Annotated in this window: 183 protein-coding genes, 3 tRNA genes and 1 riboswitch; of the genes, 124 read left to right on the top strand and 62 right to left on the bottom strand. The window is 64.0% G+C overall.

Annotated elements, in window-relative coordinates:
- Positions 1 to 317: 317 nt before the first annotated feature.
- From HWE01_RS13920 to HWE01_RS13900, 5 genes are all read left to right on the top strand, one after another.
- The gene (locus tag HWE01_RS13920; protein WP_008329586.1) at positions 318 to 506 is read left to right on the top strand and encodes a hypothetical protein; all 189 of its coding nucleotides are present in this window, start codon (positions 318 to 320) and stop codon (positions 504 to 506) included.
- A gap of 213 nt (positions 507 to 719) precedes the next feature.
- The gene (locus HWE01_RS13915; RefSeq protein WP_008329585.1) at positions 720 to 908 is read left to right on the top strand and encodes a YjfB family protein; all 189 of its coding nucleotides are present in this window, start codon (positions 720 to 722) and stop codon (positions 906 to 908) included.
- 199 nt (positions 909 to 1107) lie between these two features.
- Entirely contained in the window at positions 1108 to 1410 is a 303-nt protein-coding gene (locus HWE01_RS13910) for a helix-turn-helix transcriptional regulator (protein WP_241822113.1), read from the top strand.
- Positions 1407 to 2744 (top strand): type II toxin-antitoxin system HipA family toxin, encoded by a 1338-nt coding sequence (locus tag HWE01_RS13905; protein ID WP_241822112.1) that lies wholly within the window; start codon positions 1407 to 1409, stop codon positions 2742 to 2744. Before HWE01_RS13910 ends, HWE01_RS13905 begins: the two co-directional genes overlap by 4 nt.
- Positions 2741 to 3640, top strand: a complete 900-nt coding sequence (locus tag HWE01_RS13900; RefSeq protein WP_241822111.1) for a pseudouridine synthase — start codon at positions 2741 to 2743, stop codon at positions 3638 to 3640. The genes HWE01_RS13905 and HWE01_RS13900 overlap by 4 nt, the downstream gene beginning before the upstream one ends.
- A 15-nt stretch (positions 3641 to 3655) precedes the next feature.
- Here the strand turns inward: HWE01_RS13900 and HWE01_RS13895 are convergent, their stop codons facing one another.
- Positions 3656 to 4324: a GntR family transcriptional regulator gene (locus tag HWE01_RS13895; protein WP_175343845.1), complete on the bottom strand. Its 669-nt coding sequence runs from the start codon at positions 4322 to 4324 to the stop codon at positions 3656 to 3658.
- A 150-nt stretch (positions 4325 to 4474) separates the two neighbouring features.
- Here HWE01_RS13895 and dctP point away from each other — a divergent pair, with 150 nt between their 5' ends.
- From dctP to HWE01_RS13825, 14 genes are all read left to right on the top strand, one after another.
- The gene (gene dctP, locus HWE01_RS13890) at positions 4475 to 5506 is read left to right on the top strand and encodes a TRAP transporter substrate-binding protein DctP (RefSeq protein ID WP_241822110.1); all 1032 of its coding nucleotides are present in this window, start codon (positions 4475 to 4477) and stop codon (positions 5504 to 5506) included.
- A complete protein-coding gene (locus tag HWE01_RS13885; protein WP_008329575.1) occupies positions 5503 to 6081 on the top strand; it encodes a TRAP transporter small permease in 579 nt (192 codons plus the stop codon). Before dctP ends, HWE01_RS13885 begins: the two co-directional genes overlap by 4 nt.
- Entirely contained in the window at positions 6078 to 7427 is a 1350-nt protein-coding gene (locus tag HWE01_RS13880; protein WP_008329574.1) for a TRAP transporter large permease, read from the top strand. Before HWE01_RS13885 ends, HWE01_RS13880 begins: the two co-directional genes overlap by 4 nt.
- Positions 7428 to 9095 (top strand): malonate decarboxylase subunit alpha, encoded by a 1668-nt coding sequence (gene mdcA / locus HWE01_RS13875; RefSeq protein WP_241822109.1) that lies wholly within the window; start codon positions 7428 to 7430, stop codon positions 9093 to 9095. It begins immediately after the preceding gene.
- 24 nt (positions 9096 to 9119) lie between these two features.
- A complete protein-coding gene (gene mdcC, locus HWE01_RS13870; protein WP_241822108.1) occupies positions 9120 to 9434 on the top strand; it encodes a malonate decarboxylase acyl carrier protein in 315 nt (104 codons plus the stop codon).
- Positions 9431 to 10327, top strand: a complete 897-nt coding sequence (locus HWE01_RS13865) for a biotin-independent malonate decarboxylase subunit beta (RefSeq protein WP_241822107.1) — start codon at positions 9431 to 9433, stop codon at positions 10325 to 10327. Before mdcC ends, HWE01_RS13865 begins: the two co-directional genes overlap by 4 nt.
- A gap of 9 nt (positions 10328 to 10336) precedes the next feature.
- Complete coding sequence (gene mdcE, locus HWE01_RS13860; protein ID WP_241822106.1) at positions 10337 to 11077, top strand: biotin-independent malonate decarboxylase subunit gamma; 741 nt, start codon at positions 10337 to 10339, stop codon at positions 11075 to 11077.
- On the top strand, positions 11074 to 11802 hold the full coding sequence (gene mdcG / locus HWE01_RS13855; protein WP_241822105.1) for a malonate decarboxylase holo-[acyl-carrier-protein] synthase: 729 nt from the start codon (positions 11074 to 11076) through the stop codon (positions 11800 to 11802). Before mdcE ends, mdcG begins: the two co-directional genes overlap by 4 nt.
- On the top strand, positions 11790 to 12719 hold the full coding sequence (gene mdcB / locus HWE01_RS13850) for a triphosphoribosyl-dephospho-CoA synthase MdcB (protein WP_241822104.1): 930 nt from the start codon (positions 11790 to 11792) through the stop codon (positions 12717 to 12719). Before mdcG ends, mdcB begins: the two co-directional genes overlap by 13 nt.
- Positions 12716 to 13660 (top strand): ACP S-malonyltransferase, encoded by a 945-nt coding sequence (locus HWE01_RS13845; RefSeq protein WP_241822103.1) that lies wholly within the window; start codon positions 12716 to 12718, stop codon positions 13658 to 13660. Before mdcB ends, HWE01_RS13845 begins: the two co-directional genes overlap by 4 nt.
- A gap of 218 nt (positions 13661 to 13878) precedes the next feature.
- Positions 13879 to 14127 (top strand): DUF6139 family protein, encoded by a 249-nt coding sequence (locus HWE01_RS13840; RefSeq protein ID WP_008329559.1) that lies wholly within the window; start codon positions 13879 to 13881, stop codon positions 14125 to 14127.
- Positions 14128 to 14156: 29 nt separating this feature from the next.
- Positions 14157 to 14399 (top strand): hypothetical protein, encoded by a 243-nt coding sequence (locus HWE01_RS13835; RefSeq protein ID WP_008329558.1) that lies wholly within the window; start codon positions 14157 to 14159, stop codon positions 14397 to 14399.
- Between the two features lie 219 nt (positions 14400 to 14618).
- Entirely contained in the window at positions 14619 to 15551 is a 933-nt protein-coding gene (locus tag HWE01_RS13830; protein WP_241822102.1) for a 2-hydroxyacid dehydrogenase, read from the top strand.
- A gap of 214 nt (positions 15552 to 15765) precedes the next feature.
- Positions 15766 to 16260 (top strand): acyl-CoA thioesterase, encoded by a 495-nt coding sequence (locus tag HWE01_RS13825; protein WP_034350416.1) that lies wholly within the window; start codon positions 15766 to 15768, stop codon positions 16258 to 16260.
- Positions 16261 to 16337: 77 nt separating this feature from the next.
- Here the strand turns inward: HWE01_RS13825 and HWE01_RS13820 are convergent, their stop codons facing one another.
- Positions 16338 to 17126, bottom strand: coding sequence for a 2-keto-4-pentenoate hydratase (locus HWE01_RS13820; RefSeq protein ID WP_241822101.1), 789 nt, complete (start codon positions 17124 to 17126; stop codon positions 16338 to 16340).
- Between the two features lie 27 nt (positions 17127 to 17153).
- Positions 17154 to 17609: a CopD family protein gene (locus tag HWE01_RS13815; protein WP_241822100.1), complete on the bottom strand. Its 456-nt coding sequence runs from the start codon at positions 17607 to 17609 to the stop codon at positions 17154 to 17156.
- A gap of 169 nt (positions 17610 to 17778) precedes the next feature.
- On the opposite strand from HWE01_RS13815, the gene HWE01_RS13810 reads away from it, so the two are divergent.
- Together HWE01_RS13810 and HWE01_RS13805 are read left to right on the top strand one after the other, a co-directional pair.
- Positions 17779 to 18648: an MOSC domain-containing protein gene (locus tag HWE01_RS13810; RefSeq protein WP_241822099.1), complete on the top strand. Its 870-nt coding sequence runs from the start codon at positions 17779 to 17781 to the stop codon at positions 18646 to 18648.
- A gap of 46 nt (positions 18649 to 18694) precedes the next feature.
- Positions 18695 to 19903 (top strand): branched-chain amino acid ABC transporter substrate-binding protein, encoded by a 1209-nt coding sequence (locus tag HWE01_RS13805; RefSeq protein WP_008329546.1) that lies wholly within the window; start codon positions 18695 to 18697, stop codon positions 19901 to 19903.
- 117 nt (positions 19904 to 20020) lie between these two features.
- On the opposite strand, the gene HWE01_RS13800 is transcribed toward HWE01_RS13805, so the two are convergent.
- From HWE01_RS13800 to HWE01_RS13790, 3 genes are all read right to left on the bottom strand, one after another.
- Positions 20021 to 20461 carry a hypothetical protein gene (locus tag HWE01_RS13800; protein WP_008329545.1) on the bottom strand — a complete coding sequence of 147 codons (441 nt, stop codon included), beginning with the start codon at positions 20459 to 20461 and terminating at the stop codon, positions 20021 to 20023.
- Between the two features lie 348 nt (positions 20462 to 20809).
- A complete protein-coding gene (gene galU, locus HWE01_RS13795; RefSeq protein ID WP_008329544.1) occupies positions 20810 to 21823 on the bottom strand; it encodes a UTP--glucose-1-phosphate uridylyltransferase GalU in 1014 nt (337 codons plus the stop codon).
- A gap of 86 nt (positions 21824 to 21909) precedes the next feature.
- Positions 21910 to 22293 (bottom strand): hypothetical protein, encoded by a 384-nt coding sequence (locus HWE01_RS13790; protein WP_241822098.1) that lies wholly within the window; start codon positions 22291 to 22293, stop codon positions 21910 to 21912.
- Between the two features lie 396 nt (positions 22294 to 22689).
- Here HWE01_RS13790 and HWE01_RS13785 point away from each other — a divergent pair, with 396 nt between their 5' ends.
- From HWE01_RS13785 to HWE01_RS13660, 26 genes are all read left to right on the top strand, one after another.
- The gene (locus HWE01_RS13785; RefSeq protein WP_008329542.1) at positions 22690 to 22941 is read left to right on the top strand and encodes a GlsB/YeaQ/YmgE family stress response membrane protein; all 252 of its coding nucleotides are present in this window, start codon (positions 22690 to 22692) and stop codon (positions 22939 to 22941) included.
- A gap of 335 nt (positions 22942 to 23276) precedes the next feature.
- Positions 23277 to 24926 carry a phosphoglucomutase (alpha-D-glucose-1,6-bisphosphate-dependent) gene (gene pgm / locus HWE01_RS13780; protein WP_241822097.1) on the top strand — a complete coding sequence of 550 codons (1650 nt, stop codon included), beginning with the start codon at positions 23277 to 23279 and terminating at the stop codon, positions 24924 to 24926.
- A gap of 154 nt (positions 24927 to 25080) precedes the next feature.
- Entirely contained in the window at positions 25081 to 25428 is a 348-nt protein-coding gene (locus tag HWE01_RS13775) for a hypothetical protein (RefSeq protein ID WP_241822096.1), read from the top strand.
- Between the two features lie 59 nt (positions 25429 to 25487).
- Complete coding sequence (locus HWE01_RS13770; RefSeq protein WP_008329538.1) at positions 25488 to 25640, top strand: hypothetical protein; 153 nt, start codon at positions 25488 to 25490, stop codon at positions 25638 to 25640.
- A 319-nt stretch (positions 25641 to 25959) separates the two neighbouring features.
- Complete coding sequence (locus HWE01_RS13765) at positions 25960 to 26655, top strand: hypothetical protein (RefSeq protein WP_008329537.1); 696 nt, start codon at positions 25960 to 25962, stop codon at positions 26653 to 26655.
- 206 nt (positions 26656 to 26861) lie between these two features.
- On the top strand, positions 26862 to 27389 hold the full coding sequence (locus tag HWE01_RS13760; RefSeq protein WP_008329535.1) for a hypothetical protein: 528 nt from the start codon (positions 26862 to 26864) through the stop codon (positions 27387 to 27389).
- A 78-nt stretch (positions 27390 to 27467) separates the two neighbouring features.
- A riboswitch (cobalamin riboswitch) is annotated at positions 27468 to 27697 on the top strand.
- 141 nt (positions 27698 to 27838) lie between these two features.
- Positions 27839 to 28054, top strand: coding sequence for a CbtB domain-containing protein (locus HWE01_RS13755; RefSeq protein ID WP_175343865.1), 216 nt, complete (start codon positions 27839 to 27841; stop codon positions 28052 to 28054).
- Between the two features lie 10 nt (positions 28055 to 28064).
- Positions 28065 to 28817, top strand: coding sequence for a CbtA family protein (locus HWE01_RS13750; RefSeq protein WP_241822095.1), 753 nt, complete (start codon positions 28065 to 28067; stop codon positions 28815 to 28817).
- Between the two features lie 37 nt (positions 28818 to 28854).
- Positions 28855 to 29196: a (2Fe-2S) ferredoxin domain-containing protein gene (locus HWE01_RS13745; RefSeq protein ID WP_008329527.1), complete on the top strand. Its 342-nt coding sequence runs from the start codon at positions 28855 to 28857 to the stop codon at positions 29194 to 29196.
- The gene (locus HWE01_RS13740; protein ID WP_241822094.1) at positions 29189 to 33301 is read left to right on the top strand and encodes a cobaltochelatase subunit CobN; all 4113 of its coding nucleotides are present in this window, start codon (positions 29189 to 29191) and stop codon (positions 33299 to 33301) included. The genes HWE01_RS13745 and HWE01_RS13740 overlap by 8 nt, the downstream gene beginning before the upstream one ends.
- On the top strand, positions 33298 to 35274 hold the full coding sequence (locus tag HWE01_RS13735; RefSeq protein WP_241822093.1) for a putative cobaltochelatase: 1977 nt from the start codon (positions 33298 to 33300) through the stop codon (positions 35272 to 35274). Before HWE01_RS13740 ends, HWE01_RS13735 begins: the two co-directional genes overlap by 4 nt.
- Positions 35275 to 35285: 11 nt before the next feature.
- Positions 35286 to 36008 carry a cobalt-precorrin-7 (C(5))-methyltransferase gene (locus HWE01_RS13730; RefSeq protein ID WP_241822092.1) on the top strand — a complete coding sequence of 241 codons (723 nt, stop codon included), beginning with the start codon at positions 35286 to 35288 and terminating at the stop codon, positions 36006 to 36008.
- The gene (locus tag HWE01_RS13725) at positions 36005 to 37582 is read left to right on the top strand and encodes a precorrin-8X methylmutase (protein WP_241822091.1); all 1578 of its coding nucleotides are present in this window, start codon (positions 36005 to 36007) and stop codon (positions 37580 to 37582) included. The genes HWE01_RS13730 and HWE01_RS13725 overlap by 4 nt, the downstream gene beginning before the upstream one ends.
- Entirely contained in the window at positions 37582 to 38772 is a 1191-nt protein-coding gene (cbiD, locus tag HWE01_RS13720) for a cobalt-precorrin-5B (C(1))-methyltransferase CbiD (RefSeq protein ID WP_241822090.1), read from the top strand. The genes HWE01_RS13725 and cbiD overlap by 1 nt, the downstream gene beginning before the upstream one ends.
- Complete coding sequence (cobI, locus tag HWE01_RS13715) at positions 38769 to 39527, top strand: precorrin-2 C(20)-methyltransferase (RefSeq protein WP_241822089.1); 759 nt, start codon at positions 38769 to 38771, stop codon at positions 39525 to 39527. The genes cbiD and cobI overlap by 4 nt, the downstream gene beginning before the upstream one ends.
- Complete coding sequence (gene cobM, locus HWE01_RS13710) at positions 39524 to 40300, top strand: precorrin-4 C(11)-methyltransferase (protein ID WP_008329515.1); 777 nt, start codon at positions 39524 to 39526, stop codon at positions 40298 to 40300. Before cobI ends, cobM begins: the two co-directional genes overlap by 4 nt.
- Positions 40297 to 41100 carry a cobalamin biosynthesis protein gene (locus HWE01_RS13705; protein WP_241822088.1) on the top strand — a complete coding sequence of 268 codons (804 nt, stop codon included), beginning with the start codon at positions 40297 to 40299 and terminating at the stop codon, positions 41098 to 41100. Before cobM ends, HWE01_RS13705 begins: the two co-directional genes overlap by 4 nt.
- A gap of 19 nt (positions 41101 to 41119) precedes the next feature.
- Entirely contained in the window at positions 41120 to 42679 is a 1560-nt protein-coding gene (gene cobJ / locus HWE01_RS13700) for a precorrin-3B C(17)-methyltransferase (protein WP_241822087.1), read from the top strand.
- A 2-nt stretch (positions 42680 to 42681) separates the two neighbouring features.
- On the top strand, positions 42682 to 43809 hold the full coding sequence (locus HWE01_RS13695) for a CobW family GTP-binding protein (protein WP_241822086.1): 1128 nt from the start codon (positions 42682 to 42684) through the stop codon (positions 43807 to 43809).
- Positions 43810 to 43840: 31 nt separating this feature from the next.
- The gene (gene cobO, locus HWE01_RS13690) at positions 43841 to 44443 is read left to right on the top strand and encodes a cob(I)yrinic acid a,c-diamide adenosyltransferase (RefSeq protein WP_008329511.1); all 603 of its coding nucleotides are present in this window, start codon (positions 43841 to 43843) and stop codon (positions 44441 to 44443) included.
- The gene (locus HWE01_RS13685) at positions 44443 to 45774 is read left to right on the top strand and encodes a cobyrinic acid a,c-diamide synthase CobB (RefSeq protein WP_241822085.1); all 1332 of its coding nucleotides are present in this window, start codon (positions 44443 to 44445) and stop codon (positions 45772 to 45774) included. The genes cobO and HWE01_RS13685 overlap by 1 nt, the downstream gene beginning before the upstream one ends.
- Complete coding sequence (gene bluB / locus HWE01_RS13680; protein WP_241822084.1) at positions 45771 to 46442, top strand: 5,6-dimethylbenzimidazole synthase; 672 nt, start codon at positions 45771 to 45773, stop codon at positions 46440 to 46442. Before HWE01_RS13685 ends, bluB begins: the two co-directional genes overlap by 4 nt.
- Positions 46439 to 47050, top strand: a complete 612-nt coding sequence (cobU, locus tag HWE01_RS13675; RefSeq protein ID WP_241822083.1) for a bifunctional adenosylcobinamide kinase/adenosylcobinamide-phosphate guanylyltransferase — start codon at positions 46439 to 46441, stop codon at positions 47048 to 47050. Before bluB ends, cobU begins: the two co-directional genes overlap by 4 nt.
- Positions 47044 to 48003 (top strand): adenosylcobinamide-phosphate synthase CbiB, encoded by a 960-nt coding sequence (gene cbiB, locus HWE01_RS13670; protein WP_241822082.1) that lies wholly within the window; start codon positions 47044 to 47046, stop codon positions 48001 to 48003. Before cobU ends, cbiB begins: the two co-directional genes overlap by 7 nt.
- A complete protein-coding gene (gene cobD, locus HWE01_RS13665; RefSeq protein ID WP_241822081.1) occupies positions 47996 to 49006 on the top strand; it encodes a threonine-phosphate decarboxylase CobD in 1011 nt (336 codons plus the stop codon). Before cbiB ends, cobD begins: the two co-directional genes overlap by 8 nt.
- Positions 48999 to 50468, top strand: a complete 1470-nt coding sequence (locus tag HWE01_RS13660) for a cobyric acid synthase (protein ID WP_241822080.1) — start codon at positions 48999 to 49001, stop codon at positions 50466 to 50468. The genes cobD and HWE01_RS13660 overlap by 8 nt, the downstream gene beginning before the upstream one ends.
- 70 nt (positions 50469 to 50538) lie before the next feature.
- Here the strand turns inward: HWE01_RS13660 and HWE01_RS13655 are convergent, their stop codons facing one another.
- The 3 genes from HWE01_RS13655 to HWE01_RS13645 all read right to left on the bottom strand — a co-directional run bounded on the left by HWE01_RS13655 (position 50539) and on the right by HWE01_RS13645 (position 55236).
- Positions 50539 to 50736: a hypothetical protein gene (locus HWE01_RS13655; protein ID WP_008329502.1), complete on the bottom strand. Its 198-nt coding sequence runs from the start codon at positions 50734 to 50736 to the stop codon at positions 50539 to 50541.
- Positions 50737 to 50828: 92 nt separating this feature from the next.
- The gene (locus HWE01_RS13650; protein WP_008329501.1) at positions 50829 to 51821 is read right to left on the bottom strand and encodes a response regulator transcription factor; all 993 of its coding nucleotides are present in this window, start codon (positions 51819 to 51821) and stop codon (positions 50829 to 50831) included.
- Positions 51799 to 55236 carry an ATP-binding protein gene (locus HWE01_RS13645; RefSeq protein WP_241822079.1) on the bottom strand — a complete coding sequence of 1146 codons (3438 nt, stop codon included), beginning with the start codon at positions 55234 to 55236 and terminating at the stop codon, positions 51799 to 51801. Before HWE01_RS13645 ends, HWE01_RS13650 begins: the two co-directional genes overlap by 23 nt.
- A 502-nt stretch (positions 55237 to 55738) precedes the next feature.
- On the opposite strand from HWE01_RS13645, the gene urtA reads away from it, so the two are divergent.
- The 8 genes from urtA to HWE01_RS13605 all read left to right on the top strand — a co-directional run bounded on the left by urtA (position 55739) and on the right by HWE01_RS13605 (position 63428).
- Positions 55739 to 56995: an urea ABC transporter substrate-binding protein gene (gene urtA / locus HWE01_RS13640; protein WP_008329498.1), complete on the top strand. Its 1257-nt coding sequence runs from the start codon at positions 55739 to 55741 to the stop codon at positions 56993 to 56995.
- A gap of 118 nt (positions 56996 to 57113) precedes the next feature.
- A complete protein-coding gene (gene urtB, locus HWE01_RS13635; RefSeq protein WP_008329495.1) occupies positions 57114 to 58031 on the top strand; it encodes an urea ABC transporter permease subunit UrtB in 918 nt (305 codons plus the stop codon).
- A 43-nt stretch (positions 58032 to 58074) separates the two neighbouring features.
- A complete protein-coding gene (gene urtC, locus HWE01_RS13630; protein WP_241822116.1) occupies positions 58075 to 59280 on the top strand; it encodes an urea ABC transporter permease subunit UrtC in 1206 nt (401 codons plus the stop codon).
- Entirely contained in the window at positions 59277 to 60044 is a 768-nt protein-coding gene (gene urtD, locus HWE01_RS13625) for an urea ABC transporter ATP-binding protein UrtD (protein WP_008329490.1), read from the top strand. The genes urtC and urtD overlap by 4 nt, the downstream gene beginning before the upstream one ends.
- Positions 60045 to 60069: 25 nt before the next feature.
- Positions 60070 to 60759: an urea ABC transporter ATP-binding subunit UrtE gene (gene urtE, locus HWE01_RS13620; protein WP_008329487.1), complete on the top strand. Its 690-nt coding sequence runs from the start codon at positions 60070 to 60072 to the stop codon at positions 60757 to 60759.
- A gap of 29 nt (positions 60760 to 60788) precedes the next feature.
- A complete protein-coding gene (locus HWE01_RS13615) occupies positions 60789 to 61820 on the top strand; it encodes an aliphatic amidase (protein ID WP_241822078.1) in 1032 nt (343 codons plus the stop codon).
- Positions 61821 to 61870: 50 nt separating this feature from the next.
- A complete protein-coding gene (gene fmdA, locus HWE01_RS13610) occupies positions 61871 to 63049 on the top strand; it encodes a formamidase (RefSeq protein WP_241822077.1) in 1179 nt (392 codons plus the stop codon).
- Positions 63050 to 63131: 82 nt separating this feature from the next.
- On the top strand, positions 63132 to 63428 hold the full coding sequence (locus tag HWE01_RS13605) for an FmdB family zinc ribbon protein (RefSeq protein ID WP_241822076.1): 297 nt from the start codon (positions 63132 to 63134) through the stop codon (positions 63426 to 63428).
- Positions 63429 to 63440: 12 nt separating this feature from the next.
- On the opposite strand, the gene HWE01_RS13600 is transcribed toward HWE01_RS13605, so the two are convergent.
- Positions 63441 to 64313: an HDOD domain-containing protein gene (locus tag HWE01_RS13600; RefSeq protein WP_175343891.1), complete on the bottom strand. Its 873-nt coding sequence runs from the start codon at positions 64311 to 64313 to the stop codon at positions 63441 to 63443.
- A 139-nt stretch (positions 64314 to 64452) separates the two neighbouring features.
- Here HWE01_RS13600 and HWE01_RS13595 point away from each other — a divergent pair, with 139 nt between their 5' ends.
- A complete protein-coding gene (locus HWE01_RS13595) occupies positions 64453 to 66807 on the top strand; it encodes a DUF3141 domain-containing protein (protein ID WP_175343892.1) in 2355 nt (784 codons plus the stop codon).
- Between the two features lie 24 nt (positions 66808 to 66831).
- Here HWE01_RS13595 and HWE01_RS13590 read toward each other — a convergent pair whose 3' ends face one another.
- The 5 genes from HWE01_RS13590 to phnX all read right to left on the bottom strand — a co-directional run bounded on the left by HWE01_RS13590 (position 66832) and on the right by phnX (position 71541).
- Positions 66832 to 67377 carry a glycerol-3-phosphate responsive antiterminator gene (locus HWE01_RS13590; protein ID WP_008329474.1) on the bottom strand — a complete coding sequence of 182 codons (546 nt, stop codon included), beginning with the start codon at positions 67375 to 67377 and terminating at the stop codon, positions 66832 to 66834.
- A 174-nt stretch (positions 67378 to 67551) separates the two neighbouring features.
- Positions 67552 to 69078, bottom strand: a complete 1527-nt coding sequence (locus HWE01_RS13585; RefSeq protein WP_241822075.1) for an FGGY family carbohydrate kinase — start codon at positions 69076 to 69078, stop codon at positions 67552 to 67554.
- Entirely contained in the window at positions 69065 to 70246 is a 1182-nt protein-coding gene (locus HWE01_RS13580) for an MFS transporter (RefSeq protein ID WP_241822115.1), read from the bottom strand. The genes HWE01_RS13585 and HWE01_RS13580 overlap by 14 nt, the downstream gene beginning before the upstream one ends.
- The gene (locus HWE01_RS13575) at positions 70174 to 70536 is read right to left on the bottom strand and encodes a hypothetical protein (RefSeq protein WP_241822117.1); all 363 of its coding nucleotides are present in this window, start codon (positions 70534 to 70536) and stop codon (positions 70174 to 70176) included. The genes HWE01_RS13580 and HWE01_RS13575 overlap by 73 nt, the downstream gene beginning before the upstream one ends.
- A 177-nt stretch (positions 70537 to 70713) precedes the next feature.
- Entirely contained in the window at positions 70714 to 71541 is an 828-nt protein-coding gene (gene phnX, locus HWE01_RS13570; protein ID WP_008329468.1) for a phosphonoacetaldehyde hydrolase, read from the bottom strand.
- 158 nt (positions 71542 to 71699) lie between these two features.
- Between phnX and HWE01_RS13565 the strand changes: the two genes are divergently transcribed.
- The 4 genes from HWE01_RS13565 to HWE01_RS13550 all read left to right on the top strand — a co-directional run bounded on the left by HWE01_RS13565 (position 71700) and on the right by HWE01_RS13550 (position 73852).
- Positions 71700 to 72560, top strand: a complete 861-nt coding sequence (locus HWE01_RS13565; protein ID WP_008329467.1) for a LysR substrate-binding domain-containing protein — start codon at positions 71700 to 71702, stop codon at positions 72558 to 72560.
- 73 nt (positions 72561 to 72633) lie between these two features.
- Positions 72634 to 72936 (top strand): Dabb family protein, encoded by a 303-nt coding sequence (locus tag HWE01_RS13560; protein WP_008329455.1) that lies wholly within the window; start codon positions 72634 to 72636, stop codon positions 72934 to 72936.
- Between the two features lie 7 nt (positions 72937 to 72943).
- A complete protein-coding gene (locus HWE01_RS13555) occupies positions 72944 to 73378 on the top strand; it encodes a PaaI family thioesterase (protein WP_008329454.1) in 435 nt (144 codons plus the stop codon).
- Positions 73379 to 73420: 42 nt separating this feature from the next.
- Entirely contained in the window at positions 73421 to 73852 is a 432-nt protein-coding gene (locus HWE01_RS13550; RefSeq protein ID WP_241822074.1) for a GNAT family N-acetyltransferase, read from the top strand.
- A 13-nt stretch (positions 73853 to 73865) separates the two neighbouring features.
- Here HWE01_RS13550 and HWE01_RS13545 read toward each other — a convergent pair whose 3' ends face one another.
- Positions 73866 to 75452, bottom strand: a complete 1587-nt coding sequence (locus tag HWE01_RS13545; protein ID WP_008329452.1) for a methyl-accepting chemotaxis protein — start codon at positions 75450 to 75452, stop codon at positions 73866 to 73868.
- 310 nt (positions 75453 to 75762) lie between these two features.
- Between HWE01_RS13545 and HWE01_RS13540 the strand changes: the two genes are divergently transcribed.
- The gene (locus HWE01_RS13540; RefSeq protein ID WP_008329451.1) at positions 75763 to 77088 is read left to right on the top strand and encodes a dicarboxylate/amino acid:cation symporter; all 1326 of its coding nucleotides are present in this window, start codon (positions 75763 to 75765) and stop codon (positions 77086 to 77088) included.
- Positions 77089 to 77177: 89 nt separating this feature from the next.
- Here the strand turns inward: HWE01_RS13540 and HWE01_RS13535 are convergent, their stop codons facing one another.
- Positions 77178 to 78089, bottom strand: coding sequence for a LysR family transcriptional regulator (locus HWE01_RS13535; protein WP_008329450.1), 912 nt, complete (start codon positions 78087 to 78089; stop codon positions 77178 to 77180).
- 134 nt (positions 78090 to 78223) lie between these two features.
- On the opposite strand from HWE01_RS13535, the gene HWE01_RS13530 reads away from it, so the two are divergent.
- Positions 78224 to 78922, top strand: coding sequence for a type 1 glutamine amidotransferase domain-containing protein (locus HWE01_RS13530; protein ID WP_241822073.1), 699 nt, complete (start codon positions 78224 to 78226; stop codon positions 78920 to 78922).
- Positions 78923 to 79113: 191 nt separating this feature from the next.
- On the opposite strand, the gene HWE01_RS13525 is transcribed toward HWE01_RS13530, so the two are convergent.
- The 3 genes from HWE01_RS13525 to ygfZ are packed head-to-tail and all read right to left on the bottom strand — an operon-like array spanning position 79114 to position 81370.
- On the bottom strand, positions 79114 to 79962 hold the full coding sequence (locus tag HWE01_RS13525; RefSeq protein WP_241822072.1) for an NRDE family protein: 849 nt from the start codon (positions 79960 to 79962) through the stop codon (positions 79114 to 79116).
- Entirely contained in the window at positions 79953 to 80252 is a 300-nt protein-coding gene (locus HWE01_RS13520) for a DUF4936 family protein (RefSeq protein ID WP_008329446.1), read from the bottom strand. The genes HWE01_RS13525 and HWE01_RS13520 overlap by 10 nt, the downstream gene beginning before the upstream one ends.
- A gap of 44 nt (positions 80253 to 80296) precedes the next feature.
- Positions 80297 to 81370, bottom strand: a complete 1074-nt coding sequence (gene ygfZ / locus HWE01_RS13515; protein ID WP_241822071.1) for a CAF17-like 4Fe-4S cluster assembly/insertion protein YgfZ — start codon at positions 81368 to 81370, stop codon at positions 80297 to 80299.
- A gap of 145 nt (positions 81371 to 81515) precedes the next feature.
- Here ygfZ and mltG point away from each other — a divergent pair, with 145 nt between their 5' ends.
- From mltG to HWE01_RS13480, 7 genes are all read left to right on the top strand, one after another.
- Positions 81516 to 82496 (top strand): endolytic transglycosylase MltG, encoded by a 981-nt coding sequence (mltG, locus tag HWE01_RS13510; RefSeq protein ID WP_008329444.1) that lies wholly within the window; start codon positions 81516 to 81518, stop codon positions 82494 to 82496.
- Positions 82497 to 82538: 42 nt separating this feature from the next.
- Positions 82539 to 83147: a dTMP kinase gene (tmk, locus tag HWE01_RS13505; RefSeq protein WP_008329443.1), complete on the top strand. Its 609-nt coding sequence runs from the start codon at positions 82539 to 82541 to the stop codon at positions 83145 to 83147.
- A 10-nt stretch (positions 83148 to 83157) separates the two neighbouring features.
- Entirely contained in the window at positions 83158 to 84195 is a 1038-nt protein-coding gene (locus tag HWE01_RS13500; RefSeq protein WP_175345011.1) for a DNA polymerase III subunit delta', read from the top strand.
- 74 nt (positions 84196 to 84269) lie between these two features.
- On the top strand, positions 84270 to 85598 hold the full coding sequence (locus HWE01_RS13495; RefSeq protein WP_008329441.1) for an ATP-binding protein: 1329 nt from the start codon (positions 84270 to 84272) through the stop codon (positions 85596 to 85598).
- 79 nt (positions 85599 to 85677) lie between these two features.
- On the top strand, positions 85678 to 86226 hold the full coding sequence (locus HWE01_RS13490) for a response regulator transcription factor (RefSeq protein ID WP_008329440.1): 549 nt from the start codon (positions 85678 to 85680) through the stop codon (positions 86224 to 86226).
- 86 nt (positions 86227 to 86312) lie between these two features.
- Entirely contained in the window at positions 86313 to 87092 is a 780-nt protein-coding gene (locus tag HWE01_RS13485) for a TatD family hydrolase (protein ID WP_241822070.1), read from the top strand.
- The gene (locus HWE01_RS13480) at positions 87089 to 87760 is read left to right on the top strand and encodes an ankyrin repeat domain-containing protein (protein ID WP_008329438.1); all 672 of its coding nucleotides are present in this window, start codon (positions 87089 to 87091) and stop codon (positions 87758 to 87760) included. The genes HWE01_RS13485 and HWE01_RS13480 overlap by 4 nt, the downstream gene beginning before the upstream one ends.
- Before the next feature lie 86 nt (positions 87761 to 87846).
- Here HWE01_RS13480 and HWE01_RS13475 read toward each other — a convergent pair whose 3' ends face one another.
- From HWE01_RS13475 to hpnD, 3 genes are all read right to left on the bottom strand, one after another.
- Positions 87847 to 88989 (bottom strand): alpha-hydroxy acid oxidase, encoded by a 1143-nt coding sequence (locus tag HWE01_RS13475; RefSeq protein WP_008329437.1) that lies wholly within the window; start codon positions 88987 to 88989, stop codon positions 87847 to 87849.
- Positions 88990 to 89139: 150 nt separating this feature from the next.
- Entirely contained in the window at positions 89140 to 90471 is a 1332-nt protein-coding gene (gene hpnE, locus HWE01_RS13470) for a hydroxysqualene dehydroxylase HpnE (protein WP_241822069.1), read from the bottom strand.
- A gap of 15 nt (positions 90472 to 90486) precedes the next feature.
- Positions 90487 to 91320 carry a presqualene diphosphate synthase HpnD gene (gene hpnD / locus HWE01_RS13465; RefSeq protein ID WP_008329435.1) on the bottom strand — a complete coding sequence of 278 codons (834 nt, stop codon included), beginning with the start codon at positions 91318 to 91320 and terminating at the stop codon, positions 90487 to 90489.
- A 325-nt stretch (positions 91321 to 91645) separates the two neighbouring features.
- On the opposite strand from hpnD, the gene HWE01_RS13460 reads away from it, so the two are divergent.
- Positions 91646 to 92485: an HDOD domain-containing protein gene (locus tag HWE01_RS13460; protein WP_008329433.1), complete on the top strand. Its 840-nt coding sequence runs from the start codon at positions 91646 to 91648 to the stop codon at positions 92483 to 92485.
- A gap of 76 nt (positions 92486 to 92561) precedes the next feature.
- Here the strand turns inward: HWE01_RS13460 and hpnC are convergent, their stop codons facing one another.
- The 3 genes from hpnC to HWE01_RS13445 form a co-directional block, all read right to left on the bottom strand.
- Positions 92562 to 93371 (bottom strand): squalene synthase HpnC, encoded by an 810-nt coding sequence (gene hpnC, locus HWE01_RS13455; protein ID WP_241822068.1) that lies wholly within the window; start codon positions 93369 to 93371, stop codon positions 92562 to 92564.
- Between the two features lie 12 nt (positions 93372 to 93383).
- Entirely contained in the window at positions 93384 to 93668 is a 285-nt protein-coding gene (locus HWE01_RS13450; RefSeq protein ID WP_008329431.1) for a hypothetical protein, read from the bottom strand.
- Positions 93669 to 93911: 243 nt separating this feature from the next.
- The gene (locus tag HWE01_RS13445; protein ID WP_241822067.1) at positions 93912 to 94595 is read right to left on the bottom strand and encodes a calcium-binding protein; all 684 of its coding nucleotides are present in this window, start codon (positions 94593 to 94595) and stop codon (positions 93912 to 93914) included.
- Here HWE01_RS13445 and HWE01_RS22930 point away from each other — a divergent pair.
- Positions 94552 to 95418, top strand: a complete 867-nt coding sequence (locus tag HWE01_RS22930) for a cysteine peptidase family C39 domain-containing protein (RefSeq protein WP_241822066.1) — start codon at positions 94552 to 94554, stop codon at positions 95416 to 95418. The genes HWE01_RS13445 and HWE01_RS22930 overlap by 44 nt on opposite strands.
- Entirely contained in the window at positions 95393 to 95878 is a 486-nt protein-coding gene (locus tag HWE01_RS13435; RefSeq protein WP_241822065.1) for a hypothetical protein, read from the top strand. The genes HWE01_RS22930 and HWE01_RS13435 overlap by 26 nt, the downstream gene beginning before the upstream one ends.
- Before the next feature lie 243 nt (positions 95879 to 96121).
- Here HWE01_RS13435 and HWE01_RS13430 read toward each other — a convergent pair.
- A tRNA-Leu gene (locus HWE01_RS13430) sits at positions 96122 to 96208 on the bottom strand.
- A gap of 204 nt (positions 96209 to 96412) precedes the next feature.
- Between HWE01_RS13430 and HWE01_RS13425 the strand changes: the two genes are divergently transcribed.
- The 11 genes from HWE01_RS13425 (at position 96413) to HWE01_RS13375 (ending at position 109464) form a co-directional block, all read left to right on the top strand.
- Positions 96413 to 96607: a DUF1653 domain-containing protein gene (locus HWE01_RS13425; protein WP_008329428.1), complete on the top strand. Its 195-nt coding sequence runs from the start codon at positions 96413 to 96415 to the stop codon at positions 96605 to 96607.
- Positions 96608 to 96743: 136 nt separating this feature from the next.
- Entirely contained in the window at positions 96744 to 97241 is a 498-nt protein-coding gene (locus HWE01_RS13420; protein ID WP_241822064.1) for a CreA family protein, read from the top strand.
- A 283-nt stretch (positions 97242 to 97524) separates the two neighbouring features.
- Entirely contained in the window at positions 97525 to 98874 is a 1350-nt protein-coding gene (gene tig / locus HWE01_RS13415) for a trigger factor (protein ID WP_034350407.1), read from the top strand.
- Positions 98875 to 98925: 51 nt separating this feature from the next.
- Complete coding sequence (gene clpP / locus HWE01_RS13410) at positions 98926 to 99552, top strand: ATP-dependent Clp endopeptidase proteolytic subunit ClpP (RefSeq protein ID WP_008329424.1); 627 nt, start codon at positions 98926 to 98928, stop codon at positions 99550 to 99552.
- A gap of 264 nt (positions 99553 to 99816) precedes the next feature.
- Positions 99817 to 101082, top strand: a complete 1266-nt coding sequence (gene clpX / locus HWE01_RS13405) for an ATP-dependent Clp protease ATP-binding subunit ClpX (RefSeq protein ID WP_008329422.1) — start codon at positions 99817 to 99819, stop codon at positions 101080 to 101082.
- A gap of 293 nt (positions 101083 to 101375) precedes the next feature.
- Positions 101376 to 103784: an endopeptidase La gene (gene lon / locus HWE01_RS13400; RefSeq protein WP_241822063.1), complete on the top strand. Its 2409-nt coding sequence runs from the start codon at positions 101376 to 101378 to the stop codon at positions 103782 to 103784.
- Between the two features lie 293 nt (positions 103785 to 104077).
- Positions 104078 to 104350 (top strand): HU family DNA-binding protein, encoded by a 273-nt coding sequence (locus HWE01_RS13395; protein ID WP_008329418.1) that lies wholly within the window; start codon positions 104078 to 104080, stop codon positions 104348 to 104350.
- Positions 104351 to 104398: 48 nt separating this feature from the next.
- Positions 104399 to 104474: transfer RNA gene (locus HWE01_RS13390), tRNA-Val, on the top strand.
- A 25-nt stretch (positions 104475 to 104499) separates the two neighbouring features.
- Positions 104500 to 104576, top strand: a tRNA-Asp gene (locus tag HWE01_RS13385).
- A 426-nt stretch (positions 104577 to 105002) separates the two neighbouring features.
- Positions 105003 to 106634: a methyl-accepting chemotaxis protein gene (locus HWE01_RS13380; RefSeq protein ID WP_008329416.1), complete on the top strand. Its 1632-nt coding sequence runs from the start codon at positions 105003 to 105005 to the stop codon at positions 106632 to 106634.
- Between the two features lie 238 nt (positions 106635 to 106872).
- On the top strand, positions 106873 to 109464 hold the full coding sequence (locus HWE01_RS13375; RefSeq protein WP_241822062.1) for a 2-oxoglutarate dehydrogenase E1 component: 2592 nt from the start codon (positions 106873 to 106875) through the stop codon (positions 109462 to 109464).
- A 204-nt stretch (positions 109465 to 109668) separates the two neighbouring features.
- Here the strand turns inward: HWE01_RS13375 and HWE01_RS13370 are convergent, their stop codons facing one another.
- From HWE01_RS13370 to HWE01_RS13350, 5 genes are all read right to left on the bottom strand, one after another.
- Positions 109669 to 110169 (bottom strand): Csu type fimbrial protein, encoded by a 501-nt coding sequence (locus tag HWE01_RS13370; protein ID WP_008329413.1) that lies wholly within the window; start codon positions 110167 to 110169, stop codon positions 109669 to 109671.
- 201 nt (positions 110170 to 110370) lie between these two features.
- Complete coding sequence (locus tag HWE01_RS13365) at positions 110371 to 110856, bottom strand: Csu type fimbrial protein (protein WP_241822061.1); 486 nt, start codon at positions 110854 to 110856, stop codon at positions 110371 to 110373.
- A 26-nt stretch (positions 110857 to 110882) separates the two neighbouring features.
- Positions 110883 to 113165 (bottom strand): fimbria/pilus outer membrane usher protein, encoded by a 2283-nt coding sequence (locus tag HWE01_RS13360; protein WP_241822060.1) that lies wholly within the window; start codon positions 113163 to 113165, stop codon positions 110883 to 110885.
- Positions 113166 to 113182: 17 nt separating this feature from the next.
- Positions 113183 to 113917 (bottom strand): fimbrial biogenesis chaperone, encoded by a 735-nt coding sequence (locus tag HWE01_RS13355; protein ID WP_237713548.1) that lies wholly within the window; start codon positions 113915 to 113917, stop codon positions 113183 to 113185.
- A gap of 250 nt (positions 113918 to 114167) precedes the next feature.
- On the bottom strand, positions 114168 to 114656 hold the full coding sequence (locus HWE01_RS13350; RefSeq protein WP_008329404.1) for a Csu type fimbrial protein: 489 nt from the start codon (positions 114654 to 114656) through the stop codon (positions 114168 to 114170).
- A 472-nt stretch (positions 114657 to 115128) separates the two neighbouring features.
- Between HWE01_RS13350 and HWE01_RS13345 the strand changes: the two genes are divergently transcribed.
- The 4 genes from HWE01_RS13345 (at position 115129) to HWE01_RS13330 (ending at position 119831) form a co-directional block, all read left to right on the top strand.
- On the top strand, positions 115129 to 116931 hold the full coding sequence (locus tag HWE01_RS13345; RefSeq protein ID WP_008329403.1) for a sensor histidine kinase: 1803 nt from the start codon (positions 115129 to 115131) through the stop codon (positions 116929 to 116931).
- 39 nt (positions 116932 to 116970) lie between these two features.
- Entirely contained in the window at positions 116971 to 118434 is a 1464-nt protein-coding gene (locus tag HWE01_RS13340; RefSeq protein ID WP_241822059.1) for a hybrid sensor histidine kinase/response regulator, read from the top strand.
- Positions 118435 to 119085, top strand: a complete 651-nt coding sequence (locus HWE01_RS13335) for a response regulator (RefSeq protein ID WP_008329401.1) — start codon at positions 118435 to 118437, stop codon at positions 119083 to 119085. It abuts the gene before it with no gap.
- A 290-nt stretch (positions 119086 to 119375) separates the two neighbouring features.
- Positions 119376 to 119831, top strand: a complete 456-nt coding sequence (locus tag HWE01_RS13330; protein ID WP_034350402.1) for a response regulator — start codon at positions 119376 to 119378, stop codon at positions 119829 to 119831.
- An 80-nt stretch (positions 119832 to 119911) separates the two neighbouring features.
- On the opposite strand, the gene HWE01_RS13325 is transcribed toward HWE01_RS13330, so the two are convergent.
- A complete protein-coding gene (locus tag HWE01_RS13325) occupies positions 119912 to 120568 on the bottom strand; it encodes a Crp/Fnr family transcriptional regulator (protein ID WP_241822058.1) in 657 nt (218 codons plus the stop codon).
- Positions 120569 to 120859: 291 nt separating this feature from the next.
- Here HWE01_RS13325 and HWE01_RS13320 point away from each other — a divergent pair, with 291 nt between their 5' ends.
- The 9 genes from HWE01_RS13320 (at position 120860) to HWE01_RS13280 (ending at position 131450) form a co-directional block, all read left to right on the top strand.
- Positions 120860 to 122821, top strand: a complete 1962-nt coding sequence (locus tag HWE01_RS13320; RefSeq protein ID WP_175343436.1) for an AMP-dependent synthetase/ligase — start codon at positions 120860 to 120862, stop codon at positions 122819 to 122821.
- 72 nt (positions 122822 to 122893) lie between these two features.
- Positions 122894 to 123775, top strand: coding sequence for an ABC transporter ATP-binding protein (locus HWE01_RS13315; protein ID WP_241822057.1), 882 nt, complete (start codon positions 122894 to 122896; stop codon positions 123773 to 123775).
- Positions 123776 to 123863: 88 nt separating this feature from the next.
- Positions 123864 to 124778 (top strand): branched-chain amino acid ABC transporter permease, encoded by a 915-nt coding sequence (locus HWE01_RS13310; RefSeq protein ID WP_008329390.1) that lies wholly within the window; start codon positions 123864 to 123866, stop codon positions 124776 to 124778.
- A 66-nt stretch (positions 124779 to 124844) separates the two neighbouring features.
- Positions 124845 to 125921: a branched-chain amino acid ABC transporter permease gene (locus HWE01_RS13305; protein ID WP_175343571.1), complete on the top strand. Its 1077-nt coding sequence runs from the start codon at positions 124845 to 124847 to the stop codon at positions 125919 to 125921.
- A gap of 86 nt (positions 125922 to 126007) precedes the next feature.
- Positions 126008 to 127339 (top strand): ABC transporter substrate-binding protein, encoded by a 1332-nt coding sequence (locus tag HWE01_RS13300; RefSeq protein WP_008329385.1) that lies wholly within the window; start codon positions 126008 to 126010, stop codon positions 127337 to 127339.
- 67 nt (positions 127340 to 127406) lie between these two features.
- Complete coding sequence (locus HWE01_RS13295) at positions 127407 to 128264, top strand: ABC transporter ATP-binding protein (protein WP_008329383.1); 858 nt, start codon at positions 127407 to 127409, stop codon at positions 128262 to 128264.
- Positions 128265 to 128275: 11 nt separating this feature from the next.
- Positions 128276 to 129547 (top strand): phenylacetate--CoA ligase family protein, encoded by a 1272-nt coding sequence (locus HWE01_RS13290; RefSeq protein WP_008329381.1) that lies wholly within the window; start codon positions 128276 to 128278, stop codon positions 129545 to 129547.
- Between the two features lie 137 nt (positions 129548 to 129684).
- The gene (gene alaC, locus HWE01_RS13285; RefSeq protein ID WP_241822056.1) at positions 129685 to 130950 is read left to right on the top strand and encodes an alanine transaminase; all 1266 of its coding nucleotides are present in this window, start codon (positions 129685 to 129687) and stop codon (positions 130948 to 130950) included.
- An 83-nt stretch (positions 130951 to 131033) separates the two neighbouring features.
- The gene (locus HWE01_RS13280) at positions 131034 to 131450 is read left to right on the top strand and encodes a YXWGXW repeat-containing protein (protein WP_502798441.1); all 417 of its coding nucleotides are present in this window, start codon (positions 131034 to 131036) and stop codon (positions 131448 to 131450) included.
- Positions 131451 to 131554: 104 nt separating this feature from the next.
- Here HWE01_RS13280 and HWE01_RS13275 read toward each other — a convergent pair whose 3' ends face one another.
- The 6 genes from HWE01_RS13275 to HWE01_RS13250 form a co-directional block, all read right to left on the bottom strand.
- Positions 131555 to 131710 (bottom strand): hypothetical protein, encoded by a 156-nt coding sequence (locus HWE01_RS13275; RefSeq protein WP_008329375.1) that lies wholly within the window; start codon positions 131708 to 131710, stop codon positions 131555 to 131557.
- Positions 131711 to 131774: 64 nt separating this feature from the next.
- Positions 131775 to 132884 (bottom strand): CE1 family esterase, encoded by a 1110-nt coding sequence (locus tag HWE01_RS13270; RefSeq protein WP_241822054.1) that lies wholly within the window; start codon positions 132882 to 132884, stop codon positions 131775 to 131777.
- Positions 132885 to 132995: 111 nt separating this feature from the next.
- Positions 132996 to 133703 (bottom strand): glutathione S-transferase N-terminal domain-containing protein, encoded by a 708-nt coding sequence (locus HWE01_RS13265; RefSeq protein WP_241822053.1) that lies wholly within the window; start codon positions 133701 to 133703, stop codon positions 132996 to 132998.
- A 12-nt stretch (positions 133704 to 133715) separates the two neighbouring features.
- Positions 133716 to 136820: a bifunctional diguanylate cyclase/phosphodiesterase gene (locus tag HWE01_RS13260; protein WP_175343446.1), complete on the bottom strand. Its 3105-nt coding sequence runs from the start codon at positions 136818 to 136820 to the stop codon at positions 133716 to 133718.
- The gene (locus tag HWE01_RS13255) at positions 136817 to 137683 is read right to left on the bottom strand and encodes a substrate-binding periplasmic protein (RefSeq protein WP_241822052.1); all 867 of its coding nucleotides are present in this window, start codon (positions 137681 to 137683) and stop codon (positions 136817 to 136819) included. Before HWE01_RS13255 ends, HWE01_RS13260 begins: the two co-directional genes overlap by 4 nt.
- A 431-nt stretch (positions 137684 to 138114) precedes the next feature.
- Entirely contained in the window at positions 138115 to 138900 is a 786-nt protein-coding gene (locus tag HWE01_RS13250; protein ID WP_241822051.1) for an SDR family NAD(P)-dependent oxidoreductase, read from the bottom strand.
- A 109-nt stretch (positions 138901 to 139009) separates the two neighbouring features.
- Here HWE01_RS13250 and HWE01_RS13245 point away from each other — a divergent pair, with 109 nt between their 5' ends.
- Complete coding sequence (locus HWE01_RS13245) at positions 139010 to 139933, top strand: LysR family transcriptional regulator (protein ID WP_241822050.1); 924 nt, start codon at positions 139010 to 139012, stop codon at positions 139931 to 139933.
- Between the two features lie 9 nt (positions 139934 to 139942).
- Here the strand turns inward: HWE01_RS13245 and HWE01_RS13240 are convergent, their stop codons facing one another.
- The gene (locus HWE01_RS13240) at positions 139943 to 140833 is read right to left on the bottom strand and encodes a PhzF family phenazine biosynthesis protein (RefSeq protein ID WP_008329361.1); all 891 of its coding nucleotides are present in this window, start codon (positions 140831 to 140833) and stop codon (positions 139943 to 139945) included.
- A 92-nt stretch (positions 140834 to 140925) separates the two neighbouring features.
- Positions 140926 to 141870, bottom strand: a complete 945-nt coding sequence (locus HWE01_RS13235; RefSeq protein ID WP_241822049.1) for a GGDEF domain-containing protein — start codon at positions 141868 to 141870, stop codon at positions 140926 to 140928.
- A 540-nt stretch (positions 141871 to 142410) separates the two neighbouring features.
- Here HWE01_RS13235 and HWE01_RS13230 point away from each other — a divergent pair.
- The 6 genes from HWE01_RS13230 to HWE01_RS13205 all read left to right on the top strand — a co-directional run bounded on the left by HWE01_RS13230 (position 142411) and on the right by HWE01_RS13205 (position 149840).
- Positions 142411 to 145992, top strand: a complete 3582-nt coding sequence (locus HWE01_RS13230; protein WP_502798442.1) for an indolepyruvate ferredoxin oxidoreductase family protein — start codon at positions 142411 to 142413, stop codon at positions 145990 to 145992.
- Positions 145993 to 146118: 126 nt separating this feature from the next.
- Positions 146119 to 147279 (top strand): acyl-CoA dehydrogenase family protein, encoded by a 1161-nt coding sequence (locus HWE01_RS13225; protein ID WP_008329358.1) that lies wholly within the window; start codon positions 146119 to 146121, stop codon positions 147277 to 147279.
- Between the two features lie 18 nt (positions 147280 to 147297).
- A complete protein-coding gene (locus HWE01_RS13220; protein WP_008329356.1) occupies positions 147298 to 148080 on the top strand; it encodes an enoyl-CoA hydratase in 783 nt (260 codons plus the stop codon).
- A 147-nt stretch (positions 148081 to 148227) separates the two neighbouring features.
- A complete protein-coding gene (locus HWE01_RS13215; RefSeq protein WP_241822047.1) occupies positions 148228 to 148806 on the top strand; it encodes a histidine phosphatase family protein in 579 nt (192 codons plus the stop codon).
- Between the two features lie 109 nt (positions 148807 to 148915).
- Positions 148916 to 149329, top strand: a complete 414-nt coding sequence (locus HWE01_RS13210) for a GNAT family N-acetyltransferase (protein ID WP_008329354.1) — start codon at positions 148916 to 148918, stop codon at positions 149327 to 149329.
- Positions 149330 to 149357: 28 nt separating this feature from the next.
- Positions 149358 to 149840: a GNAT family N-acetyltransferase gene (locus HWE01_RS13205; protein WP_241822046.1), complete on the top strand. Its 483-nt coding sequence runs from the start codon at positions 149358 to 149360 to the stop codon at positions 149838 to 149840.
- A gap of 13 nt (positions 149841 to 149853) precedes the next feature.
- Here the strand turns inward: HWE01_RS13205 and HWE01_RS13200 are convergent, their stop codons facing one another.
- The 3 genes from HWE01_RS13200 to zigA all read right to left on the bottom strand — a co-directional run bounded on the left by HWE01_RS13200 (position 149854) and on the right by zigA (position 153046).
- On the bottom strand, positions 149854 to 150822 hold the full coding sequence (locus HWE01_RS13200; RefSeq protein ID WP_241822045.1) for a M14 family metallopeptidase: 969 nt from the start codon (positions 150820 to 150822) through the stop codon (positions 149854 to 149856).
- A gap of 77 nt (positions 150823 to 150899) precedes the next feature.
- Positions 150900 to 151835 carry a GTP cyclohydrolase FolE2 gene (gene folE2 / locus HWE01_RS13195; protein WP_502798440.1) on the bottom strand — a complete coding sequence of 312 codons (936 nt, stop codon included), beginning with the start codon at positions 151833 to 151835 and terminating at the stop codon, positions 150900 to 150902.
- Positions 151832 to 153046 (bottom strand): zinc metallochaperone GTPase ZigA, encoded by a 1215-nt coding sequence (gene zigA, locus HWE01_RS13190; RefSeq protein WP_175343457.1) that lies wholly within the window; start codon positions 153044 to 153046, stop codon positions 151832 to 151834. The genes folE2 and zigA overlap by 4 nt, the downstream gene beginning before the upstream one ends.
- A 236-nt stretch (positions 153047 to 153282) precedes the next feature.
- On the opposite strand from zigA, the gene HWE01_RS13185 reads away from it, so the two are divergent.
- A complete protein-coding gene (locus HWE01_RS13185; protein WP_008329347.1) occupies positions 153283 to 153507 on the top strand; it encodes a hypothetical protein in 225 nt (74 codons plus the stop codon).
- A gap of 162 nt (positions 153508 to 153669) precedes the next feature.
- Entirely contained in the window at positions 153670 to 155100 is a 1431-nt protein-coding gene (locus HWE01_RS13180; RefSeq protein ID WP_241822044.1) for a PepSY-associated TM helix domain-containing protein, read from the top strand.
- Here HWE01_RS13180 and HWE01_RS13175 read toward each other — a convergent pair whose 3' ends face one another.
- The 5 genes from HWE01_RS13175 to HWE01_RS13155 all read right to left on the bottom strand — a co-directional run bounded on the left by HWE01_RS13175 (position 155101) and on the right by HWE01_RS13155 (position 159334).
- A complete protein-coding gene (locus tag HWE01_RS13175) occupies positions 155101 to 155934 on the bottom strand; it encodes a metallophosphoesterase family protein (protein WP_241822043.1) in 834 nt (277 codons plus the stop codon).
- Positions 155934 to 156962 carry a diacylglycerol/lipid kinase family protein gene (locus tag HWE01_RS13170; protein ID WP_241822042.1) on the bottom strand — a complete coding sequence of 343 codons (1029 nt, stop codon included), beginning with the start codon at positions 156960 to 156962 and terminating at the stop codon, positions 155934 to 155936. The genes HWE01_RS13175 and HWE01_RS13170 overlap by 1 nt, the downstream gene beginning before the upstream one ends.
- A 23-nt stretch (positions 156963 to 156985) precedes the next feature.
- Positions 156986 to 157756 (bottom strand): phosphatase PAP2 family protein, encoded by a 771-nt coding sequence (locus HWE01_RS13165; RefSeq protein WP_241822041.1) that lies wholly within the window; start codon positions 157754 to 157756, stop codon positions 156986 to 156988.
- A gap of 61 nt (positions 157757 to 157817) precedes the next feature.
- A complete protein-coding gene (gene fnr, locus HWE01_RS13160) occupies positions 157818 to 158585 on the bottom strand; it encodes a fumarate/nitrate reduction transcriptional regulator Fnr (protein ID WP_008329332.1) in 768 nt (255 codons plus the stop codon).
- Positions 158586 to 158803: 218 nt separating this feature from the next.
- Positions 158804 to 159334 carry an isochorismatase family protein gene (locus HWE01_RS13155; protein WP_008329331.1) on the bottom strand — a complete coding sequence of 177 codons (531 nt, stop codon included), beginning with the start codon at positions 159332 to 159334 and terminating at the stop codon, positions 158804 to 158806.
- Positions 159335 to 159442: 108 nt separating this feature from the next.
- Here HWE01_RS13155 and HWE01_RS13150 point away from each other — a divergent pair, with 108 nt between their 5' ends.
- Positions 159443 to 160681, top strand: coding sequence for an MFS transporter (locus HWE01_RS13150; RefSeq protein WP_241822040.1), 1239 nt, complete (start codon positions 159443 to 159445; stop codon positions 160679 to 160681).
- Between the two features lie 9 nt (positions 160682 to 160690).
- Positions 160691 to 161707 (top strand): GlxA family transcriptional regulator, encoded by a 1017-nt coding sequence (locus HWE01_RS13145; protein WP_502798439.1) that lies wholly within the window; start codon positions 160691 to 160693, stop codon positions 161705 to 161707.
- Between the two features lie 49 nt (positions 161708 to 161756).
- On the opposite strand, the gene HWE01_RS13140 is transcribed toward HWE01_RS13145, so the two are convergent.
- Both HWE01_RS13140 and HWE01_RS13135 read right to left on the bottom strand, forming a co-directional pair.
- Entirely contained in the window at positions 161757 to 162056 is a 300-nt protein-coding gene (locus HWE01_RS13140; RefSeq protein WP_008329328.1) for a helix-turn-helix transcriptional regulator, read from the bottom strand.
- Between the two features lie 152 nt (positions 162057 to 162208).
- Positions 162209 to 163159 (bottom strand): LysR family transcriptional regulator, encoded by a 951-nt coding sequence (locus tag HWE01_RS13135; protein WP_241822038.1) that lies wholly within the window; start codon positions 163157 to 163159, stop codon positions 162209 to 162211.
- A gap of 289 nt (positions 163160 to 163448) precedes the next feature.
- On the opposite strand from HWE01_RS13135, the gene HWE01_RS13130 reads away from it, so the two are divergent.
- From HWE01_RS13130 to HWE01_RS13120, 3 genes are all read left to right on the top strand, one after another.
- Positions 163449 to 163844: a DoxX family protein gene (locus tag HWE01_RS13130; protein ID WP_008329316.1), complete on the top strand. Its 396-nt coding sequence runs from the start codon at positions 163449 to 163451 to the stop codon at positions 163842 to 163844.
- A gap of 84 nt (positions 163845 to 163928) precedes the next feature.
- Positions 163929 to 164789: a pirin family protein gene (locus HWE01_RS13125; protein ID WP_008329310.1), complete on the top strand. Its 861-nt coding sequence runs from the start codon at positions 163929 to 163931 to the stop codon at positions 164787 to 164789.
- A gap of 77 nt (positions 164790 to 164866) precedes the next feature.
- Positions 164867 to 165745, top strand: a complete 879-nt coding sequence (locus HWE01_RS13120) for a pirin family protein (RefSeq protein WP_008329309.1) — start codon at positions 164867 to 164869, stop codon at positions 165743 to 165745.
- A gap of 117 nt (positions 165746 to 165862) precedes the next feature.
- On the opposite strand, the gene HWE01_RS13115 is transcribed toward HWE01_RS13120, so the two are convergent.
- The gene (locus tag HWE01_RS13115) at positions 165863 to 166150 is read right to left on the bottom strand and encodes a hypothetical protein (protein WP_008329308.1); all 288 of its coding nucleotides are present in this window, start codon (positions 166148 to 166150) and stop codon (positions 165863 to 165865) included.
- Between the two features lie 215 nt (positions 166151 to 166365).
- Here HWE01_RS13115 and HWE01_RS13110 point away from each other — a divergent pair, with 215 nt between their 5' ends.
- Together HWE01_RS13110 and HWE01_RS13105 are read left to right on the top strand one after the other, a co-directional pair.
- Positions 166366 to 167544 carry a methyltransferase gene (locus HWE01_RS13110; protein ID WP_241822037.1) on the top strand — a complete coding sequence of 393 codons (1179 nt, stop codon included), beginning with the start codon at positions 166366 to 166368 and terminating at the stop codon, positions 167542 to 167544.
- Positions 167545 to 167577: 33 nt separating this feature from the next.
- Positions 167578 to 168021, top strand: a complete 444-nt coding sequence (locus tag HWE01_RS13105) for a hypothetical protein (protein WP_241822036.1) — start codon at positions 167578 to 167580, stop codon at positions 168019 to 168021.
- 21 nt (positions 168022 to 168042) lie between these two features.
- On the opposite strand, the gene HWE01_RS13100 is transcribed toward HWE01_RS13105, so the two are convergent.
- Together HWE01_RS13100 and HWE01_RS13095 are read right to left on the bottom strand one after the other, a co-directional pair.
- Positions 168043 to 169440, bottom strand: coding sequence for a sensor histidine kinase (locus HWE01_RS13100; RefSeq protein ID WP_241822035.1), 1398 nt, complete (start codon positions 169438 to 169440; stop codon positions 168043 to 168045).
- Positions 169440 to 170153 (bottom strand): response regulator transcription factor, encoded by a 714-nt coding sequence (locus tag HWE01_RS13095; RefSeq protein ID WP_008329299.1) that lies wholly within the window; start codon positions 170151 to 170153, stop codon positions 169440 to 169442. Before HWE01_RS13095 ends, HWE01_RS13100 begins: the two co-directional genes overlap by 1 nt.
- 177 nt (positions 170154 to 170330) lie before the next feature.
- On the opposite strand from HWE01_RS13095, the gene HWE01_RS13090 reads away from it, so the two are divergent.
- From HWE01_RS13090 to HWE01_RS13075, 4 genes are all read left to right on the top strand, one after another.
- Positions 170331 to 171122, top strand: a complete 792-nt coding sequence (locus HWE01_RS13090; RefSeq protein WP_008329297.1) for an ABC transporter ATP-binding protein — start codon at positions 170331 to 170333, stop codon at positions 171120 to 171122.
- Positions 171123 to 171142: 20 nt separating this feature from the next.
- Positions 171143 to 172012 (top strand): ABC transporter permease, encoded by an 870-nt coding sequence (locus HWE01_RS13085; protein WP_241822034.1) that lies wholly within the window; start codon positions 171143 to 171145, stop codon positions 172010 to 172012.
- 101 nt (positions 172013 to 172113) lie between these two features.
- Entirely contained in the window at positions 172114 to 173139 is a 1026-nt protein-coding gene (locus HWE01_RS13080; RefSeq protein ID WP_241822033.1) for an ABC transporter substrate-binding protein, read from the top strand.
- Positions 173140 to 173303: 164 nt separating this feature from the next.
- Positions 173304 to 174011, top strand: a complete 708-nt coding sequence (locus HWE01_RS13075) for a hypothetical protein (RefSeq protein ID WP_241822032.1) — start codon at positions 173304 to 173306, stop codon at positions 174009 to 174011.
- A gap of 4 nt (positions 174012 to 174015) precedes the next feature.
- On the opposite strand, the gene nadB is transcribed toward HWE01_RS13075, so the two are convergent.
- Both nadB and purT read right to left on the bottom strand, forming a co-directional pair.
- Positions 174016 to 175620 (bottom strand): L-aspartate oxidase, encoded by a 1605-nt coding sequence (gene nadB, locus HWE01_RS13070; protein WP_008329287.1) that lies wholly within the window; start codon positions 175618 to 175620, stop codon positions 174016 to 174018.
- 179 nt (positions 175621 to 175799) lie between these two features.
- On the bottom strand, positions 175800 to 177011 hold the full coding sequence (gene purT / locus HWE01_RS13065; RefSeq protein ID WP_034350391.1) for a formate-dependent phosphoribosylglycinamide formyltransferase: 1212 nt from the start codon (positions 177009 to 177011) through the stop codon (positions 175800 to 175802).
- A 370-nt stretch (positions 177012 to 177381) separates the two neighbouring features.
- Here purT and HWE01_RS13060 point away from each other — a divergent pair, with 370 nt between their 5' ends.
- Both HWE01_RS13060 and HWE01_RS13055 read left to right on the top strand, forming a co-directional pair.
- Positions 177382 to 177636: a FitA-like ribbon-helix-helix domain-containing protein gene (locus HWE01_RS13060; protein WP_008329283.1), complete on the top strand. Its 255-nt coding sequence runs from the start codon at positions 177382 to 177384 to the stop codon at positions 177634 to 177636.
- Complete coding sequence (locus HWE01_RS13055; protein WP_175343468.1) at positions 177633 to 178049, top strand: type II toxin-antitoxin system VapC family toxin; 417 nt, start codon at positions 177633 to 177635, stop codon at positions 178047 to 178049. Before HWE01_RS13060 ends, HWE01_RS13055 begins: the two co-directional genes overlap by 4 nt.
- A gap of 14 nt (positions 178050 to 178063) precedes the next feature.
- Here the strand turns inward: HWE01_RS13055 and HWE01_RS13050 are convergent, their stop codons facing one another.
- Genes HWE01_RS13050 through HWE01_RS13040 form a run of 3 tightly spaced genes read right to left on the bottom strand, consistent with a single transcriptional unit; the run spans position 178064 to position 181071 of the window.
- Positions 178064 to 178369 (bottom strand): AtuA-related protein, encoded by a 306-nt coding sequence (locus HWE01_RS13050; protein WP_008329281.1) that lies wholly within the window; start codon positions 178367 to 178369, stop codon positions 178064 to 178066.
- A gap of 1 nt (position 178370) precedes the next feature.
- On the bottom strand, positions 178371 to 179726 hold the full coding sequence (locus HWE01_RS13045; protein WP_241822031.1) for an acyclic terpene utilization AtuA family protein: 1356 nt from the start codon (positions 179724 to 179726) through the stop codon (positions 178371 to 178373).
- A gap of 43 nt (positions 179727 to 179769) precedes the next feature.
- Entirely contained in the window at positions 179770 to 181071 is a 1302-nt protein-coding gene (locus tag HWE01_RS13040) for a CitMHS family transporter (protein WP_008329279.1), read from the bottom strand.
- A gap of 215 nt (positions 181072 to 181286) precedes the next feature.
- Here HWE01_RS13040 and HWE01_RS13035 point away from each other — a divergent pair, with 215 nt between their 5' ends.
- The gene (locus HWE01_RS13035) at positions 181287 to 182219 is read left to right on the top strand and encodes a LysR family transcriptional regulator (RefSeq protein WP_241822030.1); all 933 of its coding nucleotides are present in this window, start codon (positions 181287 to 181289) and stop codon (positions 182217 to 182219) included.
- A gap of 178 nt (positions 182220 to 182397) precedes the next feature.
- On the opposite strand, the gene HWE01_RS13030 is transcribed toward HWE01_RS13035, so the two are convergent.
- The gene (locus HWE01_RS13030) at positions 182398 to 184266 is read right to left on the bottom strand and encodes a peptide transporter (RefSeq protein ID WP_241822029.1); all 1869 of its coding nucleotides are present in this window, start codon (positions 184264 to 184266) and stop codon (positions 182398 to 182400) included.
- A gap of 93 nt (positions 184267 to 184359) precedes the next feature.
- On the bottom strand, positions 184360 to 185364 hold the full coding sequence (locus HWE01_RS13025; protein WP_241822028.1) for a helix-turn-helix domain-containing protein: 1005 nt from the start codon (positions 185362 to 185364) through the stop codon (positions 184360 to 184362).
- 198 nt (positions 185365 to 185562) lie between these two features.
- Here HWE01_RS13025 and eat point away from each other — a divergent pair, with 198 nt between their 5' ends.
- From eat to eutC, 3 genes are read left to right on the top strand one after another with little or no spacing between them, the layout of a single operon-like run.
- Positions 185563 to 186936, top strand: coding sequence for an ethanolamine permease (eat, locus tag HWE01_RS13020; protein WP_241822027.1), 1374 nt, complete (start codon positions 185563 to 185565; stop codon positions 186934 to 186936).
- Between the two features lie 44 nt (positions 186937 to 186980).
- Positions 186981 to 188387: an ethanolamine ammonia-lyase subunit EutB gene (locus HWE01_RS13015; protein ID WP_241822026.1), complete on the top strand. Its 1407-nt coding sequence runs from the start codon at positions 186981 to 186983 to the stop codon at positions 188385 to 188387.
- On the top strand, positions 188384 to 189253 hold the full coding sequence (gene eutC, locus HWE01_RS13010; RefSeq protein ID WP_008329271.1) for an ethanolamine ammonia-lyase subunit EutC: 870 nt from the start codon (positions 188384 to 188386) through the stop codon (positions 189251 to 189253). The genes HWE01_RS13015 and eutC overlap by 4 nt, the downstream gene beginning before the upstream one ends.
- A 116-nt stretch (positions 189254 to 189369) precedes the next feature.
- Here the strand turns inward: eutC and HWE01_RS13005 are convergent, their stop codons facing one another.
- Positions 189370 to 191598, bottom strand: a complete 2229-nt coding sequence (locus tag HWE01_RS13005) for an NADP-dependent isocitrate dehydrogenase (protein ID WP_241822025.1) — start codon at positions 191596 to 191598, stop codon at positions 189370 to 189372.
- Between the two features lie 367 nt (positions 191599 to 191965).
- Between HWE01_RS13005 and HWE01_RS13000 the strand changes: the two genes are divergently transcribed.
- Together HWE01_RS13000 and HWE01_RS12995 are read left to right on the top strand one after the other, a co-directional pair.
- Positions 191966 to 192250 (top strand): type II toxin-antitoxin system TacA family antitoxin, encoded by a 285-nt coding sequence (locus tag HWE01_RS13000; RefSeq protein ID WP_008329267.1) that lies wholly within the window; start codon positions 191966 to 191968, stop codon positions 192248 to 192250.
- Positions 192247 to 192747 carry a GNAT family N-acetyltransferase gene (locus tag HWE01_RS12995; RefSeq protein WP_241822024.1) on the top strand — a complete coding sequence of 167 codons (501 nt, stop codon included), beginning with the start codon at positions 192247 to 192249 and terminating at the stop codon, positions 192745 to 192747. Before HWE01_RS13000 ends, HWE01_RS12995 begins: the two co-directional genes overlap by 4 nt.
- The last annotated feature ends 133 nt before the right edge of the window (positions 192748 to 192880 follow it).

The following is a 192880-nucleotide window of genomic DNA, read 5'->3' as shown; positions in this document are numbered from 1 at the left end:
CACGACGCGTCGCGCGCCTTGCCAGCGCCCTTTCTGGACAGAACGCATCTCACGCCTATTTATGAAATGGGTTCTAGTCTCGCTGCCGGCGGCGCCATCACGCTGAGCCTCCCACGGCCGGCGTCGCCCCGACTTGAGGTTTACACATGCAAAAGCGCGTAAGGACGGGGCAAATCCTGTCAAGACTGGCCGCTTGCCTGCCGCTAACACATTTACCCATGACGTAAAGCCTGATCAACCATGGTAGGGGGGTAGAGAAAACATGGCCGATCAGGCGGGCGTCATGGTCCGGTTGCACTTCAGACAAGGAGTTTCATATGGAGCTAGCAACTATCGCCAGCGGTGCAGCAACGGCCTGGTTGGTCGACAAGGCGGCGCAGTCCGTCGGCATTGATCTGGGCAAGGTCGCCAAGACGGCGGTGGATGACGTGTTAGGTGCGGCCACGACAGTGGCGCGCCTGCCGTCCAATGTCAACATCGGGCGCATCATCAATACCATCGTCTAGGCAGTCACGGCGTGCTGGACTGGCGTCGGCTCGATCGCACCCTTCGGGGTGCGATTTTTTTTGAGTGAAGCAATCTTCATCAAGGCGAGTCTTGTGATACTGACAAATACTCAAAAAAATCCTTGATTGATGTAAAGAAACAGCGTTCAATGCCGTAATCAAGGCACCGGGCGACGCATCCTGTTTCCCGGCATCCCCCACAAGGAGAGTTCCATGGATGTCACTCAAATCGCATCACTGGCCACCAGCATGGCGTCGGCGCAGACTTCGGATTCGGTCAACGTACTGATGCTGAAGAAGGCGCTCAACACCCAGGCTGCCGCTGCCGTGGGGGTGTTGCAGGCACTGCCGCCGTTGCCGGCCAACCCGAATATCGGGCGCAACGTCAATACCACTGCCTGAACACCGTCCTCTTGAAATCGCAGCCCTTGCCGGGCTGCGATTTTTTTGCGTACTTCGTGCCGAGTTCAGCGCTTTCCCTTCCTCAAAAAGAATAATAAATTGGTCTTTTAATGAAAAGACCAATTAATTGGTCTTGATTTTGCTCAGATGACCAATACAATGGTCATATGTAAAAAGAACCATTTAATTGGATCTTCCCATGACCACTCTGGTAGACATCGGCCACCGCATTCGCATTGCCCGCAAGTCGCGCGGGATGACCGCCATCGCCCTGGCCGAGCTGGCCGGGATGCACCGCAATACCTTGCTGGCCCTGGAAACCGGGCGTGGCAACATCGAGCTGGTCAAGCTGCTGGCCTTGTGTGAAGCGCTGGACCTGGATCTGCTGCTGCTGCCGCGCCAGGCCGCACCGCTGCGTGCTGCCGATGCCCAGGGCAGCGGCAGCCAGACCGAACTGGGCGCGCGCCTGCAGGCGCTCATGGGCCAAGGAGAGGGCGCATGAGCATGCTGCGTTCGCTGCGCATCCGTCTCGGTCAGACCGACGTCGGGTCGCTGTTTGCCCTGGATGACGGGCGCTGCTACTTCCGCTTCGATGATGCCTATGCCATGCAGGGGCCGGATCGTCCTGTGCTGTCGCAGCTCTACCTGGCCTCGAGCGAAGAACGCACCCGGGCCCAGTTGCTCGATCCCACGCTGGCCGCCAACCGGGGGGATGGTCGCGGCGGATTGCCCTCCTTCTTCCAGAACCTGCTGCCTGAAGGGCAGTTGCGCAAACACCTGATCCAGCGCGCCGGACTGGCGCCGGACGATGAATTTGGCCTGCTGGCCTATTGCGGACGCGATCTGCCCGGCGATGTCTCGGCCCTGGCCGAAGCGCTGGATGAGCGCGCACTGGGCCGCCTGCTGGGGCAAGGACATGACAGTTACGAGATGAGCTCCGGCCAGTTGCCGGTACCGGACGGGGAATCGCTCTCGGGCGTGCAACCCAAACTGGCACTGGTGCGCGAGAGCGGGGGGCGCTATGTGATGCGCTCCAGGGATAGCCAGGGCAGCCACTTCATCGCCAAGCTGCCGGCCACCGACTATCCCAACATGCCGCAGGTGGAGTTCGCTTCGCTCACCCTGGCCGAGGCGGCCGGCGTACGGACCTGCCGCTTCAGCCTGGAGCCGCTGTCGGCCATCGCCGAGCACCTGCCGTTCGGGCTGCGCAATGACGCCAGCCGTTTCCTGCTGGTACAGCGTTTCGACCGCGATGCCCCCACGCCCACGGCACGTCGGCACATGGAAGATTTCGCCCAGGTCACCGGGACTGCGCCGGCGGCCAAGTATGTCGGAACCTATGCGGCCATCGGCGTGGTATTGCTCGAACGCAGTACGCGCGGGGCCGAGGATGTCTACGAATTGCTGCGGCGGATCAAGGTCAATGAACTGCTCGGCAACTTCGATGCGCACCTGAAGAACTTCAGCCTGCTTTACCACACGCCGCAGGCTGCAGCGCTGTCGCCAGCCTATGACATCGTGGCCTATGCCGCCTACGTGGGCGGGAATGGTCATGCGCTGGCCTTCGTACCAGGGCAGAAGGGCAAGCAATTGCTCACGCCTGCCATCCTGCGCCAGCTGGCTAACCTGTGGCGTCTGCCCGAACCCCGGCTGCAGGCGGTGCTGGTGGAGACGGTGGAGCGCGCCATGAGTCAATGGCCGGCCCTGATCGAGAGCCTGCCCTTCACCGATGCCCAGCGCACCAGATTGCTGGCGCATCTGGAGGCCAATGCCAGCGTGGTGGCCTGGCGCCGCCGCGCCGCGCGCAGGAAACCGGTGAACGGGGAGGGCGCATGAGACCCACGCCGACCCTGCCCATGCGCGAGGGCTTGTCACCCAGCTATCTGTGGCTGCAACCGGGACCGTGGCGCGACATGCTGTCCTTCCTGGCCGAGCACTTCACCGCTGTGCCCGAAGCGATCTGGCGCGAGCGTCTTCTGCGTGGAGAGGTGCGCAACCAGCAAGGGGAGCACTTGCGTCCGGAGTCGCCCTATCGCAGCGGGGATTGCATTTTCTATTACCGGGAATTGCCCCAGGGTGAAGAACGCATCCCCGTGGAAGAAAAGATCCTGCATCTGGACGATCACCTGCTGGTAGCCGACAAGCCGCATTTCCTGCCGGTGATCCCGACTGGCCGCTTCGTGCAGGAAACCTTGCTGGTGCGCCTGAAGAAGGCCACCGGCCTGCAGGACCTGGTGCCCATCCACCGGCTGGACCGCGAGACGGCCGGGGTGATCGTCTTTTCACATCAGCCGGCCAGCCGGGGCAAGTACCAGTCCATGTTCCAGCAGCGGGCGATGTTCAAGGTGTATGAAGCCATCGCCCCGCTGCGGCCTGATCTTGCGCTGCCACGGGTGCATCGCAGCCGCGTGGAAGAGATGCCTGAACAATTCTTCAAAATGTATGAGGCGCAAGGCGCACCCAATTCGGAAACCCATATTTCCCTGCTGGAGGCACGCGGACAACTGGGCCTGTACCAGCTGGAGCCAGTGACCGGCAGGCGCCACCAGTTGCGCGTGCACATGGCCGCGCTGGGCATTCCCATCCTCAATGATCTGTTCTATCCCGATGCCGTCCCGGTCGGGGTGGCCGATGATCTGGACAAACCACTCAAACTGCTGGCGCGTTCGCTGTTCTTCATTGATCCGCTGGACGGCAGCGAGCGCCATTTCGTCAGCCAGCGCAGCCTCTAGCCGGCTGGCCGCAGCTCATGCGGCCGACTTGAGCTGGTGCAGCGAGGCCACCAGGTCGGCAAAGCGCTGCCCCTGGATCATGATGTGCTGGCGCAGCACTTCCACGGTGCGCTCCGGGTCACCGGCGATGATGGCGTCGACCACGGCCTGGTGCTCGTCATAGGACATCTTCAGGCGATCCCGCACCCGCAGCTGCAGCCGACGGTAGGGGCGCAGGCGACGGTGCAGGGCGCGCGCCTGCTCGGCCAGGAAGCCATTGTGGCTGCCGGCGTAGATGTGGTCGTGGAAGGCTTCGTTCAGGTAGAAATAGGCATCCGGATCGCAGGCATCGCGCGCGGCCTGGCAGGCCTGGTGCGCCGCCAGCAGTTCGGCATGCTCGGCCGGTGTCATGCGGCGTGCGGCCAGGCGACCGCACATGGCCTCGAATTCGGCCATCACTTCAAACATCTCGATCAGTTGCTGCGGGCCGATCTCGGCCACGATGGCGCCCCGGCGCGGGCGCATCTCGACGATGCCCATCGAGGCCAGCTGGATCAGCGCTTCGCGAATGGGCGTGCGGGAAACGCCGAACTCCTCGGCCAGCGAGGTTTCGTCCAGATGTTGGCCCGGCGCCAGCTTGCCGACGGCAATCATCTCTTCGATCGATTCGCGCAGGGTTTCGGAACGGGTCTTGGGCGTGTCCATGGTGGTTTGTCTTCAAAGCAAGCATTGTAAAGGGAAGGGCTCCCAGTGGATTAATGCTTGACAATGTATTCGTTTCGGCTGAAATTGTATACACGATGAGAGCATAAAAACACACGCGTAGTTCCATCAATATCTGGAGGAGACACCAGCATGACCAGCACAAGCAACCAAAGCCGCCGCCACTTCCTTGGCACCCTTGCCGCCGCCCCTCTGGCCGCCGCCATGCCCGCCGCATGGGCGCAAACGGCCAGTCTGAAGATTTCTCACCAGTTCCCCGGTGGCACCCTGACCGAAGGCGACTTCCGCGACCGCCTGGTCCGCACGTTCGCCCAGCAGGTGAACGAAAAGACCAAAGGGGCCTTGAAGTTCGAGATCTATCCCGGCTCGTCCCTGATGAAGACCAACGCGCAGTTCTCGGCCCTGCGCAAGGGCGCGCTGGACATGTCGCTGGTGCCGCTGAACTACGCCGGCGGCGAAGTCCCGGAAACCAACATCGGCCTCATGCCCGGCCTGGTGACGTCCTACCAGCAGGGCGCGGCCTGGAAGAATGCCGAGGTTGGCAAGGAACTGGCCCGCATCCTGGGCGAGAAGGGCGTGGTCATCGTCAGCTGGATCTGGCAGGCTGGCGGCGTGGCCTCGCGCGGCAAGCCCATCGTCGAGCCGGCTGATGCCAAGGGCATGAAGGTGCGCGGCGGTTCACGCGAGATGGACCTGATCCTGAAGGAAGCGGGTGCCGCCGTGGTGACCCTGCCGTCCAATGAAATCTATGCCGCCATGCAGACCGGCGCGATGGATGCGGCGATGACCTCGTCGACTTCCTTCATGTCCTTCCGTCTGGAGGAAGTGGCCAAGGCGCTCACCACCGGTCGCGACAAGGCCTACTGGTACATGTTTGAACCGCTGATGATGTCCAAGGCCGTCTTCGAACGCCTGCCCAAGGACCAGCAGGCCGTCATCATGGCCGTCGGCGCCGAGATGGAGCAGTTCGCCATCAAGGCCGCGCAGGCCGATGACATCGCCGTGGCCCAGGTCTACCAGAAGGCCGGCGCCAAGGTGGTCGACCTGAACGCCGAGGTCGTCAAGAAGTGGCAGGACATCGCCCGCAATACCGCCTGGAAGGACTTTGCGGCCCGCAATGCCAACTGCGCCAAGCTGCTGGCGCTGGCGGAGAAGACCGTATGAGCCATGGTTTCGAGATGCCCGGCGCGGCAGTAGCGCGCCCGGCCGTTCCGGCCAGTGCCCCGGTGGCCTGGCTGGCGGCCTTCCTGCAGGGCTACCATCGCGTGGCCGTGTTCCTGGGGATGATCGCGCTGCTGGTGACCTCCTGCATCCTGACTTATTCGGTGGTGGTGCGTTATTTCTTCCACCAGCCGACCGATTGGCAGGATGAAGCCTCGGTCTTCATGCTGGTGGGCGTGATCTTCCTGTGCTCGGGTTACGTGCAGTCGCTGCGCGGCCACATTGGCATCGAGGCACTGGCGGGCATGCTCTCGCCGCTGGCCAACAAGGTGCGCATGTTCATCGTGGATGTGCTGTCCTTCCTGTTCTGCGCCTTCTTCACCTGGAAATCGTGGACGTTGTTCCATGAAGCCTGGGCCGAAGGACAGACCACGTCGTCGACCTTCGCGCCGCCGCTGTGGATTCCCTATTCGCTCATGGCGCTGGGCATGACCATGTTGACGCTGCAATTGCTGGTGCAGGTCCTGACCCGCATCACCGGCACCGTTCCTGCCGCACAGAGCGGAGGTGCGCAATGAGTCCGCTGACCTTGGGTGTGCTCTATGGGGTGGTCACCATCCTGGTGATGTGTTCGGGCATGCCGATCGCCTTCGCGCTGGGCGTGGTGGCCACCGGTTTCATGGTCTTCTTCATGCCGGCATCGTCGCTGGACACCATCACGCAGAATGTCTATGAGGAAATCGCTTCCATCACCCTGCTGTCGATCCCGCTGTTCATCCTGAAGGGGGCGGCCATCGGCAAATCACCTGCCGGCAAGGACTTGTATTCGGCCATCCACGCCTGGTTGAACAAGGTGCCGGGCGGGCTGGGCATTGCCAACGTGTTCGCCTGCGCGCTGTTTGCGGCGATGGCGGGGTCTTCGCCTGCGACCTGCTCGGCCATCGGTTCGGCAGGTATTCCGGAGATGCGCCGACGCGGTTACTCGCCCGGGTTCGCGGCCGGCATCATCGCCGCCGGGGGTACGCTGGGCATCCTGTTGCCGCCCTCGATCACCATGATCCTGTATGCGGTGGCCGCTGAACAATCGTTGGGCCGCCTGTTCCTGGCCGGCATCGGTCCCGGACTGCTGCTGGTGATGCTCTTTGCCGGCTATGCGGTTTTCCGTGCCCGCAAGGAATACAAGCTGGCACATGCGGTCTACAGCGCCGGTGGCGCCAAGTCGGCCTATCTGGATGACGAGCATTTCACGCTGGCGCAGAAGGTGGAAATGCTGCCGCGCGTGCTGCCCTTCCTGATCCTGCTCATCGGCGTGATGGTGGCTCTCTATGGTGGCCTGGCCACGCCCTCCGAAACCGCCGGCCTGGGCGCGCTGCTGGCGCTGGTGCTGATCGCGGTGGTCTATCGCATCTACAAGCCGAAAGAGATCGCGCCCTTCCTCAGTTCCACCATCAAGGAATCGGGGATGCTGCTGCTCATCATCGGCATGTCGCTGCTGTATTCCTACGTGATGAGCTACCTGCACATCAGCCAGTCGGCGGCGCAGTGGGTGGTCGATCTGCATCTGTCGAAATGGCTGCTGCTGGCGGTGATCCTGGCCATGGTGATCGTGCTGGGCTTCTTCCTGCCGCCGGTGTCGATCATCCTGATGACCGCGCCCATCATCCTGCCGCCCTTGAAGGCGGCCGGTTTCGACCTGATCTGGTTCGGTATCGTCATGACCGTGGTCATGGAGATGGGCCTGATCCACCCGCCGGTGGGGCTGAACCTGTTCGTGATCAAGAACATCGCACCCGATATCGCACTGGGCGATGTCATCAAGGGGACGATTCCTTTCCTGGCGCTGATGTTTCTCGCGGTCCTGCTCTTGTGCATGTTCCCGGGCATCGCGACCGTATTGCCTGACCTGTTGATGGGAGCCAATTAAATGAGTGGTAACGAACGCGTGTGGAATGCGCGCCAGAAGAACCGTGAACAGCGGCTGGCGCGCGCCACCGCCGCATTGGGCAGCCAGTTGCAGGGCAAGATCGCCCCTGCCGACAAACTGGCCGAGCTGCTCTATGCGGTGCTGGAAAACGGCGACCGGGTCTGTGTCGAGGGCAACAACCAGAAGCAGGCCGATTTCCTGGCCAAGGGACTGGCCGCGCTCGACCCGGCCCGGGTCCATGGCCTGCACATGCTGTTCTCCGTGCTGGCCCTGCCGGAACATCTGGACGTGTTCGAGAAGGGCATCGCCGACCAGCTCGATTTTTCCTTCTCCGGTCCGCAGGCCGGCCGTCTGGCCAAGCTGGCCTCGGCCGGCAAGCTCAACATCGGGGCCATCCATACCTATCTGGAACTGTTCGGTCGCTACTTCGTCGACCTGACCCCGCGCGTGGCACTGGTGGCCGCACAGGCCGCCGACCGCCACGGCAATCTCTATACCGGGCCCAATACGGAAGATACGCCCGCCATTGCCGAAGCGACGGCCTTCTCCAGCGGCATCGTGATTGCCCAGGTGAACGAAATTGTCGATGAGCTGCCACGCGTGGATATCCCTGCGGACTGGGTCAGCTTCGCCATCAAGGCGCCCACGCCACATTACATCGAACCGCTTTTCACGCGCGATCCGGCGCAGATTTCCGAAATCCAGGTCTTGATGGCGATGATGGCCATCAAGGGCATCTATGCCGAATACGGCGTGCAGCGGCTGAACCACGGCATCGGTTTCGATACTGCGGCCATCGAGCTGATCCTGCCGACCTACGCCGAATCGCTGGGCCTGCGCGGCAAGATCTGCAAGCACTGGGCGCTCAATCCGCATCCGGCCTTGATTCCTGCCATCGAGGCCGGGTTTGTGGAGTCCGTACACTCCTTCGGCTCCGAGCTGGGCATGGAAGACTACATCCGCGCGCGGCCCGATGTCTTTTTCGTCGGCCCCGATGGCTCCATGCGCAGCAACCGCGCCTTCTCGCAGACGGCCGGTCACTATGGCTGCGACATGTTCATCGGCTCGACCCTGCAGATCGACTTGCAGGGCAATTCCTCCACGGCCACCCTGGGTCGCATCGCCGGGTTTGGCGGCGCCCCCAACATGGGTGCGGATGCGCGCGGACGCCGCCATGCCAGCGAGGCTTGGCTCAAGGCGGGCCAGCAGGCGCGCGCCGGCCGCAATACCATCCCGCGCGGGCAGAAACTGGTGGTGCAGACGGTGGAGACCTTCCGCGAGCACATGCAGCCGGCCTTCGTCGAGAAACTCGACGCCTGGCAACTGGGCGAACAGGCCAAGATGCCGATTCCACCCGTGATGATCTATGGCGATGACGTCACCCACATCCTCACCGAAGAAGGCATCGCCAACCTGCTGCTGTGCCGCACCGAAGAAGAGCGCGAGCAGGCCATTCGCGGCGTGGCCGGTTACACGGCCGTGGGCATGGGGCGCGACAAGCGCATGGTGGAAAACCTGCGCGACCGCGGCATCATCCGCCGCGCCGAAGACCTGGGCATCGACAAGCGCATGGCCACCCGCGACCTGTTGGCGGCCAAGAACATGAAGGACCTGGTGCGGGCTTCCGGTGGGCTCTACAACCCGCCCAAGCGTTTCCGCAACTGGTAATCCCTCTGCAACGAAAGCGACACTATGGAAACTTTGACTTTTCGCTTTGAGCACGGCCAGCGCCGTCTCAAGGCCGCGCCTGAACTGGTTGGCGTGGTCAGCTCGGGCAACCTGGAAGTGCTGATCGAGAATGCGTCCCTCAACGGTGCCTGCGCCATCGAGGTCAAGACCGCCGCGCGCGGTTTCGGCACTATCTGGGAAGCGGTGATGACCGACTTCCAGCAACGCTGGCAACTGGCCGATACCCGTATCTCCATCAATGACATGGGTGCTACGCCGGCCGTGGTCAGCCTGCGCCTGGACCAGGCCGTGGAAGCCATGGTGGAGGAGGGCGCATGAGTGCGAGCTATCTGGAAGCCACGGCGCGCGAGCGCATTCTGGCCGTGCTGGACGCCGGCAGCTTCAAGGAACTGCTGCCACCGGCCCAGCGCGTGGTGAGCCCGCATCTGGGACAACTGGACGCACCGGTCTCATTCGACGATGGAGTCATCATCGGTGAAGGGCTGCTGGGCGGACGTGCCGTGATGGCCGCTGCGCAAGAGGGCGGTTTCATGGGCGGGGCGGTGGGCGAGGTGCATGGTGCCAAGCTGGTGGGCCTGCTCAAGCGCGCCATCGCGCGCCAGGCCGCCGGCGTGATCCTGCTGCTGGAGACGGGCGGGGTGCGGCTGCATGAAGCCAATGCCGGTCTCATTGCCGTCTCTGAAGTGATGCGCGCCGTGCTGGAAGCGCGCGCCGCCGGTATCCCGGTGATCGTGCTGGTCGGTGGTGCCAATGGCTGTTTCGGCGGCATGGGCATCGTGGCGCGCTGTGCCAATACCGTCATCATGTCCGAGGAAGGGCGGCTGGCCATGTCCGGTCCGGAAGTGATCGAGACTGCCAACGGCGTCGAGGAATTCGATTCGCGCGACCGTGCCCTGGTCTGGCGCACCACCGGCGGCAAGCATCGCTACCTGATCGGCGACTGCCAGCAACTGGTCAGCGATGATACCGAGGCATTTCGCACCGCCGCCATCGGCGCGCTGGGCAGCATCGCCGATACGCAACTGACCCTGGCATCGCTGGAAGCCGAGCAGGAAATGCTGCGTCGTCGCATCGCCACCTTCGGCCACGCCGAAGATCCGATGGACATCTGGGCCGAGCTGGGTGTGGCCCGTCCGGAAGCAGTGCCGATGCTCGAAGCCGCTGCCTTCACTGCGATGGCCGAGCACCTGCGCATTGTCTCCAAGGCCTGAGAGGAATTCATGAACCAGACTGTTACTCCACCCCAGGTCGACTGGCGCGCACTGGCGCAGGACCTGTTCCCGCAGGGCCACGCGATCACCGAGCAGGATCAGTTCCTCTCCGGCACGGCGCAGGTTGATGGCCGTACCGTCACCGTGGTTGGCACCACCGGCCATACGCCCATCGGCATCGAGATCGCCCTGGCCCAGGCCAGCGTGATCCTGGAGACGGTGCGGGAACATCCGGGCCGACCCATCGTGATCCTGGTCGATACCCAGGGCCAGCGCCTGCGCCATCGTGATGAAATGCTGGGCATCAACAGCTACATGGCGCATCTGGGCAAGTGTGTGGAACTGGCGCGCCGCCAGGGCCATCGGGTCATCGGCCTGGTGTATGACCAGGCGCTCTCGGGCGGCTTCATCACCAGCGGCCTCATCGCCGATGCCTGCTATGCCTTGCCCGACGCCACCATCCGCGTCATGGGCTTGCCCGCGATGGCGCGCATTACCAAGGTGCCGGAAGAACGGTTGACCGAACTGGCCAGGAGCAATCCGGTCTTTGCGCCCGGTCCCGAAAATTATTTACGCATGGGCGGTGTCTCCGAGATCTGGAACGCCGACCTGGCCCGGGCGCTGGCCGATGCGCTGGCCCAGGATCGCAGCGCCGATACCCGTGCAGCCACCGGGTTTGCGCGCGGCGGACGCAAATGGGCGCAACGGGTCATCGATGCGGTCGCCCACGATACTGCCTTGAACGGATGAGCATGTCGTCCGCGCAGTCCCTGGTCCACGCGCGCCACCACCTGCTCTGGTTGAGCCAGGCCGGCTGGCTGCGCCTGCAGGCCACTGATATGGATGCCCGCCAACACGCCACGCTGCAGCATTGGCAGCAGATGCGCTGGCCGGTGATCGTGCGTCGTCGCGATGCACAGGCCAGCGAGCAAGAGATCTGCGTGGGCATCGCCCTGCCGCCCGATGCGCAGGGCAACAAACCGCGCATCGTCTTGCGGGTGGGGACGCAGGAGGTGGCGGCCAGCCGGGCGCCGTTGCTGCTGCGTGACATCGTCGCTGCGCGTCTGAGCACGCTGCCCGCCGCGTGGCAGACGGGATTGGCACAGTTGCAGGAGCACATGGGGCGCGCGGACATCGCGCTGTCCGTCTTTGGTTCGCTGGCCTGGCAGGCGCTCACTGCGCAAACCTATCTGCGCAGCAGTTCCGACATCGACCTGCTGTTCCAGCCACGCAGCCAGTCCCAGCTGGAAGCGGGCGTACGCTTGCTGGCCTGGCAGGCCATGTTCCTGCCGCTGGATGGCGAAATCGTGTTTCCCGACGGCGCCGCCGTGTCGTGGAAAGAATGGCGACAGGTGGCGGTGCTGGGCCACCACCCTGAGGGGCAGGTCTTGGTCAAGCGGCCCGCCAGTGTGGCGCTGGAGCGCGTGGGCGCATTGCGGGCCAGCCTGCCACTGGAGCATTCATGCGCCGCCTGATGCAGCATCCCGATACGCTCAGGCAGCCCCTGCATCACACGCAGAAGCGTCGTGCTGCCCGCGAGAACCTGGCGTTCTGCCGGCAACTGGCGCGGCTGGCGGTGCGCAGCCTGTACCAGGAGCTGGTGCTTTATCCCAAACCGGGTTTGGTCTCGCGCGTGGACAATGGCAGCCACACCGACATGACGGCTGAGACCTTCTTGCGCAGCCTGTTCGCGCTGCGCCATTATTTTTTCCAGATTGCCGCTGCCGGACTGGATGGCGCACCCTTCCACACCTTGCAGAAACTGGCCCTGCGCGCCGAAGAGCGCATGCTGCGCGCCACGGGCGGCGTCAACACGCACCGGGGCGCGATCTTCGTACTGGGCATGCTGTGCGCTGCCACGGCCTATGCGCGTGGCCGCCACATGTCCTTGCAGCCGGCCACCCTGCGCGCCACCCTGCTGATCCAGTGGGGCGATGCGCTGGCGCGTCATAGCGCAGCGGTCGCCGACGCCGAAGCGCCCAGTCACGGCCAGCGCGTAGCGGCCAGGCATGCCGTGGGCGGGGCGCGTGAAGAGGGGGCTTTGGGCTTTCCCGCCGTGTTCGAAGTGGCCTTGCCGCAATGGCAGGCCACCCTGGCGGCGGGGCGGGATCTCCATCATGCCCGCATCGATACGCTCTTCGCGCTCATGGCGCATCTCAGCGATACCAATGTCTATCATCGCGGCGGTGCCGAGGGGGCGGCGCTGGTACGCAATCGCAGTGCCGCCTTTCTCTGCGCCGGTGGCACGGCGCGCGCCGATTGGGAAGCCGATGCGCTGGACTGTCATCGTGATTTCGTCGCCCGGCGCTTGTCTCCGGGCGGAGCGGCCGATCTGCTGGCGGCGACCTGCCTGGTCCATGCGGTCGGCTTGCTGGAGGCCGACAAGGCATGAGCCTGCGCCTGGCCATCCTGTGCCCGGGGCAGGGCGCGCAGCACGCGGGCATGTTTGACCTGCTGCGCGATGATCCGCAGGCCAGCGCCTTCCTTGCACAAAGCGCCTTGTCGGCGCATCTGCAAGCGCCCCTTGAAACGGTGCTGGCGGACCCCGCCCAGTTGTACGCCAATCGCAATGCCCAACCCTTGATCGTGGCGGCGCAGCTGGCTGCCTGGCAGGCCTTGCACGCGCCGCTGGCAGCCATCGCCGGGGTGCCCACGGTGGTGGCGGGCTACAGCGTGGGCGAACTGTCCGCCTACGCATTGGCCGGACTCCTCGATCCCGCCGAGACAGTCGCGCTGGCCGCGCAACGTGCCGCAGCCATGACGCAGGCCGCCAGCGCGCAACCGGCGCAAGCATTGATGGCCATCGGTGGTTTGCCGCTGGCAGTGATTCACGAGTGCCTGGCGCGTCACGGCGGCCATGTCGCCATCGTCACCGGTGAAGACACGCTGATCGCCGGAGGGGTGAACGCCTGCCTGCAAGCCGCAGCCGATGCGCTTGTTACAGCGGGAGCGCGCACTGCCTTGCTGCCTGTTGGGCTGGCCTCGCATACTCCCTTGATGCAGTCGGCGACGGCGCCGTTTGCTGCCGAGCTGGCAGCGCATGCCCTGCGCTCACCCGGCCCGGCCTTGCTGGCGGGCGTCACCGGGCAGGCCATCACCGATGCCGCCCAGGCCCGGGCGCTGCTGGTGCGCCAGCTGGTCGAACCCATCCAGTGGGCCGCCTGCATGGATGCCCTGGTCGAACGCGGCGTCACGGTCGCGCTGGAACTGGGCCCGGGCGCGGCGCTCTCGCGCATGCTGCGCGAACGCCATCCGCAGATCGCCTGCCGTTCGCTGGCCGATTTTCGCAGCCTCTCCGGCGCGCTGGCCTGGCTGCGCCGTCAGGCCGACTGAGTGGCCCGGCCGGCACATCCGGCTGGTAGTCCGGTGTTGTCGGTGCTATCTTGAAATGAAGCATCTTTCCTTTCCTTCGCCGCGTACTGCTGTCGGATCAGGCTGACAGCGCAAACCGCTTTGTGCATCCCCGTACCTTCCTGTGGCGAACCAATGGCAGATAGTCCAGTCGCATCTGGAAGCAGTGCCCATGTTCAACCCGACCAGGAGGCCCCAAGATGAAAGTCGATGTGTACAAGCGCCCGGACGGCGGCGGATTGTTTTCCTACCTCGTCCTGCCCCACGAAGAAGCGTTGCCGCCAGAGGTGACCAATACCGACTGGCAACTCCACGAGCAGAATGTGGACTTCGAGCGCGACGGCAAGCGGCATTTCACGCTGGAGGCAGAAGACGCCTTCATGCAGATCGGCGAGAAAGGCTATGCCATCACCCATCTGAACCAACGCAGCGGCGACGGCGCGGCCTGAAGCCGTCGCCATCGACAGAGGAGACCATCATGCCCACCGAACAAGTAGGCGACTACGAAGTGGAATATGCCGGCGTACGCCTCATCGGCGGCGAGGAGTGGGTGGCCCAGGTGGCCATCTTCGGCCACTCGACCAATCCCATGCACCGCAATCCGGTGTTCCCGGTACAGCGCGTGCTGCCCGACCAGACCTTTGCCGACGAAAAGGCGGCCGAGCAGGGCGCGCGCCAGGCTGCGCATGACCTGCTGGAGAAGCAGACAGCGCGGCACTGACCGCAGTGCTCCGGCAAGCCTGACTCCAGGCCCGATGCGCCCGCAGGCGCGTCGGGCTTTTTCAGTTGTCACACAGGGCCGTCATGGCATGGAATTCGCATGCAGAAAGGCGCAGTGGCCGATGGGCGACAGGCTGCCCGCTGTGCCGTTTCGCAATAGAATGACGCATCTTGCGTTTTTCTTCCTATTTTCCTTTTCCTCGTCCGGCCAGGTCCCCTCATGAAACCCCCTCTGCTCGTCCTGATTCACCTCTCCGAAGAAAGCACGGCCACCATCGCCGCCCACTATGACATCCTCTACGCGCCGGATCGCCCGCGCCGCGACGCGATGATCGCCGGCCCGGCCAGGAAGGTGGCGGTGGTGCTGACCAATGGGTCCACCGGCCTGAGTGCTGACGAAATGCGCGCCATGCCGCATCTGCAACTGGTCTGTGCACTGGGCGCCGGCTTTGAAAACATCGACGCCGCCCACGCCCGTGCACATGGCATTGAGATCGCCACCGGTGCCGGCACCAACGAAGACTGCGTGGCCGATCACACCCTGGGCCTGCTGCTGGCCATCCTGCGCAATATTCCCGTGCTGGACCGCTACACCCGCGAGGGCGGCTGGCGCGAAACCATTCCCCTGCAACCTCAGCTGGCGGGCAAGCGGGTGGGCATCGTCGGCATGGGCAACATCGGCAAGAAGATCGCCCGCCGCGCGACCGCCTTCGATGCCGAGATCGCCTATTGCAACCGCAAGAAGCGCGATGATGTCGATTTCCATTATTTCCCGGACGTCGCCCAGCTGGCCGGCTGGGCCGACTGCCTCATCGTGGCCGCGCCGGGCGGCGCCCAGACGCAGCACCTCATCAATGCGCGGGTGCTGGAAGAGCTCGGTCCTCGTGGCTACCTGGTCAACATCGGCCGTGGCAGCATCGTCGATACCGAGGCACTGGCGGCAGCCCTGTCCTGCGGGCGTCTGGCCGGTGCGGCCCTGGATGTCTACGAGGGCGAACCCAAGCCGCCCGCCGCCCTGATCGGCTTGCCCAACGTCGTATTGACGCCGCATATCGCGGGCTGGTCGCCGGAGGCCATCAGCGCTTCGGTCCAGCAGTTCCTGCGCAATTGCGAGGAACATTTCGCCGCCGCCGAGCCGGTGGTGCGCGCCTGAGCAAGTTGCCCAGCGCGCGCGGATGCGAGTTTTTTTGCCATAGCGGGGCTGGCTGGCCGATAATGTCGGCCGCGGTCGGATCGCTTTCCTCCACGAAAGCTGTCCGGCCGGCCGCCAGCGCGCGCTCGGGGGAGCGTGTCGGCCGACGGCGCCGCCGTTTCAACGACTCCAAGACCAACCCATCGCCATCACACTACAGAGAGAGCCAAGCACCATGGATCTGCCATCTCACCAACTCACCATGACGGTCCTGATGACCCCGGACATGGCCAACTTCGCCGGCAACGTGCACGGGGGAACCATCCTCAAGCTGCTTGACCAGGTGGCCTACGCCTGCGGCAGCCGCTACGCCGGCCAGTACGTGGTGACCCTGTCGGTGGACCAGGTCATGTTCCGTCAGCCCATCCACGTGGGGGAGCTGGTGACCTTCCTGGCCAGCGTCAACCATACCGGCAAGTCTTCCATGGAAATCGGCATCAAGGTGGTGGCCGAAAACATCCGCACCCAGGAAACGCGCCACGTCAACAGCTGCTTCTTCACCATGGTGGCCGTGGACGATCAGCGCAAGCCGATCCCGGTGCCGCCGCTGCGTCCCTTCTCGCAGGAAGAAAAGCGCCGCTTCGATGCAGCCGTGATCCGCAAGTCGCTGCGCCAGGAACTGGCGCGCCGCTACGAGGAAGTCAAGCCCGGCAACGACAAGGTCGGCTAAGCGGCCCAAGCCGCGAAAGCAAAAAGGGATGCGCCCGTCGGACGCATCCCTTTTTTACGTGCTGCCCGGGCCGACGGTCAATCCAGATGCACCACCACCGAGCCGAGCACGCCCAGTTCGGCCAGCACGCGCTGTCCGGCGCGCACCGGCATGGGCACGATGGTCGAACCGCTGGCCACCAGCTGTCCGGCCGCCAGGGTGAGGCCGTGCTCACGCAATTCGTTGGCCAGCCAGGTCAGTGCCACGCGTGGATCGCCCAGCACCTGGGCGCCACTGCCGCTGCGCCGCTCGCCGCCCTCGATGCTGCCCGAAGTGGTCAGCGCGGCCAGATCCAGGCTGCGCCAGTCCACGCTGGCCGGTGCGCCCAGCACGAACTGGTCGGCGCAGCTGTTGTCGGCGATCAGTTGGGCCGCCCCGACCTGGTCGAACTGGTCGTAACGGGTATCGGGGATTTCGATGGCCGGATGCACCGCCGCCACGGCCGCCATGACCTCTTCCTGCGTATAGGGCGTACTGCGCGGCGCCAGTGTACTGCCCATGCGGAAAGCCACTTCCACCTCGGCCACCCGCATCAGGTTGTCACCCAGCGTGATGTGCGCACCGCTGCGGTGAAGGCGTTCGGCCAGCAAGCGGCCTGCCAGCGGCGCATCGACATTGAGCAATCCCTGTCCGCCGGGGCCGGTGGCAGCGATCTTCCAGCCGGCCAGCGGGGCGAAGCTGCGCGCTTCCAGGCGGCGCTGGATGTCATAGGCCTGGCGCCGGTCGCCCGGTTGCAGATGCACGGGCAAGCGGGCGATGCGGCGGTTGTGCGCCCAGCAGTCCCAGAGCAGGTCGGCCGCTTCCTGGCATTGTGTATCGGTCAGCACGGATGTCTCCCTCCAGATTGCTTGTTTTCAGAGGCTCAAGGGGCCCAGGGCACCGATGGCGATGGTCAGCAGGCCCAGGCACAGGTTGATGCCCACCAGCACGCGCACCTGGCGCAGCGCGCGCGAGGCGCGGTCCCAGTCCTGCTGGGCGGAGGCCAGCTTGAGACGGCGGAAGGGTGCAAAGAAGATGTGGGCGAAGATCAGCATCATCACCACGCCGATACCGGTCATGGCGTGCAGGTAAGGCGGCAGCTTGGCCGCACCCGCACCCATCACGGCCATCATGTGCAGACCGCTGCCCAGCACCAGCGCAATGGCCACCCACACCCAGATGAAGAAATTGGCCAGCACCGCCGCCATGAGAGAGAGCCGCTGCTCCGGATGCAGCACCCCAAGCCCGGGCCGCAGCGCCATGTGGGCGAAGAACATGCCGCCGACCCAGACGGTCAGCCCCAGCAGATGGAAGAATTTGGCAAACAACATGGCGCTCCCGTCAAAAAGTTCATATCAATCCGTGGCGCATTGTCGCATGAGCAGGAACACAACGTATCGTCATGCCGGCAAAGCGCCCGCTTGTGGTAATGTCTTGCCGAAACATTATCACCAATACTTTTCAGGCGTTGGCAGGCGCCACCATCCGGGGGGACGGTCCATGACGAACAGCAGCATCAGCACCATCAGCGCCATCTTTTTCTATCCCATCAAGTCCTGTGGCGGGCTCTCCCTGACCCGGGCCGAGATCGGCCCGCTGGGCCTGGCGCTGGACCGCCACTGGATGCTGGTGGATCGCCAGGGCCAATTCCTGACCCAGCGCACCCATCCCGGGATGGCCTGCATCACGCCCGCCTTCGAGGGCGATGCGCTGGTGCTGCGCGCACCGGGCATGTCCCCGCTGCGCCTGGCGGCTGCCGGCGAGGACGGCGCCACGCTCGCCGTCACCGTCTGGGACAGCCGCCTGGAAGCCCTGGACCAGGGCGAACAGGCGCGCACCTGGTTCTCCGACTACCTGCAGGCCGACGCCCGGCTGGTGCGCTTCAATCCGGCCGTCAAACGCGCCTGCAGCCCCCGCTGGACCGGTGACTACCGCGCTACCACACAGTTCTCGGATGGCTATCCGCTGCTGGTGATCGGCCAGGCTTCGCTCGATGAGCTCAACACCCGCTTGGCGGCCAAGGGGGCGCCAGTCTTGCCCATGGATCGCTTCCGCCCCAACCTGGTGATCGCCGGTCTGGAGGCATATGAAGAAGATTTCATCGATACCCTGCGCCTGGGCAGTGCAGACCGTCCGGTGCAACTGAAGCTGGTGAAGCCTTGTGCAAGATGTCCCATTCCCGGCATCGACCAGCGCAGCGGCCAGCGTGATCCGCAATGGCCCGATGAGCCGCTGGACACGCTGAGCACCTATCGCGCCAATGCCCGGGTGGGCGGGGGCATCACCTTTGGCCAGAACGCCATCGTCATCGCCGGGGAGGGTGGCCAGATCGAGGTCGGCCAGCCCTGCGAATGGGAATTCAATTTCTGAGCACGTCCACGAGGACGCCATCCAGTCCACATCAATGCGATCTCCAGTGAACATCAAGACACGCGCCATCAGCACGATCTCAGGCAAGCTCATGACCAGGGCTGCCCGCCGCCACCTGCTCGCCCTGGCCCTGGCAGGCGTCTGGTGCAGTATGGCCGGCAGCAGCGCATGGGCCACGCCGCGCACCGTGGTCATCGGCCTGGCCGCCCCCATGAGTGGTCCCTCCGGCAGCACCGGCGTTAGTCTCGAGCGCGCCGCTCAACTGGCCGTGGACGATATCAACCACGGCAAGCCCGTCATCGGTGGCGAGCCGGTGTTGTTCCGGCTGCTGCCACAGGACGACCGCGCCGATCCGCGCACGGGCGAGCTCATCGCCGACTACTTCGTCAAGAGCAAGGTCGCTGCCGTGGTCGGCCACTGGAACAGTGGCGTCGGTGTTCCGGCCGCGCGTATCTACGCCGCTGCCGGCATTCCCCATGTGGCCCCCGCCGTGACGGCTCCGGCCTATACGCAGCAGGGCGATGCCAGCGCCTTTCGCATCGTGCCGCACGATGGCGAGGGCGCGCGCCTGACCGCCGACTACGTGGTGCGTGAGCTGAAGGCCCGCAACATCGCCGTGATCGATGACAGCACCCTCTTCGGCAGTACCTATGCCGATGAATTCGCCAAGTCGGTCAAGGTCTTGCAGGGCAGGGTGACGGGACGCTACACGGTGAGCAGCAAGACCTCCGACTTCAACAACGTTTTGCGCAGCATCCGCGACAGCGAGCCCGATGTGGTGCTCTTCGCCGGTCTCGATGCCCAGGCTGCACAACTGGTGCAGGACATGCGGCGTCTGCAGATCCGCGCCCCGCTGGTCGGCATCGGCGGTCTGGTGGGGCCGACCTTTCTGAGGCTGGCAGGTCCGTCAGGCGAGGGCGTGAGCGTAGTGGAGCCAGGACTTCCCTCCTACAAGGGACCGCAGTGGCGCCATTTCGAACAGGCCTGGAAGGCCGCCTGGCAGGACGAAATCTATCTCTATGCGCCCTTTGCCTATGATGCCGTGCGCGTGATCGCGGCGGCCATGCAGCAGGCCGATTCCACCGATCCGGGCAAGGTGACGGCCAGCCTGCACCGGATTGGCTACAAGGGCATCACCGGCAATATCGCCTTCGATGCCCAGGGCAATCTGCGCGATCCGGTCTTTACCCTGTACCGCGTCAACGGCGGCCACTGGCGCGTCGTGCGCAGCATGGCCCAGCACGACAGAAACTGAACGCCGCGGCCGAAAAACGTGCGCAAAAAAACAATGCCGCCCGGGCGTAACCGGGCGGCATCAGGGACAGGCGGGCAGGGCGGCAGGCCATGACATCACGGCCCGCTGTCGGCCTGCTTATTTTTTGGGACGGCCTACCTTCAGCGGGGTCAGGCTGCCGAGGATGTCCTTCAGTTCGGCGATCTTCAGGTTCTTGATCAGCGACACGCCGATGCGCAGCAGGTCGCTCTTCTTGATCTCGACGCCGGCCTTCAGGCAGGACTTCTTGACCTGGGCCAGGACTGCGTATTCGTTCTCGGGCATGGTGAAGCTGTCGCGGACCTGCTTGACCTTCTTGGCCTTCACCGGCTTGTCAGTCTTTTCGGGCTTGGCGATTTTCTCGACCTTCTTTTCGGGCTTGGCTGCTGCCGGTGCTGCTGCGGCGGGCTTGGCGGCCGCACGGATGGCGGGCTTGACGGCAGGTTTCTTCACCGCTGCGGGCTTGGGGGCTGCCGCCTTGGCGACAGGTTTCTTCGTTTCGGTTGATGCTGCTGCTGCGGCTTGAACTCTGGTGGCCATGAACGCTCCTCTGAAAATTGATATAAACAATATATATTTTTTGCGCCTTTGCCGCAACATTCCTGCCGACTGGCAACGATTTCATCGTCGGATTTCTACGCTGCAAACGTTTACAGCTTGTGTGCGGTGGCCACAGCATACGCTTGTGGGCAGGGGAAGTGCGGCGACCTGCTTTGTCCCGGGCGAAATGAACTTCTCCAGATTCATGGCCGCGATGCTAGCAAGTCCAGGTTAAAACTCCGTGACAAAGGTCAAAACAATTTACAAGAAGCGTGGGCACGAAAAAAAGCAGCCCGGCCTTGCGGACGGACTGCAATCAACAACGGTCTCTACCGGGGACTGACAGGATTACATGACGCTACGGGCTACGGCTGGCTGCTTTTCGGTGGAGGCTGCGGCGCTGGCGGGCGTACTGCCGGCGGCGGGCTTCAATGGGGTGACGGTGGCCGGGCCCTTGGGTTGGGCGGCCTGGGTCAGGTCATGCTGGCTGACGAATTCCTGCAGGAATTGCGCGAAGCCGCTGCCGACTTCCTTGTGCTTGAAGCCCATGGCCACGGCCGCCTTGAGGTAACCGAGCTTGGAGCCGCAATCGAAGCGCTGGCCCTCGTAGCGATAGGCGAGGATCTGTTCCTGTTGCAGCAGGGCCGAGATGGCATCGGTGAGCTGGATCTCGCCACCGGCACCGGTGCCGATGTTTTCCAGACGTTCGAAGATGGCCGGGGTCAGCACATAGCGGCCCACGACGGCCAGGGTGGAGGGGGCATCTTCGGGCGAGGGCTTTTCCACGATGCCGCTGAGCAGCTCGGTACGCTCACCATGCGGGCTGCCGCTGACGATGCCGTACTGGCGGGTTTCCGGACGCGGCACGTCCTGCACGGCCAGCAGGCTCTTGCCTTCGCGCTCGTAGAGTTCGGTCATCTGCGCCATCACGTTCTTCTGGCCGGGGGCGGCATCCATGAAGTCGTCGGCCAGCAGCACGGCGAAGGGTTCGTCACCCACCAGCGGCTTGGCCAGCAGCACGGCGTGTCCCAGGCCCAGCGGTTCGGCCTGGCGGACGTAGACACAGTTGATGTGCTTGGGGATGACGTTGCGGATGGTTTCCAGCAGTTTCACCTTGCCGGCGGCTTCCAGTTCGGATTCCAGTTCGTAGGCCTTGTCAAAATGGTCTTCGATGGCGCGCTTGTTGCGGCCGGTGATGAAGATCATCTCGGTGATGCCCGCTTCCACCGCCTCTTCAACGGCGTACTGGATCAATGGCTTGTCGACGATGGGCAGCATTTCCTTGGGCTGTGCCTTGGTAGCGGGAAGAAAACGGCTGCCGAGGCCAGCGACGGGAAAAACGGCTTTGGTGATTTTTTTCATGGTAAGTCCAGGTTTGGTTGAGTGACGGGCGTGGCACCCTCATGCACACAATGCAGGCTCGCTGGCGAATGCGCCTCCTTACGCCTTTACGCCTGTCTGTTGTTCTTGATCATCTTCATCTGAAGCAGAGCACGGCATCCCTGCAACAACGAGGCCACGCCAGCCAGGGCATGCCCGGCCTTTTCGCGCAGCCGGGTGCGTCGCTGCGGGGCGCTGGCCTTGGCCTCGTCATCAGCCAGCGCGATGCGTTGCGCCAGGCTGCCTTCGTTGAGCTGTTCCAGCACCGAGGCCAGTTGCGGCGCCTTCATCGATATCTGATGCAGCAGCTCGGCAGATTCACGGGCATAGCGTGCATAGTGCTCGACGAAGTCAGCGCCTTCTTCGGCGCGCGGTGCGTTGCCGAACGCATTGAGCGCGTAGGCATTGGCAAAGACGGACGAGGGGCGTGCGCTGGATTCGGTGGCGGACATGATGGCGACTCTCTACGTAATCGGGCTGGCAAATGCGGTATCGGTATACGGTGCGGCTGACGGATTCATGCTGCACTGTGCCTACGGAAGCAAGAGTAAGAAAACTCGCGCTTCCTCTCTATAGGAATGCCGCCTTTTGCGCTGTAGGAAAAGAGGAAGACCCCGGCCCGCCCGTCACGCGGGTACTGCGCCGCCACGAGCAGGCCGCGGTCAGCGCGACAGCCGCCCATGCCGGGCTTGTCCTACAAGGAAATGGGCCGCTGTCCGATAGCTGGCCGGGACGCGTTTTTCTATCATCACCTCATCTGTTGCGCAGAGCGCTTGCAGAAAGGAGGAGGCCTGCCGACGGCTTCCGACATCAATCCAAGAACGACAGAACAATGGAAAGGGAACATCATGGAACACGGACTCATCGCATGGCTGATCATTGGTGCCGTTGCCGGCTGGCTTGCCGGCGTGCTGGTCAAGGGTGGCGGCTTCGGTCTGCTGGCCGATATCCTGATCGGTATCGTCGGTGCCGTCATCGGCGGCTGGCTGGCCGGCCTCCTGGGCATCGCCGTGGGTGGTGGCATCCTGGCCTCGATCGTTACCGCCACGCTGGGCGCGGTCGTGCTGCTGGTGATCGTGCGGGCCTTCCGCAGGGCCTGACCCGGCAGGCCCGCGCCGTGGAGGCAGGCTCCCGGCGCAGGCCTGGCGCTCCTGACCCATGAGCAATGCGTCCGCGGCCCGGCCCGGACGCGTTTTGCGTTTTGGACACGCGCCTTCATCTTGCCCGCCCAGGGCGTAGCGCCCATGTCCGGCCAGGCGCATGGGGAGTGATCTGCGGCAATGCTCCTGCAAGTTTCTGCATATCCATGCTGCAGCGCGCCATCCTGGCGTTACAATGTCCGGGACGTTGAAAAAAGATCAAGTAGCGAAGGGGATGTCCGGCATCTACCGCGTCCGCTTCGCTTCCTCCGATATCCATTCATCCAGAAAAAATTATGAGTAGCGTCCATCCCCTCGCCGGCAAGCGTGCCGCGCCTTCGGCCCTGGTGAACCTGCCGGTGCTGCTGTCGAACTATTACAGCCTGCGTCCGGAGGTGGCCGAGGCCAGCCATCGGGTGGCCTTCGGGACGTCCGGCCATCGCGGCAACGCCAATGCCCACAGCTTCAATGAATGGCACGTGCTGGCCATCACCCAGGCCATCTGCGACTACCGCAAGGAACAGGGTTTCAAGGGCCCGCTGTTCCTCGGCATTGATACCCATGCCTTGTCGGAGCCGGCCTGGCACAGCGCTCTGGAAGTGCTGGCGGCCAACGCGGTGCTGACCATGCTGGCCGAAGGCAGCCCCTATGCGCCCACGCCGGCCGTCTCGCATGCCATCCTCACGCACAACCGGGTGCACCGCGACAAGCTGGCCGATGGCATCGTGGTCACGCCCTCGCACAATCCGCCGGACAATGGCGGCTTCAAGTACAACATGCCCAATGGCGGCCCGTCCGACTCCAACGTCACCAGCTGGATCGAGAAGCGCGCCAATGCCTATCTGGAGCAAAAGCTCGAAGGCGTACGCCGCATCAGCTTCGAGAGGGCCCTCAAGGCCGACACCACGCGCCGCTACGATTATCTGGACAACTACGTCGGCGACCTGCCCAACATCATCGACCTGGGCGCCATCTCGGCGGCCAACGTCAAGATCGGCGTAGACCCGCTGGGTGGCGCCGGGCTGCATTACTGGTCGGCCATTGCGGATCGCTACAAGCTCAATCTGGAAGTGGTCAATACCGATGTGGATGCGAGTTTTCGCTTCGTGCCGCTGGACTGGGATGCACAGATCCGCATGGATCCGTCCTCGCCCTATGCCATGAGCGAGCTGATCGCGCTCAAGGATCGCTTCGACGTGGCCATGGCCTGCGATACCGACCATGACCGTCACGGCATCGTCGCCAGGAGCACCGGCCTGCTGCCGGCCAACGATTATCTGTCGGTCGCGGTGTACTACCTGTTCGGCCATCGTCCGGCCTGGCGTGCCGATGCCGCCGTGGGCAAGACCCTGGTGTCCAGCCAGATGATCAATCGCGTGGCCGCCCACCTGGGCCGCAAGCTGCTGGAAATGCCGGTGGGCTTCAAGTGGTTCGTCGATGGCCTCTATGACGGCAGCCTGGCCTTCGGCTGCGAGGAAAGCGCCGGCGCCTCCTTCGTGCGCTTCGATGGCCAGCCCTGGAGTACCGACAAGGATGGCATCACCGCCGCCTTGCTGGCCGCCGAGATGACTGCCCGCACCGGCAACGATCCCGGCCAGATCTATCAGGATCTCACCCGGCAACTGGGCGCACCGCTCAATGGCCGCAAGGAAGCCGCCGCCACGCCGCAGCAGAAGGCGCGCCTGTCCAGGCTGTCGCCGCAGGATGTCACGTCCACCGAACTGGCCGGTGAAACCATCCGCGAAGTCATGACCACGGCCCCGGCCAATGGCAAGGCTTTCGGCGGCCTGAAGATCGTCACGGACAATGGCTGGTTCGCCGCCCGTCCTTCCGGCACCGAGAGCATCTACAAGATCTATGGCGAGAGCTTCCGCGATCAGGCCCATCTGGACCGCATCTTTGCCGAGGCGCAGGAGATCGTGACCCGCGCACTGCAGGCGGACTGAGCCCGGTCGCCGCGCCTGTCATGACCACGCCGCCCTCGGGGCGGCGTTTTTGTTCCTGCCTTCCTACAGGAAAATGGGCCGATGTCTGGCTGAGAGCAGGGCAGGGGCTTCGTAAGATGGTCATCGTCTGCCATCCCCGTCAAGGAGGACCCTCATGGCCCATTCTGATCCGGACCCCGTCTCGACCCGTGCGGCGCCTGCCTTGCTGCGTCCCCCCGCCATGTCGGCTGCCGCCGAAACGCCGACCCCGCCGGACCACATCCAGCCGGACCCGGCCCAGGTGATCGAGCCCGACGGTACCGAAGATCCCCTGGCCAACGCCGATGACGGCCTGCTGCCTCGCCCCGGCAGTGCCGATCCGGACCGCAGTCCGCCCCTTCCACCCACTCAGGAGAACCCCATGCACAAGCCCCAGGACACCCCGCCGGTGGAGGTGCCGCCGCTGGACCCGACCCCGCCGCAGGACCCCATTCCGCATCAGAACCCGATGGCCGGTCGCTGACGACCTGCTGTCGGCACACCCCGGTCGCTCCGACCAGGGATCGCTCCGAGGAGATCTGTTTGAACCTGAATCTGCATACGCCCCAAGAGACCCCTCCCGTCAACGAACCCAACATCCCGCCGCCGCCCCTGCCCGATGATGAGCCGGTCCCGGTGGAAGAGCCGCCGCTGAGCCCCCGGCCTTCTGACCCGCCGCTGCGCATGCAGGGCTGATTTTGCACTTTCGCACCGATCCGGTCGCAGCATCTGCTGCGGCCTGATTGTCTCGCTTTTTTGCCTTTTCCTTCATGACACCATAGCGCTGCCTGAGCTGCCGACCCTGTGCAAGGGCGTAGCGAGGCATCCTCTTCCTTTTTCTTCATCTGCCCCGGAAACCCCCGTCCTGCGGGGGTTTCTTCATTCTTTTGCGCGGATTGAGACTTTTCTCATTCAAGCCGACAAGTATTCGTGAAAGCATCTCTTTTTTCCGGCGACAGAAGATGAATTGAGCAAGGCTGCCGCCACGGTCGTGTTTTCTCTGAGGAGTAGCGCCGTGTTTCCATATTCCCCGCTGTCAATGGGCTTTCCTGCCGGTCGTCGACACACGCTGCTGTCGGCTCTTCCGCTCTACGTGCTGGTACGTCAGCCCAGTGCCGGCAGTGGCCCCGGCCAGGTACTGTGCGAACCCGTCATCGCCGGCGAGGCCGCCGGCAGCCAGGCGATGGTGGTTTATCTGTCGCCCTTCGAGGCCAGCCTGGACGCGCTCTGGCGGGGCATGCCGCCGACGGCCTACCAGGTCTTGCCGGCCTCGTCCTTCTCCCCGGACGAACTGGTGGCGCGCCACCACGGCTATCTGCCCTATTGTCTGCACGTGGCCTGGGGCGCGCGCGACGGTCGCCTGGCGGTGCGCGCGCAGGGCGAGCCGGTACGCCTGTCCTCGGCCAGCCTGGCCAAGGCCTCGCCGCTGATCGACTCCATCACGCTGGACATCGCGCTGCCCGATCTGGAGTGCTACGCCCGGCTGTGGGAATGCGCCGGACTGTTCGCCCGCAGCGAGACGCAGGCCAGCCTGCTGGCAATGAGTCCGCTGGAGCGCCACCGCCATGCCGCCCGCGCCATCGACCGGTTGCCCGGTACCGCCCCGCCAGGCCGCCAGATCAACCAGGTCGCGGTGTATGACGCCGAATCGGCCCAATGGCATTTCATCTCGCTGGATCTGCTGGCCGGGCCGGCCGCCGTCCAGTATTGACACCACGGTGGGCAGGCCGGGACGTCCCCGCCCGCCGCGTCACTTACTGACGGTCATTGAGAGTTTTCTGATATCCATCGGGTTTCCCTTCTGCAACTATTCGGAGTGGGTGTGGCCTCTGCCGCACCCACTCCGATTCCTGTTCCCCGAAGGAGCTGCCCTTGAACCGCTTACTTCCTGCTGCATGCAGTTCAACGGCGAGCGCATTGCGCTGCCTGCCCGTGGTCTTGCTGTTGGTTTGTCTGGTGGCGCTGCCCGGGGCGCCGACGCCGCCGGCGCAGGTACTGGATCGCTGCCTGGTGGTCGACCGCATGACGGTGGGCCCGGTCAGCACCGAGCCGGTGGCCGGGCGGGTGGAAGTCATGGAGGGCGGCGCGACCTCACCCTACAGCCTTTATCTGCCGGATGCCGACAACCGCATGCTGCGCATCGGCTATGCCAGCGGCAAGGCGTCCGTGCGCGATTACCTCTTCGTCAACGCGCACCGTGGCTACCTGGACCGCGCCGTCGGCCTGACAGCGGACGCACCGCTACGGCTGGAGCGTCCGCACCGGGCCTCCTTTGCCGTACTGGGCTACCTGGGCGAGCGCTACCTGTGCCTGATGGAAGTGCACGGGCAGGGCGACCGGACGGGCCAGCGCTCGGCCTATGTGGCCCGCATCCCGCGCGGCATGGGGGCGGACATGCGGCTGTACTACAAGCAGTCGGACGCGATCCCGCCGGCGCCCCGCTGAGTTCGCCAGCAGCCGACCGGCTGGCCGATCAGGCTGACAATGCCGGTTGCCCAAGCCCGTCCCCGCCTTTATACTTCGCCCCTTAGCATTGCTTCTGGTATCCCGTGTGCAGCCGCGCCCGGGATTGAAACGGGAAGCCGGTGCGGCCGATGCCTCAGCATCGTGCCAAGGCCGGCGCTGCCCCCGCAACGGTAAGCGAGCAAGGACACGCACTACGCCACTGTGCCCCGCGCATGGGAAGGCGCCTGTCCGGAAGCCCCAGGCTTCAGCTCGCCAGCCCGGAGACCGGCCAGTGGCAACTTCTTGAATGTATCGCGGAGGGCGATCATGCGGAAAGCTTCCAACATGTCCCGCTGGCATTGAGCGGCGCCGTCGGTGCACGGCGGGATGTGGCATGGGCGCTCGCCGTGTGGCTTCCTTCGTTTCATCCACCTGCCCAAGGAAAGCGCATGTCCACTCCCTCCGGTCTCAATGCCCGCAGCACCGCCGACTCTTCCACTTCCAGCCGCACCGGCAGCCAGGTCTGGCGTGACCGCATCGCGCCGTCGCTGCTGGCCTTCGCGCTGGGCGTGGCGCTGATCTACGGCGCCGGCTTCGCCTCCCGCGTCGAGCTGCACAATGCCGCCCACGATGGCCGCCACTCGGCCGGTTTCCCCTGCCACTGAGGAGCGGATCATGAACTGGACGGTGTTTCGGCGCATGGCGTCGGCGGTGGTGGTGGCAGGGGCCTTGTCGGGCTTGCTGCTGTCGGGGGTGCAGCAATTCCAGGTGGAAAAGCTCATCCTCAAGGCCGAGCAATATGAAAAGGCCGGCGAAGCGACGGCCTCCGCAGCCCATGACCCTGGCGGCGAACCCGCTACCCAGGCGGGTGCGCACGACCATGCCCATGTCGGTGCCGATGAGCACAGCCACCATCACGACGCCCAAGCCTGGGAGCCCGCCGACGGTGCCGAACGCACCGCCTACACCGTGCTGGCCAACGTCAGCATGGCGGTCGGTTTTGCGCTGATGCTGGTGGCGGCCTTTGCCCTGAGCGGACGCCAGATCAGCTGGCGCAGCGGTCTGCTGTGGGGTCTGGCCGGTTATGGCGTGTTCTTCGTGGCGCCTTCGCTGGGCTTGCCGCCGGAAGTGCCTGGTACGCTGGCCGCGCCCCTGCAGGCGCGTCAGCTCTGGTGGGTGATGACCGCCGCCATGACGGCCGCCAGCCTGGGTCTGTTCGTCTTCACCCGGGGCTGGCCGGGCAAGCTGATCGGCGTGTTGCTGCTGGTGGCACCGCACTTCATCGGGGCGCCGCAACCGGAAGTGCACGGCAGCGTGGCGCCGGAAGAACTGGCGCAAGCCTTCATCGGCGCCACTGCGGCGGCCAATGCCGTGTTCTGGCTGGCGCTGGGCGGCCTGAGCGGTTTCTTCTATCGCCGCTTCGGCTGATGGGTCCGGTCCGTCGGGGAAAGAAAGCAAGCAAGCCATGAGAACTCATCATCGTCACGTGCTCATGTGCGTGGGTCCGCGTTGTACCGACAATGGCGTGCTGGCCGAAGCCATGTTCGGCGTGTTGGGCGAGCAGATCGACGCCCGCCCCGCGCTGTGCGTCAAGCGCACCCGAACCCACTGCATGGTGGCCTGCAAGGCGCAGGCGCCGGTGCTGGTGGTCTATCCCGAGGGGGTCTGGTACCGCTGCGAGGATGCCAGCGCCATCGAGCGCGTCGTAGTGGAGCACCTGGAAGGCGGTCGCGAGGTGAGCGAGCTCATCTTCCATCGCCTGGGCAGCGGCGACGTGCTGCCGCAACCGGAGTCCGGCGATGTCTGAACCCTTGCCCCGCATCGTCCTGCTGACCCACGCCCCGACCGACCTGGCCCTGCTGGCGGCGGCGCGCAGCCAGTTGCCGCCCGACTTTGCGCCACTGGCGGGGCATGATCTGCAGGCCCTGCAATCCCGTACCGACGAGCAAGGCCAGCCCCTGCGCACGCTGGCCACGCTGCTGCGTTCGGAGCTGGCCAGCGCGCAGGTGATCGTGCTGCGGGTGCTGGGCAGGCTGGGTGCGGTGAGCGGTGTGGGCGAATTGTTGCGGGTCGCGCGTGCGCAAGGGCGTCACCTGATCCTGCTCTCCGGCACCGGCGAACCCGATGCCGAACTGGCGGCAGCCTCCACCGTCGCAGCGGACGTGCAGCAGCAGGCACTGGCCTACTTCAACGGTGGCGGCAGCGTCAATCTGGCGCAACTGTTGCGCTACCTGTCGGATCGCCTGCTCTTGAGCGGCTATGGCTATGAGCCTGCGCAAGCCTTGCCGGAACACGGCCTCTACCATCCTGATCTGGAACAGGATGCCAGCCTCGATGACTGGCTGGCCCTGCGCGCCAGCGCACCCGCAGGCAAGCCCGCCGTGGGCATCATCTTCTACCGCGCGCACTGGCTCTCGGGCAATACCGCCTTCATCGATGCACTGGTCGCGGCGCTGGAGGCGCGCGGCATGGATGTGCTGCCGGTCTTCACTTCCTCGCTGCGGGTGTCTGCTCATCGTGGCGCGGACCTGCCGCCCGCGCTGGCGTATTTCGTCCGGGGCCGGGTCGACCTGATCATCAATACCACCAGCTTCGCCATGGGGGAGATCACGGCAGGCGGGGTCACACCAGCCGGCTGGTCGGTGTCGGTGCTGGAACAGCTGGACCGCCCGGTGCTGCAAGCCATCACCAGCGGCATGACGCAAGACCAGTGGCAGCATTCCACGCGCGGCATGAACCCGCTGGATGCCGCCATGAATGTGGTCTTGCCGGAATTCGATGGCCGCATCATCGGCGTACCGCTGTCCTTCAAGCACACCACGGACAGTGGCGTGGTGCAGTACCAGGCCCTGCCGGACCGCGTGCGCCGCCTCGCCGGTCTGGCGCAGCGGCTGGTGCGGCTGCGCTGCACGCCCAATGCGCAAAAGCGCATCGCCTTCATCTTCACCAATTCCAGCAGCAAGGCCGCGCAGATCGGCAATGCCGTCGGGCTGGATGCGCCCGAGTCGCTCATGGCCGTGCTGCGCGCACTGGCTGCTGACGGCTATGCCATCGGCGAACTGCCCGCGACCGGCACGGCCCTGATCCACGAACTGGTGGACCGTTGCTCCTACGACGATATCCTCCTCACCGAAGACCAGTTGCGGCGCGCCGCCGCGCGCATTCCGGCCGCGCGTTACGCGCAGTGGTTCGCCGCCTTGCCCGCGGCCTTGCAGATGCGCATGCAGCGCCAGTGGGGCGCCGCACCCGGCCAGGCTTATGTTCACGATCAGCACCTGGTCATTGCCGGCCTGGACCTGGGCAACGCCTTCGTGGCCCTGCAACCGCCGCGCGGCTACGGCATGGACCCGGACGCCATCTACCACCAGCCCGACCTGCCGCCCACGCATCACTACTACGCCCTGTACCGCTGGCTGGATGAAGAATGGGGCGCCGATGCCATCGTCCACGTCGGCAAGCACGGCACGCTGGAGTGGTTGCCGGGCAAGGGCGTGGGATTGTCTGAAGAATGTTTCCCGGATGCCCTGCTGGGTGACGTGCCGCTGTTCTATCCCTTCATCATCAACGACCCCGGCGAAGGCTCGCAGGCCAAGCGCCGCGCCCACGCCGTGGTGGTGGATCACCTGACCCCACCGATGACCACCGCCGACAGCTACGGCGCGCTGGCCCAGCTGACGCAGCTGGTGGACGAGTATTACCAGGTCGAGGTGCTCGATCCTGCCAAGCTGCCGTTGTTGCAGCAGCAGATCTGGGAGCTGGTGCGACAGACCAATCTGGAGTCGGACCTGCAATACAAGCTGCTTCATCACGATCATGACCACGATCATGACCACGGCCATGCTCACCATCATCATGGACATCACCACCATGATGACCACCATCATCCGCACGACCACGCCCACGAAGACGGCACCTTGCCCCATGCCCTCACCGAACTGGACGGTGCCGGTGTGGCGCACCTGATCGAGGATCTCGATGGCTACCTGTGCGAACTGGGCGCAGCCCAGATCCGTGACGGCCTGCACATCCTCGGCCGCATGCCCGATGCAGCGCAGCTGCCCGACATGCTGGTGGCGCTCACGCGCCTGCCCAACCAGGACTTGCCGGGCCTGCAGGAAGAGGTGGCGCGCCTCTTCGGCCTGTCGCTGGACATGCTGCTGGAGCACAAGGGACGGCGCCTCAACATCGATGACGCCCTCGCGCGCACTGCCGGTCGCGCCATCGTCACCCGTGCCGATGCGCTCGAAGCCATCGACGCACTGTGCCTGTCGCTGATGCAGTCGCTGCAGCAGCAAGACTTTGCCGTGCAGGCCATCGATGGCGTGATCCAGTCGCTGCTGGCGCCCTTGTTCACCGCGCCCGTCGAAGAAAAACCGCGCCTGCAACCCACCCTGCAAAAGAGTGCAGGCAGCGTGCTGGGCGGCATGCGCGCCATGGCGCGACCGCTTGCCCCGCAAAAACGTGCCGCACCGGTAGCGACGATCAAGCCGACCGATACCCGCGCCCTGGGCCGCATCCTCGCCTTCACCTGCGAACAACTGGTGCCGCGTCTGCAACGCACCCACGAAGAAATCGGCAACCTGCTCAACGGCCTGCGCGGTGGCTACATCCCGGCCGGTCCCAGTGGATCGCCTACGCGCGGCATGGCGCACATCCTGCCCACCGGCCGCAATTTCTATTCGGTCGACCCGCGCAGCGTGCCCTCGCAATCGGCCTGGCGCGTGGGCCAGCAACTGGCGCGCGAAGTGCTGCAGCGTCACCACCGCGAAAGCGGCGACTATCCCGAGAGCGTGGCCATCAGCATCTGGGGCACCAGCGCCATGCGCACCCACGGTGATGACGTGGCGCAGATCCTCTCGCTGATGGGCGCGCGCCCGGTCTGGCGCGAGGGCAACCGGCAGGTCGCCGGTGTCGAGCTGGTCCCGCTGGAGCAATTGCAGCGCCCGCGCATCGACGTCACCACGCGCATCAGCGGCTTCTTCCGCGATGCTTTCCCGCAACTGATCGAACTGATCGACGATGCCGTGCAGCTTGCCATTGCCGCCGATGAACCGGAAGACATGAACTTCGTGCGCAAGCATTACCTGCGCGACCTGCAGCAGGCCATGCAAAGCGGACTGGGTCAGGCCGAAGCCGCTGCCCAGGCGTCCTATCGCGTCTTCGGCGCCAAGCCGGGCAGCTACGGCGCCGGCATCCTGCCCCTGATTCAGGAAAAGAACTGGCAGGACCAGGCCGACTTCGCCGAGGCCTACATCAACTGGGGCGGCTACGCCTATGGTCGCAAGGTGCAGGGCACCGACCAGCGCGAGGCATTCCGCCAGCGCCTCTCCGCCGTGCAGGTCGCCTTGCACAATCAGGACAACCGCGAGCACGACCTCTTCGACAGCGACGACTACCTGCAATACCACGGCGGCATGATCGCGACCATCCGCGCCTTGTCCGGCCAGCAGCCGCGCCATTACTTCGGCGACAGCCACGACCCGCAGCGCGCTGCCGTGCGTGACCTCAAGGAAGAGACCCTGCGCGTCTTCCGTGCCCGCGTGGTCAATCCCAAGTGGCTGGCCAGCATCCGCCGACACGGCTACAAGGGTGGACTGGAACTGACGGCCACCGTCGATTACCTGTTCGGCTACGACGCCACCGCGCAGGTGCTGGAAGACTGGATGTACCAGCAACTGGCCGAGAGCTATGGCTTCGATCCGGCCATGCGCGAGTTCCTGGAACAGGCCAATCCCTGGGCCCAGAACGCCATCGCCGAGCGCTTGCTGGAAGCCGCCAGCCGTGGCATGTGGCAAACACCGGCGGTACAGACACTCGAACAGTTGCGCACACTCTACCTGCACAGTGAAGCCCTGCTGGAAGCCCGCGGCGAGACCGTGCGCGGCAGCGAACATACCAAGGACATGCAATGAGCGCAGCAGTCAACGGCCCCGCGTCTTATCCCTTTGCCGCCATCGTCGGCCAGCCGCTGCTGAAGCAGGCGCTGCTGCTGTGCGCAGTCGATCCGTCCATCGGTGGCGTGCTGGTGCGCGGTGACAAGGGCAGCGCCAAGAGTACCGCCGCACGGGGTCTGACCCAGGTGTTGCCGGCCATCACCCTGGCCGAGGGCTGTGCCTTCCACTGCGCGCCCGGTCAGCCGGCTACTGCCTGTACAGTGTGCAATACAGCACCAGTACACTTTCCGGCCACCGTCCCCTTCGTGAACCTGCCACTGGGGGCCACCGAAGACCGCGTACTCGGTTCGCTCGATCTGCAACAGGCCCTGCAAGGCGGCCAGCGTGCGTTCCAGCCGGGCCTGCTGGCGGCGGCCCATCGCGGCATCCTCTACATCGATGAAGTCAATCTGTTGGCCGATCACCTGGTGGACGTGCTGTTGGACGTGGCGGCCATGGGGGTGAATTCGGTGCAGCGCGAGGGGCTGTCCATCAGTCACCCGGCACGCTTCACGCTGATCGGCACCATGAATCTGGAAGAGGGCGACTTGCGGCCGCAACTACTGGACCGCTTTGGCCTCATGGTGGAAGTGAGCGCACCGACCGACAAGACCGTACGCGCCGAGGTGGTGCGCCGGCGCATCGCCTTCGAATCCGATCCCGCCGCCTTTGCCGAACGCTGGCAGTCGCAGCAGGACGCCTTGCGCCTCCAGGTCGCCGAGGCGCAAGGTCTGCTGGCCGAGGTGGTGCTGGACGATCCCATGCTGGAACTGAGCAGCCATCTCTGCTGCGAGTTCGAGGTGGCCAGCCTGCGCGCCGACATCGTCATGCACAAGGCCGCGCGCGCCATCGCGGCCTTGCAGGCGCGCACGCGTGTCACCCCGGACGATGTGCGCGCGGCCGCCTTGCTGGTGCTGCCGCATCGCCGCCGTCGCAAGCCCTTCGAGCAAAGCGGCATGGATGAGGACAAGCTCGATGAACTGGTCGACCAGGCGCGCCAGCCTGAACCGCCACAACAGCAAGGTTGCGGTGACGCGTCGCCGGATCATGAACCGGCCGAGCCGCCGCCGTCTGAAGATGCTTCGCAAGAACAGCAAGGCGAGGGTGGTCAACAGACCTTCGCCATCGCCGCCCCCGGAACGGCCCGCAAGATCAGCGTCGCCGCCACGGCCCGGGCATCGGCCAACGTGGCCAGCGGCCGCCGCAGTGCCGTGGCCGATGCCAGCCGGGGCAGCGCCGTGCGCGCCGTACCGGACGCCAATCCGGACCGGCTGGCCATCGGTGCCACCCTGCGCAGCGCTGCCGTCCGCGGCGCCCTGGCCGGTGAGACAGGCGAGCCACTGAGCATCACCCGCGCCGACCTGCATCGTCAGGTCCGCAGCGGACGCGGCGCCAACCTGATCGTCTTCGTCGTGGATGCCTCCGGTTCCATGGCCGCACAGCGCCGCATGGAAGCAGTCAAGGGTGCGGTCCTGGCCTTGCTGACCGATGCCTACCAGCGCCGTGATCAACTGGCCGTGATCGCCTTCCGAGGCGAGCAGGCGCAATTGCTGCTGGCCCCGACCCGCAGCGCCGACCTGGCCGAGCAGGGCCTGCGCGAACTGCCCACCGGGGGCCGCACACCGCTGCCGCATGCGCTGCAACTGGCGGCGCAGATGCTGCAACAACAGATGCAGGAAGCACCGCCCCTGCTGGTGATCCTGTCCGACGGCAAGGCCAACGTCAGCCTGCCCGGCAGCAGCGGCGACCCCTGGAGCGAAACCCTGCAGGTCGCACAGACCCTGGCTGCGCAAGGCGTGCCCGCGCTGGTGCTCGATACCGAATCCGGCTACCTGCGCCTGGGCCGCGCGGCGCAACTGGCCGAGGCGCTGGGTGCGCCCTGCCTGACCCTGGAACAACTGACCGGCGACGCCCTGGCGTTGACCGTGCGCGCGCAACTGGGCGCGCGCTGAAAGGAAAGAACATGATCATCTGCATCGGCGCCGGTCCCGGCGACCATTCCTACCTGACCCTGCGCGGCGCGGACCTGATCCGCAATGCCGACGTGGTGGCCGGCTTCAATGCCGTGGTCGATGTGGTCAAGGACCTCATCCCCGCCAGCGCGCAAGTGGTGCTGATGGGTTACCGCGATCAGGTTGCCAGGCTCGACGAAGTCGCCGCCCTGCATCACGCCGGCAAGCGCTGCGTGGTGGTCTTCATGGGCGATATCCACTTCAGCGGCTTCCAGTATCTGGAACGGGTGGAGCGCGCCTGTGGCCATCGCGTGGAAACCCTGCCGGGCATTTCCTCGGCCCAGATCCTCGCCTCCAGGGCGCGTGTGTGCTTTGATGAAACAACGTTCATCACCTTCCACCGGCGCGGCGATCTGGAGCCCTTCAAGCGCCATCTGGTGAACGTCTTGAACGATGGACGCAATGCCATCGTCATCCCCTGTCCGTGGGATGCGGCGCGCTCCTTCATGCCGCGTCACATCGCCACCTATTTGCTGCAACAAGGGGTCAGCCCGGACCATCCCGCGGAAGTCTGGGAAAACCTCACCCGGGGCGACGCCGAATGGCATGGCAAGCTGTCCGACTGTGCCGACCAGGAATTCAGCGACATGAGCATCATGCTCATCCGCACGCTCACGCCCATGGCCAGCCAGATCGAACCACCGCCGCAAGCAGCCAGCGGAGCCACGGCATGAACAGCCCGAGCAAGTCAGCCGTGGTGATCGCCGGCCACGGCAGTCGCGATCCCGATGCCCTGCGCGAATTCGAGGCGCTGGTGGCGCTGGTGCGTGAACGCGCCGAGGGACGCATCGTGCGCCATGGCTATCTGGAATTTGCCGCGCCCACCATCTCGGAGGCTGCCGCCGCCTGCGTGGCCGAGGGCGCCACCGACGTGGCCGTGGTACCCGGTGTGCTGCTGGGGGCGCGTCATGCCAAGAACGACATGCCAGCCGAACTGCTGGCGCTGGCGCGGGATTATCCGCAGGTCGATTTCCATTTCGGCGCGCCCATGGATCTGCATCCGCTGCTGCTGCAACTGGTACAGCAGCGCGTGGTGGAAGCCGAGGCCGGTTCTGAAGAAATCATCCATCGCCAGGATGCCTGTCTGGTGCTGGTCGGGCGCGGTACCACCGATCCCGATGCCAATGGCGAGATCGCCAAGCTGGCGCGCATGGTGCAGGAGGGCATGGGCTTTGGCGGCGTCAAAGTCTGCTTCTCGGGCACGGCCACGCCGCTGGTGCGGGATGGCCTCTCGCAGGCTGCCGGTGAAGGCTGGCAGCGGCTGGTGGTGCTGCCGTTCTTCCTCTTCGATGGTGTGCTGGTCAAGCGCATCTATGCCGCCGCCGACGAGCTGATGCTGCGCGAGCCAGGTGTGGAAGTGCTCAAGGCCGCTTATCTGGGCGTGCATGCGCACGTGGCCGATGTCATGCTGGAACGCGCCCGCGATGCCGCCGAAGGCCGCGCCGCGATGAACTGCACGCTCTGCAAGTACCGGGTGCAGATCGTCGGTTTCGAGCAGCAGGTCGGCGAGCCGCAGCGGGCACATCACTTGCAGGTGCGCGATCTTTCTGCGCGCGAGCAGCAGGCCCCGGCCGTCACGGGCACCGCCCCTTACGTAGCGCATCCCATCGAAGCCGAGAGCATGGAAATCATCCAGGCCGGGCGCGACTGGGGCGGCTTCCCGCCCGAGCAGCTGACCGTCTTGCAGCGCCTGGTCCATACCAGCGGCGACTTCGCCGTGGCCGATGAAATCTATTTTTCCGCTGGTGCGGTTCAGGCCGGGATGAAAGCACTGCTGCGCACCAAGCGAGTCGTCACTGATGTGACCATGGTGCAAACCGGTCTCAAGCGCGCGGTGCTGCAACAGCTGGGCGTAGAGACATGGTGCGGCGTACATGATCCCGAATCGCACCTGATGGCCCGGAACCTGGGCATGACGCGCTCGGCGGCGGGGATTCGCCGTGCCTGGCAGAAGTTCGGCAATGACCTGGTGCTGGCCATCGGCGATGCACCCACCGCCATCACCGAGGCGGTACGCCTGATCCGCGAGCACGGCTGGCGTCCGCAACTGGTGATCGGCTTGCCGGTCGGTTTCGTCGGCACGCGCGAGAGCAAGGAAGAACTGCGTCGCTGCCTGCAGGTGCCGCGCATCACCAACAGCGGCACGCGCGGTGGTTCGCCCTGGGCGGCCAGCGTGGTCAATGCCCTGATGATCGATGCCATCGCCTGGCTGGTCGCCCAGGAAGCGCAGAGCGAAAGTGTGCAGTAATGGACGCGCCCCCCGAGCTGCAACGGGCCGAGTATGACCTCGCCGTACTCGCCCCCAATGGCTTGCGTCGTGGCCGCAGCACCGGCAGTTGCGCGACCGCCGCGGTACGCGCCGCACTCTATCGCCTGCTGGGCGGCATGAGCGTGCAGCACGCCGAAGTCAGCCTGCCGGATGGACTGCATTATCTGAGCGTACCAATCAAGACGGTCACGCTGATCGATGCCGATACCGCCCAGGCCGAGGTACTCAAGGATGGCGGAGACGATCCCGACAATACGCACGGCGCGACCATCGTGGCACAGGTGCGGCGCAATGCGGCAGGGGAGATCCGTTTCTTTGCGGGCCAGGGCGTGGGCACGGCCACCATGCCGGGCTTGCGCGTGGCCGTCGGTGAACCCGCCATCAACCCGGTGCCGCGCGCCATGATGCGGGCCGCCGTGGCAGAGGTGCTGGCGGAGTTGCAGTCGGGCGAACCGGCCTGCGGTTTTGATCTGACCATCGGTTGCCGCGAGGGCCTCGCCATTGCGCCCAAGACCTTCAATCCCAAGCTGGGTATCGTCGGCGGCATTTCCATCCTGGGTACCTCGGGCATCGTAGAACCGATGTCCATGGCCTCCTGGATCGCCTCCATCGAGGTCTACATCCGCGTGGCCCTGGCCGCCTGTGCGCCGGGGGATACGGTGGCCTACCTGCCGGGCAAGATCGGCCGCGTCTTCGTGGCGCAGACACTGGGCCTGCCGGACAAGCGCAGCGTGCAGATCGCCAATTTCCTGGGCGATGCGCTGGACTTCACCCAGAAGGCGCTGGCCGAGGAGGGCAGGACACTGCCGCTGCTGTGGCTGGCCGGGCATCCCGGCAAGCTGGCCAAGGTATTGGATGGGGTGTGGGATACGCATTCCAGCAAGAGCAACATGGCCATGCAGGGCGTGGCCCGCGTGGCTGAAGAAATGAATACGGCAGGGCAGGGCGTGCTGTTTGACGCCGCCCTGCTGCAGCAAATGAAGGAAGCCAATACGGTGGAAGCAATCATCACGCTGGTCCGCCAGCAGGACGTCGGACTGTCGCGCCGCCTTTGGCGCGAGATCGAAACCCGCATCGCCGTGCTTGCCCATGCGCGCGTGCCGGCAGTGCAACGCATCGAAGTGCGCCTGTTCGACCTCGATGGAGAGCAACTGGGGGCAGGCGCATGAGCGGGCGTCTGACCGGCATCGGTGTCGGCCCCGGCCCCGCAGGCTACCTGCCGCTGGCAGCCATCGCTGCGCTGCGCAGTGCCGACCTGATCTACATTCCGCGCGCACGCGGGGCCGACCTGTCGGTGGCCCTGCAATGCCTGGAAGGCGTGGAGTTCGACCGCAGCCGTCTGTGCGAGATCGAGTTCAACATGGACCCGGATCGTCAGGTCCTGCAGGAACATTACGCCCGGCTCGGCCAGCAGTTGTCCGAACAATTGCGGCAGGGCCTGCAGGTGGTCTACCTCACCATCGGTGATGCACTGACCTATTCCACTTATGGCTACGTACTGGCCGCCGTGCGCGATCTCTATCCCGAGTGCGACTGCGTGACCTTGCCAGGCATCACCAGTTATGCCGCTGCTGCCGCCGCGCTGGAATGGCCGCTGGGCGTGGGCAAGGAGCGCACGCTGATCCTGCCTTGCCCGGAAGATGCGGCGACCCTGCAGGCCGAGATCGAGAGCCACGACATCGTGGTGCTGATGAAGGTCGGCGCGCGCCTGCCCTGGGTGCTGGCGCTGCTGCGCGAGATGGACATTGCGCAGCATTGCGGCTTTGCCCGTCGCATCGGGCTGGATGGCGAAGTGCTGGTCAGCGACCTCACCACGCTGGATGCGGCAGAGGCGAGCGGCTACCTGGCCGTGCTGCTGATCCGCAAGACGGCGCAGGCGCAACGTCACCGCGCGCCGCAAGCATCATCGAAAGGAAATCCATGAAAGTCTATTTCGTCGGCGCCGGTCCTGGTGCAGCCGACCTCATCACCCTGCGCGGTGCACGCCTGCTGGGCCAGGTGCGTATGGTGCTGTACGCCGGTTCGCTGGTGCCCACCGCCTTGCTGGAACATTGCCACCCCGAGGCCGAGATTGTCGACACCGCCGCACTCGATCTGGAGCAGCAGCAGGCCTGCTACGTGCGTGCGCAGCAACAGGGTATCGACGTGGTGCGCCTGCATTCGGGCGACCCGGCGATCTACGGGGCGACGGCGGAACAGATGCGGCGGCTCGATGCCCTGGGCATCGCCTATGAAGTGGTGCCGGGCGTGTCGTCCTTCACCGCTGCGGCGGCCGCCGTGTCGGCTGAACTGACCAAGCCGGAAGTGTCGCAGAGCGTGATTCTGACCCGTGTCTCGGGCCGTGCCTCGGCGGTGCCCGAATCGGAATCGATTGCCTCGCTGGCCGCGCACCGGGCGACCATGTGCATCTTCCTGTCCGGGCCGCACCTGAAGAAGATCGTCACCGACCTGCTGCTGCACTATCCCCCCGAGACGCCCGTCACGCTGGTCTATCGCGCCACCTGGCCGGAGCAGCGCGTCTATCAGGGCCGGCTCGACAAGGTGCTGGAAGAGAACAAGCGCGGGGAGTGGAATCTCACCACCATGATGCTGGTCGGTGCCGCGCTGAACAAGGAGCAGGTGGCCGAATCCAGTCTGTACTCCAAGGACTTCACGCACCTCTTCCGCGTGGTCAAGAAGAACAAGGATGCCGCATGAATCCGCCCGTCGTCCCGGCAGACCTGGGCCTGTGGCCCGTGCGCGCCGAGGCGGTGGCACTGGCCATGCACTTGCAGGACTGCCTGGGCGGTGAACTCTACCGCCCCTGGCTTCATGCAGAGGGCGGCCTGTCGCAGCGCCAGCAGTTTGCTCTGGCCTACCGCCGCCACCGGCAGTGGATCATGATTGGTGCGACCGGCATTGCCGTGCGCTTCCTCGACGGCCTGCCGCAGGACAAGCACCGGGATCCCGCCCTGGTGGTGCTGGATGAGGCGGGACGTTTTGCCATCCCCTTGTTGGCAGGGCATGAAGGCGGTGCCAACAGCCTGGCCTATCGCGTGGCCCAGATCACGGGCGCGCAGCCGGTGGTGACCACCGCGACCGAAGCCGTCAAGCCGCTGGTGCTGGGCATCGGCTGCCGCAAGCTGGCCTCGGCCGAGCAGATCGGTCGTGCCGTCGCGCAGGCACTGGCACAGTGCCCCGGTGCCGCGCTGTCCCAGGTGCGCGAAGTGGCCACCATCGATATCAAGGCCGGGGAACCCGGCCTGCTGGCCTTTTGCGCCACGCATGGCTTGCCCTTGCGCGTGATCGCGCGCCAGCAGATCGCCCAGCGCGCCTGGGTGGGCAAGCCCTCGGACTGGGTGCGCCAGAACGTGGGCGTGGAGGGCGTGTGCGAGCCGGCGGCGTTGATCGCCAGTCCGCGTGGACGGCTGTTGCTGGGCAAGAGCGCGCTGGAGGGCGTGACCGTGGCCATCGTCGACGATGGCGATGGCTGGCGCAGTTTCATGGAAAATCCGTAAATCATTTGCAGGAAACCCGATGGAAGCAGTCAAGAAAAAAGGCGTATTGAACCTGGTCTCGGTCGGCCCCGGTTTCGAAGAGATGATCATCCCGCGCGCCATTGAAGCCTTGCGCGAGAGCGAGGTCATCGTCGCCTACGCGTTGTACCTGCGCTGGATCGCCGCGCATATCGAGGGCAAGGAGATTCATACTCCGCCGCTGACCCAGGAGCGCGAGCGCGCCTTGCTGGCCATCGAACAGGCCCGTGCGGGGCGGCGCGTGGCCCTGATCTCCAGCGGCGACATCGGCATTTACGCCATGGCCGCCCTGGCCTTCGACGACATGCGCGAGGACGATAGCTTCGAGGTCAATATCATCCCCGGCGTGACCTCGGCCAATGCCTGCGCCTCGCTGCTGGGTTCGCCGCTGTCGCATGATTTCGCCACCTTGTCGCTGTCCAACCTGCTGTGCCCGTGGTCATGGATCGAGCAGCGCGCCAGTCACATCGCCCAGGCGGACCTGGCCTGCGTGCTCTACAACGTGCAGAGCGCGGGACGGCAGGAGGGCGTCTACCGCATCCTGCAACTGATGCTGGAACACAAGGCCCCGCATACCCTGTGCGGGGTGGTGCGCAATGCCTATCGCCCAGGGCAGCAGGTCTCCATTCATCGCCTGGATGAATTGCCCGGCCTGCAGTTCGACATGCTGACCTCGATCGTCATCGGCAACCGCTTTACGCAGCGCAAGCGCGACTGGATCTTTACCCCGCGCGGCTACAACGACTGGAGCGAACAGGCGCAGGCGCCTGAGGCGGCACAACTGCCGCGCCGGGCGGTGTGGGTCTTTGCGGGCACCAGTGACGGCAACCAGCTGGCGCGCGAACTGGCCGGGCAGGGCGAGCGCGTGGTCATTTCCACGGCGACCGCCTATGGCGGCGAGCTGGCCAGCCAGGATTGTCCGGGTGCCCAGGTCTGGTCCGGCCGCCAGGGTGTGGAGGCGCGCCGACAAGCGCTGCGCGACAGCCAGGCGCGGGTGCTGGTGGATGCGACCCATCCCTTTGCGGTGCAGATGTCGCAGCAGTTGATGATGCTGGCGCAGGAGCTGGGCCTGCCGTATCTGCGCTATGAACGTCCGAGCGAGATCGCTGCCGATGACCCCTATGTCTGCGCCGACATGACAGAAGCCGCCGGGCGCGCCACCGCCCTGGGCCGCCGCATTTTCCTGGCTACCGGCTCCAAGGATCTGGGCAGCTTCCTGAGGGCACCCGGCGCGGCGGGCAAGCAATGGTTCGCCCGCGTCACGGCCGATCCGGACTTCCTCCGGCGCGCACTGGAACTGGGCCTGCCGCGCGCCCACCTGTGCGCCATGCAGGGACCGTTCTCGCAGGCATTCAATGAAGCGCTGTGGCGCGACTGGGGTATCGACTGCGTGGTGACCAAGGATTCCGGCGAGGCCGGGGGCTACCGGGCCAAGGTCGCGGCTGCGCGCGCCCTGGGCATCCCTCTGGTGACGGTGCGTCGGCCAGGACTTGCCTATCCGCAGATGGCGCACGATGTGCCCACCCTGCAGGCGCAACTGGCAGCGTTGGCCGGAGCCTGAGCATGGCCAGTCTTCAGTCTTCCATGCCGCCTGCCTTGCCGCCGATCCCGGTGACGGTGGTCACGGGCTTTCTGGGGGCGGGCAAGACCACCTTGCTGCGCGGCCTGGTACAGCGTCGCCAGTCGCGGCGACTGGCCTTGCTCATCAACGAGTTCGGCGAGGTCGCCATCGATGGCGACCTGTTGCGCGCCGAAGGCGATGCGCAGGGCCAGGTGCAGATCCAGGATTTCGCCCATGGCCTCATCGCCTACGGCGACGATGAACATTTCGTTCCCGCCATGCTGGCCCTGGCCGCGCGCCGCGCGCAGATCGACCATGTGCTCATCGAGACTTCCGGTCTGGCCTTGCCCAGTGCGGTGATGGAAGTGTTGCAATCCCCTGAACTGGCACTGCACTTCGTGCTGGACGCCACGCTGGCCGTGGTCGACACGCCGCTCCTGCTAGAACAAGCCTTCGCCAGCGGCGATGCCGTGCGCGATGCCACGGCGCAGCTGTTCGCCCGGCAACTGGAGTGCGCCGACGTGGTGGTGCTCAACAAGATCGACGGCATGGAGGAAGCGCCCTTGCTGCAAGCAGAGCAAACGGTACGGTCACTGGCGCCCAACGTGCGCTTCCTGGAGCTGGCCTATGATGCGCGACTGGATATCCGTCTGGCGCTGGGCTTGCGGCTGCACCAGGCCGGTACGAGCGTGCATCATCACTACACGCCGGTGGCCATGCCGGGCGAGCGCGCCACGGTGGCGGCCGAGCAGTGGCGCTTCAACGGCCATGCGCATTCCGGCCTGGGGGCGCACAGCCACGGCTTGTCCACCCACAAGCATTTCCACGAGCAGGACCCCGGCTGGCAATCCTTCACGTTGCGCAGCGCCGATGCGCAGGATGCCGAAGCCCTGCGCCGCGCCGTGGTCGCCGTGGCGCTGGACCAGCCCATCCTGCGCAGCAAGGGCTTCATCGTCACCGGCCACGGGCGTACCGAGTTGCTGCAAGCCGTGCGGGCGCGTGCGGTGGTGGCCGAGGCCGGTGGCGGCAAGCGGGCCGGGACTTCGGAGCTGGTCTTCATCGGTTACCATCCCAGCCGCGCACGTGTGGCGCAATTGCTGTCCTCGCTGACGGCGACCGACTGGCATTGATTTCGCAGCAGCATCAAGAAAGAAGCACATCATGAAAACCGACCCCGAATCGCACAAGCGCATGACCCAGCGTCACAAGGAAGGCTTCGAAAAGAAGAAGGCCGCCGCCCGGAAGGAGAAGGGCCTCCTGATCGTCAACACCGGCACCGGCAAGGGCAAGTCCAGCGCCGCCTTCGGCATGGGCATGCGCATCCTCGGCCACGGCATGCGGCTGGGCGTGGTGCAGTTCATCAAGGGCGCACTCTACAGCGCCGAACGTGACTTCCTGGGCAGCCACGCGCGATGCGACTTCCATGTGGTCGGCGCAGGCTACACCTGGGACACCCAGGACCGTGAGGCCGACATGCGCACCGCTGCACGTGGCTGGGCCGAGGCCGTGCGCATGATCCAGGACCCCGGCTATGACATGGTGATCCTGGATGAACTCAACATCGTCCTCAAATACCAGTATCTGGATCTGGAGGAAGTACTGCGGGTATTTGCGGCGCGCCGCGAGATGCTGCACATCGTCGTCACCGGTCGCCATGCACCGGAGGCGCTGATCGAGCAGGCCGATCTGGTCAGCGAGATGCGCCCGCTCAAGCATCCCTACAAGGAGCAGGGCGTGAAGGCGCAGAAAGGCGTGGAATTCTGATGACGCATCCGGATTACCGCTGCCCGGCCCTGTTCATCTCGGCCCCGGCTTCCGGCCACGGCAAGACCACCATCACCGCCGCCCTGGCCCGCCTGTACCGGCAGCAGGGCAAGCGCGTGCGGGTGTTCAAGACCGGCCCCGATTTCCTCGATCCGATGGTGCTGGAGCAGGCCAGTGGCCAGCCGGTGATCAACCTTGATCTGTGGCTGGGAGGCGAAGATCATTGCCGCCGCCAGGTGGCGCTGGCTGCCGCCGAATCGGATGTGCTGCTGGTCGAGGGCGTGATGGGCCTCTTCGATGGCGAGCCCAGCAGTGCCGACCTGGCCCAGTTGCTGGGCATTCCCGTCGTGGCCGTGATCAATGCGCGCGGCATGGGCCAGACCATCGGCGCGCTGGCGCAGGGCCTGCTGGCCTATCGTCCCGAGCTGAAGTTTGCCGGGGTACTGGCCAATGGCGTGGCCAGCCCGCGCCATGCGCAGATGTTGCGCCAGGGCCTGCAGAATGCGCGGCCCTCGGTGCCACTGTTGACGGGGCTGCAGCGCGACATGCAGTTCGCCTTGCCGGAGCGCCATCTGGGCCTGGTGGCCGCGCCCGAGATCGCCGATCTGGAGGCACGCCTGGATGCCGTGGCCGAAAGAATGTCAGCGACTTCACTGGCCAATCTGCCCGCGCCGGTGGACTTCGGTACGCCCCCGCCGGAACGCGCCTTCCCGCGCCTCCTGGAGGGCAAGACCATCGCCGTGGCGCGCGATCTGGCATTTTCCTTCATCTACACCGCCAACCTCGATCTGCTGGCGCTGATGGGTGCGCACGTGAGCTTCTTCTCGCCGCTGGCCGATGAAGCACTACCCGATTGCGATGCGGTCTGGTTGCCGGGCGGTTATCCCGAACTGCACCTGCCGGCCTTGCAGGCCGCGCAGCGCACCCAGTCCAGCCTGCGTGCCCATGCCGAGGCCGGCAAGCCGCTCTATGCCGAATGCGGCGGCATGCTGTTCCTGCTGGAGACCGTCGTCGCCGGTGACGGCAGCAGCGGCCAGCTGTGCGGCATCCTGCCCGGCCAGGCGACGGTGCAGCCGCGCCTGCAAGGGCTGGGTTACCAGACTCTGCAACTGAACCTGCCCGGTGCGGTGGGCGAGCATCTGCGCTGCCATACCTTCCACTATTCGCGGGCGGTGGTCGGGGCGCAGTTCATGGCGCGTGGCGAGCGACTCTTCGATTCCTCGGAAGGGGAGGTGGTCTATCGTCGCGGTCAGGTCACGGCCAGCTATCTGCATGCGTATTTCCGCTCGGCGCCACGGACGGTGGCGGCGCTGCTTGGTGGGGCGCCATGACGCAAACTGTTTCGCATCGCTATCCTCAGGTGCAGATCGATGCGCTCTATCGCGTCATCCGCGAGCGCCGCGACATGCGCCATTTCCTGCCCGACCCGGTCGCGCCCGAGCTGTTGGAACGCCTGCTGCAGGCGGCCCATCAGGGCCCCAGCGTGGGCTTCATGCAGCCCTGGCGCTTCATCCGCATCCGCAATCAGGCGCTGCGCCAGCAGATCCATGCCCTGGTGGAACAGGAACGCATCGCCACTGCTCGCGCACTGGATCAGCGCGAGGACGAATTCATGCGCCTGAAGGTGGAAGGCATCCGCGAGTGTGGCGAATTGCTGGTGGCTGCGCTCATGGATCAGCGCGAGCGCCATGTCTTCGGTCGTCGCACCTTGCCGCAGATGGACCTGGCCTCGCTGTCCTGCGCCTTGCAGAACATGTGGCTGGCCGCGCGCGCAGAAGGGCTGGGCATGGGCTGGGTGTCGCTGTTTGAACCGGCCGCGCTGGCCCGTTTGCTGCACCTGCCCGAGGGCGCCGAACCGGTCGCCGTACTCTGTCTGGGCCATGTCCCCGCTTTCTATGACAAGCCCATGCTGGAACAGGAGCAGTGGGCCAGCCGCCAGCACCTGCAAGACCTGGTCTTTGAAGACCGCTGGCCCGTGCAAGGAGACCTGCAAGCATGACCACCGCATCCTCGAACCGATACCGCAGCCTCATCTTTGGCGGCGCCCGCAGCGGCAAGAGCGCCCATGCGGAACGCCTGGCGCTGGCCGCATCACCCGGCGGCGCGCGCGAGATCGTCTATCTGGCCACCGCCAGTCGCGCCGCCAGCCGCGACGACGCCGAGATGCAGGAGCGCATCACCCATCATCAGCAACGCCGCCGCGCGCTGGGTGCACACTGGAGTACCGTGGAAGAGCCACTGGCGTTGGGCCACGCACTGCGCTGCCTGAGCCGGCCCGAGACCGTGGTGCTGGTCGACTGCCTCACCGTCTGGCTGGCCAACCTGCTCTTTGCGGAGGGCGTGGACTATCCGGAACTGGGACCGGTCACGCCGCCCCCGGCCTTCGCGCAGCAACGCGCCGATTTCCTGCTGGCCCTGGAGGAAGTGCAGGGGACCGTCATCCTGGTGTCCAACGAAGTCGGCATGGGCATCGTGCCGCAGGGGGCCATCTCGCGCTGGTTCGTCGATGAGGCGGGGCGGCTGAACCAGGCCGTGGCTGCGCTGTGCGAACGCGTGCAATGGGTCGCTGCCGGCTTGCCCTTGACCTTCAAGGACAGCGCGTGCTGAGCGGCTTGTCCATGCCCTGGCTGGCGCTGCTGATGGCGCTGGGCCTGGCCCTGGATCTGCTGCTGGGGGAAGCGCGGCGCTGGCATCCGTTGGTCGGGTTCGGCAATCTGGCCAAGCGCATCGAAGCGCGGCTCAATCACGCCCCCGCCTTGCGCCTGCGCGGCGTGCTGGCCTGGTCGCTGGCAGTGTTGCCGCCGGTACTGGCCTGCACCTGGCTGCTGGCCGCGCTGCCCGTCTGGATGGCGGCATGGATCCATGCGGTGCTGCTGTATTTCTGCATCGGCCTGCGCAGCCTGCGCGAGCATACCTTGCCGATTGCACAGGCGCTGGCGCAGCGGGACTTGCCGCTGGCGCGGCGGCTGACTTCCTTGATCGTCAGCCGTGAGACGCGCCAGTCCGACGAAGCCGAGCTGGCCAAGGCCGGGGTCGAATCGCTGCTGGAGAATGGTAACGATGCCGTCTTCGGTACCTTGTTCTGGTTCCTGGTGGCGGGTGGCCCGGGCGCCTTGCTGTTTCGCCTGGCCAATACCCTGGACGCCATGTGGGGTTACCGCAATGCGCGCTTCCTGTATTTCGGCTGGGCCGCGGCGCGCATTGATGATGCCCTCAACTGGTTGCCTGCGCGACTGACCGCCTGCTCTTATGCCTGGCTGGGCCAGCGCCGCCAGGCCCTGGCTTGCTGGAAGACGCAGGCGCCTGCGTGGAGCAGCCCCAACGCCGGTCCGGTGATGGCGGCGGGCGCCGGAGCACTGGGCCTGGCCCTGGGCGGTCCGGCCCGGTATGACGGCCAGCTCGAAGAGCGCCCGCCATTGGGATCGGGCCTGCCGCCGCAGGGACCGGACATCGTCCGTGCCTGGCGCCTGGTGGCCATGAGCACGGCGCTGTGGCTGGCCGTGGTGGGCGCCCTGGCGCTGCTGAGCCTGGTCACCGGGGTGGGGGCGAGCCATGCTTGAGCACGGTGGCAACCTCGACGCGGCGGCCCGCCATTATGGTCGTCCGCGCAGTGACTGGCTGGATCTCTCCACCGGCATCAACCCGCGACCCTACCCGGCAGCTGCACTGGCGGCGCACGCCTGGCACCGCCTGCCCGAGCCGTCACATGCGCTGGAGCAAGCGGCCTGTGCGTATTACGATGCGCCGCGTCTGCTGGCCGTGGCAGGCACCCAGGCGGCGATTCAGGCGCTGCCGCAACTGCGTCTGCAACAACAGCGCCGCCCTGCACAGGTAGTGGTGGCGGCCCCCATCTACGCGGAACATGCGCACTGCTGGCGGCGTGCGGGGCATGCCGTGCGTGAAGTCGCGTATGCCGATCTTGATCAGGCCGTGCGCGATACATCGTGCGAGGTGCTGGTGCTGTGCAATCCCAACAATCCGACCGGTGCCATGGTCGCGCCGGCGGACCTGTTGCGCTGGGCGGCCCTGCTGGCCGGGCGGGGGGGCTGGCTGGTGGTCGATGAAGCCTTCGGCGATACCGTCAATGGTTACAGCGTGTGCGCACACAGCCACCAGCCGGGCCTGATCGTGCTGCGTTCGGTCGGCAAGTTCTTCGGGCTGGCGGGCTTGCGGCTGGGCTTTGTCGGGGCGGCAGCCCCTTTGCTGGATGCGCTGGCTGACTGGCTCGGGCCATGGTCCATCAGCGGTCCGGCCCAGCAGATCGGCAGCGCGGCACTGCTCGACCGCCCTTGGCAGGCTGCGACGCGACAGACCCTGTTGACCGAAGGCGCGCGCCTGCATGCGCTGCTGGCGCAGCATGGCATCCGCGCCAGTGGCACGGCATTGTTCCAGTGGTGGCCCGAAGCTCAGGCGCTGGCGTTTCATGAAGCGATGGCGCGCGCCGGCATCTGGGTGCGCCTTTTCACGCGCGGTGCTGGTGGTATCCGCCTCGGACTGCCGCCGGATGAGGCGGGTTGGGTACGCCTGCAAGAGGCCCTGAACAGATGGAGTCAACGTGGCTGATTTTCCTTTTCATACGCTGATGATCCAGGGCACCACGTCGGATGCCGGCAAGAGCACTCTGGCCGCTGCGCTATGCCGCCTGCTGAAGAAGGATGAGATCAGCGTCGCTCCCTTCAAGCCGCAGAACATGGCCTTGAACAGTGCGGTGACCAGCGACGGTGGCGAGATTGGACGCGCTCAGGCCCTGCAGGCGCAGGCCGCCGGCATCGCGCCGCACACCGATATGAACCCGGTCTTGCTCAAACCCTCCAGTGATACCGGCGCCCAGGTCATCGTGCAGGGCAAGGTACGCGCCGATATGAACGCCCGTGACTATCACCGCTACAAGACCGAAGCCATGCAGGCCGTGCTGCAATCCTATGCGCGGCTGCGCTCGCAATATGCCTGCGTGATCGTGGAAGGCGCGGGCAGTCCGGCCGAGATCAATCTGCGCGCGCGCGACATTGCCAACATGGGTTTTGCCGAAGCGGTCGATTGTCCCGTCATCATCGTGGCCGATATCGACCGGGGTGGTGTTTTTGCGCACCTGAGCGGCACGCTCGATTGTCTTTCCGAGAGCGAACGGGAACGCGTGATCGGCTTCGTCATCAACCGCTTCCGTGGCGACATCAGCCTGCTGCAAGGGGGGCTGGACTGGCTCGAGGCCCGCACCGGCAAGCCCGTGCTGGCGGTGCTGCCCTACCTGCATGGGCTGCACCTGGATGCCGAGGATGCGGTGGCGGCCACGCAGGAGAGTCGCGGCCAATTCCGTATCGTGGTGCCGGTCTTGCCGCGCATCAGCAACCATACCGACTTCGATGCACTGCGCGCCCATCCCGATGTCGATCTGCGCTTCATCGGCCCGGGCCAGCCGGTGCCGCCGGCTGATCTCATCATCCTGCCCGGCAGCAAGAATACCCGCGGGGATCTGCACTGGCTGCGGGAACATGGCTGGGAGGCGGCCATTGCCCGTCATCTGCGCTATGGCGGCAAGCTGATCGGTATCTGTGGCGGTTTCCAGATGCTGGGGGAGAGCGTGGATGATCCGCATGGTGTGGAAGGCGTGCCCGGCAGCAGTGTCGGTCTCGGCCTGCTGCCGATGCGTACCGAACTGAGGCGAGACAAGAAGCTGCTGCAGGTCAGCGGCCACTGTGTCTTCAGTGAGACGGCTGCAACGGTCAGCGGCTACGAGATCCACATGGGCGTGTCTTCCGGCCCGGCGCTGGCGCGTCCTGCGTTCGTCATCGAGGGGCGCGGCGAGGGTGCGCAATCGGACGACGGGCAGATCCTGGGGAGCTACCTCCACGGCATGTTCGATACACCGCAAGCCTTTGGCGCACTGCTGAGCTGGGCGGGATTGGCGGGCAGCGCGCCGGTCGATCTGGATGCCTTGCGCGAGGCCAGCCTGGAGCGTCTGGCCGAATCCTGCCGGCCCTTGTATGACGCCTTGCGGCGGGTACCCACGCGCTTTGGGCGGACGTAATACGGTGTGACCGCAAAGAAAATCCCGGCCTTGCGGGCCGGGATGCGGTTGGGGGAGTGGCGCAGAAGAGTCAGGCCAGGGCTTCCTTGGCGGCTTCTTCCGGGGTGAGGCCATCGTAGTAGAGGTCGGTGAACCATTCCACCTGTTCTTCGATGTGCTCCTGTGCCTGGTCCAGCGTGGCGCCGCCCTTGACCAGGAATTGCTCGACTTCGGTACACCATTGGATCAGGGCTTCAGTTTCCGGGTCCAGTTTCTCTTTCTTGGGCATGTTGCCTCCTTGCTTCGATAATGATGGGCGTAAGTGCCCTGTGCAAGGATAGGCCAAACTCGCCCGGCGTGTGCGCCTTTATTGCGTCGGCTTCATTGCAGCAACTGTGTCCCGCTGCTGGCACCGCTAGAGGTGGCCAGACTGCTCGCCAGCACCGCCGCCGCCGAACGCGTCTCCACGCCCAGCTTCACGAAGATATGTTCCAGGTGCTTGTTGACCGTACGCGGACTCATGCCGAGGATTTCGGCGATGTCGCGGTTGGTCTTGCCCTTGCCCAGCCAGAGCAGGACGTCGCTCTCGCGCGGCGTCAGGCGCGCCCCCTCCAGGGTAGGCGGCAGGCTCATGCCGTCGTCGCCACGCTGGGTGGCGCCCGCCGTTTTTTCTTCCAGCACCAGGCTCACGCCATGCCCCTGCCCGGGTCCGCAAAGCGTGATGTGCAGCTCGTCCTGCTGCTGTCGCACGATCAGCGGTGGCACCCGGTCCAGGCTCTCACCCTGGCGTTGCCGTACCAACTGCTCGTTGAGCCATACCTGCAAGGGAGCCGGCAACTTGTGGCTGTTCGGTGCAGCCGGACCGTAATACTTCTCCAGCCACTGTGATGCCTTGCTGGTCTGCCACATCGGCAGGCCATGGCCGCCCAGCACGATCACCGCATGGGCGGCATGTTCCAGTACGCCGCGCGTCTGCGTCATCATGCGCGCGGTACGGATATGCGCGCCGATGCGCGCCACCACTTCCTGCGGACGGATCGGCTTGGTCACGTAGTCGATGCCGCCCACCTCGAAGCCGCGCACCACGTGCTCAGTCTCCGACAGTCCCGTCATGAACACCACCGGAACATGCGCCACGCGCTTGACCTGCTTGATGCGGCGGCAGGTCTCGAAACCGTCGATGCCGGGCATCATCGCGTCCAGCAGGATCAGATCGGGCGTGATGTGGTCCAGCCGCTCCAGCGCCGCCAGTCCGTCCGTGGCGACGAGGACGATGTGGCCGCTTTCATCGAGCGCATCGGACAACATGGCCAGGTTGTCGGGCATGTCATCGACGATCAGGACCACGTGTCTATCGAACGTCGTTGAGATCATGTCGGATCAGCTCCTGGATGCGGGTGACGTATTCATTCAAGCGGAATTGTTTGACCAGCTGTCGCAGCTCGGTCGTGAAGGGCAGGTAGGCCGGTTGCTGGCGTTCCATGGCGTCGAGCTGGCGCAGGATTTCCTTGGCATAGCCGATGCGGCCCAACTCCAGCAGTGAGGCCAGCCTGTCCTGGGACGGTACCAGCAGGAGGGCTTGCGTCGCTGCCGGTGCTGGCGGCGGCTCGGCAGGCTGTGCCGACGCCACCCAGTCCAGTTGCAGATGCTGGCGCAGCTTGCCCAGCAATTCGTGATACGAGACCGGCTTGACCACGAAATCATTGACCAGCGCTGGCTCGTTGCGCTCATGCAGGTTCTCGAAGGCATTGGCCGATACCAGCAGGATGGGCAACTGCGCAAGCCCGCGCGCGCGGATGGCGCGTGCCACGCTCCAGCCATCCATCTGCGGCATGGCGATATCCAGCAGGAGCAGGTCGGGGATGTCGTGGCCCAGCCGCTCCATGCAGGCCAGCCCGCTGTCGGCCTCGCTCACCACGAATCCCAGCGGCATGAGCATGTCCTTGAGCAGGCGCCGTTGTGAAGCCTGGTCATCGACCACCAGGATGTGGCGCGAGGGGCCTGCGTAACCCGACATCTGATCCTCCAGCTTGATGCGCGGACGCGGTACGTGCACTTGCGGCAGATAGATCTTGAGGTGGAAGCTGCTGCCCAGCCCGACCCGACTCTCCACCCCCAGTTCGCCGCCCATGATGTGCACCAACATGCGGCTGATGGCCAGTCCCAGCCCGGTGCCGATGTCTTCGCGCAGATTGGCCGCGCTGCTGCGCTCGAAGGGCAGGAAGATACGTTCCAGGTCGTCGTCGGCAATGCCGATGCCGGTATCGATGACATCGAAATACGCAATCTCGCGTGCATAACGCACCCTGAGCGTGACGCCGCCGTGATCGGTGAACTTGACGGCATTGCCCAGCAGGTTGATGAGGATCTGGCGCAAGCGTTTCTGGTCGGCATGGACGATCTGCGGCAGGCGTCCGCTTTTCTCAAAGCGGAAGTGCAGGCCCTTCTGTTCGGCCTGCGGGGCGAACATGCCGACGATCTGCTCCAGGAAGGCTTCCAGTGCCAGTTCGTCGGAGGCCAGGCGCATCTTGCCAGCCTCGATCTTGGCAATGTCGAGCAGGCCGTCGATGAGGCTCAACAGGTGTTCGCCACTGCGGCGGATGATGGCGATGGCTTCCTTGCGGGCCGGCGGGATGGTGGCGTCCACGTGCAGGATCTGCGCATAGCCGAGGATGCTGTTCAAGGGCGTGCGCAATTCGTGGCTCATGCCGGCCACGAAGCGGCTCTTGGCCAGGTTGGCCGATTCGGCCGCTTCCTTGGCGCGCTGCAGTTCGGCATCGGTCTGCTTGTGGGCCTCGATTTCCTGCAGCAACAGATTGGTCTGGCGCTCTGATTCTTCCTGGGCCACGGCGCGGCTCTCGTTGGTCAGCACCAGCCACCAGGCACCCACGCCGACCACCACCAGCAAGAGGCAGAACAGCTTGATGAAGACGCCGCGCAGCGAGTCGGGGGCTGAGAGCGTCAGTCCGGAGAGATCGGCCATCTGCTGGAAATACAGCATCCACAACACAATCGCCAGTCCGCCAGCCAGCAGACCGAACACGCTCAGGTAATGCCCGAGGCGGGTATTGAGCTTGACCGCGAAGCGCGCCGGGATCAGCTGGCGCAAGGTGTGCAGGATCTGGTTGGGCAACCGTGCGCGCGGTGTCTTGCAGCGGTCCTTGCAGCGCGCATCCAGCGAACAGCACAGCGAGCAGATGGCGCCCTGGTAGGCCGGGCAATGGGCCATGTCCGGTGTTTCGAAGGCATTGCCGCAGATCACGCAATCGAGCACTGAATGCGTCTGACCCGGCGTGACGGGGCGATAGTTCTGTTCGGACAGCGTATCGCGCCGCGCGATGTAGTAGCGGCTGCCGGTGGCCCAGGCAATGAGCGGGGCCGTCACCAGTGCGGTACCCAGGGCGATGAAGGGTGCCATGGCCGCCACCGTCTTGCCCAGCACGCCCGACATGGCCAGCGTGGAGAGCAGGGTGGCGATGACCATCGAGCCGACACCGACCGGGTTCACGTCATACAGGTGGGCACGCTTGAATTCGATGTGGGCCGGGCTCAGGCGCAGCGGCTTGTTGATGACCAGGTCGGCCACCACGGCGCCGATCCACGAGATGGCGACCAGGCTGTAGAGCGCCAGTACATGTTCCAGCGCATTGAAGACGCCCAGTTCCATCAGCAGCACCGCAATCAACACATTGAACACCAGCCACACCACCCGCCCCGGATGGCTGTGCGTGAGGCGCGCGAAGAAATTGGACCAGGCCAGCGAGCCGGCATAGGCGTTGGTGACATTGATCTTGATCTGCGACACCACCACGAACAGTACGACCGCCCCCAGCGCGAAGGCCGGATTGCCGAACACGTACTGGTAGCCGATCAGGTACATCTGGGTCGGTTCCACGGCCCGCACCATGGGCACCTCGTGCTGGATGGCGAGGAAGGCCAGCAGCGTTCCGCCCAGCATCTTGGCCCCGCCCAGCAGGATCCAGCCAGGGCCGGCCAGCAACAGCGCACTCCACCAGCGCCCGCGATTGGCGGCGGTCTTCTGCGGCAGGAAGCGCAGGAAGTCGACCTGCTCACCCACCTGCGCGATGAGCGAGAAGGCCACCGTGGCAGCGGCCCCGAACAGTGTGAGATTGAAGGAACTGCCTTCCTCGGCGCGGCCGGCGAAGCTCAGGAGGTTCGACAGCGCTTCCGGTTCCTTGTAGAGCACGCAGGCATAGGGCAGCACCAGCAGCACCAGCCATAGCGGCTGGGTCCACATCTGCAGGCGGTTGATGAGCGTGATGCCGTAGGCCACCATGGGAATGATGATGAGCGAACAGAGCACGTAGCCATATACCAGCGGCAGACCGAAATAGATCTCGATGGCCTGGGCCATGATGGCCGCTTCCAGCGCGAAGAAGATGAAGGTGAAGCTGGCATAGATCAGCGAAGTGATGGTCGAGCCGATGTAGCCGAAGCCGGCGCCGCGCGTGAGCAGGTCCATGTCCACCCCGTAGCGCGCGGCGTAGTAGCTGATGGGCAGGCCGGTGGCGAAAAACAGCACCATCACGCAGACGATCGCCCAGAAGGCATTGGTGAAGCCATAACTGAGGGTAATGGCGCCGCTGATGGCTTCCAGTGCCAGGAAGGAGGTCGCGCCCAGGGCCGTGTTGGCCAGGCGGAACTCGGACCAGCGGCGGAAGGATAGCGGCGTATAGCGCAGCGCGTAGTCTTCCAGCGTTTCGTTGGCGACCCAGGTGTTGTAGTCGCGCCGGACCTTGACGATGCGTTGTGTGGCGGGATGGGTCACGTTGGCTCTTGGTGAGGTCGGGGATCCGGACGGTCGTTGTCGTCAGTGCCTTGTCTGTCTCGTTGCGCCGCACACGATCTGCGCTGTGCGTGTTTATGGTGAAGCAATTTTCAAACCATTCGCAGCGCGAGGGCATACGTCAAATGACGTAGATGCCGCATGGCATCCCATGGGAATTCACCAAAACGCAGCGGTTTTTGCAAGCCCTGTCGCTGCATCCCGACGCCGTGCGGCGGCAGTGCGCACCAACAGCAGGCAAACCGTGGGCGAAAGCTGTGCAGGCGCGTGTGGCGCACCAGCTGGGGGCTTACGTCAAACAACGTATTGTTGCGCTGCACCGGCGAACCTATTCTGCGTCCCAGAACGAAGGGCAGACGGCAGGTGCGGTGCGCATCTTTCTCACCTTGCGGGCAGTACCTCGCCGGGGCCTTCGTTTCATCGCCTGCATGACGCCACGATGGCCCAGACCGAGTCCAACAACAACGCCCGAAAGGAGTACCGCATGTCGCATTCCTCGTCTTCCAATCCTCCCTCGTTCCCGCGCCGCAAGATCTTGATGGGCCTGGCCGCCGGGGCGGCAGCAGCGGCCCTGCCGGGCATGGCCTCGGCCCAGCAGTATCCGACCGCCAAGGTCAACACCACCAAGCTGGCCATCACCGATACCGAAGTGACCGTCGGTCAGTTGCACTCGGCCACCGGCACCATGGCCATCAGCGAGACCGGTTCGATCCAGGCTGAACGCCTGGCGATTGACCAGATCAACGCGATGGGCGGCATCCTTGGCCGCAAGATCAAGATCATCCAGGAAGACGGTGCCAGCGACTGGCCGACCTTCGCCGAGAAGGCCAAGAAGCTGCTGGAGAACGACCGTGTGGCGGCTGTCTTCGGCTGCTGGACCTCGGCCTCGCGCAAGGCGGTGCTGCCGGTGTTCGAGAAGGACAACGGCCTGCTGTATTACCCGACCTTCTACGAAGGCCTGGAGCAATCCAAGAACGTGTTCTATACCGGGCAGGAGGCGACACAACAGGTGCTGGCCGGCCTGAACTGGGTGGCCAAGGAAAAGAAGGCCAAGACCTTCTTCCTGGTCGGCTCCGACTACATCTGGCCGCGCACCTCCAACAAGATCGCCCGCAAGCACATCGAGAACGTGCTCAAGGGCTCGGTGGTGGGCGAGGAGTACTACCCGCTGGGCAACACCCAGTTCGGTTCTCTCATCAACAAGATCAAGCTGAAGAAGCCGGACGTGATCTTCGCCGACGTGGTCGGTGGGTCCAACGTCGCCTTCTACAAGCAGTTGAAAGCGGCAGGTGTGACCGCCAAGACCCAGAACCTGCTGACCATCTCGGTGACCGAGGATGAAATGCTGGGCATCGGTGGCGAGAACGTGGAAGGCTTCTTCGCCTCGATGAAATATTTCCAGAGCCTGGACAACCCCAACAACAAGAAATTCGTGGCCGAGTTCAAGGCCAAGTTCGGTGCCAATTCGGTCATCGGCGACGTTACCCAGGCCGCCTATCTCGGTCCCTGGCTGTGGAAGGCGGCGGTGGAAAAGGCCGGCAGCTTTGATGTCGACAAGGTGGTGGCCGCTTCGCCCGGTATCGAACTCAAGACCGCGCCGGAAGGCTACGTCAAGGTCCACGAAAACCATCACCTGTGGAGCAAGACCCGCATCGGCGAAGCGCAGAAGGATGGCCAGTTCAAGGTGGTCTACGAGTCCGAGCTGATCGAGCCGAATCCTTTCCCGAAGGGCTATCAGTAAGGCGTATCGGCTGGTCAGGGACCAGCCCCTCGTGCAGCAAAGCGGCGGCGTCTGTTGTGACATGCGGGCGCTGCCGCCCCTTCGTCCTCTCTCCAACTCTGCCCCGTCGGGAGTCATCATGGTTTCTCTATCCGAATTTGGCGCCATCTTCGCCATGCAGGGCTTCAACGGCCTCTCGGTCTTCTGTGTGCTGCTGTTGATGGCATTGGGCCTGGCCATCATCTTCGGGCAGATGGGGGTGATCAACATGGCCCACGGTGAATTCCTCACCATCGGTGCCTACATCACCTACCTGCTGTCGCACCTGACCACGACCTATGCACCGGCCTTGCAGCCGTTCTATTTCTTTGCGGCCATCGTCCTGTCCTTTGTGGTGGCGTATGGCATCGGTTATCTCACCGAATTGTTGCTCATCAGTCGCCTCTACAAGCGTCCGCTCGATACGCTCCTGGCCACCTGGGGTCTGTCACTGGCGATGCAGCAGACCTTCCGGTCCATCTTCGGCGCCAAGGAAGTCAGCGCTACCTTGCCGGACTGGCTCATGGGTTCCTTCAAGCCCACCGATGCCATCGACATTCCCTTGAACGGTCTCTTCATGATGGGCCTGACGGTCTTGCTGACCGGCGCCATCTTCGTGCTGCTGTTCCGTTCGCGCTGGGGTCTGCAGGTACGGGCCACGATGCAGAACCGGGTCATGAGCGGGGCGGTGGGCATCAACACCCGCAAGGTGGACCGTACCACCTTTGCGCTCGGCTGCGGGGTGGCCGGGGTGGCGGGTGCGGCCTTCACGACCATCGGCTCCACCGGTCCGACCAGCGGTTCGCTCTACATCGTCGATACCTTCCTGGTGGTGGTCTTCGGTGGCGCGCAAAGCCTGATCGGCACCATCGCCTCGGCCTTCTCGATTGCCCAGACCCAATCCACGGCGGAGTTCTTCCTGACCGGTTCCATGGCCAAGGTGCTGACCTTGTCGGCGGTGATCCTGATCCTGATGTTGCGGCCGCAAGGACTGTTCTCGGCCAAGGTGCGCAAGTGATGAAGAGCCTCTACCGATCCCACAACATGAGCGAGGTCCGATGATGAATGCAGCCTATGAAAAACTGTTGGGTGGGCGCTCCGGTGCGCTCGGCCTGCTGGTCATGGCGGTGTTGCTGCTGCTGGTGTTTCCGCTGACGATGGACATGTTCCGTCTCAACCTGGTCGGCAAATATCTTTCCTATGCCTTCGTGGCGGTGGGCCTGGTGCTGTGCTGGGGCTATGGCGGCATCCTGAGCCTGGGGCAGGGCGTGTTCTTCGGCCTGGGTGGCTACTGCATGGCCATGTTCCTCAAGCTCGAAGCCTCCGACCCCATCAGCACCAAGATCCAGTCCACGCCGGGCATTCCCGACTTCATGGACTGGAACCAGATCACCGCCTTGCCGGCCATGTGGGAGCCTTTCCACAGCTTTGCCTTCACGATCCTTGCGGTGCTGGCGGTGCCGACCGTGCTGGCCATGCTGATCGGCATGGCGATGTTCAAGCGCCGCGTGGGGGACGTGTATTTCTCCATCGTCACGCAAGCCATTGCGGCCATCCTGTCCATCCTCATCATCGGCCAGCAGGGCTTGACCGGGGGTGTCAACGGCATCACCGACCTGCGCACCCTGATGGGCTGGGATATCCGCACCGACCACGCCAAGCTGGTGCTGTATTTCGTCAATGCAGGACTGCTGTTCGGCTGCATCCTGTTCGGCCGTTACATCCTCGGTTCCAAGCTGGGCCGCCTGCTGGTGGCCATGCGCGACAAGGAAGAACGGGTGCGCTTTTCGGGCTATGACGTGGCCAGCTTCAAGGTCTTCGTGTTCTGCGTGGCGGCCATGTCCTCGGCCATCGGCGGGGCCATGTTCACCTTGCAGGTGGGCTTCATGTCGCCGTCCTTCGTGGGCATCGTGCCCTCCATCGAAATGGTGATCTTCGCTGCGGTGGGAGGGCGCATGTCGCTGCTGGGTGCGGTGTATGGAACGCTGCTGGTGAACTTTGGCAAGACCTACTTCTCCGAAACCTTCCCCGAGCTGTGGCTGTTCCTGATGGGCGGTCTCTTCATCGCGGTGGTGATGTATTTCCCCAATGGTCTCGCTGGTCTGTGGCAGACCCAGGGCAAGCGCCTGATGGGCAGGCTGCGTGGTGAACCCAAGCCGGTGTCGCCGACTGCGCCCGAACCGGTCAAGACTGCGGCCCGTCCGGCCAACCCTGAAACCAAGCGCGACGGCATCGAGCCGGGCGCCACCCTGGAGGCCAGCAAATGAGCGAGAACCCCATCGGTTTCGAATCGGATGCCCATCCGGTCCTGGCCATCGAAGACCTGACCGTGTCCTTCGACGGTTTCAAGGCCGTGGACAAGCTCAATCTCTACGTGCAGCGCAATGAAGTACGCGTGGTGATCGGCCCCAATGGCGCAGGCAAGACTACGGTGCTGGACCTGATCTGCGGCAAGACTCGCGCCACCTCCGGCAGCATCAAGTTCAACAACCATGAACTGACCAGGATGAGCGAGCACGCCATCGTGCGCGTGGGGGTAGGGCGCAAGTTCCAGACCCCCTCCATCTACGAAAACCTTTCGGTGTTCGAGAACCTGGAAATGTCCTTCCCGCGTGGCCGCAAGGTGTTCGGTGCGCTGACCTTCAAGCGTTCGCCGGATGTGGTGGCGCGGGTGGAGGCGGTGGCTGCCGACATCTTTTTGGAAGAGCAACTGCACACCCAGGCTGACCTGCTCTCGCACGGGCAGAAGCAGTGGCTGGAGATCGGCATGCTGCTGATGCAGGAACCGGAGTTGCTGATGCTGGACGAACCGGTGGCCGGCATGAGCGTGTCCGAACGCGAAAAGACCGCCGAGCTGCTGGGCCGCATCAGTCAGGGCCGTTCGGTGGTGGTGATCGAGCACGACATGGATTTCGTCAAGAGCATCGCGCACAAGGTCACCGTGCTGCACCAGGGGAAAATCCTGGCCGAAGGCAGCATGGAGAAGGTGCAGTCCGATCCCAAGGTGATCGATGTCTATCTCGGTCACTGAACGCCTATCACCCTCGGAGCCTGCCATGTTCAAAGTCTCGCAACTCGCTTCCGGCTACGGCCAGAGCAAGGTCATCCACGACGTCGATCTGTCGGTGGCCAAGGAAGAAATCGTCGCCGTCATGGGCCGCAACGGCATGGGCAAGACCACGCTGTTCAAGACCCTGATGGGCATCCTGCCGCTGCGCGGCGGCAGCATCAGCATCGACGGCGTGGAACTGGGTGGTCTGGAAAGCCACCAGCGCGTCGAGCGCGGCGTGGCCTACGTGCCGCAGGGGCGCATGATCTTTTCGCATATGACTGTGCTGGAAAACATCCAGACCGGCTTGCCCGCCTCGGCCAAGGGCAAGGTGCCCGACGAACTGTATTCGCTGTTCCCGGTGCTCTATGACATGCGCACCCGCAAGGGCGGCAATCTCTCCGGTGGCCAGCAGCAGCAACTGGCCATTGCGCGCGCACTGGCGACCAATCCTCGCGTGCTGCTGCTGGATGAACCCACCGAGGGCATCCAGCCATCCATCATCAAGGACATCGCCAGGAGCCTCAAGGAAATCCGCAAGATACGCGCGCTCACCATCGTGGTCTCGGAGCAGGTGCTGAGCTTCACGCTGGAGATTGCCGATCGTTTCCTGGTCATCGACAAGGGCCGCTTCGTCTACGAAGACACGCGCGAGAACGTCGATGCGCCCACCATCAGCAAGTATCTGTCGGTCTGATCTGACCGTCTTTTCAGAGGAGCAAGCCCATGCGACATGGAGACATTTCAAGTAGCCGCGACGCCGTCGGCGTGGCCGTGGTGAACTACAAGATGCCGCGCCTGCATACACGCGCAGAGGTGCTGGAGAACGCCAGGAAGATCGCCGCCATGCTGGTCGGCATGAAGCAGGGATTGCCGGGGCTGGACCTGGTGGTGTTTCCCGAGTATTCCACCCACGGCATCATGTATGACCGTGAAGAAATGTTCGAAACCGCCGCCACCATCCCCGGTGACGAGACCGCCATCTTTTCCGAAGCCTGCCGCATCGCCGGTGTGTGGGGCGTGTTCTCGCTGACCGGCGAGCGCCATGAAGAGCATCCGCGCAAGGTCCCTTACAACACGCTGATCCTCATCAACGACCAGGGCGAGATCGTGCAGAAGTATCGCAAGATCATGCCGTGGACGCCCATCGAGGGCTGGTATCCGGGCGATACCACCTATGTCTGCGACGGCCCCAAGGGCCTCAAGATCAGCCTCATCATCTGCGACGACGGCAACTATCCGGAGATCTGGCGCGACTGCGCCATGAAGGGCGCGGAACTGGTGGTGCGCTGCCAGGGCTACATGTATCCGGCCAAGGAACAGCAGATCATGGTCTCCAAGGCCATGGCCTGGATGAACAACCTGTACGTGGCCGTGGCCAATGCCTCCGGTTTCGATGGCGTCTATTCCTACTTCGGCCATTCGGCCATCGTCGGTTTCGATGGCCGCACGCTGGGCGAGTGTGGTACCGAGGAAATGGGCATCCAGTATGCCGAACTGTCGGTCTCGGCCATCCGCGATGCGCGCCGCCACTGGCAGTCGCAGAACCACCTCTACAAGCTGCTGCATCGCGGCTACACCGGCAAGATCAATTCGGGCGAATCGCCGGCGGGCGTGGCCGAGTGTCCCTTCGACTTCTATCGCACCTGGGTCAATGATCCGCAGGCGGCGCGCGCCCAGGTCGAGGCGCTGACCCGCAACAGTGCCGGCACGCCCGAATGTCCGATGCCGGGGATTCCCACCGAGCCGGCGGCCTGAGGCCCACGGTCCCAAGGTCGCCATCACACACCCACCACCAAGGAGATCGCATGCAGCACTTCAAGATCAAGCCCGGCGTCCCGCTGGCAGAGCAGGCCGAACTGGGCCATAACCGCTGGCATCCCGACCTGCCGTTCCTGGCCTCGGTCAAGCCGGGCGAATCCATCATGATCGAGTCGCTGGACTTCCTCGACGCGCAGATCCAGGACACCGATGACGTCTCCGACGTCAAGAACGTCGACCTGACCCGCGCCCATCCGCTGACCGGTCCCTTCCACGTCGAAGGCGCCGAGCCGGGTGACCTGCTGGTGATTGACCTGCTGGACATCAAGCCGGTGACACCCGTCGGTTTTTCGGGCGTGTTCGCCAAGGAAAACGGTGGCGGCTTCCTGGCCGATTATTTCCCCGAAGCCGACAAGGCCATCTGGGATCTGAAGGGCTTGTATGCCACCTCGCGCCACATCCCCGGCGTGCGCATCGCCGGCCTGACGCACCCGGGCCTGATGGGTTGCCTGCCCTCGCATGACTTGCTGGCCGAGTGGAACCGCCGCGAAGCGCCGCTGGCCGCCAAGGGCCTGGCGCAGCCGCCCAACCCCAGCACGGCGGTGCTGCGCGGCTTGACCGGCGCCAAGTTCGAGGAGATGGCCAAGGTTGCTGCCCGCACCGTGCCACCGCGCGAGCATGGCGGCAATACCGACATCAAGGATCTGTCGGCGGGTACCCGCATCTTCTTCCCGGTGTACGTGAAGGGGGCCGGCTTCTCGATGGGGGACCTGCACTTCTCGCAGGGTGATGGCGAGATCGGCTTCTGCGGCGCCATCGAGATGGATGGCGTGAGCCACGTCGGCTTCGATCTCATCAAGGGCGGCATGGCCAAGTACAACATCACCTCGCCCATCTTCATGCCCAGCATCGTCAAGCCGCATTACGAGCAGTGGCTGACCTTTGAAGGCATCAGCGTGGAAAACGGTGTGAACTACTACCTCGATGCCACCGTGGCCTATCGCCAGGCTTGCCTCAAGGCCATCGACTACCTGACCCACTTCGGCTACACCGGCAGCCAGGCCTACATGCTGCTGACCGCCGCACCGGTGGAAGGGCGCATCGGCGGCATCGTCGACATTCCCAACTGCGCCTGTACGGTGGCATTGCCGACCTCGATCTTCGATCAGGACATCACCCCCAAGGGCATGCTCAACGACAAATCCTATTGGGGCCGCAAAGCGTAGCGATCAACGCAGTGACGTGTGTGTTCCCGGCCGGGCGCAGGCCTGGTCGGGTTTTTTGTCGCAGATTCTTGAGGAGGACAACATGCCTTTGTACGACATCCGCTGCAGCCATTGCGAAGGCATCTTCGAACGGCTCATTTCCCTGCAGGGCCTGCATGGGCAGACCACCTGTCCTTACTGCAAGCAGGAGACCGCAGCCTCGCCCATGCCCACGGGTGGCCATGTGGGATTGCAGGTCAAGTATCGCTGGCAGCCGCGCAATGGCGCCGAGCAACTGGCCGGGCAGGGCGCGACCGGGCCCGGCACGCATGCGGGCGCAGGGCGCAGCAGCGTACTGCACAACTGCAAGGGACACAGCTGCAGCATCTGTGCGACCTGATACGGACCAGGCCTATTCCAGCATGGCGTCCAGCCCTGCTGCCAGTTCGGTAAGCGAAGGCATGGCGCGCTCGGCCTTGTCGGCGGCGTGCTTGACCAGCACGGGCATCCACGCCGGATCCACGCCCAGTTTCTTGGCCACGGCAATCGGATAGGTGGCCAGCGCGGCCTCGTCATCGAGCGACAGCACGTTCACGCGCGCAGCCCATGCGCCCAGGTGGACCCAGGCAGCGGCGCGATCGAGGCGGCTGGCGGCCAGCGGATCGGGCACCGAACGCAGGGCGGTCACCAGTGCATCCGGGAAGTGCCAGATCGCCGCCAGTTCGGCCGAGACGTCGGCGTAATCGAAGCCCCAGGTCTGATTTTCCCGTGCGGCACGGTCGGCATCGAGTACATTGCACTGCTTGTCCAGCGAGGCGACGGTAGCAGCAGCGACCGCATGCAGTTGCAACTGGCCGATGCCGTGCATCATGCCGACCGTGAAGACGGCGTCGCCATTGTCCTCGCCGTTGATCCCGGCGTGCATGGCCAGCCAGCGCGCCGCCACCGCGGTATGGAGCGTATGGCGCCAGAACTGCGGCAGGTCCATGCCGCGCGTGCTCTTGAAGGCGGCCACCATGCCATTGCCCAGCACCAGGTTGCGCACCATGATGAAACCCAGCATGCGCAGCGCATCGTCGACCGTACCGATGGTGCGCGAAGCATGAAAGAACGCTGAATTGGCCAGCCGCAATACCTTGGCCGTCAGTGCCGGGTCCGCCGCGATCTGCTGGGCGATCTCGTGGGCGGAGACTTCCTCGCTGTCGAAGCTGGCCATCAATTGCTGGACCACCTTGGGGATGGTCGGCAGTTTGCCAGGCTGGTCCACCAGGCTCTTGAGCTCCATGAAAGTTCCTCCGTGCAATGGTTTTCAGGGGATTTCATCCCCAATTCCGGGAATTGCGGTTCCATTGTCGCAGAGATCGGACGATTTGCTGACGATCTGCATCAGTATGATGGATGTCTCACTTGACCGGAGTGCACCCATGGCAAGCCGCAAGACCCCCGATTCCCCCGCCCTCGACCATCCGGCTGCCCCCGCTGCGGCCTGGAACGACGTGCCGCTGTATGTGCAGGATTGCGTACAGCGCAGTTTCCTGTTCCTCGATACCTTGCTCGACCGTGGCAATGACTATCTGCAACATCTGGAACAGGGTACGCCACCGCTGCTGAAGTTCGAGCATGAGCTGGTACTGGACGGCCACGACCTGCCGCAACCCTGCAACTACGCGCTGTTGCGCCTGCAGCCGCCGCCCGGGCTGGCGGTCGATGCGCAGGCGCGGCCGGTGGTGGTGGTCGATCCGCGCGCCGGGCATGGTCCCGGCATCGGCGGTTTCAAGTTCGATTCCGAAGTGGGCATGGCGATGAAGGCGGGACATACGGTCTATTTCGTCACTTTCCGTCCCGAGCCGGAAGATGGACAGACGCTGGTGACGGTGATGGACGCCGAGGCGATGTTCCTGGAAGAGGTGATTCGTCGCCATCCGCAATGCCCGGCCAAGCCGGTGGTGATCGGCAACTGCCAGGCCGGCTGGGCCATGATGACGCTGGACGCAGTCCGGCCCGAACTGTTCGGCCCGCTGATGATGGTCGGGGCGCCGGCGTCCTACTGGGCCGGCAGCTCCACGCTCAATCCCATGCGCTACAGCGGCGCCACCCTTGGCGGGACCTGGCTGGCTTCGCTGGCGGCCGACCTCGGGGCGGATCGTTTCGATGGCGCCTGCCTGGTGGAGAATTTCGAGAAGCTCAATCCGGCCAATACCTTCTGGAGCAAGTACTACAACCTGTGGGCCGGGGTCGACCAGGAGGCGCCACGCTTCCTGGAGTTCGAACGCTGGTGGGGCGGTTTCTTCCGCATGACCGGTGCCGAGATCGAAGCCATCACCGAGAACCTGTTCGTGGGCAACAAGCTGGCGCGCGGCGAGCTGGAGGTCAGAGGCCGTTCAGTGAATCTGCGCGACATTACTGCGCCCATCGTGGTCTTCGCCTCCTGGGGCGACAACATCACGCCGCCGCCGCAGGCGCTGAACTGGATCATCGATGTCTGGGGCGACGAGCGCGCCATCGCCGCCGCCGGACGCACCATCATCTACGTGCTGCATGAAAGCGTGGGGCATCTGGGCATTTTCGTGGGCGGTTCGGTGGCGCTCAAGGAGCACGACCAGTTGGTCAGCTCGCTGGACGTGATCGAGAGCCTGCCGCCGGGCCTCTACGAAATGAAGCTGGAGCGCAAGGATGGCCGTCCCAGCCAGCGCTGGGATGCGCTGGAGCCAGGCGACTATACGGTGCATTACCAGCACCGCACCATGGAGGACCTGCGCAAGCTCAATCCGGAAGGACGCGAGGAAGAGTCGATCTTCTCGACCATCAGCCAGTGGTCACAGATCAATGCGCAGTGGTACAAGACCTGGATGCGGCCCTGGGTGCGCATGACGGCCACGCGCGAGAGCGCCAGCGCGCTCATGCGCATGAATCCCCTGCGCATGCAGCGGCAACTGTTCTCGGACACGCATCCGGCGGCAGCCTTCATTCGCCAGCAGGCCGCGGCCGCCCGCGCCCAGCGGGTGCAACTCGACCCGGATCATCCGCTGAAGCAATACGAGCGCCGCATGGCGCAGAAGATCACCGACGAACTCAATGCCTGGCGCGACCAGCGGGATGCCCGTACCGTGCGCATGACGCGCCAGCTGTTCGGCCCGACCGGCCTGGGGGCCTGGCTGCCGCCGCACGAGCCCGACGCCGACGTGGCCCAGCGCTGGGCGCAGCAGGAGCTGGGGCGCTACCGTGAGAGTGTCATCGACCAGATTGCCGAGGGCAGTTTTGCCCAGGCGGTATGCCGCATCGTCATAGCCGGCATGGTCTCCATTGGTGCGTTCGAGCGGCGCAGCCTGCGTCTGGCGCGGCTGCTGGCGCAATTGCCGAACATGCACGCCAGCGTTTCGCCGCAGACCAACTGGGTGCAATTGCTCAAGGAGCAGGCGCGCATCACGGCGGTGGCACCGGTGGAGGCGCTCAATGCGCTGGGGCAGATGCTGCCCGATACCGCCTCGCGCGAGCGTGCGCTGGCGCTGGCGGCGGCGGTGATGATGATCGAGCCGACGCTGGCCAATCCGCGCTCGGAAATCATCGAGCTGCTCATGGGTACGCTCGACGTCGATCCCGATCGCGTGATCGCGCTGGCGCGCAAGCTCACCAAGGCCATCGGCGAAGACGGCGGCGATGCGGCACCCACGCGCAAGCGTAGCGCGCGCAAGCCAGTCGTGGCGGCGCCGACGGCCAAGCCGGCCGCTACGAAGAAAAAGGCGACCGGGCCGACCAGGTCGCGTCGGCGCACTGCATAGCCGCTGCATACGCCCGCCACTTGCTCACGGCGCGCTGATCGCGCCGGTCGGCAGGTTCCACAAGCGCTGCTCGCTGCTGGACAGGGCCACCGCCCCGGCCGCCAGCGCCGCACGCGCATCGTCTTCATTGCAGACGAAGCCAGATGCCACGATGGGCGGCAGCACGGCCCGGTCGGCCTGCTGCAGTTGCGTGAGCATAGGCGCCGGCATCAATTGCACCAGGTTGGGTTCGCTCTGTTCCAGTGCCTTCAGGCTGCGTGGCCAGGTGGTGCGATCGGTGACGAACACCTTCTGCATGGTGATCATGCCGGCACGGTTGGCGCGCACCAGCGTGGCCACCCGGGTCGAGACCAGCGCCGGGACGCCGATGGCGACCAGGTAATCGATGGCAGCCTTGTCCTGGGCCAGCCCTTCACAGGTGTCCACATTGAGCAGGGGGAATTTGCCGGCCGCCTTGAAGCTGGCAATGACCGCCTGCAACTCGCGCAATTCCACATGCGCCATGATGCCGACTTCGGCGGCGCTGTCGAGGAAGGCGGTCAGATGCTGCATACCATAGATGGCCGCCATGACCGGCTGGCGCCGCAGCCTGGCTTGCAGTGACCGATCATCGGTGGCGGGCGTGGCAGGGATTGGCGAGGGGTCTGAACGTGTGGAGACACGAGGGGGAGGGGTGGGAGAGCGCATGCGGGGTTCCAGAGTGAAAAAAGAGAAATGAAAACAGCAGGGAAAAGGGCAGTGCCGCTAGTACGCGTTTTGCTGGCGGACGTGCTCCAGCTCGGCGTACAGGCGTGCCTGCCACAGACTGCGACGGCGGCTGCGCTCGGCGGCGTCGATACGCGGTTGGAAGACGGCTTGCAGCCGGGTGCGGGCGCAGGCTAGCGGCAGATCGTCCCACAACAGGCCGTGGCTGCCCGCCAGGTAGGCAATGCCGCGCAGGCTGGCGTGGGCGCTCTGATGCGTGCGACAGGTCGGCACGCCCGAGAGGTCAGCCTGCAGTTGCAGCAGCAGATCGCTGCCGGCCAGGGTGCCGCCACTCATCATCTGCGTGACCGGCAATCCGGCCTGGTCGGCATTGGCGCTGAGGCTGGCGGCCACGGTCTGGGCGATGCCTTCCACCAGCGCATGCGCGATGTCGGCACGGCTGGTGGCCAGCGACAAGCCTTGCAGGGCGGCCCGCGCGGCGCTGTGACGCAGCGGCGCCTGTACCCCGGCCAGGGCCGGGATGAAACTGACACCACCTGACGAACTCACGCTGGCCGCCAGGGCCAGCAGGCAGCGTGCATTGGGGAACCAGTGCTGGCGCTGGCAGGCCCAGTTCAGGGCGGCACCGGTAGTGGCGCAGTAGCTTTCCAGTGCGAAGTGCGAGACATGGTCGCGACGGCGGGCAGTGACTACGACGCCGCTGCCGTCGCTCTGGCTTGCACCGCCCAGCGCGGCGCGGGTACCGATCAGCACATCGATGAAGCTGCCGGTGCCGTGCTGGCACAGTGCCTGGCCCGCCTCCAGGCAGCCCAGTCCGATCGCGGCGGCCAGCTGGTCACCGGCGCAGGCGCGGATGGGCAGCGCCACGCCGGTGAGGCCGGCGTCGCTGCTGCCGTAGTCGTCGGCATCCTGATACAGCGCCGGCAAGAGCGCGACGGGGAAGCCCAGCGCCTCCAGCCAGTCCAGCGCATAGGCATGGCGATCCAGCACATAGGCGTTGCAGGCCGTGGCATTGGTGGCGCTGGTGGCCAGCAGGCGTCGCCCGCTCAACTGCCAGAGCAGCCAGGTATCGATGCTGCCGAAGCCCAGTCTTCCCCGCTCCCAGGCGCGTGCCACGCGCGGGTGGCTGCGCAGCAGCTGTGCCGCCCACAGATAGGGCGAGCGGCTGCCCGTCGGGCGTCCCAGGTGCAAGCGCAGGCAAGGGTCCCAGCGCGGGGCCAGGGCCGCCAGGTCGGCGGCATGGCGGCTGTCCTGCCAGGCCAGTACCGGCACCAGCGGTTCGCCGCTGACGGTATCCCACAACACGGCGCTGGCGCGCTGGGTGCTCAGGCCGATGGCGCGCACCTGCAATCCCTTCTGGTCAGCTTGCTGCAGGGTGGCGCGACATACGGCCAGGGTGCGCTGCCAGATCTGGTCGGCATCCTGTTCGACCACGCCGCTGCGGGGTGAATGCGTGGTCAGCGCACGCCGCTGCAGGCAGGAGACCAGGCCATCTGCCGTGACCACTGCGGCGCGCGTGCTGGAGGTGCCGGCATCGATGGCGAGGATGCCGTCACGGCCTTTCATGGCGTCTTCTGTCGGTACGCGCGGGTGGCGTCATGGCGACGTCGGGTGTCGTCATTGCTTCGAGATCGGGATGGAATCCTGATCGTTGCGGATCCCAGCGTATCAGGCAGCAGGCCAGTGCCGCCAGCAGCGCCAGGGCGGCAACCAGCAGCAGGCAAGCGGCCGTGCCCAGGGCGGACTGCAGCAGCGGAAAGAGAAACAGGGCCAGCGTTGCTGACGCTCCTCCCAGGCTGCCCATCACGCCATTGGCACGCGCGCGCAGTTCGCTGGGAAACGAGAGCGACGACAGGCTCTTGCCGTTGGCGCCCGGACCGGCCGCGTGATACAGCAGGAACAGCGAAGGGAGCAGCAGGGCCTGCCATCCCGCGAGCTGCCGCCAGGACCCGGCCAGCACCAGCAGGACCAGGCAGCACATCGCAAAGCCCCAGGCCGCCGCCTGTCTCAGGCCCAGTCGACGCGCCAGGGCGGGCGCCAGCAGGCCTCCCGCGAGGCCGCATACGTTGAAGACCAGCACGCCCAGGGCGGCCTGGGAGAAATCCTCGCCAAAGAGCTCCATGCCCAGCACCGGCAAGTACCAGCCGATGGCGAAGTATTGCACCGCCTGGCCGATCTGCACGCTGGCGGCCAGCATGATGCGGGCACGGTAGGGGCGACGCAGCAGCGAGCGCAGACCCGGATCCGAGCGACGTGGCATGCCTGCCAGACCGAAGCCGGGGGCGTCCGGTGGGTGCAGCAGGGCCTCGGGGATCTGGAAGGATTGGCCGGGATAGAGCCGTTCCAGCGTGTCGGACAGTGCCTGCCAGCGCTGGCGGCGGGCCAGCCAGCAGGGGCTTTCCACCAGCAGCAGCATTTGCAGGTTCAGCAGCAACAGCGCGGCGGCGGCGGTGAAGGCGAGCGGGTAGCGCCACAGGCTGTCGCCGACCTCCCATTGCTCTACCGCCAGTGTCAGCAGCAGGTTGCTGCACACGGCCAGATACCACAGGGCTTGCCACAGGTTCAGGCGATGGCGCAGTCGTTGCGGCGTCAGTTCGGCCAGCATGGCCATGGCGACGGCAAAATCCAGGCCAAAGGCCAGACCGGCGATGACGCGTCCGGTCACGAGGGTTCCGAACTCTTCGCCGAAGGCGACCAGCAGGGCCGCCGCCAGGACCAGCAACTTGGCTGCCAGAAGCGGGCGGACCCGGCCCCAGCGGTCGGCCAGCCAGCCCCCAGGGGATTGGCCAGCAGGGCGGAGAATGCCGCCGAGGACGCCAGCAGGGCGACCTCGGACGGCCCCAGGCCGAGCTGGCGGATCATCGGCGCCAGGCCGACGCTGAGGGCGGAGTGCGAAAGGGCCTCGAGGAACAGGCCGCCCAGCAGCAGCCACCACACCAGGCCGGCGTGGCCAGAGAGGGCGGAACGGGAATCGATGAAGGCGACGACATCGTCAATGCCGCGCAGGGGGACTGCGGTGTGCACAGGGCTCTCCTGATGTTGTCTGTAAGAGGCCGTGGCAAACTGCGCGCGTGGTGAGACCATCTTACAGATGGTCTCTTGTATGAATTATCTGCCGGGCAATTCTATGAGTCCGGCGCCGGGCTTGTCAACGACCGTGAAAGCCGTTGCAACGGCCCGTCCGGTCTGCCCGCGCTGACTTCAGGGACGCTCGCCCATGGCCAAGCGCGAGCGCACGTGGGCGACGATCTGCGGCAGGTCGGCCACCGAGTCGATCACGTAGTGGGCGCCCGCGGCACGCAGGCGTTGTTCGGCTTCCTCCTTGCGGCGGGCGGCTTCTTCGGTTGGTAGCGCTTGCAGTTGCGCGCGTGTCAGTCCGACTTCATTACCCGAAAGAGAGACGCCTACGCTCCACATCCCGGCGCGCAAGCCTTCCTCGATGCCGGGCACGGTGTCGTCGACCTTGATGCAGCCGGCCACGTCGTCGATCTGCAGCGCCAGCATGTTGGCCAGGGCCATGTAGGGGCCGGGGCGGCCACCGGCCGGCAGTTCATCGCCGGCCACCACGTGGTCGGGGCGGATGCCTTCGGCCGCCGCCATGGGCAGCAGCACGTCCAGTACCTGGCGCGGATAGCCGGAGCAGGAGCCGATCTTGAGGCCCTGGCCGCGCAGCCAGGCCAGCACCTGCGCAGCGCCCGCGATGGGCTGCGAATACTGGCCGACCTTGGCGATCTGCATCGGCATGAAGTGGGCATAGATGGCGTCAATGTCGGCCTGAGTGGGCGCATGGCCGGTGCGCTGCCGCCACTGCGCCGCCAGTGACGGATCTTCCAGCAGCAGGCGGATATGCTGCCACTTGGACAAGCCCATGGGTCCGCGTGCCTGTTGCAGGCTCAGTTCGATGCCAAAGCTGTGGAAGGCGTCCACGAAGATCTGGGTGGGGGCCAGGGAGCCGAAATCGACCAGCGTACCGGCCCAGTCGAAGATGACGGCTTGCAGGGGGCGGCCGGGGCCGGAGGCGGATTGCATGGATTCTCCTTGGAGGTGTGCTGAGGCAGGGAAGGGACGGCGTGGGCCCGCCCGAAGGGCGGCAAGCTGGATGGGAAGAGAGCTTAACGAGACTTTGTGACGCCGCTGTTATCGATATAATCCCGGAAATTGGATAAAGCTATTGACTGGATCTATAGATGACCCCTTCGCAACTACGCGCTTTCCTGGCGGTGGCGCGCCATCGCGGTTTTTCTGCCGCCGCGCGTGCCCTGGGCGTGAGCCAGCCCACCCTGACGACCCAGGTGCAATCGCTGGAGCGAGAACACAACGTGGAGCTGTTCTTCCGCCGGGGCCGTCGGGTGGATCTGTCGGAGACGGCACAGCGCTTGCTGCCCATCGCCCAGAACATCGCCGAACTGGAACTGGATGCGCTGAACCTGCTGGTCAATTCGGGGGCGCTGCACGTGGGTCATCTGCGCATCGGTGCGGTCGGGCCGTTCCACGTCATCGAGATGGTGGATGCCTATCGTGCCCGCTATCCCAAGGTGGAACTGTCGATCAAGCTGGGCAATTCGGCGCAGTCGCTGGCGGACCTGGCCAATTACGTGACGGACGTGGCGGTGCTGGCCAGCTTCAATGACGATGCGCGCTTTCATGCGGTGCCCTACGCCGACCATGCGGTGGTGCTGTTCGCCCACCGCAGCCATCCGTTCTACCAGCGCACTGCGGTTTCGCTGGCCGAGCTGGAGCAGCAGCCGCTGATCATGCGGGAACAGGGGTCGACCACGCGGCTGGCGCTGGAGCAGGCCTTGCAACAGGCTGGCGTGCGTGTGCAGGTGGTGATGGAAATCGGCAGTCGTGAAGCCTTGCGCGAGGCCGTGGCGCGGGGCCTGGGCCTGGGGGCGGTGTCGGAGGCGGAGTTCATTGCAGATGAACGTTTCCGCATGGTGCGCATCGAGGGCGATCCGGTGACCACGCATACCTATGTGTATTGCCTGGCTGAACGCCGTGAAGGGCGGCTGGTGGGTTCCTTCATGAAGATCGCCCGACGATCCTGAGGCGCCCGGCACTGAGCACGGGGCTTTGGCTTATCATTACGGATTGTTCATTTTCTGACCAGGAAGAGCTATCGTGATCAAGCATATCGTCATGTGGAAACTGAAGGACCATGCAGAAGGCGCCGACAAGGCCACCAACCTGCGCAAGATGAAGCAATTGCTGGACAGCTGCGCCAACGTGGTTCCCGGCATCCTGAAGTTCGAGGCCGTGCTGGCACAACCTGGCCTGGAAGCTACCTATGACGTGGTGCTCTACTCCGAATTCGCTTCGCGCGAGGCGCTGGATGCCTACCAGGAGCATCCCGACCACGTGGCCATCAAACCTTTCATCGGTGCCGTACGCGAAGCGCGCCAGTGCATGGATTACGAAATCTGAGGCAGGCATGAGTCTGCCCATCACCGAGGTGTTCCCGCAGGGGAATCCCTATCTGGAAGCCCTGGGCGTGGAGGTGCTGGAATACGGCAATGACCGCGCCGTCATGGCACTGCGGCTCAAGCCCGAATTCATGAACAGCTGGCATGTGGCCCAGGGCGGCATCAGCATGACCCTGCTGGACGTGGCCATGGGCTTGTCGGCCCGGGCCGGCGCGCCTGATGCCAAGTCCTCGGCGACCGTCGAGATGAGTACCAGCTTCCTGCAGCCCGCCGGCCGTGCCGGCGAGACCCTCATTGCGCGCGGCCATACTTACCACCGCTCGACCACCATGTGCTTCTGCCAGGCCGAACTGTTCAATGGCGACCGCCTGGTGGCCAAGGCCATGGGCACCTTCAAGCTGATTCGCCGCCTGGACATCTCGCGCAAGCTGGATCACGAGTGAGTGCACGAGCTTATCCCTTTTCTTTTTCGCAGGAAATCCACCATGGAAATCATCACCGGCAGCTGGGAGCAGCTGCGTGCGCAGGCCCAGCCTATCCGTTTCGAGGTCTTCGTCGATGAACAGAAGGTGCCGGCCGAGATCGAGCTTGATGACATGGACCCGCATTGCGTGCATGCCGTCGCCTATGACGCCGCCGGCCAGCCCCTGGCCACCGGTCGTCTGCTGCCCGATGGCCACATCGGTCGCATGGCCGTGCGCAAGGCCGGACGTGGACAGGGCGTGGGCGGCGCGGTGCTGCAGGCGCTGATGGCGGCTGCCCGTGCGCGCGGCGATGCGGAAGTGATCCTCAATGCCCAGCTGCATGCCGAGGGCTTCTACCAGCGCTACGGCTTTGTCCGCGAGGGAGAACCATTCGTGGAAGCCGGCATTGCCCACATCACCATGCGCGCCCGACTGCCAGGCACGGGTACCTGAGTTGCTCGCTTCTTCAGGCTGACCGGGGGAGTGGTGGCGCGCTCTGCCGCTGTTGGGCCAGTCTGAAGTAACACAGCTGGGCGTTCAGTTCGCGCGCCCGTTCGGCCACCGCTTCGGCGGTGCAGGCCAGTTCCTCGGAGGCAGCGGCGTTGCGCTGGGTGGTGTCATTGAGTTGGATCACGGCCGAGCCGATCTCCTGCACGCCTTCCTCCTGCATGCGCGCCGACAGCGTGATCTGGTTGATCTGCTGCGAGGCGTCGCGGATTCCCTGCAAGGTGCCAGCGGCCAGACGCTGGCTGGTCGCCTCGGCCAATTCCACGCTTTGCTGGGCAATCGCGCTGATCTCCTGTGCGCTGTACTGGCTGCGCTCGGCCAGCTTGCGGATTTCCGCTGCCACCACTGAAAAGCCGCGCCCGTGTTCACCGGCCCGTGCCGCCTCGATGGCTGCGTTGAGGGCCAGCAGATTGGTCTGATAGGCAATGTCGTCGATGACCCCGACCTGGCGCGCAATGCCGCGCATGGCAGCCACCGTGCTCTGCACTGCCGCGCCGCTCTGGTCGGCATCGGCAGCCGCTTTCAGGGCAATCTGGTCGGTGCGGCGCGCGTGTTCGCCGGTCTGGCCGATGGCCTGGCTGATGTTGCTGATGGCGCTGTGCACTTCTTCCACGGCGGCGGCCTGCTCGCTGGAGGCGTTGGCCAGGTCTTGTGCGGTGGCGTTGAGCTGGCGGGTGGAGTGATCCAGGGCGTGGGTCAGCTCAGTGACACTGCGCATGATCTCGGTGAGCCGTTCGCGCATGCCGTGCATGGCGTGGAGCAGGCTGCTGCGGTCGCGGCGGCGCAGGGTCACGGCGACGCCGAGATTGCCCTCGGCGATCTGGCGCACGATATCGGCGGCGTAATCCGGCTCGCCGCCCAGTTGGCGACGCAGGCTGAAGATGATCCAGAGCGCAATGGCGATGCCGATGGTCAGCGCCAGACCCGCAATCTGCAGGTTGTGGCTGCGCAGTTGCCGGTAATCCTGGTGTGCCGCTTCATAGGAGCTGCGCGTAAAGCTTTCCTGCAACTGGCCCAGCGTGGCCAGCTGGCTCGCCAGGCCGGCCAGTTGGCCGGTCAGCTGCGTCCACCGCCGATTGGCCTGCAGCGGTTCGTTGCTGCGCAGCAGATCCAGCACCTGGGCGCGGTCGGCGACGTAACGCCGCCAGTTCTGCTCGAAGCGCGCCGCCTCGGTCTGTTCCTGCGGCTCCAGTCGGGTCGCCCGGTAGGCCTGCCAGCCTTGCTCGAAGGTGGCATCCAGGGCGGGAATGCGGTCCAGCAAGGGCTTGATGCGCTCGCTGCTGCTGCTGTTGCTGTCTTCACCAGTCGGAGCGGGCAGGTTGGCCAGCATCAGGGCGCGACCCATGACGTCGCGGTTCAGGTAGAGCGCGTCGCGTACCCGGGCGATATGGATCAGCGCCATGGTGCGATCTTCATAAACGTAGCGCAGCTTGTCATTGCTTGCGGCCATGCCCTGCATGTCACGCCAGGCCAGCAGGACCACGCTGCCGCACAGTACCGCCACCAGGATGGCCAGGCGCGCGGTGACCGTCAGTTTTGCTTGCACGATGTTTTCCTTATGAGTGCCGACTGCCCCCGGAAAAAGAGAGTTCCGTTCAGTCCGGCACAGAATATAGCGAAGATTGTTGCTTTGCAGAATGAAGAATAAAGCATTTTGCATGCCTCTTTAGTGAAGCTATGTGGTTTCCCACAATACCCGCCCGGAAATGACTGCGCGATACTTGCGGCCGCACCGGGGAGGGGGAGTTCTCCCGGACCAACAACAAGCACCCGCCAGAACGGACGACGATCCGACCACGGCAGGCGGCAGGTCTCTGCAGGCCCGCTGGTCATCCATGTTTCAAGGAGAAAGCACTATGTCGGCGCCAAAACCGCCCCTTTACAAGTCCCTGTATTTCCAGGTCCTGTGCGCCATCGTGATCGGTATCGCGCTGGGCCATTTCTATCCGTCCACGGGTGAAGCCATGAAGCCGCTGGGCGATGGTTTCGTCAAGTTGATCAAGATGATCATCGCGCCGGTCATCTTCTGTACGGTCGTCATCGGTATCGCCGGCATGGAAGACATGAAGAAGGTCGGCAAGACCGGTGGCCTGGCCCTGCTGTATTTCGAAGTCGTCAGTACCGTGGCACTGCTCATCGGCCTGTTGCTGGTGAACTTCCTGCAACCGGGTGTGGGCATGAATGTCGATCCGGCGTCGCTCGATACCAAGAGCATCGCGGCCTACACTGCGCCCGGCAAGCTGGGTTCGGTCACGGACTTCGTGCTCAGCATCATCCCCAGCAGCATGTTCGACGCCTTTGCCAAGGGTGACGTGCTGCAGGTGTTGCTGGTGGCGGTGCTGTTCGGCTTCGCTCTGCACAAATTCGGTGGCCGCGGCACGCTGGTGTTCGACTTCATCGAGAAGATCTCGCACGTGCTGTTCTCGGTGGTGGGCGCGATCATGAAGGTGGCCCCGATCGGCGCCTTCGGTGCGATGTCCTTCACCATCGGCAAGTACGGTGTGGGTTCGCTGTTCTCGCTGGCCAAGCTGATGGGCACCTTCTATCTGACCTGTCTGCTGTTCATCTTCGTGGTCTTGGGTATCATCACGCGCCTGCACGGCTTCTCGATCTGGAAGTTCGTCAAGTACATCAAGGAAGAACTGCTGATCGTGCTGGGCACCTCGTCCTCGGAATCGGTGCTGCCGCGCATGCTGGCCAAGATGGAAAATGCCGGGGCCAAGAAGACCGTGGTGGGTCTGGTGATCCCGACGGGTTACTCCTTCAACCTGGACGGCACCGCGATCTACCTGACCATGGCGGCCGTGTTCATCGCCCAGGCGACCAACACGCCCATGACCTTCGTGCAGGAGCTCACGCTTCTGGGCGTGCTGTTGCTGACGTCCAAGGGGGCCGCGGGCATCACGGGTTCGGGCTTCATCGTGCTGGCAGCGACGCTGTCGGCGGTGGGCCACGTGCCGGTGGCCGGCCTGGCGCTGATCCTGGGCATTGACCGCTTCATGTCCGAAGCCCGTGCGCTGACCAACACCATCGGCAACGGCGTGGCCACCCTGGTGGTGGCCAAGTGGAGCGGCGAACTGGATAGCGCACGCCTGACCAAGGTCCTCAACAACGAGACCGTGGAAGACGCGCAGGCACCGGAAGCGGTGCTGGATCGTACGGAAGCGAAGATGCACCATTAAGCAGCGGCGGGCCTTGTGCCCGCAGCACCGGCTTGACTGATCGGCCCCATCCTCACGTCGTGTTCGGCGTGGCGGCGGGGCCGAAGTCTTTACGGCCGCACTGCCTGCATCAGAAAATCGACAAACGCCCGTACCCGCGCCGACAGGTGCCGGTTGTGCGGATACAGGATGGAAAAGCGCCGGGTGCGATGCCCGGCCGACTGCAGTACTTCCACCAGTTCGCCGCGCTGGACCGCTGCCTGCGCGATGAAGTGGTAGATCTGGAACAATCCCCCGCCCGCCATGGCCCAGTTGACGCAGCCCAGCACGTCGTCATGGATGCGCTGGCGGCTCCGGAAATGAAAATCCATGTCGCGCCCCTGGGCATCCTTGAAGATCCATGGCATGGCGCGCCCGGTACTGGGCAGGATGAACTGGATGCAGTCATGCTGCTTGAGCGCTTCCACGCTGTCGGGCCGACCGCGCCGCGCGAGATAATCGGGCGCAGCAAAGACCCCCAGCGTGGCCTCTTCCAGGGTATGGGCGATCAGCCGTGAATCCTGTGGCACACCCAGCCGGATCGCGAGGTCATATCCCTCTTCGACGAAATCGATGACGCGGTTGGCAATGCTCAATTCCACTTCGATCTGCGGATACGCCGCCTGGAAACGCGGCAACAAGGGCAGCAGCCGATAGTGCGCGTAAGGGCTGCCCACACTGATGCGCAAGGGGCCGCTGGGCACTTTCTGCTGGCCGGTGAGGATGCGTTCGGCCTGGGCGATCTGTTCCAGGGCCTGGCGGCATTGTTCGTGATACAGCTCGCCCTCGCGCGTGAGCCGGATCTGGCGCGTGGTCCGGGCAAACAGACGCACGCCCAGTCGCGCTTCCAGCCGGCTGATGGAGCGGCTCACCGACGCCGGTGTCAGCCCCAGTGCCTCGGCAGCCGCCGTGAAGCTGCCCAGTTCGGCAGCCTTGCAGAACAGTTCGATGCTGCCTAGCTGGACGGGATCAAAACTGCGCATTTGTTCAATGATGTAATGAATGAATTGATGGTTGCCTAGTTTATCTTCGATAACTACAGGAATAAAGTGCGGTCCACGTTGGCAATGTCGTTTTGCTTCATATGCCATCCATCCCTCATGAAGAAAGGAATAACATGACCAAGCCCGATATCCTGATGATCGTCACCTCCAGCAGCCGCATGGGGGACACCGACAAACCCACCGGCCTGTGGGCCGAGGAACTGGCCGCGCCTTACTACGCCCTGGTGGATGCCGGGGCTTCGGTGCTGATCGCTTCCACCGCCGGTGGCAAGGCGCCGATTGATCCGGGTAGCGTCAAGCCCCAGGGTCAGAATGAGGCCATCGTCGAACGCATGCTGGCCGATGCTGAACTGCAGCAGCGCATCGCCCAGACGCCTGCCTTGGGCGAGATCGATGTGAGCACCTTTGATGCGGTGTTCTTCCCGGGCGGTCACGGCACCATGTGGGACCTGCCCGACGACGCCAACGTCAAGGCCATCGTCGAGAACGCCTATGCCGCCGGCAAGTTCATTGCTTCAGTCTGCCACGGTGCCGCTGGCCTGGTTTCGGCCGTGAAGGCCGATGGCAAGCCGATGGTGGCGGGCAAGCGTGTCAATTCCTTCACAGATGCCGAAGAGCGCGAAGTGGGGCTGGCCGAGGTCGTGCCGTTCCTGCTGGAAAGCCGTCTGCGTGAGCTGGGGGGGATATTTGAAGGCACCGACAACTGGCAGGTGTTTGCCATCCGCGACGGCCAGCTGATTACCGGCCAGAATCCGCAGTCGTCCGAACGCGTGGCGGAGATGCTGCTGGAGGCGCTGGAAATGCACGTCTGACCGTACTGCGCTGGACGGACGAAAAAAAAGCCCACAACCTTGCGGTGTGGGCTTGAATCCAATTCTTTAGGAGGAAATTGGAGGAGACAGGTACAACTTTACTGCTCCGCATCAAATTCATCCAATTTATCTTCTGTATATCAGATATTCGATCTGGTTATGTCAGCAAGACCGAGTGTGAAGTCTTCCACTCAGATGGTGCCTGCTTTTCCATCCGGCAGGTGGTTGTCGGATGGCATTTCCTGCAGGCGCGGCTTGCAGGGTATCTTGCACGCTTTGTCCGTGGCCGGCTCGGCGCTATATTGCATCGCCATAGGATCAAGCACCTGCTCGGTCAGCACCGGCTCGCCGACGATGGGCACGCGCAGAACCGTCGAGCAGCGCGTGCCATAGTCCGGCGAGCGGATGAAGATGGGCGAGAGCATGCGCTCCTTTTCCAATCCCACGCCGGTATCGGGCAGGCGGCAATCATTGGCACGGGTGCCATCGGTCAACATCTCGAAGAAGGTTTCCTCCGGCGCGCCCTGGCACAGCAGGCTGGCAAACTGCGCCTTGGCCCGGGTGAGCTTGGGCCAGGGCGTGTCCAGCAAGGCATTGGAGACGCCGTAGACCCCGTACTCCAGCGGCTGGCCGTTGCGCGGATCTTCCTGGCCCCGGTTGGAATACCACACCATGGTTTCCCGATCGCCCAGCAGCAGGTTGAAACCGTTGTAACGCTGCGCCTCGGGTTCGATCCGTCGCAGGTATGCCTGCACATCGAGGTCGCTGGCCAGATAGTCGGCCACCAGCTGGCCGCGGGTGGGCGCGTCGGTGCGACGCTCCGAGGGTGCGCGCACATTGGTCAGGGCGGCAAAGCGCCCGTCCCTGGTTACACCCAGCCAGGTGCCGCCGCCTTGCAGGTCGCGTCCGGCATAAATCTTGGGATGGTCGTTCCACCAGTCGGCATGGGCCGCCGGGCGGGCGTAGAACTCGTCGCGATTGGCCGCCATGATCAGGGGCATGCCGGGGATCACTTTCCAGGCGAAGATGATCAGGCACATGGCGCAACATCCTCGAACTGTTCAACGTGGCGCTGGCCGCTGATGAGCGCGGCGGCGCCCGAGTCTTCCAGGGCGCGCGCCAGCGTGGCGGTGAATTCGTCGAGGCCGGAGGGCAGGATGCCCTGGTAGATTTCCATCCAGGTCTGCAATCCTTCCTGTTCGCCGGGGCGGCGCTTGAGGCCACCGGCGATGCCCAGGCGCGCTTGCAACATGGCCTGTACGCCCTTGATCTTGCCGAACAGGGTCGTCGCGTGTGCAGTGTCGACCCGATAATAAATGTAGAGATCCATGGATGCGTCCCTATGGCTGCGGTGTGGCTCGGTCGGCGCGCCGCTTATTGCGGATCGGCCAGCTCATAGGGCAGGGCATGCCAATGCAGTGCCGGACCATCGGCCGCGCCCAGGTGCACGCTGTCTTCGGCGGCGGCCAGCTTCATTTCCACCAGGGCCAGGGCGTGGCCCTCATCCAGCGCTTCGGCGTTGACCACCATGCCGCAGGGCTGGCCAGGATCGGCGGCGGCAAACACTTCCTGTCCCGCATGCGCCTGGCTGCTGGCGATGGTGGCCAGCATGGTGCGGCGCTTGAGCTTGCCCAGGTACTGGCTGCGCGCCACGATTTCCTGACCGGGGTAGCAGCCCTTCTTGAAGTTGACCCCGCCGATCAGTTCGAAATTGATCATCTGCGGCACGAACTGCTCCTGGGTGGCTTGCACGATGCCCGGCACGCCCGCACGGATCTCCGAAAGCCGCCAGGCCAGGCCCGCCGTCGGAGTCAGATGCCGGGCCAGTTCGGGCCAGGCGGCGGTGAGGATGTCCACGGGGGCGATCCATTGATAGCGCGGACTGTCTACGGCATCGGCCAGGCGGATCAGGGTGCCGTGGCTGTTGTCGATCTTGTCGTAGGGGGCCGCCGGCAAGACCGGGAACCATTGTGCCAGTGCATTGGCGGTAGCCGGGCCGACCAGGCCGAGCACGGCGCGCTCGGTGCTGGCGTCGGCCAGCCTGGCCTTGGCGCGCATGACGAACATCTGCAGACGTTTCTGGATGGCCGGCTGCAGGGTGCGCGGCAGTTGCAGCCAGATGGCCTGCTCGTCGCGCCACATCAGGAAGGTCGCCAGCAGGCGTCCCTTGGGCGAGCAGTAGCCTGCCAGTCGTGCCACACCGGTATCCAGCTGCGCTACATCGTTGGTGAGCTGGCCATGCAGGAAGCTGGCGGCGTCCTCGCCGGTGACGGCGATCAGGCCCAGCGTGGTCAGCGGGGCCATGAAGCTTTCCAGGCTTTGCGGTGCGTGGGAGGCGGAACCGAAGCCGATCACGTCGGCCTGGTCGGCACTCTCGGCGTCGAACCGGGCGCCTTGCTGTGCCAGGAAGTCGCGCCAGCCGGAGGGCGAAGAAGTCATTTCTGTCATAGGGGAAATCTTTTACGGATTACGTCTTGCCGGGTCATTCGGTCCGGCAAATTAGGCAACTGTCGTGCCAGCGATTATCATTGATGCCTCGATTATAGTGATCTCCGAAAAATCGCGTCGGAGCAACAAGGATTTCGCCTCTGGTATGAAGAAGTTATTTGTGACATTGCTGGTACTGGCCGCCCTGGTGGCGGGAGCCGGAGTGTATTGGTCGCGGCAGCCCATCATCGACCCGAACGCGCAGGTGATTGCCTTCACGATCATGCCGGGCGCCGGCGTCAATGGTGCGGCCAAGCAGATCGCCGCTGCCGGCGTGCCGGTCAATCCGGATTTGTTTGCGCTCTATGCGCGCCTGTCAGGCGAAGGCAGTCGCATCAAGGCGGGCAGCTACGAGATCAAGCCGGGCTACACGCCGCAGCGCCTGCTGCAACAACTGGTCCGCGGCGAATTCGCGCAGGAAGCGCTGACCGTCATCGAAGGCTGGACCTTCAAGCAGATGCGCCGGGCCATCGCCGAACAGCCCGCGCTCAAGCACGATACCGCCAGCTGGACCGACCAGCAGATCCTGGCCAAGCTGACCAACGAATACACCTATCCGGAAGGCCTGTTCTTCCCGGATACCTATCTCTTCGCCAAGGGGGCCAGCGACATGCAGGTCTACAAGCAGGCCTTCACCCTCATGAGCAAGAAATTGAACGAGGCCTGGGCGCAGCGCGACCTGTCGCTGCCGTATCGCACGCCCTATGAGGCGCTGATCATGGCGTCCATCGTCGAGAAGGAGACCGGTCAGAAGTCCGAGCGCGGCATGGTGGCCGGGGTCTTCGTCAACCGTCTGCGCACCGGTATGCTGTTGCAGACCGACCCGACCGTGATCTATGGCATGGGCGACCGTTACCAGGGCAAGATCCGCAAGATCGATCTGCTCACCGACACGCCCTACAACACCTACACCCGCGCCGGCCTGCCGCCCACGCCGATTGCCCTGCCCGGTGCGGCCTCGCTGGCGGCTGCCATGAACCCGGACAAGACCGAAGCCTTATACTTCGTGGCGCGCGGCGATGGCACCAGCCATTTCTCCAGCAACCTCAACGAGCACAACCAGGCCGTCAACCGCTACCAGCGTTGAGCCGGCCTTCCTTTTACCGATTTAGTGAGTAGCGATACCTTCATGGCATCAGGCAAATTCATCACCTTCGAAGGCATCGACGGCGCCGGCAAGTCGACCCATATTCCTTTCGTCACCCAGCTGCTGCGTGAGCGCGGCCTGTCCGTGGTCGCCACCCGCGAGCCCGGCGGCACCGAGCTGGGCGAACGCCTGCGTGAACTGGTCCTGCATCACAGGATGCACCTGGAAACCGAAGCCCTGCTGATGTTCGCCTCGCGCCGCGAACACCTGGCTCAGGTCATCGAGCCGGCTCTGGCGCGTGGCGACTGGGTCATCTCGGATCGTTTCACCGATGCCACCTTCGCCTACCAGGGCGGTGGTCGCAAGCTGGCGCTGGACAAGCTGGACAGCCTGGAACAATGGGTCCACCCCCATCTGCAGCCGGACCTCACGCTGCTCTTCGACGTGCCGCTTGAGGTGGCGCGGGCGCGCCTGGATGCCGAACGCACGCTGGACAAGTTCGAGCAGGAAAAGGCCGATTTCTTCGCCAACACCCGCGCCGAATACCTGCGCCGCGCCGCCCAGTTCCCGCAGCGCTTCCGACTCATCGATTCCACCCGGCCCATCGCCGTGATCCAGGAAGAACTGCGCGCCATCATGGCGGCGCTGTGAGGGAGACCGCATGTCCGTGACTTCTTCCGAGGCGCTGCTGCCCTGGCAGGGCGAGAGCTGGCGCCAGTTGCAGCAACTGCGTGAGCGTCTGCCGCATGCGCTGCTCTTCTATGGTGCGGCCGGCACCGGCAAGACGCAGTTCGTCGAAGCCTTCGCCAAGTCGCTGCTGTGCGAATCGCCCACGCCCGAGGCGCATGCCTGCGGCGTGTGCGCTTCCTGCAACTGGTTCTCGCAATCGAATCATCCGGACTACCGGCGCGTGCGCCCGGAGGTCCTGGAGGAAGAAGGGGGCGAGGATGAGGCAGGTGAAGAAAAGAAAACCGCCAAGGCCAGCAAGGCCCCGTCCAAGGACATCAAGATCGACCAGATCCGGGCCCTGGCCGATTTCATGAACGTTTCTACCCACCGCTCGGGCTTGCGGGTGGTGATGCTGTATCCGGCCGAGGCGCTCAACACCGCCGCCGCCAATGCCTTGCTCAAGACCCTCGAAGAGCCCCCGCCGGGGACCATGTTCCTGTTGCTGTCCAATCGTCTGGACCGCTTGCTGCCCACCATCCTCTCGCGCTGCCGCAAGTTCGCCATGACCGCGCCCGGCCACGACGAGGCATTGGCCTGGCTCAGGCAGCAAGGCGTCAAGGATGCCGATGCGTGGCTGGCCGAACAGGGTGGGGCGCCGCTGGCTGCGCTGGAAGCGGCCCAGGGCGAAGGACGGGAGGCGCTGGATGAATTGCTGCGCCACCTGGCCCAGCCCGGTGTGGACGGCGCCTTGCGGGCGGCCGACAAATTGCAGAAGACGCCGGCGGCCGACCTGGTCGGCTGGGTGCAGCGCTGGCTGTATGACCTGCTGTCGCTGCGGTCGGCGGGCGTGGTGCGCTACTACCCGCGTTACGGCAAGGAACTGGGCCGGCTGGCCGAGCGCGTCGATGCCCTGGCCCTGTCGCGCGCACTGCGCGGCATGGGCGAGCGCCGTGCCATAGCGGATCATCCCTTGTCGGCCAAGCTCTTCATCGAGGAAATGCTGATCGATTACGCCCGCCTGTTCGATTGAGCGGGCACGGGACGCCCCCTGCGGCAAATCGCCGCAGGGGGCGCAAGCCGGGTGCCGGACCGTATAATCCCGGCATGATCTCGCCGACCACTTTCTTCATCCCCGTCTCCGAGCAGATGAACCAGCCCCAGCATCTCTTGCTGTCGCGGCTGTTCTGGTTGCGCTGGGCCATGGTGGCGGGGGAGCTGCTGGTGCTGGCCGGTGCCCATATCTGGCTGCATATTGCCTTGCCGCTGTCGGCCCTGCTGGCCCTGATCGCCTTGCAGGCGCTCATCAATGGTCTCACCTGGCTGCGCATGCGCTGGGCGCGCCCGGCCGAGCAGGCCGAACTGTTCCTGCAACTGTTGCTGGATGTGGCGGTGCTCACGGCGCTGCTGTATTTCTCGGGCGGTTCGACCAATCCCTTCGTCTCCTTCTACCTGCCGGCACTGGCGGCGGGAGCGGCCACGCTGGCCTGGCCCTATGCCTTGCTGCTGGCAGTATGTGCGTTGGGTTGCTATTCCGGTCTGGTGTACGTCTACCAGCCGCTGCACATCCACGACCAGGGCCAGGCGATGGCCTATCACCTGGCCGGGATGTGGATCAATTTCTCGATCTCGGCCCTGCTCATCACCTGGTTCGTCAGCCGTATCGCTGCCGCCGTGCGCTTGCGGGACGGCCAGCTGGCGCAGGCGCGCGAGCGCCAGTTGCAGAGCCATCGTATCGTGGCCCTGGGGACCCAGGCCGCCGGCGCTGCGCATGCGCTCAATACACCGCTGTCGACGGTGGCCGTGATCGCCGGGGAATTGCGCCGCGACATGGCCGGCAACGCGGCGCTGGCGGCCTATGAAGAAGACGTGCGCGTGGTCGAGGAACAGATCGCCGTCTGCAAGGCCGCGCTGGAAAACATGCGCCTGGACGCCGATGCCCAGCTGCGCAACGAAGACAGCGCCGCCATCACCCCCTGGCTCACCAGCCTGCTGGAAGGCTGGCGCCTGCGCCATCCGGCCGTCCTGCTGGTGGCCGAGGTACATCAGCCCGGCTGGAAGGCCAGCCAGCTGCAGGACCTCTCGCAGATCATCCTGACCCTGCTCGACAATGCCGCCCATGCGGTGCGTACACTGGGCCACCACGGCGAGATCCGCATTACCCTGGCCTCGGCCGCGGCGGGTGAAGGTGGCCCGGTCAGTACCGCCAGGCCGGGCCGCAGCATGGCGATCATCGAAGTCTCCGACAACGGGGCCGGAATCGCCCCGGAGCTGTTGCAGCGCCTGGGGCACGGGCCGGTACCGAGCTCGTCGGGCGGCTCCGGTATCGGCCTCATGCTGGCCTTTGCCAGCGCCACGCACCTGGGCGGCAAGCTGCGCCTGCGTTCGTTGCCAGGGCAGGGTACGGTGGCGCAGTTGCGCTTCCCGCTGGTGTGATCGGGCCGCAGATGGCGGCTGCGGCTGCATCACGGTGCAATAGGCTATCCTTCATTTACCAGTTTTTTCTGATGTTCTCATGAGCGCCGCCTTCCTGATTCTCGATGACAATGATGTCTTTGCCAGCACGCTGGCACGTTCGCTGGCCCGGCGCGGCTTTCGCGCCACCGTGGCGCATAGCGGCGAGGAGGCGCTGGAAGCCGCGCGCCGCGAACGCTTCGATTACGTCACCATCGACCTGCAACTGGAAAAGGATTCCGGTCTGCAATGGGTGGCGCCGCTGCGCCAGACGCTGCCGCAGGCGCGCCTGCTGGTGCTGACCGGCTATGCCAGCATCGCCACCACGGTACAGGCCATCAAGTCGGGTGCCGACAATTACCTGGCCAAGCCGGCCAATGTGGATTCCATCCTCTCGGCGCTGTCCCATGTGAGTCAGGGCGAGCCGGTGGCCGAGCCGGTCCTGCCGGTGGAAGAGGCTTCGCCGCTGTCGCTGGAACGCCTGGAGTGGGAGCACATCCAGCGCGTGCTGGCCGAGCATGAGGGCAATATCTCGTCAACGGCGCGGGCGCTGAACATGCACCGCCGCACCCTGCAGCGCAAGCTGGCCAAGCGCCCGGTGGCGCGCTGAGCACATCGCGTGGCCCTCTGTAACGAAAGGTAAGCGCCCGGCAAGCAGGGGCGACAGCCTGTCGGCATGGCTTTACAATAGCGGCCATGTATATCGATTCCCATTGCCACATCAATTTTCCCGACCTGGCCGCCCGCCTGCCGGAGATCTTCGGCAAGATGGCCGAGAACCAGGTCAGCCACGCCCTGTGCGTCTCGGTGGACTTGCCGGACTTCCCGCAGGTGCTGGCCCTGGCCGAGCAGTATCCCAATGTCTACGCCTCCGTGGGCGTGCATCCGGACTATGAAGACACGCCCGAGCCCTCGTTGGAGGAGCTCATCGGCCTGGCCGACCATCCGCGCATCGTCGCCATCGGCGAGACCGGGCTGGATTACTACCGCCTGCAAGGCGATTTGGAATGGCAGCGCGAGCGCTTCCGCACCCATATCCGCGCCTCGCGGGCCACGGGCAAGCCGCTCATCATCCATACCCGCGCGGCCTCCGAAGACACCATCCGTATCCTGCAGGAAGAGGGGGCAAGCCCGCAGGCAGGCGGTGTCGCAGGGGTCATGCACTGCTTCACGGAATCCCAGGCGGTGGCCGATGCAGCCATCGCGCTGGGTTTCTACATCTCGTTCTCGGGCATCGTCACCTTCAAGTCGGCCAAGGACCTGCAACAGGTGGCGCGCACCATCCCGCTGGAGCGCATGCTCATCGAGACCGATTCGCCCTACCTGGCGCCGGTGCCCTTCCGCGGCAAGACCAACGAGCCCGCTTATGTGCGCCATGTGGGTGAATTCATCGCCGACCTGCGCGGCATCAGTGCGGCCGACGTGGCGCGCCAGACCTCTGACAATTTCTTCACGCTGTTCGGAATCAAGCCATGAATCTGCTGGACAAGCTGCGCAGCCGCTTCGGCGGCATCGGTCGCATCGTGCTCTATACCTCGCTGCTGCTGCCCGGCGCGGCGCGTGCGGGTGCCTATGAAGAATATTTCCAGGCCATCCGCATGGACAATGTCTACTTCCTCAAGCAACTGATGCAGCGTGGCATGGGCCCCAATCTGATCGAGCCCAAACGTGGCTACACCGGCCTGATGCTGGCCATCCGCGAGGATTCGATGCAGGCTTTCGACGTGCTGGTCAATGCCCCCGACGTCAATCTGGAAGCCCAGGCCACCAATGGCGACACGCCCCTGATGCTGGCGTCCTTCTACGGAAACATCCCGGTGGTGAAACTGCTGCTCTCGCGCCAGGTCGAGGTCAACCGCCCCGGCTGGACGGCGCTGCATTACGCGGCCATCAATGGCAGCTCGGAGATCGTCAAACTGCTGCTGGATGCCTCCGCCTATGTGGATGCCGAATCGCCCGACGACAAGATGACCCCGGTCATGCTGGCCGCCATGCGCGGTCGGGTGGCGGCGGTGGCCGTGTTGCGCGACAACGGTGCCGACCTCACGCTCAAGAACAAGGATGGCCTCACCGCCATGGATCTGGCGCGGCGCTACGGCCAGGATGCCGTCATCGACGTACTCAACGAGAAGCCGCAGCCGTAACCGCAAGCACTTCGCTCGTTGCTGCGCCAAAGCAAACGTCCCGGCCACCTTGCGGTGGACCGGGACGTTTGCGTTGAGGAGGGCGTTCAGCGCACCAGGATCTGCGGACCGACGTCCTTGATGTCCTTGGTACCGGTCAGGGCCATGCTGACGTCGAGTTCCTTGCGCATGATTTCCAGCATCTGCGACACGCCTTCTCCGCCCATGGCGCCCAGGCTGTAGAGGAAGGCGCGGCCGATCATGGTGCCACGCGCGCCCAGCGCCACCGCCTTCAACACATCCTGGCCGGAGCGGATGCCGCCGTCGAACCAGACTTCGATCTGGTCGCCCACGGCCTCGGCAATGGCCGGCAGGGCTTCGATGGAGGACATGGCGCCATCCAGCTGGCGACCACCGTGGTTGGAGACCACGATGGCATCGGCACCGCTCTGAACGGCCAGCTTGGCATCTTCCACATCGAGGATGCCCTTCAAGATCAGCTTGCCGCCCCATTGCTGCTTGATCCAGGCGACATCGTCCCAGTTCAGGGTCGGGTCGAACTGGCTGGCGGTCCACTTGGAGAGGGTCTGCACCCCGCCGGCGCCTTCGCCGCCCTTGATGTGACCGGCCAGGTTGCCGAAGGTCTTGCGGCCGCCCAGGGCACGCAGTGCCCAGCCGGGCTTGCTGGCCAGGTCCAGCAGGGTGTCCAGGGTCAGCTTGGGCGGCACCGACATGCCATTCTTGAGATCCTTGTGACGCTGGCCGAGGATCTGCAGGTCCAGTGTCAGCACCAGGGCCGAGCATTTGGCTGCCTTGGCGCGATCGATCAGGGACTTCACGAAGCCACGGTCGCGCATCACGTAGAGCTGGAACCAGAACGGCTTGGTGGTCACGCTGGCCACGTCCTCGATGGAGCAGATGCTCATGGTGGAGAGGGTGAAGGGAATGCCGAATTTTTCCGCGGCAATGGCACCCAGCATCTCGCCATTGGCCCACTGCATGCCGGTCAGGCCGGTCGGGGCAATGGCCACCGGCATGGTGACGTCGTGGCCGATCATGGTGCTGCGGGTGCTGCGTTCGTCGACGTTGATGGCCACGCGCTGGCGCAGCTTCAGGGTGGCCAGATCACGGCTGTTGGCGCGATAGGTGCTCTCGGTGTAGGAACCGCTGTCGGCGTAATCGTAGAACGCCTTGGGAACGCGCTTCTTGGCCAGCAGGCGGAAGTCTTCGACACAGGTCATGACCGGCATGGTGTTTTTTCTCCGTTGTGATGGGGTGCGGCCGGAGCCGCCTTGCAGTGAGATTGCGGACAAAGGGATTGCAGCATGCCCGTTATGCTAGTGCATACCCGTCGCGCTTGGGGTGAATCCCTTTGCCGCCATCCATGAAAAATTTAGCCTCTAGGCGGCCAGCAGCCGTGCCGCCGCCAGGCCGCTGCGCACGGCGCCTTCCAGCGTGGCGGGATAGTCGCCGGCCACGTAGTCCCCGGCCAGGGCCAGCCCGGAGGGCATGCCGGTATTGTCGGGGCGCTGCAAGCCCGGGGTGCAGGCGAAGGTGGCCCGTTTTTCAGTGATGACCCGGTGCCAGCCGGGCGTGGCCAGGGCCGGATTGCCGAAGTCCTGCGCCAGCTGGCGGGCGATGCCCTCGGTCAGGGCGGCATGGCCATCGGCCACGGCCTGGCCGGCTGTACTGACGACGACGGCCAGCAAGCCTGCTTCGCCCCCCAGTTGTCCCCGGTCAAAGACGAACTGGCCCCAGCCCCGGGCTTGCGGATCGTCCGCCAGGGCCAGGAAGGGGGCGGGCAGACGCACCTCGGGCGGGTACTGCAGATAGCAGGTAGTGATGGATTCGTGCTCCAGCGCACGCAGCAGGGCGGTGTCGTGCAGGCCCTCCAGCAATTGCGCGGCGGCATCCGGGCCGGTGGCCAGCACCACCCCGGCGAATTCACCCAGGCTTTCGGCTGCGCGGTCTTCCAGGCGCCAGGTGCCCGGGTCATTGCCGGGCAGCAGCTGCGCCACGGTCACACCCGGCTGCACCAGGCCGCCGCGCTTGCCCAGATAGGCGGCGGCCGCATCGGGCAGCAGGGCGCTCAAGTCCAGACGCGGGATGAGCATGTCGGAGGCGGCGCGGCGCGCGCCCAGGCTGTCGCGCAACACGGTCAGGAAGACTTGCGCCGAGGCCCGCTCGGGCGGGGTGTTCAGCGCGGCGATGCACAGCGGACGCCACATCAGGCGGATCAGGCGCGGCGTTTGTTCGTAGCGCTCCAGCAGCTCGGCCACGCTGCAATCCTGGTGCAATTGCCAGCCCATCCAGCGCGCCGTAGTGGAAAAGCGCGCCAGCGCCATCTTGTCGTCGCGCGCCAGCCCCTTGGCGCGCAGCAGCGCCACCGCCACATGCCAGGGCGCCGGCAGACGCGGCGCCACGAAATCCATGCCTTCGCCTCCTGCACCCAGCGGATAGCGCATCTGCAAGGGCAGGCGCAGCAGGGCGCTGGCCGGATCGACGCCGACCTGTTTCATCAGGGCCAGCGTGGACCGATAAGCGCCCAGCAGGATGTGCTGGCCGTTGTCCAGCACCCGTTCGTCCAGCGCCACCCGACGCGCCCGCCCGCCCAGGGTGCGCGCCGATTCGAACAGGCTCACACGATGGCCGCCGGATGTCAGCGCCACGGCGGCGGCACATCCGGCCCAGCCGGCACCGATGACGGCGTAATGGCGTGGTGCGTTGTTCATCGGCGGGCGGAGCGGTCAGCCGAAGACATAGGTCTTCCACGCCAGCCAGAGCTTGCGGATGGGGGTGAGCGAGATGCGCTGGTTGAGCACGTGGTAGCCGTCACGCGCGATCTCGTCGAGCAGGGTGCGGTAGATGGCGGCCATCATCAGGCCGGGGCGTTGGGCGCGGCGGTCTTGTTTGGGCAGCAGGGCAAAGGCTTCGTCATAAACGGCCTGGGCGCGCTCGACCTGGAACTTCATCAGCGCTTCGAAGCGCTCGCTGTGGCGGGCATTGAGGATGTCGGCGGCCGTGACGTTGAATTGCTGCAATTCATTGACCGGCAGGTAGATGCGACCCTTGCGGCCATCTTCGCCGACATCGCGGATGATGTTGGTGAGCTGGAAGGCCAGCCCCAGCTTCTCGGCAAAGAGCAGGGTCCCCGGCTGGGTATGGCCGAAGATGCTGGCCGAGAGTACGCCCACCACGCCGGCCACGTGCCAGCAGTAGCGCTGCAGGCCGGGGTAGTCGAGGTAGCGGGTCTGGTCCAGGTCCATTTCCATGCCATCGATGATGGCTTGCAGGTGTTCGCCCTTGAACTGGTAGGTGGCCACGTGCGGGTGCAGAGCCTTGGTGACCGGGTGGGTCGGCTGCCCCTCCAGCATGGCGGCGATTTCCTTGCGCCACCACATCAGCTTGGTCCGGGCCACCATGGCATCCTCGATTTCATCGACGGTATCGTCGACCTCGCGGCAAAAGGCATACAGCGCCGTGATCGCCAGCCGGCGCTGGGGCGGCAGGAACAGGAAGCTGTAATAGAAACTGGAACCGCTGGCGGCGGCCTTCTGCTGGCAGTATTCGTCTGGAGACATGGATGCGTGGCGGGGCGGTTGAAGCAGTGGGGCAGGCGGGCAAGGCCCGCTGCGGCAAAGGCGCTATGCTAGCCGAGTGCGCCCGGCAGGGCAAATGCCCATGGTCGCTGACCCGGCCTTGAACCCCCTCTATTGCGGCCCTTGGCGTTGTCCTTTAAGCTCAGGTCAGCGCATTCCGGAAAAACAAATTCACATGACATCAAATCCGGATGAATTCTGCCGTTAATCTGAACAGACGTGGCGCAGCAGCGGGCAAGCCCGGTCGCAGCGCGGCACATCGGCAACCCTGGCCATCGACGATGGCCCCCTGGAGGCTGGAGACAATATGGACAGACTGGAAATCTTTCGCAATATCGCCTCGCAGGCCGGTCGCGGCGAGCTGGTATTCCCCGCCAACGTCAGCGCCTCGATCAAGCTGCAAAAGGCGCTGGCCGACCCGGACTGCCACCTGGAACTGGCGGCCAAGCTGGTGATGGCCGAGCCGCTGGTCTCGGCACGCACCGTGGCCATTGCCAATTCGGCGGCCTACAACCGGTCCGGCGGCGAGATCAACAACGTACGCGCGGCCGTGATGCGGCTGGGTTTTCGTACCTTGAACACCATCACCACCTCGGTGATCGTGCGCCAGCTCGGCCGCACCATCAACAATCCCGGCATGCGCATCAAGTCGGCCCAGTTGTGGGAGCACTGCGCCCACGTGGCCGCCACCGCCTATGTGCTGACCTCCAAGCTGACCAAGGCTGATCCCGAGACGGCCATGTTCGCCGGCATCGTGCATGAAGTGGGCGGCTTCTACCTGCTCTCGCGCACGGATGACTTCCCCGGCCTGCTCGACGGCGGCACCGAGGACTGGATGGAATACGGCGAGAAAATGATCGGCCGCGCCGTGTTGAAGAAACTGGGCGTGCCGCAGCCGGTGGTCGATGCCATCGAATCCCTGTGGCACGGCGTACGCGTGCTGCCGCCCCAGACCATCGGCGACGTGTTGCTGCTGGCCAAGGAACTCTCGCCGGTACCCTCGCCGCTGCAGCGCACCGTGGTGGCCGAAGCCGGCATCGGCGGCGAGACCCTGGTGGATGACTACATCGGAGACCGTTCGCTGCGCGAACTGCTGGATGACTCCGAGGAGCAAATCCGTACGCTGACGGCGGCCTTGCTGGTCTGACACCGCTTCCCGTCGTTTCTTCCCGCAGCCCCGCCGGCCTTTGTGCCGGGCGGGGCTTTCTCATGGCGGACCGGATTTACCGGGTCAGGCCGCGCCAGCCCACGATGAGCCAGTCGCGCTTGCCCAGCTTGGGGCGCTGGCCGAAGACGTCGCCCCGGACCGCCTCGATGCGCTCCAGGATGCGCAAGCCGCCTTGCACCACCATCCGCAATTCCAGCCCGATGCGGCCCGGCAGGCGACGTGCCAGCGGGGCACCGGAGAGCATCAGTGCACGGGCCCGGTCGATCTCGAACTGCATCAGCTGTTGCCAGCGCTGGTCATTGCGGGCCTGGTCGATATCGTCTTGTTCCACGCCAAAGCGGGCCAGATCTTCCAGCGGCAGGTAGATGCGTGCCTTTTGCCAGTCGATGGCAACGTCTTGCCAGAAGTTGATGAGTTGCAGGGCGCTGCAGACGGCATCTGAATCCCGGAGGTTTTCTTCATTCGCTGCGCCATACAGATGAAGCATCAGGGTTCCTACCGGGTTCGCAGAGCGACGGCAGTAGTCCAGCAGGTCCGTGTAGCGCGGGTAACGGGTGGTCACCACATCCTGGCGGAAGGCCGAGAGCAGGTCACGGAAGGGTTGCAGCGGCAGGGCGTGGTCGGCGATGGTTTGCGCCAGTCGCGTGAAGATGGGATGGGTGCAGGGGAGCTGCTGCGCGATCAGATCCAGCTCTGCCTCATAGGCGTGCAGGGCGGCCAGGCGTTCTTCCGGGCGGGCATCGCCTTCATCGGCGATATCATCGGCGCTGCGGGCAAAGGCATAAATGGCGGTCACCGCCGGGCGCAGACGCGCCGGCAGCAGCAGCGAGGCCACGGGGAAGTTCTCGTAGTGATCGACGGCCATGGGGCGCGCTACTCAGTCGAACTTGTCCTTGAGCAGCGCCTCGATGGTGGCGATGCGGGTTTCCACCGTCTCCAGCAGCGCCTTGGGCATGGTGCCGCCGGCATTCAACTGTGCCGCCAGCGAGCGGGCAATGCCCATGGCGCCTGCGGTGAACTGCTTGCCATCCTTGGACAGCACGGCCGCCGCCGTGAAGAGGGTGGAGAACAGGATCTGGTCGGCGGTATTGTTCTCGATGAACTTGTTGAGCAGCGCGTTGTGGCTTTGCTTCAAGGCGTCGAATTCTTCCTGGGTAGGCATAAAGGCTCCTGCGATGATGAGACGGCACGGCCGCCGGGCCGGCAAAGGCGCGGATTGTAGCAGTTAAGCGCGAGGGGACGGTGAAACGGGCGCGAGGATGCCCGCATCAGGCCGATTCAGGCCGGGAATGAAGCTTGTTGCAGAGGGGTGCGGGATGCCGCCCTTGGACGGCATCCCTGTTGGGCGCTGGTGAAGCTTTTTGTCAAAATCCGGCAGATTTCCCGGTCCTGGCGGCGCCCGTGATCAATGAGAGATGGTCAGCAGCACCTTGCCATCGCCGCCCCGGGTGGCTGGCCAGCTGGTCTGGGTGGCCGCCGGTGGGGCGAAGCTGGCCATGGCCTGTACCAGCTTGTCGACGTCGGTGTCGTAGAGGGTCTTGCCGTCGGCGGTCTTGATGCGTTCGATGTGGTTGTCGCTGCCTGTACCCTGATACCAGTCCTTGACCAGTACTTCGTCGGTCCCGCCCAGCACATCGATGCGCAGATCGTTCCCGCTCTTGCTGAACCAGAGATTGGTTTGTCTGGCATCTGTGAAGCTGAGCGTATCGAGGTTGCCCTTGGTCGCATCGTGGTCGTAGAGCACATCCTGTCCGTCGCCCCTGGCAAAGGTATAGCTGTCGTCGCCGGCGCCGCCGATGAGCAGGTCGTTGCCCCGCCCCCCGGTGATGAGGTTGTTGCCGCGATTGCCGACCAGGATGTTGTTCAGATCATTGCCGCTGGCATCGAGATCCTGATTGCGCAGCTTGATGGGGTCATCGGTGGTGACGGTATCGGCTCCGTAGACCTGGGTGGCCTCGCGCAGGCGTTGCAGCGGGACGAAGCGGCACATGTCACTGGCCAGGCCGCGTCCCGAGTCGGTGATGTAGAACCCGACCGTCTTGCCGGTGGCCGCCGAACAGGCCACACCGCCCACCATCGTCAGCCTCAACCCGCCTGCCAACATCACCTTACCCAGCCAGCCCAAACCAGTCAGCACGACTCCCACCAGTACACCCGCTGTCACCCCGGTCAAGGGCGACGACAGCTATTACCTCGACAATGCCGGCGACCGGATCATTGAACAGGCCGATGAAGGCGTCGATACGGTCTATGCCACGGCCAGCAGCACGCTCTCGGCCAATGTCGAAAACCTGGTGCTGCTCGATGCCAGCAAACCGCAAAGCGCAGTGGTCAATGGCGTCAAGGTGCTGGTCTATGGCATGCCGCGTTCGTATCAGCTGGATTACGACCAGGGCGGCGAAGTCGAGGGCTATTGGGGAACCTGCGGCGAGACCAGTGTGGCCAACGTCACCCTGATGGGGGGCCGTGCCGTCTCCGAAAAGGAAGTAGTCCAGTGCGCCATCAAGGAAAACCTTTGCGATACCGCTGCCGAATCCGCCGATATGCGCGGTGCCACCTCCGAAGATGACCGGCAGGCCTTGCTGGAGCACTTCGGTTTTGCCTGCACCATCGACGAGCGGGTCGATCTCACGGCAGTCGCCCAAAGCATCAAGGACGGCAAGGGCGTCATCATCAGTGTCAACGCCAGCAAGCTGTGGGATCTGCACGAAGAGAACGAGGACACCAGCGACCACGCCATCACCGTCACCGGCGTATCGAACAGTTTGATGCCCGGCCTGATGGGGGAGAAGATCACTTTGAAGACGCTGCCGGTGCGAATGCTGACAAAGCGGTCGTCGATGCGTCGGATGAAGCTATCGCTGGCAAATGGGGGAAATCGGGGCTATGGAGAAATTGCTATGCTGGATTGAAGGACATCCTGGTACTGCCAGTTGGGTTCAGGCAGTTGGAGCAATTGCTGCGGTAATCGCTGCCTTTTTGCTTGCGTTTTTCGAGAGTCGTCGACAGCGGAAGAACGCCCGCCAAGCCGCCACTAGGCAGGTGGCCTTGGCCAAAATGGGGCTGGAGCGAGCAGAGTTGGCGTTTGAGGAAATCGCTGCTGCTTTTAGGGACGCTATGGAGCGCCTCGAATATGACGAGATGACGTCCAAAGTTAGAGACTGTATGAGAATTCTGGAACGGGTAGACGTGAGCGGTCTAAGTACGAAACAGGGCGACTCCCATAATCAAGCTCTATTCAAGTGCTCGCGTGCAATTTCTGTTTTGCGCCGAAATATCGAGTTCGATGGCGAACATGGTGCCAAGGACGGCAAGGCGGAGGAGATTGAGGCTATGGGCAAAGAGATTGGCGAAAGCAAAAAGAATTTCTAGAAGATTCTTTGATTAAGAATTAACCACAGCCCGACTGCTCCGATAAGCAGTCGGGCTGTGTTCCTTTCGGATACGGGGCTGTAGTTGTCGGCGAATCACTCGGGGGATTCCGCGTTCCGCTGTAAGAGCGGCTGAGTCACCTATGCCGTCATTATGTTGCCATTGCCATGCCAAAACAGCCCCAAAATACCCAAAATAATGACAGCTATAAATCTCTAATTTATTGATTTGAAACGGATTGTCTGGTGCGAGGAGGGGGACTCGAACCCCCACACCATTGCTGGCGTCAGGACCTAAACCTGGTGCGTCTACCAATTTCGCCATCCTCGCAAAAGGGGGTCGGGCACCGGTGCGATAGCAGTCTGGCAGCGCGCTTGCTGCAGACCTGCCGCTACCGATGCAGGTAGCAATTTGTCAAAGCGCGCCATTGTACTGCAAGGCGTTGTCAATGTGGGCGTTTTTCTGTGCGGACACGTCGGGGTGCCGATGATCGGTAGTACCATGCCGCTTTTTCTTCCACCCAGCAGGATTGCCATGACACGCTATCGTCACTACAAGGGCGGCATCTATGAATATATCGACGAGGCCATCCTCGAAGCCGACCTCACGCCCATGATCATCTACCGCGCCGCCGATGGCCGTCTCTGGCTGCGGCCGCGTGAAGTCTTCTTCGAGAAGGTGGAGGTCGATGGCAGGCAGGTGCCGCGGTTCGAAAAAATCGAGGACTGATCTTTTCTCCGCCCCCGGTACGCACCTGCGAGACGATGCAAAGCGGCGTCAACGCCAGGGGAAGCTGAACAATGCGCCGCCCTGGCGGTCTACTGCATTCGTCAATAAATTCACTTCACTTCATTCGGGCATCTACATGAACCATCAAGCACGCGCCCTGGTCGGGGCGATCTTCTCCGTCTTCGCCTTCGCCGCTGCCGTTCCCCACGTCGCCAGCGCCGAAGAACTGGCCGATGTCAGCACCGCCTTCCGCTGGCTGGGCAAGAACGACCGTGTCGTCATCGAAGCCTATGATGACCCCAAGGTGCAGGGCGTGACCTGCTACGTGTCGCGCGCCCGCACCGGTGGTGTCAAGGGGACGGTGGGCCTGGCCGAGGACAAGTCCGAAGCCTCCATCGCCTGCCGCCAGGTGAGGCCCGCCCTGCAGTTCCAGGAAAAGCTGCCGGTGCAGGAAGATGTCTTCAGCGAGCGCATGTCCATTCTCTTCAAACGCCTGCACGTGGTGCGCGTGGTCGATACCAAGCGCAATACGCTGGTCTACCTGACCTATTCCGACAAGCTCATCGATGGTAGTCCGATGAATGCCGTCACCGCCGTGCCGGTGGCAGCTTCCACGCCGATTCCGGTGAAATGAGGGGAATTCTCTAAATTCTTTACGCCGGACTTTGCTGGCAGGCAATCCGTCGGTTGCCGTGATGCGTTTGCGGGCCGCGCGGGGGCTGGTCAGGTGGGCTTCCGAGGGGATTTGCCCCTGTTTGCAGCGTGGCAAGCCCATTTTTGGACTATCGGCGCTTTTTGCGTATAAAATAGCGAGCTTTAGCGCGGCCGGGCAGGGCGCTTTTCGTCTGCAGTCTATCGATTGGGAGGAGAAGCAGCATGTTCCGGCTTACGGAATTCTTAACATTTGGACGATTTAAATGGCAACTGCAGTCGAAACCCTGAGCAAACTCGAACGTCGTATGACCCTGTCTTTCCCGCTGGCCGATGTTCAGGCTGAAGTGGAAAAGCGCCTGAAGGTGCGTGCCCGTACCGCCAAGGCACCGGGTTTCCGTCCGGGTAAAGTGCCGATGAAGATGGTTGCCGCCCAGTTCGGCTACCAGGTCGAAACCGAAGTCCTGAACGACAAGGTCGGCCGCGCATTCAATGATGCCGCCGTCGAAAACAACCTGCGTGTGGCAGGCTTCCCCCGCATCGAACCCAAGACCAGCGAAGAAGCCGGTGAAGGCAAGCTGGCCTTCGACGCCACCTTCGAAGTCTATCCGGAAGTCACCCTGGGCGACCTGTCGGGCGCTGAAGTCGAGAAGACCACCGCAGCCGTCTCCGACGCCGAAATCGACAAGACCATCGACATCCTGCGCAAGCAGCGCGTGCACTACCACGTCAAGGGCGAGCAAGGCGCGCACGGCGACGGCGGTGCCGACCAGTCGGCCCAGAACGGCGACCGTGTGACCGTGGACTTCGTGGGCAAGATCGACGGCGTCGAATTCCAGGGCGGCAAGGCCGATGCCTTCCCGTTCGTGCTGGGCGAAGGCCGCATGCTGCCGGAATTCGAAGCCGCTACCATCGGCCTGAAGGTCGGTGAATCCAAGAGCTTCCCGCTGGCTTTCCCCGAGGACTATCACGGCAAGGACGTGGCCGGCAAGACCGCTGAGTTCACCATCACCGTCAAGAAGATCGAATGGGCTCACATGCCTGAAGTCGATGCAGTCTTCGCTCAATCCCTGGGCATCGAAGACGGCGACCTGACCAAGATGCGCGAAGACATCAAGAAGAACCTGGAGCGCGAAGTCACCGCCCGTACCAAGGCCAAGACCAAGGACAGCGTCATGAACGCCCTGATCAAGGCCTCGGAGCTGGAAGTGCCCAAGGCCCTGATCGACCAGGACGTCGAGCGTCTGTCCGAAATGGCCCGTCAGGACATGGCCCAGCGCGGCATGGACCCCAAGGTCATGCAGCTGCCCAAGGAGCTGTTCACCGCCCAGGCCGAGCGCCGCGTGCGCCTGGGTCTGATCCTGGCAGAAGTGGTCAAGCAGAATAAGCTGGAAGCCACCGAAGAACAGGTCAAGGCGCAGATCGAAGACTTCGCCCAGAGCTACGAAGATCCGCAACAAGTGCTGAAGTACTACTTCTCCGACCGTCGCCGTCTGGCCGAAGTCGAAGCCCTTGTTTTGGAAGAAAACGTCGTCAACTACGTTCTCGGCAAGGCCAAGGTCTCGGAAAAGCCGGTTTCGTTCGACGAACTGATGGGCAATCAGGCGCAAGCGTAATCCGGTTTTCTCTAGTAGTATCAGAAAACTCTTACGCTTAAGGAAGCATACATGACAGGTCTGATGAAGCAATCTGCACTGGATACGCAAATGCTCGGCATGGTGCCGATGGTGATCGAACAGAGTGGTCGTGGCGAACGCGCTTACGACATCTATTCGCGCCTGCTGAAGGAACGCATCATTTTCCTGGTCGGACCGGTCAATGATGCGATGGCCAACCTGATCGTGGCCCAGCTGCTGTTCCTGGAAAGCGAAAACCCGGACAAGGACATTTCCCTGTACATCAATTCGCCTGGTGGTTCGGTCTCGGCCGGCATGGCGATCTTCGACACGATGCAGTTCATCAAGCCGCAAGTGTCGACGCTGTGCACGGGTCTGGCCGCCTCCATGGGTGCTTTCCTGCTGGCCGCTGGCGCCAAGGGCAAGCGTTTCTCGCTGCCGAACTCGCGCATCATGATTCACCAGCCTCTGGGCGGCGCCCAGGGCCAGGCATCGGATATCGAGATCCAGGCACGTGAAATCCTGTACCTGCGTGAGCGTCTGAACACCATCCTCGCTGAAAAGACCGGCCGTACGGTCGAGCAGATCAGCAAGGACACCGATCGCGACAATTTCATGTCGGCCGAGGCCGCCGCGGAATATGGCCTGATCGACCAGGTGCTGACCCAGCGCGCTTGAGTTTGCGTCATTGCATTGGCGACATTCCAAGGCGAAAAATGCCCGAACGTAACACCGTTCGGGCATTTTTTTTGGCAAATTCTGGTGAAATTGGCACAGAGCGGGTTTTCTGGTTCTGTTTGCTTGATAAATGCCCCTTGTGCTGACATATAACGGTCATACGGCAGTCCTGTGAAGCATTTTGGGACAGCAAAAATGACCAAGCCGTGACGAATCCGGATTTCGCGGGTATGATCGGGTCGTAACTTCTATCCTAGTAGCTCTATGTCTGAGAAAAAATCCTCCAGCGGCGAAAAACTGCTTTACTGCTCCTTCTGCGGCAAGAGCCAACATGAAGTCAAGAAGCTCATCGCCGGTCCTTCGGTCTTCATCTGCGACGAATGTATCGATCTGTGCAACGACATCATCCGTGATGAAGCCGCCAGCGTGGAAAGCGTCACCGGCGCCAAGTCGGACCTGCCGACCCCGCAGGAAATCACCGACCTGCTGGACCAGTACGTGATCGGACAGGCTACGGCCAAGCGTATCCTGTCGGTGGCGGTATACAACCACTACAAACGTCTGAAGCATCTCGGCAAGAAGGATGACGTCGAGCTGGCCAAGAGCAACATCCTGCTGGTTGGCCCGACCGGCTCCGGCAAGACCCTGTTGGCGCAGACTCTGGCGCGCATGCTCAACGTTCCCTTCGTGATCGCCGATGCGACCACGCTGACCGAAGCCGGCTATGTCGGCGAGGACGTCGAGAACATCATCCAGAAGCTGCTGCAGAACTGCAACTACGAAGTCGAGAAAGCCCAGAAGGGCATCGTCTACATCGACGAGATCGACAAGATTTCCCGCAAGTCGGACAACCCGTCGATCACCCGTGATGTCTCCGGTGAAGGCGTGCAGCAGGCCCTCTTGAAGTTGATCGAAGGCACCATGGCTTCGGTGCCTCCGCAAGGCGGCCGCAAGCATCCGAATCAGGATTTCGTGCAGATCGACACGACCAACATCATGTTCATCTGCGGCGGCGCCTTCGATGGCCTGGCCAAGATCATTTCCGACCGTTCCGAAAAGAGCGGCATCGGTTTCTCGGCCAGCGTCAAGAGCCAGACCCAGAAGAGCAATTCGGAAGTGCTGTTGAATGCCGAGCCGGAAGACCTGGTCAAGTTCGGCCTGATTCCGGAACTGGTCGGTCGTCTGCCGGTGATCGCCACCTTGAACGAGCTGGATGAGGAAGCCCTGATCCAGATCCTGGTCGAGCCCAAGAATGCGCTCATCAAGCAGTACGCCAAACTGTTGCAGATGGAAGGCGCCGAGCTGGAAATCCGTCCGGCCGCCATGCACGCCATCGCCAAGAAGGCGCTGGCGCGCAAGACCGGTGCCCGCGGCCTGCGTTCGATTCTGGAACATGCCCTGCTGGATGTGATGTATGAACTTCCGAGCGAGCAGAACGTGGCCAAGGTGGTGATCGACGAGAACACCATCACCAACGGCGCCAAGCCGCTCTTGATCTATCACGACCAGCCGAAGGTGTCGGGCGGCTGATTGCCCGGCAGATGAACGAAAAAGCAGGAAAGCAGGAAAAGGAGGGCGCCCGTAGTGGGGGCCTTCCGGTAGCAAGAAGCCACCACGAAGTCCGGTCACCGCAAACACGGTAAAATAAACCGGCGCACTTACTTGGCTTCCATCGAAAAGCCACCCGGAGCTAGCTTCGCGTGTGGCTTTTTTATTTTGTTGCGATCATGACAACGCACAGCCGGCGAATATTTAGTCTGCCGGACTTGTGTTTTGGTCACTCGTGCCAACATCATCCACAGTACTTATTGATAAGGCCCGCCATGACGACTCCTATACTTACAGAACAATCGCAATTGCCGCTGTTGCCCTTACGGGATGTGGTTGTCTTCCCGCATATGGTGATTCCGCTCTTCGTCGGCCGCCCGAAGTCGATCAAGGCGCTGGAAGCGGCCATGGAGCAGGGCAAGAGCATCATGCTGGCCGCCCAGAAGGCTGCGGCCAAGGATGAGCCTTCGGCCGAAGACATTTATGAAATCGGTTGCGTAGCCAATATCCTGCAGATGCTGAAGCTGCCCGACGGTACCGTGAAGGTGCTGGTTGAAGGTGCACAGCGCGCCCGTATCCATCACATCAGCGAACTGGAAACCCACTTCGTCGCCGACCTGACCCCGGTGGAATCCGAGCAGGGCGATGAAGCCGAAGTCGAAGCCATGCGCCGTACCATCGTGCAGCAATTCGACCAGTACGTGAAGCTGAACAAGAAGATCCCGCCCGAGATCCTGACCTCGCTGGCCGGCATCGACGACGCCGGTCGCCTGGCCGACACCATCGCCGCGCATCTGCCATTGAAGCTGGAGCAAAAGCAGGTGATCCTGGAGATCTTCAACGTCACCAAGCGCTACGAGCATCTGCTCGGTCAGCTGGAAGGCGAACTGGACATCCTGCAGGTGGAAAAGCGTATCCGTGGCCGCGTCAAGCGCCAGATGGAAAAGTCGCAGCGCGAGTACTACCTGAACGAACAGGTCAAGGCCATCCAGAAGGAACTGGGCGAAGGCGAAGACGGTGCCGATCTGGAAGAGCTGGAAAAGAAGATCGTCGCCGCCAAGATGCCCAAGGAAGCGCTGGAAAAGGCGCAATCCGAGCTCAAGAAGTTGAAGCTCATGTCGCCCATGTCGGCCGAAGCGACCGTGGTGCGCAACTACATCGACACGCTGGTGGCGCTGCCCTGGAAGAAGAAGTCCAAGGTCAACAACGACCTCACCAATGCCGAGAAAGTCCTCGAAGGCGATCACTATGGCCTGGAGAAGGTCAAGGAACGCATTCTGGAATACCTCGCCGTGCAACAGCGTGTAGACAAGCTCAAGGCGCCGATCCTGTGCTTCGTCGGTCCCCCGGGCGTGGGCAAGACCTCGCTGGGCCAGTCCATTGCACGCGCCACCAACCGCAAGTTCGTGCGCATGGCACTGGGCGGTGTGCGTGACGAGGCCGAGATTCGCGGGCACCGTCGTACCTACATCGGCTCCATGCCGGGCAAGATTCTGCAAAGCCTGTCCAAGGTCGGCGTGCGCAATCCGCTGTTCCTGCTCGATGAAATCGACAAGCTGGGCATGGACTTCCGTGGCGATCCGTCCTCGGCCCTGCTGGAAGTGCTGGACCCGGAGCAGAACCATACCTTCTCCGACCACTACATCGAAGTCGACTTCGATCTGTCGGACGTGATGTTCGTGGCCACCTCGAACTCCTTCAACATCCCGCCGGCGCTGCTGGACCGGATGGAAGTGATCCGCCTGTCGGGTTATACCGAGGACGAGAAGACCAGCATTGCGCAGCGCTACCTGCTGCCCAAGCAGATCAAGAACAACGGCTTGAAGGAAGGCGAGATCAGCGTGGCCGAATCGGCCATCCGCGACATCATCCGCTATTACACCCGTGAAGCCGGTGTGCGGTCGCTGGAACGCGAAGTCTCCAAGATCTGCCGCAAGGTCGTGAAGCTGCTGTTGCTGAAGAAGCAGGAGAAGAAGGTCACCGTCACCTCGCGCAATCTCGACAAGTTCCTGGGCGTGCGTCGTTACGACTTCGGCATCGCCGAGAAGGAAAACCAGATCGGCCAGGTGGTCGGCCTGGCCTGGACCGAAGTCGGTGGCGATCTGCTGACCATCGAAGCGGTGAACATGCCCGGCAAGGGCCAGATCATCCGCACCGGTACCCTGGGCGACGTGATGAAGGAATCGATCGAAGCGGCGCGCACCGTCGTTCGCAGCCGTGCCCGCAAGCTCGGTATCAAGAACGAGGTGTTCGAGAAGAGCGACATTCACATCCACGTTCCCGAAGGTGCGACACCCAAGGATGGTCCGTCTGCGGGTATTGCGATGACTACGGCGCTGGTGTCCATCTTCAGCGGCATTCCGGTGCGGGCTGATGTGGCGATGACCGGTGAAATCACGCTGCGCGGCGAAGTGCTGCCCATCGGCGGTCTGAAGGAAAAGCTGCTGGCGGCGCATCGCGGCGGCATCAAGACCGTGTTGATTCCTGAGCAGAATGTGAAGGATCTGGCCGAGATTCCGGACAACGTCAAGAACAAGCTGGAGATCATCCCGGTGCGCTGGATCGACAAGGTCCTGGAGGTTGCTCTGGAACGCCAGCCGGTGCCTTTGACGGAGGAAGAAGCCATCGTCGAAGCGGCGGTCAAGCCGAAGGAAGGTGTGACCGATCCGGTAGTGAAGCATTGAGTCTGAAGCGGTAGTTGTTGCCGCCACGGCTTGAAGGGCGCCTCGCAAGAGGCGCCTTTTTTATGGGGAAAAGGTTCAGATATCGCTGCATGGGAATGAAGGCTTGAAACGTGCTTTTAAATCGCTTGAAGGCTGGAAACCCGCTTGACACGGGCTTGTGCGGCTTGTTTAATAGCCGCTGCGGAAGATTTCCGCCAGGCAAGCGATGATGAGCGGGGCTCTGTCGCGAGGTGTTGGAGCCGCCGCGCTGTCGTTTGAAATCAAACAACCAGAAACTTGTTCGAGGGGCGTAAGTGAATAAAGGCGAACTGATTGAGCACATTGCCGGCGAGGCGGACATCTCCAAGGCAGCGGCAGGACGAGCGGTAGACGCATTCATTGGTGCGGTGAAGACTACGCTGAAGAAGAACGGCACGGTCACGCTGGTGGGCTTTGGTACGTTCGCGGTGGGCAAGCGCGCTGCGCGGACCGGCCGCAATCCACAGACCGGCGCTGCCCTGAAGATCAAGGCATCGAAGGTCCCCAAATTTAAAGCTGGCAAAGCTTTAAAAGATGCTATAAAATAATGTTCTTTCGTTGCTGAGGTAACAAGCAACGAGACTGTCAAGGTTGCCGGGCGCTTAGCTCAGTTGGTAGAGCGGAGCCCTTACAAGGCTTAGGTCGGGAGTTCGAGCCTCTCAGCGCCCACCAGCATCTTGCAGTCGGCACCAGTTTAGGAGCGGTAGTTCAGTTGGTTAGAATACCGGCCTGTCACGCCGGGGGTCGCGGGTTCGAGCCCCGTCCGCTCCGCCAGATAAAACGCCTCGTTCGCAAGAATGGGGCGTTTTTGTTTGTATTCAGTATTCACCATGCAACGATTGCTGCTCAGGTTGAATGACAAATTTACGCGACACTCCTCAAATAAATGTGAGTTTCATGTATTTTTTCTCTATGGAAATGTTTAAACTAAGCCTGAATTTGCAGTTTCTCAAAAAACAGGAGACCGGCACACGCCGGGGCAGACATGTGTTTGAGGGAACCCGGTCCACTTTGTGCGGGCCGAGGAAGAAGGGCGTGAGCCGCTCCCCAACGATGTGAGAAGAACCCAAGAGATGGTCAGGCGGATTCGCAAGGTCGTGCAGTGTCATGGACAAACAGGGAAAGCGTGACGACGCGGGGTGATGTCGTCCGGCCTGGGCCTGCACGTAGGCATCTAATGGGATCTACAAGGGGGTAGCGATGAAGCTCGCCAATTTCAACATTGGCGTCCGCCTGGGCGGCGCATTTGCAATAGTCTTGCTGCTGATCGTGGTCACGGCCATGGTCGGCGTCAGGAACCAGTCTTCCAACAATGCTGAAATCAACAGCATCGTCAACGAGAAATACCAGCTCATCGCCTTGAGCAACCAGATCAAGAACAATGGCTACAAGGCCAACGCAGTGCTCTCCAACATCCTGCTGGCCACCACGCCAGAGGCGTCGGCCCGGTACATGGATGACTATGCCGGCTTGCGCCGCGCCAACACCGAAGCCTACAAGAAGCTGGAAGGTCTGCTCGATTCCGACAAGACCAAGGCCCTCTATGCAGAACAGACCAAGGCCCGTTCGGCCTATGGGGTGACCGTCCGCAAGTTCTTCGAGCTGATGAAGACCGGCGAGCGCGCCGAGGCCACTACCTTGTACCAGGGCGACATGTCGCGCCTGCAGGTGGATTACTTCGTCATGGTCGACAAGATGGTCAACTCGCTGGCACAGGAAATGGTGGACGATTCCGCGCAGGCCGCTGAAGACGGTCAGCTTGCCGTGATCCAGATGCTCGTGCTGGCAGCCGTGGCCGTGGTGGTGGCCTCGGTGATCGGCGTGCTCATCACGCGCTCCATCACCGCTCCCGTGCGCCACGCCGTCGTACTGGCCGAAGCCGTGGCTCAGGGTGACCTGTCCTACCGCCTCGATGCCGCGGGCAAGGACGAAATCAGTCGTCTGCTGCAGGCGCTGCAGCACATGAGCGATAACCTGCATGACACCGTCTCCAACGTACGCAATGGCACCTCGGCCATCGACATGGCCGCGCGCGAACTGGCACAGGGCAATCTGAGCCTGTCGGATCGCACCGAGCAGCAGGCCAGCTCGCTGGAAGAAACCGCCTCGGCCATGGAGCAACTGACCTCGGCGGTGCGCCAGAATGCCGACAACGCCCGCCAGGCCAGCGAGCTGGCCGTCTCGGCCTCCGACGTGGCAGTGCGGGGCGGGGCATCGGTGGAGCAGGTGGTCAACATCATGAGCGCCATCAGCACCTCCTCCGGCAAGATCGCCGACATCATCACGGTCATCGACGGCATTGCCTTCCAGACCAACCTGCTGGCGCTGAACGCCGCGGTGGAAGCGGCCCGCGCCGGTGAGCACGGACGCGGTTTTGCCGTCGTGGCCAGCGAAGTGCGTGGTCTGGCCCAGCGCAGCGCCGTGGCCGCCAAGGAAATCAAGTCGCTCATCGAGGGATCGGTCGGCCACGTCAAGGCCGGCAGCACCATCGTCGAACAGACCGTGGAGACCATCGATGAAGTCATCGCCAGCATCAAGCACGCCACCGACCTGATCACCGATATCAGCGCCTCCAGCAAGGAGCAGAGCGAGGGCATCGAGCAGATCAACCAGGCCATCAGCCAGATGGACCAGATGACCCAGGAAAACTCGGCCCTGGTGGAGCAGAACGCCGCCGCCTCCAAGGCCCTGCAATCGCAGGCCGAACAGCTGTCGGCACTGATGGGGCGCTTCCGTCTGAGCGAATTGCTGGCCCATGCCTACGCCACGCCACCGCGCAATGGTCCGCGCGAAAAGATCATTCAGCCCGAGCTGTCCCTGATCCAGGGCTGATGCCTCAGCCGGGCGGCGCACCCGCCGCCTGATCCCGGTTCCGCGAGGAGACCGCGCCCGCTTCATCACTGCGGGTGCGACAAGAACAAAGCGTCCCACCATGAACAGCTGCCGCACCAGGCCATCAAGCGCCTGGCAGTCGGCTGGCAGGGGAGGGCGCGCGTCCGTCGCGCGTGTCGTCATCGCCTGCGGGGCGTTGCGCGCGGCCTGTCCACGTCCTTGCCCAGAAAGGTTCGCCATGACGCTCCACCACTCTCCCGCCGCCGCCGAGCAGTTGTCCGATCCGCGCCAGGCCCTGGCCCACGCGCGCATTCACTCCTTCATCGAGGCCTATCGCAACGAAGGCTATCGGATTGCCGATATCGATCCCCTGGGCACGCTCTCCGTGCCCGAAATCCCCGCCTTGCTGCCGCAAAGTCATGATCTGAAGGATGAGGACCTGGCCCTGGCCCAGCACCGCTTTCTGGATGGGCTGGGTCTGACCAATGTGAAGGAATTGACGCATTTTCTGAGTCGGCTCTATTGCGGACCGCTCGGGCTGGACGCCAGTGGCGTGCGCGATGAAGCGCGCCGCCAGTGGCTCTTCGCCCGGCTGGCCACACGCGACCCCGGTGCCGAGCCGGGCGCCCAGGAGCGTGCCGCCGTGCTGGCCCGACTGGCTGCTGCGCAGCAGTGGGAGCACTATCTGCAGCAAGACTATCCGCAGGCCAAGCGTTTTTCCCTGGAGGGTTGCGAAGCCCTGCTGGTGTTGATGGATGCCCTGGTCGAACGCAGCAGCTTCTATCAGCTGGAGCGATTGTTCCTGGCCATGCCGCATCGCGGCCGCCTCAATCTGCTGGTGAACCTGATGCAGATGCCGGCCGCCGACATCGTGGCCTACTTCGATGCCAGTCGCACCACGCAAGCAGCTGCCGAGGCCGTGGACCTGCCCTACCACCTCGGTGCCGAGACCGTCCGCGCCACTGCCCATGGCCCCCTGGGCCTGTTCATGGCCCACAATCCCTCGCACCTGGAGAGCGCCTATCCCGTCCTGCTGGGCATGGTGCGCGGCTATCGCGCAGCGCATCCGCAATCGGCCATGCCGGCCTCGGTGGTGATCCATGGTGACGCCGCCTTCTGCGGCCAGGGCGTGGTGATGGAGTCGCTCAAGCTGGCCCAGCATCCCGGCTACACCGTGGGCGGTACGGTGCATGTGATCGTCAACAACCAGATCGGTTTTACCACGCCCAATCCGCTCGATCCCCTCAATCATGGCTATTGCACCGACATCGCCCGCATCGTCGGCGCGCCGGTACTGCACGTCAATGCCGACCAGCCGGAGGCGGTGTTGCGGGCGGCGCGCATGGCCTTTGACTATCGCATGCAGTTCGGCGCCGATGTGGTGATCGACCTGGTCGGCTATCGTCGCTGGGGTCATGCCGAACAGGACACCGCAACCGTGACCCAGCCCCTGCTGCACGGTTTCATCGACAAGCATCCGCCCGTCACGCAGCTCTATGCCCAGGCCGGCTGGCCAGGTTCGGAAGAGGGGGCGGCGTTGCTGGCAGCCAGCAGCCAGCAGGCCCTGGCGGGGTTCCGCGGCAGCCGTGCGTCGGCTCCGGCAAGCGCTCGGAGCGCAGCCGCCGTGGCCAGCAAGCCCGCGGCGCCAGATCTGCAGCGCCTGCGCCAGTTCGTCGAACGCATGACGCGCCTGCCCGAAGACTTTGCCGCCCATCCCGCCATCACGCGACTGATCGGCCAGTGGCAGGACTGCGTCAGTACGCCCGATCAGCCCTGCAGCTGGAACTTTGCCGAGAACATGGCCTATGCCTCCTTGCTGTGGGAAGGGCGGGGCCTGCGCATTTCGGGCATGGATGTGCAGCGCGGCACCTTCATGCAGCGCCATGCCGTGTGGCATGCGATCGATGCCGCGCAAGGCGTGCAGCAGGCTTTCTGGCCGCTGCGCCAGGTGGCCGCGCCCGGCACTGCGCTGGAGGTGATCAATTCGCCGCTCAGTGAAGAAGCCGTACTGGGATTCGAATACGGCTTCAGCGTCCAGGCCGCTGCCGGTACTGGCGCTGGCGCCCTGGTGATCTGGGAGGCCCAGTTCGGTGACTTCGTCAATGGCGCCCAGATCATGATTGACCAGTACATCAGCTCAGGCCGCGGCAAATGGGGCTACCCCTCGGCATTGACCGTGCTGCTGCCGCATGGCTATGAGGGCGTGGGACCGGAGCACTCGACCGCTTATCTGAGCCGCATGCTGCTGCTGTGCGCTCAACAGAACCTGCGCGTGGCCTGTCCGGCCAGCTCGGCGCAGTGGTTCCACCTGCTGCGAGAGCAGGCGCTGCAGGCAGACTGTCCACTGGTCGTCTTCACGCCCAAGTCGGTGCTGCATGGCCAGGCGGGTTCGCAGTCGCCCTTGTCGGCGCTGTTGCAGGGCGGCTTCCAGACGCTGATGCCCGACGCCGAGGCGCCACCGGAAGAACAGGTGCGGCGGGTGGTCCTGTGCAGCGGCAAGGTGTATTACGACCTGGTCGATGGACGCACCCGTGCCGGCGATGTGCGGACCGCCTTGCTGACCGTGGAGCAGCTGCATCCCTTCCCGCAGGACAGGCTGGCTGAGGTGTTGCGCAGCTATCCGAACCTGGAGGAAGTGATCTGGGTGCAGGAGGAAGAACGCAAGCAGGGTGCCTGGCTGTGCGTGCGCGATGCCATCGAAGCGTCCTTGCCGGCACAGGCAGGACTGCGGGCGGTGACCCGCCCTGATACCGATTCGGGACCGACCGCCTCCAAGATCCGTCATTACGCCCAGCAGGCGGCGCTGGTAGAGGCCGTCTTCCCGGTGTAGGTCGCGGATCCTGCGCCCGCAGAACAAAAAAAACGGTGTACTTCAACCTGAAGTACACCGCCCACCCCCTCCGGTTTCCCCGGTATCCATCACAGCTGACGTTGTAGTCCTTACCTTGGCGCATGGTCAAGCTGCAGCGCAATGGCGGCGACATGATCCTTGGGTCAAAAGCGCGTCATGCCGGCCTGTCGGCCATTCATCCGTTCAGTACGTCAGCGTCACGGTCACGGTATCCGAATAGGAACCGGCCAGCGGCGTCTGGGCTGCCGGGATCTGGCCATAGACGGTCAGCGTCTGGGTCAGGCCGGAACCGGTGCCGGTCAGGGTATCGGTGCCAATGGTCGACCCCCAGTTGTTGCTGCGGGCCGAGTCGCGGTACAGCGCATAGTTCAGGGTGCCGCCGCCGGCTGCGCTCATCTTGCGGTTGCTCACCGTGGAGCCGGTGCCGGTGCCGGCATCCAGGCCGACGTTGTAGGCCGTGCCGTTGGTGCACAGCACGGTGATGGTGCCGGTCTGGTTCACCACGCTCTGGGTGTAGGCGCCGAAGGCGATGGCCGAACCGACCACGGTGCAGGCGGCGACCACCGAAGCGCTGATGGTCAGCGTGCCGCTGGCCGTGGCAGCAAAGGAGGTGGGTGCGCTCGAGGCCAGCACCACGGCGGCGATGGAAGCGGCGACGAAACGATTTTGCTTGATGAAGAACATGCTGTTTCTCCTTGTCTGGCTGCCCCGTCCTCGCCCCTTGCAAGAACTTCCCTGTGCAGCGTTGGTATGGAGACACTTTAATTTCTCAGGCCCGTCACCGGCATCCGGCGATTCCCTAGCCCCCCGTCCTTTGGTGTCAGGGAAAACCTGAATCGCAACGAGAACGCCTCTCAAGCTCATCCGTACCACCCGGCGGCGCGCTCAATAGGTGATGAGCACCGTCAAGGTATCCAGATAACTGCCTGCCTTGACGTTCTGGCTGCCGGGCACGCGCCCGTAGACGGTATAGCTCCTGCTCACCGGCGCCAGCACCTGCAGCAGGTAGCCATCCGTGATGAAACCGGTGCTGGAAGAGCCATCCCCCCACACCTGGGTGCGCGCGGCGTCGAGATAGGCCTGGTGGTTCAGGCTGTTGGTGCCGCTGAGCATCTTGCGCTGCGCATAGGCGCCGCTGCTGCCGGCGCTGAGCTTGACGGTGTAGGCGATCAGCAGCGAAACGGTGGCCTGGCAGGTCACGGTGATGCTGCCGCTGTTGTCGATGTGGTTGCTCGACTGCGGGTCATAGAGCCCGAAGGACACCGGATTGGACGCCGCCGAGCACAGCTGCTGCGCCTGTGCCGGCGGGCAGCCCGTGACGATGGCCAGCGCCATGACGGCCAGGGGCAGGGGATGGATCTGGTTCTTCATGTGCTCTCCATGATGCGGGCCGCCCTTCAACGGCAGATCACGACTTCATTGCGCATGCCGCCGTCACTGCGCGCCGGTGGCGTCAGCGTGGCCTGGCAGCGCGCGCCCGAGGGCAACAGCACGTCCAGCGTGTTGACCGGCCCGAGCTCCTGTAGATAGCTCACGCCGTCGTAACCGACCGGTGCCTGCAGGCCGCTTTCGCGCACGCGGATGGACGATCCCAGGGGAATGAATTCACCCTTTGCATCCTTGAGGATAAGGGTCACATCGGAGGCGCGCCGGGCATTGAAATGCAGCACCACACCCGCGCGGTCACGCGGCCGCACGTATTGTTCGGACTGGTCCAGTTGCAGCGTCAGCGGCAGGTCCAGCACGTCCACCGAAATCTTGTTGACGTCATAGGCACGCAGGTCGGTGAGCAGCAATTGCCCCTTGTCGTCGGTACGGCCGACGTAGCGGTTTTCGTTGTAGATGCCCACGTTCTTGACGCCGCTGGTATTGACGACGGCAAAGCTGTCGTCGATCCAGTCAGTGGCAAAGGCGCTGCCGTCCATGAAGGCCAGAGCACCGCGCGCACCCAGACGCTCACTGGATACCCGGGCCGATTGCGAGGCTGCCGCGCTCAGGCTGCCATAACGACTCTTGTAGTTGAGCTGGCCGATGCGCTGGCGATAGCTGCCCTCGGTATCCTGCAGTTGCCAGCCGAGGTCGCCGATGGCCACCGTCGAACGGCTCGCCTGCAGCGTGCTGGTACGCTGGCCATTGTTGTTGCTCAGGCTGCCACCGGCCACATCCCGTCCGCCGAAGGGGATGATCAGGCCGATGGTGGCGCCATAGCCGCTGTTGCGGAAGTCCCGGTACGCCGTCAGATAGAGGTTGCTACTGCTGCCCACGGACTTGAACCAGGTCAGGGTGACAGTCTCGCTGTCGGCCAGGCTGCTGGTGCCGAGGTCCGTGAAGAGCAGCGGACTCTTGCTGCGCGCATAGGCCAGGCTCAGTGAGCCGTAGTCACGCAGGTTCAGGCCCAGCGTGGCCAGCGTGGCGCTGCGCGCGACCGGGGCGCCCTGCAGTGCACCGATATCCTGGTAGCCGCGGGTGGACTGGGTGCGCGACAGTGACAGGCTTACCGGATCGGCGTTGCGCTCGATGGCCAGCGACACCTGCTGGCCCGAACTGGCCTGGCTGCTGCTGGCCGCCAGCGAACCGGCCAGCACCGCCCGGTTGCTCAGGTTGAAGACGGCGCCGCCACCGGCCAGCCTGAGCTGGCGCATGGCTTCGGCATGGCCTTCCAGCGTGAGCCAGTCGCTCATGCCATGGCGTGCCGTGCCGGAGAGCGCAAACTGGCCGTAGTCGTTGCTGCGCAGGCCGTAGTTGCGGCGCACCCAGCCACCCTCGGCCGAATAGGAGGACAGGCCCGGTTTCAACAGCCGGTCGGTGGCGTAGAAGTTGATGGTACGGAAGGTCTGGCGCCCCAGCTCATCGGTGACGGCCACGGCGATCTGCCCGGCGCCGCTGGCAATGGGCGGCTGGCGGATCTCGAAGGGGCCGGGGGGGACTGGCTGCGAGAGCTGGCGTACGCCGTTGACGAACAGGTCGACGGTGGAGGGCACCACCGTCTCGCCGCCCAGCGATGGCGTCGGGAAGCGCACCAGGTCCGGCCGCAGGTTGAAATCCGAAGCGTACTGGAAGCCGCCCAGGCGCACCGAGCGGCTCCACGCAAGACTGCCATTGATGACGTCGCCCAGGCGATAGCGCGTGAGCGTGGCCGGTTCCGAATAGGTATAGGTCGACTCCAGCCGCGCCGATACGCCGCCGCTGTTGCCGGCATAGCCCAGGCCGGTGGAACTGAAGACACTGCTGCCGGAGAACCAGCGGGCATCGAACAGCCCGCCCAGTGCATGCTGGTTCTGGCTGCTGGAGGCCAGCAGGTCGTAGTTCAGCACCAGCCCGCGCCCGCCCGGTGACAGGGGGACCTTGCTGGTGATGCTGGCGGCGTCGATGTCGGTGGTATTCATGAAACGGGCTGGAACCGTCAGATTGATCCTGGCGCCGGCCTCGTCGAGGTCGACCGCCGTGGCAATGGCGCGCAGGGCGATGAGCTCTTCATCGGCGCCATCGACCCGCAGCCTGAGGCTGCGCAACTCCGCCGCCGTGGCATAGAGCGCCTGCTGGCGTCGCGTGAACTGCGCCACCAGGCTGGTGCCCCGGCCATTGATGGAGACCTCCAGCAAGAGGATCTCGTCCCCCGGCTCGGCTGCCCGTGCCAGCGCCACCATGGCCATGAGCAAGACCAGAGTGAGGCAGAGCAAACAGCGTGCCGCGCGAATCAAGGCACCACGGTGAGTTCGGCCTCAATCGGCCCGCCATCGCTGCTGGCAGTCAGCTTGACTCGGCTGCCCACGGCAAGCGGGGTGTCGTTTTCGATCAGGTATTGCCGGGTGATGCCGGCCAGGGTATAGGGATTGCCGCCGGCCGGGGCACTCAGCTTCTTGCCATTGGGCAGCGTCAGCGCCAGGTCCAGCAGGCGCGCGCGCCGGTTGCCGCTGTTCTCGACCTGCAAGCGCAAGGGCTTGCCGGCGCGCAGCTGGTATTGCAACTGGGCCTTGGGCGGCGTCACCGGTGCGATGAACACCGGCATGGAAATGCGGAACTTGAAATTGATGGTGGCACCCTCGGTCGCCGAGGGGATTTCATCGATCAGCAGACGATAGGCGATCTCGCTGGGCGCGGCAGGCTGTTTGGCCACCACCCGGATCACCTGTGAAGCACCCGGCGCCAGGTTGAACACCGGTGGACTGATGATCAGGTTTTGCGTGGGCTGCAGCTCATCCTTGCTGTCGGCCTGCTGCCAGTCGTAGGCGCGCAGTTGCAGCGAAACGTTGTGACTGTCGTTGTTGACGATCTTGATCACGCCAGCCGTACGCGAGGACGAGAGCTCCAGCACCACCGGGGCAATTTCGAAATTGGAGGCCTGGGCCATCGGCCATCCCCCCGCCAGTGTCAGGCAGGCCAGCGCAGTCGTACGCACCAGCCGCCCCCCTATGGATGCTGAACTCGTCACGCCAGGACATCTCCACTCTGGTTGTCAGATCGTTGTCAGTTTTTTGCTAGATTAAAACGAAACAGGACAACAAGTGTGAAGAAAGTTGCAAGTGAGCCACACAATGTGATCAATAATCAAGAAAATATTTGCTCAACAGTAACCGTCAGGCGCCGGCGCAGAGCACTTGCCCAAGAAAAATGGCGCACTCTCCGGCAAGAGAGTGCGCCAAGGCATGTCGGTGCCGGGCGCTGCGCGCCCGCCCTCAGGGTCAGTAGGACAGAGTAATGGCCACGACGTCACTGTAGCTGCCGGCACGAGCGGTTTGCCCGCCCGGGATGTAGCCATAGACCGGGATGTTCTGGGTGCTGCCATTGCCCACGCCAGCCACGGTATCGCTGCCGTTGCTGTTGCCCCAGGAACGGGTGCGTGCGGCGTCCTGGTACAGCCCATAGTTGAGCGTATTGACGCCATCGGTCGTGCTCAGCTTGCGCGTGGCCACATTGGCACCGCTGCCGGTCCCGGCATCCAGGCTGACGGTATAGCTGGTGCCGTTGGAGCAGGCCACGCCGATCTGCGCGTTCTGCTGCAGCGCGCTGGCCGCATAGGTGCCGAAGGGGAGGGCGGCGCTCTGCACCACGCATTGCGAGGGCACGACGGCCGAAATGTCGAGGTTGCCAGTGGAAGAGACAGCCAGCGCATCCAGGTTGGCGCAGCACAGCAGGCCGGCCGCCAGTAACAGGGAATGGGAATTTTTCATCAGAAGACGCGCCGTCAAAGCTCAGGAAGAGACCCTGAAAAAACAGGTAAACATCGGAATCTATTATAGAATTAATTCGAATAAACAATCGGAAAATGCCGGATGCCGATGCAGGATGCGCTTCTCCTGCTGCATCCCCGCAACAGCGTTTTCCATGAATTCGAAGAATTTGGTTCCATTTGCTGACAGAAAGAAAACAGTTGATATCGGATTGCCATCACGCCGATATCGGGACAGGCAGCAAGGAGAGACTTCGGCAGCCCCATTCAAGCCCTGGCGCAGACAGGGGGGCGGGCAGCCGGGGGGGGAATGCCGAGGTCGCATCAGGCGGCCTTGGCATGCGCGGTTCCCGTCAATGCAGATGTGTGAAAAGCCGTGCAGCCTTGCTTCATGCACGCCGCTTTCGGGCCGGTGGTCGGGTAACCGGCTGTCAAGCCGGAAGCGTGACTGGCAGACCAATGAAACGTGAACCATGCCGATAACTAGACAAAGCGGACTGGCGCGCGCCAGCACCGGCATTTTCTTCCTGCTGGCCCTGTTGCTGTCGCTGGGGGTAGCTGCATTTTCCTACCACAGCGTGCGCGATTTCGAGCAGCACGCCGTCTGGCTGCAGCATAGCCACCAGGTGATCAACAAGCTGGAACAAACCAATTCCACCGTACGCGACGTGGTCAGCAATTCGCGCGGATTCGCGCTGTCGGGCCGGGAAGAATATCGCGACGGCTTCGATACCGGCCAACGCCAGATCACCGTATTGCTGCAGGAGTTGCGTGAGCTGCTGAGTGACAACCCGCAGCAGACGCGCCTGCTGCGGCAGACCGAAGAGCTGGTGCAGCAGCGTCTGCAGTTGTCGCGCCAGTTGATGGCATTGAGCCCCGAGCAGGGGCGCATCCGCGTGCTTGAGGGCAAGGCGCTGAGCGATCATATCCGCCAGGGCTTCGAGCAGATGAAGGGCAACGAGAACGCGCTGCTGGCCACGCGCGCGCGTGACACCGCGATGAGCGCGAATCTGACCATCTTCATGGTCATCAGCGGCAGCCTGCTGAGCATGGCGCTGCTGCTGCTGGTCTATCGCAAGCTGCGCAAGGAAATGACGCGGCGGGTGGAAGCCCAGCAGCGCGCCCAGGCCTATTCGGACGAGATCGAGGACCTCTACAACAATGCGCCCTGCGGCTATCACTCGGTGGACGAGAGCGACAAGGTCATCATCAAGATCAACGATACCGAACTCAAATGGCTGGGCTATACGCGCGAACAGGTGGTCGGCCGCATGACCCAGGCCGACCTGCTGACCCCGGCCAGCGCCCGGCGTTATGCCCAGGAGCTGCATCCGCAGTTCCTGCTCAAGCGCGAGATCAGCGGCATCGACCTCAATTTCCGGCGTGCCGATGGCAGTGAATTCACTGCATTGGTGAACGCCACGGCCATCCCCAGTCGCGACAACAGCAAGCTCATCAGCCGCACCGTCATCTATGACATCTCCGAGCGCAAGCGCGCCGAGGAAGAGATCGAGGCCCTCAATGCCGACCTGGAACGCCAGGCCCAGCATCTGCACAACGTGAACAAGGAACTGGAGAGCTTTTCCTATTCGGTCTCGCACGACTTGCGCGCGCCCCTGCGCGCCATCTCCGGTTATGCCATGATCCTGGAAGAGGATTACGCCCATGCCATCGACGAGAAGGGCCGCGAGCAATTGCAGGTGATCCGGCGCAACGTGCGCAAGATGGATGCGCTGATCAATGACCTGCTCAAGCTGGCCAAGTCCACCACCGGTGAACTGACCTTGCAGCGCTTCTCGATGGAGGAACTGGTGGGCCAGGTGGTGGCCGGTCTGCAGCAGGAAAACCCCGGCGTGATCTTCGAGGTGGCGCATCTGGAAGGCGCCGTGGCCAATCGCGGCCTGATTGCCCAGGTATGGGAAAACCTGCTTGCCAACGCCGTGAAGTTCAGCAGCCGCAGCGAACAGCCGCGCGTGCGCGTGACCATGCAGGCCGATGCCGAAGAATACGTCTACGGTGTGCACGACAACGGCGTCGGCTTTGACATGCGCTATGCCCACAAGCTCTTTGGCACCTTCCAGCGCCTGCACCGCCAGGAGGAATATGCCGGCACCGGCATCGGCCTGGCGCTGGTGCAGCGCATCGTGGTGCGCCACACCGGTCGGGTATGGGCCGAGAGCAAGCCCAGGGAAGGTGCCAGCTTCTACTTTGCGCTGCCGCGCAAGGGGGTGGTCCCCAGCCTGGGCGAGTCGCGTCGCTCTTCCGACGAAAATTGAGGAGGTCAACTCCGTGAGCCAGATTGAGAGACAGGTCCCATGAGCATTCCCCTGCGCGTACTGTTCGTCGAAGACATGGAAGAAGACGCCGTGCTGATGGTGCGCGAGTTGAAGCGCGGCGGCTTCGATCCGGCCTGGGAACGGGTCGACGACGAACAGGCCCTGTTGGCGGCGCTGCAGGCACAGCGCTGGGACATCGTCATCTCGGATTATTCCATGCCCATGTTCTCGGGCGTGGAAGCCTTGAAGCTGGTCAAGGCCCACAACGACCAGACGCCCTTCATCATCGTCTCCGGCGTGATCGGCGAACAGACGGCGGTGGAAGTGATGAAAGCCGGCGCCCAGGACTACTTCTTGAAAAGCGCCATCGCCCGCCTGCCCCATGCGGTCGACCGCGAGCTGCGCGACGCCCAGGCGCGGCGCAAGCAGCGCGCCAGCGCCCAGGCCCTGCGCGAGATGCAGGCGCGCTTCAATGCCTTCATGAACGCGGCCCCCATGCCGACCTGGATCAAGGATGCGCAGCTGCGCTACAGCTACGTCAACCCGGCGCAATCGGCCTTCTACGGCATGACCCCGCATGACATGGATGGCATGACCGACGCCGAGCTGATGACCACGGGCGGTGCCGAAGCCTCGCGCGAATACGACCGCAAGGTGCTCGAAGAAAAGTGCGAGCTGCACACCCAGGAAACCGTGTTCGACCATAACCACAACGCCCGCATCCTCGATGTGGTGCGCTTCCCGATCAGCGGCGAAGGCAAGGGTGACATGGTGGCCGGTCTGGCCATCGACGTTACCGAGCGCGAGCAGTCGCGCCGCGAGCTGGAGCTGGCGATCCAGCGCCAGCAACTGCTGTCCTCGCGCGTGATCGAGGTGCAGGAGCGCGAACGCCAGCACCTGGCGCGCGGCCTGCATGATGACGTCGGCCAGTCGCTCACCGCCCTGAAGATCAACCTGGAAACCATCAAGAAGACCGGTTCTCTGGAAGGCCCCTCGCTGCAGAACGGCATCGACATCGTCACCGCCGTGCTGGCCCAGGTGCGCAGCCTGTCGCTGGACCTGCGCCCGCCGCAGCTGGACAACCTGGGACTGATCGCGGCCCTGCGCTCCTACGTGGAGCAGAAGTCCAAGCTGGCCAACGTGCATGGCTGGTTCGAGAGCAGCGGCCATGACGGAGAATTGCACCACGACATCGAGAACACCGCCTTTCGCATCGTGCAGGAAGCGGTCACCAACATCCTGCGCCATGCGAAGTGCCAGAACATCTGGGTCAAGATCGACCGCCAGCACGACCAGGTCTACCTCAGCATCCGCGATGACGGCAAAGGTTTCGACATCGAGCGTGCGCGCAGCAACGCCATTTCCGGCACCAGTTTCGGCCTGCTCAACATGGAAGAGCGGGCGGTGCTGGTAGGCGGCTCCATGGATATCACTTCGGCGCCCGGCGCAGGGACGGAAATCGTCATGCACCTGCCGGTCGCCCCCATCGTCAGGAGGATGTAAATGCTTACTCGAATCATGCTGGCCGACGACCACGCCCTGGTGCGCAGCGGCATCAAGGCCCTGCTCACCGCCATGCCGGGCGTGGAGGTGGTGGGTGAGGCCTCCGATGGCGCCGAGGTCATCGAGATGATCCCGCAATTGAAACCCGACCTGGTGCTGCTGGACATCGCCATGAAAGGCATGAACGGCCTGGAAGCGCTGCGCCGCCTGCGGGGCGAGTACCCGACCATCCGCTTCCTGATGCTGTCCATGTATGGCAGCGAGGAATACGTGATGCAGGCCTTGAATGCCGGGGCCAACGGCTATCTCTTCAAGGATTCGGCCGCCACCGAGCTGGAAAAAGCCCTGTATGAAGTAAAACACGGTCGCCAGTATCTGGATTCGCACATCTCGCGCGAGGCGCTGGACAACTATATGAAGCGTGTTGCACAAAACGGTACGCCCGTCGAAGTGCTGACCCCGCGCCAGCGCGAAATCCTGCAATTGATCGCCGAAGGCAACAATACCAAGGAGATCGCCTACCAGTTGAACGTCAGCGCCAAGACCATCGAGACCCACCGGGCGCAGCTAATGGAGCGCCTGGACATCCGCGACGTGCCCGGCCTGGTGCGCTATGCCATCCGCACCGGCATTGCCACTCCGGACAAGTGACAAAAGCCTTGGGTGAAGAGATATTCACATTCAGGAAAAATCTGAGTTTTTTTGAAAATGCCTGTGCAATAATCCCCTGACAGTACGGGAATCGGCGTCGGTACTGGTGTGAAGCAGAGCGCCGATGCTGGAACGAAGCCGCAGGGCAGCTGCCGCAGTCACCTTGACTGGCGGGCGTTGCCTCCGGGGATGGGCGGGGCAGGCGGCAACGCGATGCAGGATGACTGTGATGTGGTCATCCAGACAAGAACGGTTCCAGCGTGACATTTATTGAAGAAAGCGATCCATCCATGGATATCGAGCAATATGACATCATCCTCGTCGACGACAGCCCGGAAGTGGCGGAGTTGACACGCCTGGCGCTGGGTAGCCGCAAGCTGGCCGACAAGCTGACCTGGTTTGCCGATGCGGAGCTGGCCGAGGAATTCTTCTTCCAGGGGGAATACGCCAATCGCCGCGACCTGCATCCCTACCTGATCCTGCTGGACCTGAACCTGCCGCTGATGAGCGGGCACGATTTCCTGAAGATCATCAAGTCCAATGCCGCCACCTCGCACATTCCGGTGGTGATGTTTTCTTCTTCGGACGACCAGCGCGACATCAACCAGAGCTATGAACTGGGCGCCAATGGTTACGTTGTCAAATCCACGGACCCCAAGGAGTTCATGGGGACGGTGGCAGATACCGGCATTTACTGGCGCAACCGCAATCGTCCGGCGCGCGGGGATGAGGCGACCACGCCCTGAGCGGCGCGATACGCCCACGAAAAAGCGCGGCCAGGCCGCGCTTTTTTCATGTCTTCATGCGCCGTGCCCGGGGATGCGTTTCACCCCGGAAATTGCCGCAGACCTTCCAGGTCATTGATGGTGATGCTGCCATAGTCGACCTTCAGCAGGCCGGCCTTTTCCAGCACTTGCAGAGCCTGGTTGGCGCGCTGGCGCGAGGTGCCGGAGAGGTTGCCGACTTCCTCCTGCGAGATTTGCAGATTCAGGCCGATGCCCGGATTCAGATAGGGATTGAACAGCGCCGCCAGGCAGCGTGCCACGCGGGCATCCGGCTCCAGCATGCGGTCGTATTCCACCAGCGAAATGAACAGCGCCAGACGCTCGTTCAATTGCGTGACCAGGAAGCGGTTGAAGGGGATGCTGTTGTCCAGCAGCCAGATGTAGGTGGCCTTGGGCATGTACAGCAGTTCGCTCTCGCGCAGAGCCACCACGTCATACCTGCGCGGTTCGTCCTTGAGCAGCGAACCCTCGCCCAGCCAGCCGCCGTTGGCCATGCCCGCAAAAGAGACGGTCTTGCCCTCGGGCGAGACACTGCTCATCTTCAGCAAGCCTTCATGTACGCCGATCCAGTGCGCCACCGGATCGCCCTTGCGGCAGACGTAACCGCCGGCCGGGATCTTGCGGCTGACTACCTCCGCCTCGACCCGGGCCAGCTGTTCTTCGGTCAGCGCCTGCGCCCAGATGCTCTTGGACAGCATGCGTCGAATTGATGTCTCCATGATGATGCGTCGCAATATCGAAAGTTTTGTCAATTGTCGGTGAGATGACATCCACTGGCAACCACTCAAACTACTATCATCGCAAAAAAGGCCCTGACCAAAAGGTCTGGCCAAACAAAGAGACAGGACGGCTGGCATGCCAGACATCATGACTGCGGCAGTAAGAGCAGCGTAAGCCTGGCAGCACAGACTGATCCGACACCGGATTCGTATCCTCATGCAATCCCATGAAGGAAACGGATCTTTCGAACCTGCACAAGAAGGTGGGAAATGGTGGAGACGAGACAAGACAAGCAAGCCGCGACCTTTCCGCGGCTGTTGCAGGCACATGCCCAACGACGCCCCGAACGGGCGGCCTTCCGCGAGAAGGATCTGGGCATCTGGCAGACCACGACCTGGCGCCAGGTGGCCGAGGAGGTGCGCAGCTTTGCCTGTGGCCTGGCCGCATTGGGTTTCAAGCGCGGCATGAGCCTGGCCATCATCGGCAACAACTGCCCGCGCCTGTACTGGGCCATGAGCGCGGCCCAGGCGCTGGGTGGCATGCCGGTGCCGCTGTATCAGGATGCGCCTGCGGCTGACATGGCCTACGTGCTGGCCGATGCCAACGTCGACTTCGTCATGGCCGAAGATCAGGAGCAGGTCGACAAGGTCTTCGAGATCAAGGAAAACCTGCCCCGCATTGCCCACGTCATCTATGACGACGAGCGCGGCATGCGCAACTACCACCAGCCCGAGCTGCTGTCCTTTGCCCGCGTGCAGGAACTGGGTCGTGCCTACGAACATGCGCATCCGGGATTCTTCGAGCAGGAGGTGGCGGCGGGCTCGCCCGATGACGTGGCCATCATCCTCTACACCTCCGGCACCACCGGCAAGCCCAAGGGCGTGTGCCACTCGCATCGGGCCATGATCACCACCGCCACCACGCTGGTGGAATTCGATCATCTCGACGAGAACGACGACATCCTCTGCTATCTGCCGCTGGCCTGGGTCGGAGACTTCCTGTATTCCTTCGCGCAGCAGCACGTGGCCGGCTTCTGCCTGAATTGCCCGGAGTCGCCCAACACGGTCATGAGCGACCTGCGCGAGATCGGCCCGACGTATTACTTTGCTCCGCCGCGCGTCTACGAAAACATCCTCACGCAAGTGATGATCCGCATCGAGGATGCCGGCTGGATCAAACGCAAGATGTTCCATGGCTTCATGAAGGTGGCGCGCCGGGTCGGCATGCGCATCCTTGATGGCAAGCCTGGCGTGTCGCTGGCAGACCGCCTGCAATACGCCATCGGCAACCTGCTGGTCTACGGGCCGCTCAAGAACGTGCTGGGCATGTCGCGCCTGCGCGTGGCCTATACCGGCGGCGAGGCCATCGGTCCGGACCTGTTCGACTTCTATCGCTCGCTGGGCATCAACCTCAAACAACTCTACGGCATGACCGAGACCTGCGTGACGGTCTGCATGCAGCCCTCCGGTGACGTCAAGCTCGATAGCGTGGGTCGTCCCATGAAGGGCGTGGAAGTGCGCATCGATGCCAATGGCGAAGTGCTGGTGCGCTCGCCGGGCCTGATGAAGGAATATTTCAAGCGGCCCGATGCCACCGCCGAAGCCATCGACCAGGACGGCTACTTCCATACGGGAGATGCAGGTTTCTTCGACAGCGACGGCCACCTCAAGATCATCGACCGCGCCAAGGATGTCGGCAAGATGGCCAGCGGCAGCATGTTCGCGCCCAAGTACATCGAGAACAAGCTGAAGTTCTTCCCCTTCATCAAGGAAGCGGTGGCCTTCGGCAGCGGTCGCCAGCAGTGCATGGCCTTCATCAACATCGACATGGATGCCGTGGGCAACTGGGCCGAGCGTCGCAACCTGCCCTACAGCGGCTACACCGACCTGGCCGCCAACCCGGCGGTCTACGAGCTGGTGCGCGAGTGCGTGGAAAAGGTCAATGCCGACCTGGTGGCGGACCCCTTGCTGGCCGATTCGCAGATCCATCGCTTCCTGATCCTGCACAAGGAACTGGATCCCGACGACGAGGAGCTCACCCGTACCCGCAAGGTCCGGCGCGGCTTCATCGCCGACAAGTACGCAGTGCTCATCGAGGCGCTCTACGCAGGCCATGCGTCGCAGTACATTGAGACCCAGGTCAAGTTCGAGGATGGTCGCCAGGGCATGATCTCGGCCGACCTCAGAATCGCCGACGCCAGGACCTACCAGACGCTGCAAAGCGCCGCCTGAGCCGCCCGCAGTCCCGTCCCGGAGGCGTCATCGCATCCGGCTTGCAGCGTAGCCCGACCAGACCACCGCTGAATGAACACCACCATGAAACGACACCTGAGTTCCGAAATCCTGCCTGCGGGCCTGCCGCCGGTGGCCAGCCCCGATGACCAAGCCCCGGAGGTGGCCGCCAATGGCCGCCGCATCGGCGAGGTGATCCTCGATCTGCAGAACATCTCGCTGTCCTTCGGTGGCGTCAAGGCGCTCACCGATATTTCCTTCAACGTGCGTGAGCATGAGATCCGCGCCATCATCGGTCCCAATGGCGCCGGCAAGAGTTCGATGATCAATGTCATCAACGGCGTCTACCATCCGCAGAAAGGCAGCATCCTCTATCGCGGCCAGCCCCGCCTGGGCATGCACCCCAGCAGCATCGCGCGCCAGGGCATCGCCCGCACCTTCCAGAACATTGCGCTCTTCAAGGGCATGACGGTACTGGACAACATCATGACCGGCCGCAACACCAAGATGCGTTCCGGCCTGCTCTCCAACGCCCTGTGGTGGGGGGCGGCCCGCAACGAGGAAATCGAACATCGGCGCAAAGTCGAAGAAGTGATCGATTTCCTCGAAATTCAACACATCCGCAAGACGCCCGTGGGGCGCCTGCCTTACGGCCTGCAAAAGCGTGTGGAACTGGCGCGCGCACTGGCGGCCGAGCCGCACATGCTGCTGCTGGACGAACCCATGGCCGGCATGAACGTGGAAGAAAAACAGGACATGTGCCGCTTCATCCTCGATGTCAATGACCAGTTCGGTACCACCATCGTGCTCATCGAACACGACATGGGCGTGGTCATGGATATCTCGGATCGTGTGGTGGTACTGGATTACGGCAAGAAGATCGGTGATGGCACGCCCGATGAAGTGATGTGCAATGAAGACGTGATCAAGGCATACCTCGGGACTTCGCACTGAGCGCTGCAAGCCCTGGATTATCTTCATCTTGAAGCGATATAAACAATATAAACAATAAATACAAAAAGACGGCAGGCAAGGAGACGACATGCAATTCTTCCTCGAAGTCACCCTGAGCGGATTGCTCTCTGGGCTGATGTATTCTCTGGTGGCGCTGGGCTTCGTGCTGATCTACAAGGCATCCGGCGTATTCAATTTTGCCCAGGGCGCGATGGTGTATTTCGCCGCGCTGGCGGTGGTGGGGCTGATGGAGAAGGGCATGCCGATGTGGGCCGCCATCATCGGCGCCTTCGCGGTCATGATCCTGGTGGGCTTGGCGACTGAACGCTTCGTGCTGCGCAAGCTGGTGAACCAGCCGCCGATCACCTTGTTCATGGCCACCATCGGTCTGACTTTTTTCCTGGAGGGCCTGGGCCCCTTGCTCTTCGGCAGCGAGGTGCGGCCCATCGATCTGGGCATCGTCGATGAACCGATCCAGTCGGTGATGGACAGCATGGGGATCGGCATTTCCAAATTTGACCTCTTCGCCTCCGGCATGGTGGTGGCCTTGGTGGCGGCGCTGGCGCTGTTCTTCCAGAAGACCAAGGTCGGTCGCGCTCTGCGTGCGGTGGCCGACGATCACCAGGCGGCGCTGTCTCTGGGCATCCCGCTGCAGCACATCTGGGCCGTGGTGTGGGGCGTGGCCGGGTTCGTGGCCCTGATTGCAGGTCTGCTGTGGGGTTCGCGCAATGGCGTGCAGTTCGCCCTGACCATGACGGCCTTGAAGGCGCTGCCGGTGCTGATCCTGGGGGGCTTCACGTCGATCCCGGGTGCCATTGTCGGCGGCCTCATCATCGGCGCCTCCGAGAAGCTGGCCGAGATCTACATCCCGCCGGTCATGCAGGACGCCTTCGGCGGCAACTTCGGTGGTATCGAAGGCTGGTTCCCGTATGTGTTTGCGCTGCTGTTCCTGCTGGTGCGCCCGGAAGGATTGTTCGGCGAGCGGCATATCGACCGTGTATGACAAAACGCTGATTCCAATGTTGGCGATATGTCGCCACAGGTGCCATGCAGGAACAAGGAGAACATGATGCTGTACCGTGAAGCCGGACAATTCAAGACAAGCTACATCGCCGACAGTCAGATCTTCCCGATCCGCCAGGATCGCATCCTCTTTACGCTCTTCATGGTGTTCGCCTTCGTGGGCGTGCCGCTGTTGGGCAATGAATACTGGTTCTCGGCCATCCTGGTGCCGTTCCTGGTGTTTGCGCTGGCCGCACTCGGTCTGAACGTGCTGACCGGTTACGCCGGTCAGCTCTCGTTGGGGTCGGCGGCCTTCATGGCGGTGGGGGCGTACGCGGCCTACAATTTTCAACTGCGGGTGGAAGGCATTCCCATCGTCGCCACGCTGCTGCTCTCGGGTGGCTGTGCCGCGCTGGTGGGTGTGCTGTTCGGGCTGCCGTCGCTGCGCATCAAGGGTTTCTATCTGGCCGTGGCCACGCTGGCGGCGCAGTTCTTCGTGGTGTGGGCGCTGACCAAGTTTCCCTGGTTCTCCAACAATTCCTCTTCCGGCGTGATCAGCACCCCCAAGATCGATTTCTTCGGCATCGCCATCGACAGCCCGGTACGCAAGTATCTCTTCGTGCTGGGCGTGGTGAGCGTACTGGCGCTGGTGGCCAAGAACCTGGTGCGCTCCTCCACCGGGCGCGCCTGGATGGCAGTGCGCGACATGGACGTGGCCGCCGAAGTGATCGGCATCCCCTTGATGCGCACCAAGCTGACCGCCTTCGCAGTGAGCTCCTTCTACTGCGGCGTGGCCGGTGCCCTGTATGCGTTCTGCTACCTGGGCTCGGTGGAACCGGACGGCTTCTCGCTGGACCTGTCCTTCCGCATCCTCTTCATGATCATCATCGGCGGCGTGGGCAGCATCCTCGGTTCCTTCCTGGGGTCGGCCTTCATCCTTCTGCTGCCGATCTTCCTGGACAACGCGCTGCCGCCGCTGGCAGCCCTGTTGCACCTGCCCTTCACCAATGCCACCGTGTCGCACATCCAGATGATGATGTTCGGTGCCCTGATCATCTTCTTCCTGATCGTCGAGCCGCACGGGCTGGCACGACTGTGGCAGATCGCCAAGGAAAAACTGCGCCTGTGGCCGTTCCCGCACTAGGCGCACAAGCAGCAACGAGGTAGGTGGAGGCCGGGATGCCGGCGTCCGATAAAAGTCGGCAACGACAACATAAAGGAGACGAGACCATGAAGAGCATCAAGCATCTGCGGCAACTGGTGGTAGCCACCGCCTGCGCCGCCAGCCTGCTGTCGGCAGCAGTGCCGGCGCTGGCACAGAGCAGTGACCAGTTCATCGCCATCCCCAGCTACCGGGTCGGCCCGTATGGTACCAACGGCCAGTCGTATTACGGCGGCTATGTCGATTACCTCAACTACGTCAACCTCAAGGAAGGCGGCATCAACGGTGTCAAGCTGTCCTGGGAAGAGTGCGAGACCGAGTACAACAACGCCAAGGGCGTGGAGTGCTACGAGCGCATGAAGAACAAGAATACCGTCACCCACGGCACCGCCATCAACCCCATGGCCACCGGCATTTCCTACGCGCTCATCGACAAGACCGCCGAGGACAAGGTGCCGCTGGTGATGATCGGCTATGGCCGTACCGATGCGGTGGATGGTTCGGTGTTCCCCTATGCTTTCCCGCTGGTGACGACCTACCAGATGCAGGTCTCGGCCATCGTCAAGTATCTGACCGGCAAGAACAATGGTTCGCTGGCGGGCAAGAAGATCGTGTTCCTGTATCACGATTCGGCCTATGGCAAGGAACCCATCGTGGCCTTGCAGGCGGAGGCTTCCATCGGCAAGTTCAAGCTGGTGGAGATCCCGGTGGCCCACCCCGGCAATGAACAGGGCGCGCAATGGCTGCGCATCCGCCAGGAAAACCCGGACTACGTGATCTTCTGGGGCTGGGGCGTGATGAACCAGACGGCGCTGAAGGCGGCGCAGAAGGTCGGCTATCCGCGTGACAAGATCATCGGTTCCTGGTGGGCCGGCTCGGAAGAAGACACCATCCCCGCCGGCGAGGCCGCCAAGGGTTACCTGTCGGCCACCTGGAACGTGGCCGGCAAGGATGTGCCGGTCATCGCCGATATCGACAAGGTGGTCTATGGCGCGGGCCGCGGCAACATGCAGGACAAGAACAAGCTCGGTTCCATCCTCTACAACCGTGGCGTCTCGGCCGCCATTGCCACCGTGGAAGCGGTGCGCACGGCCCAGGACAAATATGGCAAGGGAAAGGTCATGAGTGGCGAGCAGGTGCGCTGGGGCTTTGAAAACCTCAACATCACCGATGCCCGCCTGAAGGCTCTGGGCGCCACCGGCCTGCTGCCGGAGATCAAGACCTCCTGCGAGAACCATGAGGGATCGGGCAAGATCAAGATCCAGCAATGGGATGGCAGCAAGTGGGTGCTGGTGTCGGACTGGATCGAGGGCAACAAGAACCTGATCCACCCCTTGTTCAAGGCATCGGCTGCGAAATACGCAAAAGAAAAAGGCATCACTCCTGCCTGCATGAAGTAGGCGCTTGCGCCGGCGGTTTTGCACGTCTCCCACGGCCGCCGGTGCTTTTTTGGGAATGCGAACGACCATGAATGCCACACCGATCCAGACCAGTGCCGCTCCCTCTGCCGCCCCGGCAGCGGTAGCCAAGGCGCTGGCCATCAACAACATCGAAGTGATCTATGACCACGTGATCCTGGTCTTGAAGGGCGTCTCGCTGGACGTGCCCGAAGGCAAGATCGTGGCACTGCTGGGCGCCAATGGCGCAGGCAAGAGCACGACCCTGAAGGCCATTTCCAACCTGCTGCACGCCGAACGCGGCGACGTCACCAAGGGCAGCATCGAGTTTCGCGGCGAGCGGGTGGACCGCATGACGCCCAATGACCTGGTCAGGCGCGGCGTGATCCAGGTGATGGAAGGACGGCATTGCTTCGGCCACCTGACGGTGGAAGAAAACCTGCTGACCGGTGCCTACACGCGCGGCATCAGCCACTCCGAAGTGAAGCACGAACTGGAAAAGATTTACGACTATTTCCCGCGCCTGAAGGTGCGCCGCAAATCGCAGTCCGGCTATACCTCGGGCGGCGAACAGCAGATGACCGCGATCGGGCGCGCCATGATGGCCAAGCCTTCGATGATCCTGCTGGACGAACCCTCGATGGGCCTGGCGCCGCAGATCGTCGAGGAGATCTTCGAGATCGTCAAGGACCTGAACAGCAAGGAGAAAGTCTCCTTCCTGCTGGCCGAGCAGAACACCATGGTGGCGCTGCGCTATGCCGACTTCGGCTACATCCTCGAAAACGGCCGCGTGGTCATGGAAGGCGCGGCCAGCGAGCTGGCCGATAACGAGGACGTCAAGGAGTTCTATCTCGGCGTCTCCGGAGGCGGTCGCAAGAATTTCCGCGACATGAAGTTCTATCGGCGCCGCAAGCGCTGGTTGGCCTGAGGGAGGGCATCATGTCCGATCCCAGGCAGGGTGTGGCCGAGCTGGACGCGCTGGAACGGCGTGATCCGCAACAGCGTGAAGAACAGTTGATGCGTGCGTTGCCGCAGCTGGTGGCACGGGCGCAGGGCGCGCCGGGCTGGGCGCGCATCCTTGCGGGGGTGGATGCGGCGGCCATCGGCTCGCGCGCGGCCCTGGCGCAATTGCCGGTGACCCGCAAATCCGATCTGAAGCAATTGCAGACGCGTGAGAGTCCCTTCGGCGGCTTGAATACCACGCCCGCGCGGCAACTGCGGCGGCTCTTCGTCTCGCCCGGTCCGATCTTCGATCCGGAAGGCCAGGGCGCCGACTGGTGGCGCTTTGCCAGCCCGATGAAGGCGCTGGGCTTGCAGGCCGGGCATATTCTGCAAAATTGCTTTGCCTATCACTTCACGCCAGCTGCCTTCATGGTCGAGGGCGCGGCGGCCAGGCTGGGCTGTGCGGTGATTCCGGCCGGTATTGGACAGACCGAATTGCAGGTCAATGCGATGGCGGCCTTGAAGCCCGATGCCTATGTGGGCACGCCCTCGTTCCTCAAGATCATCATCGAGAAGGCACAGGAGATGGGCGCGGATATCTCCAGCGTGCGGCGCGCGCTGGTCAGCGCCGAAGCGCTGCCGCCGTCGCTGCGCAGCTGGTTCCATGAACACGGCGTGCCGCAGGTGCTGCAGCTGTATGCCTCGGCCGACATCGGCAACATCGCCTACGAAACCATGAGTGAGGGCAGGGTGCATCCCGGCATGGTGCTGGATGAATCGCTGATCCTGGAAATCGTGCGGCCCGGCACGGGCGACCCCGTGGCTGAGGGCGAGGTTGGCGAGGTGGTGGTGACTTCCTTCAATCCCGACTATCCGCTCATCCGCTTCGGTACCGGCGATCTCTCGGCGGTCGTGCCGGGGGCGTCTCCGTGCGGGCGTACCAATACCCGCATCAAGGGCTGGATGGGACGGGCCGACCAGACGACCAAGGTGCGTGGCATGTTCGTGCATCCTTCGCAGGTGGCCGACGTCTTGCGCCGCCATGGTGATGTCTTGCGGGCGCGGCTGGTGGTCTCGGGCGAGATGGCCAATGACGTCATGACCCTGCATTGCGAAGTGGGTGACCCGGAAGATCCGGCCATCGACGTCTCTGCACTGGCCGGCAGCCTGCGCGAGGTGACCAAGCTCAGAGGCGAAGTGCTGCTGGTGGCGCCGGGCAGTCTGCCCAATGACGGCAAGGTCATTGAAGATGCGCGGAAATACGAATAAGTGAAGTAACTTGCAGAGGATCGAAGGTACAGGGCGATTTGCGCTTGTGCAGGTGAAGCTTCGCGCATAAAATCGGCAACGGAACATTGGTTCCAACGTCGCTCGGACGGTTCCGGGCGCTGACGTGAAAGACCTCCATGACGCAATCCGCCGATTCGCGCGATCCCTCGCGCACGCCTGCTGTTTCCTCTTCCCCTGCCACTTCCCCGGACGCCTTCCCGGTCAGCTTCCCGCGCATTGACCGGCTGCCGCCCTACGTCTTCAACATCACCGCCGAACTGAAGATGGCTGCCCGCCGTCGTGGCGAGGACATCATCGACATGTCCATGGGCAACCCCGATGGCGCCACGCCGCCGCACATCGTGGAGAAGTTGGTGGAAGTCGCGCAGCGGCCCGATACCCACGGCTATTCTTCCTCCAAGGGCATCCCGCGTCTGCGGCGGGCGATTGCGCACTGGTATCGCAGCCGCTATGAGGTCGATTTCGATCCCGACAGCGAAGCCATCGTCACCATCGGATCCAAGGAAGGCCTGGCGCACCTGATGCTGGCCACCCTCGACAAGGGGGATACCGTGCTGGTGCCCAATCCCAGCTACCCCATCCACATCTATGGCGCGGTCATTGCCGGCGCCAACATCCGCTCGGTGCGCATGAGCCCGGGCGTGGATTTCTTCGACGAGCTGGAACGTGCGGTGCGCGAGAGCTATCCCAAGCCCAAGATGATGATCCTGGGCTTTCCCTCCAATCCGACCGCGCAATGCGTGGAACTGGAATTCTTCGAGCGCGTGGTCAGGCTGGCGCGCGAACACCACATCCTGGTGGTGCATGACCTGGCCTATGCCGACATCACCTTCGATGGCTGGAAAGCCCCGTCCATCATGCAGGTGCCGGGCGCGCGGGAGGTTGCAGTGGAATTCTTCACGCTCTCCAAGAGCTACAACATGGCCGGCTGGCGCATCGGCTTCATGGTCGGCAATGCCCGGCTGGTGGCTGCGCTGGCGCGCATCAAGAGCTATCACGACTATGGCAGCTTCACCCCGGTGCAGGTGGCGGCCATCGCGGCGCTGGAAGGCGACCAGTCCTGCGTGGAGGAGATCCGCGCCAATTACGAAAAGCGCCGCAATGTCCTGGTCAAGGGCCTGCACGAGGCCGGCTGGATGGTCGATATTCCCAAGGCCTCGATGTACATCTGGGCGCGCATCCCCGAACCGTATCGCCAGTTCGGTTCGCTGGAGTTTTCACGCATCCTGCTGGAACAGGCCAAGGTCTGCGTCTCGCCCGGCATCGGTTTCGGTGAGTACGGCGACGAGTATGTGCGCTTCGCCCTGATCGAGAATGAATCGCGCATCCGCCAGGCCATTCGCGGGATCAAGACCATGTTCAAGAACGCCAAGGGCGGCTGACCCGGGGCCTGCCGGTGTAAAGACCGGAACCGTGCCGGTGGGGCCGCTGTCCTACAAAAATATTCACCCTCTGATTATTTTATATGATGAAAAAAATAATATTCGCCAGCCTGGTGGCGCTTGGTGCGTCCGCAGCTGTGCTGCCGCTTGCCCAGGCGCAGGTGTCGGTCAACATCAACATCGGTGCACCGCCGCCGCCGCGCGCCGAACCGCTCCCGCCGCCGCGCCATGGTTATGTGTGGGCACCCGGCTTCTGGGATTGGGATGGTCATCGCCACATCTGGCGCGAAGGCCACTGGGTGCGCGAGCGCCCCGGCTATGTGTATGCCGCGCCCGTATGGCGTCAGGGGCCGCGCGGATGGGAGCTCGATCGCGGCGGCTGGCGCGGCGGTCCGCCACCGGGTCACGGGCCGCGTCACCATCGTGATGATGACGACCACCGTGGTCCGGGACGCGGACACGACTGCCCGCCGGGTCATGAGCGCAAGGGGGAGTGCTGAAATGCTGATGCAGCCTGCATGAACTGAAGTGATGAAACGAAACGGCCGCAACGTCTTCACGTTGCGGCCGTTTTCGTTGGCGGGCCGCGCGAAAGCAGACGGAATCAGGTCTTGTCCATCAGCGCGGAGACCGCAAAGGAGACGATGCCGGCGGTGATGCAGATGACGGCCAGGCGGTAATGCGGAATCAGCTTGCCGATCCAGGGCAGCAGGAAGTACAGGACGATGGCGATCAGGATGCTGGTCAGAAGTCTTTTCATTGTCGTGGCGGGAGGGTTGAACGCTGGGGCCTATGATAGTGCGAATCGTGTTGCGATGGCAGCGTCAGCCAGGGGCCAGTCCCTTCATGCCGGGGCGCGTGGGTGCAGGTGCGGCGGGCACGGGCGGCTTCGTCGGCAAGGGGGAGGCCGGTGTGGCAGGCGGCGCGGGCAGCGGTGTGGCGCCGGGCGGCAGCTTGTCGTCGACCTGCTCGTTCTGGCGGCCACCGCCGTGGGCATTGAAGAAGTTGATGACGGTGCGCGAGGTGTCCAGGTTCTGCGAGGACTTGCCGCCATTGACGATGGGCACCACGCCGCCCGGCCAGGCATGGCCGCCGCCCTTGACCTCGTAGAGCACCACGGCCTGCGGGTCGGTCTTGCTGGCGTAGGTGTACTGGCGAATGGTGGTGCCGTCGTTGGCGGTGTCGGGGATGTCGGTCACGGTCGGTCGTGGATTGGCACCATCGGCCTTGATGAAGGCTTCGATGCTGCGCGCCACCGAGATGCGCGGCAGCTGCGAGACTTCCTGCTTGCCGATACCCCCCAGGAAGGGGATGAAAGGGTCGTCGCTGCCGTGGATATGCAGCAGCGGCATGGGAGCCTTGACCGTCTCGGGCGGCACGTCCAGCACCGCGCTGACTACCGCCACCGCCCGGAACAGTTCGGGCGCTTCGGCGGCCATGCGATAGGCCATCATGCCGCCGTTGGAGACGCCCACCAGATAGATGCGCCGCGGATCGGCCAGGCCATCCTTGACCAGCTTGTCGATCAGGGCGCGCAGGAAGGCGACGTCATCCACCTTGTGCATCTGCGCATAGCCGCAGCAGCCGCCCGAATTCCAGGTGCGCGCATCAATGGCCAGCCCGGTGCCGTTGGGATACACGATCATGTAGCCGGCGGCTTCGGCGATCTCGGTCAGCCCGGTGGCGCGCGCCATGAGCGAGCCGCTGGAGCCACTGGCATGCAGCGCGATGATCAGAGGTTGCGGCTCACCGGGCGCGGCACGTTCGGAAAAATACGCGCGCGAGAGATTGCCCACGCGGATCGTCTTCAGGGACAGGTCAACCGCGTGTACCGGTGTGGACGCCAGTACGGCAAGGCCGCACAGCGCCGCCAGCAGGCGGCGGCGCAAGGGCCGGACACGAACATTCGGGGGCAGGAGACTACGGTAGCTCATGACGGGCGGGATGCGTTTGCAGGGATGGGCGCCATGTTAACGCGCAGCGCGTGCTGCCGCAAAGTGATTTACACCCTGCGCCACCCGCAACAGGCGCCCAGCGCGGATCGATCAGTCGCGCGCCGGAATGTTGAGCCCGCGCACCACCGCCGGCCGTGCCACGAAGGCTTGCAGTGCCCGTGCCACATGGGGGAAGTCCTGGAAGCCGACCAGCTCGGCGGCCTCATAGAAGCCGATCAGGTTGCGGATCCACGGGAAGGTGGCGATGTCGGCGATCGAATAGGCATCGCCACCCAGCCACTGGCTTTGTGCCAGACGCCGGTCCATCACGCCCAGCAGACGTTTGGTTTCGTTGACGTAACGGTCGCGCGGACGCTTGTCTTCGTACTCCTTGCCGGCGAAGCGGTGGAAGAAGCCCAACTGGCCGAACATCGGACCTACGCCGCCCATCTGGAACATCACCCACTGGATCACCTGGTAGCGCGCGGCGGCATCGGCGGGCAGGAACTGGCCGGTCTTCTCGGCCAGGTAGAGCAGGATGGCACCCGATTCGAACAGCGGCAGCGCTGCACCATTGGGGCCATTGGGATCGATGATGGCGGGGATCTTGTTGTTCGGGTTCAGCGACAGGAACTCCGGTGACATCTGGTCATTGGTCTCGAAGCTCACCAGGTGGGCTTCGTAGGGCAGGCCGGTTTCTTCCAGCATGATCGAGACCTTCACGCCATTGGGCGTGGGCAGCGAATACAGCTGGATGCGCTCGGGGTGCTGGGCCGGCCATTTTTGATTGATGGCGAAGGCGGACAAAGCGTGACTCATGAGATCGGACTCCTAGGCAACGGATATGAGGGGGTCGCGGTCCTGGGCGAATTTCTCGAAGGCATCGACCGTCACGGGCCGGCAGAAGTAATAGCCCTGGTAGGCATGGCAGCCGGCATCGGCCAGGAAGGAGCGCTGGGCATCGGTTTCCACGCCCTCGGCGATCACCCCCAGCCCCAGGCTCTGGGCCAGGTTGACGATGGTCTTGGCTATCGAGGCGTCGTTGGGATCGATCAGGACATCGCGCACGAAAGACTGGTCGATTTTAAGCTGATTCAGCGGCAGCCGCTTGAGGTAGGACAGGGACGAATAACCGGTGCCGAAATCGTCCAGCGAAAACTCTACGCCGTAAGCCTTCAAGGCAAACATCTTCTGGATGATGTCTTCCACGTTGTCCACCAGCAGGCTTTCGGTGAGCTCCAGCTTGAGGCGGCGCGGATTGGCGCCGGTGCGCTCGATGATGTCCAGCACGGTCTGCACGAAATCGGCCTCGCGCAATTGCGGCGCGCTGACGTTGACGGCGATGCTGAGCTCGGCCATGCGCGGCCGCTTGGCCCAGACGGCCAGCTGCTTGCAGGCGGTTTCCAGCACCCAGTTGCCCAGCGAGAGGATCAGTCCGGTTTCTTCGGCCAGCGGGATGAAGTCGCCCGGGGGCACCATGCCGCGCTGCGGATGCTGCCAGCGTACCAGTACTTCCGCACCGGTCACGCGACCACCCTCGACCACCTGCGGCTGGTAGTGCAGCAACAGCTGCTCCCCTTCAATGGCCTTGCGCAGGCCGGCTTCCAGGGTGGCGCGTTCCAGCACGGCGGTCTGCATGGCCGGGTCGAAGAAGCGCAGCGCATTGCGGCCGGTTTCCTTGGCCTTGTACATGGCCAGGTCGGCCTGCTTCATCAGTTCATCCACCGAGGTCGCCCGCCCCAGGAAAACGGTGGCGCCGATGCTGGCAGTGGTGCGATATTCGACGTCGTCCAGCTGGTAGGTGGCGCCCAGCGCGGCGAGGATCTTCTCGCCGATGGCGCGGGTCTGGGTGGCGGCTTCCTGCTGGGTATCGCTCAAGGATTCGAGCACCACCACGAATTCATCACCGCCCACCCGCGCCACCGTATCGTTTTCACGCACGTTGGCCAGCAGGCGCTGGGCCACCTGTTTCAACAGGGTGTCGCCCTTCTCATGGCCGACGGTATCGTTGAGGGTCTTGAAGTGATCCAGGTCGATGAACAGCAGCGCGCCGCAGGTGCGGGTGCGCAGCGACAGTGCGATGGCCTGCTTGAGGCGGTCCAGCAGCAGGGTGCGGTTGGGCAGGCGGGTCAGGGCGTCGAAGAAGGCCAGCTCGCGGATGCGTTCCTCGGCCAGCTTGCGGTCGCTGATGTCGTGATGGGTGCTGACGTAGTGGGTGACCTGGTTGTCCTTGTTCTTGACCGCCGAGATGGTCAGCCACTCGGGATAGACCTCGCCGTTCTTGCGACGGTCCCAGATCTCACCCTGCCACTTGCCGAAGCGGCGGATGCTCTCGCGCATCTCCTGGAAGAAGGCCGGACCATGGCGGTCCGAGCGCAGCAGCTTGGGATGCTTGCCGACAATTTCCTCGGCGGTGTAGCCGGTGATCTCGGTGAAGGCCTTGTTCACGCGCAGGATCTTGCTGTTGGCGTCGGTGATGAGCATGCCCTCGCGCGAATCGAAGGCTACTGCCGAGATGCGCAGTTCGGCTTCGATCTGCTTGCGCTCGGTGATGTCGCGCGCACTGGTGCGGAATCCCGTGAAGCTGCCCTGGGCATCGGCAATCGGCGCCGACGACAGCGACAGCCAGAACACCGTGCCATCCTTGCGTACGCAGCGGAATTCCACGTCCTCGCGCTTCTGGCCATCCATGCAGCGCGCCAGCTCGGCGCGTATGCGGTGCTCGTCGTCGGGATGGACGATGCTGCCGATGAAGTCCGGCATGCTCAGGCATTGTTCCACCGTATAGCCGGTGTAGTCGCGCACGGCATGATTGATCCAGCGCGGGCGGCCATCGCGGCCCCACCAGACTTCCCAGTTGACGGTGCAGTCGGCGATGGCGCGGAACTGTTCCTCGCTGGCGCGCAGTTCCGCCGTCATCTTCTCGGCCAGACGCACGGCGCGCTTGCGGCTGGACATCATCAGCCAGGCCAGCAGGGCCAGCGTGATGCTCAAGCCGATGCCGGTGGCAGCGATGAGCTGCTCGGCATTGCGCCCGAACTGGGTGGTGAAGGCGTCGGTGGTGCTGATGGAGAGGGTCCAGTTGTGATTGGCCACCACCAGATATTCATCGGCCTGCAGGCGTGGGCGGTGCAGCGGGGCGCTGGCCAGCGGCGAGCGGTAGAGCAGGTCCTGCGGGTCCCGCGTGACGCCGTCGAAGAGCATGAAGGCGATGGTGCGGCTGCTCTCGCCGTACAGACTGGCGATCACATCGCTCATGCGGAAGACCGCATGCACCCAGCCGATCAGGCTGGCGCGCCGCTCGGCGATGGTGGACTGCGGCTGGCCGCGCTCGTACAGCGGCAGGTACATCATGAAGGCCGGTGTGGCCGGCCCTTCACCGGCCAGTTCGATCTTGCCGGAGACGGTCGCCATGCCGGAGTCGCGCGCCTTTTCCATGGCCGCGCGTCGCACCGGATCGGACCACTGGTCGTTGCCGAAGGGGAGACGGTTGCGGCCCACGTAGGGCTCGCGCAGGATGGTCGGGGCATAGGCCGGGCGAGCTCCCGCCGGGCGGATCTTGTAGTCCGCCAAGCCCTGGCGCGCCATGCGGGCCAGATGGGCATCGAGTTGCCGGGCCGGCACCCACTCCTCGATGGAGATGGCCTGGATGCCGGAAAAATTGGCGTCCAGGTTGAGCGCCTCGACATAGTCGCGGAACTGGTTGCGGTCGATGTTGCCGGTGGCCGAGATCAGACCCTGCACCCCATGCAGCATCTGTTCGTAGGAAGCCATGCGCTGCTCGATGCGGCTGACGGTCTCGCGCAGCACCGAGGCGAACTGGGTATGGACCTCCTTGGCGGCGGCGTCGCGTTCGTGGTCCCAGGCGGTCCAGGTGACGCCCAATCCTGTGGCCAGGATGATCAGGGGCAGCAGGATCTGGCGTATCCAGTTCACGGCTTGCTCTGGAATTGGACCATGGCTGCCGCCAGTTCCGCATTGAAGTACTTGCGGAAGATGCGCAGCACCGTACCATCGGCCAGCATGCCATTGACCAGGGCGCGCCATTTTTCCTGCTCGGCGGGGGGCAGGGCCTGGCGCGACATGATCAATCCATGCAGCACCGAGGGATCCTCGAAGCTGATGATGGTGGTGGCCTCGCGAATGCGCTTTTCTCCCACCACCGGATAATCGAAGGGCTCCATGATCATGCCCTGGATGCGATTCTGCAGCAGCGCCTCATAGAGCGGCTCCAGCCCGCCGGCCAGGGTGACGCGATTGGCGGCGGCCAGTTCGTCCACCACACGGTTGGCGTTGCTGCTGTAGCGGAAGCCACGGATGACGCCAAGCTGGAAACGCTCGCTGCGGGCGATATCGGCCAGCTGGGTGATGCCCGCATCCTTGCGCACCAGCAGGTAGTACTTGTTGCTGAAGTACCAGGCGAAGGAGGCGAATCTGTCGCGCTCGGCATTGGTGATGCCGGAGAGGCTGAAGTCCAGCGCGCCTGACTCGATCAACTGCCAGATGCGCGCACGCGACATGAGACTGACGTTGACCTTGCAGCCGCTGCGGCGGATCAGCTCATCGGCAAAATCCTTGTCGATCCCCGTATCGGTGGCCGCAGAATAGAGCAGGCCGTGATCGTGCAGGGCCAGCGTGTAGGTTCGTGAACAATCGGGACCGGCCGTCGTGGAAGAACCGGCGACATCGGCAGCGTGGGAAGGGGAAGCCGCCAGCAGGGCCGCAAACAGGGTGGCCGCGTTCGCACAGGCACGCACTGCGCGATTGCGAAAGAATCGACTGAAAATACTGGCCCCCATGAATACGCCACACCGTGGACGCCGTCTTGCGCTCCGGACGCGATGCCGCCTCCGGTGCACTGCCGTGTCGTCCTTCCCTGAAATCACCGCATCTGAAACGGTGCCCTGATCTGTTGTTCTGTGTCTGCCGCCCGTGGAGGCGGTGGTGTCATCACCTGCTCTGCTCACATGCGGGACACGTCAGCAAGAACGGGGCTGCACCAAACGCCGAGCGATGTTACCCGAGCAGATTCCATTGCGCAACAGAATGCGTCGCGGCCTGCAAGGGCCGGCTGCACGGGGCCGCGCGGCGTGTGCACGGGAGTGGAAAAAAGCAGTGGCCAGGGTGCACGCAGGGGCCGTCATGCGCACAAAAAAACCGGTATTTCCCAAGTGGAAACACCGGTTTCTTCTTCCTGCGGCGAACCGCCGATCATGCGCGTGCGCGGGGCTCAGATGAACATGCCGCCCGAGACTTCCACCCGCTGGGCATTGATCCATCCGTTGTCCGGACGCAGCAGGGAGGCCACCGCCGCGCCGATGTCATCGGGCACGCCGACCCGGCCCAGTGCGGTCTGGCTGGCGACAAAGGCGTTGAGCTCGGCATTGTCGCGCACGCGGCCTCCGCCGAAATCGGTCTCGATGGCGCCCGGTGCCACGGTATTGACGGCAATGCCGCGCGCGCCGAATTCCTTGGCCATGTAGCGCGTCATCACTTCCACGCCACCCTTCATGGCGGCATAGGCAGCGTAGCCCGGCAGGGTGAAGCGTGCCAGCCCGCTGGAGATGTTGATGATGCGGCCACCATCGGCCAGCAGTGGCAGCAGCGCCTGGGTCAGGAAGAACGGCCCCTTGAGATGGACCTTGTAGAGCGCATCGAAGTCCGCTTCGCTGGTCTCGGCGATCGGGCCATAGATGCCCATGCCGCCGTTGTTGATCAGATAGTTGAACTGGCGGACCTGCCAGACCCGGTACAGTGCATCGGACACTTGTTGTGCGAAGGCCGTAACACTTGCGCTGTCGGCCAAGTCCAGCTGCAAGGCCACCGCCGGTACACCGAGGGCTTCGATTTCTGACACTGCGGCATCGGCAGCAGTACGGTTGCCGACATAGGTCAGGAGGATGCCCACGCCTTCGCGGGCCAGGTGCAGGGCGGTGTTCTTGCCCAGGCCCCGGCTGCCGCCGGTGATCAGGGCGATGCGGGGAGAAGTGGGGGTGGAAGCAGCTTGGGCGTTCATGTCGGGCTCCTTGGTTGTTGAGGAGCTCAGTATATTGAGAAGAAATTTAAGAATAAATTCAGGATTTACTATTAGACTTTTCAGAATTGAATAATAATCAGGCGAGCACATGAACCAGTTGGATACCCTCAAGATCTTCCAGCGCGTGGCCGAACTGGCCAGCTTCAGCGGTGCGGCGCGCCAGCTCGGGCTGCCCAACGCCAGCGTGTCGCTGGCCGTACAGCAACTGGAGCAGATGCTGGGCACGCGCCTGCTCCAGCGCACCACGCGGCGCGTGCAGCTGACCGCCGATGGCGAGGCCTTCTACCGGCGCAGCCAGGAACTGCTGGATGAATTCGAATCCTTGCGCGGCATGTTTCGGGCAGGCGGTCAGCCTTTGAGCGGCAAGTTGCGGGTCGACATGTCCAGCGCCATGGCGCGCGAAGTGGTGCTGCCGGCCTTGCCGGGCTTCCTGGCCCAGCATCCGCAACTGGAGATCGAACTCTCGGCCAGTGACCGCCGGGTGGACCTGGTGGCGGAGGGATTTGATTGCGTGCTGCGTACCGGCACGCTGGATGACTCCTCACTGGTGGCGCGGCCCATCGGCCACCTGGTGCAGATCAACTGCGCCAGCGCCGCCTATCTGAAACGCCACGGCACGCCGCGTACGCTGGAGGATCTGGCGCAGCACCAGCTGGTGCATTACCGGCAGATGCTGGGCGGACGTTCGCCCGGCTGGGAGTGGTTCGATGGCCGCCAGACGCACACCCTGTCCATGGCCGGCAGCGTCACGGTCAATGGCACGGAGACCTATTACGCCGCCTGTCAGGCCGGCCTGGGACTGATCCAGTTGCCGCTGGTGGGCGCGCAGAAACGCAAGATGCTCGACGGCGGCAAGCTGGTGGAAGTGCTGCCGCAATATCGACCGGCCCCCATGCCGGTCACGATCCTGTACGCCAGCCGGCGTCACGTACCGGCGCGGCTGGCTGAGTTCATGGACTGGCTGCATGCGCTGATCTTTCCGCTCACGCAGGAGGGCGGTCTCACACGCTGAGCAGCCTGCTCAGGCCAGCATGGTCTGTCCGACCGGATCGATGGTGACGGTGCCGCGTCCGATCTCGATGACGCGGCCGCCGACCTGGATTGCGCCCCCGGCATCGACCGCAAGATGCAGGCGTGACGGACGGTCCACGGCCGCACCCTGATCGATGGCGTAGCGCGCCGGCAGCGTTGCGCCGGTCGCGATGAGCCAGCCGCCCAGGTTGGCGCAGGCCGAGCCGGTGCCTGGATCCTCGGCCACGCCACCGCCCTGCTTGGTGAAGAAGTAGCGTGCCAGCACCTGATCCGGGGCGGCCTCATCGAAGGCGAAGACATAGGCCGTCTTGCGTCCCAGGCTGCTCGCCGGCCAGCGTTCCAGCAGGCCGCTGTCGGGGCGGGCGCGGCGCACTGCCGCAGTGGAGCGCAGGGGAATGAGGAACTGGTCGGCGCCGGTATCGACCCACATCGGATCAGCGGCCAGGTCGCCCGCCTCCAGCGCCAGCAGCGCCGCCACCTCGGCGCGCGACAGGGGCGAGGGCGCCGTGCGCGCGCCACCGGGGCAGGGCGCGGTAAAGGTCCAGACATCGCCACGGGCGGTGACGGGCACCACGCCGGCCTTGAATTCCAGGGTCAGGGCATCGCCGCAGCCGCGCAGCTCGCGCACCACCTGCGCCGTACCCAGCGTGGGATGGCCGGCAAAGGGCATCTCGTAACCGGTGGTGAAGATGCGCACCTGCGCATCGGCAACCGTGGAGGGGAAGATGAAGGTCGTCTCCGACAGGTTGAATTGCAGGGCCAGTGCCAGCATGGTGGCCTCATCGAGGCCGCGCGCGTCTTCGAACACGCACAGGGGATTGCCGCCGAAGGTCGATTCGGCGAAGACGTTGAGCAGGCGGTAAGCGTAGGTGGCAGGCATGAGGGTCTCGCAGCAAGGTCAGGGAACCTGCGCCTAAGCGCAAGCAGGAAGGCCGATTGTAGCGATGGCCTTCGCTGCGAGACAGGTACAGTTCACTCGTCTACGGCAATACAGTCACGGCCCAACTGTTTGGCGCGGTACAGGCGGCGGTCGGCCTGTTCCAGGAAGGCAATGCGCTGGTCCATCGGCGAAGGCACGATGGTGGTCACGCCCAGACTGATGGTGATGTGCGGGGAGACCTGCGACTTGGCGTGCGGCAGGGCGGCCTCATTGATCAGCGTGCGGCAGCGCTGGGCGACCTGCAGGGCCGCCTTTTCATCGCACTCGGGCAGGATCAGCACGAATTCCTCGCCGCCATAGCGGGCAAAGAAGTCACGGCTGCGGGTGGCGCTCTGGCTGAGCAGTTGCGCGACCTGCTTGAGACAGTCGTCGCCACGGATGTGGCCGTAATGGTCGTTGTACTGCTTGAAGTAATCAATGTCGAGCATGATCAGCGACAGCGGCGCGCGCGTGCTGACCGCATTGGCCCATTCCACTTCCAGCGCCGAATCGAACATGCGGCGGTTGGCCACGTTGGTCAGGCCGTCGCGGTAGGACAGCGCTTCCAGCTCCTTCTGCAATTCGATCAGGCGTGCCTCGGTCTTCTTGCGCTCGGTGATGTCGAACATGAAGCCGATCAGCGAATTGGGGCTGCCATCGGGATTGCGCACGACATGCACCACGTCGCGGATCCAGACGTGCTCGCCATCGCGGGTCAGGGCGCGGTAGTCGGCCTCGTGGTCGGCACCGGCCTTGGATTGCGAGATGCAGAAATTGACCACCGCCTCGCGATCTTCCGCGTGGATGCGCATGGCCCAGTCGTCGGCCGTCTTCCAGCTCTCCGGCGTCCAGCCCAGCAGTTGCTCGATCTGCGGGCCGATGTAGGCGAACTGCATGGTGCTCCAGTCGATTTTCCAGGGAATCGCCTTGGTCGATTCCAGCAGGGTTTTGTAGACGGCGCTGTCGGGTTCCATCTGTTCTTGGGTGGGATTGCTCATGGCTCTCTGTGGCGGCTTCGTTGTGCTGTTGTTGTCGAGGGGAAATGGTGCAGCGATGCGGTGCAAAAAATTTGCCGGCTAGCATAACGCGACTTGCTGTCAGGAAGATGAAAAACCGGTCGAAATCCGCCTCACGCGCCCCAAAGATTGTCATGAGGCAATGCGATGGTGCAGGAAGGCGGTAGCGAAAACGAGTTATCGTTTTTTCTTATACCCCTATCCTCATTCGGTATTTCCGGATTCCGCGGACCTGCGGATAGACTTCAGTCACAGCAGTTTTCGAGACGGAGATTGTTGTGTGGACCGCTACCACGGTCGATGTGTCTGGCAGTGATGTGCCGTACCCGGTGCTGTAATGGCAGACGCTATCTGAAACAAAAATTTTGGAGACAAGCAATGCAATTCCGTTCGGCAGCTGAGCCTGCCGCAGCGGCGACGCCAACCGTAGAAGGCGTTCGCGACTGCGCACAGGCTGTGACCCCAGTGAGCGCTCACTCGCCGGTCCTCGACCAGACACCCGGCACCCCCGCGACAGACGGCTTGCATACCGTCACCGCACACTTGACTGACCGGACAGGCAACCGTACCGGACCAGTTCCAGACACTTCCGGACTGGCCCCTGTCAGTCTGGACGACAAATACACCGCTACCGAAGGCGCCATCTATCTCTCCGGCATTCAGGCGCTGGTGCGCCTGCCGATGCTGCAGCAGATCCGCGACCGCGCGGCGGGCCTCAACACGGCCGGTTTCATTTCCGGCTATCGCGGCTCGCCCCTGGGCGGACTGGACGAGGCCCTCTGGCACGCCCAGCCGCACCTGGCCGCGCACCGCGTGAAATTCCAGCCCGGCGTGAACGAAGACATGGCCGCCACCGCCGTCTGGGGCACGCAGCAGGTCAAGCTGATCGGTCCTTCCGACTATGACGGCGTCTATGCCATGTGGTACGGCAAGGGGCCTGGCGTGGACCGCTGCGGCGATGTATTGAAGCACATGAACCACGCCGGCACCTCCGCCCAGGGCGGCGTGCTGCTGGTGGCCGGGGATGATCACGGGGCCTATTCCTCAACCCTGCCGCACCAGTCGGACCACATCTTCTCTGCCTCGATGATCCCGATGCTCTATCCCTGCAACGTGCAGGAGTATCTCGATCTGGGCCTGCATGGCTGGGCCATGTCGCGTTATTCCGGCTGTGTGGTGGGCTTCAAGGCGCTTGCAGATACGGTCGAATCCAGTGCCTCGGTGGATGCCGATCCCTTCCGCGTCGAGATCCGTCTGCCGACCGATTTCGTCATGCCTGCGGGCGGCCTCAATGCACGGCTTTCCACCGATACCCTGGGCGTGCAGGCGCGCAAGCAGGAAGCGCTGATGCAGGATTACAAGATCTATGCCGCGCTGGCCTATGCCCGCGCCAACAAACTCAACCGCGTGATGATCGATAGCCCGCGCGCGCGGCTGGGCATCATCGCCTCCGGCAAGTCTTATCTCGACGTGCTGGAAGCCTTGTCCGAGCTGGGTATCGACGAAGCCTTCGCCGCCGACATCGGTTTGCGCCTGTTCAAGGTCTCGATGCCCTGGCCGCTGGAGCCCGAGGGCGTGCGCGAGTTCGCGCAGGGCCTCGACGAGATCCTGGTGGTCGAAGAAAAGCGCCAGATGGTCGAATACCAGTTGAAGGAGCAGCTCTACAACTGGCGCGACGACGTGCGTCCGCGCGTGATCGGCAAGTTCGACGAAAAGGGCGAATGGGTGGCCCCGCGTGGCGAGTGGCTGCTGACCTCCAAGGCCGATTTCTCGGTGGCCCAGATCGCGCGCGTGATCGCCGCACGTATCGCGCGCTTCCATACCAGTGACCTGATCAAGGCGCGCCTGGCCTTCCTCGATGCCAAGGATGCGGTGCTGACCAAGGCCGTCAACACGCCGCCGCGCCCGGCCTGGTATTGCTCGGGCTGTCCGCACAATACCTCCACCCGCGTGCCTGAAGGCAGCTTCGCGCTGGCCGGTATCGGCTGCCACGTGATGGCTACCGCCATCTATCCGGAATTCAACAAGCTGACCACCCACATGGGCGGCGAGGGCGCGCCCTGGATCGGACAGGCGCCATTCTCCAAGGTGCCGCACGTGTTCGCCAACCTGGGCGATGGCACCTATTTCCATTCGGGCTATCTCGCCATTCGCGCCGCCGTCGCCGCCAAGGTCAACATGACCTACAAGATCCTGTACAACGATGCCGTGGCCATGACCGGCGGGCAGCCGGTCGATGGCACCGTGTCGGTGCCGATGATCGCGCAGCAGATGGCTGCCGAAGGCGTGCAGCGCATTGCCCTGGTCTCGGAAGACATCAGCCGTTACGCCGACCGCAACGGTCTGCCGGCAACCGTGAGCCTGCATGACCGCAAGGACATGGATGCCGTGCAGCGCGAGCTGCGCGAGATTCCAGGCGTGAGCGTCATCATCTACGACCAGACCTGCGCCGCCGAAAAGCGCCGCCGCCGCAAGAAAGGCGAATTTCCCGATCCCAACGAACGGCTCTTCATCAATGCGGCCGTGTGCGAGGGCTGCGGCGATTGCGGCGTGCAGTCCAACTGCACCTCGATCCTGCCGCTGGAGACCGAACTGGGCCGCAAGCGCGTCATCGACCAGTCTTCCTGCAACAAGGATTATTCCTGCGTGAAGGGCTTCTGTCCCAGTTTTGTCACCGTGACTGGCGGCCAGTTGAAGAAGTCGCGCACCGGCGTCCACAAGAAGGGCGCGCCCGATGATTTCGGTGCGCTGCCCGAACCGGCCATTCCTTCCTGCGAGACGCCCTTCAACATCCTCATCAACGGCATCGGTGGCACCGGGGTCATCACCATCGGCGCACTCATGGGCATGGCCGCGCATCTGGAAGGCAAGGGCGCGTCGGTGCTGGACATGACCGGCATGTCGCAGAAGAACGGTTCGGTCACCTCGCACGTGCGCATCGCTGCCCGGCGCGATGCCATCCGTGCCCAGCGCATCGCCACCGGCGAGGCCGACCTGGTGCTGGGCTGCGACATGCTGACTGCCGGCGCCTTCGATGCCATTTCCAAGATGCGCCCTGGCCGGACGCGGGCGGTGGTCAACCTGCATCAACAGCCGCCCGGACAATTCGCCAAGAACCCGGACTGGCAGTTCCCCGTCGAGGAAGTCAAGGCGCTGATCCTGGAATCGGTCGACCAGCAGGCCGACTTCATCGATGCCACACGCCTGGCCACGGCCTTGATGGGCGACGCCATCGCCACCAATCTCTTCATGTTGGGCTATGCCTGGCAGCGCGGTGAACTGCCCTTGAGCGAAGCCGCGCTGCTGCGTGCGATCGAACTCAATGGCGTAGCTGTCGAGGCCAACCAGACCGCCTTCCGCTGGGGCCGCCGTGCCGCCGTTGACCTGCGCCGCGTGGAGCAGATCGCGCTGCCGGCCCAGCCGGTGGTGGTGCATCTGCCGCAGTCGCCGGACCAACTGATCAAGCGCCGCGTGGCCTTGCTGACCGAGTATCAGGATGCGTCTTACGCCGCCCGGTTCATGGAAGTGGTCGAAGCCGTGCGCGCCGCCGAAGCGCCACTGGGCAGCGACAAGCTGACTCTGGCCGTGGCCCGCAATCTCTCGCGCCTGATGGCGTACAAGGACGAATACGAGGTGGCGCGGCTCTATACCAACGGCCAGTTCCAGAAAGAACTGGCGCAGCAGTTCGAGGGCGACTTCACGCTCAGCTTCAATCTGGCCCCGCCGATCTTCGCGCGCAAGGATGGACAGGGCCAACCGATCAAGGCCCGCTATGGCAGCTGGATGATGAGCGCATTGCGGCTGCTGGCCCGCTGCAAGGGCTTGCGCGGCGGCTTCTTCGATGTCTTTGGACGTACCGAAGAGCGCCGCATGGAGCGCGCGCTGATCGTGCAGTATCGCCAGATGATGCTGGACCTGCTGCCCAAGCTGACCTCCACCAACCTGCCTGTGGCCATCGCCCTGGCACAGTTGCCAGAACAGGTGCGTGGCTTCGGTCACGTCAAGCAGCAGGCCGTGCTCGCGATGCAGGCACGCCAGACCACGTTGCTGGCCGACTTCGCCCAGGCCGCCCAGGTACAGGGCGTGAGGCCGGCTGCGGCCTGAGCGAGCGGCCAATGTCGCGCCGGTGACAACTGCCCGGCGCGAATTCCATTAAGCTAAGGCCCGAGGCGGCATGCCACCCTGCGCACGCCCGCACGGCCTGGATAAAACAATGAACAGGAGACAAGCATGGATTTTGAACTCAACGAGGACCAGCTGGCCTTCCAGCAAAGTGCGCGCGACTTCGCTGCCCGTGCGATGGCACCTTTTGCGGCCAAGTGGGACGAAGAAGCACATTTCCCGCTGGACGTGATCGCCAAGGCGGGCGAGCTGGGCTTCTGCGGTCTCTATACGCCCGAAGAAGTCGGCGGCCTGGGCCTCTCGCGCCTGGATGCCACCATCGTCTTCGAGGAACTGGCGCGCGCCTGTACCTCGACGGCGGCCTATCTCACCATCCACAACATGGTCAGCTGGATGGTAGCGACCTGGGGCCATGCGGAACTGAAGGAGGAGTGGTGCGAGCAGCTGGCAGCCGGCCAGAAGATCGGCTCCTATTGCCTCACCGAGCCCGGTTCCGGGTCGGACGCGGCCTCGCTCAAGACCACGGCACGCCGGGTCGACGACTTTTATCTCATCAACGGTTCCAAGGCCTTCATCTCGGGCGCCGGCAGCACCGACCTGCTGGTGGTGATGGCCCGCACTGGCGGCCCCGGTGCGCGCGGCGTCTCGGCCATCGCAGTGCCGGGTGACACCCCCGGCATCAGCTACGGCAAGAAGGAAAGCAAGATGGGCTGGAACAGCCAGCCCACCCGCACCATCAGCTTTGACAACGTCAAGGTGCCGGTGAGCCACCTGCTGGGCGAGGAAGGCGAGGGTTTCGTCTTCGCCATGAAGGGGCTCGATGGCGGGCGCATCAACATTGCCACCTGCTCGGTCGGTGCAGCCCAGGCGGCGCTGGACGCGGCCCACGCCTACATGAAGGAGCGCAAGCAGTTCGGCCGTCCGATTGCCGACTTCCAGGCGCTGCAATTCAAGCTGGCCGACATGCAGACCGAGCTGGTGGCCGCGCGCCAGATGGTGCGGCTGGCGGCCACCAAGCTCGATGCCGGCTCGCCCGAGGCGACCACCTATTGCGCCATGGCCAAGCGGCTGGCGACCGATCTGGGCTTCCGCGTCTGCAATGAGGCGCTGCAACTGCACGGCGGCTATGGCTATATCCGCGAATATCCGCTGGAACGCTATTTCCGCGACGTTCGGGTGCACCAGATTCTGGAAGGCACCAATGAAATCATGCGCGTGATCATCTCGCGCAACCTGCTCGGCCGCGACACGCTGGACGACATCCGCTGAACCATCCCGAGGAAACGCATGAGCACCTACACCAACCTGAAGCTGGAAAAATGCGGCCACACCGCCGTGCTGACCCTGTCCAATCCGCCCGCCAATACCTGGACCCGCGAGGCCCTGGCCGATCTCACCCGGCTGGTCAAGGACCTCAACGCCGACCGCGAGATCTACACCCTGGTCGTGACCGGTGAGGGCGAGAAGTTCTTTTCCGCCGGCGCCGACCTCAAGCTCTTCGCCGATGGCGACAAGGCCATGGCGCGCGAGATGGCGCGTCGTTTCGGGGAAGCCTTCGAGACCTTGTCGGGCTTCCGGGGCGTCTCGATTGCGGCCATCAATGGCTACGCCATGGGCGGTGGCCTGGAGTGCGCCCTGGCCTGCGACATCCGCATCGCCGAAGAGCAGGCTCAGATGGCCTTGCCGGAAGCCGCCGTGGGCTTGCTGCCCTGCGCGGGCGGCACGCAGAACCTGCCCTGGCTGGTCGGTGAAGGCTGGGCCAAGCGCATGATCCTGTGCGGAGAACGCGTCAATGCCGACACCGCCCTGCGCATCGGCCTGGTGGAAGAGGTGGTGCCCAAGGGCCAGGCGCGCGAACGTGCGCTGGCGCTGGCCTTGCAGGCCGAGAAGCAGAGTCCGTCGTCGGTGGCGGCCAGCAAGCAGTTGATCCAGGGCGCGCGTCACAATCCGCTGGGCACCCTCCTGCAGACCGAGCGCGAACTCTTCGTTGATCTCTTCGATACGCAGGATCAGAAGGAGGGCGTCAATGCCTTCCTCGAAAAGCGCGCACCGAGCTGGAAAAACGCCTGAACAGTTCGGCACATGGCCTGACGTTTTCTGCACCATGACCTGTCTTTGACGCGGTAAATGCAGCGTGGAAGCAGGCGTGGTGCGGACGCCTTGGGCTAGACTGACGGCGTCGATCCTCGTGATCATCCGCTTCCGTCGAGGCTGTCCATGTCATTGCGTCTTGCCGCTTTTTTCCTTTCCCTGCTGGCCTTGTCATCGCTGCCCATAGCAGCAGGCGCATCCGAACTGTCGGACAAGCTGTCCCAACCCGATCAGATCCTGATCATGCGCCATGCGCGCGCACCTGGCATCGGTGACCCGTCCGGGTTCACGCTCAATGACTGCACCACACAACGCAATCTGAACGAAGAGGGCCGCGACCAGGCCCGCAAGATCGGCAACTGGATGCGCCAGCAGGGCATCAGTGGTGCCATCGTGGCCAGCAGCCCGTGGTGTCGCACCAGGGAGACCGCCAGCTTGCTGGGCTTTGGCCCACCTGAGATGCAGGAGGCGCTGGCGTCCTTTTTCAACGATGCCGCCCGGGGCGAGACGGCCAACCAGCGACTGCAGCAGTACCTGCGCACGGTCTTGCCGGGCAAGGGCAGCCGGGCGCTGATCCTGGTGACCCATGACGTCAACATCGCCCGCTGGACCGGGGAAAGCGTGGCCTCGGGCGAGATGGTGCTGGTGCGGGTCGATGCCGATGGCAAGCCGCTATCGCACAAGGTCTACGCCCGTCCGGACTGATCCGCTGGTCTTCGCAAAGCTCATCTGACGCCGCAGCGCTGCATGCTCTGCGGCGTTTTATGTTTTTGTGTTAACGTGACTGGCTTCGTCGTCACGTCCGCCTGCGCCCATGCCCATCGTCTACCGTACCGACCTTCGCCTGACCGCCGATCAATTCATCGACATTCTTTCCCGCACCTCGCTGGGCCCGCGCCGTCCGTTGGAGGACCGCGACTGCATGCAGGCCATGGTGACCCATGCCAGCCTGATGGCCACCGCCTGGGATGGTGATCTGCTGGTCGGTGTGGCGCGCTGCGTGACCGATTTCGTCTATGCCTGCTACATGTCGGAACTGGCCGTGGATGAGCAATACCAGCGCCAGGGCATCGGCAAGGAACTCATCCGTGCCGCCCGCAGCCGCCTCGGGCCGCGCTGCCGCCTGCGCCTGCTGGCCGCCCCCGATGCGAGCGACTACTACGGTCATATCGGCTTCGCCCACAGCCCCCGCTGCTGGGAGCTGACGCCGGGAAGTGAACTTAAATAACGCTATAAATCATTTATAAAGATTAACCATGATCGAGATTCAAGCCTATCGTCCGGAACACGCACAGGGCGTGGTAGATGTCATCCTGCCGATTCAGCAGGAAGAGTTCGGCATTCCCATCACCCTGGAGGGGCAGCCCGACCTGAAGGATATTGCCGGTTTTTACCAGAAGGGCCATGGCAATTTCTGGGTCGCGCTCGATGGCGGCAAGGTGGTGGGCACCATCTCCCTGCTCGATATCGGCAACGCCCAGGTGGCACTGCGCAAGATGTTCGTGGCGGCCAGCCATCGCGGCAAGGAGCATGGTACGGCCGCGCGCCTGCTGGACGGAGCCATCGCCTGGGCGCGCGCGCAGGGCGTGCGTCAGATTTTCCTGGGCACCACCGACAAGTTCCTGGCGGCGCATCGCTTCTACGAGAAAAACGGTTTCCGGCTCATCGAGAAGAGCACGCTGCCGCCTGCCTTCCCGGTGATGGTGGTCGATTCCCGCTTCTACGCACTGGACTGCTGAAGCGCTTGCGACTTCACAGCCGGCGCTGGCTGTCGACCCCGAAGTAGAACCATTCATTGCCCGGCAGGGCGCGCGGGTTGGGGAAGACGATGTAGCCGTCGCCCGGCGCCAGCACCGCCTGGCCGCTGTGCCGGTGGCCGATCAACTGGCCCTGGTGTACGCGGTCAAAGCTGGACCATTCCCGGGTGAAGCGGTCCTCGGCATGTTCCATGTCGATCACGTCCACCAGGCGGATCAGCTGGATGTCGGCCAGCGGCGGTTGCAGGGGCACATCGATCATGCCGTGCAGGGCCAGTGTCTGGAGGACGGCGTGATAGGCGACTTGCGGCGCTTGCGGATCATCGTGCTGACCACATTCCAGGGTCACGCCGTATAAACCCTTGCTGCGCGCGTATTCGGTGGTGCCCACGCCATACTGGCGGTCCAGCAGGTCGGGAGAAACCGCATGGCCTTGCTGGCGGCGGCGCTCCACCCCGCGCACATAGGCCCCCATCCATCCTTCCACCACGCGCTGGCAGCCCAGGTGCGCCACCATGCGCGCTTCGGCGGCCCCATGCGCAAAGGGTTCGACCTCGCCGCCATTGTCTTCCGGGCCGAGCATCGCAAAGGGCATGCCGCCGGTATGGAAGGAATGCAGGTCGAGCAGGATCTCGTGTTCATCGATCCACGGACAGAGCACGTTGCAGAGCTGGTCCTCGAAGTTGGCGGGGGCCGGGTGCGGGCGCAGGTTACGGTTCAGGTTACGGTCGCCCTGGCGTTGCTGCTTTTGGTAGGCCAGCGGATTGGTCACCGGCACCAGCGTCAGCAGGCCGCGCTGCAGGCGCAGTTGCCCGCTGTCGAGTTCGTGCTGCAGGCGGGCGATGGCCTGGGTACCGCAGGTTTCATTGCCGTGCACGGCACCGAGGACCAGCATGCGCGGGCCGGGGGCGAAGGCCGCATATTGCAGCCTGCGCAGGGAAGAGGGAAGGGAATCGGACGTCATCGGGTGGCACACAGAGGAAGCGGAAAGGGCAACGATACCCCGGTTCGGGCGGCGCTGCCAGTCGCAGCGGCCCGGCATCAGCGCAGCGGCTCCTGCCAGCCAGGCGTGGCAGCGGTCGCCACGGCATCGTGCGCATGCAGGCTCTCAAAGTGCGACACGCGTACCGAGCACGCGGCAAAGCGCGCTTCCAGCGCCTGTTGCAGGCGGCGTGCCGCATCTTCCACGTACATCAGATTGGCGCCGTTGGCCAGCGCAAAGGCCTGTTCATCAGCGCGTCGCACTGCGGTCTGCACGGCCGTGCCCAGTGCTGCTTCGGCGGTATCGATCAATGCCACCAGCGGGAACTGCGCGGCATCGCCGCCGACCGCAATGCTCAGCTCGGCCTGACTGCGCTGGCTGTGTGGCGTGGCCACACTCGCATGGCGCGCGAGCCAGCCCAGCGCGACCTCGCGACCGATGACCTCCTGCTGCGCGAAGTCAGCGGCAAAGGCATCCTGCAAGGCCTGTCGCGATAGCGCTGCCGAGCAGGGGCAAGTGGAAGAATAGGCGACGCTCACCTTCAGACGGATATCGAGCGTGTCATCGCGCAATTGCGCTGACAGGCTGACCGGATAGCTCTTCCAGCCCGTCAGATCCGGCGTGACCAGCGCGGCCCGCTGCTGCAGCAAGGCGAAGTCCAGTCGCAGCAACGCGGCACGTGACTGGCAATCGGTGTGGCTCTCCCGCATCTGCCGCAGCAGCGCACGCACGGCGGCGGGCGTCAGACCTGATCGTTGCGCGAAGGCATCCAGCAGCAGGTACAGTCGCGACATGTGGATGCCCTTGGCCTGCGGATCGGGCAGGTCCACCGCGACCTCGGCGCTGGCGGGCAAGCGTGTGCCGTCTTCCAGCCGCAACGGCAGGGCGATGCCGCTCATGCCCACCCAATGCAGGGGCAGGGCGATGCTGGCGGGTTCATCACGGGCGACGTCGGGCAGGGGACTACGTTGATGGAGCAGGGCCACGCCGATCACTCCCAGGCGGGGAAGGGATCGCTCATGCGCGCCCAGCCCATCGGCCCTTGCGCCATCTCGGCATCGGTGAGCAGGCAGGCTTCGAGCTTGGTGGTCAATGCCGCCTGATCCATGTCCATGCCGATCAAGACCAACTCCTGGCGCGCATCGCCGACATTGTCATCCCACTGTTCCAGGATGAAATCGATGGATTCCTGATCCTGCGGCCACTTCTCGCGCGGTACGGCGGCCCACCATTTGCCGGCCAGTCCGTGACGGCAGACGGCACCGGCCTGCGACCACGAACCCGCATGGGCCGGGCGTGTGGCGAGCCAGAAGAATCCCTTGGAGCGCACCACGCCGGGCCATTCGCTATTGATCAGATCGAAGAAGCGCTGCGCATTCATGGGCCGGCGTGCGCGCCAGGCGAAGCTGGTGATGCCGTACTGCTCGCTCTCCGGGATGTGCTCGCCGCGCAGTTCCTGTAGCCATCCCGGGGCCTGGCTGGCTTGTTCGAAATCGAACAGGCCGGTGTTCAACACCTGGTCCAGCGCGACCTTGCCGAACTGCGCGGTGACGATGCGCGCACGCGGATTGAGCTTGTGCAAGATGGCGTGCAGCCGCTCCAGGTCCAGCGGCGAGACCAGGTCCAGCTTGTTGAGCACGATCACGTCGCAGAATTCGATCTGCTCGATGAGCAGGTCGACCACGGTGCGGCTGTCTTCCTCGCCCATTGATTCACCACGCTCCTGCAGGCTGTCCTGGGAGCTGTAGTCCTTGAGGAAATTGAAGGCATCGACCACCGTGACCATGGTGTCCAGCCGCGCCACATCGGACAGGCTGGCACCCTCGTCATCGGTGAACGTGAAGGTCTCGGCCACCGGCAAGGGTTCGGAGATGCCGGTCGACTCGATCACCAGCTGATCGAAACGGCGTTCGCGCGCCAGCTTGCGCACTTCCATCAAGAGATCTTCGCGCAGGGTGCAGCAGATGCAGCCATTGCTCATCTCCACCAGCTTTTCTTCCGTACGCGAGAGATCGGCGCCGCCATCGCGCACCAGGGCCGCATCGATGTTGACTTCCGACATGTCATTGACGATCACCGCCACGCGGCGGCCTTCACGGTTGTGCAGGATGTGGTTGAGCAGAGTGGTCTTGCCGGCACCGAGGAAGCCGGAGAGTACCGTCACGGGAAGCCGGCGGTCGCCGGGCTGGCGTTGGGGGGAGGTCATGGGAGTGTGGAATCAGGGCAAGGGTGGACGGGGAAAATCGCCGTCTGCGAATGGGCTAAAACGGCATGAATGCAACTGAGTTGCGAATATCTCACAAATGCAACAATGTTGCAAATAGGGGCGGCATGCTGCATTGCGTAGTCGTCTCCCCGGCAGGGGATGGCGGCGTGCCGGCTGCCGGTAGGAAAACCGCGCTTGTGCTAGCATTGCGCCTCGCAACAAGGAGGTTTCATCTCATGTCCCAGATCTTCCCGTACAGGGGAAACGCCGTCATCCCGGAGATCAAGAAGCTCGACAACGGCAAATTCATGGCTTGCTTCGTGATTCACGAAGGCAAGGATGGCAGTGGCAAGCTGCGTTACCAGCGCAAGGCGCCCACCAATGAATTCGATACCGAAGACGAGGCGATCGCCTACATCCTCGATTTTTCGGGCGACTGGATCGACGAAAATCCCATGTGATCCCCACCGGACGCCGTATTCACGGCGCTGCAGGGCACAGGCAAGAAGAGCCGCACGGATCCCTCCGTCGGCTCTTTTGCATTGGCGCTGCGACAAATTGTCACATTCGCAGGGGCCACCGCAGGGCCTACAATCGCGACCCTGTTCTCCTGATCCATGTCGATGGCACCTGCCATCCTCCCCGCCATGACCACCACCTCCCCGCCCGCCACCGCAGCCAGCCCTACCGCCCGTACGGCCACTGCGACACCCTCGGCCCTGCATGCGGTGCTGTTGCGCCTGCACTTCTACATCGGTCTGTTCGTCGGTCCCTTCGTGCTGGTGGCGGCGCTGACCGGCACGCTCTACGTACTGACCCCGCAGATCGAATCGCATCTCTATGCCACCCAGCTCTACAACCAGAGCTCGGGCCAGGCCAGGCCGCTGGCCGAGCAGGTGGCCGCCGCGCAGGCATTCCTGGGGCCGCAGGCGCGGCTGTTCGCGGTGCGACCGGCCAGGGCCGCCGGATGGAATACCCGTGTGATGTTCAGCCAGCCCGGTCTGGGCGATTCGGAGAGCCGGGCCATCTTCGTCGATCCGGTGAGCCTGCAGGTCAAGGGCGATCTGATTGTCTATGGCACCAGTGGCGTGCTGCCGCTGCGGACCACGCTGGATTACCTGCACCGCAACCTGATGCTGGGCGAGCTGGGCCGCAACTACAGCGAACTGGCCGCTTCCTGGCTGTGGCTGGCTGCGCTGGGCGGAGTGTGGTTGTGGTGGCGCGGTCGGCGGCGTACCGGCGCCCCAGCGCGCGTAGCGCGACCGCTGAACGTGCGCCGCATCCATACGCTGGTGGGCTTGTGGATCGTGCTCGGACTGGTGTTTTTCTCGGCCACCGGACTGACCTGGTCACGCTGGGCCGGTGAGCGCGTGGGCCAGATGCGTACCCAACTGGGCTGGATCACGCCATCGGTGTCGACGCAGTTGCAGCCTGGCGCAGCGGCCATGTCCATGGGTGAGCACGCCGATCACATGGGCGCGCATGGCATGCCGATGCCGATGCCCGAGGCCGGTGACCCGGCCCGCTTCGACATGGTGCAGCAGATTGCCCGCGCCGGCGGCATCGACGCGGCCGATATCGAGATTCGTCCGCCACGTGCGGCTCACCAGGCCTGGGTGGTGCGCGAGGTGGATCGCTCCTGGCCGACCCAGGTGGATACGGTGGCCATCGATGCGGATCGCATGGCCATCACCAGCCGGGCCGATTTTGCGGATTTCCCGTTGATCGCCAAGCTGATCCGCTGGGGGGTGGATGCGCACATGGGCGTACTGTTCGGCGTCGCGAACCAGATCCTGATGGCGCTCTTCGGGGTGGCCCTGACCGGCTTGATCGTGTTGGGCTACATGATGTGGTGGCGTCGCCGCCCGGCCGCGGGCGCCAGCCTGGCGCCCTTGATCCAGGCCGTGATGCGGCTGGCGCCGGTGCAGCGTGCAACGCTGGCGGTGCTGGCGCTGTTGCTGGGATGGAGCCTGCCACTGATGGGCGCAAGCTTGTTGCTGTTCCTGCTGGTGGATGTGATCCGTTATACCCGCGCTGTCCGCGCTACGGTCTGATCATTCACCGCGCTGGCCGTCGGCGCTCTGCTCGAACCACTCACTGCCGCGTTGCACGAAGGTCTGCGACGCGGCCAGCGCAAAACTCTTCACTTCGGGCTGCCAGCCCAGTCGATGCACCACAATCTGGTGTGCCTCCACCTGCAGCACGTTGAAGGAATTGCTCTCGCCGCGGCCACGGGTGGAGGTGGCCGTGCCCGCCTGCACCACCAGGGCCGAATAACCGGGGATGTGATAACGCCCGGCGCTGCTGACGGCCGAACTGGTATGCACGTGACCGGCCAGCAGCAGGTCGGCCCCGCACAGCGCGAAGGCGCGCATGGCCGGTACCGCCTGGCCGACCAGGCCATGATGCTGCGGGCCCGGCGGCAGGTCGAAGGGGTGGTGGGTGACGATGATCTTGACCAGGTGATCGCCCACCGCGGCCAGCTCGCGCCGCGCCAGTTCGATCTGGCGATCATTGACGCGGCCATCCTGGATGGTCAGTGAGCGGGCAGTGTTGATGCCGACCACGGCGATTTCATCATCGACATAGCGCGGCTGCAGATCGGCGCTGATGTGGCGCTTGTACTTGCGCAGCGGCTGCATCAGGCGCGCGGCCACATTGAAGAGCGGCACGTCATGATTGCCCGGCACCACCAGCCGGGGGAGCGGCAGGGCATCCAGAAACTGCCTGGCCTGCTTGAACTGGCTGCTGCGCGCGCGCTGGGTCAGGTCGCCGGAGACCACCACCAGGTCTGGCTGCAACTCATGCACCTGGGCAATCAGGGGTTCGATGATCTCGGCATCGGTGCGTCCGAAATGCAGGTCCGACAGATGGATGAGGGTGCGCATCAGTTCTCCCCCAGCAATTTGTCGAGCAGTCCGGGCGGGCTGTCGTTGCCGGTTTCCGGCACCGCGGCCTGCGGCACGATCACCGTCAGCGAGACCGGACGGATGCGGTAGTGCAGCGGGGTCTGCATCAGATTGACTTCGCCATCGGTGGCCACGCGCATGCGCTTTTTATGGGTCTCGATGTGGATCTCGCTGCAGGTCAGCACGTCGAAGTCCTGCGCTTGCTGCAGGCGTCCGAACAGCGCATGCAGGGCCAAGCGCAGCAGGCCCCAGCGTCCGGTGCGGTGGCAGACGTAGAGACTCAGTTGGCCCTCGGTGAGGGTGGAGCGCTTGCCGATGTCCAGGCCGCTCATCAGGTATTCGTTGTTGCCGATGAAGACGAAGGGCGTGCGCCGCCAATGTTCCTTGCCATCGATGGACAGCCGTACCCGCAGGAAGGGGTAGCGCCGCAGCGCCCCCATGGCGGCCCAGGTGAAGGCCAGCCATTTGCCCCGGCCCAGGCGCGCCTGCTGCTTCTCGCGTTCGCGCACGATGTCGGGATAGAGACCCAGGCTGGAATTGTTGATGAAGGGCGCGCCATTGACCTCGCCGCTGTCGACCTTGAGCCTGCGCCCGGTGGCGATGTTGGCGATGGCCTCGTCCAGCGTCAGCGGGATGTTGAGGTCCTTGGCGAAGTGATTCAGCGTACCCAGCGGCAACACGCCCAGCGCACTCTGGCAGTGCGGATCAGCCAGCAGGATCGAGGCCACCGCATTGACGCTGCCATCGCCACCGCCCACGGCGACTACGGCGATCTTGTCGCGCACGGCAGTGCGCGCAGTCTGGAGCATGTCTTCGCCGCTGCGTGCCAGATGCACCACGGCGTGCAGGCCATGACGTGCAAATGCCTCGGTGATATGGGCCGCCAGTTCTTCGGCGTGGCCGCCCCCGGCGCGGGCGTTGATGGCGGCTACCACGTCAGGGCGGCTTGCCGGGTCGGGATGGCCATGGTGGGTGGGCAATGCCTGGGTCGTGTCTTGTTCTGTCATCCGCGGGGAGTGGGAAGGTGGTTTCAGAGCCCGTTGGAGCGCGGCTGCGCGCAATAGTGCCGCTGCCATGTGAACACCACGGTCGTCCACAGCGCGAACCAGGCTGTACCCAGCAGCATCGCACCCAGCACGTCGCTCAGGAAATGCGCTCCCAGGTAGACCCGGCTGAAGGCGGTCAGCGCCACCAGCAGCAGGGCTGCGCCGAGGACGGCGGCCTGCACGCCGCGCTCGCCGGTCTTCAGGCGTGCGCCGATGGCCGCCGTCACGCCCGGCTGGTTGAGCAGGTAGGCGGCCAGCATGGCGTAGAGCAGGGTGGCACCGATGGTGTGTCCACTGGGAAAGCTATAGCTGTGCAACACCAGGATGGGGTCCTCAAAGCTGGGACGCAGGCGCGCGAAGATGTGCTTGAGCGTGAAATTGCACAGCATGCCGCCGGGCAGCACCAGCAGCAGGTCGGTGACCCAGGCCCAGCGCTGTTTGCGGACCATGTGCCAGAGCAGAAGTCCACCCATGACCAGCACGCCGATGGTGCCGTGCAGACGCGTATAGCCGAGCACCAGTTCGGTCAAGGGGGAGAAGGCATGCTGGTTGAACCAGTCTGCCAGTTGCTGATCCAGGCGCGTAAGTTCTCCCTTGCTGCTGACCTCATAGGCGATCAGCGCAAACAGCATGGCCGTGGCCAGCACGGCCATCAGGCCCGTGGTGAGCGGCAGTCCGAGGTGGTGGTCACGCGCCATGCGGGCGCGCAGGAAACGCTGGAGGGAAGGAGCGGAAGAAGAGTGTCGTTCTGTCATCCGGCCATTCTAACCTCAGCCCCCCGTGCCCCGGCAAGGGGCCGGGGTGGGGCCGGTCAGATCAGGCGCAGGGATCGTTGCCCAGCGCGATGGCGCGCAGGGCCGCCAGGTCGCACAGCTCGACATCGCGGTGGTTGACCTCGATCACGCCGGTCTTCTTGAAGTTGGTCAAGAGCCGGCTCACGCTCTCCACGGCCAGGCCCAGGTAGTTGCCGATTTCCTCGCGGGTCATGCGCAACTGGAAGCGGGTCGAGGAATAGCCCCGGCTGGCATAGCGGGACGACAGATTGAGCATGAAGGCGGCCATCTTCTGCTGGGCGGTCATGCTGCCCAGGGTCAGCATGACGCGTTGCTCGCGCGAAATCTCCAGGCTCATCATGCGGTGAAACTGACGCAGCAGGGTGGGCATGTCGCGGAACAATTCTTCCAGGCGCGTAAAGGGGATTTCGCAGACTTCGCTGTCTTCCAGTGCCACGGCTTCGCACAGGTGGTGGCCTGCGCCGATGGCATCCATGCCCAGCAGTTCGCCGGCCATCTGGAAGCCGGTAATCTGCTGGCCGCCATTGGTATTGCCCTGGAAGGTCTTGAAATGCCCCAGGCGAATGGCATAGAGCATGTCGAACTTGTCATTGAGGCGGTACAGGCTCTCATCGCGCTTGACCTTGCGGCGGCGGTTGATGACCTGCTCCAGTCGCTGCATGTCGCCCTGGTCCAGTCCCATCGGCAGGCACAACTGGTGCATGCTGCAGGCCGAGCAACTGGCGCGCAGCGCGTGCAGGGTGAGCGGAGGCGGCGACTGGATGGGCGTGTGGGCAGGTAGGCTGGACATAAGCGTTGGATTTTCCTCTATGTTGTGGCGGCGTCGGCTGGCCAGGGTTTGGCGTGATGATATGTGATTGCGCCACATTGTCATGCAGCTGCGCAGCTATTTTTTCCCTACTTTTACCACAGTTCTTGCCTGCAAAACGCATCTGCGGGGCGAGCAACCGAAACTTTCATCGTTTCCGTCATTGACTTGTTTTTTGGTTACGCCTGTCATCGATTGCTTCACTTCACCATTGTCAGCACGGCGCGAAACTGCGGATGTTCGCTTTCGCGCAGCCATTCATAGGCCACCATTTCCAGTGTCACCGGGGTGGCACCGGCCGCGCGCAGGCGGTCGAAGGCGGCATCACGGTCCTGCGCACGGCGTGACGCGCAGGCGTCCAGCAGAGGCAGGACGCGGTAGCCCTGTTGCAGCAGTGACAGCGCAGTCTGCAGCACGCAGATGTGGGCTTCGCAGCCGGCCACGATGATCTCCCGTACCACCGGGGGAATGATCGGCAGCAAGCCGTCCGCGCAGGCGTCGAAATGCTGCTTGGACAGGGTCTGGTCGCACAGGCGGGCGATCTCCGGATGGTTGGGGCCCAGCTTCGCGGGCATCTGTTCGGTGGCTAGTACCGGTACCCCCAGCAGCCGGGCGATACTGGCCATGCGCACCAGCTGCGCCAGCATGGCCCGGCCTTCGTGGAGGGCAGGCAAAAGTCTTTCCTGGGGGTCGATCACCAGCAGGGCCGATTGATGGGCATGGATCAGCATGAAAGTCCTGTCATGTGGGGTTGGCAGAAATTGACGGTCTTGTGTCATTGACGCCAAACGGGTGGGAATCCGACAATTTTTCCATCATTGACCCTCCGGAGCAAATCCATGCTTTCCTGCTTGTCTGCCGCAGCGCGCGATGGCCGCCGCAACGCCGCCGTGCTGGCCGTGTGCCAGGGCCTGTTCACCTGCGCCATCTCGATCGACCTGACCCTGACCGCGCTGACCGGCTGGCAACTGGCCCCGGACAAGGCGCTGGCGACCCTGCCGTTTGCCCTCATCACGGTGGCCGGGGCGGTGGTGACCTGGTTTGCCGCCTTCCTGATCCAGCGCCTGGGACGTCGCTGGTCCTTCGTGCTGGGGGCAGCCAGTTGCTGTATCGGCGGGCTGATTTCGGTGTGGTCGGTCTGGCATGCGCAGTTCTGGACCTTCTGCGTGGGGACGGCGCTGGTGGGGGTATTTCAGGCCTTTGCGCAGTATTACCGGCTGGCCGCCGCCGATGCGGTCGAAGAGACCGCCAAGAGTCGTGCCATTTCGACGGTACTGGCCGGCGGCGTGATCGCGGCCCTGATCGGTCCGGCCCTGGCGGCCTGGAGCAAGGACTGGTTTGCGGCAGCGTTGTTTGCCGGTGCCTATCTGGTGGTGGCGGGCATGGGACTGTTGTCGGCGCTGGTGCTGCTGCTGTTCTATCGCGACCAGGCCGGGCCGGTGGCGGTGACCTCAGCGGAGGACCTGACCCCGGCGCGGCCGCTGTCGGCCATTGTGCGGACGCCGATCTTCATGGCCTCGGTCGCCAACAACGTGGCGGGCTCGATGGTGATGATGTTCATCATGACCGCGGCACCCCTGGCGGCGGTGGCCTGCCACCATGGCATCGACGACGGCGCGGCCATCATCCAGTGGCACCTGGTGGGCATGTACGCGCCGTCCTTCTTTGCCGCACGCCTGATCCAGCGCATGGGCCTGGGCTCCGTGCTGCTGGCAGGACTGGGCATGAACCTCGGCTGCGCCCTCATCGCCATGTTCTCGACCACGCTGCCAGCCTTCTACGTGGCCTTGCTGCTGCTGGGGACAGGCTGGAATTTCATGTTCGTCGGCGGGACCACGCTGCTGGCGCAGTCCTATGCTCCCTCCGAGCGTGCCAAGACCCAGGGCCTGGCCGAGCTCATGCGCTATGCCGCCACTGCGCTGGCCACGCTGGGTGCCGGCCCCTTGCTGGCCCGCTTCGGCTGGGAGACGCTCAATACCGCCATCCTGCCGGTGCTGCTGCTGTCGGCCCTGGTCACCTTGCGCTGGATGTGGTCCCGACGTGCCGCGCAGACGGCACTCGCGGCGGGTCTGCGCTAACATCGGAGCATGAATGCCATGACCCCTGAGCTTACGCCCATGCCGTCTCCGCTCCCTGTGCGCAACGTGGTCCTGCTCGCCTATGACGGCATGAATCTGCTGGACCTTTCCGGTCCCATGCAGGCGCTGGCCACCACCAACCGCCTGCAGGGGGGCGAGATCTATCGCCTGCACGTGGCCTCGGCCGGAGGGGGCGCGATCCTCACCAGCGCCGGCCTGCCGGTGCTCACGCATCCTCTGTCCTCGCTGGATGGCTTGCTGATGGCTGATGGCCTGCATACCCTCATCTCTCCCGGGGGCAGCGTGGGCGAGCGTTTTTGCATCGATACCGCCCTGGTCGCGTGGATACGCCAGGCCGCGCCGCGCGCGCAACGCGTCTGTTCAGTCTGCACCGGTGCGTTCCACCTGGCCGAGGCGGGTGTACTGGATGGCCTGCGCGTGACTACGCACTGGGCTTCGGTCCAGGAACTGCAGCATCGCTATCCGGCGTTGCAGGTCGATGGCGAGCCGATCTATATCCGTCAGGGGCGGATCTGGACCTCGGCGGGGGTGACGGCCGGCATCGACCTGACGCTGGCGCTGGTGGAACAGGATCTTGGCCATGCCGCTGCCATTGCGACGGCACGGCAACTGGTGATGTTCATCAAGCGTCCGGGCGGTCAATCGCAGTTCAGCACCTCGCTGGCCTCGCAGGCCGCCGGGGCGGCACGCTTTGCCGAGCTGCATGCCTGGATCGCCGGCAATCTGGAAGCGGATCTGCGCGTAGAGAACCTGGCGCGTCAGGCCAACATGAGTCCGCGCACTTTTGCCCGTCTGTATGTGGCCGAGACCGGCCGTACGCCGGCGCGCACGGTGGAGTTGATGCGGCTGGAGGCGGCACGCCGGGCGCTCGAGGAAACCCGCCTGCCGCTCAAGCGCATCGCCAGCCAGTCCGGCTATGGGGAGGAACAGAACCTGCGCCGGGTCTTCCTGCGCCAGCTGGGCGTGAGTCCGGGGCAGTACCGAGAGCGCTTTGCGGCAGCATGATTCCTGTGGCTGCGCACGCCCTGCCTGATCATCCAGACATGCAGCGGCATTACCAGGAACCGTGTTTGCAGGACGCAATACAGGCAGTCGCAGCAGGTTCCGCTACGTCGTGCAGGGGCTGCTCGGCAGCGTGGACATGCAGTCTGAGACCGGCGCCCAGGATCGACAGCAGCAACAGCATCCGCTCCACGCTGACGGCCCCCGGATTGCCTTCGATCTCGGCGATACGCGCCTGGCTCACGCCCACGCGCGCACCCAGTTGTGCCTGGGTCATGCCCTGCTGCTTGCGCAGGGCGCGCAGATGCTCGCGCAACTGGGTCGACAGACTGATCGGAAAATCGTTGACCATGGAGACTCCCTCAAGACAAAGATGTGGCAGGGGTGGCACTGAGGTCGGATTTCCTGAGGCGTGGCTGCCGAGGAAAATATAGGGTGAATACAATAAACCGCAATATAAGAATAGTCTTGTTTTTTGTATTTATCGGTACAACCCGATAAATTCTATTTATCGTCTTTGACTTGTATTTCGTGCTGCGGCTTGTTGTCGGGAGACAAGGCAGTCAGTGCCGCCAGCGAATCCAGCCACCACGACAGCGCCGGACCGGCCGGATGGTCGGGCTTGTAGACGCACTGGATGGGCAGTTCGGTCCCTTGGGGCGGGTGATGGATGGTACTGATGCTGACCAGCCGTCCATTGTCCAGATCGCTGCTCACCACATGCAGCGGCATGTTGCCCCAGCCCATGCCGGCCCGCAACAGGGCGTGCTTGGTACCGAGATCGCTCATGCGCCAGGTCAGCCGTGAATGTACCGAGAAATCCTGGCGCGCCGTCAGTTCGCTGCGGTCGGACAGCACCAATTGGGTTTGCTGTTGCAGCAGCTTTTCGGAAATGCGTCCCTTCACCCTGGCCAGCGGATGGTCCGGCGCGACCACCGCCACCAGCTGCACGCTGGGCAGGGTAATGCGCAGCAGGTTGGGCGGCGTGGTCGGCAGGGTCCCGAGGATGCCCAGCATCGAACGCCCATCGATGACGCGTTCGGCTACGGCGCCCAGGGCCTCCACCTCCAGTCGCACCGTCACCGCCGGGAAAGCCTGGCGAAAGCGCTGCAGCAGGTCCACCAGGCAATCGGTGGGAAAGAACACATCCACCGCCAGCGACACTTCAAGCTCCTGCCCGCGTGCGTAGGAACTGGCCCGCACCTGCAGCGAATCGACATGATCCAGCACCTGCCGCGCATCGGCCAGCAGAGCCGCCCCCGGACTGGTCAGCTGCGGCCGGTAGCCGCTGCGGTCAAACAGCAGTACCCCGAGCTGCTCTTCCAGCGTGGCGATGGCATAGCTGACGGCTGACTGAGCCCGCGACAGCTTGCGCGCCGCAGCCAGGAAACTGCCGCTGTCGGCCACCTGCACGAAGACCCGCAACTGATCCAGCGACAGACGTTCAATATTCATGGGGCTCCCGCCATGGTATGGAGTGACGAAGTGCTCACTATATCTAAAATTTAGATCATGATTATAAAAAGATAATCAGTTTTATCGGAAGCCGAAGTTGCCTATTCTGTCGTCACTGGCTGCAGCGAAGGCCGTAACGGGCGCAGCATGAAGCGAGGAGCCGGTTCGATGATTGGCATCGGCCAACATCGGGCAATATCAGGCAACATCGGGCAACAACAAGATTGAAGGCAGTACGGCATTACAACTCAAACACAAGGTCGTTCACCCAACACTACAGAGGCTTACCATGATCACGCACTACAACACCTTCCGCATTGGCCGCGTTCTGCTGGCTTCCCTGTTCGTCATTTCGGGCATCTTCAAGATTGTCGGCTTTGCCGGCACCGTCGCCTACTTTGGCAGTCTGGGACTGCCGGTCCCGACCCTGGCCGTGCTGGTCACCATCCTGGTGGAAGTCGGCGGTGGTCTGCTGCTGATGACCGGGCGTGGTTTGCGCCCCGTGTCGCTGGTGATTGCGCTCTTCACCGTCGGTGCGACGCTCTCGGCCCACCATTTCTGGACGATGGAAGGCGCAGCTGCTCAAGGTCAGATGATTCACTTCCTCAAGAACGTGGCCCTGATCGGCGCGCTGCTGCTGGTGTCCTCGATCGACCCGCAAGCCCGGCCGGAAGAAAGCCGTTGAGCCTGACGGCGCAGCGTTGCACCCATCACCAATGATTGACCGGTCCGCCCCCACGAAGGGCGGGCTTCCCAAGGAGAAACAAGCATGAGCACCCCCTACACCCGTCAGATCGAACGCCTGGTCAATGGCATCCCTACCCAGGATGGCGCCGGCGTGAGCCTTACCCGCGTGCTGACCCACGACCTGCAACGTCGCCTGGACCCGTTCCTGATGCTGGACGCCTTCCACTCCGACGAGCCCAGCGATTACCTGGCCGGTTTCCCCGACCATCCGCATCGCGGCTTTGAAACCGTGACCTACATGCTGGCCGGTCGCATGCGCCACCGCGACAATGCCGGTAACGAAGGCTTGCTGGAGCCGGGTGGCATGCAGTGGATGACGGCCGGCCGCGGCCTGGTCCACTCCGAGTTGCCGGAACAGGAAAACGGCCTCATGAGTGGTTTCCAGCTGTGGGTGAACCTGGCGGGCAAGGACAAGATGACCGATCCCGGCTATCAGGACATCCCGGCGGCGGGCATTCCCGAGACCGAGCCGCAGCCTGGCGTGAAGGTACGCGTATTGGCCGGCAGCGCCTTTGGTGTGGCCGGAGCGATCCATCGGGAGACCACCGAGCCGCTCTACCTGGACCTGAAGCTGGAAGCCGGCGTGACGCTGGATCTGCCGATCCCGGCCACGCACAATGCCTTCCTCTACGTCCATGAAGGCAAGCTGGCCGTGGGTGCCCAAGGCAGCGAGACCCGTGCCGCCGAGGCCGGGCGCATGGCGGTGCTGTCCAACGTGGCCGGTGCGGCCGGGGTGACGGTGCGCGCCGAGCAGGCCAGCCACTTCCTGCTCATTGCCGGTAAGCCCCTGAATGAGCCAATCGCACAGTGGGGTCCGTTCGTGATGAATACCCGCGAACAGGTGGAAGCGGCCATCGACGATTTTCGCGCCGGTCGCTTCTGAATTCATCCATCCCTACATCTACATTCCAACCCCGGCAGGCGGGTCTCAAGCAGAGCCCGCCGCCCCAGGAGAGCACCATGAGCAATATTGTTCACCAGATCCACGGCCTGACCCGCGACATCGGTTTCCCGGTCCGTCGCCTGCTACCCGCGGCGGCTGCACGCACGGTCGGTCCCTTCGTCTTTTTCGATCATATGGGGCCGGTGGAATTCGATGCCGGCACGACCGAGGGCGATGTCCGTCCGCACCCGCACATTGGCCTGGCCACCGTCACCTATCTGTTCTCCGGCGCCATGATGCACCGTGACAGCCTGGGCGTGGTCCAGCGCATCACCCCGGGAGCCGTCAACTGGATGGCCTCGGGACGGGGAATTGTCCACTCCGAGCGCATTCCCGACGATATCCGCGAGCAGAAGGTGCCCGTGCACGGGCTGCAGATGTGGGTAGCGCTGCCGGCCGGGCAGGAGGACAGTGAGCCGCTGTTCCGTCATTACGCCTCGCAGGACATGCCTGAAGCCCAGGTCGGCGGCGCCCGGCTGCATGTGCTGGCCGGTTCGGCCTTCGGTGTGAACTCGCCGGTCATCACGGCCAGTCCGACGCTGTATGTGGCCGGCAGCACCACGCAGGGCGGTGAGCTGGAGATCGCCCCGGAGGTGCAGGAACGTGCGGTCTACGTGGTCAAGGGTGAGGTGATGCTGGACGGCGAGCGCATGGAGCCGGGTACGCTGGCCATTCTGGCGCCGGGTGCGGTCGTGACCTTGAAGGCGGTGGGAGAGACGGTCTTCATGATCCTGGGCGGGGCCCCGCTGGATGGGCCGCGCTTCGTGTGGTGGAACTTCGTGGCCACCTCGCGGGAGAAGATCGAAGCGGCCAAGCAGGCGTGGAGTGGCCGTGACAAGCGCGTGTTCCCGGATATTCCGGGAGAGACCGAGTGGATTCCGTTGCCGGCGCATTGAACGCATCTGGTCGCCCATCCGAACTGCATCCGGCAGGGCTCAAAACAACACCGCCTGGCCAATTGCTGCGGCAGGCGGTGTTGGGAACAGACATGTCGGCCAGCAGAGGCCGGTCGATCAGATCAAGCCGATGATGCGCCCCATCTCGGTGATGTAGGGGCTGTCCTTCAAGACCTGGTTTTCCAGGCTGTCGGCAGCGCGGCGCAGGGATTGCCAGGTGTCGCCGACTTCGCCGGCATGCGGCTGCGGCTGGCTCAGGTGTTGCCGCAGGCGGGCGATGTCATCGCGCAACTGGTCGGCTTCGGTGCTGCCGGCGGGCAATTTCTGCAATTCCGCCTCGAACTGGCCGACCATGTCCAGCAGGCGCTGGTGGTCGAACGCTGGGGTTTGCATGGGCTCGCTCATGGATTCTCCTTCGGTGATGGACCGGCTCCATCATAGGCGCATTGCGCCCGGGCCGGCAAAAAAAGGCGCCGGGGTTTGCCCGGCATCAAGTTCTGCCATTTGGCCGCGGGCACAGGCGGGAAGTTCCGGCAGCGCTGCGATGGCGCCATGCTTTGTTACACTGGCGGCTGTTTTGGCGCGCCGCTTCCTGCGTCGCCCTCGCTGACCCCTGATTCATGACCTTACACGACGATACCCCACCTTTCATCAGCTGGACCTCCGGCGCTACCCCACAGCGGCTGCGCTGGCACTCGGAGGCCGGCAATGCGCCGCCCCGTCGGGTTGTCGAGGCCGATGACCAGATCGCCGCCGACGCGGCCTACAAGCTGGCCTGCGAGGGTACCGGCCTGCTCTGGCGCGGCGACTTCCAGAACGCGCGACAACTGCTGCAAGCCCTGGGGCGCCGGGTCGACCGCGCCCGCGAGCGCAGCCAGGCCAAAAGCAAGGCCAGACCGGCTAGCCCGGACAGCCCGGCACAAGCCTTCCATCATCATCGTCAGATGCAGGCGCAGCGCGCACACATCCTGGGCATGTTGCTCATTCCGGTCGATCCCGGCTTCGTGGTGCCGCTGCGCCGCGCGCCCGCGCTGCAGGCGGCCTGCAGCGAAGCCTACGGCACGGCGCTGCAGGGCGAGTCGTTTGCGGTCTCGTTGCGCGAGCTGCAGGGCTTGATCGGTGCCCATGAGTGGCGCAAGAAGGGGGTCGAGATCGGCGCTCTGGGAGGGCGCATCCACCCCTGGTATGGCGTGTTCTCCCCGGTACGGGGCGAATACGTGGAGCTGGTGGCCCAAGCCCCTTTACCCTCGACCGAACTGGCCTTCGATATCGGCGTGGGCAGTGGCGTACTTTGCGCCGTGCTGGCCCGGCGCGGCGTGCGCAAGATCGTCGCCACCGACATGGACCCCCGTGCCCTGGCTTGTGCCCGCGAGAACCTGCAGGCACTGGGCGTACTGCCCCAGGTGACGCTGCAAGAAGCCGACCTGTTCCCGCCCGGCCGCGCCCCGTTGATCGTCTGCAATCCGCCCTGGCTACCGGCGCGGCCCAGTTCACCCATCGAGCACGCGGTCTATGATCCGGACAGCCGCATGCTGCTGGGCTATCTCAATGGCCTGGCCGAGCACCTGACACCGCAGGGCGAAGGCTGGCTCATCATGTCCGACTTCGCCGAACACCTGGGTTTGCGCGCGCCCGGCATGCTGGACCAGGCCATCACCCGGGCCGGTCTGGAGGTGGTGGCACGGCACGACATCAAGCCGCGCCACGGCAAGGCGATTGACCGTGAGGATCCCCTGTACGCAGCGCGCAGCAAGGAAACCACCAGCCTGTACCGCCTGCGCACCCGCGCGAGCGCCTGAACCGATCTGAATCCAGCGAGGCAGACACCACCCATGAACCACTCGATCCGATTGCTGCCGCTACTGCTGGGCGTGCTGATGCTGCCGGCCAGCGCCCAGGTCACCACGCGCGATCTCGGCGGACACTATGGTCCGCAGCAGGGTGTGCCCGTTCCGGTGCCGGTCCCTGTACCGGTCCCGGATGCGCTGAACCGCAATGCACCGCTGAGCGAGCCCATCACGACCTCCGGCAATAGTTGCGTCTGCCAGGTGGCCGAGACCGGCGGCAGTGCCTGCATGATCTTCCTGCGCACCAATGCGGCCGACTGGATCGCCCGCAATGCGCCGCAGACACCCTTGCGTTCGTCGGCCAGCGGCCGCTACTACGATGCGTCCTTCGCCCTGGCGGCCAGTGCCTGCGCGGCGCGCAAGGTGGCGCCGGGCAGCGTGAAGCTGCATTGGCTGGGTCGCCGCAACGCGATCCTGGAGTGGAAATAGCACATCGTTCCGGCCATCACATCAGGCCGCTTCCGTCCAGGCAGGAAACTCCAGCACGACGGCAAAATGCCCGTCGGGCAGATAGTCGAAGCGCATCTGGCCGCCATGGGCCCGCATCACTTCTTCCACGATGGACAAGCCCAGGCTGGCCCCCATGCGGTTCTCCCCGCGCGGGGCAAAGGGCTTGCGCAATCGTTCCCAGTCCCTGGCGGCAATGCCCGGACCATCATCGATGAAGCTGAGGCGGTGCTGCCGGCCATCGCTGTCCAGGCGCACGTGCAACAGTCCCGGCGCGCCGTATTGCAGGGCATTGTCGAGGATGTTCTTGATGGCCTCGCCCAGCGCAATGGGATCGCCCTGGATCAGACAGGGCAGGGGCGGGACGTCCAGCGCCAGATCGGGCGGCGTACGCGAGCGGTTCGAGAGCACCTCCGTCATCTGTGAACGCACCAGTTCGGCCAGCGCGATGCGCTCCTGCAAGCGATTGTCATTGCGATGCTGGACCATGGCGTGATTGATGAGCTGGTTGACCAGCGCACCCAGGTTGCGCGTGCGTTCGCGCAACTGCGCCAGGTGACGCTGGCGCTTGTCCTCGCTGGATTCGGTGGCCAGCAGTTCCATCTGCGCCACCAGTGCCGTGACGGGCGTGCGCAGCTGGTGCGCGGCATCGCCGATGACGCGACGCATGGTGGCGCGGTGGACCACCAGTCGCTCCATGAAGGCATTGATGGCCGAGACCAGCGCATGGGTCTCAGCCGGCACGGTTAACGACAGAGGTGAAAGATCGTTCAGGTCCCGTTCGCGGATGGCCGCCTCGATGCGCTTCAGGGGCGCCAGTGCCTGATACAGGGTGAACATTGCTGCCAGAATCGTGAGCGCGCTCATGACCACGATCACCACCAGTGCCTTGCCGCCCAGGCTCTGGGCAAAGGACATGCGCGCATTGTTGGTCTGCGCCAGCACGATCACGGCCCAGGGATGGGGACTGTCGACCGGCATGCGGCGACCGATGATGGCCATGCGTACCGGTGTGCCCAGATAGTCGCCATCGCGCAGCAGCGGGCCTTGCTCCAGCTCGTTCCAGGGGATCTCCGGGCGGAATTCTCCGTCGCCTGCGATCACCCGGCCGTGCGGATCGAAGACCGCATAGATGGCATGGTCGCCCGTGCCCAGCATGGACAGCGTCGCCAGCGGCACATCGACGTTGACCTCGCCATGGTCGTACCAGGTGTTCTCGGCGATCTGCAAGGCACTGCCGGCCAGGATGCGGTCGTAGGCCTGGCGCGCAGCCAGCTGGGTCGAGATCCAGATGGCGATGAGCAGCACCACGGCACTGACCAGCAGCACCGCGCCCACCCGCACCACCAGCCGCGTATAGAGCGAACGTCCGACAAGGACGTGCGGGGAACGGCCGTGCATCAGTGCAGGGCACCGGCCGGGTTGGATACCGCCGCCTCTGCCAGCGCCGGCGCCTGCGGCACCAGCTGATAGCCCAGCCCGCGCAGGGTGCGGATCTCGAAGGCGGCACCGGCCAGTTTCTTGCGCAGACGCGCCACGTATTGCTCGACCGTATTGGCGTTGGGTGTATCGTCGACCGTGAAGAGCCGGTCCATCAGTTCATCCTTGTTGAAGATGCGCCCGGGGCGCGCGGCGATGATTTCCAGCAGCGTCACTTCGCGCCGGGTCAGGTCGATGGGCTGGCCATCTAGGGTGGCGGTGCGGCTCTTGCGGTCGATGCACAGGTTGGCGCAGTGCAGCAGGTTGGTCGACTCGCCACCGCTTCTGCGCAAGAGCACCCTGATGCGCGCCTCCAGTTCGCGAAAATCGAAGGGCTTGACCAGGTAATCGTCCGCACCCAGATCGAGCGCGCGGACCCGTTCTTCGATTTCTCCGCAGGCGGTCAGCATCAGCACCGGCGTGTGCTGGCCACGGGCGCGCAACTGCTCCAGCAGGGTGAAGCCATCGGTCTGAGGCAGCATCACGTCCAGGATCAGCAGGTCGAAGGCTTCGCCCAGGCGGCGCGCGGCGTGGCCGCCGTGGCTTTCCCATTCCACGGTGTGGCCGATGCGGGTCAGGTGGGAAACGATGGCCTCGGCCACGTCGGCAGTGTCTTCGACCAGCAGGATGCGCATGGGGATCTCCATTGTCATTTTCCGATGCCGCAGCTGTTGCGCGCTGCTTGGGCAGGGCGCCATTGTATGCCCGAACCGCCTGACAAAAACAGACGTCAGGTTTTAGTCAGATTCGTTACAGCTTGGCGGCCTAGCATCCACTCCAACATAAATCCTATAAATCATTTGGAGACCTGCATGAGCGACCCTGCCCAAGGTGCGTCGGCCCTCGACCCATCGCGTCCGCTGCTGGAAATCGACCGCGTCACCCTGCAATACAAGACCACCGATTCGCTGGTCACCGCTACCCGCAATGTCAGTTTCAACGTCCATCCGGGCGACCGCTACATCCTGCTGGGCCCCTCGGGCTGCGGCAAGTCCACGCTGCTGAAGGCCATCGGCGGTTATCTGCAACCGACCTCGGGCGCGATCCGTCTCAAAGGGCGGGAAGTCCATGAGCCGGGTCCGGACCGCATGATGGTGTTCCAGGAATTCGACCAGCTGCTGCCCTGGAAGACGGTGCGCCAGAACGTGGAGTTCGCGCTGCACGCCAGTGGCCGCCTGCAAGGAAAGGCCGCCGCCGAGCGCGCCGAGTATTACATCGGCAAGGTCGGCCTGGCCAAGTTCATCGACAGCTATCCGCACATGCTCTCCGGCGGCATGAAGCAGCGTGTCTCGATTGCCCGTGGCATGGCCATGGAGCCGGACGTGCTGCTCATGGACGAGCCCTTCGCCGCCTTGGACGCACTGACCCGCCGCAAGATGCAGGACGAACTGCTGCGCCTGTGGGATGACACCCAGTTCACGGTGCTCTTCGTGACCCATTCGATTGAAGAAGCCATCCGCGTGGGGACCCGCATCCTCTTGCTCACACCCCATCCCGGCCAGGTCCGCGCCGAACTCAACAGCATTGCGCCGAGCCAGTTGGGAACGGCCGCCCAGGCCGAGCTGGAAACCCGCATCAACGACATGCTGTTCGCCCACCACTGAGCCGCGCCGGAGACCTCATCATGCAAACCAATCTGCCCTTCGTCCGCCCGGAAATCCTGGTGGACCCCAATCCCGACGCCGCTGCCGAAGTACAGCGTCCGCTGTCGGCCTTCGAATCGCTCTATCGCATGGGCTGGCTGCGCAAGACCGTGATCCTGCTGGTACTGGCCCTGATCTGGGAAGTCTATGGCCGCTGGCTGGACAATGCCTTGCTCTTCCCCAGCTTCAGCGAGACGGTGCAAGCCTTCTTCGCCGGCATCGGCAGCGGCGTGCTGCTACAACGTGCGGCGGTGTCCATGCAGACCCTGCTGGTCGGCTACAGCCTGGGCATCCTGCTCGCCGGGCTGTTGACCACGGTCGCCATCAGCTCGCGCATCGGCAACGACCTGCTGGAAACCCTGACCTCGATGTTCAACCCGCTGCCGGCCATCGCGCTGTTGCCGCTGGCGCTGATCTGGTTCGGACTGGGCACCGGCAGCATCATCTTCGTGCTGGTGCATTCGGTGCTGTGGGCGGTCGCGCTCAATACCCATGGCGGCTTCCGCGCGGTATCCAATACGCTGCGCATGGTCGGCCAGAACTATGGCCTGCGCCGCTTCTCGCTGGTGAAATCGATCCTGATTCCGGCGGCATTTCCCAGTATCCTCACCGGCCTGAAAGTGGGCTGGGCCTTCGCCTGGCGCACGCTGATCGCCGCCGAGCTGGTCTTTGGCGTATCCTCCGGCGCCGGTGGCCTGGGCTGGTACATCTTCGAGAACCGCAACCAGCTGGAAACGGCTAACGTGTTCTCGGGCCTGTTCTTCGTCATCATCATCGGCCTGGTGGTGGAGAACCTGATCTTTGCCCAGATCGAGAAGCGCACCATCCGTCGTTGGGGCATGCAGCACTGAGCCGGGTGGATCTTGTCTGCATACAAGATCCACGCAAGCCATACATCAACAAGCAACGATCCATACAAGACCGAACCACTGAACAACTTCAGGAGACAAGCATGCAACGCTACACCCGACGTACTTTCACCAGCCTCATGATGGCCAGCGCTCTGGTCCTGTCCGGGGTGTCCGGCACTGCCCATGCCGAAGCGCAGGAGGTGCGGATCTCGCACGGCTACGGACTGCTGTACCTGCCCTTGATGGTCATCCGTGACCAGAACCTGCTGGAGAAGCACGCCAAGGCGATGGGCCTGGGCGATGTGAAAACCAAGTGGGTGCTGCTCGATGGCGGCAACGTCATCAACGACGCCATGCTGGCCGGCAACCTCGATATCGCCGGTACCGGTGCGCCGGGCTTCGTGACGCTGTGGTCCAAGGCGCACGGGATCCCGCGTTCGGAAGTGGTGGGTCTGGGTGCACTGTCGACCGCACCGCTCTGGCTCAATACCAACAACCCCAACGTCAAGTCATTGAAGGACTTCACGCCCAAGGACAAGATCGCCATTCCCGGCATCAAGACTTCGCTGTCGGCGGTGCTGTTGCAGATGGCGGCGGCCAAGACTTTCGGTATCGAGAACTACGCCAAGCTCGATCCGCTGACGGTGAGCCTGTCACATCCGGAAGCGATGGCGTCGCTGGTCTCGGGCAAGACCGAGATCACGGCCCACTTCACTTCGCCACCGTTCTCCTACCAGGAGGGCAAGGCACCGGGCATCACCCGCGTATTGAATTCGACCGACGTGCTGGGCCATATCACCATCGATGTGGTCTTCGCCCTGAAATCCTTCACCGACAAGAATCCCAAGCTGACCCAGGCCTTCATGGCGGCACAGGAAGAGGCCAATGCCTACATCGCCAAGAACCGCAAGGGTGCGGCCGAGACCTTCCTGCGCGTGTCCAAGCTGAAACTGCCTCAGGAAGAAGTGGAACAGATGCTGGCCGACCCCGGCACCGAGTTCACCACCACGCCGGTGGACATCATGCAGTACGTGGTCTTCATGGGCAAGGCCGGTACCATCAAGACCAAGCCGGCCAGCTGGCAGGAAATGTTCGTGCCGGCCTTCAAGGACCGCAAGGGCAGCTGATGCGGCGGCAGCCTGCGCTGCATGACAGTCCGATAGTCCGATAGTCCGATAGTCCGATAGCCCGGCAGCACATCCATTTTCTTCCCGCCAGCGGGGCGGGACTGGACGTCCTGCCGGGCTGCGCGTATGTTCGCAGTCTTCATCTTCCTGCGCAAACGCCACCCATGCCATCGCCGCACATCCGTTTCCGTTGTGATCCCGCCCTGGCGGAGCTGTTGCCGCGTCCTCGCCTGGCGCGCGAGATGATCCCGGAGTGGATCCGCAGCATGCCGGCCAAGGCTTTCTCCCCCTTGCATGACCGCGACATTCGTACCGTCAAGCAATGCCCGCCCTTCATCGATGCCATGGCGCATGGCGTCATGATTCTGCTGCCTTGTGATGTGCACGTGGACAAGGGCCAGTTCCGCTGGGACTGGGAAGCCCCGCCCACGACGGTAGAAGGACATCCGCGCGCACCGCTGAGTTTTCATCCACCAGCCCAGGTGACGGGCTCGCCCTTCGAACAGGGTGATGCGCTGGTCCTCAAGTTCAACAGTTTCTGGACCATCGAGCTCGAAGCCGGCTGGTCGCTCTTCGCGACCCATCCGGTGAACCGGCATGACCTGCCGTTCCGCTTGTTGTCCGGGCTGGTGGATGCGGATCATTTCCATGATGCCGGGATCAATTTCCCGGCGCTCTGGACCGCTGCGGATTTTGTCGGGGTGCTGCCCAAGGGGACGCCCGTGGCGCAATGTATGGCGGTGCCGCGCGAACGGCCCGAACTGCAATTCGATATTCTGCAGGGCGACAGTGCCAGCCGCTACAGCCAGACCGTGGCCGAGGTGCTGGCCAGTCCCAACGTCTATCGCAAGCGGTATCGCCAGCGCAAGTGAAGGCTCACTGCCGTCCGGGCAGGATGGTCGGGGTGGCGCGCGGCAAGGTGCGCGGGTAATCCTGGCTGAAGTGCAGGCCCCGGCTTTCCTTGCGCATCAAGGCGCTGGAGACGATCAGCTGTGCCACGTCCACCAGGTTGCGCAGTTCCAGCAGATCGCGCGAGATACGGAAGTTGGCATAGTACTCGTCGATCTCTTCCTTGAGCAGGCGGATGCGGTGCTGCGCGCGTTCCAGGCGCTTGTCGGTGCGTACGATGCTGACGTAATTCCACATGAAGCGGCGCAGTTCGTCCCAGTTGTGGGCGATCACCACTTCCTCGTCGGCATCGCTGACGCGGCTCTCATCCCACTGTGGCACGTCGGCGATGCGCCAGACACCGGCTGACAATTCCCGTTCGATATCGGCCGCAGCGGCGCGGCCCAGCACCAGACATTCCAGCAGCGAGTTGCTGGCCAGACGGTTGGCGCCGTGCAGGCCGGTGCAGGCCGTCTCGCCCACCGCGTACAGGCCCGGCAGGTCGGTGCGCCCGGCCATGTCGGTGACCACCCCGCCGCAGGTATAGTGCGCCGCCGGGACCACCGGAATCGGCTGGCGCGTGATGTCGATGCCGAACTCCAGGCAGCGCGCCTGGATGGTCGGGAAATGCTCGGCGATGAAGGCCGGACTCTGGTGGCTGATGTCGAGGTCGACGTGGTCCAGTCCGCGTTTCTTCATCTCGAAGTCGATGGCACGCGCCACGATGTCGCGCGGGGCCAGTTCGGCGCGCTCGTCATGGTCGGGCATGAAGCGCTGGCCTGCCAGCGCGCCGGCCGAGGCGGGCAGCTTGAGCAGCGCGCCTTCGCCCCGCAGGGCCTCGCTGATGAGGAAGGATTTGGCGTAAGGGTGGTACAGGCAGGTCGGATGAAACTGGATGAATTCCATGTTGGCCACCCGGCAGCCGGCCCGCCAGGCCATGGCGATGCCGTCACCGGTGGCCGAATCCGGGTTGGAGGTGTACAGGTAGACCTTGCCGGCCCCGCCCGTGGCCAGCACCGTACGTCCTGCCGCGATGGCCAGCACGCGGCCGCTGACAGAATCCTGCACATGCACGCCCAGGCAGCGTGGTTCGGCCCCGGGATCAAGCTTGCCGGCGTGGATCAGGTCGATGGCGCAGTGATGTTCCAGCAGGGTGATGTTGGGGTGGGCGCGCACGCGCTGCTCCAGCGTCACCTGAACGGCGTGGCCGGTGGCATCGGCGGCGTGGATGATGCGGCGCTGGCTGTGACCGCCTTCGCGGGTGAGGTGATAGCCCAGCTCGGCGCTGTCGTCGCGGGTGAAGGGCACACCCTGGGCGATGAGCCACTCGATGGCCTGGCGACCCTGTTCGACGATGGCGCGCGTGGCGCCTTCATCGCACAGGCCGGCCCCGGCCACCAGCGTGTCGGCGATGTGCTGGGCATGGCTGTCGCCCGAATCGAGCACGGCCGCGATGCCGCCCTGTGCCCAGTTGCTGGCTCCGTCCAGCAGTTCGCCCTTGGAAACGACCACCACCTGATACTTTTCAGCCAGATGGAGAGCGACGGAAAGACCGGCCAGACCGCTGCCGAGGATGACGACATCACACTTCATGATCGTGAGCAAAGCTGCTGTAGTGGAGGGAGGCGATGATTATAACCAGTCGCGGGCAGCGTGCTGTCGTATATCGTTTATATCGTTTCCGGAGCCCGGCAGGCACTGCGCCCGGGCCAAAACAAAACGGGCCCCGATCTGCATCGGAGCCCGTTCATGGGGTTCTGCTCAGCGCAGCATCACTGCGCAACGACCGGCTTGACCTTGGCCGCTGCCTGCTTGGCGCGGATGCGAGCGGTTTCCACGCTGTCCCCGGAGGCCAGGGCCACGCCCATGCGGCGGCGGGCGAAGGATTCCGGCTTGCCGAACAGGCGGATGTCGGCGCCGGGGATGCGCAGCGCATCGGCCACGCCGTCGAAGGCGATGCCGCGGGCATCGTGCTGGCCGTAGATCACGGCGGAGGCGCCGGGACTGCGCAGAGCGGTATTGACCGGCAGGCCGAGGATGGCCTTGGCATGCAGTTCGAATTCGCTCTGCACCTGGCTGACCATGGTGACCATGCCGGTGTCATGCGGACGCGGGCTCACTTCGGAGAACCAGACCATGTCGCCCTTGACGAACAGCTCCACTCCGAACAGGCCCAGGCCGCCCAGGTTTTCGGTGACCTTGCGGGCGATGTCGCGGGCCTTTTCCAGGGCTGCGGTGGGCATCGGGTGCGGCTGCCAGGATTCGACATAGTCGCCCTTGACCTGCACGTGGCCGATGGGATCGCAGAAGCTGGTGATGGTGTCGCCGTTTTCGTTGAGCGAGCGCACCGTCAGCAGGGTGATTTCATAGTCGAAGTCGATGAAGCCTTCCACGATCACGCGGCCGGAATCGACACGGCCACCGGCGGCAGCGTAATTCCACGCGGCTTCGATTTCTTCCGGACCGTCGATCTTGGACTGGCCCTTGCCGGAGGAGGACATGACCGGCTTGATCACGCACGGGAAGCCGATCTGGTCGATGGCTGCCTTGAGTTCTTCCAGGCTGTCGGCAAAGCGGTAGGGCGAGGTGGCCAGACCCAGGGTTTCACCGGCCAGGCGGCGGATGCCTTCGCGGTTCATGGTCAGCCAGGCGGCGCGCGCAGTCGGAATGACGTGGGCGCGGCCGGCTTCTTCCAGCTTGACCAGGGTTTCGGTGGCAATGGCCTCGATCTCGGGCACGATCAGGTCGGGCTGTTCCTGCTCGATCAGCGCAGCCAGGGCGGCGCCGTCGGTCATGTTGATGACGTGGGCACGATGGGCGACCTGCTGGCCGGGCGCGTTTTCATAGCGGTCCACGGCAATGACTTCCACGCCCAGGCGTTGCAGGGCGATGATGACTTCCTTGCCGAGTTCGCCGGAGCCCAGCAGCATGACTTTGGTGGCGGAAGGGGACAGCGGAGTACCGAGTCGGATTGCTTTTTTCATATCGGGGGGAGTGTGTCAGCGGGGGGCGCTGATGCAGTGCGAGAATGAATCACGGGCGGACGATACCAAATCTTGCACGGTTTGGACAGTCGCAATGTACGTACTTTCGGGATGGAGAATTGGCTAAAAAATTCCTATTTTTCTCTCGGGCAACGATTCGGGGCCCTCGGGGCGGTTTATATCGAATAACGTCGGTCTTCATTCTCTTTTTTGCGCCGAATCACCCTCTATTCAGCATTCTCCTGTTGGATGAGAAGCTTTTCGGGGGCAGCGTTTTCCTCTGGCAACACCACCAGGACATTTTTGATGGAAAGGAGAGATTCAAATGACTAGAATGAATGCACTGATATCAAATCGGAGTAATGCTGTCATGGCTACGCTGACTGTCCGTAATCTTCCCGATGAAGTACATCGCGCCTTGCGGGTGCGTGCTGCCCAGCATGGGCGCAGCACCGAGGCAGAAATCCGCGAAATCTTGACCCTGGCCGTCAGACCCGGCGGCCAATTGCGACTGGGAGATGCGCTGGTCGACATGAATCGCGCGCTGGGCGTCACCAACGAAGATGTCGAGGCGCTGGAGCAGATGCGTGAGCGTCGCCCTGCACAGCCGATGAGGTTCAAATGATCGTGCTTGATACCAACGTCGTCTCCGAAGCCATGAAGCCGGAGATACATCCCGGCGTACACGCCTGGCTCAACGCACAGGTCCCGCAGACGCTTTACCTGACCAGCATCACGATTGCCGAAATGGGCTTCGGTATTGCCAGCCTTCCTGCAGGTCGCCGTCAGGATGTGCTGGCGCGTCGTTTTGAAGGCATCCTGCGCCTGTTCAAGGACAGAATCCTCCCGTTTGATACCGATGCAGCCCGCGCTCACGCCGAGTTGGCCGTCAAGGCCAGGCGGGCGGGCAGGGGTTTTCCCACGCCCGACGGTTACATCGCCGCCATCGCGGCATCTTGCGACTTCAGCGTGGCTTCCCGTGACGTGTCTGCCTATGCAGCAGCCGCTTTGCCGGTCATCAATCCGTGGGAACACTGACGCCGCTTCGCTTCTCAGGGCAGCAATTCCATCTGCAGCATCACCCCCGACAACGCCTTTCCATGCGCATCCAGCGCGAGTGAGCGGGTAACCCCGCCACCCAGCGCCCGCTGCATCACGAAGTTGAGCGCGCCCAGATGCGGCAGCGCGTGGCGCACCACCTCACCATGGACCACCCCGGCAAAATGCGCGCGCACGCGTTCGGCCGTCAGGGTGCGCTCCAGCAGCGCATAGTCCTCCTGCCGATAGGCGATCACGGAGATATTCGAAATGTCGCCCTTGTCCCCGGCACGTGAATGAGCAATCTCTCTGAGCAGCATCTCAGGCCTCCTCGATGAAAACGGATGGATGTACCAGCGTGCGCGGCAGCAGCAGCGACAGCACGGCGATGACTTCGCGGGCCGACTTGGTGGCACCGCCGCCACCGGCCGGGCCGTTGGTATAAAGCGTCTCGACTTCGTTGCCGATGCGGATCGCCTCTTTCATGCTGGCCGTGCGGCCGGTCACGCGCAGGCGGACTTCCTGGGGCTCGGGTGCATGCGCCGACATCTGCTCACCGGCGATGGCATTGATGCCGATCAGGTCCATGCGCAGTTCTTCGGTCTGCACGCCCGTGAGCGCCAGCCGCTCGCGTACGATCTCGCCGGCCAGTTGCGCACGCGCTCGCGCGCCAGGGCCGGCATAGGAGATCTGGCCTTCGCCGATGAAGCTGTCTCGGTAACCCAGCGTGGTCTTGAGTGTCTGCGGTCGCGCACGCCCACGGCCGCCGGTGACGGCCACGCGGTCCGGCCCGACTTCTTCGATGTGGACTTGCGAGAAATCAGCAATCACGTCGGGCGTGAAGTAAGCGCTCGGATCATGGATCTCATAGAGCAATTGCTCCTTGCAGGTGCGTGCCGTGACCTGGCCACCGGAACCCGCCACCTTGGTGATGACGGCACTGCCATCGGCCTTCACTTCGCCGATGGGGAAGCCCAGCCTTGCCAGACCGGCCACATCCTTCTTGCCGGGATCGGCAAAGTAGCCGCCGGTGATCTGTCCTGCGCATTCCAGCAGATGGCCGACGAGCGTGCCCTGGCCGAGCCGGTCCCAATCATCGGCGGCCCAGCCGAACTCGTGCACCAGCGGCGCCAGCACCAGCGCCGGGTCGGCCACGCGCCCGGTGATGATGACCTGGGCGCCGCCCTGCAGCGCTTCCACGATGGGTGCGATGCCCAGATAGGCATTGGCCGAAATGAGGCGCGTGCCGAGAGCCGCGACCGGCTGGCCATTGTCCTCGATACGCCATGCTCCCTGCTGCACGGCCTCCAGTACATCGTCGCCGACCACGGCGGCCACCTTCAGCCCAGCCAGTCCGGATGCGCGCGCGATCTCGCGGACCCGCTGCGCCGCAGCCAGCGGATTGGCCGCGCCCATGTTGGTGATGATGCGCACGCCCCGCGTGGCACAGGTCTTCAGGACCGCGTGCATGCGCTCTTCCAGCAGCGGGTCATAGCCTCTGGCCGGGTCGGCCAGTCGGGTCTGCTGGCCGATGGCGATGGTGCGTTCGGCCAGGCATTCGAAGATCAGGTAATCCAGCTGGCCATGCTCGGCCAGTTCGGCGGCCGGTTCGATGCGATCGCCCGAATAGCCGGCACCGGCGCCGATGCGCACGGTGCGCTGTGGATCGTGGGTCATGTACTTCTCCAGAACAGGGGGTTGCGCTTGCCCTTGCCCCCGCTCAGAACAGCGGGAACAGTCCCAGCACCACGCAGGCGATGGTCATCACCACGGAAGCGCCGAAGAGGAAAGGGATGGTGTATTTCTGATGGTCTGCCAGTTCGATGCCGGCCAGGCCGCACACCAGGAAGGTGGCGGGCGTGAGCGGACTGACCGGGAAACCCGTGGTCATCTGGCCCAGCAACGCCGCCTGGGCGACCTGGATGGTCGGCACGCCCAGCATGTGACTGACCTCGGCGATCACCGGCAGCACGCCGAAGTAGAAGGAATCCGGGTCGAACAGCAGCGACAGCGGCATCGACAACAACCCCAGGGCCACCGGGATATGGCTGGCCATCTCGGGCGGTACCAGGCCCACGGCCGTCTTGGCCATGGCCGAGAGCATGCCGGACTTGGTCATGATGCCGGTGAACACGCCCGCCGCAAACAGGATGCTGGCCATCAGCAGGGCGGCCTTGGCGTGGGCATCGATGCGCTCGCGCTGCATGGCCACGTCACGGTAGTTGATCATCAGGGCCAGCACCACGCCGATCATGAACATGACCACCGGATCGACCTTGCCGCTGATCATCACGCCCAGCACGAATACCGTCAGGACGATATTGGCCCAGAAATTCTGCGGGCGGCGGATCTTCAGTTGCGCTTCGCTCAGTTCATGCTGCTGCACGAAACCCACGCTGGCTCCCTTGCCCAGCCCGAGGCGGCGCTCCTCCTTCAGGCCCAGCAGATACGCGGCGATGAAGACGAAGGCCAGTCCGACCAGCTGGACCGGCACCAGGGGCGTGAAGATGTCCGATACCGGGATATGCAGTGCGGCCGAGGCACGGATCATCGGCCCGGTCCACGGCAGGAAATTCACGCCCGCGGCCAGCGAGGCCACGCAGGCCAGGATGCGCTTGTCGATGCCCAGCCGCGTGTACAGCGGCAGCATGGCGGGGATGGTGATGAGGAAGGTCACCGCACCCGATCCATCCAGGTGGATCAGCAAGGCCAGCAGTGCCGTACCGGGAACGATGCGGGTGGGGCGGCTGCCCACGGTCTTGAGGATGCGGCTGATGATGGGGTCCAGCATGCCGGCATCGGTCACGATGCCGAAGAACAGGATGGCAAAGACGAACATTCCCGCCACCGGTGCAATGGCGGTGACGCCCTGAACGATGAACTTGGAAGTCTGCAAGCCGAAGCCGCCGATCAGGGCGGCCATGATGGGAATGGCGATCAGCGCCACCAGCGGCGACATCCTCTTGGTGAGGATGGCGGTGAACAAGGATACGATCGTGACAAAGCCGAGCAGGGCCAACATGCGTGTCTCCGTTTTTTGGTGTGATGTTCTTGTCGTGTCAGCACATCCGGCCCGGTGTGTCGTTTTGCTTTTCTGTTTCAGTCTCCGTACCGGATTCCGTACAGGGGGGGCGAGATGTGAGCAGGGCGAGTGTAGGTGGCGGCCGATTTTGTTGTAAAGTCGCTTTTTTCGATTGATTGACCGGATTTGCAGCATAATCCGGCGACCTCCATCTCATGCAAGCCAACCTTTCCACGCGCCTGCTGCAAGCCTTCCTGGCCCTGGCCGAGTGCCGGCACTTCGGTCATGCGGCCGAGCGCTGCCACCTCTCGCAGTCAGCCTTCAGCGCCATGATCCAGAAACTGGAGAGCGCCACCGGCGCGCGCCTGTTCGAGCGTGATACGCGCAACGTGAGCCTCACGCCCGAAGGTGAAGTCTTCGTCCAGGTGGCCCGCCAGCTGGTGGCGGACATGCAGGCGGCGCTGGCGGACATGAATGATTATGTCGCCCGGCGCAAGGGCAGGGTGGCCATTGCGGCCCTGCCTTCGTTGGCGGCGGGCTGGCTGCCGCCGGTGCTGGCAGTCTACCGGCAGCGCCATCCGGGTGTCACGGTGGAATTGTTCGATGCCATTTCGGACCAGTGCCTGGAGCTGCTGCGGCATGGCAAGGCCGACATCGCCCTGACCGCGCCGGGACCCGATCTGCTGGAGTTCAGTTCCCAGCCGTTGTGTGCCGATCCGTTCTATCTGGTGTGCCGCAAGGACCATCCGCTGGCCGGGAAGCGACGCATCAAGGTGGCGCAACTGGCCGGTTGCGAGATGATCCACCTGGCGCGCTCGACCAGCGTACGCCAGCACCTGGAGGCGGTGCTGCGACCTGGTGGCGTGATCCACACCGGGCTGGAGGTGGAGCACCTGGCCACGCTGGCGGCCTTGATCGAAAGCGGGCTGGGCGTGAGCGTGGTGCCGGAACTGACGCTGTTCCAGTTCCGTCTGCCCAACCTGGTCGCCATTGCCGTGGATGCGCCGGAGCTGGTGCGGCCACTGCTGATCGTCACGCCCAAGGAGCGCAGCCTGTCCATTGCCGCGCAAGGTCTGCTGGAGCTGGTCGAGGCCAAGGCGCGCGCCGAAGCGGGCAGTCCTGTGCGCAGGCGCCGGAACATCGCATAATGGCAGGCCCCGAGCTGCTCTGCTTGCCTGATATCCACCACGCCACTTTCATGCCCGCACACGCAGCCCTTCAATGGATCGTCGATGAAGAGCGGCTCTTCACCGACATGGCCGATTCTCCCGACAATCCTTGTACCGCCTGCGGCGCTGGCTGCGTCCGTGCACGTGGAGTGATCCCTCAAGGGCTGATGGCTTGCTTGCACAATGCTGCCAGGGCATCGCCCAGCGACTCCGGACGTCCTTCGAAGAGCCGGCGCAAGGCTTGCGGATCGGCCAGTTGCGCATACAGCGCACGGCGCGCCGGATAGTCCGTGGCCATGCGTACGGCGGCCAGGATGTAGTCATCCAGCGTGGCCGCGATGGTCCAGTCGGGCAGCCCGACGCGGCGGAACAGTCCTTCGTCGATATGTTCGAAGACTTCCGGCCCGGTCTTGCAGACGCCCGGCAGTCCGACCGTGAAGGCATCGATGATGCCGTTGGTATTGCCGAAGGGCAGGGGCGAGAGGAACATGTCGCACTGGTTGAAGATCGACAGGTACTGCTGGTAGGGCTGGTGCGCATAGACCTGCGCCGACGGAATGTAGCGCAGGATCAGGCGCTGCAACTGCGGATAGAGCAGGCCCTGCGCCTGGCCCACCAGGAAATGCAGTCGCACCTGGCGCGCGGCCCCGCCCTCTGCCCGCGCGGACAATTCCACGATGCGCTGGCACGCCATCAGGAAGCGCGGATTGAGTTTCATGGTAGTGGCTGCAATGGCCACATTGACCACCGTCTGGTCGCGTCGCTCCATGCGCGGTACGGCAAAGGGGATGGCCGTGGGACGGTAGGGCTGGCCATCGGCGGGCAGGCGCAAGAGCTTTTCGCTGAAGCAGGCCGGGTCGCCGACGAAATCCTCTTCCACGCTGATGTAGTCGATGCGCGAGGAATGCGTAGTGGCCGGGTGGCCGAGCGCGGCCACCTGCAAGGGCGCTAGCCGCAGATTGGCCGCGAACATGGTGATGGGGAACATGCCCACGCTGGGCATGTAGAACACGCATGGTCGACGCGCCTGTGCAGTCTCGCGCACGGTGCGCAGACTGGACACCAGGTCGCCGGGCTGCTCCAGCGTGATGAATTCATCGAAGACGGCGCGACCCAGTTCGTCGGTATTGGCCGCGTAGCCCAGGGCAATCACGTGGAAATGGCGGCGTGCCGCCTCCAGCGTCTTGGAGTGGGTACGGTAGATCGAGTGTCCGCCGGAAAACCACTCCAGCAAGACCAGCATGACCGGCTTGCCATTGACGCGCCCGCCACCGTCCTGCGCCAGGTCATGCAGGCCGTCGGCAGCGAGCTTGCCGAGCAGCAGCTGGTTGATGGCGCCCTTGATGCGATGGCGCTGCGGCAGGTCGGCGTAGCTGCAGTGCATGTAGACGTCATGCAGCACGGCAACCGGCAGCCCGTCCAGGGAATCCAGTTCATGCAGTCGTTCGGGCAGCCAGTGCAGCAGGGCCTCGCGCTTGGAATGCGCCGCCGGCGTACCGAGAAAGCGCGGCGACATCAATGCCAGGAACAGCGCGGCGGCCAGCGGTTTGTTCTGGAGCCAGAGCGCTTCCACATCGAGCGGCAATTCCGATTCAGGGGAGTACAGCAGACAGAATTTCACCAGGTCCAGCGGCTTGACCTCGAATACCGCCGATTGCGGACCGCCGAAATTGAGCGAGCGCAGGATGTGATCGGCATTGATGAAGTGACTCGCCCCGAATAGCGCCGCCAGCCAGCGCTGGAACTGGATGAGCTGGCCGAAACCGTTGGGACTGAGGTGAAAGCCGGGATCCGACAGTAGTGCCGAGATGGCGCCGGTAAGGCGCGCCAGCGTGTGCTGTTCCAGTTCGGCCTGGGTCACCGCCGGGGAGACCTGCAAGGAAAACCTGCCGGCCAGTTGCCCGTACTGCCGATCGATCAGTTGCAGCAGGCGCACCAGTTCCTGTGCGGCGGGCTCCCGCTGGCGTGCGTAGCAGAGGTACTCGAATTTTTCCAGGGAGAAAATGTCGTCTTGGCTGGCCGTCATCGGGGGCTCATTCGGGTGGTCAGTGGCGCAGACGGCATTGTGCCGTCTTCGGCGCCGTGCCGCCAGCAAGATCGTCGCGGCCCGAGGACTGGCTCAATGCCGGGTGCGCGCCTGCACCATGGCCGACGGCGTCTGCCCGAACAGCTTCTTGTAGTCGCAGGAGAACTGGCTGAAGTTGGCGAAGCCCCAGGCGGCAGCGATGTCGCCGATGCTGCCGACGGCCTGGCTGCCATCGCCCGCGCACAGGGCGCGGCGCACCCCGTTCAGGCGCAGCGAGCGCAGATAGCTCATGGGGCTCATGCCCAGCACATCCTCGAAGCAGTATTGCAGCGTGCGGCGACTGACGTGGACGGCCTCGCACAGCATGGGGACGGTCACCGGGCTGTCCTGATGCGCCATCGCGAACTCGCGCGCATCGTTGACGATACGGCGGCGGCGCAGAAAGCTGGCACCGGCTTGCGCCTCGATCTCGCCCTCGTCCAGCATGGCCAGCAAGGCTACCAGCACGGCTTCCTGGCGCAGCTGCAGGGCGGCATGGGCGTGGGCGCCGCTGGCCTGGCCCGCCAGGGCGAGCAGGGCAGCGATCTGCTGGCGGCAATCTTCCAGACCCTGATGCCCGACCTTGAGCAGTTCGGCCCGGTGCAGGCGCTGCCAGTCCGGCTGGCAGCCCAGCCGTGCGGCACTCGATTGCAGGGCGTCGCGTTGTACCACGATGCCGTAGATTTCATGGGCATCCGGCGTGACCAGTTCGAATTCGCAGGCGCCCGGACGGGTCATCACCACATCCTCACCCACCTGGCGGCCATTGATGCGCATGCCGCTGGTGCGCACCTCGATACCGAACCACAAGGCATCGGGCCATACCTGGCAGGACTGGCGCACGGCACGGCTGCTGGCCTCGCGGAAAATCTGCAGACCGCTGCTCTGCCACTCCTGCAGCACGCCTTCAAAGCGACCGCAGGTGATCTGGTCGTAGCGTTGTTCCCAGTCCGTCAGGTTGTGCGCATGCTCATCCACATCGCGCGCAACGGCGGTGCGCAATGCCCGCTGGCTGTGCGTGGCAGGTGTGTCAGGCTGGGACAGTGAGAGCGCGGACATGGGCAGACTCCTTGATCGACCGGCGGCTCGCAAGCCGCGCAGGTTTGCCGAATTTCGATAACGCCGCCGAAATTGCCGTTGCTATATTGGGTCGGCAGGGCAGCGTATTGCGCCAGATCAAGCAAGCGCCATGCCCGCCAGTCCTATCACAGGGGTCGCCACGCAGCGGCCCGTCCTTCGCGCCAACGGGAGAATCCGATGAATGCAAGCTCTTCAGGGCAGGGCCATACCCTCAAGCCCGTCCTGTCCACCCTGCAGCTCTGGGCCATTGCGGTCGGGCTGGTGATTTCCGGCGAATACTTCGGCTGGAGCTATGGCTGGGCCAGCGCCGGCACGCTGGGCTTCACGGTCACGGCCCTGTTCATTGCGGCCATGTATGCCACTTTCATTTTCAGCTTTACCGAACTGACTACTTCCATTCCCCATGCGGGTGGGCCGTTTGCCTACAGCAAGCGCGCCTTCGGGCCGGTGGGCGGCTACCTGGCGGGCGCGGCCACGCTCATCGAATTCGTCTTTGCGCCACCGGCCATCGCCCTGGCCATCGGCGCCTACCTCAATGTGCAGTTCCCCGATATCGATCCCAGGCAGGCGGCGCTGGGCGCGTATCTGGTGTTCATGACGCTCAATATCGTCGGCGTGCAGATTGCGGCCACCTTTGAGCTCTTCGTGACGCTGCTGGCGATCTTCGAATTGCTGGTCTTCATGGGGGTGGTGGCGCCAGGTTTCTCGCTGATCAATTTCACCAAGGGCGGCTGGTCGGGCAGTGACAGCTTCAGCCTGGCGGCGGTGCCCGGCATGTTCGCGGCGATCCCGTTTGCGATCTGGTTCTTCCTCGCCATCGAAGGCGTGGCCATGGCCGCCGAAGAAGCCAAGGACCCCAGGCGCTCCATTCCCATCGCCTACATCACCGGCATCCTCACGCTGGTGGTGCTGGCCATCGGCGTGATGCTCTTCGCTGGCGGGGCCGGCGACTGGACCAAGCTGGCCAATATCAATGATCCGCTGCCGCAGGCCATGAAACTGATCGTGGGCGGCAACAGCAACTGGTTGCACATGCTGGTGTGGCTGGGCCTGTTCGGGTTGGTGGCGTCGTTCCACGGCATCATTCTGGGCTACTCGCGCCAGATCTATGCGCTGGCCCGCGAAGGCTATCTGCCTGCGTATTTCGCCCGGATCCATCCGCGCTTCAAGACGCCGCACCGCGCCATCCTGGCTGGCGGGGTGGTGGGCATCGCCGCCATCTACAGCGACGAGCTCATCAAGATCGGCGGCCAGACGCTCACCGCCAATATCGTCACCATGTCGGTGTTCGGTGCGATCCTGATGTACATCCTGTCGATGCTGTCGCTGTTGCGCCTGCGCCGCACCGAGCCTGGCCTGGAGCGGCCTTTCCGGGCGCCGCTGTATCCCTACTTCCCGGCCTTTGCATTGTTCGGTGCGCTGGTCTGCATGGCCACCATGATCTACTACAATCCGCTGATCTTCGGCATCTTCGTGGCGCTGATGGCACTGGGATATGTGTGCTACCTTGCATCGGCGCGTCATCGTTCGGGACGTGGCCTGCCGGCTTGAGGCGGGCGCATGTGACAGCGCGCTTTTTCAGGGAGCAACCGATCATGTCGACACCTCGTTTTCGCCACAGCGCGGGGAGCACCAGCTACGCATTTCGTGATCTGAAGGAGCTCATGGCCAAGGCCAGCCCGGCGCGCTCAGGCGACTTGCTGGCCGGTGTGGCCGCTGCCAGTGCCGAGGAGCGCGCCATCGCACAGATGGCGCTGGCCGAGCTGCCGTTGAAGACCTTCCTCCAGGAGCCGCTGATTCCCTACGAAGACGATGAGGTCACCCGCCTCATCCTCGACAGTCATGACCGCGCAGCGTTTGCAGCGATTGCCCACCTGACCGTGGGCGACCTGCGCAACTGGCTGCTGGCCGACGACACCGACAGTACCGTACTGGCAGCGGTCGCCCCCGGTGTCACGCCGGAGATGGCGGCTGCCGTCTCCAAGATCATGCGCAATCAGGATCTGATCCTGGTGGCCAAGAAATGCTGTGTGGTCACGGCCTTTCGCAATACCATCGGCCTGCCCGGCCGCTTGTCCACGCGCTTGCAGCCCAATCACCCTACCGATGACGCCAGCGGCATTGCCGCCAGCATGCTCGATGGCCTGCTGTATGGCAACGGCGATGCGGTCATCGGCATCAATCCCGCCACGGACAACGTGCCGCAGGTGGTCAAGCTGGTCGGGATGATGGCCGAGGTGATCGCGCGCTACGAAATCCCCACGCAATCCTGCGTGCTGACCCACGTCACCAACACGATTGCGGCCATCGAGCGCGGCGCGCCGGTGGACCTGGTGTTCCAGTCGATTGCCGGGACCGAGGCAGCCAATCGCGGCTTCGGTATCGACCTGGCCATCCTGGCTGAGGCGCGTGCGGCGGCACTGTCCCTGCAACGTGGCACCGTGGGTGACAACGTCATGTATTTCGAAACCGGTCAGGGCAGTGCGCTGTCGGCCAACGCCCATCATGGCGTCGATCAGCAGACCTGCGAAGCACGCGCCTATGCGGTGGCGCGGGCGTTCAAGCCGCTGCTGGTCAATACGGTAGTGGGTTTCATCGGGCCGGAATATCTTTATGACGGCAAGCAGATCATCCGCGCCGGACTGGAAGACCATTTCTGCGCCAAGCTGCTGGGCCTGCCCATGGGCTGCGATGTCTGCTACACCAACCACGCCGAGGCCGACCAGAACGACATGGATGTGCTCCTGACCCTGCTGGGCGTGGCAGGCTGCACCTTCATCATGGGCATTCCCGGTTCGGATGACATCATGCTCAACTACCAGACCACTTCCTTCCACGATGCCTTGTATGCCAGGCGGGTACTGGGTTCGCGGCCGGCTCCCGAATTCGAGGCGTGGCTGCAGCGGATGCAGATATTCAATGCGGGCGGCCAGGAGCAGGCATTCCGCCTGCATGCCGACATGCCGCCCGGTTTTCGCGATACCTTGCTGCGCCTTCAATGACCATGGACGACCACGAGCTTTCACCGCATGGTGCAGAAAACGTCAGCCCCGGTGCAGAAAACGTCACGGCCAATCCGTGGGAAGCCCTGCGCCGTTTTACCGCTGCACGCATCGCCCTGGGACGCAGTGGCGTCAGCCTGCCAACCGCGCCGCAGCTGGCTTTCCAGCTGGCCCATGCGCAGGCACGCGATGCCGTGCATCTGCCGCTGGACGTGGCAGGACTGAAGGATCAGTTGCAGCAACAAGGGATCTGCGCCGCCCAGGCTATCCCGGATGTACGGAGTGCGGCCGCCGATCGGCTGATGTACCTGCAGCGGCCGGACTTCGGGCGCAAGCTGTCGGAAAGTTCGCGCCAGCAGTTGCTTGAACGTTTCGGCACCGCGCCGCAACGGCGCTTCGATGTGGGCTTCGTCATCGCTGATGGCTTGTCGGCGCTGGCCATCGTACGCAATGCCGCCCCTTTCCTGGCCCAGGTAATGCAGCGCATCGCGTCCGAAGGATGGTCGATGGCGCCCCCGGTGATCGTGCAGCAGGGGCGGGTCGCGGTGGCTGACGAGATTGGTGAACTGCTGGGCGTGAAGCTGGTGGTGATCCTGATCGGCGAGCGACCGGGCTTGAGTTCGCCTGACAGCATGGGGCTCTATCTGACCTGGATGCCCTCGCGCGGGCTGACCGACGCCAGCCGCAACTGCATCTCCAATGTGCGGCCGGAAGGTCTGCCGTACGCCGAGGCGGCCTACAAGCTGCATTACCTGATGGCGCAGGCGCATGAGCGTGGCTTGTCGGGCGTGGCCTTGAAGGATGAGACGGCCAGTGCGGCAGAGGAACTGGATGTGCGGCGCAATTTCCTGCTGGGAGGTGATTGAGCCGGTAACTTCTGCTCGATACAGCGTTAACGGAAAAGGCCGCGAATCTGCATTCGCGGCCTTGTCGTTTTGCTGCCGGGGAGGTCGGATCATCCCTCCCGGCAACGATCAACGGCTTACAGCGTTTCCAGCGCCTGGTTCAGCGTGGCGCTCGGACGCATCACGGCGAAGGTCTTTTCGCGATCCGGCAGGTAGTAGCCGCCGATGTCGACTTCCTTGCCCTGCACCGAGTTGAGCTCTTCGACGATCTTCTGCTCGTTCTCGGCCAGTGCCTTGGCCAGCGGTGCGAACTGCTTGGCCAGCTCGGCGTCGTCCTTCTGCGCGGCCAGTTCCTGGGCCCAGTACAGGGCCAGGTAGAAGTGGCTGCCACGGTTGTCCAGCTCACCGGTCTTGGGCGAGGGCGACTTGTTGTTGTCCAGCAGCTTGCCGGTGGCAGCATCCAGGGTCTTGGCCAGGATCTTGGCGCGGGCGTTGCCGGTCTTGATGCCGACGTCTTCGATGGACACGGCCAGGGCCAGGAATTCACCCAGCGAATCCCAGCGCAGGTGGTTCTCGCCGACCAGCTGTTGCACGTGCTTGGGGGCCGAGCCGCCGGCACCGGTTTCGAACATGCCGCCACCGGCCATCAGCGGGACGATCGACAGCATCTTGGCCGAGGTGCCCAGTTCCATGATGGGGAACAGGTCGGTCAGGTAGTCGCGCAGGATGTTGCCGGTCACCGAGATGGTGTCCAGGCCGCGGATGACGCGTTCCAGGGTGTAACGCATGGCGCGCACTTGCGACATGATCTGGATGTCGGCACCGGTCAGGTCGTGATCCTTCAGGTAGGTGTTGACCTTCTTGATCAGTTCGGCTTCGTGCGGACGGTACGGGTCCAGCCAGAACACGGCCGGCATGCCGGACAGGCGGGCGCGGGTCACGGCCAGCTTGACCCAGTCACGCACGGCAGCATCCTTGACCTGGCACATGCGCCAGATGTCGCCTTCTTCCACGTTCTGCTCCAGCAGCACCTGGCCGTCCAGGGTGACGATGCGGGCCACGCCAGCCTGGGCGATTTCGAAGGTCTTGTCGTGCGAACCGTATTCTTCGGCCTTCTGGGCCATCAGGCCGACGTTGGGCACGGTACCCATGGTGGTCGGGTCGAAGGCGCCGTTGGTCTTGCAGAAGTTGATGATTTCCTGGTAGATGCGGGCGAAGGTCGATTCCGGCAGCAGGGCCTTGGTGTCTTCGGTCTTGCCGGCGGCGTTCCACATCTTGCCGCCTGCGCGGATCATGGCCGGCATGGAGGCGTCGACGATCACGTCGTTGGGGGCGTGCAGGTTGGTGATGCCCTTGGCGGAGTCCACCATGGCCAGGCGCGGGCGCTTGGCTTCATCGGCCTTCAGGTCGGCCAGCACTTCGGCCTTCTTGTCTTCGGGCAGGGTGTTGATCTTTTCGTAGACGCCGGACATGCCGTTGTTCGGGTTCACGCCGATCTCGGCGAACAGCTTGGCGTGCTTGGTGAAGGTGTCCTTGTAGTAGGTGCGCACGGCGTGGCCGAAGACGATCGGGTGCGAGACCTTCATCATGGTGGCCTTGACGTGCACCGACAGCAGCAGGTCGGTGTCGAAGGCGTCCTGCATCTGCTCTTCGTAGTAGGCGCACAGAGCCTTCTTGCTCATGAACATGCTGTCGATGATTTCACCGGCTTGCAGCGAGATCTTCGGCTTCAGGACGATGGTTTCGCCGGACTTGGTGACCAGGTCCATCTTGACGTCCACGGCCTTGTCCAGGGTCAGGCTCTTTTCGCCGGCGTAGAAGTCGCCGCCGTGCATGTGCGCCACGTGGGTACGCGAGGCCATGGACCACTTGGCCATCGAGTGCGGGTGCTTGCGGGCGTAGTTCTTGACGGCGTTGGGCGCGCGGCGATCCGAGTTGCCTTCGCGCAGGACCGGGTTGACGGCGCTGCCGGTGACCTTGGCGTAACGCTTTTGCAGGGCCTTTTCTTCTTCGGTGGTCGGGTTTTCCGGATAGTCCGGCAGCTTGTAGCCGCGCGATTGCAGTTCGCGGATGGCGGCTTGCAGTTGCAGGATCGAGGCGCTGATGTTGGGCAGCTTGATGATGTTGGCTTCCGGGCTCTGGGTCAATGCGCCCAGTGCGGCCAGGTTGTCGGGGACTTTCTGCTCATCGGTGAGGTACTCGGGGAATTCAGCCAGGATACGCGCAGCCACCGAAATATCGCTTTCGACGACGTCGATGCCGGCCGCGGCGGTGAACTTCTTGACGATGGGCAAGAGCGAGTGAGTCGCCAGATAGGGTGCCTCGTCGGTCAGCGTATAGATGATGGTCGGGTTGCCAGTAGTCACGATGATGTCCTTGCGTTGGTGTGTTGATGTGCTTTGGTGCGATCCCCGCAGCGCCGGATGGTCCGCCCTGGCTCTGTCGGCCTGGGCTGGCGCCACCTCCTTGTCGGCTGTGCTGCGCGGAAATTCGTCTCCCGGGGCGGCATGGCTGGCGTACTGCTGCCAGAGAGCCGCGGCAAAAAACAGCGGTAGTTTACTCCTAAGCGGGGCGAAATGCTTCAACTCTTATATAAGACTTGAAGAATTTTTTGCTTTTGACTCAATTCCTTCTCTGCTTTTATTCGTCTCCCCCTGGCTCTGCTATTGTCATGCGTTCACTTTTTTCTATCGTCCGGCAATTTGCCGTACAATGCCAATCAAGGAGGAATTCATGATGCCTGCCGTTTCAACTGCGCGGCTTGAAGCCCGAATCAGTCCCGAATTGCAGCAATTGCTCAAGCGCGCCGCCGAGATCGAAGGGCGGACGTTGACGGATTTCGTTGTCGCGGCGGTCCAGGACGCGGCGCAACGAGCCATTGAGCAGGCAGAAGTGATCCGCTTGTCGCTGGAAGACCAGCAGCGCTTCGCCGATGCTCTTCTGTCGCCGCCGCCACCGTCGGCCGCATTGCGACGCGCCATGGTGCGTCATGACAAACTGCTGCGCAGCGAAGAATGACGCGCCCGCCGTTTCTGGTGACGGCGCTCGATATCGCATCTCACGACCGTAGTCGCTTTGAATCCGGTTCGCCTGCATTGAATCGCTACCTGCGCGAACAGGTGACGCAGGATATTCGCCGCCGTGTCGCTGCATGCTTCGTGGCGGTGGACGATGAGCAGCGCGTGGCAGGCTTCTACACGCTGGCCAGTGCCAGCGTTCCGCTGGCGGGACTGTCTGACGCGCTGCGCCGCAAGTTGCCGCGCTATGGCGCCGTCCCTGCCATCCGTCTGGGACGCCTGGCAGTGGACCGTGAATTCAAAGGTCGCGGCCTCGGGGGCGCCTTGTTGGTCAATGCCTTGTATCGCGCCATCGCCGCCGAGATACCGGGCGCAGTCATGGTAGTTGATGCCAAAGACGCACAGGCAGCGGCCTTCTACCGGCATCATGGTTTCGTCGCCTTTCAGGATGCGCCGCTGACACTGTTCCTGCCGTTGACATCGGTCCGCCAAGTGTGAGTCCGTGTTTCTGCATCACCATAAAAAAGGGCCGCAACGCTGCGGCCCATCCCAATAGCTAGAACCCATTTCATAAATAGGCGTGAGATGCGTTCTGTCCAGAAAGGGCGCTGGCAAGGCGCGCGACGCGTCG

The sequence above is a fragment of the Herbaspirillum sp. C7C8 genome (genome assembly GCF_022627875.1).
GTDB lineage: Bacteria > Pseudomonadota > Gammaproteobacteria > Burkholderiales > Burkholderiaceae_D > Herbaspirillum.
Note: the sequence above shows the minus strand (reverse complement) of the source record. Positions and strands in the feature narration are given on the sequence as shown.

Excerpts from the sequence above, each read along its gene's own strand:
- HWE01_RS13920 (WP_008329586.1), top strand. The coding sequence starts at position 318 with ATGGAGCTAGCAACTATCGCCAGCGGTGCAGCAACGGCCTGGTTGGTC.
- HWE01_RS13915 (WP_008329585.1), top strand. The coding sequence starts at position 720 with ATGGATGTCACTCAAATCGCATCACTGGCCACCAGCATGGCGTCGGCG.
- HWE01_RS13910 (WP_241822113.1), top strand. The coding sequence starts at position 1,108 with ATGACCACTCTGGTAGACATCGGCCACCGCATTCGCATTGCCCGCAAG.
- HWE01_RS13905 (WP_241822112.1), top strand. The coding sequence starts at position 1,407 with ATGAGCATGCTGCGTTCGCTGCGCATCCGTCTCGGTCAGACCGACGTC.
- HWE01_RS13900 (WP_241822111.1), top strand. The coding sequence starts at position 2,741 with ATGAGACCCACGCCGACCCTGCCCATGCGCGAGGGCTTGTCACCCAGC.
- HWE01_RS13895 (WP_175343845.1), bottom strand. The coding sequence starts at position 4,324 with ATGGACACGCCCAAGACCCGTTCCGAAACCCTGCGCGAATCGATCGAA.
- dctP (WP_241822110.1), top strand. The coding sequence starts at position 4,475 with ATGACCAGCACAAGCAACCAAAGCCGCCGCCACTTCCTTGGCACCCTT.
- HWE01_RS13885 (WP_008329575.1), top strand. The coding sequence starts at position 5,503 with ATGAGCCATGGTTTCGAGATGCCCGGCGCGGCAGTAGCGCGCCCGGCC.
- HWE01_RS13880 (WP_008329574.1), top strand. The coding sequence starts at position 6,078 with ATGAGTCCGCTGACCTTGGGTGTGCTCTATGGGGTGGTCACCATCCTG.
- mdcA (WP_241822109.1), top strand. The coding sequence starts at position 7,428 with ATGAGTGGTAACGAACGCGTGTGGAATGCGCGCCAGAAGAACCGTGAA.
- mdcC (WP_241822108.1), top strand. The coding sequence starts at position 9,120 with ATGGAAACTTTGACTTTTCGCTTTGAGCACGGCCAGCGCCGTCTCAAG.
- HWE01_RS13865 (WP_241822107.1), top strand. The coding sequence starts at position 9,431 with ATGAGTGCGAGCTATCTGGAAGCCACGGCGCGCGAGCGCATTCTGGCC.
- mdcE (WP_241822106.1), top strand. The coding sequence starts at position 10,337 with ATGAACCAGACTGTTACTCCACCCCAGGTCGACTGGCGCGCACTGGCG.
- mdcG (WP_241822105.1), top strand. The coding sequence starts at position 11,074 with ATGAGCATGTCGTCCGCGCAGTCCCTGGTCCACGCGCGCCACCACCTG.
- mdcB (WP_241822104.1), top strand. The coding sequence starts at position 11,790 with ATGCGCCGCCTGATGCAGCATCCCGATACGCTCAGGCAGCCCCTGCAT.
- HWE01_RS13845 (WP_241822103.1), top strand. The coding sequence starts at position 12,716 with ATGAGCCTGCGCCTGGCCATCCTGTGCCCGGGGCAGGGCGCGCAGCAC.
- HWE01_RS13840 (WP_008329559.1), top strand. The coding sequence starts at position 13,879 with ATGAAAGTCGATGTGTACAAGCGCCCGGACGGCGGCGGATTGTTTTCC.
- HWE01_RS13835 (WP_008329558.1), top strand. The coding sequence starts at position 14,157 with ATGCCCACCGAACAAGTAGGCGACTACGAAGTGGAATATGCCGGCGTA.
- HWE01_RS13830 (WP_241822102.1), top strand. The coding sequence starts at position 14,619 with ATGAAACCCCCTCTGCTCGTCCTGATTCACCTCTCCGAAGAAAGCACG.
- HWE01_RS13825 (WP_034350416.1), top strand. The coding sequence starts at position 15,766 with ATGGATCTGCCATCTCACCAACTCACCATGACGGTCCTGATGACCCCG.
- HWE01_RS13815 (WP_241822100.1), bottom strand. The coding sequence starts at position 17,609 with ATGTTGTTTGCCAAATTCTTCCATCTGCTGGGGCTGACCGTCTGGGTC.
- HWE01_RS13810 (WP_241822099.1), top strand. The coding sequence starts at position 17,779 with ATGACGAACAGCAGCATCAGCACCATCAGCGCCATCTTTTTCTATCCC.
- HWE01_RS13800 (WP_008329545.1), bottom strand. The coding sequence starts at position 20,461 with ATGGCCACCAGAGTTCAAGCCGCAGCAGCAGCATCAACCGAAACGAAG.
- galU (WP_008329544.1), bottom strand. The coding sequence starts at position 21,823 with ATGAAAAAAATCACCAAAGCCGTTTTTCCCGTCGCTGGCCTCGGCAGC.
- HWE01_RS13790 (WP_241822098.1), bottom strand. The coding sequence starts at position 22,293 with ATGTCCGCCACCGAATCCAGCGCACGCCCCTCGTCCGTCTTTGCCAAT.
- HWE01_RS13785 (WP_008329542.1), top strand. The coding sequence starts at position 22,690 with ATGGAACACGGACTCATCGCATGGCTGATCATTGGTGCCGTTGCCGGC.
- pgm (WP_241822097.1), top strand. The coding sequence starts at position 23,277 with ATGAGTAGCGTCCATCCCCTCGCCGGCAAGCGTGCCGCGCCTTCGGCC.
- HWE01_RS13775 (WP_241822096.1), top strand. The coding sequence starts at position 25,081 with ATGGCCCATTCTGATCCGGACCCCGTCTCGACCCGTGCGGCGCCTGCC.
- HWE01_RS13755 (WP_175343865.1), top strand. The coding sequence starts at position 27,839 with ATGTCCACTCCCTCCGGTCTCAATGCCCGCAGCACCGCCGACTCTTCC.
- HWE01_RS13750 (WP_241822095.1), top strand. The coding sequence starts at position 28,065 with ATGAACTGGACGGTGTTTCGGCGCATGGCGTCGGCGGTGGTGGTGGCA.
- HWE01_RS13745 (WP_008329527.1), top strand. The coding sequence starts at position 28,855 with ATGAGAACTCATCATCGTCACGTGCTCATGTGCGTGGGTCCGCGTTGT.
- HWE01_RS13740 (WP_241822094.1), top strand. The coding sequence starts at position 29,189 with ATGTCTGAACCCTTGCCCCGCATCGTCCTGCTGACCCACGCCCCGACC.
- HWE01_RS13735 (WP_241822093.1), top strand. The coding sequence starts at position 33,298 with ATGAGCGCAGCAGTCAACGGCCCCGCGTCTTATCCCTTTGCCGCCATC.
- HWE01_RS13730 (WP_241822092.1), top strand. The coding sequence starts at position 35,286 with ATGATCATCTGCATCGGCGCCGGTCCCGGCGACCATTCCTACCTGACC.
- HWE01_RS13725 (WP_241822091.1), top strand. The coding sequence starts at position 36,005 with ATGAACAGCCCGAGCAAGTCAGCCGTGGTGATCGCCGGCCACGGCAGT.
- cbiD (WP_241822090.1), top strand. The coding sequence starts at position 37,582 with ATGGACGCGCCCCCCGAGCTGCAACGGGCCGAGTATGACCTCGCCGTA.
- cobI (WP_241822089.1), top strand. The coding sequence starts at position 38,769 with ATGAGCGGGCGTCTGACCGGCATCGGTGTCGGCCCCGGCCCCGCAGGC.
- cobM (WP_008329515.1), top strand. The coding sequence starts at position 39,524 with ATGAAAGTCTATTTCGTCGGCGCCGGTCCTGGTGCAGCCGACCTCATC.
- HWE01_RS13705 (WP_241822088.1), top strand. The coding sequence starts at position 40,297 with ATGAATCCGCCCGTCGTCCCGGCAGACCTGGGCCTGTGGCCCGTGCGC.
- cobJ (WP_241822087.1), top strand. The coding sequence starts at position 41,120 with ATGGAAGCAGTCAAGAAAAAAGGCGTATTGAACCTGGTCTCGGTCGGC.
- HWE01_RS13695 (WP_241822086.1), top strand. The coding sequence starts at position 42,682 with ATGGCCAGTCTTCAGTCTTCCATGCCGCCTGCCTTGCCGCCGATCCCG.
- cobO (WP_008329511.1), top strand. The coding sequence starts at position 43,841 with ATGAAAACCGACCCCGAATCGCACAAGCGCATGACCCAGCGTCACAAG.
- HWE01_RS13685 (WP_241822085.1), top strand. The coding sequence starts at position 44,443 with ATGACGCATCCGGATTACCGCTGCCCGGCCCTGTTCATCTCGGCCCCG.
- bluB (WP_241822084.1), top strand. The coding sequence starts at position 45,771 with ATGACGCAAACTGTTTCGCATCGCTATCCTCAGGTGCAGATCGATGCG.
- cobU (WP_241822083.1), top strand. The coding sequence starts at position 46,439 with ATGACCACCGCATCCTCGAACCGATACCGCAGCCTCATCTTTGGCGGC.
- cobD (WP_241822081.1), top strand. The coding sequence starts at position 47,996 with ATGCTTGAGCACGGTGGCAACCTCGACGCGGCGGCCCGCCATTATGGT.
- HWE01_RS13655 (WP_008329502.1), bottom strand. The coding sequence starts at position 50,736 with ATGCCCAAGAAAGAGAAACTGGACCCGGAAACTGAAGCCCTGATCCAA.
- HWE01_RS13650 (WP_008329501.1), bottom strand. The coding sequence starts at position 51,821 with ATGATCTCAACGACGTTCGATAGACACGTGGTCCTGATCGTCGATGAC.
- urtA (WP_008329498.1), top strand. The coding sequence starts at position 55,739 with ATGTCGCATTCCTCGTCTTCCAATCCTCCCTCGTTCCCGCGCCGCAAG.
- urtB (WP_008329495.1), top strand. The coding sequence starts at position 57,114 with ATGGTTTCTCTATCCGAATTTGGCGCCATCTTCGCCATGCAGGGCTTC.
- urtC (WP_241822116.1), top strand. The coding sequence starts at position 58,075 with ATGAATGCAGCCTATGAAAAACTGTTGGGTGGGCGCTCCGGTGCGCTC.
- urtD (WP_008329490.1), top strand. The coding sequence starts at position 59,277 with ATGAGCGAGAACCCCATCGGTTTCGAATCGGATGCCCATCCGGTCCTG.
- urtE (WP_008329487.1), top strand. The coding sequence starts at position 60,070 with ATGTTCAAAGTCTCGCAACTCGCTTCCGGCTACGGCCAGAGCAAGGTC.
- HWE01_RS13615 (WP_241822078.1), top strand. The coding sequence starts at position 60,789 with ATGCGACATGGAGACATTTCAAGTAGCCGCGACGCCGTCGGCGTGGCC.
- fmdA (WP_241822077.1), top strand. The coding sequence starts at position 61,871 with ATGCAGCACTTCAAGATCAAGCCCGGCGTCCCGCTGGCAGAGCAGGCC.
- HWE01_RS13605 (WP_241822076.1), top strand. The coding sequence starts at position 63,132 with ATGCCTTTGTACGACATCCGCTGCAGCCATTGCGAAGGCATCTTCGAA.
- HWE01_RS13600 (WP_175343891.1), bottom strand. The coding sequence starts at position 64,313 with ATGGAGCTCAAGAGCCTGGTGGACCAGCCTGGCAAACTGCCGACCATC.
- HWE01_RS13595 (WP_175343892.1), top strand. The coding sequence starts at position 64,453 with ATGGCAAGCCGCAAGACCCCCGATTCCCCCGCCCTCGACCATCCGGCT.
- HWE01_RS13590 (WP_008329474.1), bottom strand. The coding sequence starts at position 67,377 with ATGGCGGCCATCTATGGTATGCAGCATCTGACCGCCTTCCTCGACAGC.
- HWE01_RS13585 (WP_241822075.1), bottom strand. The coding sequence starts at position 69,078 with ATGAAAGGCCGTGACGGCATCCTCGCCATCGATGCCGGCACCTCCAGC.
- phnX (WP_008329468.1), bottom strand. The coding sequence starts at position 71,541 with ATGCAATCCGCCTCCGGCCCCGGCCGCCCCCTGCAAGCCGTCATCTTC.
- HWE01_RS13565 (WP_008329467.1), top strand. The coding sequence starts at position 71,700 with ATGACCCCTTCGCAACTACGCGCTTTCCTGGCGGTGGCGCGCCATCGC.
- HWE01_RS13555 (WP_008329454.1), top strand. The coding sequence starts at position 72,944 with ATGAGTCTGCCCATCACCGAGGTGTTCCCGCAGGGGAATCCCTATCTG.
- HWE01_RS13550 (WP_241822074.1), top strand. The coding sequence starts at position 73,421 with ATGGAAATCATCACCGGCAGCTGGGAGCAGCTGCGTGCGCAGGCCCAG.
- HWE01_RS13540 (WP_008329451.1), top strand. The coding sequence starts at position 75,763 with ATGTCGGCGCCAAAACCGCCCCTTTACAAGTCCCTGTATTTCCAGGTC.
- HWE01_RS13535 (WP_008329450.1), bottom strand. The coding sequence starts at position 78,089 with ATGCGCAGTTTTGATCCCGTCCAGCTAGGCAGCATCGAACTGTTCTGC.
- HWE01_RS13530 (WP_241822073.1), top strand. The coding sequence starts at position 78,224 with ATGACCAAGCCCGATATCCTGATGATCGTCACCTCCAGCAGCCGCATG.
- HWE01_RS13525 (WP_241822072.1), bottom strand. The coding sequence starts at position 79,962 with ATGTGCCTGATCATCTTCGCCTGGAAAGTGATCCCCGGCATGCCCCTG.
- HWE01_RS13520 (WP_008329446.1), bottom strand. The coding sequence starts at position 80,252 with ATGGATCTCTACATTTATTATCGGGTCGACACTGCACACGCGACGACC.
- ygfZ (WP_241822071.1), bottom strand. The coding sequence starts at position 81,370 with ATGACAGAAATGACTTCTTCGCCCTCCGGCTGGCGCGACTTCCTGGCA.
- mltG (WP_008329444.1), top strand. The coding sequence starts at position 81,516 with ATGAAGAAGTTATTTGTGACATTGCTGGTACTGGCCGCCCTGGTGGCG.
- tmk (WP_008329443.1), top strand. The coding sequence starts at position 82,539 with ATGGCATCAGGCAAATTCATCACCTTCGAAGGCATCGACGGCGCCGGC.
- HWE01_RS13500 (WP_175345011.1), top strand. The coding sequence starts at position 83,158 with ATGTCCGTGACTTCTTCCGAGGCGCTGCTGCCCTGGCAGGGCGAGAGC.
- HWE01_RS13495 (WP_008329441.1), top strand. The coding sequence starts at position 84,270 with ATGATCTCGCCGACCACTTTCTTCATCCCCGTCTCCGAGCAGATGAAC.
- HWE01_RS13490 (WP_008329440.1), top strand. The coding sequence starts at position 85,678 with ATGAGCGCCGCCTTCCTGATTCTCGATGACAATGATGTCTTTGCCAGC.
- HWE01_RS13485 (WP_241822070.1), top strand. The coding sequence starts at position 86,313 with ATGTATATCGATTCCCATTGCCACATCAATTTTCCCGACCTGGCCGCC.
- HWE01_RS13480 (WP_008329438.1), top strand. The coding sequence starts at position 87,089 with ATGAATCTGCTGGACAAGCTGCGCAGCCGCTTCGGCGGCATCGGTCGC.
- HWE01_RS13475 (WP_008329437.1), bottom strand. The coding sequence starts at position 88,989 with ATGCCGGTCATGACCTGTGTCGAAGACTTCCGCCTGCTGGCCAAGAAG.
- hpnE (WP_241822069.1), bottom strand. The coding sequence starts at position 90,471 with ATGAACAACGCACCACGCCATTACGCCGTCATCGGTGCCGGCTGGGCC.
- hpnD (WP_008329435.1), bottom strand. The coding sequence starts at position 91,320 with ATGTCTCCAGACGAATACTGCCAGCAGAAGGCCGCCGCCAGCGGTTCC.
- HWE01_RS13460 (WP_008329433.1), top strand. The coding sequence starts at position 91,646 with ATGGACAGACTGGAAATCTTTCGCAATATCGCCTCGCAGGCCGGTCGC.
- hpnC (WP_241822068.1), bottom strand. The coding sequence starts at position 93,371 with ATGGCCGTCGATCACTACGAGAACTTCCCCGTGGCCTCGCTGCTGCTG.
- HWE01_RS13450 (WP_008329431.1), bottom strand. The coding sequence starts at position 93,668 with ATGCCTACCCAGGAAGAATTCGACGCCTTGAAGCAAAGCCACAACGCG.
- HWE01_RS13435 (WP_241822065.1), top strand. The coding sequence starts at position 95,393 with ATGGAGAAATTGCTATGCTGGATTGAAGGACATCCTGGTACTGCCAGT.
- HWE01_RS13425 (WP_008329428.1), top strand. The coding sequence starts at position 96,413 with ATGACACGCTATCGTCACTACAAGGGCGGCATCTATGAATATATCGAC.
- HWE01_RS13420 (WP_241822064.1), top strand. The coding sequence starts at position 96,744 with ATGAACCATCAAGCACGCGCCCTGGTCGGGGCGATCTTCTCCGTCTTC.
- tig (WP_034350407.1), top strand. The coding sequence starts at position 97,525 with ATGGCAACTGCAGTCGAAACCCTGAGCAAACTCGAACGTCGTATGACC.
- clpP (WP_008329424.1), top strand. The coding sequence starts at position 98,926 with ATGACAGGTCTGATGAAGCAATCTGCACTGGATACGCAAATGCTCGGC.
- clpX (WP_008329422.1), top strand. The coding sequence starts at position 99,817 with ATGTCTGAGAAAAAATCCTCCAGCGGCGAAAAACTGCTTTACTGCTCC.
- lon (WP_241822063.1), top strand. The coding sequence starts at position 101,376 with ATGACGACTCCTATACTTACAGAACAATCGCAATTGCCGCTGTTGCCC.
- HWE01_RS13380 (WP_008329416.1), top strand. The coding sequence starts at position 105,003 with ATGAAGCTCGCCAATTTCAACATTGGCGTCCGCCTGGGCGGCGCATTT.
- HWE01_RS13375 (WP_241822062.1), top strand. The coding sequence starts at position 106,873 with ATGACGCTCCACCACTCTCCCGCCGCCGCCGAGCAGTTGTCCGATCCG.
- HWE01_RS13370 (WP_008329413.1), bottom strand. The coding sequence starts at position 110,169 with ATGTTCTTCATCAAGCAAAATCGTTTCGTCGCCGCTTCCATCGCCGCC.
- HWE01_RS13365 (WP_241822061.1), bottom strand. The coding sequence starts at position 110,856 with ATGAAGAACCAGATCCATCCCCTGCCCCTGGCCGTCATGGCGCTGGCC.
- HWE01_RS13350 (WP_008329404.1), bottom strand. The coding sequence starts at position 114,656 with ATGAAAAATTCCCATTCCCTGTTACTGGCGGCCGGCCTGCTGTGCTGC.
- HWE01_RS13345 (WP_008329403.1), top strand. The coding sequence starts at position 115,129 with ATGCCGATAACTAGACAAAGCGGACTGGCGCGCGCCAGCACCGGCATT.
- HWE01_RS13340 (WP_241822059.1), top strand. The coding sequence starts at position 116,971 with ATGAGCATTCCCCTGCGCGTACTGTTCGTCGAAGACATGGAAGAAGAC.
- HWE01_RS13335 (WP_008329401.1), top strand. The coding sequence starts at position 118,435 with ATGCTTACTCGAATCATGCTGGCCGACGACCACGCCCTGGTGCGCAGC.
- HWE01_RS13330 (WP_034350402.1), top strand. The coding sequence starts at position 119,376 with ATGGATATCGAGCAATATGACATCATCCTCGTCGACGACAGCCCGGAA.
- HWE01_RS13325 (WP_241822058.1), bottom strand. The coding sequence starts at position 120,568 with ATGCTGTCCAAGAGCATCTGGGCGCAGGCGCTGACCGAAGAACAGCTG.
- HWE01_RS13320 (WP_175343436.1), top strand. The coding sequence starts at position 120,860 with ATGGTGGAGACGAGACAAGACAAGCAAGCCGCGACCTTTCCGCGGCTG.
- HWE01_RS13315 (WP_241822057.1), top strand. The coding sequence starts at position 122,894 with ATGAACACCACCATGAAACGACACCTGAGTTCCGAAATCCTGCCTGCG.
- HWE01_RS13310 (WP_008329390.1), top strand. The coding sequence starts at position 123,864 with ATGCAATTCTTCCTCGAAGTCACCCTGAGCGGATTGCTCTCTGGGCTG.
- HWE01_RS13305 (WP_175343571.1), top strand. The coding sequence starts at position 124,845 with ATGCTGTACCGTGAAGCCGGACAATTCAAGACAAGCTACATCGCCGAC.
- HWE01_RS13300 (WP_008329385.1), top strand. The coding sequence starts at position 126,008 with ATGAAGAGCATCAAGCATCTGCGGCAACTGGTGGTAGCCACCGCCTGC.
- HWE01_RS13295 (WP_008329383.1), top strand. The coding sequence starts at position 127,407 with ATGAATGCCACACCGATCCAGACCAGTGCCGCTCCCTCTGCCGCCCCG.
- HWE01_RS13290 (WP_008329381.1), top strand. The coding sequence starts at position 128,276 with ATGTCCGATCCCAGGCAGGGTGTGGCCGAGCTGGACGCGCTGGAACGG.
- alaC (WP_241822056.1), top strand. The coding sequence starts at position 129,685 with ATGACGCAATCCGCCGATTCGCGCGATCCCTCGCGCACGCCTGCTGTT.
- HWE01_RS13280 (WP_502798441.1), top strand. The coding sequence starts at position 131,034 with ATGATGAAAAAAATAATATTCGCCAGCCTGGTGGCGCTTGGTGCGTCC.
- HWE01_RS13275 (WP_008329375.1), bottom strand. The coding sequence starts at position 131,710 with ATGAAAAGACTTCTGACCAGCATCCTGATCGCCATCGTCCTGTACTTC.
- HWE01_RS13270 (WP_241822054.1), bottom strand. The coding sequence starts at position 132,884 with ATGAGCTACCGTAGTCTCCTGCCCCCGAATGTTCGTGTCCGGCCCTTG.
- HWE01_RS13265 (WP_241822053.1), bottom strand. The coding sequence starts at position 133,703 with ATGAGTCACGCTTTGTCCGCCTTCGCCATCAATCAAAAATGGCCGGCC.
- HWE01_RS13255 (WP_241822052.1), bottom strand. The coding sequence starts at position 137,683 with ATGGGGGCCAGTATTTTCAGTCGATTCTTTCGCAATCGCGCAGTGCGT.
- HWE01_RS13250 (WP_241822051.1), bottom strand. The coding sequence starts at position 138,900 with ATGAACGCCCAAGCTGCTTCCACCCCCACTTCTCCCCGCATCGCCCTG.
- HWE01_RS13245 (WP_241822050.1), top strand. The coding sequence starts at position 139,010 with ATGAACCAGTTGGATACCCTCAAGATCTTCCAGCGCGTGGCCGAACTG.
- HWE01_RS13240 (WP_008329361.1), bottom strand. The coding sequence starts at position 140,833 with ATGCCTGCCACCTACGCTTACCGCCTGCTCAACGTCTTCGCCGAATCG.
- HWE01_RS13235 (WP_241822049.1), bottom strand. The coding sequence starts at position 141,870 with ATGAGCAATCCCACCCAAGAACAGATGGAACCCGACAGCGCCGTCTAC.
- HWE01_RS13225 (WP_008329358.1), top strand. The coding sequence starts at position 146,119 with ATGGATTTTGAACTCAACGAGGACCAGCTGGCCTTCCAGCAAAGTGCG.
- HWE01_RS13220 (WP_008329356.1), top strand. The coding sequence starts at position 147,298 with ATGAGCACCTACACCAACCTGAAGCTGGAAAAATGCGGCCACACCGCC.
- HWE01_RS13215 (WP_241822047.1), top strand. The coding sequence starts at position 148,228 with ATGTCATTGCGTCTTGCCGCTTTTTTCCTTTCCCTGCTGGCCTTGTCA.
- HWE01_RS13210 (WP_008329354.1), top strand. The coding sequence starts at position 148,916 with ATGCCCATCGTCTACCGTACCGACCTTCGCCTGACCGCCGATCAATTC.
- HWE01_RS13205 (WP_241822046.1), top strand. The coding sequence starts at position 149,358 with ATGATCGAGATTCAAGCCTATCGTCCGGAACACGCACAGGGCGTGGTA.
- HWE01_RS13200 (WP_241822045.1), bottom strand. The coding sequence starts at position 150,822 with ATGACGTCCGATTCCCTTCCCTCTTCCCTGCGCAGGCTGCAATATGCG.
- zigA (WP_175343457.1), bottom strand. The coding sequence starts at position 153,046 with ATGACCTCCCCCCAACGCCAGCCCGGCGACCGCCGGCTTCCCGTGACG.
- HWE01_RS13185 (WP_008329347.1), top strand. The coding sequence starts at position 153,283 with ATGTCCCAGATCTTCCCGTACAGGGGAAACGCCGTCATCCCGGAGATC.
- HWE01_RS13180 (WP_241822044.1), top strand. The coding sequence starts at position 153,670 with ATGGCACCTGCCATCCTCCCCGCCATGACCACCACCTCCCCGCCCGCC.
- HWE01_RS13175 (WP_241822043.1), bottom strand. The coding sequence starts at position 155,934 with ATGCGCACCCTCATCCATCTGTCGGACCTGCATTTCGGACGCACCGAT.
- HWE01_RS13170 (WP_241822042.1), bottom strand. The coding sequence starts at position 156,962 with ATGACAGAACAAGACACGACCCAGGCATTGCCCACCCACCATGGCCAT.
- HWE01_RS13165 (WP_241822041.1), bottom strand. The coding sequence starts at position 157,756 with ATGACAGAACGACACTCTTCTTCCGCTCCTTCCCTCCAGCGTTTCCTG.
- fnr (WP_008329332.1), bottom strand. The coding sequence starts at position 158,585 with ATGTCCAGCCTACCTGCCCACACGCCCATCCAGTCGCCGCCTCCGCTC.
- HWE01_RS13155 (WP_008329331.1), bottom strand. The coding sequence starts at position 159,334 with ATGCTGATCCATGCCCATCAATCGGCCCTGCTGGTGATCGACCCCCAG.
- HWE01_RS13150 (WP_241822040.1), top strand. The coding sequence starts at position 159,443 with ATGCTTTCCTGCTTGTCTGCCGCAGCGCGCGATGGCCGCCGCAACGCC.
- HWE01_RS13145 (WP_502798439.1), top strand. The coding sequence starts at position 160,691 with ATGAATGCCATGACCCCTGAGCTTACGCCCATGCCGTCTCCGCTCCCT.
- HWE01_RS13140 (WP_008329328.1), bottom strand. The coding sequence starts at position 162,056 with ATGGTCAACGATTTTCCGATCAGTCTGTCGACCCAGTTGCGCGAGCAT.
- HWE01_RS13135 (WP_241822038.1), bottom strand. The coding sequence starts at position 163,159 with ATGAATATTGAACGTCTGTCGCTGGATCAGTTGCGGGTCTTCGTGCAG.
- HWE01_RS13130 (WP_008329316.1), top strand. The coding sequence starts at position 163,449 with ATGATCACGCACTACAACACCTTCCGCATTGGCCGCGTTCTGCTGGCT.
- HWE01_RS13125 (WP_008329310.1), top strand. The coding sequence starts at position 163,929 with ATGAGCACCCCCTACACCCGTCAGATCGAACGCCTGGTCAATGGCATC.
- HWE01_RS13120 (WP_008329309.1), top strand. The coding sequence starts at position 164,867 with ATGAGCAATATTGTTCACCAGATCCACGGCCTGACCCGCGACATCGGT.
- HWE01_RS13115 (WP_008329308.1), bottom strand. The coding sequence starts at position 166,150 with ATGAGCGAGCCCATGCAAACCCCAGCGTTCGACCACCAGCGCCTGCTG.
- HWE01_RS13110 (WP_241822037.1), top strand. The coding sequence starts at position 166,366 with ATGACCTTACACGACGATACCCCACCTTTCATCAGCTGGACCTCCGGC.
- HWE01_RS13105 (WP_241822036.1), top strand. The coding sequence starts at position 167,578 with ATGAACCACTCGATCCGATTGCTGCCGCTACTGCTGGGCGTGCTGATG.
- HWE01_RS13100 (WP_241822035.1), bottom strand. The coding sequence starts at position 169,440 with ATGCACGGCCGTTCCCCGCACGTCCTTGTCGGACGTTCGCTCTATACG.
- HWE01_RS13095 (WP_008329299.1), bottom strand. The coding sequence starts at position 170,153 with ATGCGCATCCTGCTGGTCGAAGACACTGCCGACGTGGCCGAGGCCATC.
- HWE01_RS13090 (WP_008329297.1), top strand. The coding sequence starts at position 170,331 with ATGAGCGACCCTGCCCAAGGTGCGTCGGCCCTCGACCCATCGCGTCCG.
- HWE01_RS13085 (WP_241822034.1), top strand. The coding sequence starts at position 171,143 with ATGCAAACCAATCTGCCCTTCGTCCGCCCGGAAATCCTGGTGGACCCC.
- HWE01_RS13080 (WP_241822033.1), top strand. The coding sequence starts at position 172,114 with ATGCAACGCTACACCCGACGTACTTTCACCAGCCTCATGATGGCCAGC.
- HWE01_RS13075 (WP_241822032.1), top strand. The coding sequence starts at position 173,304 with ATGCCATCGCCGCACATCCGTTTCCGTTGTGATCCCGCCCTGGCGGAG.
- nadB (WP_008329287.1), bottom strand. The coding sequence starts at position 175,620 with ATGAAGTGTGATGTCGTCATCCTCGGCAGCGGTCTGGCCGGTCTTTCC.
- purT (WP_034350391.1), bottom strand. The coding sequence starts at position 177,011 with ATGAAAAAAGCAATCCGACTCGGTACTCCGCTGTCCCCTTCCGCCACC.
- HWE01_RS13060 (WP_008329283.1), top strand. The coding sequence starts at position 177,382 with ATGGCTACGCTGACTGTCCGTAATCTTCCCGATGAAGTACATCGCGCC.
- HWE01_RS13055 (WP_175343468.1), top strand. The coding sequence starts at position 177,633 with ATGATCGTGCTTGATACCAACGTCGTCTCCGAAGCCATGAAGCCGGAG.
- HWE01_RS13050 (WP_008329281.1), bottom strand. The coding sequence starts at position 178,369 with ATGCTGCTCAGAGAGATTGCTCATTCACGTGCCGGGGACAAGGGCGAC.
- HWE01_RS13045 (WP_241822031.1), bottom strand. The coding sequence starts at position 179,726 with ATGACCCACGATCCACAGCGCACCGTGCGCATCGGCGCCGGTGCCGGC.
- HWE01_RS13040 (WP_008329279.1), bottom strand. The coding sequence starts at position 181,071 with ATGTTGGCCCTGCTCGGCTTTGTCACGATCGTATCCTTGTTCACCGCC.
- HWE01_RS13035 (WP_241822030.1), top strand. The coding sequence starts at position 181,287 with ATGCAAGCCAACCTTTCCACGCGCCTGCTGCAAGCCTTCCTGGCCCTG.
- HWE01_RS13030 (WP_241822029.1), bottom strand. The coding sequence starts at position 184,266 with ATGACGGCCAGCCAAGACGACATTTTCTCCCTGGAAAAATTCGAGTAC.
- HWE01_RS13025 (WP_241822028.1), bottom strand. The coding sequence starts at position 185,364 with ATGTCCGCGCTCTCACTGTCCCAGCCTGACACACCTGCCACGCACAGC.
- eat (WP_241822027.1), top strand. The coding sequence starts at position 185,563 with ATGAATGCAAGCTCTTCAGGGCAGGGCCATACCCTCAAGCCCGTCCTG.
- HWE01_RS13015 (WP_241822026.1), top strand. The coding sequence starts at position 186,981 with ATGTCGACACCTCGTTTTCGCCACAGCGCGGGGAGCACCAGCTACGCA.
- eutC (WP_008329271.1), top strand. The coding sequence starts at position 188,384 with ATGACCATGGACGACCACGAGCTTTCACCGCATGGTGCAGAAAACGTC.
- HWE01_RS13000 (WP_008329267.1), top strand. The coding sequence starts at position 191,966 with ATGATGCCTGCCGTTTCAACTGCGCGGCTTGAAGCCCGAATCAGTCCC.
- HWE01_RS12995 (WP_241822024.1), top strand. The coding sequence starts at position 192,247 with ATGACGCGCCCGCCGTTTCTGGTGACGGCGCTCGATATCGCATCTCAC.